The 224,910-nt window shown below is 70.1% G+C and carries 198 protein-coding genes, 1 other RNA gene and 1 pseudogene (2 of these 200 running past the window's edge); 89 read left to right on the plus strand and 111 right to left on the minus strand.

Annotation, left to right across the window (positions count from 1 at the left end; all coding sequences use genetic code 11):
- The 3 genes from ACFQUV_RS05230 to ACFQUV_RS05240 all read right to left on the minus strand — a co-directional run.
- Positions 1-1,094 carry the 5' portion of a [FeFe] hydrogenase, group A gene (locus tag ACFQUV_RS05230; RefSeq protein WP_244601470.1) on the minus strand. Its footprint begins 751 nt before the window's first position, so 1,094 of the gene's 1,845 nt are visible here — the first part of the coding sequence; its start codon is at positions 1,092-1,094; its stop codon lies off the left edge, out of view.
- Between the two features lie 2 nt (positions 1,095-1,096).
- Positions 1,097-3,097, minus strand: coding sequence for an FAD-dependent oxidoreductase (locus tag ACFQUV_RS05235; RefSeq protein WP_129607932.1), 2,001 nt, complete (start codon positions 3,095-3,097; stop codon positions 1,097-1,099).
- Between the two features lie 194 nt (positions 3,098-3,291).
- Entirely contained in the window at positions 3,292-5,382 is a 2,091-nt protein-coding gene (locus ACFQUV_RS05240; RefSeq protein WP_378394309.1) for a hypothetical protein, read from the minus strand.
- Between the two features lie 288 nt (positions 5,383-5,670).
- Here ACFQUV_RS05240 and ACFQUV_RS05245 point away from each other — a divergent pair, with 288 nt between their 5' ends.
- Both ACFQUV_RS05245 and ACFQUV_RS05250 read left to right on the plus strand, forming a co-directional pair.
- Complete coding sequence (locus tag ACFQUV_RS05245) at positions 5,671-7,092, plus strand: FAD-dependent oxidoreductase (RefSeq protein ID WP_165364103.1); 1,422 nt, start codon at positions 5,671-5,673, stop codon at positions 7,090-7,092.
- 3 nt (positions 7,093-7,095) lie between these two features.
- Positions 7,096-8,718 carry a hypothetical protein gene (locus ACFQUV_RS05250; protein ID WP_129610731.1) on the plus strand — a complete coding sequence of 541 codons (1,623 nt, stop codon included), beginning with the start codon at positions 7,096-7,098 and terminating at the stop codon, positions 8,716-8,718.
- An 18-nt stretch (positions 8,719-8,736) separates the two neighbouring features.
- Here ACFQUV_RS05250 and ACFQUV_RS05255 read toward each other — a convergent pair whose 3' ends face one another.
- The 4 genes from ACFQUV_RS05255 to ACFQUV_RS05270 all read right to left on the minus strand — a co-directional run bounded on the left by ACFQUV_RS05255 (position 8,737) and on the right by ACFQUV_RS05270 (position 12,368).
- A complete protein-coding gene (locus tag ACFQUV_RS05255; protein WP_129610730.1) occupies positions 8,737-9,753 on the minus strand; it encodes a YihY/virulence factor BrkB family protein in 1,017 nt (338 codons plus the stop codon).
- A gap of 79 nt (positions 9,754-9,832) precedes the next feature.
- Positions 9,833-11,137 carry a DUF3618 domain-containing protein gene (locus ACFQUV_RS05260; RefSeq protein ID WP_129610729.1) on the minus strand — a complete coding sequence of 435 codons (1,305 nt, stop codon included), beginning with the start codon at positions 11,135-11,137 and terminating at the stop codon, positions 9,833-9,835.
- 4 nt (positions 11,138-11,141) lie between these two features.
- Entirely contained in the window at positions 11,142-11,534 is a 393-nt protein-coding gene (locus tag ACFQUV_RS05265; protein ID WP_244601691.1) for a phage holin family protein, read from the minus strand.
- 12 nt (positions 11,535-11,546) lie between these two features.
- Entirely contained in the window at positions 11,547-12,368 is an 822-nt protein-coding gene (locus ACFQUV_RS05270; protein WP_129610728.1) for a hypothetical protein, read from the minus strand.
- A 286-nt stretch (positions 12,369-12,654) separates the two neighbouring features.
- Between ACFQUV_RS05270 and ACFQUV_RS05275 the strand changes: the two genes are divergently transcribed.
- The gene (locus tag ACFQUV_RS05275; protein WP_111388748.1) at positions 12,655-13,830 is read left to right on the plus strand and encodes a VWA domain-containing protein; all 1,176 of its coding nucleotides are present in this window, start codon (positions 12,655-12,657) and stop codon (positions 13,828-13,830) included.
- A 1-nt stretch (position 13,831) separates the two neighbouring features.
- Here the strand turns inward: ACFQUV_RS05275 and ACFQUV_RS05280 are convergent, their stop codons facing one another.
- The gene (locus ACFQUV_RS05280; RefSeq protein WP_165364102.1) at positions 13,832-15,589 is read right to left on the minus strand and encodes an AIPR family protein; all 1,758 of its coding nucleotides are present in this window, start codon (positions 15,587-15,589) and stop codon (positions 13,832-13,834) included.
- 99 nt (positions 15,590-15,688) lie between these two features.
- Between ACFQUV_RS05280 and ACFQUV_RS05285 the strand changes: the two genes are divergently transcribed.
- Positions 15,689-15,976 (plus strand): type II toxin-antitoxin system HicB family antitoxin, encoded by a 288-nt coding sequence (locus tag ACFQUV_RS05285; protein WP_129610726.1) that lies wholly within the window; start codon positions 15,689-15,691, stop codon positions 15,974-15,976.
- 189 nt (positions 15,977-16,165) lie between these two features.
- Here ACFQUV_RS05285 and ACFQUV_RS05290 read toward each other — a convergent pair whose 3' ends face one another.
- Positions 16,166-17,374 carry an AI-2E family transporter gene (locus ACFQUV_RS05290; RefSeq protein WP_129610725.1) on the minus strand — a complete coding sequence of 403 codons (1,209 nt, stop codon included), beginning with the start codon at positions 17,372-17,374 and terminating at the stop codon, positions 16,166-16,168.
- Positions 17,375-17,608: 234 nt separating this feature from the next.
- Here ACFQUV_RS05290 and ACFQUV_RS05295 point away from each other — a divergent pair, with 234 nt between their 5' ends.
- Both ACFQUV_RS05295 and ACFQUV_RS05300 read left to right on the plus strand, forming a co-directional pair.
- A complete protein-coding gene (locus ACFQUV_RS05295) occupies positions 17,609-20,005 on the plus strand; it encodes an amidase family protein (RefSeq protein WP_129610724.1) in 2,397 nt (798 codons plus the stop codon).
- A gap of 263 nt (positions 20,006-20,268) precedes the next feature.
- The gene (locus ACFQUV_RS05300) at positions 20,269-22,287 is read left to right on the plus strand and encodes a protoglobin domain-containing protein (protein ID WP_129610723.1); all 2,019 of its coding nucleotides are present in this window, start codon (positions 20,269-20,271) and stop codon (positions 22,285-22,287) included.
- Positions 22,288-22,427: 140 nt separating this feature from the next.
- Here the strand turns inward: ACFQUV_RS05300 and ACFQUV_RS05305 are convergent, their stop codons facing one another.
- The 4 genes from ACFQUV_RS05305 to ACFQUV_RS05320 form a co-directional block, all read right to left on the minus strand.
- Positions 22,428-23,408: a hypothetical protein gene (locus ACFQUV_RS05305; RefSeq protein ID WP_129610722.1), complete on the minus strand. Its 981-nt coding sequence runs from the start codon at positions 23,406-23,408 to the stop codon at positions 22,428-22,430.
- Positions 23,409-23,684: 276 nt separating this feature from the next.
- A complete protein-coding gene (locus ACFQUV_RS05310) occupies positions 23,685-24,701 on the minus strand; it encodes a dihydroorotate dehydrogenase-like protein (protein WP_129610721.1) in 1,017 nt (338 codons plus the stop codon).
- A gap of 126 nt (positions 24,702-24,827) precedes the next feature.
- On the minus strand, positions 24,828-28,490 hold the full coding sequence (gene nifJ, locus ACFQUV_RS05315; protein WP_129610720.1) for a pyruvate:ferredoxin (flavodoxin) oxidoreductase: 3,663 nt from the start codon (positions 28,488-28,490) through the stop codon (positions 24,828-24,830).
- A 77-nt stretch (positions 28,491-28,567) separates the two neighbouring features.
- Positions 28,568-28,891 carry a hypothetical protein gene (locus tag ACFQUV_RS05320; RefSeq protein ID WP_129610719.1) on the minus strand — a complete coding sequence of 108 codons (324 nt, stop codon included), beginning with the start codon at positions 28,889-28,891 and terminating at the stop codon, positions 28,568-28,570.
- A gap of 123 nt (positions 28,892-29,014) precedes the next feature.
- On the opposite strand from ACFQUV_RS05320, the gene ACFQUV_RS05325 reads away from it, so the two are divergent.
- The gene (locus tag ACFQUV_RS05325) at positions 29,015-30,097 is read left to right on the plus strand and encodes an Ldh family oxidoreductase (RefSeq protein ID WP_165364100.1); all 1,083 of its coding nucleotides are present in this window, start codon (positions 29,015-29,017) and stop codon (positions 30,095-30,097) included.
- 36 nt (positions 30,098-30,133) lie between these two features.
- Here the strand turns inward: ACFQUV_RS05325 and ACFQUV_RS05330 are convergent, their stop codons facing one another.
- The 8 genes from ACFQUV_RS05330 to ACFQUV_RS05365 form a co-directional block, all read right to left on the minus strand.
- Entirely contained in the window at positions 30,134-32,491 is a 2,358-nt protein-coding gene (locus tag ACFQUV_RS05330) for a xanthine dehydrogenase family protein molybdopterin-binding subunit (protein WP_129610717.1), read from the minus strand.
- The gene (locus ACFQUV_RS05335) at positions 32,488-32,988 is read right to left on the minus strand and encodes a (2Fe-2S)-binding protein (protein ID WP_244601690.1); all 501 of its coding nucleotides are present in this window, start codon (positions 32,986-32,988) and stop codon (positions 32,488-32,490) included. The genes ACFQUV_RS05330 and ACFQUV_RS05335 overlap by 4 nt, the downstream gene beginning before the upstream one ends.
- The gene (locus ACFQUV_RS05340) at positions 32,979-33,872 is read right to left on the minus strand and encodes a xanthine dehydrogenase family protein subunit M (RefSeq protein ID WP_129610716.1); all 894 of its coding nucleotides are present in this window, start codon (positions 33,870-33,872) and stop codon (positions 32,979-32,981) included. The genes ACFQUV_RS05335 and ACFQUV_RS05340 overlap by 10 nt, the downstream gene beginning before the upstream one ends.
- Before the next feature lie 12 nt (positions 33,873-33,884).
- On the minus strand, positions 33,885-35,414 hold the full coding sequence (locus ACFQUV_RS05345) for an amidohydrolase family protein (RefSeq protein WP_129610715.1): 1,530 nt from the start codon (positions 35,412-35,414) through the stop codon (positions 33,885-33,887).
- Positions 35,415-35,450: 36 nt separating this feature from the next.
- A complete protein-coding gene (locus tag ACFQUV_RS05350) occupies positions 35,451-36,209 on the minus strand; it encodes an ABC transporter permease (RefSeq protein WP_129610714.1) in 759 nt (252 codons plus the stop codon).
- A complete protein-coding gene (locus ACFQUV_RS05355) occupies positions 36,206-37,033 on the minus strand; it encodes an ABC transporter ATP-binding protein (protein ID WP_129610713.1) in 828 nt (275 codons plus the stop codon). Before ACFQUV_RS05355 ends, ACFQUV_RS05350 begins: the two co-directional genes overlap by 4 nt.
- Entirely contained in the window at positions 37,033-37,890 is an 858-nt protein-coding gene (locus ACFQUV_RS05360; RefSeq protein ID WP_245422000.1) for an ABC transporter permease, read from the minus strand. The genes ACFQUV_RS05355 and ACFQUV_RS05360 overlap by 1 nt, the downstream gene beginning before the upstream one ends.
- Positions 37,891-37,963: 73 nt before the next feature.
- Positions 37,964-38,962 (minus strand): ABC transporter substrate-binding protein, encoded by a 999-nt coding sequence (locus ACFQUV_RS05365; protein ID WP_111385767.1) that lies wholly within the window; start codon positions 38,960-38,962, stop codon positions 37,964-37,966.
- 708 nt (positions 38,963-39,670) lie between these two features.
- On the opposite strand from ACFQUV_RS05365, the gene ACFQUV_RS05370 reads away from it, so the two are divergent.
- Complete coding sequence (locus tag ACFQUV_RS05370; protein ID WP_378394319.1) at positions 39,671-39,877, plus strand: hypothetical protein; 207 nt, start codon at positions 39,671-39,673, stop codon at positions 39,875-39,877.
- A 70-nt stretch (positions 39,878-39,947) separates the two neighbouring features.
- On the opposite strand, the gene ACFQUV_RS05375 is transcribed toward ACFQUV_RS05370, so the two are convergent.
- From ACFQUV_RS05375 to ACFQUV_RS05385, 3 genes are all read right to left on the minus strand, one after another.
- Entirely contained in the window at positions 39,948-41,189 is a 1,242-nt protein-coding gene (locus ACFQUV_RS05375) for a hypothetical protein (protein WP_129607646.1), read from the minus strand.
- 385 nt (positions 41,190-41,574) lie between these two features.
- Positions 41,575-42,936: a patatin-like phospholipase family protein gene (locus ACFQUV_RS05380; RefSeq protein ID WP_165363762.1), complete on the minus strand. Its 1,362-nt coding sequence runs from the start codon at positions 42,934-42,936 to the stop codon at positions 41,575-41,577.
- 309 nt (positions 42,937-43,245) lie between these two features.
- A complete protein-coding gene (locus ACFQUV_RS05385) occupies positions 43,246-43,689 on the minus strand; it encodes a hypothetical protein (protein WP_129607648.1) in 444 nt (147 codons plus the stop codon).
- A 249-nt stretch (positions 43,690-43,938) separates the two neighbouring features.
- On the opposite strand from ACFQUV_RS05385, the pseudogene ACFQUV_RS05390 reads away from it, so the two are divergent.
- Positions 43,939-44,439 (plus strand): annotated as a pseudogene (locus tag ACFQUV_RS05390) (ferritin-like domain-containing protein); the annotation flags it as partial.
- 265 nt (positions 44,440-44,704) lie between these two features.
- On the opposite strand, the gene hemN reads toward ACFQUV_RS05390, so the two are convergent.
- Positions 44,705-46,054 carry an oxygen-independent coproporphyrinogen III oxidase gene (hemN, locus tag ACFQUV_RS05395; protein ID WP_129607650.1) on the minus strand — a complete coding sequence of 450 codons (1,350 nt, stop codon included), beginning with the start codon at positions 46,052-46,054 and terminating at the stop codon, positions 44,705-44,707.
- Between the two features lie 218 nt (positions 46,055-46,272).
- Between hemN and ACFQUV_RS05400 the strand changes: the two genes are divergently transcribed.
- A complete protein-coding gene (locus ACFQUV_RS05400; protein WP_129607651.1) occupies positions 46,273-46,785 on the plus strand; it encodes a ferritin-like domain-containing protein in 513 nt (170 codons plus the stop codon).
- Positions 46,786-46,932: 147 nt separating this feature from the next.
- Here the strand turns inward: ACFQUV_RS05400 and ACFQUV_RS05405 are convergent, their stop codons facing one another.
- The 4 genes from ACFQUV_RS05405 to ACFQUV_RS05420 form a co-directional block, all read right to left on the minus strand.
- Positions 46,933-47,340: a hypothetical protein gene (locus ACFQUV_RS05405; RefSeq protein ID WP_129607652.1), complete on the minus strand. Its 408-nt coding sequence runs from the start codon at positions 47,338-47,340 to the stop codon at positions 46,933-46,935.
- 174 nt (positions 47,341-47,514) lie between these two features.
- Positions 47,515-47,886 (minus strand): hypothetical protein, encoded by a 372-nt coding sequence (locus tag ACFQUV_RS05410; protein WP_378394323.1) that lies wholly within the window; start codon positions 47,884-47,886, stop codon positions 47,515-47,517.
- A 334-nt stretch (positions 47,887-48,220) separates the two neighbouring features.
- Positions 48,221-48,394, minus strand: coding sequence for a hypothetical protein (locus tag ACFQUV_RS05415; protein ID WP_155481099.1), 174 nt, complete (start codon positions 48,392-48,394; stop codon positions 48,221-48,223).
- A 251-nt stretch (positions 48,395-48,645) separates the two neighbouring features.
- Entirely contained in the window at positions 48,646-49,173 is a 528-nt protein-coding gene (locus ACFQUV_RS05420; RefSeq protein ID WP_111388489.1) for a histidine phosphatase family protein, read from the minus strand.
- A 155-nt stretch (positions 49,174-49,328) separates the two neighbouring features.
- Here ACFQUV_RS05420 and ACFQUV_RS05425 point away from each other — a divergent pair, with 155 nt between their 5' ends.
- The gene (locus ACFQUV_RS05425) at positions 49,329-51,044 is read left to right on the plus strand and encodes an FAD-binding oxidoreductase (RefSeq protein WP_129609667.1); all 1,716 of its coding nucleotides are present in this window, start codon (positions 49,329-49,331) and stop codon (positions 51,042-51,044) included.
- 110 nt (positions 51,045-51,154) lie between these two features.
- Here ACFQUV_RS05425 and ACFQUV_RS05430 read toward each other — a convergent pair whose 3' ends face one another.
- The gene (locus tag ACFQUV_RS05430; protein ID WP_129609668.1) at positions 51,155-51,394 is read right to left on the minus strand and encodes a helix-turn-helix transcriptional regulator; all 240 of its coding nucleotides are present in this window, start codon (positions 51,392-51,394) and stop codon (positions 51,155-51,157) included.
- Positions 51,395-51,396: 2 nt separating this feature from the next.
- A complete protein-coding gene (locus tag ACFQUV_RS05435) occupies positions 51,397-51,972 on the minus strand; it encodes a DUF2975 domain-containing protein (protein ID WP_129609669.1) in 576 nt (191 codons plus the stop codon).
- An 89-nt stretch (positions 51,973-52,061) separates the two neighbouring features.
- Between ACFQUV_RS05435 and ACFQUV_RS05440 the strand changes: the two genes are divergently transcribed.
- Positions 52,062-52,724 carry a hypothetical protein gene (locus ACFQUV_RS05440; protein WP_244601624.1) on the plus strand — a complete coding sequence of 221 codons (663 nt, stop codon included), beginning with the start codon at positions 52,062-52,064 and terminating at the stop codon, positions 52,722-52,724.
- 14 nt (positions 52,725-52,738) lie between these two features.
- Here ACFQUV_RS05440 and ACFQUV_RS05445 read toward each other — a convergent pair whose 3' ends face one another.
- The 4 genes from ACFQUV_RS05445 to ACFQUV_RS05460 all read right to left on the minus strand — a co-directional run bounded on the left by ACFQUV_RS05445 (position 52,739) and on the right by ACFQUV_RS05460 (position 56,695).
- The gene (locus ACFQUV_RS05445; RefSeq protein WP_129609670.1) at positions 52,739-53,059 is read right to left on the minus strand and encodes a YnfA family protein; all 321 of its coding nucleotides are present in this window, start codon (positions 53,057-53,059) and stop codon (positions 52,739-52,741) included.
- A gap of 340 nt (positions 53,060-53,399) precedes the next feature.
- Positions 53,400-54,242, minus strand: coding sequence for a polysaccharide deacetylase (locus ACFQUV_RS05450; RefSeq protein WP_207211511.1), 843 nt, complete (start codon positions 54,240-54,242; stop codon positions 53,400-53,402).
- A gap of 10 nt (positions 54,243-54,252) precedes the next feature.
- Positions 54,253-55,521, minus strand: coding sequence for an MFS transporter (locus ACFQUV_RS05455; protein WP_129609672.1), 1,269 nt, complete (start codon positions 55,519-55,521; stop codon positions 54,253-54,255).
- 4 nt (positions 55,522-55,525) lie between these two features.
- Entirely contained in the window at positions 55,526-56,695 is a 1,170-nt protein-coding gene (locus ACFQUV_RS05460; protein WP_244601625.1) for a M20 family metallopeptidase, read from the minus strand.
- A gap of 110 nt (positions 56,696-56,805) precedes the next feature.
- Between ACFQUV_RS05460 and ACFQUV_RS05465 the strand changes: the two genes are divergently transcribed.
- The 3 genes from ACFQUV_RS05465 (at position 56,806) to ACFQUV_RS05475 (ending at position 59,020) form a co-directional block, all read left to right on the plus strand.
- Positions 56,806-57,609 (plus strand): IclR family transcriptional regulator, encoded by an 804-nt coding sequence (locus ACFQUV_RS05465; RefSeq protein ID WP_165363993.1) that lies wholly within the window; start codon positions 56,806-56,808, stop codon positions 57,607-57,609.
- A 117-nt stretch (positions 57,610-57,726) separates the two neighbouring features.
- Positions 57,727-58,410 carry a B3/4 domain-containing protein gene (locus ACFQUV_RS05470; RefSeq protein WP_129609674.1) on the plus strand — a complete coding sequence of 228 codons (684 nt, stop codon included), beginning with the start codon at positions 57,727-57,729 and terminating at the stop codon, positions 58,408-58,410.
- Positions 58,411-58,459: 49 nt separating this feature from the next.
- A complete protein-coding gene (locus ACFQUV_RS05475; protein ID WP_378394329.1) occupies positions 58,460-59,020 on the plus strand; it encodes a Uma2 family endonuclease in 561 nt (186 codons plus the stop codon).
- Between the two features lie 88 nt (positions 59,021-59,108).
- Here ACFQUV_RS05475 and ACFQUV_RS05480 read toward each other — a convergent pair whose 3' ends face one another.
- A complete protein-coding gene (locus tag ACFQUV_RS05480) occupies positions 59,109-59,954 on the minus strand; it encodes a MoxR family ATPase (protein ID WP_129609676.1) in 846 nt (281 codons plus the stop codon).
- A 303-nt stretch (positions 59,955-60,257) separates the two neighbouring features.
- On the opposite strand from ACFQUV_RS05480, the gene ACFQUV_RS05485 reads away from it, so the two are divergent.
- Genes ACFQUV_RS05485 through ACFQUV_RS05495 form a run of 3 tightly spaced genes read left to right on the plus strand, consistent with a single transcriptional unit; the run spans position 60,258 to position 66,646 of the window.
- Entirely contained in the window at positions 60,258-62,258 is a 2,001-nt protein-coding gene (locus ACFQUV_RS05485; RefSeq protein ID WP_129609677.1) for a flagellar hook-basal body complex protein, read from the plus strand.
- A 34-nt stretch (positions 62,259-62,292) separates the two neighbouring features.
- The gene (flgK, locus tag ACFQUV_RS05490) at positions 62,293-64,158 is read left to right on the plus strand and encodes a flagellar hook-associated protein FlgK (RefSeq protein ID WP_129609678.1); all 1,866 of its coding nucleotides are present in this window, start codon (positions 62,293-62,295) and stop codon (positions 64,156-64,158) included.
- 7 nt (positions 64,159-64,165) lie between these two features.
- Positions 64,166-66,646, plus strand: a complete 2,481-nt coding sequence (locus tag ACFQUV_RS05495) for a hypothetical protein (protein WP_129609679.1) — start codon at positions 64,166-64,168, stop codon at positions 66,644-66,646.
- Between the two features lie 19 nt (positions 66,647-66,665).
- Here ACFQUV_RS05495 and ACFQUV_RS05500 read toward each other — a convergent pair whose 3' ends face one another.
- The 7 genes from ACFQUV_RS05500 to ACFQUV_RS05530 form a co-directional block, all read right to left on the minus strand.
- Positions 66,666-67,040, minus strand: coding sequence for a flagellar biosynthesis regulator FlaF (locus ACFQUV_RS05500; RefSeq protein ID WP_129609680.1), 375 nt, complete (start codon positions 67,038-67,040; stop codon positions 66,666-66,668).
- Positions 66,985-67,416, minus strand: coding sequence for a flagellar biosynthesis repressor FlbT (gene flbT / locus ACFQUV_RS05505; RefSeq protein ID WP_129609681.1), 432 nt, complete (start codon positions 67,414-67,416; stop codon positions 66,985-66,987). The genes ACFQUV_RS05500 and flbT overlap by 56 nt, the downstream gene beginning before the upstream one ends.
- Before the next feature lie 204 nt (positions 67,417-67,620).
- On the minus strand, positions 67,621-68,526 hold the full coding sequence (locus ACFQUV_RS05510; RefSeq protein WP_129609682.1) for a phosphate ABC transporter substrate-binding protein: 906 nt from the start codon (positions 68,524-68,526) through the stop codon (positions 67,621-67,623).
- Positions 68,527-68,684: 158 nt separating this feature from the next.
- A complete protein-coding gene (gene flaF, locus ACFQUV_RS05515; RefSeq protein WP_129609683.1) occupies positions 68,685-69,050 on the minus strand; it encodes a flagellar biosynthesis regulator FlaF in 366 nt (121 codons plus the stop codon).
- 272 nt (positions 69,051-69,322) lie between these two features.
- Entirely contained in the window at positions 69,323-71,599 is a 2,277-nt protein-coding gene (locus tag ACFQUV_RS05520) for a flagellin (protein WP_129609684.1), read from the minus strand.
- Positions 71,600-72,195: 596 nt separating this feature from the next.
- Positions 72,196-74,469, minus strand: a complete 2,274-nt coding sequence (locus ACFQUV_RS05525) for a flagellin (RefSeq protein WP_129609685.1) — start codon at positions 74,467-74,469, stop codon at positions 72,196-72,198.
- Positions 74,470-74,754: 285 nt separating this feature from the next.
- The gene (locus ACFQUV_RS05530) at positions 74,755-75,174 is read right to left on the minus strand and encodes a hypothetical protein (protein ID WP_129609686.1); all 420 of its coding nucleotides are present in this window, start codon (positions 75,172-75,174) and stop codon (positions 74,755-74,757) included.
- A 334-nt stretch (positions 75,175-75,508) separates the two neighbouring features.
- Between ACFQUV_RS05530 and ACFQUV_RS05535 the strand changes: the two genes are divergently transcribed.
- On the plus strand, positions 75,509-76,732 hold the full coding sequence (locus ACFQUV_RS05535) for a Tm-1-like ATP-binding domain-containing protein (protein WP_129609687.1): 1,224 nt from the start codon (positions 75,509-75,511) through the stop codon (positions 76,730-76,732).
- A 41-nt stretch (positions 76,733-76,773) separates the two neighbouring features.
- On the plus strand, positions 76,774-77,604 hold the full coding sequence (locus ACFQUV_RS05540; protein WP_165363998.1) for a phosphoenolpyruvate hydrolase family protein: 831 nt from the start codon (positions 76,774-76,776) through the stop codon (positions 77,602-77,604).
- Positions 77,605-77,614: 10 nt separating this feature from the next.
- On the opposite strand, the gene ACFQUV_RS05545 is transcribed toward ACFQUV_RS05540, so the two are convergent.
- From ACFQUV_RS05545 to ACFQUV_RS05555, 3 genes are read right to left on the minus strand one after another with little or no spacing between them, the layout of a single operon-like run.
- Positions 77,615-78,103 (minus strand): hypothetical protein, encoded by a 489-nt coding sequence (locus tag ACFQUV_RS05545; protein WP_129609688.1) that lies wholly within the window; start codon positions 78,101-78,103, stop codon positions 77,615-77,617.
- Positions 78,100-78,501: a rod-binding protein gene (locus ACFQUV_RS05550; protein ID WP_244601627.1), complete on the minus strand. Its 402-nt coding sequence runs from the start codon at positions 78,499-78,501 to the stop codon at positions 78,100-78,102. The genes ACFQUV_RS05545 and ACFQUV_RS05550 overlap by 4 nt, the downstream gene beginning before the upstream one ends.
- Positions 78,501-79,616: a flagellar basal body P-ring protein FlgI gene (locus ACFQUV_RS05555; protein WP_129609689.1), complete on the minus strand. Its 1,116-nt coding sequence runs from the start codon at positions 79,614-79,616 to the stop codon at positions 78,501-78,503. The genes ACFQUV_RS05550 and ACFQUV_RS05555 overlap by 1 nt, the downstream gene beginning before the upstream one ends.
- 307 nt (positions 79,617-79,923) lie before the next feature.
- Between ACFQUV_RS05555 and ACFQUV_RS05560 the strand changes: the two genes are divergently transcribed.
- Both ACFQUV_RS05560 and dksA read left to right on the plus strand, forming a co-directional pair.
- Positions 79,924-80,343, plus strand: coding sequence for a flagellar assembly protein FliX (locus tag ACFQUV_RS05560; RefSeq protein WP_111383704.1), 420 nt, complete (start codon positions 79,924-79,926; stop codon positions 80,341-80,343).
- A 333-nt stretch (positions 80,344-80,676) separates the two neighbouring features.
- A complete protein-coding gene (gene dksA / locus ACFQUV_RS05565) occupies positions 80,677-81,093 on the plus strand; it encodes an RNA polymerase-binding protein DksA (RefSeq protein ID WP_111383703.1) in 417 nt (138 codons plus the stop codon).
- Between the two features lie 116 nt (positions 81,094-81,209).
- On the opposite strand, the gene ACFQUV_RS05570 is transcribed toward dksA, so the two are convergent.
- The 3 genes from ACFQUV_RS05570 to ACFQUV_RS05580 form a co-directional block, all read right to left on the minus strand.
- The gene (locus tag ACFQUV_RS05570) at positions 81,210-81,590 is read right to left on the minus strand and encodes a hypothetical protein (protein ID WP_129609690.1); all 381 of its coding nucleotides are present in this window, start codon (positions 81,588-81,590) and stop codon (positions 81,210-81,212) included.
- A 113-nt stretch (positions 81,591-81,703) separates the two neighbouring features.
- Entirely contained in the window at positions 81,704-82,441 is a 738-nt protein-coding gene (locus tag ACFQUV_RS05575; protein ID WP_129609691.1) for a superoxide dismutase, read from the minus strand.
- A gap of 172 nt (positions 82,442-82,613) precedes the next feature.
- Complete coding sequence (locus ACFQUV_RS05580) at positions 82,614-84,125, minus strand: tetratricopeptide repeat protein (protein WP_165364000.1); 1,512 nt, start codon at positions 84,123-84,125, stop codon at positions 82,614-82,616.
- Positions 84,126-84,408: 283 nt separating this feature from the next.
- Here ACFQUV_RS05580 and ACFQUV_RS05585 point away from each other — a divergent pair, with 283 nt between their 5' ends.
- Positions 84,409-85,428, plus strand: coding sequence for a tripartite tricarboxylate transporter substrate binding protein (locus ACFQUV_RS05585; protein WP_129609693.1), 1,020 nt, complete (start codon positions 84,409-84,411; stop codon positions 85,426-85,428).
- Between the two features lie 79 nt (positions 85,429-85,507).
- Here ACFQUV_RS05585 and ACFQUV_RS05590 read toward each other — a convergent pair whose 3' ends face one another.
- The 3 genes from ACFQUV_RS05590 to parE form a co-directional block, all read right to left on the minus strand.
- On the minus strand, positions 85,508-87,184 hold the full coding sequence (locus ACFQUV_RS05590; RefSeq protein ID WP_129609694.1) for a methyl-accepting chemotaxis protein: 1,677 nt from the start codon (positions 87,182-87,184) through the stop codon (positions 85,508-85,510).
- 596 nt (positions 87,185-87,780) lie between these two features.
- On the minus strand, positions 87,781-89,457 hold the full coding sequence (locus tag ACFQUV_RS05595) for a methyl-accepting chemotaxis protein (RefSeq protein WP_129609695.1): 1,677 nt from the start codon (positions 89,455-89,457) through the stop codon (positions 87,781-87,783).
- 465 nt (positions 89,458-89,922) lie between these two features.
- The gene (parE, locus tag ACFQUV_RS05600) at positions 89,923-92,013 is read right to left on the minus strand and encodes a DNA topoisomerase IV subunit B (RefSeq protein WP_129607206.1); all 2,091 of its coding nucleotides are present in this window, start codon (positions 92,011-92,013) and stop codon (positions 89,923-89,925) included.
- 226 nt (positions 92,014-92,239) lie between these two features.
- Here parE and ACFQUV_RS05605 point away from each other — a divergent pair, with 226 nt between their 5' ends.
- From ACFQUV_RS05605 to ACFQUV_RS05635, 7 genes are all read left to right on the plus strand, one after another.
- Positions 92,240-93,604 (plus strand): S8 family serine peptidase, encoded by a 1,365-nt coding sequence (locus ACFQUV_RS05605; RefSeq protein WP_165363730.1) that lies wholly within the window; start codon positions 92,240-92,242, stop codon positions 93,602-93,604.
- Between the two features lie 46 nt (positions 93,605-93,650).
- Positions 93,651-93,974 carry a hypothetical protein gene (locus ACFQUV_RS05610; protein WP_129607208.1) on the plus strand — a complete coding sequence of 108 codons (324 nt, stop codon included), beginning with the start codon at positions 93,651-93,653 and terminating at the stop codon, positions 93,972-93,974.
- 246 nt (positions 93,975-94,220) lie between these two features.
- Entirely contained in the window at positions 94,221-94,739 is a 519-nt protein-coding gene (locus ACFQUV_RS05615) for a DedA family protein (RefSeq protein ID WP_111383686.1), read from the plus strand.
- Positions 94,740-94,929: 190 nt separating this feature from the next.
- Positions 94,930-95,946 (plus strand): MBL fold metallo-hydrolase, encoded by a 1,017-nt coding sequence (locus ACFQUV_RS05620; protein ID WP_129607209.1) that lies wholly within the window; start codon positions 94,930-94,932, stop codon positions 95,944-95,946.
- 151 nt (positions 95,947-96,097) lie between these two features.
- The gene (argC, locus tag ACFQUV_RS05625) at positions 96,098-97,156 is read left to right on the plus strand and encodes an N-acetyl-gamma-glutamyl-phosphate reductase (protein ID WP_129607210.1); all 1,059 of its coding nucleotides are present in this window, start codon (positions 96,098-96,100) and stop codon (positions 97,154-97,156) included.
- 433 nt (positions 97,157-97,589) lie between these two features.
- Positions 97,590-99,281, plus strand: coding sequence for a methyl-accepting chemotaxis protein (locus tag ACFQUV_RS05630; protein WP_129607211.1), 1,692 nt, complete (start codon positions 97,590-97,592; stop codon positions 99,279-99,281).
- A gap of 917 nt (positions 99,282-100,198) precedes the next feature.
- Positions 100,199-101,884 (plus strand): methyl-accepting chemotaxis protein, encoded by a 1,686-nt coding sequence (locus ACFQUV_RS05635; protein WP_129607212.1) that lies wholly within the window; start codon positions 100,199-100,201, stop codon positions 101,882-101,884.
- A 198-nt stretch (positions 101,885-102,082) separates the two neighbouring features.
- Here ACFQUV_RS05635 and ACFQUV_RS05640 read toward each other — a convergent pair whose 3' ends face one another.
- Together ACFQUV_RS05640 and phaC are read right to left on the minus strand one after the other, a co-directional pair.
- Positions 102,083-102,772 (minus strand): CBS domain-containing protein, encoded by a 690-nt coding sequence (locus ACFQUV_RS05640; RefSeq protein WP_129607213.1) that lies wholly within the window; start codon positions 102,770-102,772, stop codon positions 102,083-102,085.
- A gap of 220 nt (positions 102,773-102,992) precedes the next feature.
- Complete coding sequence (gene phaC, locus ACFQUV_RS05645) at positions 102,993-104,777, minus strand: class I poly(R)-hydroxyalkanoic acid synthase (protein ID WP_244601409.1); 1,785 nt, start codon at positions 104,775-104,777, stop codon at positions 102,993-102,995.
- Between the two features lie 699 nt (positions 104,778-105,476).
- Here phaC and ACFQUV_RS05650 point away from each other — a divergent pair.
- The 9 genes from ACFQUV_RS05650 to ACFQUV_RS05690 all read left to right on the plus strand — a co-directional run bounded on the left by ACFQUV_RS05650 (position 105,477) and on the right by ACFQUV_RS05690 (position 112,850).
- On the plus strand, positions 105,477-105,791 hold the full coding sequence (locus ACFQUV_RS05650; protein WP_129609194.1) for a hypothetical protein: 315 nt from the start codon (positions 105,477-105,479) through the stop codon (positions 105,789-105,791).
- A 160-nt stretch (positions 105,792-105,951) separates the two neighbouring features.
- Positions 105,952-107,169: an LL-diaminopimelate aminotransferase gene (locus ACFQUV_RS05655; RefSeq protein ID WP_129609195.1), complete on the plus strand. Its 1,218-nt coding sequence runs from the start codon at positions 105,952-105,954 to the stop codon at positions 107,167-107,169.
- A 135-nt stretch (positions 107,170-107,304) separates the two neighbouring features.
- Positions 107,305-108,648 carry a homoserine dehydrogenase gene (locus tag ACFQUV_RS05660; protein ID WP_111388255.1) on the plus strand — a complete coding sequence of 448 codons (1,344 nt, stop codon included), beginning with the start codon at positions 107,305-107,307 and terminating at the stop codon, positions 108,646-108,648.
- A 49-nt stretch (positions 108,649-108,697) separates the two neighbouring features.
- Complete coding sequence (glpX, locus tag ACFQUV_RS05665; protein WP_111388256.1) at positions 108,698-109,720, plus strand: class II fructose-bisphosphatase; 1,023 nt, start codon at positions 108,698-108,700, stop codon at positions 109,718-109,720.
- Positions 109,721-109,850: 130 nt separating this feature from the next.
- Positions 109,851-111,656: a single-stranded-DNA-specific exonuclease RecJ gene (recJ, locus tag ACFQUV_RS05670; RefSeq protein WP_129609196.1), complete on the plus strand. Its 1,806-nt coding sequence runs from the start codon at positions 109,851-109,853 to the stop codon at positions 111,654-111,656.
- A gap of 182 nt (positions 111,657-111,838) precedes the next feature.
- Positions 111,839-112,033: a hypothetical protein gene (locus ACFQUV_RS05675; protein ID WP_111388612.1), complete on the plus strand. Its 195-nt coding sequence runs from the start codon at positions 111,839-111,841 to the stop codon at positions 112,031-112,033.
- Positions 112,034-112,051: 18 nt separating this feature from the next.
- A complete protein-coding gene (locus tag ACFQUV_RS05680) occupies positions 112,052-112,264 on the plus strand; it encodes a hypothetical protein (RefSeq protein ID WP_129609197.1) in 213 nt (70 codons plus the stop codon).
- A gap of 33 nt (positions 112,265-112,297) precedes the next feature.
- Positions 112,298-112,522: a hypothetical protein gene (locus ACFQUV_RS05685; RefSeq protein ID WP_111388610.1), complete on the plus strand. Its 225-nt coding sequence runs from the start codon at positions 112,298-112,300 to the stop codon at positions 112,520-112,522.
- 109 nt (positions 112,523-112,631) lie between these two features.
- Positions 112,632-112,850 carry a hypothetical protein gene (locus tag ACFQUV_RS05690; protein ID WP_111388609.1) on the plus strand — a complete coding sequence of 73 codons (219 nt, stop codon included), beginning with the start codon at positions 112,632-112,634 and terminating at the stop codon, positions 112,848-112,850.
- 122 nt (positions 112,851-112,972) lie between these two features.
- Here ACFQUV_RS05690 and ACFQUV_RS05695 read toward each other — a convergent pair whose 3' ends face one another.
- The 5 genes from ACFQUV_RS05695 to ACFQUV_RS05715 form a co-directional block, all read right to left on the minus strand.
- Positions 112,973-114,664 (minus strand): methyl-accepting chemotaxis protein, encoded by a 1,692-nt coding sequence (locus tag ACFQUV_RS05695; protein WP_129609198.1) that lies wholly within the window; start codon positions 114,662-114,664, stop codon positions 112,973-112,975.
- 628 nt (positions 114,665-115,292) lie between these two features.
- The gene (locus tag ACFQUV_RS05700) at positions 115,293-116,981 is read right to left on the minus strand and encodes a methyl-accepting chemotaxis protein (RefSeq protein WP_129609199.1); all 1,689 of its coding nucleotides are present in this window, start codon (positions 116,979-116,981) and stop codon (positions 115,293-115,295) included.
- A 102-nt stretch (positions 116,982-117,083) separates the two neighbouring features.
- Positions 117,084-117,419, minus strand: a complete 336-nt coding sequence (locus ACFQUV_RS05705) for a hypothetical protein (protein WP_129609200.1) — start codon at positions 117,417-117,419, stop codon at positions 117,084-117,086.
- Between the two features lie 638 nt (positions 117,420-118,057).
- Entirely contained in the window at positions 118,058-118,969 is a 912-nt protein-coding gene (locus tag ACFQUV_RS05710; protein ID WP_129609201.1) for an ROK family protein, read from the minus strand.
- 211 nt (positions 118,970-119,180) lie between these two features.
- The gene (locus ACFQUV_RS05715; protein WP_111388220.1) at positions 119,181-119,399 is read right to left on the minus strand and encodes a hypothetical protein; all 219 of its coding nucleotides are present in this window, start codon (positions 119,397-119,399) and stop codon (positions 119,181-119,183) included.
- 474 nt (positions 119,400-119,873) lie between these two features.
- Here ACFQUV_RS05715 and ACFQUV_RS05720 point away from each other — a divergent pair, with 474 nt between their 5' ends.
- The 7 genes from ACFQUV_RS05720 (at position 119,874) to tgt (ending at position 125,741) form a co-directional block, all read left to right on the plus strand.
- On the plus strand, positions 119,874-120,797 hold the full coding sequence (locus tag ACFQUV_RS05720) for a hypothetical protein (RefSeq protein WP_129609202.1): 924 nt from the start codon (positions 119,874-119,876) through the stop codon (positions 120,795-120,797).
- Between the two features lie 123 nt (positions 120,798-120,920).
- The gene (locus tag ACFQUV_RS05725; protein WP_129609203.1) at positions 120,921-121,538 is read left to right on the plus strand and encodes a LysE family translocator; all 618 of its coding nucleotides are present in this window, start codon (positions 120,921-120,923) and stop codon (positions 121,536-121,538) included.
- Between the two features lie 65 nt (positions 121,539-121,603).
- Positions 121,604-122,113 (plus strand): pantetheine-phosphate adenylyltransferase, encoded by a 510-nt coding sequence (coaD, locus tag ACFQUV_RS05730; RefSeq protein ID WP_129609204.1) that lies wholly within the window; start codon positions 121,604-121,606, stop codon positions 122,111-122,113.
- Positions 122,114-122,241: 128 nt separating this feature from the next.
- The gene (locus ACFQUV_RS05735; protein ID WP_129609205.1) at positions 122,242-122,805 is read left to right on the plus strand and encodes a peptidylprolyl isomerase; all 564 of its coding nucleotides are present in this window, start codon (positions 122,242-122,244) and stop codon (positions 122,803-122,805) included.
- Between the two features lie 65 nt (positions 122,806-122,870).
- A complete protein-coding gene (locus ACFQUV_RS05740; RefSeq protein WP_129609206.1) occupies positions 122,871-123,341 on the plus strand; it encodes a peptidylprolyl isomerase in 471 nt (156 codons plus the stop codon).
- 196 nt (positions 123,342-123,537) lie between these two features.
- Entirely contained in the window at positions 123,538-124,620 is a 1,083-nt protein-coding gene (queA, locus tag ACFQUV_RS05745; RefSeq protein WP_129609207.1) for a tRNA preQ1(34) S-adenosylmethionine ribosyltransferase-isomerase QueA, read from the plus strand.
- The gene (tgt, locus tag ACFQUV_RS05750) at positions 124,617-125,741 is read left to right on the plus strand and encodes a tRNA guanosine(34) transglycosylase Tgt (RefSeq protein ID WP_129609208.1); all 1,125 of its coding nucleotides are present in this window, start codon (positions 124,617-124,619) and stop codon (positions 125,739-125,741) included. The genes queA and tgt overlap by 4 nt, the downstream gene beginning before the upstream one ends.
- A gap of 202 nt (positions 125,742-125,943) precedes the next feature.
- Here tgt and ACFQUV_RS05755 read toward each other — a convergent pair whose 3' ends face one another.
- From ACFQUV_RS05755 to ACFQUV_RS05765, 3 genes are read right to left on the minus strand one after another with little or no spacing between them, the layout of a single operon-like run.
- Entirely contained in the window at positions 125,944-127,257 is a 1,314-nt protein-coding gene (locus tag ACFQUV_RS05755; RefSeq protein WP_129609209.1) for a cyclopropane-fatty-acyl-phospholipid synthase family protein, read from the minus strand.
- Positions 127,254-128,030, minus strand: coding sequence for a DUF1365 domain-containing protein (locus ACFQUV_RS05760; RefSeq protein WP_129609210.1), 777 nt, complete (start codon positions 128,028-128,030; stop codon positions 127,254-127,256). The genes ACFQUV_RS05755 and ACFQUV_RS05760 overlap by 4 nt, the downstream gene beginning before the upstream one ends.
- Positions 128,027-129,391, minus strand: coding sequence for an NAD(P)/FAD-dependent oxidoreductase (locus ACFQUV_RS05765; RefSeq protein ID WP_129609211.1), 1,365 nt, complete (start codon positions 129,389-129,391; stop codon positions 128,027-128,029). Before ACFQUV_RS05765 ends, ACFQUV_RS05760 begins: the two co-directional genes overlap by 4 nt.
- Positions 129,392-129,662: 271 nt before the next feature.
- Between ACFQUV_RS05765 and ACFQUV_RS05770 the strand changes: the two genes are divergently transcribed.
- The 4 genes from ACFQUV_RS05770 to ACFQUV_RS05785 are packed head-to-tail and all read left to right on the plus strand — an operon-like array spanning position 129,663 to position 132,810.
- Positions 129,663-130,235 carry a sigma-70 family RNA polymerase sigma factor gene (locus ACFQUV_RS05770; RefSeq protein WP_129609212.1) on the plus strand — a complete coding sequence of 191 codons (573 nt, stop codon included), beginning with the start codon at positions 129,663-129,665 and terminating at the stop codon, positions 130,233-130,235.
- Positions 130,232-130,930 (plus strand): ChrR family anti-sigma-E factor, encoded by a 699-nt coding sequence (locus tag ACFQUV_RS05775; protein WP_111385457.1) that lies wholly within the window; start codon positions 130,232-130,234, stop codon positions 130,928-130,930. The genes ACFQUV_RS05770 and ACFQUV_RS05775 overlap by 4 nt, the downstream gene beginning before the upstream one ends.
- Before the next feature lie 15 nt (positions 130,931-130,945).
- Positions 130,946-131,782: a DUF1295 domain-containing protein gene (locus ACFQUV_RS05780; RefSeq protein WP_129609213.1), complete on the plus strand. Its 837-nt coding sequence runs from the start codon at positions 130,946-130,948 to the stop codon at positions 131,780-131,782.
- Positions 131,779-132,810 carry a cyclopropane-fatty-acyl-phospholipid synthase family protein gene (locus ACFQUV_RS05785; RefSeq protein WP_129609214.1) on the plus strand — a complete coding sequence of 344 codons (1,032 nt, stop codon included), beginning with the start codon at positions 131,779-131,781 and terminating at the stop codon, positions 132,808-132,810. Before ACFQUV_RS05780 ends, ACFQUV_RS05785 begins: the two co-directional genes overlap by 4 nt.
- Positions 132,811-133,051: 241 nt before the next feature.
- On the opposite strand, the gene ACFQUV_RS05790 is transcribed toward ACFQUV_RS05785, so the two are convergent.
- On the minus strand, positions 133,052-133,465 hold the full coding sequence (locus ACFQUV_RS05790; RefSeq protein WP_129609215.1) for a DUF2177 family protein: 414 nt from the start codon (positions 133,463-133,465) through the stop codon (positions 133,052-133,054).
- 259 nt (positions 133,466-133,724) lie between these two features.
- On the opposite strand from ACFQUV_RS05790, the gene folE reads away from it, so the two are divergent.
- Positions 133,725-134,327, plus strand: a complete 603-nt coding sequence (gene folE, locus ACFQUV_RS05795; RefSeq protein WP_207211474.1) for a GTP cyclohydrolase I FolE — start codon at positions 133,725-133,727, stop codon at positions 134,325-134,327.
- A gap of 100 nt (positions 134,328-134,427) precedes the next feature.
- Here the strand turns inward: folE and ACFQUV_RS05800 are convergent, their stop codons facing one another.
- Together ACFQUV_RS05800 and ACFQUV_RS05805 are read right to left on the minus strand one after the other, a co-directional pair.
- Positions 134,428-134,907, minus strand: coding sequence for a DUF2934 domain-containing protein (locus ACFQUV_RS05800; protein ID WP_129609216.1), 480 nt, complete (start codon positions 134,905-134,907; stop codon positions 134,428-134,430).
- A gap of 170 nt (positions 134,908-135,077) precedes the next feature.
- Entirely contained in the window at positions 135,078-135,365 is a 288-nt protein-coding gene (locus ACFQUV_RS05805) for a GlsB/YeaQ/YmgE family stress response membrane protein (protein WP_111385451.1), read from the minus strand.
- Between the two features lie 320 nt (positions 135,366-135,685).
- Between ACFQUV_RS05805 and ACFQUV_RS05810 the strand changes: the two genes are divergently transcribed.
- From ACFQUV_RS05810 to ACFQUV_RS05820, 3 genes are all read left to right on the plus strand, one after another.
- The gene (locus ACFQUV_RS05810) at positions 135,686-136,033 is read left to right on the plus strand and encodes a 2Fe-2S iron-sulfur cluster-binding protein (protein ID WP_111385468.1); all 348 of its coding nucleotides are present in this window, start codon (positions 135,686-135,688) and stop codon (positions 136,031-136,033) included.
- Between the two features lie 149 nt (positions 136,034-136,182).
- Complete coding sequence (locus ACFQUV_RS05815; RefSeq protein ID WP_129609217.1) at positions 136,183-136,434, plus strand: hypothetical protein; 252 nt, start codon at positions 136,183-136,185, stop codon at positions 136,432-136,434.
- Positions 136,434-137,030, plus strand: coding sequence for a DUF4334 domain-containing protein (locus tag ACFQUV_RS05820; RefSeq protein ID WP_129609218.1), 597 nt, complete (start codon positions 136,434-136,436; stop codon positions 137,028-137,030). Before ACFQUV_RS05815 ends, ACFQUV_RS05820 begins: the two co-directional genes overlap by 1 nt.
- Here the strand turns inward: ACFQUV_RS05820 and ACFQUV_RS05825 are convergent.
- A complete protein-coding gene (locus ACFQUV_RS05825; protein WP_129609219.1) occupies positions 137,018-137,491 on the minus strand; it encodes an EamA family transporter in 474 nt (157 codons plus the stop codon). The two genes, ACFQUV_RS05820 and ACFQUV_RS05825, sit on opposite strands and share 13 nt — an antisense overlap.
- Before the next feature lie 69 nt (positions 137,492-137,560).
- Between ACFQUV_RS05825 and ACFQUV_RS05830 the strand changes: the two genes are divergently transcribed.
- Positions 137,561-138,061 (plus strand): DoxX family protein, encoded by a 501-nt coding sequence (locus ACFQUV_RS05830; protein ID WP_129609220.1) that lies wholly within the window; start codon positions 137,561-137,563, stop codon positions 138,059-138,061.
- A gap of 91 nt (positions 138,062-138,152) precedes the next feature.
- Here the strand turns inward: ACFQUV_RS05830 and rpsD are convergent, their stop codons facing one another.
- The 6 genes from rpsD to ACFQUV_RS05860 form a co-directional block, all read right to left on the minus strand.
- A complete protein-coding gene (gene rpsD, locus ACFQUV_RS05835; protein WP_111388698.1) occupies positions 138,153-138,770 on the minus strand; it encodes a 30S ribosomal protein S4 in 618 nt (205 codons plus the stop codon).
- A gap of 234 nt (positions 138,771-139,004) precedes the next feature.
- The gene (gene murI, locus ACFQUV_RS05840; protein WP_129609221.1) at positions 139,005-139,886 is read right to left on the minus strand and encodes a glutamate racemase; all 882 of its coding nucleotides are present in this window, start codon (positions 139,884-139,886) and stop codon (positions 139,005-139,007) included.
- Positions 139,887-139,943: 57 nt separating this feature from the next.
- Positions 139,944-140,252, minus strand: coding sequence for a type II toxin-antitoxin system RelE/ParE family toxin (locus ACFQUV_RS05845; RefSeq protein ID WP_129609222.1), 309 nt, complete (start codon positions 140,250-140,252; stop codon positions 139,944-139,946).
- 8 nt (positions 140,253-140,260) lie between these two features.
- Complete coding sequence (locus tag ACFQUV_RS05850) at positions 140,261-140,533, minus strand: type II toxin-antitoxin system ParD family antitoxin (protein ID WP_129609223.1); 273 nt, start codon at positions 140,531-140,533, stop codon at positions 140,261-140,263.
- Positions 140,534-140,672: 139 nt separating this feature from the next.
- Positions 140,673-141,983: an adenylosuccinate lyase gene (gene purB / locus ACFQUV_RS05855; protein WP_129609224.1), complete on the minus strand. Its 1,311-nt coding sequence runs from the start codon at positions 141,981-141,983 to the stop codon at positions 140,673-140,675.
- 344 nt (positions 141,984-142,327) lie between these two features.
- Positions 142,328-142,558, minus strand: a complete 231-nt coding sequence (locus ACFQUV_RS05860) for a hypothetical protein (protein ID WP_129609225.1) — start codon at positions 142,556-142,558, stop codon at positions 142,328-142,330.
- Between the two features lie 296 nt (positions 142,559-142,854).
- On the opposite strand from ACFQUV_RS05860, the gene ACFQUV_RS05865 reads away from it, so the two are divergent.
- From ACFQUV_RS05865 to ACFQUV_RS05875, 3 genes are all read left to right on the plus strand, one after another.
- Positions 142,855-143,520 (plus strand): sensor histidine kinase, encoded by a 666-nt coding sequence (locus ACFQUV_RS05865; protein ID WP_129609226.1) that lies wholly within the window; start codon positions 142,855-142,857, stop codon positions 143,518-143,520.
- A gap of 176 nt (positions 143,521-143,696) precedes the next feature.
- Positions 143,697-144,464, plus strand: coding sequence for a LuxR C-terminal-related transcriptional regulator (locus ACFQUV_RS05870; RefSeq protein ID WP_207211473.1), 768 nt, complete (start codon positions 143,697-143,699; stop codon positions 144,462-144,464).
- A 111-nt stretch (positions 144,465-144,575) separates the two neighbouring features.
- Positions 144,576-145,361, plus strand: a complete 786-nt coding sequence (locus ACFQUV_RS05875) for a LuxR C-terminal-related transcriptional regulator (RefSeq protein WP_129609227.1) — start codon at positions 144,576-144,578, stop codon at positions 145,359-145,361.
- Positions 145,362-145,374: 13 nt separating this feature from the next.
- Here the strand turns inward: ACFQUV_RS05875 and rpe are convergent, their stop codons facing one another.
- On the minus strand, positions 145,375-146,064 hold the full coding sequence (gene rpe, locus ACFQUV_RS05880; protein ID WP_129609228.1) for a ribulose-phosphate 3-epimerase: 690 nt from the start codon (positions 146,062-146,064) through the stop codon (positions 145,375-145,377).
- Positions 146,065-146,309: 245 nt separating this feature from the next.
- Between rpe and ACFQUV_RS05885 the strand changes: the two genes are divergently transcribed.
- Positions 146,310-146,876, plus strand: coding sequence for an EF-hand domain-containing protein (locus tag ACFQUV_RS05885; RefSeq protein ID WP_129609229.1), 567 nt, complete (start codon positions 146,310-146,312; stop codon positions 146,874-146,876).
- 54 nt (positions 146,877-146,930) lie between these two features.
- Here the strand turns inward: ACFQUV_RS05885 and ACFQUV_RS05890 are convergent, their stop codons facing one another.
- From ACFQUV_RS05890 to ACFQUV_RS05910, 5 genes are all read right to left on the minus strand, one after another.
- Positions 146,931-147,572: a L,D-transpeptidase gene (locus ACFQUV_RS05890; RefSeq protein WP_129609230.1), complete on the minus strand. Its 642-nt coding sequence runs from the start codon at positions 147,570-147,572 to the stop codon at positions 146,931-146,933.
- A gap of 130 nt (positions 147,573-147,702) precedes the next feature.
- Positions 147,703-148,992: a S1C family serine protease gene (locus ACFQUV_RS05895; RefSeq protein WP_244601586.1), complete on the minus strand. Its 1,290-nt coding sequence runs from the start codon at positions 148,990-148,992 to the stop codon at positions 147,703-147,705.
- A 44-nt stretch (positions 148,993-149,036) separates the two neighbouring features.
- Positions 149,037-149,372, minus strand: coding sequence for a hypothetical protein (locus ACFQUV_RS05900; protein WP_129609231.1), 336 nt, complete (start codon positions 149,370-149,372; stop codon positions 149,037-149,039).
- Positions 149,373-149,848: 476 nt separating this feature from the next.
- Positions 149,849-152,506 carry an ATP-dependent helicase gene (locus ACFQUV_RS05905; RefSeq protein WP_378394362.1) on the minus strand — a complete coding sequence of 886 codons (2,658 nt, stop codon included), beginning with the start codon at positions 152,504-152,506 and terminating at the stop codon, positions 149,849-149,851.
- 263 nt (positions 152,507-152,769) lie between these two features.
- On the minus strand, positions 152,770-153,279 hold the full coding sequence (locus tag ACFQUV_RS05910; RefSeq protein WP_207211519.1) for a thioesterase family protein: 510 nt from the start codon (positions 153,277-153,279) through the stop codon (positions 152,770-152,772).
- Positions 153,280-153,375: 96 nt separating this feature from the next.
- Between ACFQUV_RS05910 and ACFQUV_RS05915 the strand changes: the two genes are divergently transcribed.
- Both ACFQUV_RS05915 and ACFQUV_RS05920 read left to right on the plus strand, forming a co-directional pair.
- Positions 153,376-154,821 carry an FAD-binding oxidoreductase gene (locus ACFQUV_RS05915; protein ID WP_129609898.1) on the plus strand — a complete coding sequence of 482 codons (1,446 nt, stop codon included), beginning with the start codon at positions 153,376-153,378 and terminating at the stop codon, positions 154,819-154,821.
- Between the two features lie 204 nt (positions 154,822-155,025).
- The gene (locus tag ACFQUV_RS05920) at positions 155,026-158,952 is read left to right on the plus strand and encodes an AsmA family protein (protein WP_165364026.1); all 3,927 of its coding nucleotides are present in this window, start codon (positions 155,026-155,028) and stop codon (positions 158,950-158,952) included.
- 156 nt (positions 158,953-159,108) lie between these two features.
- Here the strand turns inward: ACFQUV_RS05920 and ACFQUV_RS05925 are convergent, their stop codons facing one another.
- The 5 genes from ACFQUV_RS05925 to ssrA form a co-directional block, all read right to left on the minus strand.
- The gene (locus ACFQUV_RS05925; protein ID WP_111388690.1) at positions 159,109-159,396 is read right to left on the minus strand and encodes a ribbon-helix-helix domain-containing protein; all 288 of its coding nucleotides are present in this window, start codon (positions 159,394-159,396) and stop codon (positions 159,109-159,111) included.
- Positions 159,393-159,581 carry a DUF4169 family protein gene (locus tag ACFQUV_RS05930; protein WP_111388691.1) on the minus strand — a complete coding sequence of 63 codons (189 nt, stop codon included), beginning with the start codon at positions 159,579-159,581 and terminating at the stop codon, positions 159,393-159,395. Before ACFQUV_RS05930 ends, ACFQUV_RS05925 begins: the two co-directional genes overlap by 4 nt.
- Before the next feature lie 196 nt (positions 159,582-159,777).
- Positions 159,778-161,169 (minus strand): class II fumarate hydratase, encoded by a 1,392-nt coding sequence (gene fumC, locus ACFQUV_RS05935; protein ID WP_129609894.1) that lies wholly within the window; start codon positions 161,167-161,169, stop codon positions 159,778-159,780.
- A gap of 81 nt (positions 161,170-161,250) precedes the next feature.
- Positions 161,251-161,850, minus strand: a complete 600-nt coding sequence (locus ACFQUV_RS05940; RefSeq protein ID WP_129609892.1) for an SspB family protein — start codon at positions 161,848-161,850, stop codon at positions 161,251-161,253.
- Positions 161,851-162,168: 318 nt separating this feature from the next.
- Positions 162,169-162,539, minus strand: a transfer-messenger RNA (tmRNA) gene (gene ssrA / locus ACFQUV_RS05945).
- A 682-nt stretch (positions 162,540-163,221) separates the two neighbouring features.
- Between ssrA and ACFQUV_RS05950 the strand changes: the two genes are divergently transcribed.
- The 3 genes from ACFQUV_RS05950 to ACFQUV_RS05960 all read left to right on the plus strand — a co-directional run bounded on the left by ACFQUV_RS05950 (position 163,222) and on the right by ACFQUV_RS05960 (position 166,915).
- A complete protein-coding gene (locus ACFQUV_RS05950; RefSeq protein WP_244601640.1) occupies positions 163,222-163,902 on the plus strand; it encodes a tripartite tricarboxylate transporter TctB family protein in 681 nt (226 codons plus the stop codon).
- A gap of 37 nt (positions 163,903-163,939) precedes the next feature.
- Positions 163,940-165,445: a tripartite tricarboxylate transporter permease gene (locus ACFQUV_RS05955; RefSeq protein WP_129609890.1), complete on the plus strand. Its 1,506-nt coding sequence runs from the start codon at positions 163,940-163,942 to the stop codon at positions 165,443-165,445.
- A gap of 477 nt (positions 165,446-165,922) precedes the next feature.
- Positions 165,923-166,915, plus strand: coding sequence for a tripartite tricarboxylate transporter substrate-binding protein (locus tag ACFQUV_RS05960; protein WP_111388146.1), 993 nt, complete (start codon positions 165,923-165,925; stop codon positions 166,913-166,915).
- Between the two features lie 62 nt (positions 166,916-166,977).
- Here the strand turns inward: ACFQUV_RS05960 and ACFQUV_RS05965 are convergent, their stop codons facing one another.
- The gene (locus ACFQUV_RS05965) at positions 166,978-167,274 is read right to left on the minus strand and encodes a hypothetical protein (protein WP_129609888.1); all 297 of its coding nucleotides are present in this window, start codon (positions 167,272-167,274) and stop codon (positions 166,978-166,980) included.
- A 313-nt stretch (positions 167,275-167,587) separates the two neighbouring features.
- On the opposite strand from ACFQUV_RS05965, the gene ACFQUV_RS05970 reads away from it, so the two are divergent.
- Positions 167,588-168,382 (plus strand): thymidylate synthase, encoded by a 795-nt coding sequence (locus tag ACFQUV_RS05970; protein WP_129609887.1) that lies wholly within the window; start codon positions 167,588-167,590, stop codon positions 168,380-168,382.
- Between the two features lie 18 nt (positions 168,383-168,400).
- On the opposite strand, the gene ACFQUV_RS05975 is transcribed toward ACFQUV_RS05970, so the two are convergent.
- Both ACFQUV_RS05975 and ACFQUV_RS05980 read right to left on the minus strand, forming a co-directional pair.
- A complete protein-coding gene (locus tag ACFQUV_RS05975) occupies positions 168,401-169,591 on the minus strand; it encodes an acyltransferase (protein ID WP_165364024.1) in 1,191 nt (396 codons plus the stop codon).
- A 374-nt stretch (positions 169,592-169,965) separates the two neighbouring features.
- Entirely contained in the window at positions 169,966-172,422 is a 2,457-nt protein-coding gene (locus ACFQUV_RS05980) for a hypothetical protein (RefSeq protein ID WP_165364022.1), read from the minus strand.
- Between the two features lie 201 nt (positions 172,423-172,623).
- Here ACFQUV_RS05980 and ACFQUV_RS05985 point away from each other — a divergent pair, with 201 nt between their 5' ends.
- From ACFQUV_RS05985 to ACFQUV_RS06005, 5 genes are all read left to right on the plus strand, one after another.
- A complete protein-coding gene (locus ACFQUV_RS05985) occupies positions 172,624-173,157 on the plus strand; it encodes a dihydrofolate reductase (RefSeq protein WP_244601638.1) in 534 nt (177 codons plus the stop codon).
- A gap of 169 nt (positions 173,158-173,326) precedes the next feature.
- On the plus strand, positions 173,327-174,490 hold the full coding sequence (gene hflK / locus ACFQUV_RS05990; RefSeq protein ID WP_129609881.1) for an FtsH protease activity modulator HflK: 1,164 nt from the start codon (positions 173,327-173,329) through the stop codon (positions 174,488-174,490).
- On the plus strand, positions 174,487-175,410 hold the full coding sequence (hflC, locus tag ACFQUV_RS05995) for a protease modulator HflC (RefSeq protein ID WP_129609879.1): 924 nt from the start codon (positions 174,487-174,489) through the stop codon (positions 175,408-175,410). The genes hflK and hflC overlap by 4 nt, the downstream gene beginning before the upstream one ends.
- 265 nt (positions 175,411-175,675) lie before the next feature.
- A complete protein-coding gene (locus tag ACFQUV_RS06000) occupies positions 175,676-175,867 on the plus strand; it encodes a DUF2065 domain-containing protein (protein WP_111386873.1) in 192 nt (63 codons plus the stop codon).
- A 164-nt stretch (positions 175,868-176,031) separates the two neighbouring features.
- Positions 176,032-177,555 carry a Do family serine endopeptidase gene (locus ACFQUV_RS06005; RefSeq protein WP_129609877.1) on the plus strand — a complete coding sequence of 508 codons (1,524 nt, stop codon included), beginning with the start codon at positions 176,032-176,034 and terminating at the stop codon, positions 177,553-177,555.
- 269 nt (positions 177,556-177,824) lie between these two features.
- On the opposite strand, the gene ACFQUV_RS06010 is transcribed toward ACFQUV_RS06005, so the two are convergent.
- From ACFQUV_RS06010 to ACFQUV_RS06040, 7 genes are all read right to left on the minus strand, one after another.
- Positions 177,825-178,805 carry a YhfZ family protein gene (locus ACFQUV_RS06010; RefSeq protein WP_165364019.1) on the minus strand — a complete coding sequence of 327 codons (981 nt, stop codon included), beginning with the start codon at positions 178,803-178,805 and terminating at the stop codon, positions 177,825-177,827.
- 194 nt (positions 178,806-178,999) lie between these two features.
- Positions 179,000-179,986, minus strand: coding sequence for a 4-hydroxythreonine-4-phosphate dehydrogenase PdxA (pdxA, locus tag ACFQUV_RS06015; protein WP_129609873.1), 987 nt, complete (start codon positions 179,984-179,986; stop codon positions 179,000-179,002).
- Positions 179,979-181,199: a four-carbon acid sugar kinase family protein gene (locus ACFQUV_RS06020; RefSeq protein ID WP_129609869.1), complete on the minus strand. Its 1,221-nt coding sequence runs from the start codon at positions 181,197-181,199 to the stop codon at positions 179,979-179,981. The genes pdxA and ACFQUV_RS06020 overlap by 8 nt, the downstream gene beginning before the upstream one ends.
- Positions 181,196-182,464, minus strand: coding sequence for an MFS transporter (locus ACFQUV_RS06025; protein WP_165364017.1), 1,269 nt, complete (start codon positions 182,462-182,464; stop codon positions 181,196-181,198). Before ACFQUV_RS06025 ends, ACFQUV_RS06020 begins: the two co-directional genes overlap by 4 nt.
- Positions 182,465-182,569: 105 nt before the next feature.
- The gene (locus tag ACFQUV_RS06030) at positions 182,570-183,967 is read right to left on the minus strand and encodes an FAD-binding oxidoreductase (protein WP_129609865.1); all 1,398 of its coding nucleotides are present in this window, start codon (positions 183,965-183,967) and stop codon (positions 182,570-182,572) included.
- Between the two features lie 750 nt (positions 183,968-184,717).
- Positions 184,718-185,974 (minus strand): tyrosine--tRNA ligase, encoded by a 1,257-nt coding sequence (tyrS, locus tag ACFQUV_RS06035; protein ID WP_129609863.1) that lies wholly within the window; start codon positions 185,972-185,974, stop codon positions 184,718-184,720.
- Positions 185,975-186,288: 314 nt separating this feature from the next.
- Complete coding sequence (locus ACFQUV_RS06040) at positions 186,289-186,969, minus strand: alpha/beta hydrolase (RefSeq protein WP_111384796.1); 681 nt, start codon at positions 186,967-186,969, stop codon at positions 186,289-186,291.
- Between the two features lie 373 nt (positions 186,970-187,342).
- Here ACFQUV_RS06040 and ACFQUV_RS06045 point away from each other — a divergent pair, with 373 nt between their 5' ends.
- From ACFQUV_RS06045 to ACFQUV_RS06085, 9 genes are all read left to right on the plus strand, one after another.
- Positions 187,343-188,569, plus strand: a complete 1,227-nt coding sequence (locus ACFQUV_RS06045; RefSeq protein ID WP_129609861.1) for a cysteine desulfurase family protein — start codon at positions 187,343-187,345, stop codon at positions 188,567-188,569.
- A gap of 106 nt (positions 188,570-188,675) precedes the next feature.
- On the plus strand, positions 188,676-190,157 hold the full coding sequence (sufB, locus tag ACFQUV_RS06050; protein ID WP_129609859.1) for a Fe-S cluster assembly protein SufB: 1,482 nt from the start codon (positions 188,676-188,678) through the stop codon (positions 190,155-190,157).
- A gap of 118 nt (positions 190,158-190,275) precedes the next feature.
- Entirely contained in the window at positions 190,276-191,037 is a 762-nt protein-coding gene (sufC, locus tag ACFQUV_RS06055; RefSeq protein WP_129609857.1) for a Fe-S cluster assembly ATPase SufC, read from the plus strand.
- Positions 191,038-191,055: 18 nt separating this feature from the next.
- The gene (locus ACFQUV_RS06060; protein ID WP_155478767.1) at positions 191,056-191,259 is read left to right on the plus strand and encodes a hypothetical protein; all 204 of its coding nucleotides are present in this window, start codon (positions 191,056-191,058) and stop codon (positions 191,257-191,259) included.
- A gap of 30 nt (positions 191,260-191,289) precedes the next feature.
- Positions 191,290-192,648, plus strand: coding sequence for a Fe-S cluster assembly protein SufD (sufD, locus tag ACFQUV_RS06065; protein WP_244601637.1), 1,359 nt, complete (start codon positions 191,290-191,292; stop codon positions 192,646-192,648).
- Between the two features lie 79 nt (positions 192,649-192,727).
- Complete coding sequence (locus ACFQUV_RS06070; RefSeq protein WP_129609855.1) at positions 192,728-193,972, plus strand: cysteine desulfurase; 1,245 nt, start codon at positions 192,728-192,730, stop codon at positions 193,970-193,972.
- Positions 193,969-194,364, plus strand: a complete 396-nt coding sequence (locus ACFQUV_RS06075) for an SUF system Fe-S cluster assembly protein (RefSeq protein WP_111384802.1) — start codon at positions 193,969-193,971, stop codon at positions 194,362-194,364. Before ACFQUV_RS06070 ends, ACFQUV_RS06075 begins: the two co-directional genes overlap by 4 nt.
- A gap of 12 nt (positions 194,365-194,376) precedes the next feature.
- Positions 194,377-194,796, plus strand: coding sequence for a VOC family protein (locus ACFQUV_RS06080; protein WP_129609853.1), 420 nt, complete (start codon positions 194,377-194,379; stop codon positions 194,794-194,796).
- 119 nt (positions 194,797-194,915) lie between these two features.
- The gene (locus ACFQUV_RS06085; protein ID WP_111384804.1) at positions 194,916-195,299 is read left to right on the plus strand and encodes an iron-sulfur cluster assembly accessory protein; all 384 of its coding nucleotides are present in this window, start codon (positions 194,916-194,918) and stop codon (positions 195,297-195,299) included.
- Between the two features lie 120 nt (positions 195,300-195,419).
- On the opposite strand, the gene ACFQUV_RS06090 is transcribed toward ACFQUV_RS06085, so the two are convergent.
- The gene (locus ACFQUV_RS06090) at positions 195,420-196,487 is read right to left on the minus strand and encodes a GGDEF domain-containing protein (RefSeq protein ID WP_129609851.1); all 1,068 of its coding nucleotides are present in this window, start codon (positions 196,485-196,487) and stop codon (positions 195,420-195,422) included.
- A gap of 373 nt (positions 196,488-196,860) precedes the next feature.
- Positions 196,861-198,291, minus strand: a complete 1,431-nt coding sequence (locus ACFQUV_RS06095; protein ID WP_129609849.1) for a DEAD/DEAH box helicase — start codon at positions 198,289-198,291, stop codon at positions 196,861-196,863.
- A 424-nt stretch (positions 198,292-198,715) separates the two neighbouring features.
- Here ACFQUV_RS06095 and ACFQUV_RS06100 point away from each other — a divergent pair, with 424 nt between their 5' ends.
- The gene (locus tag ACFQUV_RS06100) at positions 198,716-199,924 is read left to right on the plus strand and encodes a 4-hydroxybenzoate 3-monooxygenase (protein WP_129609847.1); all 1,209 of its coding nucleotides are present in this window, start codon (positions 198,716-198,718) and stop codon (positions 199,922-199,924) included.
- Between the two features lie 12 nt (positions 199,925-199,936).
- On the opposite strand, the gene ACFQUV_RS06105 is transcribed toward ACFQUV_RS06100, so the two are convergent.
- The gene (locus tag ACFQUV_RS06105; protein ID WP_165364015.1) at positions 199,937-200,110 is read right to left on the minus strand and encodes a hypothetical protein; all 174 of its coding nucleotides are present in this window, start codon (positions 200,108-200,110) and stop codon (positions 199,937-199,939) included.
- Between the two features lie 207 nt (positions 200,111-200,317).
- On the opposite strand from ACFQUV_RS06105, the gene ACFQUV_RS06110 reads away from it, so the two are divergent.
- Positions 200,318-201,205, plus strand: coding sequence for a tetratricopeptide repeat protein (locus ACFQUV_RS06110; RefSeq protein WP_165364013.1), 888 nt, complete (start codon positions 200,318-200,320; stop codon positions 201,203-201,205).
- A 120-nt stretch (positions 201,206-201,325) separates the two neighbouring features.
- Here ACFQUV_RS06110 and ACFQUV_RS06115 read toward each other — a convergent pair whose 3' ends face one another.
- Positions 201,326-202,270 carry a UDP-glucuronic acid decarboxylase family protein gene (locus tag ACFQUV_RS06115; RefSeq protein WP_129609843.1) on the minus strand — a complete coding sequence of 315 codons (945 nt, stop codon included), beginning with the start codon at positions 202,268-202,270 and terminating at the stop codon, positions 201,326-201,328.
- A 96-nt stretch (positions 202,271-202,366) separates the two neighbouring features.
- Positions 202,367-203,821: a peptide MFS transporter gene (locus ACFQUV_RS06120; protein WP_129609841.1), complete on the minus strand. Its 1,455-nt coding sequence runs from the start codon at positions 203,819-203,821 to the stop codon at positions 202,367-202,369.
- 149 nt (positions 203,822-203,970) lie between these two features.
- Here ACFQUV_RS06120 and ACFQUV_RS06125 point away from each other — a divergent pair, with 149 nt between their 5' ends.
- Together ACFQUV_RS06125 and ACFQUV_RS06130 are read left to right on the plus strand one after the other, a co-directional pair.
- Positions 203,971-204,492, plus strand: coding sequence for an isoprenylcysteine carboxylmethyltransferase family protein (locus tag ACFQUV_RS06125; RefSeq protein WP_165364011.1), 522 nt, complete (start codon positions 203,971-203,973; stop codon positions 204,490-204,492).
- Positions 204,493-204,699: 207 nt separating this feature from the next.
- Positions 204,700-206,610, plus strand: coding sequence for an SDR family NAD(P)-dependent oxidoreductase (locus ACFQUV_RS06130; protein WP_129609838.1), 1,911 nt, complete (start codon positions 204,700-204,702; stop codon positions 206,608-206,610).
- 89 nt (positions 206,611-206,699) lie between these two features.
- Here the strand turns inward: ACFQUV_RS06130 and ACFQUV_RS06135 are convergent, their stop codons facing one another.
- The 6 genes from ACFQUV_RS06135 to flgF all read right to left on the minus strand — a co-directional run bounded on the left by ACFQUV_RS06135 (position 206,700) and on the right by flgF (position 212,521).
- Complete coding sequence (locus tag ACFQUV_RS06135; protein WP_129609836.1) at positions 206,700-207,626, minus strand: NAD-dependent epimerase/dehydratase family protein; 927 nt, start codon at positions 207,624-207,626, stop codon at positions 206,700-206,702.
- Positions 207,623-208,744 (minus strand): glycosyl transferase, encoded by a 1,122-nt coding sequence (locus ACFQUV_RS06140; RefSeq protein ID WP_129609834.1) that lies wholly within the window; start codon positions 208,742-208,744, stop codon positions 207,623-207,625. Before ACFQUV_RS06140 ends, ACFQUV_RS06135 begins: the two co-directional genes overlap by 4 nt.
- 314 nt (positions 208,745-209,058) lie before the next feature.
- Positions 209,059-209,820 carry a flagellar basal body L-ring protein FlgH gene (gene flgH, locus ACFQUV_RS06145; RefSeq protein WP_111384422.1) on the minus strand — a complete coding sequence of 254 codons (762 nt, stop codon included), beginning with the start codon at positions 209,818-209,820 and terminating at the stop codon, positions 209,059-209,061.
- A 6-nt stretch (positions 209,821-209,826) separates the two neighbouring features.
- Positions 209,827-210,921, minus strand: coding sequence for a flagellar basal body P-ring formation chaperone FlgA (gene flgA / locus ACFQUV_RS06150; RefSeq protein ID WP_129609832.1), 1,095 nt, complete (start codon positions 210,919-210,921; stop codon positions 209,827-209,829).
- A gap of 11 nt (positions 210,922-210,932) precedes the next feature.
- Positions 210,933-211,724: a flagellar basal-body rod protein FlgG gene (flgG, locus tag ACFQUV_RS06155; protein WP_111384424.1), complete on the minus strand. Its 792-nt coding sequence runs from the start codon at positions 211,722-211,724 to the stop codon at positions 210,933-210,935.
- Positions 211,725-211,747: 23 nt separating this feature from the next.
- Positions 211,748-212,521, minus strand: coding sequence for a flagellar basal-body rod protein FlgF (gene flgF / locus ACFQUV_RS06160; RefSeq protein WP_129609830.1), 774 nt, complete (start codon positions 212,519-212,521; stop codon positions 211,748-211,750).
- Positions 212,522-212,872: 351 nt separating this feature from the next.
- On the opposite strand from flgF, the gene fliL reads away from it, so the two are divergent.
- From fliL to ACFQUV_RS06185, 5 genes are all read left to right on the plus strand, one after another.
- On the plus strand, positions 212,873-213,394 hold the full coding sequence (gene fliL, locus ACFQUV_RS06165; RefSeq protein ID WP_111384426.1) for a flagellar basal body-associated protein FliL: 522 nt from the start codon (positions 212,873-212,875) through the stop codon (positions 213,392-213,394).
- 19 nt (positions 213,395-213,413) lie between these two features.
- Positions 213,414-214,622, plus strand: coding sequence for a flagellar motor switch protein FliM (gene fliM / locus ACFQUV_RS06170; RefSeq protein ID WP_129609828.1), 1,209 nt, complete (start codon positions 213,414-213,416; stop codon positions 214,620-214,622).
- The gene (locus ACFQUV_RS06175; RefSeq protein ID WP_129609827.1) at positions 214,619-215,101 is read left to right on the plus strand and encodes a DUF6468 domain-containing protein; all 483 of its coding nucleotides are present in this window, start codon (positions 214,619-214,621) and stop codon (positions 215,099-215,101) included. Before fliM ends, ACFQUV_RS06175 begins: the two co-directional genes overlap by 4 nt.
- Positions 215,098-215,952: a MotE family protein gene (locus tag ACFQUV_RS06180; RefSeq protein WP_129609826.1), complete on the plus strand. Its 855-nt coding sequence runs from the start codon at positions 215,098-215,100 to the stop codon at positions 215,950-215,952. The genes ACFQUV_RS06175 and ACFQUV_RS06180 overlap by 4 nt, the downstream gene beginning before the upstream one ends.
- 152 nt (positions 215,953-216,104) lie before the next feature.
- Positions 216,105-216,854 carry a sulfite exporter TauE/SafE family protein gene (locus ACFQUV_RS06185; RefSeq protein ID WP_129609825.1) on the plus strand — a complete coding sequence of 250 codons (750 nt, stop codon included), beginning with the start codon at positions 216,105-216,107 and terminating at the stop codon, positions 216,852-216,854.
- A gap of 37 nt (positions 216,855-216,891) precedes the next feature.
- Here the strand turns inward: ACFQUV_RS06185 and ACFQUV_RS06190 are convergent, their stop codons facing one another.
- From ACFQUV_RS06190 to ACFQUV_RS06220, 7 genes are all read right to left on the minus strand, one after another.
- Complete coding sequence (locus tag ACFQUV_RS06190) at positions 216,892-217,683, minus strand: ABC transporter ATP-binding protein (protein ID WP_129609824.1); 792 nt, start codon at positions 217,681-217,683, stop codon at positions 216,892-216,894.
- The gene (locus tag ACFQUV_RS06195; RefSeq protein WP_129609823.1) at positions 217,680-218,462 is read right to left on the minus strand and encodes an ABC transporter permease; all 783 of its coding nucleotides are present in this window, start codon (positions 218,460-218,462) and stop codon (positions 217,680-217,682) included. The genes ACFQUV_RS06190 and ACFQUV_RS06195 overlap by 4 nt, the downstream gene beginning before the upstream one ends.
- 228 nt (positions 218,463-218,690) lie before the next feature.
- Positions 218,691-219,728: a tripartite tricarboxylate transporter substrate binding protein gene (locus ACFQUV_RS06200; protein WP_165364009.1), complete on the minus strand. Its 1,038-nt coding sequence runs from the start codon at positions 219,726-219,728 to the stop codon at positions 218,691-218,693.
- Between the two features lie 168 nt (positions 219,729-219,896).
- Positions 219,897-220,679, minus strand: a complete 783-nt coding sequence (locus tag ACFQUV_RS06205) for an aspartate/glutamate racemase family protein (RefSeq protein WP_129609821.1) — start codon at positions 220,677-220,679, stop codon at positions 219,897-219,899.
- 28 nt (positions 220,680-220,707) lie between these two features.
- Positions 220,708-222,093, minus strand: a complete 1,386-nt coding sequence (locus ACFQUV_RS06210; protein ID WP_129609820.1) for a dihydroorotase family protein — start codon at positions 222,091-222,093, stop codon at positions 220,708-220,710.
- 43 nt (positions 222,094-222,136) lie between these two features.
- Complete coding sequence (locus tag ACFQUV_RS06215) at positions 222,137-223,231, minus strand: GTP-binding protein (protein WP_129609818.1); 1,095 nt, start codon at positions 223,229-223,231, stop codon at positions 222,137-222,139.
- Between the two features lie 5 nt (positions 223,232-223,236).
- Complete coding sequence (locus ACFQUV_RS06220; RefSeq protein WP_129609816.1) at positions 223,237-224,214, minus strand: ABC transporter substrate-binding protein; 978 nt, start codon at positions 224,212-224,214, stop codon at positions 223,237-223,239.
- A gap of 132 nt (positions 224,215-224,346) precedes the next feature.
- On the opposite strand from ACFQUV_RS06220, the gene ACFQUV_RS06225 reads away from it, so the two are divergent.
- Positions 224,347-224,910 carry the 5' portion of an IclR family transcriptional regulator gene (locus ACFQUV_RS06225; RefSeq protein ID WP_129609814.1) on the plus strand. It continues 198 nt past the right edge of the window, so the window shows 564 of its 762 coding nt (coding positions 1-564); its start codon is at positions 224,347-224,349; the stop codon falls past the right edge of the window.

Here is a 224,910-nt window from a genome sequence, read left to right on the forward strand (position 1 = left end):
CGGATGCGGGCCGGATCGATGCCCATCTTCTCGGGCAGATAGGTCTTGGCGAGCGTGCCGACGCACTGCTGCGGCGACTTGGTGGTCGACAGCATCGGCATGATGTCGGGATAGTGCCGCTCGACGAAGTTGATCCAGGCCGGGCAGCACGACGAGAAGGTCGGCCGCTGCTTCTCGGCCAGCCGATGCAGCAGCTCGGTGCCTTCCTCCATGATGACGAGGTCGGCGCCCCAGTTGGTATCGAGCACGATGCCAGCGCCGAGCATCTTCAGCGCCGTGATGATCTGGCCCTCGACATTGGTGCCGGGCGGCAGGCCGAACTCCTCGCCGAAGCCGACCCGCACGGCGGGTGCGAACTGCACCACCGTGACGAGCTCGGGATCGTACATCATCTCCAGGGCGCGGTCGGTCTCATCGCGCTCGCCGAGCGCGCCGGTCGGGCACACCAGCACGCACTGGCCGCACGTCACGCAGGCCGAATTCTTCTGAGTCAGCCCATGACGCAACCCGACCGCGGTGTCGAGCCCGCTGCCGATCTGGATCAAGGCGTCGACGCCCTGGCCGTCACGGCAGATGGCGATGCAGCGCTGGCAGCGGATGCAGCGCTTCATGTTGCGGATCAGCGCCGGCGACGAATTGTCGACCGGCCGCGCCTCGACGCGGGCGGGATCGTAGAAGCGGTTCTGCCGCAGGCCGACGAACTGGGCGACGTCCTGGAGATCGCACTTGCCGTGGCGGATGCAGGTGGCGCAGTCCTGGTCGTGGTCGGCGAGCAGCAGCTCGACCTGGAGCCGCTGCATCTCGCGCAGCTCCGGCGTGCGGGTGCGGATCTCGATGCCGTCCTGCATCGGCGTCGTGCAGGAGGCGACCAGGTGGGTCTTGTCGGAGCCCTTGGTGCGGATCTCGACCAGGCACACCCGGCAGGTGCCGGGCGCGTGGTCGATGTCGGACAGCTCGCACAGGGTCGGGATGTAGACGCCGTGGCGGCGCGCGCAGTCGAGGATGGTCTCGTCCGCGCGGCCGTCCACCGCGGTGCCGTTGATGGTCGCGGTCAGCGCGTCGGATTCCGGCTGGGTGATCTCGAAGGGGTCCATCGTCATGCTCCGTTCGCGATCGCCCGCTCGGTGATCACCGAATAGGTGCGATAGCAGCGCATGCAGCGCTTGGCCTCGCGATACGCCTGCTCGGGGCTGATGGTCTGCTCGACCTCCTCGAACATCTGCCGGCGCACCGAGGGGTCCAGCTCGGGATGGTGCACGCGATACTGCGGCTTCACCGGCACCTCGACGGCGTCGTCGGCCAGCATGCGGTTGTCGTTGAGGAGCTGGCGCATGCGGGTGCGCGGCTGGAACATCACGCGGCCGAAGCGAATCCAGTCGTCGATGCTGCGGCTCGCCTTGAGGCCGTTGGACATGGCGTGAATCAGGGTCGACGGGCCGGAGGCGCAGTCGCCGCCGGCGAACACGCCGGGCCGTGAGGTGGCGAGGTCGACGGGATCGACCGCGACGCAGTTCCAGCGGTCGAACTTGATGCCGTCGTCGGGGGTGAGGCAGCCCTTGCGCACCTGCTGGCCGATGGCCGCGATCAGCGTGGTGCACGGCATGATGCGCTCGGTGCCGCCGAGCGGCTCGACGCCGCGACGGCCATGGCCGTCTGGTGCGGTTCGGCGCATGTCGGTGACCTCGATGCCGGCGATCTGGCCGTCCTCGGCGACGATGCGGACCGGGCTGGTGAGGAAGTGGAACACGATGCCCTCGGCGATCGCCGCCTCCACCTCCTCGCTGTCGGCCGGCATGTCCTCGCGGGTGCGGCGATAGACGACATGCACCTTGTCGGCGCCCATGCGCAGCGCCGAGCGGGCGCAGTCCATGGCGACGTTGCCGCCGCCGACCACGATCACCTCGCCTTCCAGCGCCACGTTGCGCAGGCCGGCGACATGGTCGTGGACTTCGAGCAGGAAGCCGATGCCGGACTTGTAGCCGGGGAGGCCGGGGTCCTCGCCGGGCACGCCGAGCCGGATGCCTTGCTGGCAGCCGATGGCGAGGAACACGGCGCGGTAGCCGCGGGCGAACAGGTCGTCGATGGAGAAGTCGCGGCCGAGCGCCCGGCCGAACAGGAAACGTCCGCCCAGCTCGGTGATGATGGCGGTCTCGGAGTGGAGAACGTGCTTGGGCAGCCGGTAGGCCGGAATGCCGATCGCCGCCATGCCGCCGGGCTCGTCCATCGCCTCCAGGATGTCGACGTGATAGCCGTGCAGCAGCAGGTGGTAGGCGCAGGAGACGCCGGCCGGCCCGGCGCCCACGACCGCGACCCGCATGTCGGCGCCGCGCGGCTGCGAGATCAGCTCGCGGCCGAAGGCCAGCGCATTGGGGCCGGACTGCTGGTCGGCGACGTAGCGCTTCAGCGTCTTGATGCCGACCGCCTCGTCGACGAACTTGCGCCGGCACGCCATCTCGCAGAAGCGCACGCAGACGCGGCCGCAGGTCGCCGCCATCGGGTACTTCTGGAGGATGACGCCGAGCGAGTGGGCCGGCTTGCCGTCGCGGATGTAGTCGATGTAGCGCGGCACGTTGATGCGCGACGGGCACGCCTCGATGCAAGGCGCCGTCATGTAGGCCAGGCCGTGCTGCTCGGGCTGCGGTCCGCGGGCGATCTCGGCCTCGATCACCTCGCGGAAGCTGCGCAGCGCCGCCAGGAGCGCGCGGGCGCAGGTCTGGCCGAGGCCGCACATGGAGGTGGCGGTCATCTGGTCCGCCAGCATCTCGATGTCGTCGAGACCGAGCTGGCTCCTGGTGCCGCGCCGGAGCGCACCGAGCGCGTCGCGCAGCAGCACGGTCCCCATCCGGCACGGCGTGCACTTGCCGCACGCCTGGTCGGCCGCCTCGTCCATCTGGCGCCACAGGGCGTCGATCAGGCTGACGCTGGGGTCGAAGATGAAGAAGCCGCGGTCGCCGAAGAAGGCGCGGATGCGGTTGTGCTCGTCGAACGTCTCGAAGTTCGTGAGCATCGGAAAGGGATGATTGGTCCGGATCGGTCCCGCACCGTCGCGGTTGTCGTAGACGATGCCGTCCCAGACGCCGTAGCTGACCTCGGTCATGGGCTGCCCACTGCCTTGCGTGCGGAGGGCCGGCAAGGGCGTCGGTCGCCGCGACACCCCGGTATCATATCCCGGTGGGCCTGGGGACCAATCCGGGCGAACCCGGGTCTCGGCCTGCATAGGTGTTCTGCGGCGGCCGCGGCCGTCGTGGCGGCCGTGCAGGTCTCGTTGGGCGCAGTCTCTCCGGACCGGCGTCAGCGGGGCGCCAGGCCGGTGGAGCCGGGCGGCGGGCCGGGGGGCGCGAGGGTGGGCAGCGGCTCGGCGACGATCGACGAGTCGGGCTGCGGCAGCCGCAGCACCGTCCGGGCCGCCGGCAAGGCGGCGTCCGCCATCGCGGCATGGCCCTCGGCGGTCGGATGCACGGCGCCGCCATAGACCGCCGACAGCACCCCCCAGGTGGCATCATGCAGGTCGCTCGGCTGCATGGTGGGCGACACGCCCTCCGGGAACGTCATGGCGGCGAAGTAGCTGTCGTTGGCGGTGCGAATCCAGCGGGCGCGCGGCGCATAGGGGCGGAACTCGCTCGGCCGCACCCCGCAGGCCAGCGGCTGGGCGGCGCCGTCGACCGGCCCCTCGGCGAAGCTCGTGCCCTCGGTGGAGAAGCAGGTGCGATCGAACGGCGGATCGTCGGCTGCGCGGGCGCAGAAGCCGTGATTCGCGAAGGCGGGCTGGTGCTGGTTCACGAAGGTCATGCGGTCGCGGGCCGGGTCGGCGCAGACGACGCCGCCCGTGCAGGTGGCGAGCGCTTCGACGCGCGGGAAGAAGCCGTTCTGCACGAAGCGGGCGATCGGGGCGAGGCGGGGGCCGTCGACCCCGAAGGCGGGATGGACGTCGAAGCCGTCGCGGCTGGTGGAGCAGGCGCCGCCCTCCGGGCTCAGCGCCGGGTGGCCGTAGGAGACGTAGACGACCCGTTCGAGGCTGCCGCCGACCAGCGGCTTCAGGGCGGCGCGCAGCTTGTGAAAGCCGGTCGGCAGGGTGGTGTCCATGGCGGCCTGGGCGGCCGCGAGGCTGCCGATGACGCCGGCGCGCTTGAACAGCGTGCGCTCGCCCGGCGACTCGATGATGACGTCGGCGACCAGGCCCGAGAAGTCGATGTCGTTGGCTCCGACGGTGAGGAACATCAGGTCGAGGGTGCGCTGGGGATGGCTGCGCTGCGCCCGGGCCAGGAGCTCGCGGAGCTGGGCGAGCTGGCCCGGCACCGATCGCGGGCACGACGCCGTGCCGGCGGCGCCGCAGTTCAGCTCGCGGGCCTGCTGGGGGCCGAACAGGCCGGCCTCGATGGTGGCGCCGGTGCAGGCGAGCGGCAGGAAGGTGACGGCGATGCGCGGATTGTCGATCGCCAGGGCGAGCGCGGCGCGGAGCTGGTAGCCGTAGAGCGAGCGGTGGCAGGGCGCGCTCATCCAGCGGGCCGAGAGGCGCGACCATTCGGTGCGGTCGGTGTCGGCGCCGCGGCCGGAGTCGCACGCCTTGTCGCCCTTGAAGCCCTGGCGGCCGGGGCGGAAGAACTCGCTGCGTCCGGCGGCGATGAAGCGGCGGAAGCAGAAGCCCTCGTCGCTCAGCACCACGGGGCGGTCCGGATTGCCCTCGCCGGCCGCGATCGAATCGCCGAGCCCGGCGATCAGCAGGTCGTGGACGAGAATCTCCGTGGTGGCGCGGCGGGGCGGGGCGCCGGACGCATCGGTGATGTCGACCACCACCACGGTCGGCTTGCCGTAGACGGCGCGCAGGTTGACCGGCTCGCGGCAGCTCGCGGCCAGCGACCGCGGCAGGCTGTCGCCGTCCTCGAACGTCCAGGCGCACTGGGCGCTCGGGTCGACGGCGCCGGCGAGCCGCACCTCGATGCGATGGTCGGCGGGATTGAGGTAGGATTCGCGCACGCCGTCGCGCACGCAGTCGTCGATCACCCGGCCGGCCGCATCGCTGCACAGCCGCACGACCGTGTCGCGGGCCCAGCCGCGCCCGCCGGTCTCCACCGCCAGCGTCTGCTCGGCGGCCAGTACGCTGCGGCCGCGTCCGGCCGTGACATGGCGCAGGAAGTCGCGCTCGTCGCGGAACAGGCGGAAGCGGTTGCGCACCTCCCAGTCGATGACGACGCCGACGGCCGGCTCCGGCAGCGGTGCCACGGTGGGGGCGGACGGATCGGTCGCGGGGGCGCCAGGCGGGGCGCCGGGCAGGGTGGCGGGCGGGGCGAGGGGGATCTGCGTCGGGCCGCTCTGGGCGAGGGCCGGATGCAGGGCGGCCCATAGGATCACCACCGCCGTCGCCGCTCCGTTTCGCCACGCCATCGTGATTCTCCCGCCGCTGGTCCGCCCGGCCACTCTCGCCAGGAAGACCCTGGGAAGCCCCCGGGACGGCGCCGTAACAAGGCGGCGAAAACGTGACGGCCGGGCCGGCGCTCCAGCGCACCGCCGCACGGCTCCTTCCTTTGTGGCGATCGTGTCGTCGTAATTGGATACCGTTTCGGCCCTTGGCAGGCCGCGCCCGCAATGGCAACAATCGCCCGCTCCGGCCGGCGGCCGGACGACCGAAACGCCGGTCCTCGGAACGCGCGGACGGCCCTTGGAGTGTTCTCCGTGACCGCGTCTCCCGCACGGGTCGGCATCGTCGGCGCCGGGCCGGCTGGCCTGACGGCCGCCTATCGGCTCACCCGGCACGGCATCGCGGCCGAGGTCTTCGACGCACTCGACCAGGTCGGCGGCATGGCTCGCTCGTTCCCGCTGTGGGGCCAGACCGTCGATCTCGGCCCGCACCGCTTCTTCAGCACCGATCCGCGCGTCAACACGTTGTGGCTCGACGTTCTCGGCGACGGCTGGGACATGGTCGACCGCCTGACCCGCATCTTTTATCGCGGCCGGTTCTTCGACTACCCGCTCAAGGCCGGCAATGCGCTCCATGGGCTCGGCCCGGTGGAGGCGGTGCGCTGCGTGGCGAGCTATGCGGCCGCCGTGGCGCGCCCGGGCCGCGACGAGAGCACCTTCGATACCTGGGTGAGCAATCGATTCGGACGGCGGCTGTTCGAGATCTTCTTCCAGTCCTATAGCGAGAAGCTGTGGGGCATCCCGTGCGATCGCCTGGATGCCGATTTTGCGGCTCAGCGTATCCGCAAGCTGTCGCTGCTCGAAGCCGTGAAGGCGGCGCTGATCGGCAGCGGTGGCCGCCACAAGACACTGGCCGATCGGTTCGCCTATCCGCGGGCCGGCTCCGGCGACGCCTATGTGCGGATGGCGGACAGAATCCGCGAGCAGGGCGGCGTCATCCATCTCGGCCGCCCGGTCGGCCGGATCGATCTCACCGGCGAGCGCCCGGTGATCGAGCTCGCGGACGGCGAGCGCCGGAGCTACGATCACGTCGTCTCGTCGATGCCGCTGACGCAACTCGTCGAACGGCTCGATCCGCCGACCGACGTCCGCGCCTGTGCCCGCCGCCTCCGATTCCGCAACACCATCCTGGTGTATCTGGAAATCGCGGGAACGGGACTGTTCCCGGACCAGTGGATCTATGTTCACGATCCGGCGCTGGCGACCGGGCGGGTCACCAACTTCCGCAACTGGCTGCCGAGCCTGTGCGGCGACAGCCCCAACACCATCCTGTGCCTGGAGTACTGGTGCGGCGATCGCGATGCGCTGTGGACCCAGCCGACGGCGGCGCTCGGGGCTCTCGCCCGCGACGAGATCCGGCGGACCGGCCTCGTCGGCGACCGCGCGATCCTGAACGACCACACGGTGCGGCTCGCCCGCAGCTACCCCGTGTACGAGCACGGTTATCGGGACGCGGTCGAGGCCATCGCGGCTTGGCTGTCGCGCCACCCGCGCCTCTCGGTAATCGGCCGCTACGGCGCGTTCAAGTACAACAACCAGGATCACAGTATCCTGATGGGCCTGCTGGCGGCCGAGAACATCCGCGGTGTCGCCTCGCACGATCTGTGGCGGGCCAACTCCGACGACGAGTATCAGGAGCGCAGCGAGATCACCGAGACCGGCTTGCAGAAGCGGTGATGCATGGAGCGCGCGATCGCGAGGGTATCCGAGACGCCGGCCGATGGTACGGCCGGGCGGGGGCCGGCGCGCCGGGTGGTGATCGTCGGCGGCCTCGCGGCGTTCCTGCTGATGGCTGCCGCCGTGGTCTGGCTGATGCCACCCAACATGGACGAGATGTTGCCGTTCCATGTGCTCGCCTGCCGGACTCATCCGGCTTCGGTGCTCAACAGCTTCCGCGAGCCGTGTGACGGAAGCTATCTCCTGCACGGCCCATTCGGCCTGACCGTCCAGCGCGCCTACGGTTATGTGGGCGGCCTCAGCTCGTTCCTCTACGCGCCGTTCCACGCGGCCGCCCCGGGGCTCGTCACTCAATACCTCGTCGGGCTCGGCTGGCTCGGGCTGTTCGCGGCGCTGCTGTCCCGGCTGTCGTCACGGCCGGGACTGGCGTTTTGGCTGACGCTGTCGTTCTTCCCGTTCGTGTACCAGTTCACCCACGACACCGGGCCGATCCGCATCGCGGCCGTGGCGTTTCCGGCGGCCGCACTGCTGGTGCGGGCGGTCGCCGGACGCGGCCTGATGCTTCAGGGGATCGGCGGTGCGCTCACCGGCGTGCTTTTCACGCTGGCGCTCGAGGACAAGCCGTTCTTCGTCTATCTGCTCCCGGCCGCGGTGATCTTCGCGGCGACGGGGCTGGTGACGCCGGCCGCGGCGTTGCGCCCGTCGTCCGCGGAGGAGTGGCGCACGGTCCTGCGCCGGGCCGTCAATGCCTGGCCGTTCGGCTTGGGGTTTACGATCGTGTTCGCGATCGGTGCCGCCCTAGTGCTGTTCTCGACCACCGCGGACGGCAGCGTCTATCTGGATGCGCTGAGGCGCAGCCGGCAGGCGCTGCCGACGTCACTGATCCTCGACCTGAACATCGGCTATCTGGGCGCGTGGTCGACCTTCGCGCACCGCGTCTACGACGCGCCGCCGAAGACCATCCTCACGCTCCTCCAGGTCGCCACGGTGGCGTTCTATGCCGCCTCTGCGGCCGCGGCCGTCATGTGGATGGGGCGCGCCCTGCTGTCGGTTCGGATCGTCCTGCTCGGCGCCTGCTTCGCCGCGCTGGCGGTGGTCTTTCTTGCCACCGGCAATGTGTGGGCGGGCCACCATGCCGTGTTCCTGCTGATTCCGCTGGTGGCGATCCTGATCGAGATCGTTGCCGCGGCGCCGCGCCGGGCGGCTACCGCTCTGATGGCTGCGTATCTCGGGCTCGGCGTCGTCTCGGCTGCCGCCGTCTTCAGCCGGGCTCCGCAGATCCAGTCGTCGCCCGAGCGCGATCGGATCATCGCGGCGGTGAACCGCGACGAGGAGGCGGCGGGATCGATCGTCAACCATTCGGCCTGGGGAATCTATTACATCCACGCACTCTATGCGCCGCGCCCGGCGCTGGTGGTCTACACCGAGCCGCTGGTAGAGAAGGACGCTCGGGCGATCCTCGACATCGCGCGGCGGACCGGACGGCGCACGCTCTATCAGACCTGCTTCGGGCCGGACTGCACGGTGCTGTCCCTCGATGCGGCCTTCGGCGGTGCCGTCAGTTTCCGCGAGGTGCCGCTCGGCACCCGCCACTGGCGTCTCTTCACGGCCACGGTGGCGCCGTGACGGCGGAGCCGTGGCGTCTCAGGTGAGCTTGTCCCCGCGGGGCCGTGTCCGCGGCACCGTCGGGTCGCGGTCCTCCAGCTCGGCGTCGAGCTCGGCCCCCACCAGGATGACGATCGCCGAGATCCAGATCCAGGTCATGAAGCCGATGGCGGCCCCGAGCGTCCCGTAGGTCTTGTTGAAGTTGCCGAAGTTCGAGGCGTACCACGAGAACAGCACCGACGCGGCGAGCCAGGCGAGCGACGCCGTCGCGCTGCCCCAGGTGATCCACCGCCAGCGCGCCGTGGTGCGGCTGGGGCCGAAGCGGTAGAGCACCGCGAGCGCCAGGGCGAGCGCCACGAGCAGCAGCGGCCAGCGGCCGATCCGCAGCGCCATCTCCAGCTCGTCGTCGAGCCCCACATAGCCGAACACGATGGGCAGCACCACCACGGCCGCGAGCGCCATCAGGATGAACAGCAGGCCGCCCAGCGTGAACAGCAGGGACGTCGCGTTGAGCCGGAAGAAGCCGCGCTTCTCCGGCTCGCCATAGACGATGTTGAGGGCGTCGAAGATCGCCTTCATGCCCGCATTGGCGCTCCACAAAGCGGCCGCCACGCTGATCAGGAAGGCGATGCCGAGGCTCGACGAGCCTTGCTCGGCGACCCGCCGGAGCTGGTCGCCGATCACCTCGAGGGCGCCGCCCGGCAGCACCGTCGCGAGCGCGTCGAGCTGATCGGCCAGGCTGCGCGGATCGGTGAACAGGCCGTAGATCGACACCAGCGCGGCCGCCGCCGGGAACATGGCGAGCAGGGCGAAGAAGGTGACGCCGCCGGCGATCGAGGTGACGCGGTCGGCGGAGATCTGCCGGTAGACGCCCATCAGCACGGCGCCGAGGCTACGGCGGCGCGGCGGGTCGGCCGCAGCCGTGGGGCTGGCCGCCGTGTGGCTGGGCTCTTCGATGTCGACGGGACGCCGGCGGAAGCCGGCGGCCAGGAGAGCGGTGGACAGGCCGAGCATCAGCAGCGGCCGAGCGATGGAGCGAGAGCGTGGTGGGGTCATGGCTCGGGGAGGAGCCCCGCAGCCTGCACGGCGCCACCGGACGGCACGCCGTGCAGTTCCGCGGGGGCGGGGGCGTTGGTCAGCTTGGGCGCGGCTTGCCGGACTGATCGAACGATCCTCCGGAGGGAGCGGACGTCCGGCCCGGTGAGGCGAACCGTGTCGCGCCCGATGGATCGGCGGAGCCGCCGGTAGCGGCCGCGGACCCCGATGCCGAGCCGGACGACAGGCCGGGGCTGCCGGCGCCGCCCGGGCTGCCGGACGACGGGCCGGCACGACCGCCGCGGCCCGCGTCGGCACCGCTGTCGGCCGCCGCCTTGCCGTCCGGCTTGCTGCCGCTCTTCTCGTCCCCGGCGAGGCGGTCCTTCATGGCACCCATCTCGTCGCGGGCGGCGTCGCCGGCGGCCTCCGCCACCGCCGCCACCTTCTCGCCGAGCTTGCTCGCCTGGTCGCCGATGTCGCGCACCAGATCGTCGGTCGAGCCGCTCTTGAAGCCCTGGCGCTCCGCCTCGCGGCGGACGTCGTCGGCGACCCGGCCGGCGGCCTGCTTGGCCTCGCCGTAGTAGGAGCGCACGGCCTCTGACGCCGCCTCCTTCATCTCGTCGGCGGTCTGGCCCATCAGCTCGTCTTCGGTGCGCGAGCGCGGCATCGCGGCGCCGATCAGCGCCCCGAGGGCGAGCCCGAGAGCGCCGACCACGAGCGGCTGCTCGCGGATCAGCCGGGAGAGCGATGATTGCGCCCACTCGGCTTGGTCGGCGAGGCTCTCGCCCATGGCGCGGGCCTGCTGGTAGGTGTCGTGCCCCAGGTCGGAGGCGCGGCTGCCGAGGTCGTGGGCGCCGCGACGCAGGCTCTCGGCGGTGTCGCCGGCCATACGAGCGGTGCGGTCGGCGGCTTCCGCGGCCGTCGCATAGGCGCTGCCCGCGGCGTCCCGGGCCTTGGCGGCGGCATCGGCCGCGGCGGAGCCCGCCGAGGTGGCGGCGCCCCGCATGCCGTCGGCGGCCTCGCCCGCCATGTGGCTCGCGGCATGGCTCGCGGCATGGCCCATGTTGGTGCCGAGGCCGGCGCCGTCGGTGCGCGTGGTCCGGGTGGTCGGACCGCCATAGGGCGACGCCTCCGGCACGATCGACGGGGCGGGCTGCGGCGGGCGACGCGGCGACAGCATCAGCCAGGCGAGGCCGGTCGCCACCAGCGCCACCGGCAGCGGGGCATTGCGGACCTGCTGGCCGAGATTCTGAACGAACTCGCCGCCGCCGTGACCGCGAGCGAACGCCATCGCCTGGTCGACGATCTCGCCCGGCGTCATCCGCTCGCGCAAGGCTTCCAACGTGTCACTGAGCTGGGCGCGCTGGCGCTCGGCCTCGGTCTCGATCTCCCGTGCGGTCGTCATCGGATCACCTCGCCTGGTTGCGTGCGACGGCCGCGTCGCTGCGGAGCTGGGACAGGGTACGGTTGGGGGTCAGGTTCTCGGCCTTGAGGCGGCTGGCGCCGATCAGCGCGAGGACGAGGCCGACCACCAGGGTGGCGCCGCCGACCGCGAGGGCAGCCCAGTGCGGCTCCATGCCGCTGTCCACCAGCGCGGCGACGGCGGCCTGGAGCAGGATCACCAGCGCCGGCATCAGCAACACGGCACCGACCACGATCAGGGCGACGCCGGTGCCGACCTGGCCGACCTTCTCGCTCATCTCGGCGCGGGCCAGCCGGGTCTCGGTGCGGACCAATGTGGTGACCTGCTGGACGAGGTCGGTGAACAGCTCCGGCACGCTGCGATGCTCGTGCAGTCCCATGGCTCTCTCCGCTCAGAATTCGTTGTTGGGGAAGGCATCTTGCCGGGCATGCGAGGCCGGCCGCGGAGCCGTCGACGCGCCGGGTCCGGCACCCTTGCCGACGCCCTGGCCGGGATGCGGCTGCAAGGGCGGGCTGGCGGTGCGGCGGGTCGGTGGGCCGCCCGTCGCGGTCGCGCCGGCTGGCGTGCCGCTCTTGAGGAAGCGGGCCAGCGCAAAGCCGGCCACCAGCGACAGGCCGAAGAACGCCGCGGTGTTGTTGCGGGCGAAGCGGTCGGTGTCGTGGGCGAGGTCTTCCAGGCTCTTGTGGCGCACCGCCTCGGCGACATGATCGAGCTGCGCGGCGGCATCACGGATCAGCCCGGCGGTCTGCGGCATCTGATCGTCGAGCTCGTCGGCGGCCGAGGAGATCGCCCGGGCCACGCCGCCGATGCGGGCGGCACCGGCCCGTTTCTGGTCCTCGGCCATGCTCCGCGCCTTCTCCTGGAGCGGCTCGGCCAGGGCGGCGGCCTCGTCACGCAGCGCCGAGGCGGTGGCGCTCGCCGTGTCGGCGACGCCGCTCGCCGCCTCCTTGACGGAGCTCGCGACCCGCTCGGCCCCGCCGCGCAGATCGTCGGTCGGTCCGGACCGGCTCCCGGTGCCGCCGGGGGCGGCACCGGCCCCACGGCTTCCGCCGGCCGCGCCGGTGACCGGCTGGGCGCCGATCGGCTGCACGCCGGCCGGTGGGGCGCCGAGCGGCTGGGTGCCTTTCGGCGGGGCGGCGGTGGATGCGCCGGGCGAGGCGGAATCGGTGGACGGGTTCGGCGACGGGGAGCCGGGTCGGGTCGGGGTCTGCATGGCGAAGCCGCTCCTGTCGGTCGCGGCGGGGCCGCGCCGGGGCTGAAGATCGATCGACGCGGGACGCGACGAGCCGTAGGTTCAATGAGCTGCTCGGATCGGGCGCGGCGAGGGGCCGCGCGATCCTGGGCTCAACGTCAGGACTCTGGGGGAGTTCCGGCAACGGCAGGCGCGGCGGAGCGCGCCTCGACCACCGATCTACGGCCGCTATACTCGGCGGCCGGATTCATCGTCGCCGCCCGTGGCGGGGCCGGCCGCCGTCCGGGGCGGCCCGCAGGAGACCGCGATGTTCGTGAGCTTCTTCCATGCGCTCAAGAGCGCCGGTGTGCCGGTGACGCTGCGCGAGTACCTGACCCTGATGGAGGCGATGGACGCCGACCTGGCGTCGCGCCGGGTCGAGGACTTCTATTACCTCTCGCGCGCCCTGCTGGTGAAGGACGAGCGCAATCTCGACAAGTTCGATCGCGTCTTCGGAACCGTGTTCAAGGGCTTCGAGAGTACCGGCGAGGCGATCTCGGCGGAGATCCCGGCCGACTGGCTGACCAAGCTCGCCGAGAAGTACCTCACCGACGAGGAGAAGGCGCAGATCGAGGCGCTGGGCGGGCTCGACAAGCTGCTGGAGACCATCAAGCAGCGCCTCGCCGAGCAGAAGGGGCGCCATCAGGGCGGCAACAAGTGGATCGGCACCGGCGGCACCTCGCCGTTCGGCGCCTACGGCTACAATCCCGAAGGCATCCGCATCGGCCAGGACGGCAACCGCAACTTCCGCGCCGTGAAGGTGTGGGACAAGCGCGAGTTCAAGGATCTCGACGACACCGTCGAGCTGGGCACGCGGAACATCAAGATCGCGCTGCGCCGCCTGCGCAAGTTCGCCCGCACCGGGGCGCCCGAGGAGCTCGATCTCGACGGCACCATCAAGGGCACGGCCCACAAGGGCTATCTCGACATCCACATGCGCCCGGAGCGCCACAACGCCGTGAAGGTGCTGGCCTTCTTCGACGTCGGCGGCTCGATGGACTGGCACATCGCGCTGACCGAGGAGCTGTTCTCGGCGGCGCGGCTGGAGTTCAAGCATCTCGAATACTACTACTTCCACAACTGCCTGTACGAGCGGGTGTGGAAGGAGAACAAGCGGCGGTGGGATCACACCACGCCGACCTTCGACGTGCTGCACACCTATCCGCACGACTACAAGGTCATCTTCGTCGGCGATGCCTCGATGAGCCCGTACGAGATCGTCGCGCCCGGCGGCTCGGTGGAGCACATGAACGAGGAGCCCGGCCAGGTGTGGCTCCAGCGGGTGACGCAGACCTATCCGGCCTGCGTGTGGCTGAACCCGGTGCCGCAGGAGCACTGGGACTACACACCCTCGATCAAGATGGTGCGCCAGCTGATGGGCGGCCGGATGTATCCGCTGACGCTGGACGGCCTCGACCGCGCCATGCGGGAGCTGCTGAGGTAGGTTAGGCGCTCAAGACTCCCTGCGCAAACTCCGATAACGTTTTACGGTTGGGCTCAGCAACAGCTGCAAAAAGAGCCTTAAATGAAGCCACGGCAGATTGCTGCCTTTCTGAAGTAATTCGGTTTCCAGCAAACCCGCCATTTAAGTGAGAGCTTAAAGGAAGGGCAATCGGTAAAATTTTCGACCAGTGCGTTTCGGCATCGCGTAGGGTGTTTTTCTTTTTGAACTGGAGAGAAAATCTATCTGGGATGCGCCTGCCCAATATCGTTTCGAGGCATTCAGCGATGGCGCAGCAAAGTAGGAAATTTGCCCCTTTCTGCTCGAAAAAATCTACTTGTGCTCTTTCGATGTCGGTGAGGGTAGAGGGGGCGTTTTTCAGTTTTGATTTGAGAGTGGTTTTAATTAAATTAACCTGCTTAAACAAAGAATACGCGAACACGATGTGTGCGGCGGTTGTTTTCTCATGGAAATATCTTGAATAGAGAGTGTCGTTGATCCAGATCTGGGCCTTACGATTATAGGCCACCACTGGATCGGAGTGAAATGCCGCGAGAGCTTGTCCTACCGTGAGGGAGGGAAGTAGGCTGGGACGACGCCGTATTGCGTCGCTTGCGCCACCACGGCGGCCTCCATCATATTCAACGTCACGCATGACGCTGAATTCTGATTTCAATCGGCGCTGTATAGAATCCGAACTTCTAAAATCCGAAGCGGAAATCTTGTTCTGGCTGTTGTTAAATCTAATAATATCATCGACTAGATCGCTGCTTTCCGTTTCAATGAATCTGGCTGGTACAAAAAGGGTTTCTGCGGGAGCTTTGTCTAGGGACCCGATGGCTCCGGTTGTCTGCGCGCCATTAACAATTGAAATTCCTTCCAAAACAAGCTCTTTTCCTGATCTGGTTTTTCTAATGCGGCCTTTGTTGACGATGGCAGTAATGCCATTGTTGAACACCCAGAAATTATCAGAGTTTCGTTCCGCAGTACCTTTGATGGCGAAATTAATGTTGGAATCGCTCGCCCGTGAGCCCAAATAGTCGCGAACGTTGGCCGAAAATAGTTTTGTTCCATATGTTTGATAGAGTTGGTAGAAAAACGAGCCGGGCAAGAGAGTTACGATAGCCCTCCATGCATTTCCGTTAACGTTCATTGCTTCCTTGCATTTGACGGTAAATTTGTCAGTGACAAGGATTGGTGACTGGCTTTCTTCGTACCATTGTTTAAAAGTGCCGCTCCCAACTTCGCTGGCACTTATTCGAATATTTTCTTTACCGTTTAGCTCTCGAACGTGAGTGGCTGCGGATGTCTCCACGGTTTTTAGTTCTTTCTCGCAATTTGACGATTCAGGCAAGTTGTGAGTATACCAAATAAACAACTCTCTAATCTCATCGCTCTTTATTGCGTCACGAAGTTCTTCCGCATAAGGCCGTAGTTCTTTTGGCAAGCTGGAAATTGATGCGCAAAGAAGCCAATTAATTGCAGTGTTTAGATCGGAGGCTTTATTGGCCGGTGCTGACGCTCGAGTCTTTTCAGAAAGATAGCACTGGCAAACGACAGCGCGTTGTTCGTCTCTGTCAATGAATACAATGTCGCATTTCTTGTCGTCTCCGCCACCTGTTATCACTTCCGAAGCAAGGGTGTCCAGGTCTTCTGCTCCGAATCGAAGGCCAAGTGCGAAAAGTCCGAGCGCGTCCGAGCCATATTCACTGCCTTCGAAGCGCGCCAAGTAGGCTTTCACCCATGGTTCTTCTTTCGACATGACCCTTCCCCCGCGGAAATGAGCGCGCCTCACTTGGACGGGCGAGCACAATCGGCTAACAATAATACTAGCTCTTAAAGCCATGTCTCGCAAATAGCGATGCCGCACTACATCGCCCTGATCCACAAGGAGCCCGACAGCTCCTACGGCGTGTCGTTCCCGGACGTGCCGGGGGTCGTCACGGCCGGCGACACGCTCGACGAAGCAATGCGGAACGCGGCCGCGGTGCTGGCGTTTGCGGCCGAGGACTGGTCGGACCTCGAGGGTGCGGCGTTCCCGTCGCCGCGCACCATCGACGAGCTGCGCCGCGAGCCGGAGTTCCAGGAGGACAGCGCCGACGCGATCGTGGCGGCGGTGCCGTTCCGGGTGGCTGCCGCGGCGGAGTGACGGCGTCTCGTCCGGCTCCAGCCCGCAGCATCCATCCTCTTCGTGAGTAATCGGTAGCCCCGATTGAGCGGAACGAAATCCGGGGGCCTTCGCGCGGCGGAGCCGGTGATGCTTGTCCCGGGTTTCGCTGCGCTCAGCCCGGGCTACGGTCCGTCCTGCGCGGGCTCGACCCCGCGCCCTGTCTGCTCATCATTTCACCGGCGGCACCGGCGTGCCGTGCGTCGGAACAGCCGGCGCGGTCGTGGTCGTAGGTGTGGCCGTGGGCGGCACCGCGGCGCGGCGCCAGGCGTCGAGCATGTTGAAGAACACGCCGAGCAGCGTCGGGCCGATGAACAGGCCGAGGAACCCGAAGGCCAGGAAGCCGCCGAGCACGCCGAAGAAGATCAGGGTCAGCGGCAGCGCCGCCCCGAAGCTCACCAGCCACGGCCGAATCACATTGTCGACGGTCGAGACCATCACGCCCCAGACCACGATGAAGATCGCCCAGCCGGTGTGGCCGAGCCCGAACAGCCACCAGGCCGCGCCGCCCCAGATGATCACCAGCAGGATGCCGAACTGGCTGAGCGCGATCAGCATGGTGACGAAGCCGAGCACGCCGGCGCCCGGCACCCCGGCGAGCAGCAGGCCGAAGGTCATCACGCCGGCCTGCACGGCGGCGGTGCCGACGATGCCGTAGGCGACGCCGCGCACCGAGTCGGCGGCCGAGTCGAGTGCGGCCCCGGCGGTGGCGCCGCCGAGCCGCACCGCGATCTCCTGCATCATGCGGGCCAGCACGTCGCCGCGCAGCCAGAACAGCGTCGCCACCGCGAGCGACACCAGGAGCTGGAAGATGCCCTCCGCGAAGGCCCGCGCGATCTCGACGAGCGCCCGCTGCACCTCGCCCGAATAGGTCTTCCACACCTCCTGGACCACGCTGGTCGGATCGGCGAGGTCGCCCCAGAGCTGGCGCAGCGGCTGCTCGATGAACGGAATCTTGGCGAGCCAGGCGGGCGGCTCCGGCATGCCGGCGAAATAGGTCTGGGCCTGTTGCAGTCCGCGCACCAGGCGCTCGGCGAGGCCGGGCGCCAGGAAGACCGCCGGCATTCCGATGGTGGCGATGGCGGCGAGCAGCAACAGCGTGGCGGCGAGCGCGGTGGAGCGGCCGTGCCGCACCAGCGCTTCGCGCAACGGCCAGGTGGCGATGGCCAGGATGCCGCCGAACAGGATGCCGGTGACGAACGGGCGCACCACCATGGCGGTGCCCACCAGCAGGCCGACGAACGCCGCGATCGCGGTCATCCGCTCGATCAGGCTGGTGGTCGAGGCGAGCCGGACGGCGAGCGGATCGCCGGTGCCGTCTCGGCGCGCCGCGTCGGTGAGGGCACCACTCGCGTCTGAAGGATCTCCGGGCGTCGTCATCAGCTCATCCCCGCCGAGGTGGTCGTGTCCGGGCGACCATAGCGGAGGTGGGCGGGTCTTGCCCACCGGCGGGCGGCGTCATGACGGCCGAGCGACGACCGCCCGGGCCGCCCGCGGCGCCTCGCATCGGCCACCGCCGGGGCATTGCCCGGTCGCCGCCGCCGCAGTCTAATCGTCGGGTCACCACCTGCCCCCGACGTTCCTTTTGTCCATGACAACCAGAACGGAGCCGCCATGACCGGCCAGGCCGACGCGCGAACCCCATTCAGGCTCGAGGAAGCCACCATCGCGGCGATGCACGCCGCCATCCGGGCCGGCGAGATCACCTGCGTGGAGATCGTGCAGCACTACATCGACCGCGTGCGCGCTTTCAACGGCCCGGCGAGCCTGCTGGTGACGGCGGACGGTGAGCCGGTGGCGCCGGCGACCGGCACGGTGCGGGGCGGTGCGCCGCTGCGCTTCCCGACCGCCACCGTGAAGGCCGCCGACCTGCTGCCGGATCTCGATCGCTATGCCGGTCCGCCGCTCGACTACGGCCGCATGGAGGCGACCGCATCCGATCCGTCCGTGCAGCAGCAGTACGGCATGGTGGTCGGTGTCGCCGACGGCGGCCAAGTCAACGCGCTCGCCACCCTCAACCTCCGCGGCGAGCGCTCGGTGACGTTCCGCGGCGACTTCGACCGCCATCCCGACGACGGGCCGTTGCCGCCGGATGCGCCGGCGGGGGCCGAGATCTTCCGTCGCTATCCGGACGCGCTGGAGCAGGCGGCGGCGCTCGACGCCCGCTGGGGCCGCGACCCCGATCTCGACGCGCTGCCCCTCTACGGGGTGGTGTTCTCGTTCAAGGATTCGTTCGACACCAAGGATATGCGCTCCACCGGCGGCGGCGACGCCGCCTACGACATCGACGTGCCGGCGCGCGATCACATCGTGGTGGAGCGGCTGCGCCAGAAGGGTGCCATCATCTTCGCCAAGGCGGTGTGCACCGAGTACAACGGACGTGCCGGCAATCCGGGTGGTCGCCACGCGCCCGACCGGGTGCTGGCCTCGACCCTCGGCTATCAGCGATCGAGCTGGGGCGGCAATCCGGCCAACCCGTACGACACGCGCCGCTCCGCCTCGCTCGGGTCGAGCTCCGGATCGGGGGTGTCGGTCTCGACCAACATGGTGATGGCGAGCATCGGGGAGGAGACGCGCGCCTCTTGCCGCGGGCCCTCCAATCACAACGCCGTCGCGCTGATCCTGCCCCACAAGGCGATGCTCGGCTTCGACGGCGGCGCCATCGGGGCCGATATCTATTGCGACCGCACCGGCATCCACGCCCGCACGCTGGCCGACTGCGCCACCATTCTCGATGCGCTGAAGGACGAGCACGGCGGCTATTACGACCCGCGCGATCCTTACACCACGGTGCCACGCCCCTCGGTGCTGTCGGGCTCTTACGCGAGCCATGTCGCGGTCGACGGCCGCGCGGGTGCCCTGCGCGGCGTGCGGCTCGGCGTGATCTGCGAGTCGATGCGGGTGCCGGAGGGCTCGCTCGCCGAGGTACCGATCGTCACGGCGGCGGCGCGCGAGATCAAGACGGTGCTCGGCGAGACGCTCGGCGCCACGCTGGTGTGCTCACGCGAGCCGACCTGCGCGCCAGATCCGGATCTCGAAGCCATGACGGTCGACTTCCGCACGGCGCTCGCCCGGCTCGTGCCGGTGTTCATGCCCGATCTGCTGTTCCGTCTGCGTCCCGACGGGCAGCCGCTGTTCGAGGAGTTCGCCGCCGCGGTGCGGCCGACCGCGTTCGCGCCGGGCAAGGTGTTCGGTAGCGGCACCATGGCGCCGATCGACTATTGCGTGGCGCTCGCCGAGGGACGGACCGTGCCGCCGAAGAATCTCGACATCGGCACCATCCAGCAGCAGGAGCTGGCGATGGCGTTCCGCTTCCACATCAGCCAGTACCTGATGCGGCGCGCCGCCGACTGGGCCGCGCAGGGCGTCACCGAGACGCTCGCCGACTGGCCGACGCTCAATGCCCGCTCCAAGTTCTGGGGTGACGATCAGCGTGCTGCCTTCCGGAACTGGGAGGAGGTGGCCGATCCGCGCAATCCGCTCGGCGGACGCCAAGGTGTCGACGAGCGCATCATGCTGCGCGAGCTGCTGCGTCGCGTCGACATGATGGTGATGCTGGAGAACCGGCTCGACGCGCTGGTGCGGCTGCACACGCCGTGGCCGCCCGGCCTGATCGGTCATCCGCATCAGCACGACATCCTGCACAATCTGGCCCCCGAGTCGCTGTACGGGCCGAACGCCGGATTGACCGAGGTGCTGGTGCCGGCCGGCTTCGTCACCACCGTGTACGATCCGGTGTTCGCGCTGGCGCCGGACGGGCGGCGCTGGGTGTCGACGCCGTCGCGCATTCCGACCACGATCCCGGCGCCCGGCCTGCCGTTCTCGTTGGTGTTCCGCGCCGAACCCGGCAAGGAGGACGTGATCCTGCGCATCGCCTCCACCTACGAGGCGGCATCGCGCCGACGCATCCCGCCACCGGCCTTCGGGCCGATCGCGCGCAGCCACCGGGCGCAGGCGTCACACGACTCACGGTCCACTGCGCCGGCCGCGAGCGGAGCCGTTGCCGATTAGAGCATTGTCCGGCGACGTGGAGGCCGGTTCGCCGTCGAGAATGCAATCAGCAAAGACATCTGGAGCGGCATCCAATCTAATTAGATCGGATGTCGCTCTAGCCCGACCAGGCGAGGTTAGGCGGTGGGCGTCGATCGAACAGGTGATGCAGGCACGCTTTGCACGATTGCACCCGGCCGTCGAGCATGTGTCGAAGTTAACTCGATTTGCACGAGTCCCAGACGATAAGGGAGGTGATTTCCTTTCTCGTCGGATCGCACCCCATGACCGAGCCGGTTCAAGATGTGTCGTATCGCACCGAGCATGACTATGCCGGCTTCGATGCGGAGAGTGCCGAGCTGCTCCGCTCGGTCAAGCCGGCGCTGATGGCAGCGCTGCCGGGCATTCTCGATCGCTTCTATGAAAAGACCGTGGCCATCCCGCCACTCGCGGCGATGTTCAAGAGTGCCCAGCGGATGCTCTATGCGAAGGAGGCGCAGGCACGCCACTGGGCCCATCTGTTCGACGGCCTGTTCGACGAGGCGTATCGCGAATCGGTGGCGCGGATCGGCCAGACCCATCACCGCATCGGGCTGTCGCCGAGCTGGTACATCCTCGGCTACGGCATGCTTCAGGCCGAGCTGATCGCGGCGGTGCTGGCCGATCGCGGCATCCTGCTCACGCCGGCCCAGCGCCACCGGATGGCGCGGGTCCAGCAGGCCGTGAGCCGCGCCGTTATGATCGACATCGATGCGGCCCTGTCGTCCTACTGGACGGCGATCGAGGGAGATCGCAAGCAGGATGCCGAGAACACCACCGAGCGGATCAACCAGCAGGTGATCGAGACGGTGTCGAGCATCGGCAACTTCAACAAGACTCTGCTCGACAGCGCCGAGTCGGTTCAGCTCGTCAGCAACTCGGTCAAGACGAGCGCCCACGCCGCCTCGGGAGCCGCCGAGACGGCGCTCGCCTCGGCCCAGACGGTGGCCGCCGCGTCGGAGGAGCTGCATGCCTCCATTGCCGAGATCGCCCGCCAGGTCGGGCGCGCCTCGGAGGCGGCGCGGGCCGCCGACGATCGCATGAACCAGACCCGCGGGGTCGTCGCCAATCTCGGCAAGGCGGCCGAGGAGATCGGCCAGGTGGTGGGTCTGATCGGCGATATCGCCTCGCAGACCAACCTGCTGGCCCTCAACGCCACCATCGAGGCGGCACGGGCCGGCGAAGCCGGCAAGGGCTTCGCCGTGGTGGCCCAGGAGGTGAAGTCGCTGGCCAATCAGTCGGGGCGCTCGGCCGAGCAGATCTCCGGCCAGATCGCCAAGATCCAGGAGGTGGTGCAACGCACCTCGGCGGCCATCGAGTCGGTTGCCGGAACCATCCGCGAGGTCGAGGGCATCTCGTCGTCGATCGCCGCCGCGGTCGAGCAGCAGTCGGCCGCGACCAGCGAGATCGCCCGCAACATCGGTGAGACCGCCGGCCATGTGGGCGAGGTCACCAGCCTGATGGCCGGCGTGCTCGACAGTGCCGCCCAGGCGAACGGCGCCTCGCGCGCCGTGCACGACACCACCCGCGGCCTCGACGACGAGCTCGGCACTCTCGGGCGCATGCTCACGCGGGCGGTGCGCACTGCGTCTGCCGCTGCGCAACGCCGGCGCCTGCGCCGTCGCGGCGTTCTGATCGATGCGCAGCTCACCGGGTCCGGCCGCGCCGAGGCGGTGCGCATCTTCGACATCTCCGAGGCCGGCGCCCTGGTGCAGGTGGCGCGGTCGCTGCCGAACGATGCCAAGATCGAGCTGATCATCGCAAACGAAGGAATACGGCTGCCGGGCACCGTGGTGGCGTGCAGCGAGTCCATCCATCACGTCACCTTCGCCGAGGAGCTGACCACCGTGCGGGTCGATGCGCTGGCGCGCAAGTACTTCGCCAGCCTGATCGAGCTGGCGAAGTCCGATCACCGTGCCTTCGTCGCCGCGATCGCCGATCGGGCTCGTCGTCAGGGCGGACCTGGTCGCGACCGGATCGCGACCCATCACACCTGTCGGTTCGGAAGTTGGTACCATAATGTCGGTGACGACATTCTGGTCGAATTGCCGGCGTTCAAGGCGATCGCCGAGCCGCATGTGGCGCTCCACCAGGCTGCCTTCGTGGCGGTCAGCGCCGCCCAGGAGGGCAACGGCACGCTCGCGGAAGCCAAGCTGGCCGAGATGGAGGCGCTGTCCCGGCGCATCGTCGACGCCATCGATGCCCTCGCGGCGGAGCTGAAAGCCTACGAGGAGCGACAGCCGGCGAGCGCCGCCGTCGCCTGACGGCTTGGCCGAGACGCGGATCACTTCGCCGCGGCGTCACCGCGGCGAGGTGCCGGTGCGCCGCCTCGGCACACCGCGTCGGCGCACGTCGGCGGACCACCTCTTCAGACGATCTCGTCGGAACACCTCGTCGGCGTATGTCAGCGCGCCTCGGCCATCGCCTCGCGGCGGCTGCCGGCAGCGCGATCGGCCACCAGGGTGCGCTTGGCGCGCAGCGCGCCGGCGATCTGGCGCCAGTTGGCCCGCGCCTGGATGTGGGCCGGATCGTAGCCGGGCATCGGCCGGGCGATGGCGAAGCGGGCGCCGTTGCGGTCGATCCACCGCCACACCTCGGAGGCGTCGCCCTCGGCCAGGGTGATGTCGATGGCGCGGCCGTTGCCGTAGCCGCCGGTGCGGCGGCTGCCGCCGTGCAGCGAGTTGCCGACCGATGCCTTGAAGCCGGAGGCGAGGCGCTGGCGGAAGTCGTCGCGGAAGGCGCTCAGCATCGACCAGCGCAGGCCGTCGGCATCGAGCGCCTTGCCCATGTGATAGAGGGTCTCGCGGAAGTCGCGGTCCATGCCGCGGATGACATATTCCTTCAGCGACATGCCGAGGCGCTTGGCGGCCGCCGGGTCCTTCCAGGTGAAGTCGCCGCTGCCGTCCTTCTTGATCGGCGCGCGGCGGTAAACCTCCCAGAGATAATCGTCGATCTCGTCGGCGACCTCGGCGGAGCGGCGGGGCGGTACCGCGATGTCCGGGCCGGTGGCGGCGCCGCCGAGGCTGCCGGTCGCCTCCGCGTCGTCGACCTCCATGCCGGGCATCGACAGCGACGCGAGCGCGAAGGTGGGCTCCCAGGAGAGAATGTCGGCCGGGCTGCCATGGGCGCCTTCGGGGCCGGACTCGCTCTCGACGTCCGCCTCGGCCTCGATGGCGTCCTCGGCGTCGCGGCCCATGGGCACCAGCGCGGCGGTGCGCACCGGCCGGTCTTCGACGATCCAGGCGCGATCCTTGGCGGACGGGAAGGGGCTCGACAGGGCGAGCGGCAGCGCGACGAACAGCACGAGCCCGCCGCACCCCGCCGCAATCAGACCCGACCAGAACGAGACCGTGTCGCCGGACGGCGGAGCGGAGAACGCACGCATATCGAACCCGAGCCTGGAGAAGAGACGTGGTGCCGCGGGGCACCGATGGCGCGTTGTGCAGCGTGGGGGAGGCGCTGCCGCGCGCCGACCAGTCCATCCTGGTCGCGCACGGTTAGCGCGAGGTTAACTGCCGACGGTCACGTCCCCCCAGCGGCGAAACCACTTGGAAGCAACAATGCGGCACCGGCGTGGCAGCCCGGACGGCCGTGAGAGTATCCCGGATACGACGGCGCCGGGCCTCGCGGCCCGGCGCCGATCGTCACGATGCCGGCGCGCTCAGCGCACCAGAATGTCGTCGCGCAGGGTGTAGGAGCTGAGCACCTTCATGTAGTTTCCACGCTCGTAGGCGGACGGGTTCGGCACTGCCCGAAGGCTCATGCTGCCGCACATCTCGGCCACCGACTCGTACTCGTGCGCATCGAGCCAGCGATCGAGATCCGCCACTACCGTCTTGGCGTAGCCCGGGCCGTTCTGGAGCAGTGCCGACGTCATGCAGGCGACGCGGGCGCCCGCCATCATGCTCTTCACCACGTCGGTGGCCGAATGGACGCCGCCCGTGATGGCGAGATCGGCGTCGACGCGGCCGTAGATCACCGCGACCCAGTGCAGCCGCATCAGCAGCTCGTCCGGCCGGCTGAGCGCCAGCGAGGCGACCACCTCGCGCTCCTCGATGTCGAAGTCGGGCTGATAGAAGCGGTTGAACAGCACCAGCGCGTCGGCACCCGCGGCGGCGAGACGGTGCGCCACATTGGCGGGCGCGCTGAAGAACGGCGACAGCTTGACGGCGACCGGGATGCGCAGGCGCTGCTTGAGCGTCGACACCAGCTCGACATAGCCGCGCTCGACCTCCTCGGCACTCTGGGCCGGATCGACCGTGATGGAGTAGGTGTTCAGCTCGAGCGCATCGGCGCCGGCCTCCTGCATCAGCGTCGCGTAGTCGAGCCACCCCCCGATGGTGACCCCGTTCAGGCTGGCGATGATCGGGATGTCGACCCGGCGCTTGGCCTCGCGGATCAGCTCCAGGCAGCCCTCGGGACCGAGATTGTAGGTGTGCAGGTCGGGGAAGAAGCCGGCGGCCTCCGCGAAGGTGTCGGCGCCGCGCTCCAGGTCGGCGTGCAGCGCCAGGCTTTCGAGCGCGAGCTGCTCCTCGAACAGCGACGGCAGCACCACGGCGGCGACACCCGCCTCGGCGAGCCGGCAGATGCCCTCGATGGAGTCGCACAGCGGCGAGGCCGACGCCACCAGGGGAGACTTCAGCGTGAGCCCGAGATAGCGGGTGGTCAGGTCACTCATGCGGCGTTCCTCCGCGCGGTCGGGTCGGTGATCGGGTTGGCGTGTCGTCGGTCGTGGTGGCGGGCGGCGCGTGGGCGGCCCGGCCGTCGCGCCGGTGCGGACCCGCGTGCCGCATCGGGTGCCGCCTCATTCGTCGTCGCTCCCGCCGGCGACCTGCGGCGCGTCGTCGTCCGGATCGCGGGGCGAGATGTCCGGCGTCTCGGCGCGGCCCGCCATGGCGGCGCGGTTGGCATAGACTCGCCACTGCCGCTCGACATCGTCCTGGGCGATCTTGAACAGCTCGCGCGCCGCCTGCGGGTTGGAGCGCACCAGCATGGTGTAGCGCGCCTCGTTGTAGGCATACTGCTTGAACGGGATCGACGGCGCCTTGGAGTCGAGCTGGAACGGGTTCTTGCCCTCGGCCCGCAGCCGCGGGTCGTAGCGCATCAGCGGCCAGTAGCCGGACAGCACCGCCGCCTTCTGCTGGTCGAGGCCGATCGCCATGTCGTAGCCGTGCGCGATGCAGTGGCTGTAAGCGATGATCAGCGACGGCCCGGGATGCGACTCCGCCTCCTGGAAGGCACGCACCGTGTGCATGTCGTTGCCCCCCATGGCGACGCGCGCCACATAGACCGAGCCGAAGCTCACCGCCTCCATGGCGAGGTCCTTCTTGCCGGTGAACTTGCCGCCGGCCGCGAACTTCGCCACCGCGGCGCGCGGGGTCGATTTCGACATCTGGCCGCCGGTGTTGGAGTACACCTCGGTGTCGAGCACCAGCACGTTGACGTCGCGGCCCGAGCCGAGGACGTGGTCGAGACCGCCATAGCCGATGTCGTAGGCCCAGCCGTCGCCACCGATCATCCACACGCTCTTGCGCACCAGGCTGTCGGCGAGGCCGAGCAGGGCCTTGGCCTCGTCGTCGTCGGCCGCGGCGAGCAGCCGCTTCAGCTCGGCGACCCGCTCGCGCTGCGCCGTGAGGCCCGCCTCGTTGTGCTGATCGGCCTCGATCAGCGCCGTGGCGAGCACGCCACCGATGCGGCCGGACAGGCGGCCGACCAGCTCGCGGGCGAACTCCATCTGCTTGTCGGCGGCGAGCCGCATGCCCAGACCGAACTCGGCATTGTCCTCGAACAGCGAGTTCGACCAGGCCGGGCCGCGGCCACAGCGATCGACCGTGTAGGGCGTGGTCGGCAGGTTGCCGCCGTAGATCGACGAGCATCCGGTGGCATTGGCGATCAGCAGGCGGTCGCCGAACAGCTGGGTCAGCAGCTTGATGTAGGGCGTCTCGCCGCAGCCCGAGCAGGCGCCCGAGAACTCGAACAGCGGCTCGAGGAGCTGCACGTCCTTGACGTTGTCGTGGCGCACGCGGTCGCGGTCCACCTCCGGCAGCGACAGGAAGAACTCCCAGTTGCGGTTCTCGGCCTCGCGCAGCGGCTCCTGCGGGGCCATGTCGAGCGCCTTGTGCTTGACCTCCTTCTTGCTCTTGGCCGGGCAGATCTCGACGCACAGGCGGCAGCCTGTGCAGTCCTCGGGCGAGACCTGGAGCACGTAGCGGGCGCCGTCGAACTCGCGCCACTTGGCCTTGGCGGACTTGAAGCCCTCCGGCGCATCGGCGAGCAGCGCCGCATCGACCACCTTGGCACGGATGACGGCGTGCGGGCACACCAGAACACACTTGCCGCACTGGATGCACAGATCGGTGTCGAGCACCGGGATCTGCTGCGCGATGTTGCGCTTCTCCCACTGCGCCGTGGCGGTCGGGAAGGTGCCGTCGACCGGCATGGCGCTCACCGGCAGCGCATCGCCGCGGCCGGCGATCTGCTCGCCGAGCACGTCGCGCACGAAGGCCGGGGCACGTCGCGAGACCGGCGGCAGCATCTCGGCGGTGGCGGTGGCCGCGGCCGGCACCGGGATCTCGTGCAGGCGGGCGAGGGTGGTGTCGACCGCGGCGAAATTCTTCTGCACGACGGCGGCGCCGCGTTTGCCGTAGGTCTCCTCGATCGACTTCTTGATCGCCGCGATGGCCTCCTCGCGCGGCAGCACGCCCGAGATGGCGAAGAAGCAGGTCTGCATGATGGTGTTGATGCGGCTGCCCATGCCGGCCTCGCGGGCGGTGGCGTAGCCGTCGATGGCGAACAGGCGCAGCCGCTTGGCGATGATGGTCTGCTGCACCTCGCGCGGCAGCTTGTCCCACACCGCGTCGGGTGCGCCCGGCGCATTGAGCAGGAAGGTGGCGCCGTCCTCGGCGGCGGCCAGCATGTCGATGCGCGAGAGGAACTGGAACTGATGACAGGCGACGAAGTTGGCGCGGCTGATCAGATAGGTCGAGCGGATCGGGTCCGGGCCGAAGCGCAGATGCGATACGGTGACCGAGCCGGATTTCTTGGAATCGTAGACGAAGTAGCCCTGCACATGGCTCGGCGTGTACTTGCCGATGATCTTGATCGAGTTCTTGTTGGCGCCGACGGTGCCGTCCGCGCCGAGGCCGTAGAACAGCGCCCGCACGGTCTTCGGATGCTCGGTCGAGAAGGTGGTGTCGACCGTCAGGCTGGTGTGCGAGACGTCGTCGACGATGCCGACCGTGAAGTGGTTCTGCGGCGCCGGGCTCGACAGCGCGTCGAACACCGCCTTCACCATGGCGGGCGTGAACTCCTTGGAGGAGAGGCCGTAGCGGCCGCCGATGATGCGCGGCATCGTGGTGGCGCTGCCGGACGCGATACGCTCCGCGAAGGCGGACAGCACGTCCTGATAGAGCGGCTCGCCGAGCGCGCCCGGCTCCTTGGTGCGGTCGAGCACCGCGATCGACTTCACCGAGGCCGGGAGGGCGGCCAGGAAGGTCTCGGTGGCGAAGGGGCGGAACAGGCGCACCTTGAGGAGGCCCACCTTCTCGCCGCGTGCGCGCAGCACCTCGACCGCTTCCTCGGCGGCGCCGGCGCCCGAGCCCATCAGCACGATCACGCGCTCGGCGTCGGGATCGCCGACATAGTCGAACAGGTGGTAGCACCGTCCGGTCAGCCGCGCGAAGCGGTCCATCGCGTCCTGCACGATGGTGGGGCAGGCGCGGTAGTACGGATTGCAAGCCTCGCGCGCCTGGAAGAACACGTCGGGGTTCTGGGCGGTGCCGCGCAGCACCGGGCGGTCCGGGGTCAGCGCACGGGCCCGGTGGGCGCGCACATGGGCGTCGTCCACCATGGCGCGCAGCTCGTCGTCGCTCGGCAGGTCGATGACGCCGACCTCGTGCGAGGTGCGGAAGCCGTCGAAGAAATGCAGGAACGGCACCCGCGACTCGAGCGTCGCGGCGGTCGAGATCAGGGCGAGATCGGCGGCCTCCTGCACCGAGCCGGAGGAGAGCAGCGCGAAGCCGGTCTGGCGCACCGCCATCACGTCCGAATGGTCGCCGAAGATCGACAGCGCATGCGTCGCCACCGCGCGGGCCGCCACATGGATGACGACCGAGGTCAGCTCGCCCGCCATCTTGAACATGTTGGGGATCATCAGCAGCAGGCCCTGGGAGGCCGTGAAGGTGGTCCCCAGCGCGCCGCTTTGGAGAGCGCCGTGCAGCGCGCCGGCGGCGCCGGCCTCGCTCTGCATCTCGATCACGTCCGGCACGGTGCCCCAGATGTTGCGGGCGCCCTCCGACTTCCACTGATCGGCCCATTCGCCCATGTTGGACGACGGCGTGATCGGGTAGATCGCGATCACCTCGGCGAGCCGGTAGGCGACCGAGGCGGCCGCCTCGTTGCCGTCCAGAATCGTGCGCGTCCTCGTCGTGCCGTCCGCGTCGCCGGCTCGTTGTCCGCCACCATGCATGATCGCCTCCGTCACTCGCCGGACCGTGATGTGACGAGCACCCTACGCAGCGTTCGGCACGGGCGGATTGACCTGCATCATGCGAAACCGCTGTTGCGCATGGCTGGGTCGGTGTTTTCGCGGGGTCTCGTCACGGACTTGATGACGGTGTCGGAGTTCGTGACAATAACGATCGCAATGCAATACCATGACGCCCTGCGGCGAAACCATGAAACAACGGCGACCGACTCGACTGACGAAACCGGCGTTTCGAACGAAACAGACGAAATCGGCCTCGTGACAAACGTGTCGGGGGCACCGCACGGCAACTTCGGCGCGGCGTCGATCCGCCGCCCCCTCGGTTCGCCGATTGACAACGGCGGGGTCTGCACGGCCCAATTGCGACGTCGTTCGACAGCCATGCCGGCACTCCTCCGGCGTTCGGCTTTCCCGTCGTCTCTCCCGGCCCGTTTCGCCTGCCGCTCCGCGGCCTCCCTCCCACGCGACCTATCGAGTCCCACCCGACTCATGATGCGAGGATCATTGTGACAGCCATCTCGGACGACGAGCGGCGCATCACCATCGATGCGACTGCGCTGCATGACCACTGCGTCGCGCTGCTCCGAGCGCTCGGCGTCGCGCCGGCGGATGCCGACGTCACCGCGGCGGTGTTCGTCGAGGCCGAGCTGATGGGGGAGGAGTCGCACGGGTTGCGGCTGTTCCTGCACGTCCTCGGCCGTCTGGAGGCGGGCGGCGACCGGGCCGCCACCTCCATCACGGTGGTGCGCGATCGCGGCGCCATCGCGCTGTGGGACGCTGAGCGCAGCCTCGGCCAGGTGACGGCCGTGCGGGCGATGGCCAGGGCGATCGAGAAGGCGCGCGAGCACGGGATCGGCCTCGTCGCGGTGCGCAACGGCAACTCGCTCACCTCCGCCAAGCACTATGCCTTGCAGGCGGCGCGCGCCGGCCTGATCGGCATTGTCACAACCAACACCAGCCGGCGCCTGATGCCGCCGCCCGGCGGCAGGACGCCGGTGCTCGGCAACAATCCGGTGGCTGTGGCGGCGCCAGCCGGCCGCCACGGCTGCTTCGCGCTCGACATGGCCTGCACGGCGGCGGCGGTGGAGCGCATCCTGCGGGCGCGCGATCTCGGCATCCCGATCCCGCCCGGCTGGGCGCTCGATCGCGACGGCCGCGACACCACCGATCCGGCGGCGGCGCTGGAGAGCCTGTCGCTGCTGCCGTTCGGCGGCTACAAGGCGTTCGGCATCGCCATGGTGCACGAGATCATCACCAGCGTGCTGGCCGGCGGCCCCATGCGGGGCGGCGGCGGAACCGGCTTCCAGCCCTATGACGGGCCGATGCATACCGCCTTCACGCTCCAGGCGATCGACATCGAGGCGTTCCAGCCGCGTGCGGCGTTCGAGCAGCGCATGGAGGAGTTCCTGGACGCCATCACGGCGGTGGAGCCGATCGAGCCCGGTGGCCGCATCGTGTTCCCCGGCGAGCGGGCGCAGGCCGAGCAGGCGCGGCGCCGCCGCGATGGCATCCCGGTGGTGGCCCAGACGGTGGAGACGCTCGGTGCCTGGGCCGCGAAGCTCGGCGTCGAGGCGCCGCTCGGAGCGTGAGCCGCGTTCCGTTAGGCCGCGAGCGGACAGCCGTCGTCAGATCGTCCCGAGCGCCGTCAGAATGCGCTCCGGCGTGCACGGGATCTGCGCGATCGAGGCGCCGCGGGCCGCCAATGCATCGTCGACCGCGTTGAGCACCGCGGCGGCGGCGCCCACCGTGCCGGCCTCGCCGACGCCGATCAGCCCGAGCCCGTCGCCCTCCGGCGGTGCGGCGTGGACATGCACCAGCTCGATGTCGCACAGGTCCGCCGCGGTCGGGAGCAGATAGTCGGCGAGGCTGCCGGTGAGGAGCTGGCCGTCCGTGTCGTAGATCAGCTCCTCGAACAGCGCCGCCCCGATGCCCTGGGCGACGCCGCCACGGATCTGCTCGTCGACCAGCAGCGGGTTCACGACGCGGCCGCACTCGTGCACCACGACGAAACGGTCGAGCCGCACGGCGCCGCTGTCGGGATCGATCTCGACCACGGCGAGCTGGATGCCGCTGCCGGCCCGGAACGGACCGTCGAGCGGCCCGAAGCTGGCGCTCGCGACGAGCTGCGGCTGCGGCCCGGCCGGCAGCTCGTGCGGGCGGAAGTGGCCGACCGCGGCGATCTCGGCGAGCGTCAGCCGCGCCGCGCCGGTCGCCGCCTCGACGATCACGCCGTCGCGGAGATCGAGCGCGGCGGCATCGGCCTGGAGAAGCCGCGCGGCGAGATCGAGGATCTCGGCGCGCAGCGCCCGGCCGGCGCGCCACGCTGCCTCGCCGCCGATCGCCATCGACCGCGAGCCCCAGGTGCCGCCGCCGTGGAACGTCGCCGCGGTGTCGCCGGTGATCACCTCGACGGTGTCGAGCGGCACGCCGAGCGCCGCGGCGATCACCTGGACGATGCCGGTCTCGGTGCCCTGGCCCTGCTCGGTGACGCTGGCGAGCGCCCGCACGCCGCCGCCAGGCTCCAGCCGCACCGTGCAGCCGTCGCGGCTCGACACCGGCACGCCGCCGGCGCCATAGAAGCCCGGGCCGCGCGAGGTCAGCTCGACGAAGGTGGCGAGGCCGAGCCCGCGCATGCGGCCGGCGCGGCGCGCGTCGTCGCAGTCGCGGCGCAGGGCCGCGAGATCGACATGCGCGTCGAGCGCCGCCATGCAGTCCGCGACGGCGAGCCGCGGATAGACGAGCCCGGTCGGTGCCCGCCACGGCAAGTCGGCAGCCCGCACGAGGTTGCGCCGGCGCACCGCCACCGGATCGAGCCCGGCTTTTCGTGCAGCTCTGTCGACCAGGGCTTCGGTCACCGCGCAGGCGATCGGCTGGCCGACGCCGCGGTAGTGGCCCGCCATGCCTTTGGTCTGGAACACCGCGGTGGAGCGGGCGCGCAGCGCTCGGTAGCGGTAGGGCGCGCCGGTCTGCGCCAGCACGGCGCGGCCCTCGCCGGCGCTCGACCGTGGATACTGTGAATACGGACCGATGGCGTGCAGGTCGTCGACCGCGAAGGCGAGGATGTCGCCGTCGGCCGATAGCGCGATGCGGCCGCGCACCACGTGCTCGCGGGCGTGGATGTCGGCCGAAAACGACTCCAGCCGGTCGGCGATCCACGCCACCGGACGGCCGAGCAGGAGGCTCGCGGCGCACACTGCGATCTCGTCGCCGTAGAGCTGCTGCTTGATGCCGAAGGCGCCGCCGACGTCCAGGGCGATCACTCGCACGCGCTGCTCGGCGAGGCCGAGCAGGCGGGCGAACTCGTGCTGCATCTGGTGCGGGCATTGGTGCGAATGATGGACGGTCAGCCGCCGCTCGCTCGGATCGAAGTCGGCGACGAGGCCGCGCGGCTCCAGCGGCACGCCGGTGTGGCGGCCGAACCGGAACGTCTTCTCGACCACCACGGCGGCGGCCGCGAATGCGGCATCGACGTCGCCGGCCTCGTGCGCGGCGGTGAGGCACACATTGGTGCCGAGATCGGGGTGCAGCAGCGGGCCGCCGCAGCGCGCCGCCTCCGGGTCGGCGAGCGCCGGCCGCGGCGTGTAGTCGACGGCGATCAGCGCGGCGGCGTCCTCGGCGACGGCGCGACTGGCGGCGACCACGAGGGCGACCGGCTCGCCGCTCCAGCGCACCGTGTCGACCGCGACGGCGTGCTGGAGCGGCGCGGCGAGCCGCGGATAGAGGCCGTGGGTGCCGCGCCACGGCGCGCAGACCGGGGCGATGTCGGCCCCGGTGAACACCGCCACGACGCCCGGCACGGCGGCCGCCGCCGCGGTGTCGATCGCGTCGATCGACGCATGGGCATGCGGGGCGCGCAGCACGGCGGCATGCAGCAGGCCGGGCAGCCGGATGTCTCCGACATAGCGGCCGCGCCCATGCAGCAGCCGCCAGGTGCGCCGGTGCGGCACCGGCTCGCCGGCGGGAGCGGGGAGGTCCGTGCTCATCGGCGAGATCCTGCTCCGGTGGCCGCCGCGGCGGTGGCCTCGATCGCGTCGACGATCGCCTGGTAGCCGGTGCAGCGGCAGAGATGGCCGGACAGCGCCGCGCGGATCGCGTCGCGGCTCGGGGCCGGATGCTCCGCCAGGACCTCGGCCGCGGCGAGCAGCAGGCCGGGCGTGCAGAAGCCGCATTGCAGGGCGCCGCGGTCGTGGAAGGCGCGCTGGAGGGCCGCGATGCGGCCGCTGGCGCTCGCCCCCTCCAGGGTCTCGATCACGGCGCCGTCGGCCTGGGCGGCGAGCAGCAGGCAGGCGCGGGCGGTGCGCCCGTCGTACACGATGGTGCAGGCCCCGCAGGCGCCGTGCTCGCAGCCGAGATGGGTCGCCGTCAGCCCCAGCCTGTCGCGCAGCAGGTCGGCCAGCATCTCGCGCGGCGACACGGAGAGCGACACCGTCTCGCCGTTGATCGTGCAGGTGATCGGGACCAGGTTCGGGATCATCGGCATGCGACGGCCTCCGGCCGCAGGAGTGCCGCGATGGCGCGGCGCAGCGCCACGCCGACGAGATGGCGGCGGTAGCGGGCGCTCGCGGTGGCGCTGTCGCGGATCTCCAGGGTGTCGAGCGCCGCCACGGCGGCGTCGATCCGCGCTGCGTCGATCGGTCCCGACTCCAGGATCGCGGCGGCCGCGCCGGCGAGCAGCGGCGTATCGCCGACGCCGAAGACGGCGAGGTGGATGTCGGCGAGGCGGTCGACCGCGGAGTGGTCGCCGGCGGCGCGCGCCACGGCCGCGAGGCCGGCGACCGGAAAGTCGCCGTGCCGGCGCGCGAACATCACGAAGGCGAAGCGCGATATCGCGGTAGCGACCGGCAGCGCCACCTCGACCAGCAGCTCGTCGGGCCGCAGCGCCGTCTGATACAAGCCTTCGAAGAACGCCGCGGCCGGCACCTCGCGGCGACCGCCCCGCGACGCGAGGGTGAGCGTGGCGCCGAGCGCCAGCGCGCAGGCCGGGAACGCGGCGGCCGGGTCCGCATGGGCGAGGGAGCCGCCGAAGGTGCCGCGGTTGCGGATCGCCGGATGCGCCACGTGGACGGCCGCGCGGGCGAGCAGCGGCGCCGCCGCCGCCATCAGCGGATCGGTGGCGAGCCGGTGATGACGGACGAGGGCGCCGATCACCAGCCGGCCGTCGATCACCTCCAGCCGCTCCAGCGCGGCGAGCCGGTTGATGTCGACGAGCCGGGCCGGCGCGGCGAGCCGCATCGCCATCAGCGGCACCAGGCTCTGGCCGCCGGCCAGCACCCGGGTCTCGCCGTCCGGGTCGGCCGAGGCCAGCAGGTCGAGCGCATGGGTCAGCGAGGTGGCGCGCACATAGTCGAAGGCGGCCGGCTTCACGGCGGCGGCCCGTCAGCGGCCGGTGAACAGGCGGTTGGCGCCGACATCGGCCGCCCAGATTTTCCGGTGCGCCTCGGCCAGATAGGGTTTGAGCTTGTCGACCCGCGCCGCGATGGCGGAAAAATCCTCACGGAAGCGCGGCACCACCGCCATCACCTCGTCGAGCAAAGCCTCCTGATCCATGGTGGCGAGGCGGCCATGGCGGATCACCACCCGGCCGTCCACCACCACGGTGTCGACGCCGCGGCCGCCCTCCGTGTAGACGAGCTGGCGCGTCGCGCTGTTGAGCGGCACGTAGGACGGGTCGGTGAGATCGATCAGCACGAGGTCGCCGCGGCAGCCCGGTGCGAGGCGCCCGATGTCGTCGCGGCCGAGCGCCCGCGCGCCGCCCGCGGTCGCCGCGTCGAGCGCGCGGGCCGCCTGGTCGGGACCCGGATCGGGGTCCGAGACATGCACCATCAGGGCGAACAGCTTCATCGCCTGGAACATGTTCTGGGCGTCCGAGCACGAGCAGTTGTCGCAGCCGAGCGCCAGCGACACGCCCGCCTCCTGGAGCGCCCGGATCGGCGGGATGCCGCTCTTGAGCTTCATGTTGCTCAGCGGGTTGATCACCACCTTGGTGCCGGTGCGGGCGAGCATCTCGATCTCGTCCGGCAAGAGCCACACCGAATGCGCGAGGTTGAGGCGCGGGCCGAGCAGTCCTTCCCGCTCCAGCCGGCGGATCAGCGAGCCGCCGTGCTGCGGATATTCGAGCCGCGCCTGGAGCGCCATGCCCTTGGACTCGTAGATGTGGGTGAAGATCGGCAGGTCGTAGGTCTTCGACAGCGCCGCGGTGCGGGCGATCAGGGCGGGCGTGCAGCGCTCCGGCGCCGACGGGCCGAGCGCCCAGGTCACCCGGCTGTCGGGCTTCGCGTGCTTGAGCACCGTGTCCTCGAACCAGGCGAGTTGGTCGATCCTCTTGTCGGGCTCGGCCGCGGTGGAGAGCTGCGGATGCAGCTCGGCCGGGAAGATCTCCTTCCAGAACGGGATGGTCTCGATGCCGCGGATATCGGCGTATTGCAGCGCCACCACGGCGCGCACGCCGATCTCCTCGTACGCCTCCACCGCCGCCTCGAAGTGCTCGGGGTCGAACGGGTACAGCGTCACCATGTCCTGCACGGTGGTCATGCCGGAGCGCAGGCATTCCAGCGCGCCGATCAGGGTACGGGCGCGGATCTCGGCGCGCGAGCGCTTCGGATATTGCGGCGGCAAGGCGAGCAGCCGCCAGGTCTCCAGCGGCGTCTCGTCCATGGTGCCCTTCGCCAGGGTGTCGTGCGAATGGTAATGGGCGTTGACGAAGCCGGGGATGACCAGCCGATCGGTGGCGTCGAGCGTCTCGGTGGTCTGGCCCGCCGCCGCGAGCTGCGACGCGAGGCCGGTGCCGATCCGGGTGATCGTGCCGTTCTCGATCAGGATGTCGCAGCGCTCGCCCTGATGGGGATCGCCGCCGGGCAGGAGGGCCCGCCCGTTGACGACCAGCAGGCGGGACGGACCATCGGACATGGGAAAAGCCTCGACCGGGAGGGAAGTGCGTCCGGCTCACCGCGAGCCGGCGTAGAAGTCGAAACGGCGTTCGACCAGCCCCACCGCCTCGACCAGCACGAAGGCGAGGGCGAAGACGACGAACACCAGCGCCCAGAACTCCTCCATCAGGAAGTTCTGGAGATACAGCTCGAACAGCTCGCCGAAACCGAGCAGCGCGATGATGATCTGGCCGATCACCACGCCCTTGACGCCGCGCACCACGGCGAGCCGCAGGCCGGTCAGGATCTCGGGAAGCGCGCCGGGCAGCAGCACCTTGAAGAAGATCTGGGTGCGGCTGCCGCCGAACAGGCGCGCCATGTCGAGGAGCGAGCCGCCGACATGGTGGATGCCGGCGCGGGTATCGATCACCAGCACCCACACGGCGAACAGGAACACGGTCGCCACCACGGTGGTCTGGCCGATGCCGAGCAGCGGCATCAGGGCCGGCACCAGGGCGGTCAGCGGCGCGCTGATGAAGATGTTGACCCAGACGTCGAGCAGCCGCTCGGCCGGCCGCCACACGCCCATGAGGACGCCGAGCGGGATGCCGACCACGATCGCCAGCGCCATGCCGATGCCGAATGCCTGTGCGGTGACGGCGAGGGCGGTGACGAACTTCTCGGTCTGCACGATGTCGATCGCGGTGAGCGCGATCTGGGACATCGGCGGAATAAGGTCGATGCCGCCGAAGCGGCCGACGAACTCCCAGAGCGCCGCCCACACCAGGAGCGAGACGCCGGAGGGAACGTGGTCGAGGATCGAGCGGGCGGTCATTGCAGATACTGCTTCAGCGTGTCCCAGATCTCGTCGACGGTGTCGAGATAGCGCCGGTCGCGGCGAATCTGGTCGGGCGGCTGGTCGTGCGCGATGCCGGTGTCGCGGATGGCGGAGACGCGCGAGGGCCGGCGCGACAGCAGAACGATGCGGTCGGAGAGATAGACCGCCTCCTCGATCGAGTGGGTGACGAAGATGACGGTCTTCTTCTCCACCTGGAGCAGCGACAGCAAGTCCTCCTGGAGCTTGCGCCGCATCTGCTCGTCCACCGCCGAGAACGGCTCGTCCATCATCAGGATGTCGGCGTCGACGGCGAGCGCGCGGGCGAGGCCGGCGCGCTGGCGCATCCCGCCGGAGAGCTGGTTCGGATACTGATGCTCGAAGCCGGAAAGGCCGACGTCGCGGATGTACTTGGCGGCGATCGCCTCGCGCTCGGCCCTCGGCACGCCGCGCAGCTCCAGCCCGAAGGCGACGTTGCGCAGCACCGTCGCCCATGGCAGCAGCGCGAAGTCCTGGAACACCAGCGCCCGGTCGGGGCCGGGGCCGGTGACGACGCGGCCGTTCACCGCGACGGTGCCGGCGGTCGGCGGGATCAGGCCGGCGATGATCTTCAGCAGCGTGGTCTTGCCGCAGCCGCTGGGGCCGAGCAGGGTGGTGAGCCGCCCGCGCGGAATGTCGAGGTCGATGCCGTCGAGCGCCGAGACGCCGTTGGCATACCGCATGGTGACGCCGTCGACGCGGACGATCGGGGTGGCGTCGGCCACGCCGCCGGCGGGGTGGCCGGCGTCGCGGGCGGGGCAGGCGTCGCGCGTCGAGGCATCCATCAGGGCACCGCGTGGTCGGGCCGGAACAGCCGGTTTTCGAGCCGCTGCAACAGCGACAGCGTGACGGTGGCGAGCGCCAGGATCGAGACGATCGCGGCGAACATCTTGTCGTAGCGGGCGATCGAGCGGTTGTAGCTGATCAGGTCGCCGATCCCGGTGGGGGAGATCAGAAGCTCCGCCAGCACCACGCCGATGAAGCCGGCCGAGACGCCGAGCCGCAGCCCCGCGAAGATCATCCCGCTCGCATGCGGCAGCATGATCTTGGTGACCTGCTGGCGCCTCGTGCCGAGGAAGCTGCGGCACATGTCGACCAGCGAGGCGTTGGTGTTGCGGATGCCGCGATACGAGTTGAGCACCACGATGGGCGCCGCCAGCAGGATCACGGCGGCGATCTTCGAGGTGGCGCTGACGCCGTAGAAGTAGGTGAGCAGCGGGATGATGGCGGCGATCGGCGCGGTCTGGAGCACCACCATCAGGGGCAGCGCGAACCACTCGAAGGCGCGCGACAGCCCCATGGCGATGCCCAGCGCGACGCCGGTGATGCCGACGATGCCGATGCCGGCCACGAGCGGCGGCAGCGTCACCGCATAGGCGCGGCCGAAATCGCCGGCGAGCGCCATCTCGGCGGCGGCGGCGACGACGCGCGAGGCCGGTGGAAAGGCGAGGCTGACGGGCCAGTGGCCGGCGATCTCCCAGGCGGCGAGCACCAGCACGAAGGAGGCGAGCTGCCACGGCCATGCCGCCTCGCCGAGGCCGCCGGCACGGCGCGCCTGGGCCGGTGCGGGAAGCGGAGATGCGCCCTCCGCGGCGGGCGGGGTCGCGATGCCCGGCGCGGCGAGCGCCGCCCTCGGCAGCACGGCCGCGTCCGTTCCGGGCGGCGGGGAGGGGGCGATCTGTCGCATCGGGGGCCCGCCGGTGTGGGAGTGATGGTTATTTCTTGTCGACTTCGGCGAGAGCCGCGTTCAGCGGTCCGAGATCCCAGAAATCCTCGACCTTGTAGTCGTCGACCGAGCCCTTGAAGCGGCCCGCCGCGATCAGGAAGCCGAAGTCGGCCTTGGCGGCCGCGATGCCGCCGCCGTCGGTGGGAAACAGGCCGCCCGGCACCGCCAGCTCGAAATAGGGCGTGATGTCGTCGGCGAGCGGCTTCGGTAGATCCTTCAGCAATCCGAGTTCCTGGCGCAGGCGTGCCGGTGCCTTCGGATCGGCGTTGACGGCGCGCAGCGACTTCAGCAGCTCCTCGCACAGCGCCTGGACCAGCGGCTTGTTGTCGGCGATGAACTTGGTGGTGGCGTAGAAGATCTCGTCGCTGGCCGATTGAGTCTCCACCGGCAGCACGATGAACTTCTTGGGGTCCTCCTCGGTCAGCTTGCGGCTGTTCGGCAGGTCGAGCAGCGTCGCCTTCATGGTGCCGCGGCGCATCGCGATAATGCGCACCTCGGAGCCGGGCACGAAGCTGATCTGGCCGAACTTGATGCCGTTGGCCTTCTCCATCTGCACCGCCATCGCCTCGGTGGCGGAGCCGCGCGCGTGGACGGCCATGTCGGCGCCGTCGAGATCCTTCCAGGTCTTGTAGAACTCGCTGTTGACGACCGGGAAGTAGGCGACCCGGCGCAGCAGGAAGAAGTGGCGCACCGGCGCCTTCAGGGTGTCGATGCCCTTGTAGGCGTCGCCGATGCCGATATCGATCTCGTTGTTGATCACCGCCTGGAACACGACGTCGTCGGACTTGAGCGCCACGACGTTGAACTTCACCCCCATCCGCTTCTCGGTGTTGGTGAGGCCGATCAGCTCCGGGAGATTGTGGCCCGTCAGGGTGTCGGCCTGGCCGACCCGGATGACCCGCTGGGCCGCGGCCGGGTCACTCCACCCGGTCAGTGCGAGAGCGACCACCAGTGCGGCATGGCGGGCGAGACGACCAAGCTTGGGCATCACAGTCTCCGTCGCAGGGTGTGCACCGGCCGTGCACGCAGCGGGGTCCGGACCCGTGACGAATTCCGCCGGCTTTTGATCGAGAGAGCAAATCAAAACTACTGATTGATTGATCCAGATGAATTATAGATGCCGATCAGCATCGGTCCGGGCTTCCATCACCATTGTGCGGCATCGCAAGACGCGAGATCAAGGGCGCGTGCGCGCAAACCGCGACCTGCGACGCGATGCGCAGGGGACGCGCCGGGCCATGCGGTGAGGGGCGGCGTCGCGAGCCGGCCACGCCGCGCAAGCGTCGGGACGCTGCGCAAGCGTCGGGACGCTCCGCAAGCGCCGGGGCGGGGAAGCGTCTACGTGGCGCGGTCGAACCGGCGACGTGATCACGTCGCGGCACGCCGCGCCGCCGGCGCACCGTCGCCGCGCCGTCACGCAACGCGAAACAGGCGAGCTCCATGGGGCGCGCGACAGCACCGCCGCGCCGGCATGTATCTGATCAGATCGTGGCCGCGACCGACATGATCGCCCGAGTCGGAAGCCGGACTCGACGCCGCCCCACCTCGGTTGCGGCCGAGATGTCGTCGTCGAGAGTGCAATGGTGTGGACAGGCGCAACCCGCAGTGGATCACCTCCGTCGTTCGCATTAGTATGACGGTTGGGGATCACGGGCAGAGGCGAGGACGTGACATGCGCCGGTCGCCGCGGAACACATTGCTCGATGCCGAGCAGCACCGCCGAAACGCTTCCGCATTCGCGGTGCGGGCGGCATCGACGACGTCGGTCGACGAGCAGGATCACTTCGCCCGGATGGCGCGAACATCGGAACTGCTCGCCAAGAATGCCGACTGGCTCAAGTCGATCGACGGCTTCCTGGCGGATTGGCGGCCGAAGCCGACGACAGCCCGTAGCCCGGGTTGAGCCGGGCGAAACCCGGGAGCATCGGCGGCGCCGCGGCGAAGACCCCGGATGTCGCTTCGCTCCATCCGGGCTACGATCCCCGACTGGCGGACGACAGCCCGTAGCCCGGGTTGAGCCGGGCGAAACCCGGGAGCATCGGCGGCGCCGCGGCGGGCTCGGTCCGCTCCATCGCCTCGAAGGCGGCCAGGCGCGCCTCCATGGCCGCGAAGGCGGGGCGGATGGCGGCCAGCTCGTCGGCGCGCCAGACGAGCTGCTGCCACGGGCGCGCGAACTCGAGATCGCCGCCGATGCGGTGCCCCGCCTCGATCAGCGCCCGCGCCGGGCTGTCGCCCTCGTGGTCTGGCGGCACGAAGATCTGATAGCGCACGCGCTCGTCGTGGCAGGCGAGCATCAGCGGGTCGGACATCACGCCCATCACCAGGAAGGCGCGCTCGTAGAGGCCGAGGCGCAGCTCGATGTCGAGGCTCGCGGCCGGGCACACGGCGTGGCGGGCGAGCGCCGCCGGGATCGGCGCCGCGGTGGCGCCGTCATGCACGAAGATCACCGCGTAGCGGGCCGGATCGAGCCCGTCCGCGAACGCCACCCAGTCGTCGATGCGGCTGTTGTGGGCGGGCGACAGGGCGTCGGCCCGCAGGGTGATCACCACGGTGCGCCGGCCACCGGCGACACGCCCGACAAACTCGTCGGCCAGCCGCAGGCCCTGGGTGGTGGCGCCGAACAGCGGCCACACGGTGGCGCCGTCGCGGGCGAGCGCGCAGAGTGCCGCCGGGTCCGGCCGTCGCGGCAGGAACACCCGATAGTCGTCCGGATAGAGGCGGGTCGGATCGTCGGTGATCAGCGACCATGCCTGCTGGCGGTCGGCACAGAACGCGACGCCGCGCACGCTCGGCAGCATCGCCAGCGCCGGCACGAGCTGATGGCGCAGCCGCCACGTCCGTGCCGCGGCATCCTCGGCCATCTCGTGGGTCGGCGTCTCCCGCTTCACCCCGTCGAACGGCCCGGCCAGCAGAAGCACGTTGATTCCGGCGAGGCCGCGCCGCCGCCGCTCTACCTCGGCGGCCGCGAGGGCTCCGGCGAGCGCGAACGAGACCGGCGCCACCGAGAGGTCCCACACCACCTGGAGGCAGTCGTCCGACCACGCGGCGCTCGCCGTCGTGGTACGGCGGAAGCGATCGCCGACCGCCGTCACGGTGCGGCGCAGCCGGCGCGTCAGCGCCAGGCGCGGGGCGGCCAGCTCGTTGCGGGCGAAGCGCAGCAGGCCGCGCGGACCTTCGGTGCGCAGGCCGTAGATGAATCCGCGGAACGTCGACATGGCTCGATCGATCTGGTGAGGCGGGATCACAGGGCGCAATGCGCGTAGCAATGGACCCCGGCGGGCGCCCTCGCAAGGACTCTTCCACCGGCCGGTGGCGGGGCTGCCGGCGGCTCGTGCGACGGTCCGCCGCAGGGCGCGGCCGCGCGCCGCAGCCGGCCGTCATTGTCCTGCGTTGCAAGGAGCTTGCGGAAGAACCTTGCGGCTGTTCCGCAAGGCCGATCGATGATCGCGGCAAGATCCGGTCAACGATTCCGGCGCCTATTGGGCGGGCATCCGGCCCACGCACCCGGTGCTGTCTGACGAGAGAGCCGCTCGGCACCCTGGGGTGCCGAGCGTTCTTTTTCGTGTGGCCGGGTGATCGGCGTCGCCGCGGCGGACGGCTTCAGCGCGTCGCGGTGCCGTGGGTCTCGGCCGCCGGCCGGGCTGCCGGTGCGGCCTCCTCGGCGTCCGGTACCTCGCTCACGAACGGGCTCGCGCTCTTGCCGCGGTCGACGCCGGTCTGGAACAGCGCCTTCATGTAGGCGGCGTCGAACATGCCCCGGCTCGGGTGATCGAAGCCCTGGTCCACGAAGGCGAGGTTGAAGGGAATGCCGTTGCGCTTGGTCGCGGCGGCGGCCAGCACCGAGGCGCTGCGGCTCGCCCGCTTGACCCCGATCGACAGCGAGCGGCCGAGCACCCCGATCAGGCTGCGGTCGGTGACCCCGAAGGCGGAGCGCAGCTTGCCGTTGACCAGGATGGTCAGGCTGTCCATCGGCAGCCGGCCGGCGGCGCCGGCGAGCAGCATGGAATCGGGCGCCGCGTAGATGGTCGCGGCGAGCCCGCCGTCGACATGCATCTCGTGCAGCCGGCGGCCGCCGCTCTCGCTCTCGATCATCACCGGCGGGAACAGGCCCGGGATGGCGCTCGACGCCGCCAGGATGTCGCGGAACAGCTTCACCGACGCTTCGGTGCCGGCTGCCGCGATGGCGCCCATGTTCCACGCCACCGGCCGGGCCGCATCGATATTGGTGGTGATGACGACGAGGCGGCGGCCGCGCCGGTGCTCGGCCGCGATGTCGGCGAGCAGCGCCGGAGTGATCCGCCGGGCGATGAAGTCGCGCAGCGGCCAGGTGTCGAGCAGGCTCTCGGGCGTGCGGCGATCCTCGAACACCTCGGCGGCGCTGAGCGACATCAGGCTCTCGCGCATCTCGGCGTCGCGGCTCTGCCCGAGGAACACGAACGGCGCCAGCAGGGCCCCGGACGACACCCCGGTGACGACCCGGTAGTCGGGGCGCCGGCCGCTCGCCGACAGGCCGGTCAGCAGCCCGGCCCCGAAGGCCGAGTCCTCGCCACCGGCCGACAGCGCCAGCCAGTCGCCGCCGGTGCCACCGAGCACGCGCAGGTAGTCGGTTTCGGAGTCGGCCCAGAAGCGGGCGTCGACAATGCCCGGGATGGTGGCGACCGTCTGCTCCGACACGGTGAAGCTCTCGCGCGCCGGCGCATGAGTCTTGCCGGTGGTCTCGTGCCCGGCCGCCGCGGCCGTGGCGGCTGCCGCGGCTGGAGGGACCGCCTGGGGCTTGGCTCGGGCCCGGCGCGCCCGGGCGGCCTGGCGGGCGCAGGCGGCGGCGCGGGCGTGATCGGCCGGGGTGGCGAACGGACCGAGCGGCGGCGCCGGGCAGACGAGGCGCGGCCGCGGCGCGGCCTCGACGCTTCCGGTCGGCAGCAGGGTCGCGGCAAGGCCGAGCGCGAGGGCGCCGGCCAGCATCGGGAGGCGCCGGCGGTCGCCGCGGAGGGCTGGCGCCGACGCGATCGATCTCGTTTCGACCGATCTCGTTTCGATCGAATGCGACGTCACCGCGCTCGCTCGCATCTCGCCCCCTGTCGTGGATGGCGGCGCAGCGGATCACTGCGCCCGTCGGGTCCGACCGTCTCGCTCCGCACGGCCGCAGGGGGGCCGACTCGGGGCACAGTCGCACCTCCTCAACGCTAACACGCGCGCGGTGTTCGTTTTATGATCGTCGTCTCTTGACGGAAATGTGAGCGGGGCGCCCGTCAGCCGCGTCGGCCGCGGCGCTCAGCGCCGGGTGGCGAAATAGGCGCCGAGCAGGGCCAGGAGGCCGGCGACCGTCAGCGAGGCGAGTCCGAGCATCGCGCTGGCGCCCGGACCGAGATCGGACGGCGCCGCCGCCATCCGCCCCGCCACCGCGAGCCCGGCGACGAGCGCCGCGCCGGCGATTCCGTACAACGCCGGCGAGCGGATGCCCGCCGCCGCGAGCCCACGCATCGCGGCCGCGATGGCGAGCCCGGCCACGAAGGAGACCAGCGCGATCGCCCACCAGGCGAAGGCGGCGCGCATCTGGCCGCTGCGGGCGCCCATCAGGTCGCGCCACAGGGCGCCGAGATCGAGCCCCAGCCGCATCAGCGCGAGCTGCGCCACCACGGCCATCATGACGCCGCCCACGATGGCGACGCAGAGCACGAGAACGCGCGGCAGAGGAAGGGGGGAATGGTCGGACATCGGTTCGTTCGGGCATGCGGGCGCCACGAACGACTCGCGGCGCGAGCCGGCATCCTGCGCATTTCCGCCAGCGATTCAACTCGTTCGCCGGCCCGATCACGGAACCTGCGCCATCGATGCGTCGTTGGTGGCCAGATTGCGGCCGTCGCGGCGACCGCACGAGAGGTCGCGACGCCCGCACGCGCGGTCACCGCGGCCGCCGAACGGCCGTCGCACCACCCCCCGGGCTTGCCCCAAGGAGCCTCCAGAATGGCGATGTTTTCCGAAGAGATCCGCACCATGGACGACCTGTTCGTCCATCAGCTGGCCGACATCTATTACGCCGAATGCCGGATCGAGAAGGCGCTTCCCGAGATGATGGAGAAGGCCGCCGACGTCGAGCTCAAGCGCGGCTTCAAGCAGCATCTCGCCGAGACCAAGAAGCAGATCAAGCGGCTCGAGCAGGTGTTCAAGAAGCTCGATCAGGAGCCCAAGGGCACCGAGTGCCCGGCGATCGACGGCATCATCGAGGAGGCCGAGGACATCGCCGGCGAGATCGAGGACAAGGAGGTTCTCAACGCCGCCCTGATCGCCGCCGCCCAGGCGGTCGAGCATTACGAGATCACCCGCTACGGCACGCTGGTGGCGTGGGCCAAGCAGCTCGGCCGCAAGGACGTGGCCACTCTCCTGACCCAGACCCTCAAGGAGGAGGTGGCGACCGACAAGAAGCTCACCATGATGGCGAAGAAGTCGGTGAACCCGAAGGCGTCGCGCAAGGCGCCGGCCCGCAAGAGTGCGGGGGCGAGCGCCGCCCGGGGCGGGGCGCGGACCAAGGCGGCGCGCTCCGGCGGCGCCAATGGCCGCCGCGGACGCCGCGCCGCCTGATCGGCCGTCTTCGAAGAACGGTCGTTCCCCTGCGCCGACGGCCGAACCGACCCGAAACGAAAAGGCCCGCGCGAGCGGGCCTTTTTTCTTGCTGTGCAGGGCCTCTCGCGGCCGCCGGGACGGCGACGCGGTCGGCGGTGCGCCGCGCGCGTTATACCGCCACCGAGTGGCGCGAGCGGTTCTGCGGCAGATAGGCGTCGAACGCCGCCGCGACGAGACGGACGAACGGGCGCCCTTCCTCGGTGATGCTGATGCGGCGGCCGTCGATGCGCACCATGCCGGCGGCGACGAGGCCGTCGAGATCGTGCAGCTCGCGACCGAAGCTGGTGTCGAGGCTGTCGGTCAGCTTGCTGGCCGGCAGGGTGTCGAGATCGACACCGAGATCGCACATCAGCCGTTCGATGATCTCGGCCCGCAGCACGTCGTCGCTCGACACCGCCACGCCCTTGATGGTGGCGAGCGAGCCGCTTTCGATCGTGCGCGAGTAGCCGGCGATGTCGACGGCGTTCTGGATGAAGCCCTGCGGCAGCTTGCCGATGGCGCTGGCGCCGAAGCCGATCAGGCCGTCCGCCTCGTCGGTGGTGTAGCCCTGGAAATTGCGGCGCAGCCGGCCGGCGCGCTGGACGGTGGCGAGATCGTCGTCGGGCCGCGCGAAGTGGTCGAGGCCGATCGGCACGTAGCCGTGGCTCGCCAGCGTGCGCGAGGCGGCCCGCGCCTGCTCGATGCGCTCGCCCGGCCCGGCCAGGGCGGCGACGTCGATGAGCTTCTGGTTGCCCTTGAACCACGGCACATGGGCGTAGCCGAACAGCGCCAGGCGGGCCGGATGCAGCGACGCCGCCAAGCTGGCGCTGCGCTCGACATCCGCGATGGTCTGGCGGGGCAGGCCGTACATCAGGTCGATGTTGATGCGTTCGATGCCGGCCTCGCGCAACAGGGCGGCGGCGTCGCGCACCGTCTCGAACGGCTGGATTCGGCCGATCGCCTCCTGGACATGGGGCGAGAAGTCCTGCACTCCGAGGCTCGCCCGGGTGACGCCGATGGCGGCGAGGCCCTGGGCCAGCTCCTTGTCGAGCCGGCGCGGGTCGAGCTCGATGGCGTGCTCGCGCAGCTCCGAGAGGTCGAACGACGCCTCGATGCTGGCGACGATGCGGGCGAGGCGGTCCTTGCCCAGGATCGACGGCGTGCCGCCACCCCAGTGGATATGCACCACCTTGCGGCTGCCGACGGTGGCCGAGACCAGGCCGATCTCCTGCACCAGGCGGTCCGTGTAGGCGTCGAGCGGCTCGGCCCGGCGCACCGCCTTGGTATGACATCCGCAGTAGAGGCAGATGTCCGTGCAGAACGGCACGTGGATGTAGAGCGACAGGGTGGAGCCCGCCGGCATGGCGGCGAGCCAGCCCGCATACGTCTTGGCGTCGACCGTCGGCGTGAAGTGCGGCGCGGTCGGATACGACGTGTAGCGGGGAACGTTTCGTTCGGCGAGCGCGATGACACTGTTCATGGCGCGGACTGTAAAGCGGGATTGACGTCCACAACCTTGATCAAGGTCAAACTGCGCGGCGTTCGCGGCGCCGCGATGGCGGCCGGAACCGCCCCTTGGTTGCGCCGTTGGTTCGACGAGCCGCGCCCGCGCGCAGGGGGCCGGCACCCGGCGAAGCGGCAGGGCCGCACCCGCCCGCTTCCCCACCCTCCCGACACAGCCGCAGAGGATCACCGCTCATGGGCTTTTTCTCCAAGGATATCCGCACGATGGACGATCTTTTCGTGCATACGCTGCGGGACGTCTACTACGCCGAGAATCGCATCGTGAAGGCGCTGCCCGAGATGATCGAGAAGGCCGAGGACAGCCAGCTCAAGCAGGCGTTCAAGGCGCATCTGGGCGAGACCGAGAACCACATCGCGCGGTTGCAGGAGGTGTTCCGCATGCACGGCGTCGAGGTGCGCGGGGTCGACTGCCCGGCGATCGACGGGATCATCGAGGAGGCCGACGACGTGGTCGGCGAGGTCGACGATCCGAAGGTGATGGACGCCGCCCTGATCGCCGCCGCGCAGGCGGTGGAGCACTACGAGATCACCCGCTACGGCACGCTGGTGGCATGGGCCAAGCAGCTCGGCCGGCACGATTGTGCCCGCGTGCTCGAAAAGAACCTCGAGGAGGAGAAGGCCACCGACGCCAAGCTCACCGCCATGGCGGAAGGCAGCGTCAACATGAAGGCGCGCGCGGCCGGCTGACGCCGGTATGGCGACCGCCCAGGTCGCCGCTGATGCCGCGATCTCCGAAGCCCGGTCGAGCCCGCGCATCGCGCGGGCTCTCTTTTGTGGGGTCCCGAGGGGGCGGGTCCGGTCGCGCGTGCGCGCCGGTCCCGACGGCTGTCCGAGCTACTTCGGCTGCGGCCCCGGCTCGCCGCCCGGGGTGCCGGGCGGCGGGATCACCTTGAGGGCGCCGCCGGCCGGGGGCGGCTCCACCAGACCGGGGTCGGTGCCGGCCGGCGGACAGACCACGCCGCCCGTGTGGGCGAGCTGCTCGCTGAGGCTCTGGCCGGATGCCGAGCCGGTGGTCCCGCCCGCCGCTCCGGCGCCGTCGCGGCCGACGGTCGGGGCGCGGTTGGGATCGACACCCGGCGGACAGTCGAGACGACTCGCCGGCGGGGCCGGGGTGGCCGAGCTGCCGGGCGCCGGCCGGTCGGGTGAGATCGGCGGCTGCGGGCTCTGGGCCGCGACCGGACCGAGGCCGGCCAGCCAGGCCAGCAATCCCGCGGCGAGCCAAGAGGCGGCGAGGCGCGGCATGGCATCCTCCTTGGGGCGGTGTGAGGGGGGGGCGGACGGCCGGAGCTGGCCCCAGGGGCGCCCCGGACCGCACGCGGCGGTCAGGGGCTCAACGCCCCTATACTCGGCGCCGTTCCGCCTCGAGAAGGCTCGACCGAAGAGCGGCCATCTGTCCGCCGGCGCCGGCCGCGGCCGTCAGCGGCGTTCGGCCCTCCAGCGCCCCGAGCACGCGCCGGTCGAGCCCTGGCCCTGCCAGGTGCCGCCCCCATAGCTTTGGCTGAGACGCCCCCGCCCGTCGGCGCGCGAGCCGCCCGACGCAACGCTGACCGAGATGGCGCCCCCGCGTCCCACCCGGCCCCGGAAGTCGAGCCCCATCTCGCCGGCATAGCGCACGATCCCGTCGACGATCTGCACGCTGTAGCGATAGGCGCGGTCGCAGGTGCCGCGATCGGTGATGATCAGCACGCTCCATGCTCCGTCGTAGGGTGTCCGGGCCGACGCCGCTGTGGCCGAGATCGCGGTCAGGGCGAGCAGGGCCGCTCCTGCCGTCATTGCATGACGCATCATGGAGTCCTCGTGTGGCTGGAGTCGTTGAACGCGCATGGAACAGGTGAGGCGGAGACGGGATGCGAGACGCTGCGGCACCGAAGGCGCGACCCGCCGGACGGCGAGACGCGGTGAGCCATGCCCCGCGGGATGGGCTGTGCCACCGCGGGCCGTGCCCCGCCAGATGACGGAGCCGGCAACCGGCGGACCTGAGCGTTAGGCAGCCGGCTCGGCAACAAAACGGCGGATACCCCAAGGGCACCCGCCGCCATGACGTCCAGAACTGTCAATCCAATATCCGATTCGCCTGTCGGCGCGAAGCGGGTCGTCCCCCGCGCCCGGCTTCCGTTTGGCCTCACGAGCGATCCACCACCCACCAGGGCCGATACGGCGGATCGTCGTCGGTCGGCTGCGGCAGCTTGTCGAGTTCGCGCGCGTCGAACGGCATCGCGAGCCTTTGCCGGCGAGCTTCGATGCAGTCCAGCTCCCGGCTCTCGTCGAAGGGAGTATGGTCGATCTTGAAGGTCATCGCACAGCAACCACCGGAACGGTTAGAGCACCGATACAACGCGGCTTCAGCCCCGCGGTTCCATCGCGAGACCCCGCCATTGCGAAAACGCCGGGAGCGAATCCCTCACGCTCGGCTTTTTCGCCCTGTTCGGCTGCAACGTGCTGCTGCGGCGGCCGGTTCCCGGATTGCGGGAAGCGGTCGGTTAAATCTGAGCAATTTGGCTTAACGGGCCGTAAAGGAAGGGCTTCCGGGCGAGGGAGGCGGCCGGATCAGTCGGTCGCGTCGTCCAGGCTGCGCGGCGAGACGAAGCGATCGAGGCGGCCGCCGTCGTGATGGACCTCGTCCCAGCCGTCGACCGCGAAGTCGATCACCACCAGGCCGCCGGTGGGAAGCTTCTCGCGCAGGCGCTCGCGCTGCTCGACGTCGCCGGCCGCGATGAGGAGGATGGCGAGCTGGTGCAGGCCCGGATTGTGGCCCACCACCAGCACGGCGTGGGCCTCGGCCGGTGCGTCCTGGAGGAGAGCGAGGAGGCGCTCGGGCGGCGCATCATAGATGCGGCGCTCGAAGGTGGCGGCCGGGGGGGCGCCGAGCTGCTGGGCCACCCGGGCCCAGGTGTCGCGGGTGCGCTGGGCGGTGGAGCAGAGCACGCCGTCGGGCACCAAATGGTGCTTCGCCATGTAGGCGCCGATGCGGTCGGCGGCGACGATGCCGCGGGGATTGAGCCGCCGGGCATGATCTGAGGTCCCGGAGACGGGCGGGTCGGCCTTGGCGTGACGAAGCAGAATCAGGCGGCGCATGGCTTGCAAATATCTTGTGGCGTCGCACAAAGTCTAGGCCGCGACGGCCGGTGGGGAAAGCCGGATACGGTCCGGACGAATGCGGGTGCGACGATCGGCCGGAAGCATCGGGTCGAGAGCGTGCCCGGTGCGCCGGCGGCGGCGAGAGAGGCAGCATGGACGAGCGGGTGGCGGAGGACTATGGGCGAAGCTGGTACGCCGCGACGGCGATCGCGGCACCGGAGCGGCCACCGCTCGGCTTCGACGTCGATGCCGATGTGTGCGTGATCGGGGCCGGGCTCGCCGGGCTCACCACGGCGTTCGAGATCGCCCGGCTCGGCTGGTCGGTGGTGCTGCTGGAGGCGCGGCGGGTCGCCTGGAACGCCTCGGGCCGCAACGCCGGCTTCGTGCTGCCGGGCTTCGCCTGCGATCCCGCCGTGATGATCGAGCGGGTGGGGGCCGTGCAGGCACGGCGCCTGTGGTCGCTGTCGGAGGCCGGGGCCGCCTATGTGCGCACCGTCATCCGCGAGAACGCACTGGCCGGTGTCGAGCCGCGGCGCGGCTGGCTCGACGTGTCGAAGATCGACGATCTCGGCGAGATGCAGGAGACCCTGAACATCCTGGTCGGCGAGCTCGGCGCCGCGGTCGAGGGCTGGTCGGCCGACCAGGTGCGCGAGGTGCTGCGCAGCGACGCCTACTTCCATGCGCTGCACTTCCCCGACGCCTTCCACATCCATACGCTCAATTACGCCCTTGGGCTTGCGGCCGCCGCCGAAGCGGCGGGCGTGCGCATCTTCGAGGGAACGCCGGCCTGCGAGATCGACCCGGCCGGTGTCCGCAAGCGAGTCACCACACCGGCCGCCAAGGTGCGGGCCGGCCATGTCGTGCTCGCCGGCAACGTCCAGCTCGGCGCGCTGATGCCGGCGCTCGCCGCCACCGTCATGCCGCTGACGAGCTACATCGGCGTGACGGCGCCGCTCGGCGAGCGCCTGAGCGAGGCGATCGGCTATGCGGGCGCGATCAGCGATTCGCGCTACGCCAACCACCATTACCGCGTCGTCGATGGCGACCGGCTGCTGTGGTGCGGGGAGGGGACCTGCTTCCCGGGCGACGCCCGCAGGGTGGTCGACGGCTTCGGCGCCGCCGTCGCGGCGGTGTTTCCCCAGCTCGGGCCAGTGGAGTTCACCCACGCCTGGGCCGGCACCATGGGCTTTGCGATCCATCGGATGCCGCAGATCGGCGAGATCTCGCCGGGCCTGTGGGTGGCCGGCGCGTTCGGGGGCCACGGGCTCAACACCACGGCGATCGCCGGCAACCTGATCGCGCGGGCGATCGTCGAGAACGACGACACCTGGCGGGCGTTCGAGCCGTGGGACCTGGTGTGGGCCGGCGGGCTCGCCGGCCGGCTGGTGCAGGAGGCGCGGATGCGGGTGCGCAACCGCCGCGAGGCGGTCGAGGCGCGCTTTGCCCGCCGCCGCGATCAGAAGCGCCGCGCCGCCGCCCTGCCGCTCTATCGGCGCGGCGAGGACGGCGCCGATGCGCCGCCGCCACCGGCCTGGAACGAGGCGCGCGCCGTGACGGGGGGCGGGGCCGAGCGGTCGACCCCCGGCCCGGCGGCCGAGCACGATCCGCGTCCGCCGGCGTCGGCCGGCTATGGCGGGCGGACCTATGCGGACCCCTCGTTCGGGGCCGTCGCGGTGCCGGAGCCGCCGAATGCGCTCGACTGGCGGCGCGCCAAGGCCGCCGAGCCGGGCGGCGCGGCGGCACCGGCATCTCGGCGTGTCGACGAGCGGCTTGTCGACGAGCGGCCCGCCGACGAGCCTCCCATCGAGGCGCGGCCCGCCCGACCGCGCGGGGTCGACGGACGCCACGGCCGCGCCGGCGGTCGCTAGAGCGGAACCCGATCCAACTGGATCGTGTTCCGCTCCAGATGCCCTTGCGTGATCGCATTTTCGACGGCGAACCGGGTTCCACTTTGCCGGAAAACGCTCCAGGCGGCCGCTCAGTCGCCGGCGGTGCCGCCGTCCTGGTCCTCCGGCCCGGGCCGGAACTCCAGGATGTCGCCGGGCTGGCAATCCAGCACGGCACAAATGCGGGCCAGCGTGTCGAAGCGCACGCCCTTCACCTTGCCGGATTTCAGCAGCGAGACGTTCTGCTCGGTGATGCCGATGCGCTCGGCCAGCTCCTTGGAGCGCATTTTCCGGCGCGCCAGCATGACGTCGAGATTGACCACGATCGGCATCGTCAGATGAAGCTCGCATTCTCGTCGGCGAGCCGCACCGCCTCGCGCAGCACGGCCGCGATGGCCAGCATGACGCCGCCGACCACCAGCGCGACATAGTCGTTGATCGACAGGGTGAGCACCAGGAGACGCTGGCCGGGCGGATTGCCGAGCGACAGCGCGAGCCCCAGCAGCGTCGCCGTGAGGGGGCCGAGCGGGCCTTGCAGCAGCACCGACAGGCCGAACAGGCGCAGGTGCCGCGCCGCCTCGATGGTGAAGATCCGTCCCGCCGCGAAGTCGCGGAAGAGGGCGCGGACGTGCCACAGGCCCCACACCATCAGCCCGACCGGCACGGCGTAGATCAGCGCGACGGCGATCTGCCCGCCCGGCTCGATCGGCAGGCCGGCGCCGGTCTGGCCCAACCGGCTGGTCAGCAGGTTGCGGCTCCAGTCCGGGATCGCGACGGCGAGCCCCATCAGCACCACGATCAGCACGATGCCGAGGGTGGTCACCCACTCCATGCGTCGCGACAGGCGAGCGAGCCGGACCTGGGCGGCGGTGACGGCGGCGTCCGCAGGGGCCGGAGAGGCAGGGGGCATGGACGACCTCATTAAGATGACCTTGTTGATCAAGGCGCGATGATGAATTAATGTAAAACAATAATTCATGATCGTCAATCGAGGTCTTCATGATGCTGGGTTCGGTTCTCGGCCACCGCGTTGCCAAGCCCTCCCGTCCGCCGGACGCGCGTCTCGGCGGGCTGCGCTCCCCCCGGCTCCGCCGCGGCGGCGCTGCGCTCCTCGCGGTGTACGGGCTGCTCGCGGGCGGCTGCACCACGATGCCGGTCGCCTCCATGGTGAAGCTCGCCCGCACCGACTTCACCACCGTCGATCCGGCCGCCCTGCGGGTCGCCGTGAAGCTGCCGGAGGGCATTCGGCCGCGGCCGAACGGGGTGCGGCTGAAGCTCACGACCACGATCGACGGGGCGACCGAGACGCGCGAGTTCGTGCTCGCCGACCCGGCCGATCCGGGCGAGTTCGTCTCGTTGCGGGGCGAGGTCTCGAAAGGGGCGGCCGTTCATGCGTTCCGGCTGGCGCCCGCGGACGTCGCCAAGATGACGGAGTTCCGGGCCGCGCAACTGGCCCGCAAGGCGGCGGGCGGGCGCGGCTCGCTCGGCCTCGGCGTCGCGGCCGACGGCTGCCGCACCGGCGCGCTGCCGTCGAAGGTTCTGCTCACCACCTATCTGCGCACGGAGCCGGACGGTGCCTTCTTCCCGCTCATGCGCGACGTCGACCTGCGTGACGCGATGCCGGGCCGGGACCTCGCCGCCGAGATCCCACCCTGCGGGTGAGGGTGCGCAGCGCCTCAGCGCGGGCCGGCGATGATCACCACCGCGCCGGCGAGGCAGAGGGCGGCACCGAGGAGATCGAAGCGGTCGGGCCGGACCCCTTCGACCGACCACAGCCAGGCCAGCGAAGCGACGATGTAGACGCCCCCATAGGCCGCATAGGCGCGCCCCGCCGCCGCGCTCTCGACCAGCGTCAGCAGCCAGGCGAACAGCAACAGCGACAGGATACCGGGCGCGAGCCACCAGGCCGGCTTGTCGAGGCGAAGCCAGGCCCAGAAGGCGAAGCAGCCGGCGATCTCGGCGATCGCCGCGGCCATGTAGGCGAGAGGGGTGCGCACGCAGCTCGTTCCATCGACGATGGGGCTGCGACGGCATCACGTCACCGCCGAACGACACCCCGCGCCCGTCTCGTCGACGGGCCGGCCGGCACCGTACCGTCCACCCTCGCCGAGGGACACCCCCGGCGTCTCTCGATCGATCCGGACGTGACACGGCCGGCCCGCCGCGCCGGCGCGGCCGGCGCTCATACGTGTTCGGGTGATCAGCGCGGCGTCATTCCGGGGCGCGGGAAACCGCGAACCCGGACTCCAGCGGCACACGCGGAGCTCTCGGCTGGATTACGGACAGCCGCTTCGCGGCGTCCGGAACGACCACCGAATCGATCAGCCGGGCTTCGTGTCAGATGTCTTGTGCCGCGTTCCGCTTGTCGAACTCCGTGGCCGCCGCCTCCAGGGTCGTGAACACCGCGCCCATGTCCTTCAGGGCCAGGATCAGCTTTTCGAGAAAGATCATGCGGTGTCCCCGGCCGATCACGTAGGGGTGGAACGTGAAGGTGAGTACACCCCACTCCTCCGTCTCGTGCATGTAGCGAAAGTCGTCCACCCAGTTGCCGAGCACCGCGCTCGCCGGCATCAGTCCCGGCATCAGCTGGGTCGGCATGCGCAAGAACTCGAAATGCGGAAAGTCGTCGAGATTCCAGCTCACCGGCATCTCGATGAGGCGTGTCTGCTTGCCGAAGAGCAGCGGCCCCTCCGGCTGGAGCTTGTCGCCGATCCGGACCCGGTACGGATGGCAGTCATGTCCCATCATGCTGCTCTCGTAGACGTAGCCGTGCTTCAGCAGGAGTTCGGCGGTGACCGGGCTCAGGTCGAAGGACGGGGATCTGTAGCCGCGGGGCTGCCGGCCGCTCAGCCGCGCGATGGCGTCACCGGCGCGCAGCAGACCTCTCTCCTCGTCCTCGGCACTGAGATTCGCGGGCGGCACATGCGTCCAGCCGTGATTGCCGATCTCGTGCCCGGCCTCGTGCACCGCCTTGCAGATCTCCGGATAGGTCTCCATCACGATGCCCGGGATGAAGAAGGTGGAGGTGATGCCGTGCTTCGCGAGCAGGGGGAGAATGCGCGGCACCGCGACCGCGCCGAACTCGCCGCGCGACACCGGGGTCGGCGTCGTCAGCCCGCGCGCCGTGAGCCCGGACCACGCATCGAAATCGAATGTGAGACAGGCGATGTGACGTGGCATGAGGATCTCCTCACTTCAGCTTCTCGAATGCCGTCTCGCGCAGCGACCAAGCCGCCGCCAACGACACGATGGCGGCCCCGATCAGGTAGAAGGTCGGCGCGATCGGAGTGCCGGTGACCTTGATGAGCCAGGTCGAGATGTAGGGTGCGAACCCGCCGAAGATGGCGACCGCGAGACTGTAGGCCGTCGACATCCAGGTTGCCCGACCCGCCGTCTGGAAGATCTCGACCAGCGCCGCGGGCCCGGGACCCGAGAACGCCGCCAGCATGACGGCGAGCACGAGCTGTACGGCGACCACCGCGGCCAGCGACTTGGCCGTCAGCATCAGCGTGAACAGCGGATAGACCAGCACCAGGAAGGCGACGACGGAGCCGATCAGGACCGGCTTGCGGCCGACACGGTCGGACAGATGGCCCATCAGCGGGATCACCAGGGCGAAGCACAGCAGCCCGAGGGTGTTCGACCACAGCGCCTCCGTCTTGCTCAGGCCCACCTGCCGCTCGGTGAAGGTCGGCATGTAGGTGAGCACGATGTAGAAGCCGACCGTCCAGATGATCGTCAGCGCGAACGCCTTGACGGCGAGACGGGTGGTGCTCTCCGGCGCCTTCGCGGCGTGGGCGTGCTCTTCGCGGAAGATCGGCGTCTCGTCGACATTGTTGCGGAGGTACATGCCGATCGGCAGCAGGACGCCGCCGATGATGAACGGAATCCGCCAGCCGAACGATCCCATCTGCTCGGCCGTGAGAACGGTCGAGAGCAGCGCGGCGGTGCCGGAGCCGAGGAGCAGGCCCAGGCCGACGCTGACCTGTTGCAGGCTGCCGAAGAAGCCGCGGCGCTCCTGCGGAGCCCACTCGACGATGAAGGCGGCGGAGCTGCCCCATTCGCCGCCGGCCGAGAACCCCTGCAACAGTCGCAGGACGACCAGACAGGTGGGGGCCCAGATGCCGATGGCGGCGTAGGTCGGAAGCAGCCCGATGGCCACCGTCGATACCGCCATCATGAACAGCGTCGTGATGAGCGCCGACTTGCGGCCCACCACGTCTCCCATACGGCCGATCAGGATTCCGCCGAGGGGGCGCGCGACAAATCCGATGCCGAAGGTCGCGAACGCGGCGAGGAGGCCGGTGGTCTCGTCCTCCGAAGGAAAGAAGTTGCGCGCAATGATCGTCGCCAGGAACCCATAGATGGCATAGTCGTACCATTCGACGATCGTGCCCCAGATGCCGCCGGCGAGGGCGCGGTTTCTCGTCCTGTCGTCGATGGCGATCGTACCGGACATGTCGTCACTCCCACGGGCTGCTGTGTGAACCGGCGAGTACGCGGCAAATCGTCAGTGCGAGGATCTTGGCGCGCGGAATGATGGTATCGACGTGGACGAACTCGTCAGGCGTATGGGAGCCGTCACCGACGGCGCCGACGCCGCACAGGGTGGGGACACCGCGCGCGCTCGTGAACCCGGAATCGGCGCACGAGCCAGTGAACTCACCGTCGAGCGCGACGCCCAGATCGCGGGCGGTCGTGCGGTAGAGATCGAACAGCGCGAGCGATCGCTCGGTGGCGACCATCGGCAGGAATTCGCCCTTGAGGTGGAGCGTCGCCGAGACTCCTTCGATCTCGCGCTCCGCCACCACGGCGTCGATATGGGCGATCGCGGCATCCCGCGCGGCCGGACTGGCGAACCGAAGGTCGATCTCGCAGGCGGCGCGCGGCGCGACGGTGTTCACCGTCTGGCCGCCGCGCACCAGGCCGACATTCAACGTGGTGCCGGTTCGCCTGTCCGTCGCCTGCGACAGGCGCACGATCTTCGCCGCCATGGCGTGGATCGCCGAGGCGCCGTCGAAGAAGTTCACGCCCGCATGGGCCGCCTTGCCTTCGAGCTCGAGCAGCATGAAGCGCCCGCCCTTGCGGGACGTGACCACGTTGCCGTTGGCGCGCGCCGGCTCCGCGTTGAAGACCACCCGGGCGCCGTCCGCGAGCTCCTCGATGATCGGCCGGGAGAACGGGGAGGCCAGCTCCTCGTCCCCGGTGGTCAGGGACCAGAGCGGCGGGGGTGAGGAGCAGCAGGATCGGAAGGCGGCCATCACCAGGGCTATCGACGCCAGGCCCGCCTTCATGTCGTTGACGCCGGGGCCGGTCGCCTTGCCGCCCGCGATGCGGAACGGCCGTCGCCCCGCCTCGCCGGGAGGGAAGACCGTGTCGCGATGGCCCATCAGCAGCACCGGGCGCGCCTCGGTCCCCAGCCGGGCAATCAGCGCATCCCCGTAGGTGTCGCTTCGCCGAGACTGGATCGCGATGCCATGCGACTGGTAGAATGCCGTCAGGACATCCCCGGCGCGGTCGACGCCGCCCTTGTCGGCCGAGAACGAGTCGATGTTCACGAGCCGTTCGAGCAGATCCAGCAGTCCCGGACCGCTGGCCTCGAGATAGCTCAGGATCGCCTGCTCATCGAGCACTGCCGCCTGCCTTTCGTGTGACGCGGAGCAGGGGCGACGTTAAGCCAGGCGAACCGGGCGCGTCCCCAGGCCGTATCGGGCTGCGATACGGAACACGCAGTGGCGACCCCATGACCGATGTGGCCCCGCCGGACAAACAGACGCTCGCCATCCGGTCGGCGGAGCGCACCCTGCTGGTGCTGGAGGTCATCTCGCGGAACAGGCGGCGAACGAGCCTGGCAGGGATTGCGCGGGACACGGGGCTCGACAAGTCCGCCGTGCAGCGGTGCGCCGCCACGCTCGTCAGCGCGGGCTATCTGCGGCAGACCGCCGACCACAAGCTGGAGCTGACGCCGAAATGCCTGGAGCTCGGCTACAACTTCCTGATCTCGAATGCCTTGATGGAGCGGGCGTATCGCGTCCTGATGCGGCTGCGGCGCGAGGTCGGCGAGCGGATCAATCTCAGCTTGTTCGCCGGCAGCTATCTGGTCTACGCCATGCGCCTGACCGGCAAGGGCGAATGGGAGCTGCCGATGTCGCTGGTCGGTCGGCGGATGCCGACCTACTGCACGGCGGGCGGGCGCGCCATGCTGTCCAAGCTTTCCGACGACGAGGTGCTCCGGGTGCTGGAGACATCGACCCTCCATCGCCGGACCCCGATGACACTGACCTCTCCCGCACTCATCCTCGACGCCGTGCGCACGGCGCGCGCCGATGGTTATGCCGTCGTGGCCGGCGAGGCGGTCGCGCGCGAGATCGCCATCGCGGCGGCCGTGACGGACTCCCATGGCAAGCCGATCGCCGCCGTCCACGTCTCCTCGGAGCTGTCACGGTGGGACAAGGCCGCGTTCGCCGATCACTTTGCCGAGGCCATCGTGTCGGCGGCGGGACGGCTGAGCTTCGATGCGGTCCCCGTCGACCATGCACGATCGTGAACGCCGGCGGAGCGTCCGCGGCGATCGGTCCAACCCCGGGACTCGTGGCCACTGGACGAGCAGGTCGATGACGGGCATGTGCGAGCGGTCGTCCACGGCCGCTTTCGGAGTTCCGCCATGACCGTCCCCGGCGCGTCCCTCTCGATCAGCATCGATCCGGCCGTGAGGGCGGCCTGTCCGGGGCTCGCGCTCGGCGTCGTCACCGCCGACGTGGTGAACGGCATCGACGACGTCGCCCTCGGGGCGGAGCTCGACGCCTGTGCGGACGCCGTCCGCGCCGCCCTCACGATCGAGGGCATCGCGACGCTGCCGGCCGTGCAGGCGCTGCGCCGCGCCTACCGGACCTTCGGCAAGGACCCGGCCCGCTATCGCGGCTCGCAGGAGGCGCTGCTGCGCCGCATCCTCAAGGGGCTCGCGCTCTATCGCATCAACACGGTGGTCGACATCAACAACCTGGTGTCGATCGAGAGCCGGCAGTCGCTCGGCGTCTACGATCGCGACCGCATCGACGGGGACGCCGTGGTGATGCGGGTGGCGGTGGCCGGCGAGATCTACAAGGGGATCGGCAAGGACGTGCTGAATCTGGAGGGGCTGCCCGTCTATGTCGATGCGGCCGGGCCGTTCGGCAGCCCGACGAGCGATTCCGAGCGCGCCATGGTGACGGCGGCGACCCGCCGCATCCTCCTCGTCGTCACCGCGTTCGGCGGTGCCGACGGATTGCCGGCGGCGCTCGACCGCGTCGCCGGTCTGCTGCGGCGGTATGCGCAGGCGCAGCTGATCGAGACCGCGATCGTCGCCTGACGCTGGGGCGCCCGTGGGCACCCGGTCGAAGTCGTGCTACGCTCCGGCCATGACGGTCGTGCAGCGGCAGAAGATGCGGGTCGCCGATTTCCTCGCCTGGGCGGAAGGCCGCGAGGGAAAATGGGAGCTGCTGGACGGGGCGGTCGTCGGCATGGCGTCGGAACGCCTGGGCCACGGGACAACGATCTACCGGGTCGTCGGCGCACTCGACCGCGCGATCGCAGCCGGCTGCGGATCGTGTCATGTCGTTCCCAACAGCGTCCTCGTCCGCATCGAAGAGCACACGACGTTTCAGCCGGATGCTCTCGTGTATTGCGGCGCCCGTCTTCCCGACGACACCCTGGTGGTGGAGGCTCCGGTCGTCGTCGTCGAGGTGCTGTCGCCCGGCACGGCGATCCGGGATCTTCGCGACAAGCTCCTTGGCTACTTCCGTGTCCCGTCCATCCATCACTATCTCATCGTCGATACCGAGCGCCGGATCGTCATCCACCACCGTCGCGGCGACGGCGACCTAATCGAGACGCGCCTGTCGGCGGGCGGACCGCTGGCGCTGGAGCCGCCCGGGCTGACGGTCGCGATCGAGGACTTTCTCGGGCCGCCGGCAGAGTAGTCGCGACCAGGCCGTGTCGACCGCGATGCCGGCGACGGCCGTCACGCCGGTGGCGGTCGGGACGGTTTCGCGCCTGTGCCGATCTCCGTTACCGCCCCTCCCGCCGCGCCATGAAGGCGAGGCGCTCGAACAGGTGCACGTCCTGCTCGTTCTTGAGCAGCGCCCCGTGCAGCGGGGGGATCAGCCGCTTGGGGTCGCGCTCGCGCAGCGTCTCCGGCCCGATGTCCTCGACCATCAAGAGCTTCAGCCAGTCGAGCAATTCCGAGGTCGACGGCTTCTTCTTCATCCCCGGCACGTCGCGGATCTCGTAGAACAGCTTGAGTGCCTCCGACACCAGCCGCGGCTTGATGCCCGGGAAGTGCACGTCGACGATGGCCCGCATGGTGTCGGCATCCGGGAAGCGGATGTAGTGGAAGAAGCAGCGGCGCAGGAAAGCGTCCGGCAGCTCCTTCTCGTTGTTGGAGGTGATCACCACGATGGGCCGGCGGCGCGCCCGCACGGTCTCGCCGGTCTCGTAAACGTAGAACTCCATGCGGTCGAGCTCTTGCAGGAGATCGTTGGGGAACTCGATGTCGGCCTTGTCGATCTCGTCGATCAGCAACACCGGCCGCTCGTCGGCGACGAACGCCTCCCACAGCTTGCCGCGCTTGATGTAGTTGCGGATGTCCTTGACCCGCTCGTCGCCGAGCTGGCTGTCGCGCAGGCGCGACACCGCGTCGTACTCGTACAGCCCCTGCAACGCCTTGGTGGTCGACTTGACGTGCCATTCGATCAGCGGCGCGCCCACCGCCTTGGCGACCTCGACGGCCAGCACCGTCTTGCCGGTACCCGGCTCGCCCTTCACCAGCAGCGGGCGTTCGAGCGCGATCGCCGCGTTGACGGCGACCTTGAGATCGTCGGTGGCCACATAGCCGCTGGTGCCTTCGAAGCGCATGGAAACCCTCGTGTCCGGAATCTCTCGACAGTAGGGCGCCGGTTGCGGCGCGGCAAGCGAGTGTGGCGCCGCTCCCCCTCCGTCTGCCGCTCGCCGCCCCGGTCTCCGCCGGGGCGACCCGGAATCTTTTGCCGCGCCGGGCGCAATTTGCCCGGGCCGGGCCGCGGCGAGCCCCCGTCCGATTCACCCATGCACCTGAAATCACGAGCCTTCGCGACTCGGCACGGGGCTTGCTGAGACGCCTCCGAGGTGCGGCGCGCACGAGTCCCGCGTGAAAGCCGCTCGGCCGAGTGGAGACGACCCATGGGTATTTTTGGCGCGCTGACCACCGCTGTCACCGGCATGCAGGCGCAGTCCTTCGCGTTGCAGAACATCTCCGGCAACATCGCGAACTCGCAGACCACCGCCTACAAGCGCACCGACACGAGCTTCCAGGATCTGATCCAGGACGGGCAGCCTTCCAAGCAGGTCTCCGGCAGCGTGATGCCGTCGTCGCGCAGCACCAACACGGTGCAGGGCGACATTCAGACCAGCTCGATCGGCACCTTCATGGCGGTGAACGGCGATGGCTTCTTCGTGGTGATGAAGCCGACCGGGTTGGTCGACAACAATCCGGTGTTCAGCGGCATCAACCAGTTCACCCGGCGCGGCGACTTCCAGCCCAACAAGGACGGCTACCTGGTCAACGGCGCCGGCTACTACCTGATGGGCATTCCGGTCGACTCCACCACCGGCAACCTCGCCGGCAGCGTGCCCACGCTCCTCAAGTTCAAGAACGACTTCCTGCCGGCCCAGGCCACCACCGAGATCGACTATCGCGCCAACCTGGCACGGCTGCCGCTGACGCCGTCCTATGACAAGTCGGTGCCCGGCTCCGAGCTGCTGAATCCGGTCGACTTCATCGCCAATCCGCTCGCCATCTCGCCGCAGCCCGCCAAGATCACCGGCAGCGGCGCGGCGCTGAAGCCGGACGCCAATGCGCTGCTGACCGGCACCAAGGTCCTGCCGGGCACGATGACCAACAGCGGAACCTTCACGATCAACGGCACCACCGTGACGGTGCCGGCGAGCTGCACACCGGCGCAGCTCGTGACCGCCATCAACACCGCGGCACCGCCCGGCCTCCAGGCCGCCACCCTCGATGCGTCGGGCCACCTCGTCTTGCAGAGCAACAATGCCACCACGGCCATCGCCATCGGCGGCTCCAACGCGGCGCTGATGACCGAGATGGGCATTCCGGTCGGCACCACTAATCCGACCAACCTGCTGACCCAGTCGGCCGCTGCACCGGGCCAGACGCTCACCATCACGGTCGGTGCCAATCCGCCGCTGACCGTGACATTCGGCACCGGCGGTCTGCCCAATGTCGCGACATTGGCTGATCTCAACACCCAGCTCGCCACCCTGACGGGCGGCATCGCCTCGGCCAACTCGCTGAACGGCAACATCAGCATCACGGCGTCCAGCCCGACCGACACCATCACGGTGAGCGGCACCGCCAACCCGCTGATCTTCGGCATGCGTACCACCTCGGCGCTGCCGTCGAGCCAGACCGTGGTGGCGAACGACCTGTCCACCTTCCTGTCGCAGTCGATCGGCGGCGGCGCCATCACGGCCTACGACATCTCCGGTTCGCCGGTGAACATCCAGATCCGCTGGGCCAAGACCGACAGCGCGACCCTCGGGACCGGACACACCGACACCTGGAACATGTTCTATCAGGTGAACTCCAACGCCACCGGCACCCAAGCGGCCTGGAAGAACGTCGGCACCGACTTCACGTTCGACTCGAGCTTCCAGATGAATCCGCTGATCTCCACCTGGACGCTGCCCGGCGTCACCGTTGACGGCGCCTCGCTCGGCGATCTCACGATGAAGTTCGGGGCCGGCGGCATCACCCAGTACTCCGACCCGAACGGCAACGTCCAGGTGAACCTGCTGAACCAGAACGGCTACGCGGCCGGCAGCCTGCAAACCGTGTCGGTCAACGACAAGGGGCGGGTGGTCGGCTCCTACTCGAACGGCCGCACCATCGATCTCGCCGAGGTGACGCTCGCCAAGTTCAGCGGGGCCAACTACCTCAAGCGCATCGACGGTGGCGCCTTCGAGGCGACCGACGAGTCCGGCGTCGCCGTCTACGGCGCGGCCGGCAAGATCGTCGGATCGTCGCTCGAAGGCTCCAACAGCGACATCGCCGACGAGTTCACCAAGCTGATCGTCACCCAGCAGGCATACTCGGCCAACACCCGGGTGATCACCACCAGCAACCAGATGGTGCAGGATCTCCTGAACATGCTGCGATGACGGCCGGCACGTGCGCGCCGGCGGAGGGTAGGTCATGAGTCTGACCCAGGCGCTCGGAACTGCTGCGGCCGGCCTGCGCACCGCGCAGAGCGGGCTGTCGCTGGTCGCCGCCAACGTGGCCAATGCGCAGACGCCCGGCTACAGCCGCAAGAGCCTCGAGTCCACGACCGTCGCGGCCGGCGGCGATCTCGTCAGCGTGCGGGTCGCCGGCGTCAACCGGATGGTCGACCAGTACGTTCAGCGCCAGCTTCGCACCGAGTCGTCGGGCGGAGCCTATGCGGAACTGCGGGCGCAGTTCTTCGATCGCCTGCAAAGCACCTATGGCGACCCGAACTCGGCGACGTCGATCGAGTCGGTCTACAACAACTTCACCAAGGCGATTCAGGCGCTCACCACCAATCCGTCCGATTACTCGACCCGCGCCAATGTGCTGAGCACCGCACAGGCGCTGGCCCAGCAGCTCAACAACATCACGTCGGACATCCAGGCACTGCGCGCGAATGCCGAGCAGGGGTTGAGCGACAGCGTCCGCAACGCCAACACCTATCTTCAGGGCCTCGCCCAGATCAACACGCAGCTCGCATCCGCGCATGTCGAGGATGCCTCCCGGGCCTCGCTGCTCGACCAGCGCGACTACTACCTGGACAACTTGTCCAAGCTGATGGACATCCGCGTCAACGAAGACGCCTACAACTCGGTCTCGGTGTTCACCAGTTCGGGCATCCAGCTCGTCGGGGTCGGCGCCACGACGCTGACCTTCGACGCGCAGGGCATGATCACGCCGGGGTCGCAGTGGAGCGCCGATCCGACCAAGCGGCAGGTCGGCACCATCACGGCGACGAACTCGACCGGCGCCACCATCGATCTCATCGCCACCAAGTCGTTTCGCTCCGGCGACATCGCCGCCTATCTGGAGATGCGCGACAAGGTGCTGGTCGAGGCGCAGACGCAGCTCGACGAGCTGGCGGCGGGCATGTCGCGCGCGCTCTCCGACATCACCACGCCCGGCACGCCGGCGACGGCCGGCACGCAATCCGGCTTCGATCTCGATCTCTCCGGCCTCATCGCCGGCAACACCATCTCGGTGACCTGGACCGACACGCTGACCGGCGGCAAGCACACCGCGACCCTGGTGCGGGTCGACGATCCCAAGGCCTTGCCGGTTCCGGACTCGTTCACGCCCGATCCCAACGACCGGGTGATCGGTATCGACTTCTCGGGCGGATTCGCGGCGGCGATCGCCCAGATGAACGCGGCGTTCAACGGCCAGCTCCAGTTCTCGAACCCGGCCGGCAACACCCTGCGGGTCCTCAACGACAGCGCGCTCGGCACCTCGACGATCGACGCCGCCTCGATGACCACCACGACGACGGCGCTGTCGGCCGGCACGCCGGAGCTGCCGTTCTTCCTCGACGGTGCCGAGTTCTTCACCGGGGCGCCGGGAGCGAGCCGGCCGCAGTCCGTCGGTTTCGCGGGGCGGATCACCGTCAACCCGGCACTCATCGCCGATCCGAGCAAGCTCGTGGTGCTGGGCAGCGGCACCGCGTCGGGCGACCAGACGCGGCCGGCGTTCCTGTACGACAAGCTCACCACCGCGACCCGCACCTTCGGACCAGCGAGCGGCATCGGCTCGGAGACGGCACCCTATTCGGGATCGCTCTCCTCGTTCCTGCGCCAGGCGATGAGTCAGCAAGGCGAGAACGCGAGCGCCGCGACGCGGCTCGCCGAGGGCCAGGCAATGGTGGTCGATGCGCTTCAGCAGCGTCTCAACGAGGGCTCGGCCGTCAACATCGACGAGGAGATGACCTCGCTGCTCACGTTGCAGACCGCCTACGGGGCCAATGCGCGGGTGTTCTCGGTGGTCAACGAGATGCTCAAGACGCTGCTGCAAATGATGTGAGGACGCCATGGCGATCTCCGGACTGGGTACCCAGAGCCTGTTGCAGGTCGAGCGTCTGGTGTCGATGCGACGCCAGCTCGACGATCTCCAGCGCCAGCTCGGCACGCAGAAGCGATCGGACACCTATGCGGGCATCGGTCTCGACCGCGGCCTGACGATCTCGCTGCGCACCAAGCTCGCCGGCATCGCCGGCTTCGACGGCTCGATCCAGCAGGTCGACAGCCGGCTCAAGCTCGCCCAGACGGCGCTGGCCGACCTCGACTCCGCCGCCCGCACGGTCAAGACGGCGATCCCCAAGGCCACCTACGTCATCGACCAGGGCGGCCGCACCCAGGATCAGGCGACCGCCAGGGGCCAGCTCGATCGCATGCTCGGCGCCCTCAACACGCAGTTCGGCGACCAGTACATCTTCTCCGGGCTGTCGCCCGACAAGGCCGCGGTGGCCACCACCGACGAGATCCTGAACGGCGTCGGCCCGCGGGCCGGCCTGATCCGGCTGATCACCGAGCGCAACCAGGCCGATCTCGGCGCCAGCGGGCTCGGCCGGCTGGTCATTCCCGCCACCACGTCGACCAGCGGCAGCCTCGCCGGCACCACCGCGACGCTGGCACCGGATGCGCCGGCGGTCGCCACCGGCACCGCCAATCTCGGCGCGCCCTACGCCTCGGCGGGCGGCACCCTCGACCTCAACGGCATCACCGTGTCGATTCCGCCCGGCGCCGACGGTGCGGCGGTGCGCGATGCGATCAACACCGCCATGGCGGCGGCGCCGCCCGGAACGCCGCTGGTCACCGCGTCGCTCGACGGCAGCAACCGGCTGGTGCTCACCGGCGCCGATGCCGACACGGCGGTCGCGATCGGCGCCGGCAGCACGCCGGCGCTGCTCGCGGAGCTCGGCCTGTCGACCGGCACCACCAATCCCACCAACCTGCTCACCCAGGCGGGCGGTGTCACCGCCGGCCAGACCCTGACGGTGGCGATCGGAGCGAGCACCGTCGCGGTGACGTTCGGGACCGGCGCCGGCCAGGTCTCGACCATGGCGGAGTTGAACGCGGCGCTCGGCGCGCTCACCGGCGGCACCGCCGCCGTGAATCCGGCGAACGGCAATCTGACGGTCACGGCATCGAGCTCGACCGGCGTGATCAGGATCGGCGGCACCGCGACGGCCGCGACCTTCGGGCTCGCCGCCACCTCGGCCTCACCCACCAATGTGGTGTCGATCGGCGAGGACGTCGCCGGCTCGGTGTTCGGCTTCAAGCTGTCGGCGATCGCCACCACGGTGGCGGGCGCCAGCGTGACCCAGCCGGCCGGCTCGCCGAAGACGATGTCGGTCGATCTCGGCGGCACGCTGCCGAAGGCGGGCGACACCGTGACGCTCAGCTTCACGCTGCCGGACGGCACCAACGAGAACCTGGTGCTGACCGCCGTCGCCACGCCCAAGAGCCTGGTGGGGGCGGGCGGCTTCGCGGCGCCCGGCGCCGTGCTCGGCGGTGCGCCGGGGCCGATCACCATCCAGGCACCGACACTCAACGGTGGCGTCCCGGTCACCATCTCGACGCTGACCGCGAGCGACACCGCGAGCACCGCGTCGGCGAAGATCTCGGCCGCGCTGGCGGCGCTGCCGGGCGGCAATGCCGGCGTCACCGCCACCAATGTGGGCGGCCAGGTGGTGCTCAAGTCGACGGCCGGCGAGCAGGTGGTGGTCGGCGGTGACTCGCCCACCCTCGACGGGCTCGGCTTCCCGGCCGGCAACCGCATCGCCACGGTGGTCGATGCCCCGACCGAGGCGAACCAGTTCGCCATCGGCACCACCCAGGCCGAGACGCTCGCCAACCTGCACGCGCTGGTCAACACGTCGGTCGGCACGCTGGCGCGCACGTCTCTCGCGGCGGCCTCGGCCGTGCAGGCCGCCAACGAGTTCTTCAATGCGGACGGGGCCCATCCGGTGAAGCGGGTGGCAGGGCCGCCGTTCGACAGCGCCACCGCGCTCGTCGACGGCACCGACGCCGACACGTTGAAGTGGTACACCGGCGAGGCCGGTCCGACCTCGGCGCGGAGCACCTCGACCGCACGGATCGATCCCGAGATCACGGTCGCCTACGGCCTGCGGGCCAACGAGCAGGCGTTCCGCATCCCGCTCGCCAACATCGCCGCGATGGCGGCGGTGTCGTTCTCGCCGTCCGACACCGACGGGCAGGGGCGCTTCATGGCGCTGATGCAGCGGGTGGGCACCAATCTCGGCAACGAGCAGGGCGTGCAGAAGATCGGCGACGTGATGGCGGATCTCGGCGGTGCGCAGGCGTCGGTGAAGACCGCCAAGGAGCGCCACACCCAGGCGAGCGCGACGCTCACCGACCTGCTGGAGTCGGTGGAGGGTGTGCCCATGGAGGAGACCGCGTCGGTCATCTTGGCCTTGCAGACGAGCCTGTCGGCGTCGCTCCAGACGACCGCGATGCTCTCCAAGCTGAATCTGACGAACTTCCTGTAGGGGCCGGGCAGCGATCCGCTCAGGCCCGGCCGAGCAGGCCGGCGGCGATGTCGCGGTTGAGGCCGATCAGGGCCGTCAGGTGTTCCGGTCGGGGATCGGCCGCGATGGCGACGGTGCGGTGGTCGACGAACAGGCCGAGCGACGCGATGCTCTGGCGCACCTCGGTGGGCAGCGTCGGCTGCCGCGTGCAGACCGTGTCGACGAGATCGCTCCACAGGCGGCGATTGTAGGACAGTGCCGCGTCGATCTCGTCCTTGCTGCCGTCCCAACGCCGCTGCACGGCCTGGAGCCGCAGCGCGGCATCCAGCAGCAGATGGGCACCGAGGTCAGGCGCGAGGTCAGGCGGTGGAGTCGCAGGACTCCCCGACGGGCTGCTCGTGGCTGCGCTTCGCATGGTCCACCAGCTCCTTCTCGTAGGCGATCAGCTTCTTGGCCTCCTTGAGGGCCTTGTACATCTCGCCTGCCAGAATGTGGTTGTTCACGCTCTCGATCAGCGGCCAGGTGCTCGGTGCCGCCTTGAGGATGTCGCTCACCAGCTTGAAGTAGATCTCGTGACAGGAGCGCGGGTCCTTGGAGGTGTACATGAGCTGCACCGCCAGATAGACGCGCTTCGCCGGGGTGTCGGCCGTCTCGGCCGTCAGGATGTCCTTCTCGCGCAGGATGGGCGTCTCACCTTCGATCAGCAGTCGCGCCCGCTGGTCGGTGTTGGTGATGACGCAGTCCCCCAGGATAATCCGCTCGCCGGGCTTGAGTTCGACCTTGAGGGCCATGGGACGCTCTCCGCGTGAGTCTCACCGATCGTTAACCATAGGCTTTAACGAACCGTTAAGGCCATGCCGGATTGCGGGCGGGGGCGGCTCGCCGCCGCGCACCCGCCGTCGAAGCGACCGACCTTGGAAGTGTGACCAGCCGTTGGAGCGACCCGCGGGGGAGGCTGCCGGACCGGGATCGAATCGCTGGCGCGTCGGGGGCTCTCAGACCAGCGCGCCGGTGACGTCGTCGAACAGCGCGTCCACCGCAATCTGCTCGGGAATGAGCTTCTGGCGATACGAATACGCGATGATCAGCTCGAGCGAGCGGCGGTGTGCCTCGACCCCGAAGCGCAGCGCCCCGGCCGGGTCGTCGACCGCGATTCCGGCCGCCGCGGTGCTCTCGCGCAGCAGACGGAACACCTCGCGGACCACGTCCGGGCGGCGCGCCGCGATCTCCTCCCGGATCACCAGCATGTGATTGACGGGCACGCCGCCATGCGTCTCGGCCCAGCGGCGGTTGGCGGCGTCCGGATCGGGCACCAGGGGAGCGAGGCGGGGGTCCGGGAACGTGTCGCCGACGATCGCGGCGTCGAGCTCGCCGGCGAGCAGCATCGGCACCAGCTCCTGGCCGGGCGCCGCCCGCACCACATGGGGCGGGTCCTGATAGCCCGCCACATGGGCGTCCTCGAAGGTCACCCAGCGGATGCTCTCGGGGTCGACGCCGTACAGCTCCTGGAGCATGCCGCGCAGCCAGATGCCGGTGGTCTGGCTGTAGGCGCGCACGCCGACCCGCTTGCCGGCGAGATCGCCGGGCGCGAGCCGTCCGCGCTCCGGCACGCAGGCGAGGGTGTGGAGCTGGCCGCGGCCCATCACGGTCACCGGCAGCAGCCGGTAGGGGGCGCCGGCCACCCGGGCCTGGAGGAAGGTGCCGATGGCGAGCTCGCCGCAATCGTAGACGTGCTGGCGGACCATCGGCTTGAAGCCGCGATTGGGCACCGGCACGTCGGCGAAGTCGAAGGCGACCAGCGGCGACGCAACGGCGCCCGACTTGAGCGCCTTGGTATTCGAATAGGTGCCGAGCAGCGTATGGAGCCGGACCTGATCGATCCGGGTTGCGTCATCGGCCATGGTGTCCTCCCGCGGCGGCCCGGCGGTTCTGCCCAAATCGCGGCGCAAACGCAAACCCGCGTGCGACAGGGCTGAAATGCGGGAGGGAGGGCCGCCCGGCCGGGCTCGACCCGTTTGGGCCGCCGGTGTCGACCGGGCGGGTTCGCTGGAGGCGGGCGTCAGGGCTGGCCGAGCAGGCCGGCCGCGATCTCGCGGTTGATGTTGATGAGCGCCACCAGCGCCTCGGGGCGGGGATCGCGGGAGATCTCGATCGTGTGATTCATCACGAACAGGCCGAGATTGGCGATGTTCTGCCGGATGGCGGCCGGCATCTCGTGATCCGGGCTGGTGACCGAGGTCAGGAACACGCTCCAGAGCTTGCGATTGTAGAGCAGCGCTTCGCCGAGGTCGGAGGGGTCCTTGTCCCAGTCCTCGCGCACATGCTGGAGGCGGGCCGCGGCCTTGAGCAGCAACCGGGCTTCCAGCTCGCGTGGATTCGCGATCTGCTGCGCCACCTGTCCATAGGCTTTCGCCGCGCTGTGCATCTGGAGAGCTCCCGCTGCCGTCAACCGCCGGCACGTCGCCTCTGGTTGTAACGGACCGCCGTTAAGACATGATTATTGGTGGCCTCGGGAGAACGCCGGATGGCCGGCCGCGGCGCGACGCGGTGGACATCGGCGCGGCCGCTCCCGCGGCGGCTGCGCCCGGCGGCGGCGCCGACCGGACGAGCCGATGCGCCGCCCGGCCGAGGTCGAAGGCCGGCGCGGCGCGCCGGCGATGCGGACGGGGCCGGGGTCCCGCCCGCCGGACGAGGGGCTCAGCCGAACAGCCGCAGCACTGCCTGGTTGGCCTGGTTGGCGAGCGAGAGCGCCGTGGTGGAGAGCTGCTGACGGGTCTGGAGGGCCAGCATGTTGGCGCCCTCCTCGTTGGTATCGGCCAGCACCAGGTTGTCGGCGCCGGTCTGGAGCGTGTTGACCATCTGCTTGGTGAAGTCCTGCCGCACCTGCACGGTGGACAGGTTGGAGCCGAACTTCGACGCCTGGGTGCGCAGCGTGGTCAGCGCGTTGTTGATCGAGTCGATCACCTGATCGACCAGGGTGTTGTCCTGGAAGGCGTTGCCGTTCTGCTTGTTGAGCCCCAAGTTCGAGGCGTTGTAGGTGACACCCGTGATGGTCAGCGTGCTGGTGCCGCGCTCGTTGAAGGTGATCTTGAGGTTGTCGCCGTTGAGCAGGTTGATGCCGTTGTAGGACGCATCCTTCGACAGGCCGTCGATCTGGCTGAGGACGTCGTTGAAGTCCTTTTGCAGGCTCTCGCGGGTCGAGTTCGGCGTGCCCTCGTGCTTGGTGCCGGTCTTGGTCTGGGCGCTGGTGCCGAGCGCCTGCAAGGTGTTGGTCGAGCCGCCGATGGTCAGGGTCGTTTGGCTGGTGCCGGCGGCGACGCCGACCTGGAAGGCCGATCCGGTGACGCTGGTGGTGACACCGGACAGGTTGCCGAGCGCCAGGGTGAACTCGGCGAGGGTCGACACCTGGCCGATGCCCTGGCCGAACGTGATGGTCTGGGCCGCGCCACCATTGGCTGCCACCGTCATGACGTCGCCTTCGGCGCCGCCGCCCGCGATGATGCGGTCCATCAGGCTGGTGGAATTGTAGGCGCCGGCGGTGAGGTTGAGGGCCGTGGTGGTGGCGCCGGCGGCGATCGAGAAGTCGACGTCGGCGGTCTTGGCGACGATCTGGAGCTTGCCCGCCACGTTGGTGATGTCGAGATTGGCGCCGAGGCTGGCATTCGCCTTCAGCTTGGTCACCACGTCGTTGAGATTGTCGCTGCCGGACAGGCCGACCGTCTGGGTCTGCGGGCCGGTGCCGTCGTTGGCGTCGACCGTAATCGAGATGTTGCTTCCGTTGGCGAGTGAGGTGTCGAGCTCGCCCAGCGTCAGGTCGCTGTGGAAGGTCTTGCTCAGTGCCGACCCCATGCCGCCGCGGGCGCCGGTGCCGAAATTGTAGTTGGCGGCCGCCGCGTCGAGACCGAGCGCCTTGGCGACGCCCACGTCGGTCACATTGAAGCCGATGCCATTGCCAGTGCCGGCGCCGAGGCTCAGGCTGAACGTGCTGCCGGCGATCGAGCCCGTCGCGGCGCCGCGATTCGAGTTGATCCAGCTGTTGAGCTCGGAAATGGTCGAGATCTGACCGCCGGTGTGGCCGAACGTGACGGTCTTGTCACCCTGGCCGGAGACGCTGAGGATCAAGCTCGACGTGCCGGCAGCACCGCCGTTGGAGACGATACGGTCGAGCAGGCTGGTGGAGCTGTAGGAGCCCGCCGTCAGGCCGGCCGCCGTCAGGGTGGCGCCGGTCGACCCGTTGCCGGCGGCGCTGATCGAGAAGTCGACGTCGGCAGTGACGGCGTCCAGCTTCAGGTTGTGGCCGGCCGTTTCGGACAGGGTCAGGTATTGATCGAGGGTATCGCCCGGCGTGCCGGAGGTGGTGGCGTTCGCCTTGGCGATCACCGCCGACGCATCCGCCTCGGTGCCGTCGAGGACGACGTTGAAGGTCTTGGCGACGCCGCTTGCGGTCACGCGGATCTGGATGGTGCCGGCATTGCCGGCACCGCCCATGCCGGTCGACAGGTCGGCGGTGCCGGTGTGGGTGCCGATCGACTCGGTCAAGTTGGTGAACGACAGGTTGATCGGCTTCGCCGAGAGATCGTTGGCGCCACCCGCGATGGTGGAGCCGATGGTCTCCGAGGGCAGGGTGCCGGTGACGTTGAGAGCGTCGTAGGTGGCGGCCGATGCGGTGGCGGAGCGGGCCTGCTGGGCGATCGACTTGGCCGACTGCACCAGCTTGGTCAGCGAGGTGATGCCGTTGTTGGCCGCCTCGATGGTCTTGACCGCTTGGCCGATCGAATCGAGCAGCGAGTTGAGGTCGCCGGCGCGATCACCGAGCGATTGCGAGGTGAAGAAGTTCGACGGGTTGTCGAGGGCCGAGTTGACCTTCTTGCCGGTGGCGAGCCGGTTCTGGGTGGTCGCCATCAGGTCCGCGGTGTTCTGCAACGAAAGCAGATTCTGGCGGACGCCGGCCGACAGCGTGATGTTGGACGACATGGTTGCCTCTCCGTCGAATCTCCAAGGCGCTGGAGCGTTGCCCTGACGACGCGCCGATTCGATCCCTGTGTGGTCCGAGGCTAGGAGCCGATTGTTAACGTTTCGATAACGACGTTGACAAAATTGGCCTTCGGCGGCCCGATCTTCATGGTTTCTCAACCGACGTCGGGATCTTGTCCGGGGCCTGGAGCGGGGGTGGCTCGAGCCCACCAATAGCTTGAATCAAAAAAGGAAATCGTCTCCAGCCGCGGCGGGTCGGCCGGGTCCGGGCCGGCCATCGATCGCGGGCGCCTGAGAGACGGGCGGCGAGCCGCCGGCCGCCCTGCCGAGTCGATCATTAACGAATCGGTGACGCCGATGGCACCCGGCGGCTGACTCCGCCGATGGACCCAGGGCGGCAGTTCGGTCGGAGGGGGCGGGGCGTCGGTCAGACGGAGAGGACGCCGGCGGGTGCGATGCCGCGGGCTTGCGCGCCGAACGGGTGCTGCGACGGCCGGAGGCGCGGGCCGTCGGGATCGACGGGCCTGACGTGTCCCCCCAAAAGAAAACGGCGGGGCCGAAGCCCCGCCGTCCTGTCCGACTGCGGATCGGATCGATCAGAACAGCCGCAGCACCGCCTGGTTGGCCTGGTTGGCCAGCGACAGGGCCGTGGTGGAGAGCTGCTGGCGGGTCTGGAGGGCCAGCATGTTGGCACCTTCCTCGTTGCTGTCGGCCAGCACGAGGTTGTCGGCGCCGGTCTGGAGGGTGTTCACCATGCTCTTGGTGAAGTCCTGACGGGTCTGCACCGTCGACAGGTTCGAGCCGAACTTCGACGCCTGGGTCCGCAGGGTGGTCAGGGCGTCATTGATGGCCGAGATCGTGGCGTCGATCTTGGTGTTGTCCTGGAACGTCGTGCCGTTCTGCTTGTTCAGGCCGAGGTTCGAGGCGTTGTAGGTGACGCCCTTGATGGTCAGCGACGAGGTGTTCTTCTCGTTGAAGGCCACCTTGAGGTCGTCGCCGTTCAGCAGGTTGATGCCGTTGTAGGAGGCATCCTTCGACAGCGAGTCGATCTGGTCGAGGACGTCGTTGAAGTCCTTTTGCAGGCTCTCGCGAGTCGAGTTCGGCGATCCCTCGTGCTTGGTGCCCGTCTTGGTCTGGGCGCTGGTGCCGAGGGCCGTCAGCGTGTTGGTCGAGCCGCCGATGGTCAGCGTCGTCTGGCTGGAGCCGGACGCGACACCGACCTGGAAGGCCGAGCCGGTCACGCTGGTGGTGACGCCGGACAGGTTGGACAGCGCCGTGGTGAACTCGGCGATCGTCGAGACCTGGCCGGAGCCCTTGCCGAAGGTGATCGTCTGGGCCGCACCGCCGTTGGCCGCCACCGTCATGGTGTCGCCCTCGGCACCACCACCGCTGATCACCTGATCGAGCAGGCTCGTCGAGTTGTACGAGCCGGCCGTCATGTTGAGGGCCGTGGTGGCGGAACCGGCGGCGATCGAGAAGTCGACGTCGGCGGACTTGGCCACCATCTTCAGCTTGCCGGCCTGGTTGGAGATATCCAGGTTGGCGTTGAGGGTCGCGTTGGCCTTCAGCTTGTTCACCACCGCACTCAGATTGTCGGTGCCGGACAGGCCGACCGTCTGGGTCTGCGGGCCGTTGCCGTCGTTGGCGTCGACCGTGATGGCGATGCTGCTGCCGCTGGCGAGCGAAGTGTCGAGCTCGCCCAGCGTCAGATCGCTGTTGAAGCTCTTGCTCAGTGCCGAGCCCATGCCGCCGCGGGCGCCGGTGCCGAAGTTGTAGTTGGCAGCCGCCGCATCGAGGCCGAGCGCCTTGGTGACGCCGACGTCCGACGCATTGAAGCCGAGCGCATTGCCGGTCCCGGCGCCGACACTCATCGAGAAGGTGGTGCCGGAGATCGAGCCGGTGGCCGCGCCACGGTTGCTGTTGATCCAGCTGTTGAGCTCGGAGATGGTCGAGACCTGACCGCCCGAGTTGCCGAAGGTCACCGTCTTGTCCGACTGACCCGTGACGCTCAGCACCAGGCTGGAGCTGCCCGCCGTGCCGCCGCCCGCCACCACGCGGTCGAGAAGGCTCGTCGAGTTGTAGGAGCCCGCCGTTAGGCCGGCCCCGGTCAGGGTCGCGGCGGTCGAGCCGGAGCCGGCGGCGCTGATCGAGAAGTCGACGTCGGCGCTGGCCGCGTCGAGCTTCAGGTTGTGGCCGGCGGTCTCGGACAGGGTGACATAGTTGTCGAGGGTGTCGCCGGGCGTGCCGGAGGTGGTGGCGTTCGCCTTGGCGATCACGGCCGCCGCATCCGCCTCGGTGCCGTCGAGCGCCACGTTGAAGGTCTTGTCGACGCCGCTGGCGGTGACACGAATCTGGATGGTACCGGCATTGCCGGCGCCGCCCATGCCGCTCGACAGGTCGGCACTGCCCGTGTGGGTACCGATCGATTCGGCCTGGTTGGTGAACGACAGGTTGACGGCCTTGGCCGACAGGTCGTTGGCACCGCCCGCGATGGCCGAGCCGATGGTCTCCGACGGCATCGTGCCGGTGACGTTGAGGGCGTCGTAGCTCGCCGCCGGAGCGGTGGCCGAGCGGGCCTGTTGGGCGATCGACTTCGCCGACTGCACGAGCTTGGTCAGCGAGGTGATGCCGTTGTTGGCCGCGTCGAGGGTCTTCACCGCCTGGCCGATCGAGTCGAGCAGCGAGTTGAGGTCGCCGGCGCGATCACCGAGAGACTGCGAGGTGAAGAAGTTCGACGGATTGTCGAGGGCCGAGTTGACCTTCTTGCCGGTGGCGAGCCGATTCTGGGTGGTCGCCATCATGTCCGCGGTGTTCTGCAACGAGAGCAGATTCTGACGGACGCCGGCCGAGAGGGTGATACCGGAAGCCATGGAACTCAACCTTTCTGGTTGTGGTGCCTTACTGGCACAGAGATTCGACCATCATGGTCGCCGGCCGTGATCGCACGGCGGGGTGTAAACAACCGTAAAGAGGATGGGTTAACGGCGTAATAACGAACCGCATCGGCGCCGATTCCACGGGCCTTGGTTTCGATTGCGTTGCCGCTGATCGGAGTAGTCGGGCGGCGGCGCGCCGGGAGGCGGATCGCGAGGGGGCGTGGCCGGCGATCCGGTGATATCTTCATCGTCGCGCGAGCGGAAGCGCGGTGAGGTGGCTCAAGCCTGGACGTCGGCGCGCGACATCACGTCGGCGGGCGTCCTGCCCTCCTGCAACGCCTTGTTGTAGGCGCGCATCCGCATCAGCGCCTCGTCGGGCACCTGACGCAGCACCTGGCGCGAGCGTTGATCGATCACCCGGAACACGACCTCGCGGGTGGCGGGGTCGAGGATCACCTCGCGGGTGATCTGGGGCGAGGCTTGGCGGGCGAGAGCTTCGGTCGGCTGGCTCTGCGCTGGCGGGTTGCCGTTGCGCGCGAGGTTCGGATCGGTGGTGGTGGCGTTCATCCCGCTCGCCGACGGCACCGTCTTGGCGATCGGCAGGACGCTCGGGGCCGCGGGAGCCTCGATCGCCACGGGCCGCACAGTGTCGGCGCTGGGAGCACCGATCTGCGGCCTTATGGTGAGGCTCGTATCCATTTTGATTCTCGGCCCTCGACGGTCGGCCCCTCCGATTCCCGAAACGCTTTCCACCGTTCAATCCAGAATGTGTAAGCTCCTCGTGTTAAGGTCTTGTTAGGAAAGATGGTTACCGAGAAATACTGAAGTCGCTAAAGTTTTAACGATTGCTCGGAGCACGGCGGCGCGCGGCGGTGGAGCCGGCGAGCCGCACGGCCGGGTTGCCGGCGCGGCGTTCGTGCCCGTCCTCCGACGGCGGCACCCGGTCACGCCGAAAACCCTTGGTGCCGACCCGGGACGGCGGCACAGTCCCGATGTCGGCGCCGGATCGGCGCCAGCAGAGGTGGGCAGCATCATGAATGCGACCAGCGGTCAGCGGTGCGCGATCGTCGTGGGCACCTGCGATACCAAGGCGGAGGATCTCGACTATGTGAGGGGCGTGGTCCAGGCGGCGGGCGTGCCCGTACGGCTGGTCGACGTCGGCACCAAGAGCGGCGACACCGGCGCCGATGTCTCGGCCGCCGCGGTGGCGGCCTGCCACCCCGAAGGCGCCGCGGCGGTGAGCCGGTCGGACGATCGCGGCCAGGCGATCGCCGCCATGGCGACGGCCTTCGAGGGATGGGTCGAGCGCAACAAGGACGACATCCTCGGGATGATCGGCATCGGCGGCTCGGGCAACACCGCCCTGATCACGCCCGGCATGGGCCGGCTGCCGATCGGCGTGCCGAAGATCATGGTGTCCACTGTCGCGTCCGGCAACGTGGCGCCCTATGTGGGGCCGAACGACATCGCCATGATGTACTCGGTGGTCGATGTCGCCGGCATCAACGCGATCTCGCGCCAGGTGCTCGGCAATGCCGCCAACATGCTGGCAGGCGCCGTCCTGCGGCCGATCCCGGCCGCCGCCGGGACCGACAAGCCGGCGATCGGCCTCACCATGTTCGGCGTCACCACGCCCTGCGTGCATCGCGTCGTCGATCTGCTCAAGGGCGAGTACGAGTGCTTCGTGTTCCACGCCACCGGGGCGGGCGGCCGCACCATGGAGAAGCTGGCCGACAGCGGCCGGCTGGTCGGCCTGATCGACACCACCACCACCGAGGTCGCCGACCTGTTCATGGGTGGCGTGATGAGCGCCGGCGAGGACCGGCTCGGCGCCGCCATCCGCACCCGGCTGCCCTATGTGGGCTCCTGCGGGGCGCTCGACATGGTCAACTTCGGCGGCCTCGACACCGTCCCGGAGAAGTACCGGGGACGTAAGCTCCACGTCCACAACGCCCAGGTGACGCTGATGCGCACCACGCCCGAGGAGAACCGCCGCATGGGCGAGTGGATCGGCGCCAAGCTCAACCAGATGGAAGGGCCGGTGCGCTTCCTCGTTCCGGAGCGCGGCTTCTCGATGATCGACGTCGCCGGCGGGCCGTTCCACGATCCGGAGGCCGACGCCGCGCTGATCGACGCGCTCGAACGCACCATCGTGCAGACCGCGCAGCGCCGGCTGATCCGGCTGCCGCTGGCGATGAACGATCCGCCCTTCGCGGATGCGCTCGTCGCCCACTTCCGCGAGATCGTGCGCCGCTGAACCGGCGCATCATTGCTTTCGATCTGCGACTGGAGACTGCCATGTCACGTTTCGACCGCCGAACCCTGCTGAGCAAGTTTCATCAGATGGTCCGCGACCGCATCCCGATCGTCGGCGGCGGCGCCGGCACCGGCTTGTCGGCCAAGTGCGAGGAGCAGGGTGGCATCGACCTGATCGTCATCTACAACTCGGGCCGCTACCGCATGGCGGGCCGCGGCTCGCTCGCCGGCCTGCTCGCCTACGGCAACGCCAACGACATCGTGGTCGAGATGGCGCGCGAGGTGCTGCCGGTCGTGTCGAAGACGCCGGTGCTGGCCGGCGTCAACGGCACCGACCCGTTCATGATCCTCGATCACTTCCTCGACACGCTGCGGGCGCTCGGTTTCGCCGGAGTGCAGAACTTCCCGACCGTCGGCCTCATCGATGGCGTGTTCCGCCAGAACCTCGAGGAGACCGGCATGGGCTACGGGCTCGAGGTCGAGATGATCGCGGCCGCCCACAAGGCCGACCTGCTCACCACGCCCTATGTGTTCAGCGCCGAGGACGCCATCGCCATGGCCAAGGCCGGCGCCGACATCCTGGTGCCGCACATGGGGCTGACCACCGGCGGCAGCATCGGGGCCGAGACCGCCAAGAGCCTCGACGACTGCGTGACCCTGATCGACGAGTGGGCGGCGGCGGCCCGCACGGTGCGCGACGACGTCATCGTGCTGTGCCACGGCGGCCCGATCTCGTCGCCCGAGGATGCGAGCTACGTGCTCGGCAAGACGAAGCACTGCCACGGCTTCTACGGCGCCAGCAGCATGGAGCGGCTGCCGACCGAGCGGGCCCTGGTGGAGCAGACCCGGACCTTCAAGGGCATCCGGTTCTAGAGAGTTTTCGCTACAGCGAGCGGTACACCGCCAGCGGGCGGGCCGCCTGGCGCGGATCGGCCGTGCTGGTGCGGCCCGAGGCGCCGTAGGTCTGCGGCGCGGTGGTGCGCGCCACCTCGCCGGCGACGCCGCGGACGATGCCCTCCGACACGGCATGCGCGGTGGCGAGCGCCGTCAGGTTGGCCTGAAGCTGCGTCTGGAAGGCGGCATGGCGCGCCTTCGCCCCCTCGATGTCGCGACCGAGCGCACCGCGCAGCCGCGGCAGCGCATCGCGCAGCCGCTGGCTGTCGGTGAGATAGGCGCGGGCGAAGTCGGTCTTGCGCGGTGCCAGCCGCGCCACCTCGGAGAGACGGCCGGCGCGCACCAGCCGGCTCTCCTCCTCGATCACGGCGGAGAGCGCCGTGACGGTCTCGTCGAGCATGCGGATCACGTCACGGGCCTCGTCGGCGGAGGCGATCGGGCGGAGCGGCGTCTCTTGGGCAGGGGCCGAGAAGGTCATCGGGTGCTCACGAGGTTCCGGGTTGCGGTTGCGCTGCGGGCTTCCTGCTGGCCGAGCAGGGTGGCGTAAACTTGATCGGCGAGACCGACGCCGCCCGCCTTGGCGAAGCTCTTGGCGTACTCGTCGACCAGGAACGAGCGCCACACGCCGGTGCCCGGCGAGTTGCCGAGCGGGCCGTCGCCGCCGGTCTCGGTGAACATGCTCTGCATCATGGTGTTGAGGAACATCGCCTCGAAGTCCTGGGCCTGGGCGCGCGCCGTCTCGGCGGCGCTCTTGGCCGGCATCGCGCGGCTGCCGATCGCGACCGCCCCGGCCGTGCCGGCAGCGGGCGCGCCGCGCCGGCCGGCGTCGAGCGCCACGGTGGCGGCCGGCGACAGGCCGGGCAGGGCGGCGGTCATCACATCACCTCCAGGTCGGCCTGGATGGCGCCGGCCGCCTTGATGGCTTGCAGGATGGCGATGAGGTCGCGCGGGCCGATGCCGAGCGCGTTCAGCCCGTCGACGAGCTGCTGGAGCGACACGCCCTCGCGCACCACCGCGAGCTTGCGGCCGTCCTCCTGGACGCCCACCGAGGTGCGCGGCACCGTGGTGGTGCGGCCGCGCGAGAACGGCGCCGGCTGGCTCACCTGCGGGGCCTCCGAGATGGTGACGGTGAGGTTGCCCTGCGCCACCGCGACGGTGGAGACCCGCACGTCGCGTCCCATCACGATGATGCCGGAGCGCTCGTCGACGATGATGCGGGCGAGCTGGTCGGGCTCGATCTGGAGCTGCTCGATCTCGGTCAGCATGCCGACGACGTTGCCGGTGTACTCCTTCGGCACGGTGATCTGCACGGTCGAAGGATCGAGCGGCTCGGCCACCGGCATGCCGAGGAAGTCGTTGATGGCGGCGGCGATGCGCTTGGCCGTGGTGAAGTCGGGATTGCGCAGCGCGAGGCGCACCTGGGTGAGCCGATTGAGGGCGAAGTCGATCTCGCGCTCGATGATGGCGCCGTTGGCGATGCGTCCGACCGTCGGCACGCCGCGGGTGATCTTGGCGGCCTCGCCTTCCGCCTGGAAGCCGCCGATGGCGAGCGAGCCCTGCGCCACCGCGTAGACGTTGCCGTCGGCGGCGAGCAGCGGCGTGATGACGAGGACGCCGCCTTGCAGGCTCTTGGCGTCGCCGAGCGCCGACACGGTGACGTCGACGCGGGTGCCCTGGGTGGAGAACGGCGGCAGGTTGGCGGTCACCATCACGGCGGCGACGTTGCCGGTGCGCAGCGTCTGGCCGCGGATGTTGACGCCGAGGCGCTCCAGCATCGCCTGCAACGACTGCCGGGTGAACGGCGAGTTGTTGATGGTGTCGCCGGTGCCCTGGAGGCCGACCACGAGGCCGTAGCCGATGAGCTGGTTCTGGCGCACGCCCTCGACATTGGCGAGGTCCTTGATGCGCGAGGTCGCGGCGGCCGGCGTCGGCGCCGCCGCCAGGATGGCGACGAGCAGAGCGGCCAGAGCCGAGGTGAGGATCGCCCGCATCGCATGCTCCCGGGACGGCGCGACGGCGCCATCTCGGACCTTGCGGTGCGAGGACCGTGCCAGCCGGACGGTGCCGGCGAGTCGTTGATCGAAAACGTGTTTTTGGCTCGGTGCCGCCGATGCCACGGCACAATTCGGCCCGTCGCGGCGGCAACCCGGCAAAGTCTGCCGGGTGTTTACCAGTTGTTAACCGCTCGCGGCGCCAACTCGCCGGGCGCGCCGCCGCGTCGTCGGAGACCGCTCCGGGTCCGCCCGCCGCGCCGTCGTCGGCCAGCGCCGGCGAGCGATCGTCGACAGGGCCGCCGCCATGCGCATCACCGGACCGAACGGACCCACCGCCCCGACGCCGGGATCGACCCCCCGCCGCACCAGCGCGGGCGGCTTCGCGCTGCCCGACTCGAGCGGCACGCCGGCGCCGTCGGGCACCGCCGCGCCGCGCACGCTCACCGGCATCGACGCGCTGCTCGCCCTCCAGGGCGTCGAGGACCCGACCGAGCGTCGCCGTCGCGCCGTGGTGCGCGGGCGGCACGCCCTCGACGTGCTCGACGAGATCAAGCTGGCGCTGCTCGCCGGCACGCTCGACCAGAGCTTGCTGGCCCGCCTCGGCGTGATGGCAGCGGGTCTCAAGGAAAGCTCCGGCGATCCCGGGCTCGACGCCGTGCTGGCCGAGATCGAGCTGAGGGTCGAGGTGGAGCTTGCCAAGATGAAGCAGCCGGGCGGCTTCTGAATACCGCCATCGCGCGCTTGCGACCCCGCTGTTTCGACGATCGATTCGGAGACCGAGAGACGTGCCGCCGCCCCGACATGCGGCGTGGCCGCGGCATTGCGAAACGACACTGCCGAGAGCGCGCGGAGCAAATCACCTACCGGAATGCCGCCGCTCCACCCGTTTTGCGATCGCGGCGCGTATACTTCGCTTCCCCAAGGCTGCGCGGCATTAATCCAATCTGTTGTTGTCGTTATGTCGCAACGCTTGTATATAGCGACCGCAACCGAGAGTGAATCGACCAAAGAAGTCGAATGGAAGCATACGGGACGGCCGCGTGGGAGTGAGCGAGTCATGCGCCTGGAGACCAGCAGGATCTATCGGCCTACGGACAAAGAACCCTTCATGAACGAGCGGCAGCGCGAGTATTTCCGAAACAAGCTGCTTGCCTGGAAAGAGGATATTCTGCGAGAGGCGAAGGAGACACTCCAGCACTTGCAGGACGAAAACCAGAATCATCCGGACCTCGCCGACCGTGCCTCCTCGGAGACCGAGCGGGCCATCGAGCTTCGGGCCCGTGACCGCCAGCGCAAGTTGATCGCCAAGATCGACGCTGCACTGCAACGGATCGAGGACGGCACCTACGGGTACTGCGAGGAGACCGGCGAGCCGATCTCCATCAAGCGACTCGAGGCCCGTCCGATCGCGACTCTGTCGCTCGAAGCGCAGGAGCGGCACGAGCGCCGCGAGCGCGTCTATCGCGACAACTGATCGGCTGGCGGTCCACGAACCCACCAGACGCTGTATGCCAGATGCGAAACGCCCCGCCGGTCGCGGGGCGTTTTCTGTTTGGGGGGTGGGCGGGATTGCGCTGCGCGGTGTCGGCGTCATCGCGCTCCGCGGTAGGTACGCACCCGAACGGTGGGGGCGGTTCGCACCGCGCGGGCCGGCACGGCGCCCGGATTGGCGAGGCCGGGCACGTAGAACGACACCATAGACGGCGCGTGGGCGGCGAACGGCGCCCGCACGCAGGTCTTCACCGGCACGCAGGTTCCGTCCGGGCCGCACACCGGCTGGCAGTAGGTCGCCGGAGCAGCCCAGGTGTAATCGTAGGTCCCATAGTAATGACGGTAATCACAGAACGGCGCACAGTCTGCTGCGGTCTGGGCCGCCGCGGGACCCGGGAGCGCCACCCCGAGCGTCAGGCCGAGCAAGGCGGCGAGAGGCGCCTGCTGCACCAGGCGGCGCATGATCTGAAAGCGCGACATCGGAACCTCGCTTTATCGGGACGCGGAGTCTTGCACCACCATAGCGCGACGACGGCCCGGGTGGGAACCGACGGCGGTTTCCATCCGGCCCGGCGGCCCGGTCGGGCTGTCCATCAGATCGTCAGGGTCCCGGCGGTCGCGGCGGCGTAGCGCTCGCCGACCTTCCCCCAGTTCACCACGTTCCACCAGGCCGCCAGGTAGTCGGGCCGGCGGTTCTGGTAGGTGAGGTAGTAGGCGTGCTCCCACACGTCGTTGCCGAACAGCACGCGCTTGCCGTCCATCAGCGGCGTGTCCTGGTTGGGCTTGGACTCGAGCGCCAGCTTGCCGCCGCGATCGACCGTGACGAACACCCAGCCGGAGCCGAACACCCGGCCGCCGGCCGCATTGAAGTCGGCCTTCAGCTTGTCGAGGCCGCCGAGGTCGCGCTGGATCGCCTCCGCCAGGGCGCCAGCGGGCGCGGCGCCGGCGCCGGCCGCAGTCGGCGGCCCCATCACCTGCCAGAACATGGTGTGGTTGGCGTGGCCGCCGCCATTGTTGCGCACGGTCGCACGGATCGCCTCGGGCAGCTCGCCGAGCTTGGCCAAGATGTCGTGCAGCGGCATCGCCGCGACAGTGCCGTGATCCTTCAGCGCCGCGTTGAGATTGTTGACGTAGGCCTGGTGATGGCGGCCGTGGTGCAGCTCCATGGTGCGGGCGTCGATGTGGGGCACCAGGGCGTCGGCCGGGTAGGGCAGGGGATCGAGACGGAACGGGCCGCTCGGGGCGGGCGTCTGAGCGAAGGCCGGGCGGGCCAGAGCGGTGGCTGCGGCGGCGAGGCCGCCGGCCAGGATCAGCCTGCGATCGATCTGCATCGGGGGTGTCTCCGTTCGAGGTCACGGGGCGCGGCATGGCGACGCCCGGCCGGTCATGGCGGCGGGAACGGCCGCGGCCGCGGAGCGTAGCCGAGGCACCCCGACGGGAGCGAGGCGCACCGGAGGGGAACACCGAAGCGTGATGTTGGTTCGCCTGCCCGCCGCGACCGGCTCAGTCGTCGCCGGCGGGGGCCGCCGCGACGTTGCGGAACGCCGTGAGGTCTTCGGCGAGGCAGGCCACGACGCTCGCCCAGTCGCCCGTCGCCGGCTGCCGGAGCAGGCGGGCGGTGGGGTACCAGGGGCTGTCGTCGCGGTCGAGCATCCAGCGCCAATCGGGTGACCGGGGGAGTAGAATCCACACCGGCCGGCCGAGCGCCCCGGCCAGATGCGCGACCGCGGTGTCGACGCTGACCACCAGGTCGAGCGCCTCGATCACGGCCGCCGTGTCGGCGAAGTCGGCGAGCGCCCCGCCCACTTGAACCAATCTCGGAAGTCGTTCGAGCATGGCCGCATCGTCCGGCCGTAACTCCTTCTGGAGACTCACGACGGTGAGGCCCGGAAGCCGCACGATCGGAGCCAGCGCCGCGAGCGGGACGGAGCGGTGGCGGTCGTTGGCGAAGCCCGGATTGCCGGCCCAGACGAGGCCCACCCGCGGTCGCGGCAGCGCCGCCAGGCGCGCCGCCCAGGCGGCACGGCGGTCGGCCGGCGCGGCCAGGTAGGGAACGGTCGCCGGGATGGTCTCCAGCGTGGTGCCGAAGGCGCGCGGCAGGCCGAGATAGGGGCAGTGGAGGTCGTGGGTGGGCGGCGCGGTGCGATCCCACACCACCGTCTCGACACCGGCGAGACCGGCGAGGAGCGGCGCCAGCGGCGCCGTCACGGCGGCGATCACCCGGGCGCCGCGAGCGGCGAGCAGCGGCGCGTAGCGCACCATCTGGATGATGTCGCCCATCCCCTGCTCGGGATGCAGCAGCACGGTGCGGCCGGCGACCGGCGCCTCGCCGCGCCAGGCCGGCGTCGGGAAACGGCCGCGCAGCTCGGCGAATTCCGGCTTGTCGAGCCGGTGATCGTAGCCCGCGAACCCCTCGGCGAGCCGGCCGCCGAGGAGATCGAGCAGCGCGAGGTTGAAGCGCACGTCGGTGCGGGCCGGCGCCAGGGCGAGCGCCCGCTCATAGGCGGCGCGTGCCTCGTCGTGGCGGCGTAGCTCGCGCAGCGCATTGCCGAGCCCGTACAGCGTCTCGGGGTTGTCGGGGTCGAGCGCGAGGGCGCGCGCGTGAGCGGCCGCCGCCTCGGCGTGCCGATCGAGATCGAACAGCGCATTGCCGCGGTTGTGGTGGGTGAGGGGGTGGTCCGGCGCGACCGCGAGGGCGGCGTCGTAGCTCGCCAGCGCCTCGTCGTGCCGCTGCATCCCGTGCAGCGCGAGGCCGAGATTGCACAGCGCGTCGGCCGAGTTGGGCCGGGCCTCGACGGCGGTCGCCAGCAGCAGCACCGCGTCGGCGTAGCGCCGGCGGGCGCAGCAGATCACCCCGAGCTGGTGGAGGGCGTAGAAGTCGCGCGGATCGTCGCGCAGGACGGCCAGGAAGGCGCGCTCCGCCTCGTCGAGCCGGCCGGCCTCTTGCAGGGCGACGCCCCGCAGCACCGCCTCGCGCGGCGGCATGTCGCCTGTCTTGGAGATCGTCCGTGCCATCGTGGCTTCACCGGCGATAGGTCGCGTCGCGCGGACGCCCGGACGCCGACCACGCGCCTGCCGGGCGGCCGAACACGATGGATGCCGCGGCAGGGTTAACGAAGGCTTGCGGCGCGCGACGGTACTTGGCAACGGCCGACGAGAACGCGATGCTGACCGCCTCCGGTCGATCCGGCGCGCGCCGGCTTCACCGCGTGTCGCCGTCTTCGTCGTCTCGTCCTCTCGTCGTCTCGTCCTCTCGTCGTCTCGTTCCGTCCTCGTGCACTCCTCCAGGGTGATCGCCATGCCGACCCGCAGGGTTGCGGCTCGTCCGCTCGCTGTCCCGTTCCGTCTCGCCGGTCCGCTCCGCCTCGCGGCGGCCGTCGCCGGTCTGCTGGTGGCCGTCGCCGCGGTCGCCACCGCCCAGACATTCCCGTCGCGTCCCATCACCTTCGTGGTGCCGTTCGCGCCCGGCGGCTCCACCGATACGGTGGCCCGCATCGTCTCCCAGGCGGCGGGTCCCGGGCTCGGGGTGCCGACCGTGGTGGAGAACCGCACCGGCGGTGCCGGCGTGATCGGCTGGGGCGCGGCGGCGCGCGCCGCCCCGGACGGCCACACGCTGCTGACCCTGGAGATGTCCTACACGATCGCCGCCGGGCTGATGCCCAGCCTGCCGTTCGACCCGCTCAAGGGCTTCGTGCAGGTGACCACCGCGGTCGAGAACCCGCACGTCATGGTGGTCAACCCGAAGCTGCCGGCGCACACGCTGGGGGAGCTGATCGCGCTGTTCAAGGCCAATCCCGGCAAGTACTTCTTCGGCTCGGGCGGCAACGGCACCAACACCCATATGGGGGGCGAGCTGTTCAAGAGCCTGGCCGGGGTCGATCTCGTCCATGTGCCCTATCGGGGCGCCGGCGCGGTGCTCCAGGATCTCGTCGCCGGCCAGGTTCAGGTGCTGGTGACGTCGCTGCCGACGGCCCTGCCGCTGATCCAGTCGGGCCAGCTCCGGCCCCTGATGGTGGCGTCGGAGACGCGCTCGCCGGTGCTGCCCGACGTGCCGGCCGCCGGCGAGGCGGGCCTGCCCGGCATGGTGATGAAGTTCTGGGTCGGGTTCGCGGCGCCGGCCGGGACGCCGCCCGCCGCGATCGAGCGGCTCAACCGCGACATCGTCGCGGCGCTGGCCTTGCCGGATACGAAGAGGCGCCTCGCCGAGCTCGGCATGGAGCCGGTCGGCAACACGCCGGCCGAGGCCCAGCGGCTGATCGAGGCCGAGATCGCGCGCTGGAGCGGGATCGCCAAGGGCGCCGGCATCACGCTGCAATAAGCGGGCGGCGCGCCGAAGAGGCGGCGGCCGGGCCGCCACGCGGCCCGGTGGGATCGGGGCAGCCGATCGGGGCAGCCGATCAGGCGGCCCGCACCGACGACAGGAAGCGCGCCACCTCGGTCTTGAGCCGCGAGCTCTCGCCGGCGAGCGACTGAGCCGAGACCAGCACGCGGGACGAGGCGGAGCCGGTCTCGGCGGCGCCGTGGTTGACCTCGGTGACACTGCCGGCCACCTCGGTGGTGCCGTGGGCGGCCTGCTGGACGTTGCGGGCGATCTCGGCGGTCGCCGCGCCCTGCTCCTCGACGGCGGCCGCGATGGTCGCGGCGATCTCGGCGATGCGCCCGATGGTGCCGCCGATCTCCTTGATGGCCGCGACCGAGTCCTGGGTCGCCTGCTGCATGCCGGCGATCTGGGCACCGATCTCGCCGGTCGCCTTGCCGGTCTGCGCCGCGAGCGCCTTGACCTCCTGGGCGACCACCGCGAAGCCCTTGCCGGCCTCGCCGGCCCGCGCCGCCTCGATGGTGGCGTTGAGGGCCAGCAGGTTGGTCTGCTCGGCGATCGCCGTGATCAGCTCGACGACGGCCCCGATCCGGTTGGCCGCCTGCGACAGCTCGCCGATGCGGCCGTCGGTCTTCTCGGCCTGCTTGACGGCCTCGCCGGCGATGCGGCTCGACTCCTGCACCTGGCGGCTGATCTCGTGCACCGAGGCGGTCATCTCGTTGGTGGCCGAGGCGACCGACTGGACGTTGACCGATGCCTCCTCGGAGGCGGCGGCGACGCGGGTGGACAGCGCCTGGGTGACCTTGGCCGTCTTGCTGAGCGACCCGGCGGCCGACTCCAGCTCGGTCGAGGCGGTCGTGACGGTGACCACGATGCCGCCCACCGCCTTCTCGAAGTCGTCGGCGAGGGCGTTCATGGTCGCCTTGCGCTCGGCCGCGATCCTGCGGTCCTGCGCGGCCTTCTCGGCGACCTCCTGCTCGGCCTTCTCGGCTGCCTTGATCTTGAACGACTCGACCGCGTCCGCCATCTGGCCGATCTCGTCCCGGCGGCCGAGCCCCGGCAGCACCACCGAGAAATCGCCCTGGCCCAGCTTGCGCATGGCGGCGACCAGGCCGACCAGCGGCCGGATGGCGCCGAACAGGGTGGTCCACAACGACAAGGCGAAAGCCACCGCACCGACCAGGAGGCTGGCGACCATGCCCCACTTGGCGGCCGCGAAGCTCCGGTCCGAGATGGCGTACTCGTTGGCGGCCTCGGCGATCTGGAGGTCGACGATCTTGCTGACCGCCTCGGTCACCGGATCGATGGTCTGGTAGAGCCGCTCGATCACGAAGCGATCGAGCGCCGCCTTGTCGCGCCGGCGGACGATGTCGAGCAGGTCGGACTTGCCGCTGTCGGCCGCCGCCATCAGGCGTCCGGCCTCGCCGGCGAGCTGACGCTCGGTCGGGTCCATCTTGGTCGCCGCATAGTTCGCCCAGGATGTCTTCAGGTTGGTGCTGGCCCTCTCGATCGCGACGAGGGCGGCGTCCCAGCCGATATTGCCGTTGCGCACCTTGTGGGCGGTGTCGACGATGTTCACCGCATAGAGGTCCGACACCGCCTTGAGGTCCCGCAGCGGCTTGACGCGATCGTTGAACACGGTCTGCAAGCCGTCGTTGGCGACCCGCGAGGCGTACCAGCCGATGCCGGCCGCGAACACGAAGGCCGAGAACAGCAGCAGCATGGCGGCGAGGAGCTTGAACTTGATCGAATGCATGGGAGACGATCCGGAGCGTCGGCTCCGGGATGCGAGGCTCGCCCCGAAGCAGCGGGTTCAATTTTCCTCACATTCGATAAATCAGAGCCCGTAATGATTTCGTTAGCTCGCCCGTCAGTTTTTCCGTTATCGACGCGCGGAATCCCAGGGCGGTTCTTTCGTTTAGATCCTTTGTATGAAATTCCGGTACCCAATCTAGTACGGCTGGGTGTGCCGTGATGAGGATCTGCCGTGGAAGCTCGCCGTGCCGGCGTGCGGCCGCGATCGCGAGAGGGGTGACACGCGCGGCCATCCGGCGAACGCCAGGCCGGCATGCCCGAGCTGCATGAACGCGGTGAGGGAGGTAAGCGGGAGCATCGGCTCGACCGCCTGAAAAGGATCGGGCCGCCGAGCGGCCCGATCCGATCGTGGAGACGGCTTATACGAGATCCGGCTGATCACTTTGGTGGTCATTCCGGAAGCCGCGAAGCGGCTGTCCGGAATCCAGCCGAGAGTCAAAAGTCTGCCGCGGGATGACGTGTGTCGCTGGGTTCCGGGTTCGCGGGCTGATCGCCCGCGCCCCGGAACGACGGCGAACTGATCACCCGAAAACAGGCTCAGGCGGCGCGGACCGAGGCGAGGAACCGCGCCACCTCGGCCTTCAGGCGGGCGCTTTCGCCGGCCAGCGACTGGGCCGAGACCAGCACCTGCGAGGACGCCGAGCCGGTCTCGGCGGCACCGTGATTCACCTGGGTGATGCTGCCGGCCACCTCGGTGGTGCCCTGGGCGGCCTGCTGGACGTTGCGGGCGATCTCGTTGGTCGCCGCGCCCTGCTCCTCGACGGCCGCCGCGATCGACGAGGCGATCTCGGCGATGCGATGGATGGTCGAGCCGATCTCCTTGATCGAGACGACGGAGTCGCGGGTTGCCGCCTGCATGCTGGAGATCTGCGCCTCGATCTCGCCGGTGGCCTTGCCGGTCTGGGCCGCCAGCGTCTTGACCTCTTGGGCGACGACCGCGAAGCCCTTGCCGGCCTCGCCGGCCCGCGCCGCCTCGATGGTCGCGTTCAACGCCAGCAGGTTGGTCTGCTCGGCGATGGCGGTGATCAGCTTGACGACGTCGCCGATGCGTTGCGCCGCCTGCGACAGCTCGGTGATGCGCATGTCGGTCTGGCGAGCCTGCTGGACCGCCTCGTCGGCCACCCGGGTCGACTCCTGCACCTGGCGGCCGATCTCGGTGACCGACGACGCCATCTCGTTGCTGGCCGAGGCGACGGACTGGACGTTGACCGACGCCTCCTCGGAGGCGGCCGCGACCCGGGTCGAGAGCATCTGGGTGTTCTCGGCGGTGCGGCTGAGCGAGGTGGCGGCCGACTCGAGCTCGGTCGAGGCGGCCGTGACAGTGGCGACGATGCCGCCGACCGCCTTCTCGAAGGAGTCCGCCATGGCGTTCATGGCGGCCTTGCGCTCGGCGGCGGCGCGGCGATCGGCCTCGGCCTTCTCCTCCGCCTCCTGGGCCGCCTTCTCGGCGGCCTTTACCTTGAAGGCTTCGACCGCATCGGCCATCTGGCCGATCTCGTCCTTGCGGCCGAGGCCGGGCAGCACCACCGAGAAGTCGCCGTCGCCGAGCTTGCGCATGGCGGCCACCAGGCCGAGCAGCGGCCGCACGACGCCGATCAGGGTGGTCCACAGCGAGATGACGAGGGCGACCACGCCGACCGCGAGAGTCACCATCATGATGATCTGGGCGAGCGAGAAGCTGCGATCGGACTCGGTGTACGCGGCACCGGCCTCGATGATCTGGAGGTCGACCGTCTTGCCGATCGCCTGGCTGATCGGATCGATCATCTGGTAGAGCCGCTCCAGCACGAAACGGTCGAGGGCGGCCTTGTCCTTGCGGCGCAGGGTGGCCAGCAGCTCGGCTTTCGCCTCGTCGGCGGCGCGCATCAGCCGTTCGGCCTCGGTGGCGAGCTGGCGCTCGGCGGCATTCATCTGGGTCGCCGTGTAGGCCGACCAGAACGTCTTGATGTTGGCGGTGGCGGTCTCGACCGCGGTCGCGCCGGCGTCCCAGTCCATGTTGCCGTTGCGGACCTTGTGGGCGGTGTCGACGATGTTGATGGCGTAGAGGTCGGCAACGCCCTTGAGGTCACGCAGCGGCTTCACGCGGTCGTTGAAGACGGTCTGGAGACCCTGATGGGACACCCGCGATGCATACCAACCGACACCTGCGGTGCACATGAAGGCGACGAAAAGCAGAAGAATCGAGGTGAGCAGCTTGCTCCTGACCGAGGTCATGGCATTGCCTTTGCTGATAATCGGAACGGAAGTCGCATCGAGCGGAGGGGCACCAGTGAGGTGGGCTGACCCGGAGGGGGGCGATTAGCCGAACTAAGCAGAGTTCCGTTTCTTTTTCGTTAGTATTGACAATGCCTTATCGGCTAGTCGTTTGGATCTAGCCGTCCCGGTCGTGTTCGTGCTCGACGAGCGTTGGTGCGGGTGCGGTCGCGGGGGGGGCCGTGGGCGGGTTGCCGGCGGAACGCGCCGGCTCGGCCGGCCCGGACGGCGCCGCATGGTGGGCGACCCGGGCTGTGGCCTCGATGCTCGGCGGGTGCCGGGGGCCGGATCGCGCACGGAGCTGGTCATCGGCCCGGCGGGAGGCCGCGTCCGCGGGGATGCCCGGCATGGTCACATCGGCCCGGCGCCGTCTCGTGCCGGCGCGCGCCATCGGACGGCGAGCGGTTCGCTCGCCCGCCGGCCGGATCAGACGTCCAGCATCTCGTCGGATGCGAAGGCCGCCTTCTCCTGGATGAAGGCGAAGCGCGTCTCGGCCTTGGTGCCCATCAGGCGCTCCACCGTTTTGGCGGTGTCGGCGCGATCGTCGGTGAGCAGCTTGACGCGCAGCAGCGTGCGTGTCTTGCGGTTCATCGTGGTTTCCTTGAGCTGCGCCGGCATCATCTCGCCGAGGCCCTTGAAGCGGCCGATCTCCACCTTGGCGTTGCTTCTGAACTCGCGCGCCAGGATCTCGTCCTTGTGGGCGTCGTCGCGGGCGTAGAAGGTCTTGCCGCCGTGCGACAGCCGGTAGAGCGGCGGCACCGCGAGATAGAGGTGGCCGTCCTCGATGAGCTGCGGCATCTGCCGGTAGAAGAACGTGATCAGCAGCGACGCGATGTGGGCGCCGTCGACGTCGGCGTCGGTCATCACGATCACCTTCTCGTAGCGCAGATCCTCCTCGCGGTAGCTGGCTCCGGTGCCGCAGCCGAGCGCCTGGACGAGGTCGGCGATCTGCTGGTTCTGGGCGAGCTTGTCCTTGCCGGCGCTGGCGACGTTGAGGATCTTTCCGCGCAAGGGCAGGACGGCCTGGGAGGCGCGGTCGCGCGCCTGCTTGGCGGAGCCGCCGGCCGAGTCGCCCTCGACGATGAAGATCTCCGAGCCCTCCGCGGCCGTGCCGGTGCAGTCGGCGAGCTTGCCGGGCAGCCGCAGCTTCTTCACCGCCGACTTGCGGGCGATCTCCTTTTCCTGGCGGCGGCGCAGGCGCTCCTCGGCGCGCTCCACCACCCAGTCGAGCAGCTTGTTGGCCTGGGCCGGGTTGCCGGCGAGCCAGTGGTCGAACTGGTCCTTGACGGCGCTCTCGACGATGCGCTGCGCCTCGCCGGTGGAGAGGCGGTCCTTGGTCTGGCCCTGGAACTCCGGCTCGCGCACGAACACCGACAGCATCACGGCGGCGCCGCTCATCACGTCGTCGCTGGTGGCGGCGGCGGCGCGCTTGCCCTGGCCGACCCGCTCGGCGTGGTCCTTGAGGCTGCGCAGAAGGGCGCCGCGCAGGCCCGACTCGTGGGTGCCGCCCTCCGGCGTCGGGATGGTGTTGCAGTAGGAGGAGACGAAGCCGTCGCCGTCCGCCGTCCAGGCGATCGCCCATTCGACCGCGCCGTTCTGTCCGGGCCGGCCCGACAGGCCGGTGAACAGGTCCGGATGCACCAGCGTGTGGCCCTCGACGGCGACCGCCAGATAGTCCTTCAGGCCCCCGGCGAACCGGAACGTCTCCTCGGTCGGCACGCCTTCGACGCCGGCGAGCAGGCTCGGGTCGCAACGCCAGCGGATCTCGACGCCGCCGAACAGGTACGCCTTGGCGCGCGACATCTTGAACAGCCGCTGCGGGCTGAACCGCGGCTTCGGGAAGATCTGCGGGTCCGGCTTGAATCGCACCTTGGTGCCGCGCCGGTTATGGACCTTGCCGAGCCGCTCCAGCCCGCCCGTCGGCTTGCCACGCGCGAAGGTCTGGCGGAACAGCTCGCCGCCGCGCGCCACCTCGACCTCGACGGTCTCCGACAGCGCGTTGACCACCGAGACGCCCACGCCGTGCAGGCCGCCCGAGGTCTCGTAGACCTTGGAGTCGAACTTGCCGCCGGCGTGCAGCATGCACATGATCACTTCGAGGGCGGACTTCTTCGGAAACTTCGGGTGCGGGTCGACCGGCATGCCGCGGCCGTTGTCGGTCACGCTGAGAAAGCCGCCGGCTTCGAGCGACACCTCGATGAAGGTCGCGTGGCCGGCCAGCGCCTCGTCCATCGAATTGTCGATCACCTCGGCGAACAGGTGGTGCAGGGCGCGCTCGTCGGTGCCGCCGATATACATGCCGGGCCGGCGGCGCACCGGCTCGAGCCCCTCCAGCACCTCGATGTCCTGCGCCGTGTAGCTCTCGGCCACAGCGCCGCGACGCGGCTCGGCGCGGGCCGGATCGGTCCGTGCGGGCTCCGACTTCGGCTCGGCCGGGCGGTTCGGCTCGGCGGCTCGGCGCGCCGGTGTGCCGGCGAACAGGTCGGGGGACTCTTTCTTGGATGCGCTCTTGGCCATCGGACTGTCGTGTCGGGGGGAGCGGACGAATCGGAGGCCGCACTATGCCACGCGGCCGGGCGAAGGTGTGGCGCGATCGATGCGGGCACGATCTGGCGGTCCGCAACCTGTGGTGTGCAGGGTTCGCGTCGGACCCCGGACCGGGCGTGCGGCGATCCTTGGGTTGTGATTTGCCGTATTCTGCAACCACCGCAGAATGCTTCTCCCACCGTGGGAGGAGGACCGCATGCAGAACCCGTCACCCCGTCGCCCCATCTCGGTGCTCGCCGTGCTGCCGAGCCAGGAGCCGCTGATCGACTCGGCGATGGCGACCCTTGAGCGCCGACCGCCGCGCATCCCCCTGGAGGAGGCTCGGACCCCGCCGGGGCTCGTTCTCGATCCGAACTTCGCCGCCGTTCCGATCGGCACCGGCGTGCCTGGCGAGATGTCGCTCGAAGCCGTGGCGCCGACGCAATCGCGCGACTTCGTGGTCCGCGCCTTCGTCGAGGTATCCGATCCTTCCGAGGTGCCGGTCGAGCAGAACGGCCGCCCGCTGTTCGCCGACCCGCTGATCGCCACGTTCCCGACCTGCCCGAACAGTCTGGCGGTCGGCGCTGTCGCCGACGTCGAGGCCAGGCTCCGCACGGCGGCATTGGCGGGGCGTGGTCTGGATGGGCAGGGCGTCGCGATCGCGGTGCTCGACACCGGCATCAACCTCGCACATCTGCGATCCAAGCTCGGCACTGTGCCGCTCTTCGATGCCGGCAACTCGTGGACGCCGCCGCGCGGCACCACCGCGCCCGGCACCTATCCGGTCGATCACGGCACCATGTGTGCCTTCGATGCGCTGATCGCCGCCCCGAAGGCGACGCTGCTCGATTTTCCGATCCTCTCCACCCGGGTGCCGGGCGGCGCCATGACGGGCTCCACGCTGGCGGTCGCGGTCCAGGCTTTCGCCCAGCTCATCGCCTTCTGGGGCGTCGCCTTCGCGCCGGGCGGAGCGCCGCGCTACAAGGCCCTGGTGGTGAACAACAGCTGGGGCGTCTACCACCCGAGCTGGGATTTTCCGCCGGGCCATCCAGGCCGCTACATCGACAATCCGCGCCACCCGTTCCAGGGCCTCGTCTCGGTACTGGCCGGGGCCGGCGCCGACATCCTGTTCGCGGCCGGCAATTGCGGGGCGGATTGCCCGGCGAACCAGTGCCAGGGGCGGGTCACCGGGACCATCATGGGGGCCAATGCGAGCCCCGACGTGCTGACGCTCGCCGGCTGCGATGTCACCGACACGCGGGTCGGCTACTCGTCGCAAGGGCCGTCGATCGCCGGCCTGTATCAGCAGAAGCCGGACCTCACCGCCTACACGCATTTTCTCGGCTCGGATGCGTTCGGGCCGGGCGTGCCCGACAACGGCACCTCGGCGGCCTGCCCGGTGGCGGCCGGCTGCGTCGCGGCGCTGCGCACCAAGCTGACACCGCACGCGGTGCCGCCGCCGAACCTGTTCGCCCAGCTCACCGCCACGGCCCGCCAGGTCGTCCCGAGCCCCGGCTGGAACGGCGACTATGGGTACGGCATTATCGACCCGGACGCGGCCGCCGCGGGCTTCGGGGTCTGATGGCCGGACCGCCGGCGCCGGCGTGCCGCACCGGGAGAATGGCCCGATGGGCGCGCCGAAGACCGCCCTGATGACCGTGACGGGGGCCGAGCGGCCCCCGAGCTTGGCCGAAGCCGCGGTCGAGCTGGGGCTGACGGCGGACGCCCTCAACCCGGAGTTCGGCGTGGTGCCGATCGATCCGGCGCGGCGGCTGTTCGCCGTCGAGGTGTGGGCCGACCGGCTGGCCGTGCCGGGTGCGCCGGCCGCCGGCCACGATGCGGCCGGCCAGGATGCGGCCGACGACGACTATCGTGGTCCCTATGCCAATCCCGAGATCGCCCCGTTCGGGCTCGGCCCCTGCCGCAAGCCGGACCCCCCCGGGGAACGCTGAAGGGCGGGTCAACCGCTGCCGCCCTGCCGGAACGATGCCGGCCTGTCGGAAGCGGCCATGCATCGTCATCGGGCCGCGCGCGTGACAAGCGGCCCGTGCCGTGAAATCATCCGCCCCAAGTCGATCTCGTCCCGGCCATGGCCGGGCGGCGGGCGAGGCGAGGGCGGCGCGTCATGCTGACGCATCCCATGCGTCCGCCCGGGTCTACTCCCGCTCATGCTCGGCTCCCATCTCTTCCCGGATATGATGGAACAGTACGTCCAGGCCCTGATCGATTTCGTGCGCGACAACCAGGTCTGGGCCGCGCCGGTGGTCGGCGTGCTGGCCTTTCTGGAATCGCTCGCCTTCTTCTCGCTCATCGTCCCCGCCTGGGCGGCGCTGATCGGCATCGGCGCCATGGTCGGGCTCGGCGGCCTGGAGTTCTGGCCCATCTGGGTCGCCGCCGCGGTCGGTGCCGCGCTCGGCGACTGGCTGTCCTACTGGCTCGGCTTCACCTTCAAGGACAGGGTCGCCCATGTGTGGCCGCTGTCGCGCCATCCGGACCTGCTGCCGCGCGGCGAGGCGTTCGTGCGCAAGTTCGGGGTCGCGGCGATCTTCATCGGCCGCTTCTTCGGGCCGCTGCGCGCCTCGGTGCCGCTGGTGGCCGGCATCTTCGTGATGCCGTGGTGGCACTTCCAGGCCGCCAACTTCTCCTCCGCCTTCGTCTGGTCGGCGGTGCTGCTGGTGCCGGGCAGCCTCGGCCTCAAGTGGTTCACCGGAGCGTGAACGGCGGGGACGTGCCGATCCCGCCTCGTTCTCGTACATTTTGGTCGCCCACCTCGTCGGTTCGGGCGTGTCCTGCATGGGGGATGTCCTGCATGCGGGAGGCGCGTCCGCCCCGCCGGTTCCCCTGATCGAGACTCGCGACGGTCCGCGTCCGCGGACGGCCGTCGACACGACCATCGAGGAGCAAAGGATGAACGACATGACCCGACGCACCGTTCTGGCGGCGGCCGCCCTCGGGGCCGCCGGCGCCGCTCTGCCGGCGTCCGCCCAGCAGGGGAGCGGCGCCGCGTCGAGCCCAGCTGCGGCATCCAGTGCCGCATCCGCTGCCGCATCCGGCACGCCGCCCGGCTTTCACCGCTACAAGGTCGGCAGCATCGAGGTGACCGTGGTGGCGGACGGCGCCCGCACCTTCCCGATGCCGGACAACTTCGTGGTCAACGTGCCGAAGGAGCAGGTCGTCGCCGCCGCCACCGGGGCCGGCATGGAAGCCGGCAAGATGACCATCGTGTTCAACCCGCTGGTGGTGAGCACCGGCGGCAAGCTGGTGGTGATCGACACCGGCAACGGGCCGGCGGCGTTCCAGCAGTCGAACGGCGCGGTCGGACGCTTCCACACCAACCTGGCGGCCGCCGGCATCGACCCGGCCAAGGTGGATGCCGTAGTGATCTCGCACTTCCACGGTGATCACATCAACGGCCTGCTCGGCGCCGACGGCAAGCCGCTCTATCCCAATGCCGAGGTGCTGGTGCCGCAGGCCGAGTGGGCGTTCTGGATGGACGACGCCAACATGGGCCGGGCGGCGGGCGGCCCGACCGAGGGCAACTTCAAGAACGCCCGGCGGGTGTTCGACGGCCTCGGCCGCAAGCCGACCCCTTACGTCCACGACAAGGAGGTGGTCGGCGGCATCACCCCGATCGCGACGCCGGGCCACACGCCCGGCCACACCTCCTTCATGCTCGCCTCCGGCAACGACCGCGTGCTGGTGCAGTCCGACGTCACCAACCACCCGGCGCTGTTCCTGCGCAATCCGGGCTGGCGGATCATGTACGACATGGACGCCGCCCAGGCGGAAGCGACGCGGCGGCGCGTCTTCGACATGGCGGCGGCCGAGAAGATGCGCTTGCAGGGCTTCCACTTCCCGTTCCCGGCGTCGGGCTTCGTCGAGAAGGACGGCGCCGACAACTACCGGCTGGTCGTGGTCACCTGACGGTGCGACGCCGCGGGCCGGCGCCGCCGGCTGGCCGCCTGCCATGCGACGCGAGGCCGCCCGCGGGCGGCCTTTTGCATCGCCGCGGCCTTTTCGGGCGGGCGCCCAGGCGCTATCTGTGCGCCGCAGCGTTCATGCGGAAGGACGGACCATGGCGGAACGGGCGAACATCGGCATTCTCGGCGCCTCGGGCTACACCGGGTCGGAGCTTCTGCGCCTGCTGCTGCGCCACCCGCGCATCGACATCGCGCTCCTCACCGCCGACCGGCGCGCTGGCCAGACCATGCGGGACGTGTTCCCGCAGTTCTCGCCCTATGCGCTGCCGCGGCTGGTCGCCATCGACGATCTCGACTGGCCGAGCACCGGCGTCGACCTGGTCTTCTGCGCGCTGCCGCACGGCACCACCCAGACGGTCATCGACGCGCTGCTGACGGCGGCGCCGCACGTCAAGGTGGTCGACCTCTCGGCCGACTTCCGGTTGTTCGACGCGGACGCCTATGCGAGGTGGTACGGCCACGCGCACCGGGCCGAGGCGTTGCAGCGGGAGGCCGTCTACGGCCTCGTCGAGGTCTACCGGGAGAAGATCAAGGGTGCGCGGCTCGTCGCCAATCCGGGCTGCTACACCACCTGCGCGCAGCTGCCGCTGCTGCCGCTCATCCGGGCCGGCGCCATCGCGGTCGACGAGATCGTGATCGATGCCAAGTCGGGCGTGACCGGCGCAGGCCGCGCCGCCAAGGAAGCGAACCTGTTCACCGAGGTGTCGGAGGGCTTCCATGCCTACGGGGTCGGCCATCACCGCCACATGGCGGAGCTCGATCAGGAGTTTTCGAAGGCGGCCGGCCGCCCGGTGGTGCCGACCTTCACGCCGCATCTGGTGCCGATGAATCGCGGCATCCTGTCGACCATCTATGTGCGCGGCAGCGCCGGGCAGGGCGCCGAGGAGCTCCACGCCATCCTGGTCGACGCCTATGCGGACGAGCCGTTCGTGCACGTGCTGCCGTTCGGCGAGATGCCGCAGACGCGCCATGTGCGCGGCTCCAACATGACCTTCATCGGCGTCGCCAAGGACCGCGTGGCCGGCCGCGCCATCATCGGCTCGGCGCTCGACAATCTGGCCAAGGGCGCATCGGGGCAGGCGGTGCAGAACATGAACCTGATGCTCGGCTACCCGGAGACGCTCGGGCTCGAGCAAGTGGCGCTGTTCCCCTGAGAGAGCGTTCTCCGCCGGAATCGCGGCTGAGGCGTGCGGGTGGCGAGGCCGAACAGCCGCGCCGGAGATGTCCCGGCTCGGCGTTGCGGCCGGGGTTTCCCGGGCGCGGCGCACGAGGCCGTGCGGGTCGCCGGTGCTCGTTGCCTTGCGGTAGACTAGCCGCCGAGATCTAGTGACTAGTCTTTCGGGCGATTGCCTGGCGACCATGGATTATAGACCGCTCAGAAAGTGAGAATTCTGCGCGCATCCTCCGGCCCTCAGCGCGGGTTCTTTCGTTTTGCTTTGGCTCAAGCAGAAGGGCACGTTCATTTTAATTACTCCTTAAGTGGTAGTTGCGACAATTTCCGTGTGCCGAAAAATCCCGCGACTCCGCTTGTGGGTAGCTCCCGCTGTGCGGCTGCTGTCGCCTTCTGCCGTCGATTGGAGCCGCCACATGCTGGCAAAATTCAATTTTACCATTTCCCGTAAGATCTACGCTCTGATCGCCTTGGCGTTCGCGGGCCTCATCGGCATCTCGTGGCTCGACTCGCGCGAGCTCGCGGTGAGCCTCAAGCATCAGAAGCAGGTGGAGCTTCAGCACCTGGGCGAGATCGCGCTCTCGATCATCAAGGACGAGCATGCGGCGGCCCAGAAGGGGACCGTGTCGGACGCCGACGCCCGGCAGCGGGCGATGACGCGGCTCGCCGCCCTGCGCTACGCCGGCAACGAGTACTTCTTCATCAACGATCTTCAGAACCGCTCGTTGATGCATCCGACCTCGCCGAAGATCGTCGGCTCCGACATGACCAACGTGAAGGACCCGAACGGCAAACAGTTCGTGGCCGAGATGTCGGCGCTGGTCCGGCAGAAGGGCGAGGGGTTCCTCGATTACGTCTGGCCCCGGACCGGAGCCGACAAGCCGCAGCCGAAGATCTCCTACGTGGTCGGCTACGCGCCGTGGGGCTGGGTGATCGGCACCGGCGTCTATGTCGACGACCTCGACGCCCAGGTGTGGATCTCGACCGAGCGGTCGCTGATGGCGGCCGGCCTGCTGCTCGCGGTCACGCTCCTGGTGTCGATCCTGATGGCGCGCAGCATCACCGGCCCGATCCATCGGATGACGGCGGCGATGCGGACCCTGGCCGGCGGCCGGCTCGATGTGGAGATCCCGGGCGTTGGGCGGCGCGACGAGATCGGCGATATGGCCGACGCCGTCGCCGTGTTCAAGGCCAATGCGGTCGAGCGCACGCGGCTGGAAGCGGAGCAGAAGGAGGCGGAGGCGCGGGCCGTGGCGCAGCGGAAGGCCGACATGGTGCGCCTCGCCGACCAGTTCGAGGCCAAGGTCGGCGGCATCATCGCCACCGTGTCGTCGGCCGCCACCGAGCTGGAGGCGACCGCGACGACGCTGACCCGCACGGCCGACACCACCCAGCAGATGTCGTCGACGGTCAGCACCGCCTCCGAGGAGGCGTCCACCAACGTGCAGGCGGTGGCCGCGGCCACCAACGAGATGACCTCGTCGATCGGCGAGATCTCGCGCCAGGTCCAGGCCTCGAGCCGGATCGCAGACGAGGCGGTGCGGCAGGCCGGGCAGACCGACGCACGGGTCGGCGAGCTGTCGCAGGCGGCCAACCGCATCGGCGACGTGGTGAAGCTGATCACCGCGATCGCCGAGCAGACCAACCTGCTGGCGCTGAACGCCACCATCGAGGCGGCGCGGGCCGGCGAGGCCGGCAAGGGCTTCGCGGTCGTTGCCCAGGAGGTCAAGGCGCTCGCCGCCCAGACCGGCAAGGCGACCGGCGAGATCGGCGCCCAGATCTCCGCCATGCAGCAGGCGACGCAGGACTCGGTGGTCGCCATCAAGGCGATCGGCGGCACCATCGGACAGATCGCCGAGATCGCCTCGGCCATCGCGGCCGCCGTGGAGGAGCAGGGGGCGGCGACCGCCGAGATCTCGCGCAACATCCAGCAGGCCGCCCACGGCACCACCCAGGTGGCCGAGAACATCTGCGAGGTGAGCCGCGGAGCAGAAGAGACCGGCGCGGCGTCCGGTGAGGTGCTCAGCGCCGCCGGGCAGCTCGCCGGCGAGAGCAGCCGCCTGAAGGCCGAGGTGGAGACCTTCCTGGCGACCGTTCGGGCCGCCTGAGAGCGGCGGCATGCCCGGGCCGCCGAGACCGGCGGCCGTCTTGCCGAGCCCCTTCCACATCTCGGAGTTCGTGCACGGCCGCCTTCGGGCGGCCGTCGTTCGTCATGGCCTCCCTTCAGGGGTGGAGACCGTTCGGCAGATCGGACAGCGGCTGCGTCGTTCCGCGCCCCGCGCAGGTCGGCTCTGCCGGCTTTGCGGACCTGACGCACCGAACTCGGGCGGGACCCGAGTTCGGCGGGGCGGCGGGCCGCTTCCGGCCGCCGGCTCTCCTGATCGCGTGCGGAGGCGGCCGCTTCGGCTGCCCCCTCTGGCACGCCCTTGGATCGGCTGCCGACGGAGTGATTGTATCGAATCGGCTCGGCGCAGCCCCGTGGAGTGTCCTGGCGGATCGTCGTCGCGCCGCGCGCCGACGCTCCTCGGTTTCGGTGCGAAGGCCGGAGTGGCGGCCTGTGGCTTCGCGACTAGCTATCGACGACTAGGTAAATACGACCATTGGCCTGATACGGTCTGGCTAAATACTGCGATGCTTGAGAATATTGCCTCGCGTTTATTCAATATTAGGAGGATCGCGGTACCTAGATGATGTGATCAGCGTACGCAAGTCGATGTGTCCTGTGCGGGCGGGCATCGGCCTTGGCCAATCGGATCGCTAACGCGACTGGAGACGGCCGGCTCCCACAGGTTGGCAAGTGAGTCCGACGGCTCCGCCGTCTCGTGCGGTGCATGTGCTCGCCTCGACCGGAAGCGCGTCGGGGGGCACCGGAGCCTCTCCGGAGAGTGCAGAGCGTGTTTCGTCTGCCGGTTCTCGCGACCGGCGCGTTGCCTGCTGGCGGCACGGCGAGCGCACCGACAGGTCCGCTCGTGCCGTCGTGTCTGTCACGGTCGATTCTCGACCCGAGCCATGGACTGGAATCGCCATGTCGATCGCCAACATCAAAATCCTCTACAAGATCATCGCCTGCTTCGTGCTGCTCGGCTGCGTCGTCGCGGGCGGGCTGTGGTACGCGACCTCGCAGATGAAGACCATCGACACGGTCTACTCCGACATCATCGAGCGCGATGCGAGGGCGACAGTGGCGGCCGCGCGTGCCAATCAGCGCGTCTACAACTTCATCGGCCTGACCTGGCGCCTCATCGCCGAGCCCGATGCCGAGTCGATGAAGAAGACCAGCGCCGAGATCGCCGACAACGCCAAGGTGTTCCAGAGCTTCATGGAGACGGTCGCGAAGCAGAAGCCCGAAGTACGTGCCCAGACGGACGAGTTTCTCCGCAGCTTCATGGCGCTCTACACGGTCGATTATCCGCCGATCGAGAAGTTCGCCCTGGCCAACGAGAACGCACAGGCGTCGCGGCTCGCCTATCTCCTGGCCGGCAAGGTCGAGGAGCTGCGCAAGCGCATCTTCGATTTCATCAACGTGATCGAGAAGGAGACGCTGCGGCAGTCCGACGATGCCACCGCGGTCGTCAACCACACCGTCTGGCTGACCTACGCCCTGGTGGGCGGCGCCTTCCTGGGCGTGCTGGGACTTGCCTTCGCGGTGGTGCAGTTCGGCATCACCGGACCGATCGGGCGGCTGATCGGCGACCTTCAGGCGCTCGCCCGCGGCGAGCAGATTCAGATCGCCGGCACCGAGCGCAAGGACGAGGTCGGCCAGACGGCGCGCGCCGTCGGCGAGATCCAGGCCATGCTGGCCGACAAGGCGGCCCGTGAGGCGCGCGAGAAGGCCGAGGCGGATGCCCGCCTGGCGACCGAGCGCAAGAACGACATGCGGCGCCTCGCCGACGGCTTCGAGGCGGCGGTGGGCGAGATCGTCGAGACGGTGTCGTCGGCCTCCACCGAGCTGGAAGCCGCAGCCGCCACCTTGACGCGCACGGCGGAAACCACCCAGCAGCTTTCGACGCGGGTGGCGGCGGCCTCCGAGACGGCCTCGACCAACGTGCAATCGGTGGCCTCCGCCACCAACGAGATGACCGCCTCGGTGCACGAGATCAGCCGCCAGGTGCAGGAGTCGAGCCGCATCGCCGGCGAGGCCGTCAAGCAGGCCGAGAAGACCGACGGGCGTATCGGCGAGCTGTCGCAGGCGGCGAGCCGGATCGGCGACGTCGTCAAGCTGATCACCGCGATCGCCGAGCAGACCAACCTGCTGGCGCTCAACGCGACGATCGAGGCCGCACGCGCCGGCGAGGCCGGCAAGGGCTTCGCGGTGGTGGCCCAGGAGGTCAAGGCGCTCGCCGCCCAGACCGGCAAGGCGACCGGCGAGATCGGCGCCCAGATCGCCGGCATGCAGCAGGCGACCCAGGACTCGGTCGTCGCCATCAAGGAGATCGGCGGCACCATCGGCCGAATCGCCGAGATCGCCTCGACCATCGCGGCCGCCGTGGAGGAGCAGGGCGCGGCGACCGCCGAGATCGCCCGCAACGTCCAGCAGGCGGCTCACGGCACCACCGAGGTGGCGAGCAACATCGGCGAGGTCGATCGCGGCGCCGCCGAGACCGGCTCGGCCTCCTCGCAGGTGCTGTCCTCGGCGCAGTCGCTGTCGAGCGAGAGCAACCGCCTCAAGCTCGAGGTCGGCAAGTTCCTGAACACCATCCGGGCCGCCTGACGCACGGACCGGCCGACGGGTGGCGTCGTCAGAGGCGCGGGCCAAAAGCCCGCGCCTCGTCTTCATCCGGTGCCGTGCTCAGTTCGCGCGATCGGTTCGCCGGCCGGTCGCGTGCCGCTGCTTCGCGTGCGACGCCGCCGACGATCCGAGGACTCGATCGCTCGTCCGCGTGGCCCCTCGGGCCGTGTCGCGCCGGCCTCAGACGCCGGCCACCACCGGGCGGATCACCAGGTTGTCGTGCACGGTCTGCACCCCGGGGGTCGACTCGATCGCCACCCGCAGGGCCTGCTTCTCCGCGACCGAGTCCACCACGCCCCAGGCGTCGACGACGCCGCCCGTGACCGTGACGTTGATCAGCGTGGACGACACCCACGGCTCGGCCTCGAGCCGTGCCATGATGTGCTTGCGCAGCTCGCTGTCGGCGACCGGGCTCGGCGGCGCTGGCCGGCGCAGCGTGGCCAGGGCGTGCAGCAGGTTGGCGCGGCTGACGATGCCGACCAGCCGGCCGTCGCGGACGATCGGCACGCGCTTGATGCGGTGGCGCTCCAGCAGGCTGGCGATCTCGGCCACGGGCGTGTCGGGCGCCGCGGTGACGAGCTCGCGGGTCATCACGTCGCCCGCTCGCAGTGCATGCTCCTTGACGTACTCGGCCGCCAGCACGTCGCGGCCCATCAGCAGCTTCAGCCACCAGGACCGCTCGTGGCCGGTTCCCGCCTCGGCGCGGCGGATGAGATCGCCCTCGCTGACGATGCCGATCGGCCGGCCGTCGGGGTCGACCACCGGAACTGCGCTGATCCGATGCTGGAGCAGCAGCGCGGCCACCTCCTGCACGGGGGTGTCGGGTGTCACCGTGACGACGCTGGTGGCCATGATGTCGGAGGCGTTCATGACGGGGGAATCCTCTTGTCCATGCTTCTTGCTCGGACGAGCAGGGCAGGCGCCCCGAGCGTCCGGGAGAACGAGCGGGGCGATCATCGGCCCGGGCGTGGCGGTCGCATTGATGCGGCGCAACTCTTCGGCTCTCGACGGAGCCGGCTCCCGACGGAGCCGGCCGGAGCGGGGCGGGCTGTAACGCCCCCGTGAGGACGTGCGGGCGCGATGCCGCCGATCAGGCCCGCACCTTGACGTAGCTGCCGGGTGCATCCTCGATCGCCGGATAGCCGGCGACGCTGCCCGGGATGCGGGCCGGCACCTCGCTCGGATCGAAGTGCCGCACCCAGCCGAGCCAATGCGGCCACCACGAGCCCGGATGCTCGGTGGAGCGCTTGATCCACGCCTCGACGTTCTCGCCCTGCGGGCGCGCGCCGGTCCAGTATTGGTACTTCTTTCCGGCCGGCGGATTGATGATGCCGGCGATATGCCCCGAGCCGGCGCAGACGAACTCGACCTCGCCGCCGAACATCGAGGCGCCGATATAGACGGACTCGGCCGGTGCGATGTGATCCTCGCGCGTCGCCACCGTGTAGATCGGCACCAGGATCTTCTTCAGATCGAGGGTGACGCCGTCGATCTCCATGGCGCCCTTGCTGAGATTGTTGTCGAGATAGCAGTTGCGCAAATAATAGGAGTGGTTGGCGGCCGGCATCCTGGTCGAGTCGGAGTTCCAGTAGAGGAGATCGAACGGGAACGGCTGCTCGCCCTTGAGATAGTTCGAGATGATGTAGGGCCAGACCAGATCGTTGGAGCGCAGGAAGTTGAAGATCATCGCCATCTTGCCGCCTTCGAGATAGCCGTGCTCGGCCATCTGGCGCTCGATCGCCTCGATCTGGGTCTCGTCCGACGTGAACAGCTTGAGATCGCCGCCGCGCTCGAAGTCCACCTGGGCCGTGAACATGGTGGCCGAGCGGATGCGCTCCGCCGTGCTCACCGCCGACAGGTACGCCATGGTGATCGACAGCATGGTGCCGCCGACGCAGTAGCCCAGCGTATGGGCGGACGGCGCGCCGGTGATCTTGAGGACGATGTCGAGCGCCTCCAGCGGGCCTTCGCGCATGTAGTCCGCGAAGGTCTTCTGGGCGAGATGCTCGTCCGGGTTCACCCACGAGATGGTGAACACCGTGATGCCGTTGTCGACGCAGTACTTGATGAACGACTTCTCGGGATTGAGATCGAGAATGTAGTACTTGTTGATCCACGGCGGCACGATCAGCAGTGGCGTCTTCAGCACCGTCGGCGTGGTCGGCGTGTACTGGATGAGCTGCATCAGCTCGTTCTGATACACCACCTTCCCGGGCGTGATGGCGAGGTTGCGGCCGACCTCGAACTTCGAGTTGTCGGACTGGCGGATCTTCAGCTCGCCGTGGCCCGCCTCGATGTCCTCGGCCAGCATCTTCATGCCGCGCACCAGGTTCTCGGCGTTCGACTGGAGCGTCAGACGCAGCAGCTCCGGATTGGTGAACACGAAGTTGGAGGGGGCGATCGCGTTGACCACCTGCTTCATGTAGAAGTCCGCCTTGCGGCGGGTGACCGGATCGAGCCCCTCGGCGTCTTCCACGAGGTGATTGGCGAGCCGGCTGGTGACCAGATAGGCCTGCTTGAGGAAGTCGAAATAGGTGTTGCTCGACCACTCCGGATCGGAGAAGCGGCGGTCGCGCGGGTCCGGCACCGCGATCGGCGGCGAGGTCTCACCGGCGAGACGCCGCATGGTGTTGGCCCACAGGTCCAGATAGGCGTGGCCGATCGAGGTCTGGAGCTCGATGGCGCGCTTGGCGTCGCGCATCCAATACTCCATCACCTTGCCGAAGGTGGTGACGACGTCGATGACCTGCTGGGGCGGCTCGTCGTGGATCTTGCCTTCCTCGCGCGGCTTCATGAACGCGGCCAGCGCCCGGCCGCCTTGCTCCATCATGCGGGCCACGTTGGTGGCGAACTTCTCGATGTCGACATGCGGCACCTCGTGGGCCGCGTCGGCGTCCGGCTTGGCGGTCTTTTCAGACTTCGCCTCGGATTTCGCCTCTGCGGGTTTCGCCTCGGGCTTCGCCGCCGCTGCGGCTGGAGGCTCCACGCTCTTCGGCGGCTCCACGAAGGCCGGCTGCGAGGCTGCGGCTTCGGTGGCGCCGGGCGGCGTCGGAGCCGCGGGCGTGGCGGGAGTCGCTGGCGGCGCCGGCTCGGCCGCCGCCAGGACGGGCTGCGGGGCGGGAGAGGAAGCGGGCAGGGGGGCCGAACGAGGGGGGGCCGCCGCATCGCCGTAGCTCAGGGGAGGCAGGCCGCTCTCGCCGCCGGATGCTGCATCACCGTCGCGGCCGGGGTGGGCGCCGTTGCCGGCGTGACCGACCTCGCCGGCGATGTCCTGCGTCGGCGCCTCCGTCGATGCCTCGGCGATCGCGGCGGGCAGCGGCGGGGTACCGGGGGCGGGCGTCACGGGCGAGTCCTCGGCGGTGTCCATCGGTGGCGCTCCTTGGTTTGGACATATTATGACTGTACCGCAGCCGTCGGCCCAGCCGTCACGTTCGTCCGCCGATTAAGATGTTGGTCAGTGCGCGCGATGTCTAGAACCGTTCCCCGGCATCGGCGTGACACGCGGTCCCGTGACGCGCGCTCCCATCACATATGCTCCCGCGACATTGGCTCCCGCGACACCGGCTCCCGCGACATGCGCGATCTGCTGCATCGTGATGCGCTGCACCATGCCATGCCGCGTCGCGTCATGCGCCTGATCGCGGTCGCGGCTCTCGCCGGCGCGCTGGTAGGCTGCTCGTCCATTCTGTCCGAGATGCCTCAGGCGGTCGGTGGCCTCCCCGAGGGTGTGCCCGATCGTCCCGCGACGGCGCCCGGCTTTCCGTCCGTGAACGACCTGCCGCGCCAGCGCTCCGACGCGCCCCTCACCGAGGCCGAGCGCAAGAAGGTGGTCGACGATCTCGCTGCCGCCCGCGCCGCCGCCGCGCGGCGCGCCGCCGGCGCGCCCTGAACTCCCGGTCCCTTCCTCCATCCGGGACCGTCTCCGACACGGCGCCCGACGGACCATCGACTCCCGCCTGACGCCAAGCTTTTCCGAACCGGCAGTCCTCGTGCTAGAACCCCGCGGACGAGCCGGTCAGGACCGATCTCGCAGCCGAGGTTTTGACATCATGGAAGAATTTCACCGCATCCGCCGTCTGCCCCCCTATGTCTTCGAGCAGGTGAATCGCGCCAAGGCCGCGGCGCGCAACGCCGGTGCGGACATCATCGACCTCGGCATGGGCAATCCCGACCTGCCGGCCCCGGCCCATGTGGTCGACAAGCTCAAGGAGACGGTGGGCAAGACGCGCACCGACCGCTACTCGGCCTCCAAGGGCATCGCCGGCCTTCGCCGCGCCCAGGCCGCCTATTACGGCCGCCGCTTCGGCGTGAAGCTCAATCCCGACACCCAGGTGGTGGCGACGCTCGGCTCCAAGGAGGGCTTCGCCAACATGGCGCAGGCCATCACGGCGCCCGGCGACGTGGTGCTGGTGCCCAATCCCAGCTATCCCATCCACGCCTTCGGGTTCCTGATGGCCGGCGGCGTCATCCGCTCGGTGCCGTGCGAGCCGGGACCGGAGCTGTTCCACGCCATGGAACGCGCCGTGATGCACTCCATCCCCAAGCCGCTCGCGCTGGTGGTGTGCTACCCGTCGAACCCGACCGCCGAGGTGGCCGATCTCGACTTCTACAAGGACGTGGTCGCCTTCGCGAAAAAGCACGGCCTCATCGTGCTGTCCGACCTCGCCTATGCGGAGGTCTATTTCGACGACAACCCGCCGCCGTCGATCCTCCAGGTGCCGGGCGCCTTCGATGTCGCGGTCGAGTTCACCTCGATGTCGAAGACGTTCTCGATGCCGGGCTGGCGCATGGGCTTCGCGGTCGGCAACGACCGGCTGATCGCCGCGCTGGCGCGGGTGAAGTCGTATCTCGACTACGGCGCCTTCACGCCCGTCCAGGTGGCGGCCACCGCCGCCCTCAACGGGCCGGAGGACTGCATCCGCGAGATGCGCGAGATCTACAAGCGGCGCCGCGACGTGCTGGTGGAGAGCTTCGGCCGCGCCGGCTGGGACATCCCGCCGCCGCGCGCCTCGATGTTCGCCTGGTGCCCGATCCCCAAGCCGTTCGACACCCTCGGCTCCATCGAGTTCGCCACCATGCTGGTCGAGAAGGCCGAGGTGGCGGTGGCGCCGGGCCTCGGCTTCGGCGAGCACGGCGACGGCTATGTGCGCATCGCGCTGGTCGAGAACGAGCAGCGCATTCGCCAAGCGGCCCGCAACTTGCGCCGCTTTCTTGAAAGCGGACCTGAAAAGTTGCACAACGTCGTGCCGCTGGCGCAGTCGCGCTGAGGCAGCAGTCCCGGCGCGGTCGCCGGTCTTCGGCGGCCGTCTCCGGGATTCGCTTTTCCGGCGGGTTTCTTCAGCGAAACGAAACCCGCCCGTGGTTGACGTCTTTCCGAACATTCGCCGCGAGGTTTCTCTCACATGGTTGCGCCGCTCAAAGTCGGTCTCGCGGGACTGGGTACCGTCGGCGGGTCGGTCGCGCAGCTTCTGCACCGGCAGGAGTCGAACGCCCCGGAGTCGAACGTGCTCGGCGCGCGCTGCGGCCGGCCCGTGCGGCTCGTCGCGGTCTCGGCCAAGGCCGAATCCGAGATGCAGGCGCTCGGCATTCCGGGCCTGCGCTGGGTGGCGAGCCCGCAGGCGCTGGCCACCGATCCGGAGATCGACGCCTTCGTCGAGCTGATGGGCGGTGAGGGCGATCCGGCCAAGTCCGCCATCGAGGCGGCGCTGTCGTCCGGCAAGCCGGTGGTGACCGCCAACAAGGCGCTGATCGCCCGTCACGGCGTCGCGCTGGCGACGCTCGCCGAGCGCAGCGGGGCGGCGCTCAACTTCGAGGCGGCGGTGGGCGGCGCCATCCCGGTGGTGAAGACGCTGCGCGAGGGCTTCGCCGGCAACTCGTTCGACCGCGTCTATGGCATCCTCAACGGCACCTGCAACTACATCCTGTCGCGCATGGAGAGCGAGAAGCTGTCCTTCGCGGACTGCCTGCGCGAGGCGCAGCGGCTCGGCTATGCCGAGGCGAATCCGACCTTCGACGTCGACGGCCACGACACCGCGCAGAAGATCGCCATCCTGGCGAGCCTCGCGTTCGGCGTGCAGGTCGATCCCGATGCCGTCTATGTCGAGGGCATCTCGTCGATCACCCCGGAGGACCTCGCGGCCGCCGCCGAGCTCGGCTACCGCATCAAGCTGCTCGGCGTCGCGGTGCGCACCGAATCGGGCATCGAGCAGCGCGTCCACCCGACCATGGTGCGCCTCGATTCGCCGCTCGCCCAGGTGATGGGCGTCACCAATGCGGTGACCATCGATCCCGCCGGCTTCTCGCCGATCACCCTGGTCGGCCCCGGGGCGGGCGGTGCCGCCACCGCCTCCGCCGTGGTGGCGGATCTCGCCGACATCGCGCGGGGTGCGCGGGTGCGGCCGTTCGCCCGGCCGGTGGCGGATCTGGCCGGCAGCCGGCGCGCTCCCATGCAGCGGCACGAGGGCGGCTATTACATTCGTCTCCTCGCCGTCGATCGTCCGGGAACTTTCGCGACCATCGCGCGTCATCTCGCCGACGAGCAGATCTCCCTCGAATCCATCGTGCAGCGGCGTCGCAACGGCGGCCCGCACGGCGGCGACGATCCCGACGGCACGCAGTCGCCGGCTCCCATCATTCTGGTCACCTACGCGACGACCGAGGACGCGGTGCGCAAAGCCTTGCGCGAGATCAAAAACCGCGGCGTGATCGCAGGTAACCCTCAGGTCATCCGCATCGAGAAGAACTGACCGGACCGCGCCGCGGTCCGGTCGCAGTGAAAAGGACGTGGTCGTGAGCATGAGCGAGCTCGTCAGGGGCGATCGAAGCCAGACCGCCGCACTCCGTCAGCGCGAGACACTGGACCGCGTCCTCTCGATCGAGATCGTGCGGGTGACCGAGCGGGCCGCCGTGGCGGCCGCCCAGTGGCGCGGTCGCGGCAACGAGAAGGCCGCCGATCAGGCCGCCGTCGATGCCATGCGGCGCGAGCTGAATCGGCTGCCGATCTCCGGCACCGTGGTGATCGGCGAGGGCGAGCGCGACGAGGCGCCGATGCTGTTCATCGGCGAGCATGTCGGCAACGGCAAGGGGCCGAAGGTCGACATCGCGGTCGATCCGCTCGAGGGCACGACGCTGTGCGCCAAGGCGATGCCGGGTGCGATCGCCACCATGGCGATGGCGGAGGGCGGCTCGCTGCTCAACGCCCCCGACGTCTACATGGACAAGATCGCCATCGGTCCCGGCTACTCGAAAGGCGTCGTGGATCTGGACGCGCCGCCCGAGCAGAACATCCGGGCGCTCGCCATGGCCAAGGGCGTCAAGCCCGAGGAGATCACGGCGCTGATTCTCGATCGGCCGCGGCACGCCGATCTGATCGCCGCGGTGCGCCGCACCGGCGCCTCGGTGCAGCTCATCACCGACGGCGACGTCGCCGGCGTCATCCACACGGCCGATCCCGACACCACCGGGGTCGACATCTATCTCGGCATCGGGGGCGCCCCGGAAGGGGTGCTGGCCGCGGCCGCGCTGTCGTGCATCGGCGGCCAGTTCCAGGGCCGGCTGATTCTCGACAACGAGGAGAAGCGCGAGCGGGCGCGCCGCATGGGCATCCGCGATCCGAAGAAGAAGTATCAGCTCGAGGACCTGGTGATGGGCGACTGCGTGTTCGCCGCCACCGGCGTCGTGTCGGGCTCGCTCCTGCGCGGCGTCCGCTTCCGCCCGGGCCTGATCGAGACCGAGACCGTGGTGATGCGCTCCACCACCGGCACGGTGCGCTGGATCAGAGCCGAGCACCGCCAGTTCCAGAAGTTTCAGATGGGGTGAGGCGGGCTTTCTCCGTGTCATTCCGGGGCGCGCCGAAGGCGCGAACCCGGAATCCAGCCACGGGGGTGGAGCCTGCCTCTGGATTCCGGGTTCGCCGCTGCGCGGCGCCCCGGAATGACCAAGCCCCCTCATGACCCCGCCTCCCTTCCTCGGCGTCGAAAAATCGGTCACCGGCCGCGTCTGGCGCGACCGGCTGGACGAGCGCGGCGCCGCGCGGGCGCTCGCCATCGTGCAGCGCCACGGCACGCCGGAGCTGCTCGCCCGCGTGCTGGCCGGCCGCGGTGTCGAGCCCGATGCCGTCGAGGCGCATCTCGACCCGACCATCCGGCGGCTGATGCCGGACCCCGACCGGCTCACCGACATGGCGGCGGCGGCGGCGCGGCTCGCCGACGCGGTGCTGCGGCGCGAGCGCGTCACCGTGTTCGGCGACTACGACGTCGACGGCGCCACCGCGAGCGCCCTGATGACGCTGGTGCTGCGCCAGTGCGGGCTCGATCCCGACATCTACATCCCGGACCGCATCTTCGAAGGCTACGGCCCGAACGTCGAGGCGATCCGCCAGATCGCCGCCCGCGGCACCGGGCTGATCGTCACGGTCGACTGCGGCACCGCCAGCCACGCCCCGCTCGCCGAGGCGAAGCGACTCGGGTTGGATGTCGTCGTCGTCGACCATCACCTGGCCGACGAGACGCTGCCGCCGGCGGTCGCTCTGGTGAATCCGAATCGTCAGGACGATCTCTCCGGGCTCGGCCATCTCGCCGCCGTCGGCCTGGTGTTCATGACCGTGGTGGCGCTGGTGCGCGAGCTGCGCCGCCGCGGCTTCTGGACCGACGCGCGGCCGCAGCCCGATCTGCTCGCTTATGTGGATCTGGTGGCGCTCGGCACCGTCGCCGACGTGGTGCCGCTGGTCGGCCTCAACCGCGCCTTCGTGGCCAAGGGGCTGATCGGCATGCGGCGGCGCGAGCGGCCCGGCCTGACGGCGCTGATGGACGTGGCGCGGCTCTCGGGCCCGCCGGAGGCGTGGCATCTCGGCTTCCTGCTGGGGCCGCGCATCAACGCCGGCGGGCGGATCGGCCGCGCCGATCTCGGCGCCCGCCTGCTCACGCTCGACGATCCGGTGGAGGCCGGCACCATCGCGGCCGAGCTCGACCGGCTCAATCGCGAGCGTCAGGCGATCGAGCTCGCCGCCGTGGCGGAGGCCGAGGCGGAGGCAATGGCGGCGCTCGGCCACGACGAGAAGGGGGCCGTGGTGGTGACGGCGGCGGCCGGCTGGCATCCGGGCGTCGTCGGCCTCGTCGCGGCGCGGCTGAAGGAGCGCTTCGGCCGGCCCGCCTTCGCGATCGCGCTGGAGCCGGGCGACACCGGCACCGGCTCGGGCCGCTCGATCCCGGGGGTCGATCTCGGCCGCGCCGTGGTGCGGGCCGTTCACGAGGGCCTGCTGGTGAAGGGCGGCGGCCACGCCATGGCGGCCGGCGTGACGCTGAAGAAGACCGCGCTCGCCGCCTTCCGGGCCTTTCTGGAGGAGGCGCTGGCGCCGGCCGTCGAGCTGGCGCGGCGCGATCAGGCGCTGAAGATCGACGGCGCCGTCTCGGGCGCCGCCGTCACGCCGGAGCTGTGCCGCACGCTCGCCCAGGCGGGGCCGTTCGGCTCCGGCAATCCGGAGCCGGTGCTGGCGCTGCCGTCCCATGTGGTGGCCTATGCGGACGCCGTCGGCCAGGCCCATGTGCGGCTGCGGCTGAAGGCGGGCGACGGCGCGATGGTGGAGGCGATCGCCTTCCGGGCCGCCGGCCAGCCGCTCGGCCGCGCCCTGCTGGAGAGCCGCGGGCAGCGCGTGCACGTGGCCGGCTGCCTGGCGGTGGACCGCTGGCAGGGCGCCGAGCGGGCGCAGCTCCGCGTGCTCGATATCGCCGGCGCCGATCCCACCGGGCTGCCCTGAACGACCGTCCGCCCGGGTGGTGGCGGACGGCCGGCATCGGCCCCCGGGCCGGTTGCTCCTTGCCTCCGTGGCGTCTTTCCGGCCGCGTGACGAACCCCTGTGGCGACAGGGCGTTGGCCTCCTGACCGTCCGTCGTCGGCGCCCGCGCCGGCGCCGGTCGAGACCCACGAAGGAGGCACCGAATGACCGCCAAGCCCCCGCCCGTTCCTCCCGAGAATCAGAGCCCGAAGGGCACCGGCGATCCCAAGACGCCGAGCACCGACGACGCCGCGCACGGCCACACCGCCGAGGTCGCGGGTCGCAACGTCGATCAGCAGGGCCGCCAGGGCAACAGCAAGATCAACACCACCAACCAGGGTTATCAGCAGGACCGCTGACCCCGCGCAGGAGCGGTGATGTCGACTTCCAAGAAGATCCCCAGCAGCATCCGTCAGGGCGGGCCGGGCTCCTCCCACCAGGATGCCCACGAGCCGCGCCGCGATCTGAAGCCACCGCCGGACGATCCGCAGCGCACCCGCAGCGACGTCTCCGGCGGGGGTGGCGTCGCCGACCGCCATCACACCCACGAGCCGGAGCGCAAGGGCGGCGGCACGCGCCCCGCTCACTGAGCCGCGTCGTCACTTCACCAATCAGGACAGCGCATGAGCAAGCATCTCAAGACCAGCCGCCCGCTCGACAGCGACCTCCACCGCAATCCGCTGATCGGCGGATCGAAGGGGCTCGGCATGGCCCAGGTCACTCCGGACGAGCTGGAGGAGCTGGCCGGTGCCAACACCATCGAGGGCGATGTCGAGAACGACACCAACCGCCAGGGCGGCATCGACAAGGCGGTGGCGCGCAGCGGCCGCGGCGCCCCGCACAAGTGATCGGATCGCCCGCGCCGTGGAGCCGCCCCAGAGCGGCCGCGGCGTCTCGCACGTGACGTGCGATCAGGAATGACCCGCCAGACAATGACCCGCCAGACGAGGACAACAGATGGCCAATGCGAGCAAGAAGCACTTCGGTCCGGGCGTGCAGGGCAAGGGCGACGGCACCGGCGGCACCACCGATATCGTGCCGGAGCAGATCCCGGAGAACGGCGTCCTGTCGAACCGTGACAAGGCGCGCCATCCCGAAGGACGCGGGCTCGACGGCAAGTTCGTTCAGTCGGAGCAGTTTCGCGACCACAGCATGGACCGCCAGATCGACGACTGACGCAGAAGGCCCGCCCCCAAGAGGGAGGCGGCGGTTCTGAATGCAGAGCGCCCGGGCCGTGAGGTCCGGGCGCTTCGTCGTCGGGGGATCGGTCGCGGCGGTGGCCGCCGGCTGTGTCGTCGTCAGGCCGCCCGGATGCTGGTCAGGAACTGCACCAGCTCGGTCTTCAGCCGGGTGCTCTCGCTCGACAGCGAGCGCGCCGACGCCAGCACCTGGGAGGAGGCCGAGCCGGTCTCGGCGGCGCCGCGGTCGACCTCGGCGATGTTGCCGGCCACCTCGGTGGTGCCCTGCGATGCCTGCTGGACGTTGCGGGCGATCTCGCTGGTCGCCGCGCCCTGCTCCTCGACGGCGGCTGCGATCGTCGCGGCGATCTCGGCGATGCGCCCGATGGTGCCGCCGATCTCCTTGATGGCCGCGACCGAGTCCTGCGTCGCCTGCTGCATGCCGGCGATCTGGGCGCCGATCTCGCCCGTCGCCTTGCCGGTCTGGGCGGCGAGTGCCTTGACCTCCTGAGCCACCACGGCGAAGCCCTTGCCGGCCTCGCCGGCGCGCGCCGCCTCGATGGTGGCGTTCAGGGCCAGCAGGTTGGTCTGCTCGGCGATCGCCGTGATCAGCTTGACGACATCGCCGATGCGCTGCGCCGCCTGCGACAGCTCGTTGATGCGGCCGTCGGTCTGGCGCGCCTGCTGCACCGCCTCGCCCGCGATGCGGGTGGATTCGTGCACCTGGCGGCCGATCTCCTGCACCGACGAGGCCATCTGGTTGGTGGCGGAGGCGACCGACTGCACGTTGGTCGAGGCGTGCTCGGAGGCGGCCGCCACCCGGGTGGACAGGCGCTGCGTGGTCTCGGCCGAGCGGGTGAGGGTGGAGGCGGCGGCTTCCAACTCGGTGGAGGCCGACGACACCGTCTCGACGATCTCGCCGACGGCCGATTCGAACGTGTCGGCGAGGCGCTGCATCTCGCGCTTGCGCTCCGCCGCGGCGCGCTGGTCGGCTTCGGCCTGCGCGGCGGCGTCGTGGCGGGCCTTCTCGGCGGCGCGCAGCTTGAAGGCTTCCACCGCCTCGGCGATCTCGCCGATCTCGTCCTTGCGGCCGACGCCCTCGAGCACGACCTCGAAATCGCCCTCGGCGAGCCGGTGCATGCCGGTGGTGAGTCGGCCGACCGGACGCGAGATGCCGAACTGAGCGATCGCCACCCCGATGGCCAGCGCAATGGCGATGCCGATCCCGATGATCAGGTAGGTGGCGGTGACCGAGCGGGCGCTCGCCGCCGTCAGCGCATCGGTGCCCTCGGCGATGGCGCGCTCGATCTGGCGGCCGGCGGCGATCACGTCGGCCAGGGTGGCGTTGATCAGCGGATCGACGCTGGTGCGCAGCAGGGTGGTGGCTTCCTCGTTGCGGTTCTCCAGGGCGAGCGCGATCACCGGCTGGCTCGCCTTGTCGATGGCGCGCACGTCACGTTCGAGCTTGTCGAACAGCTCGGCGTGGCGCGGCATCTTGGCCTTGCCGATGGCGAGCTGCTCCAGCGCGAAGTTGAACGCCTCGGTCACCTTCGGCGGAATTTTGCGGTACTCGACCTCGTTGGTCTCGGCGATCATCCGGTAGAGATACATCTCGTACTGGTAGAGCCCGCGGTTGAGCCGGATGGTGGCGGTGCGGGCCGCCGAGTCGTTCTCGATGAACTGCGAGTAGCTCTGCTCGAGATGCTGAATCTGCGTGCCGGCATACCAGGCGCCGAAGCCCGCGATGCTGGCCAGCATCACGATGACGGCGAGAATTTTGGGCAGGATACGAATGCGAGTCAGTAGTGACATGACGTTCTCCGGCCGTCGACGGAATATGCGACGGCAGACACTCGGTGGAACGGCTGCGTTCCACCGTCGCGAGGTGACGGGAGGTCGAAAGGTGAGGTCGGGCGTTGGTGGATCGACGGAGGGCTCGAAATCGCGCCGGGGATGACGGGCACGTGCGTGTCATCTCCGTTGCGGCAGACGATACTGGCGGCCAAAACTTAACAATGAATTTCGCCAAAAGTCCCATGAATATGGGCACATATCTAGTCTTCTCGGGAAACCAAATACCTCTAGGCTAGGCTTTAAACCTGAGGTTTTCCGCCGCAGGGTTCACACTGCTGAACAGCGGTGGCGCACCGGCTCGGCCTTCAACGTCGGGACGTGTGTGCGGCCGAGCGCCGGCGCGTGGCCGCGACAGGGGGCCGCAGCATCACCGTCGGGCCGGCCACCCCTGCGCCGATGTCGATGAACAAAGATAACGCCCGGCAAGAAAACGCCCTGCAACAAAAACGCCCGGACTTGGCGTCCGGGCGGAGGGGGTGAGCGGGATGTGCCGGGTGATCCCCGGTCTCGGTTGTCGGCGCATCGACCGGCGCGGCCGGCCGAGCGTGTCGGTTCGCCGGCGCGGGGGCGCCGGCAACGAGCCGCGTCAGGCGGCCCGGATGGTGACCAGGAACTTCGAGAGCTCCAGCTTGAGGCGGTTGCTCTCGCTCGACAGCGACTGCGCCGACGACAGCACCTGCGAGGAGGCCGAGCCGGTCTCGGCGGCGCCGCGATCGACCTCGCCGATGTTGCTCGCCACCTCGGTGGTGCCTTGTGATGCCTGCTGGACGTTGCGGGCGATCTCGCCGGTCGCCGCGCCTTGCTCCTCCACGGCGGCCGCGATGGTCGAGGCGATCTCGGCGATGCGCCCGATGGTGCCGCCGATCTCCTTGATGGCGACGACCGAGTCCTGGGTCGCCTGCTGCATGCCGGCGATCTGGGCACCGATCTCGCCGGTCGCCTTGCCGGTCTGCGCGGCCAGCGCCTTGACCTCCTGAGCCACCACCGCGAAGCCCTTGCCGGCCTCGCCGGCGCGCGCGGCCTCGATCGTCGCGTTGAGTGCCAGCAGGTTGGTCTGCTCGGCGATGGCGGTGATCAGCTTGACCACATCGCCGATGCGGCTCGCCGCCTGCGACAGCTCGTTGATGCGCCCATCGGTCTTCTCGGCCTGCTTGACGGCCTCGCCGGCGATGCGGCTCGACTCCTGCACCTGACGGCTGATCTCGTGCACGGAGGCGGTCAGCTCGTTGGTGGCGGAGGCGACCGACTGCACGTTGGTCGAGGCGGTCTCGGAAGCTGCCGCCACCCGGGTGGCCAGGTGCTGGGTGGTCTCGGCCGTCTGGGTGAGGGTGCCGGCCGCCGCTTCCAGCTCGGTCGAAGCCGACGACACCGTCTCGACGATCTCGCCCACCGCCGCCTCGAAGTTGTCGGCGATGCGGTGCATCTCACGCTTGCGCTCCGCCGCCAGCCGCTCGTCGGCCTCGGCCTGGGCGGCCGCCTCGGCATGCGCCTTCTCGACCGCCTTGCGCTTGATCGCCTCGACGGCGTCGGCGATCTCGCCGATCTCGTCCTTGCGGCCCAGGCCGGCGAGGGCGATGTCGAACTGGCCGTCGGCGAGCTTGCGCATGCCGGCCGTCAGGGCTGCGATCGGCCGCGAGATTCCGAACTGCACGATCGCGAAGGCGAGCGCCAGCACGCCCAGAAAGGCGCCGCCGACCAGTGCGATGGTGAGCCAAATGGTGCTGTTCACCGCGGCGGTGGCGGCGTCCGAGCGCGCCTGCAAGGTCTTCTCGATGTCGGCGGTCACGTCCACCATCTGCCGGCGCAGCGCGGTGTTCTTCTCGGCCATGGCCTTCGACAGCCGCAGGGCCTCGACATTGTTGTCCGCCATGGTGGCCTTCTCGATCACCGGATAGTCGTTTGCCGTGACGTCGGCGAACGCCTGCTCGACCCGGCGCAGCCGGTCCGCCACTCCGGGCAGCAGCTCTTCCGCAGTCTTGATGTTCTTGTTGAACTCCTGGATCGATGCCCGGACCTCCTCGCTGGTCCGCTTCATGTCGGCCATCTCGGTCTCGGCGATGATGCGCCAGGCGAGGCGGCCGAAGTCGAAGATGCGCTGGTTGGCGCGCAGCCCCGCCTTCATGCCCTGGACGTCCTTCTCCAGGATCGACGAGTACTCGGCGTCGATCGCCCGCATTTGGGACGTCGCGTACCACAGGCCGCCGCCGACGACGGCACCCAGCAGCAGGAAGCAGGCGACGATCTTGTAGACGATCTTGAGGTTCGAGAAGTTCATGTCGGGGGCTCCGATCGGCTAGGGCTGAGGAAAGAACGAAACGGGCAAAGCGCGGCAGGCCGGGCTTGAGTCGATGGCAGTGCTGATGACGTCCGGAGCACCTCAGGCGTGAACGGTGCTCAGAAACTTCGACAACTCCAGCTTCAGGCGGTTGCTCTCGCCGGAGAGCGACTGCGCCGACGCCAGCACCTGCGAGGAGGCCGAGCCGGTCTCGGCGTTCAGGCGATACACGCCGAGACCGACCTGGATGGGCGCACGGTTCCGCCGCGCCGACGCCACCCGGGCGTCGGCATCCTCCTCGATGAAGCGGGAATCCTCGGTGTCGATCGCCAGAAGCTTCGCCCCGGAGTGCCACGCCGCGGCACCCGCAACGGCAGCGAGGAGCAGAACGACGGAGAGAATCTTGGGCAGGATGCGGATGCGGGACAGGAGGGACATCACGGTCTCCACGGCAACGTACTCTGCGACACCGCCTCCGGCGGGAGGGGGGTGTATCGATGAATGGAACGTAATACACTGCGTTTGGCCGAGCGGACGCGCCGACCAAGCCGGACCTGCCGCCGCTCCGAGCGCCGACCCGGAGCAACGCACCATCGGAGTCGGTCACCAGGCGAGTGCCTCGCTGGGCGAGAGCTGCACCCTGGTTATGATGCAAACCAATTAAAATTCTATTATAAGAAATAAGTGCCTGATTTATAGTTGGCGATTATTGACGAGACTGTCGAAAAGAACGTTAGAGCCGCTTAATAGACATCTTGGGCTAGAAGTGGTTAAGGAGGCTCGCTCATCCCTTAGCCCAAGGCGACAGCCACATTGAGGTAATTAAATCATGAAATTCTCCACTTGGTGGCATTTCTGTAACTCCTTGGAAGGCCGATGCTGCGCGGTGGTGTGAGGTCGGGGAGGGCTTGTGTAATGTTGGTGTCAGCAACGAGCCGATCGATCTCAGTAAAACTGTAGATTACAGATCGGCAATCTACGGTAGAGATTCACGGGCCGCTGAGCATCGGAGGCGCGGCGCCAGAGCGGTCGGAGACCGCGCCTCGCGGTGAACCCCGCCGGACGGATCGGTTCTGCTACCGCAACACGTCCGTCCCGGGCCACAGCCAGGCGGCGCCGCGCACGCCGCTCGAGTCGCCGTGGCGGTTCTTCACGATGGTGGTGTCGAGCCGATCCGTGAAGGCGTGCCGGGCCACGCGGGACGGCAGTGCCTCATACAGCTCGGCGATGTTGGACAGGCCGCCGCCGAGCACGATCACGTCGGGATCGAGGACGTCGATCACCATGGCGAGGCCGCGCGCCAGCCGGTCCAAGTAATCGTCGAAGCAGCGCCGCGCGTCGGCATCGCCCGATCGTGCCGCCGCCACGATGGCGTCCGGCGTCGCGTCGCGGCCGGTGGCGCGGCGAAAGGCAGCCGCGAAGCCGGGACCCGACAGGAAGGTTTCGATGCAGCCGTGGCGGTCGCAATAGCAGGGCGGCCCGGGCCGCTCGTCGTCGCGCGGCCAGGGCAGGGGCGCATGGCCCCATTCGCCGGCGATGCGATTGCGGCCCGAGACGACGCGCCCGTCGATCACCACGCCGCCGCCGACCCCGGTGCCGAGAATGACGCCGAACACGACGCGGGCGCCGGCCGCGGCGCCGTCGCTGGCCTCCGACATGGCGAAGCAGTTGGCGTCGTTCTCCAGCCGCACCGGCCGGCCGAGCGTCCGCGCCAGGTCGTCGTCGAGCGGCCGTCCGTTGAGGACCGTGCTGTTGGAGTTCTTGAGCAGGCCGGTCGCCGGCGAGATGGCGCCGGGCGTGGCGATGCCGACGGTGCCGTGGCGGCCGAGCGTGCGCTCTGCCGTGGTCACCAGGTCGGCGATGGTGGCGAGAATGCCGTCGTAGTCGTCGGCCGGGGTCGGCACGCGGCGGCGCCACAGCTCGCCGCCATCGTGGTCGAGGGCGATGCCCTCGATCTTGGTGCCACCGAGATCGATGCCGATGCGCATGGCCGGGACGCCCCACCCGCCGCGCCGACCGGGGCGGCCGAGCGCTCGCCGGGCAGGCGATGCCACGCTGGCGGCCTCGCCGCAACCGGCTTCGCCGCAACCGGCTCCACCGCATGGCGCGGCCGCCATGAGCGGCCGGCCGTCGTCGAATGGAAAGGGGGCCGACCTCGCGTTGGCGCGACCGGGGCGCCGTGCGGGTCGGCCCGTCGGGTCAGCCGGCGCGCTGGCGCAGCGCGCTGGCGATCTCGCCGGCGGCGAGGCGGGTGCCGTCGTCGCCCTCGATGAGCACCACGGCGTGCCCGGTCCGGCTCATATGGGCGGCCCAGCCGATCGCCTCGTCCATGGTGGCGAGGTTGCGGTGGAGCAGCCGATCCTTTTCGAGCGGGGAGATGTTTTCGGCGCCGGCCGGCGCGCTGTAGACCCTGTACATGCCGCACTCCTTTGCTGAAGGGGGCCCGACGAGCCGACCCAGCCTGCGCCCGGCCGCGGCGGCTGGATCGATCGGCCCGTCCAGGGCCAAACAACCAGAAACCGGCGGGGTTCGATTGAGCGAGATCAAAGTGCGGCATCGGGGCGCCCAGCGGGCGCCGATCGGGCCGGGCGTGCCGCCGCGCCGGGCACCCACGGCAGTGCCCGCCGCGGCGCCTCCGGCCTTGGTGACGCCGGATTTGCCTCGCAACTCCAGGAGTCCTGCAACTCCAGGAGTCGTGCCAATCCAGGAGTCGTGCAGCTCCAGGGGTCGTGCAACTCCAGGAGTCATGGCGGGATCGCATTTTCGACGGCGAACCGGGTCCCACTTCGCCGGAAAATGCTCTAGGTAGGGCAACCGACGCGCCGGGGCGTCGCGGGTCAACACAGCAGGCGGAGTGTCAGGCGGATGACTGTCCGGGCGAGAACATCGACGATGGCGCGGCTTCTGGCCGATGGGCTCGTGGCCTGTGGGCTTGTGGCCGGCGGGCTTCTGGCCTGCGGGCTCGCGTCGACGGCCGCCGTGGCGCAGACCGACCTGACGGCCGGCAAGAGCCCGGCTCAGGTGTTCTCGTCGGACTGCTCGGCCTGCCACCGCTCGGCCCAGGGATTGACCCGCGGGCGCGATCCGTCCTCGGTGGCGCGCTTCCTGCGCGATCACTACACGTCGAGCCCGGGCCACGCGAGCGCGCTCGCCGGCTATCTTGCCGGGGTCGGCGGGGCCGCGCCGCCGCCCGATCGCCGGGGCCGCCAGCGTCCGGCCGAGGCGACCCCACCCGACGAGGAGCGCACCGCCGAGCGCCCGCCCAGCGCCGGCGAGCCGCGGCCGCCCGCGCCGCTCCGCCAGCGCCAGGCGCCGGCCCCGGCGCCCGAGGGCGAGGCGGCGGCTGCCGCGGCCCCGGGCTCCGCGGCCTCCCAGGCGCAGCCGAGCAAGCGCACCGGCGGGCGGCTGGCCAGCGCCCCGCTCGATCGCCTGCGGCCCTATGTGGCGGCCCACGAGACTGCCAAGCCGGCGGCCGGCGAGGCCGACGACCGGCTGTCGCGCCTCCAGGGCTATGCGACCAGCGGCACCGACATCGACGCCCTGCGCCAGGCGGCGCTCGCTGGGCGGCCCGCCCCCGAGCCGGCGGTCACCAAGCCGGCCCCCGCGGTCCCGCCGGAGACCGGCAGCGGCGCCGAGCGGCCCGCCGACCGCGATCCCGCCCGCGAGCCGCGGGGCGCCGAGGCGGCGGCCCCGCCCAGCCGCAATGGCGCCGGGGCGCCGGCGGCCGACCCGCCGCCGGCCGAGCCGCCGGTCCTGTCCGGACCGCCGGTCGGCAGCGGAGCGCCGACCACCCAGTCCAACCCGGACGAACGCTGACGCCGGCGCCGAGACGATGGGCCGCCTGCCCGGCGGCCCATCCGCTGCGCCGCTCCTGACCCGACCAGCCCGCGGCCGACCGACCGGGTCGCGAGGCGCCGCGCCGAACCGGAGCCGACCGGCATGCTCAATCCCGACCTGTTCGTGCCGTTCCTGGCGATGGTCCTGCTGCTGATCCTGACGCCCGGCCCGGTGGTGACCCTGATGGTGTCGACCGGCGCCCGCGACGGCGCCCGCGCCGTGCTGGCCACCGCCCTCGGCACCGTGTTCGGCAACACGCTGCTGATCGGCGGCGTGGCGATCGGCCTCGACGTGCTGCTGTCGCGGGCCGTCACCGCCTTCGAGGTGATCCGCTGGGTCGGCGCCGTCTACCTGATCTGGCTCGGCGTGCAGGCGTGGCGGCGGGCCGGGCAGGCGGCGCCGCCGGAGCCCGCCCGCGGCAAGGTCCACCTCTCGCGCGGCTTCCTGGTGTCGGTGTCGAACCCCAAGACGGCCGCCTTCTTCACGGCGTTCCTGCCGCAGTTCGTCGACCCGGCACTGCCGTCCGGCCCGCAGCTCGCCGTCATGGTGGCGGCCGCCGTCACGCTCGCCGCCGTGCTGGATGCCGGGTGGGGCCTGATGGCCGGGCTCGGCCGCGGCTTCTTCCTGGCGCCGGCCCGGCGCGTGCTGCTCGACCGCATCTCGGGAACCGTGCTGATCGGCGGCGGCCTGTGGCTCGCCTTGTCGCGGCGGGCCGCATGACGGCGCGGCAGCCCGGCCCCATGGCCCGGCTTGCCGGCGCGACCCGGGCAGGCTAGACCCGCGCGATGCTGCGAACCGCCCTCTATGCCGGCTCGTTCGACCCGGTCACCAACGGCCACCTCGACGTCGTCCGCCAGGCGGTGCGCCTGGCCGACCGGCTGGTGCTGGCCATCGGCATCCATCCCGGCAAGGTGCCGCTGTTCCCGGCCGAGGACCGCGCCGCCATGCTGGAGGAGACCTGCGGGCCGCTCGCCGCGGCGGCCGGCTGTACCATCTCCTGCATCACCTTCTCGGGCCTGGTGGTCGAGGCGGCCCGCGCCGAGGGCGCGGTGGCGCTGATCCGCGGGCTGCGCGACGGCACCGACTTCGATTACGAGATGCAGATGGCCGGCATGAACGGCACCATGGCGCCGACGGTGACGACCGTGTTCCTGCCGGCCTCGCCGCTGGTGCGCCCGATCACCGCCACACTGGTTCGACAGATTGCCGCGATGGGCGGGGACGTCTCCGCCTTCGTGCCGCCGGCCGTGGCCGAGCGGCTGCGGCGGCGTTTCGCCGCCAAGGCCCCCGGCTGACCCTGGACGCCGCCATGACGAGACGCACCGACGAGACGCATCGACGAGACGCATCCCGTCGCCCTCCGTCGTGCGGCCGCCGCGGCAGCCTTCCCTGATCGGCTTTCCGCAACCCGCAAGGACCTTCCATGATCCGCTTGTTCGCTGCGCTCGCCGTGCTCGCGTTCACGCTCGTCGGCGCCGAGGCGCAGCCGCTGCCCGCCGGGCTCGATCCGCAGAACACCGTCCTGATCGACACCAAGGACGGCCGCATCGTCATCAAGCTGCGCAACGATCTGGCGCCGCAGCACGCCGAGCGCATCAAGCAGCTCGCCCGCGAGAAGTTCTACGACGGCGTGCCGTTCCACCGCGTCATCACCGGCTTCATGGCGCAGACCGGCGACGGCCAGTTCGGCAACGGCACCGGCGGCTCCAAGTATCCGAACCTGCCGGCCGAGTTCTCCAGCGTGCCGTTCAAGCGCGGCATCGTCGGCATGGCCCGCAAGGGCGGCGACAACAACTCGGCCAACAGCCAGTTCTTCATCATGCTGGCCGAGACGTCGAGCCTCAACGGCCAGTACACGGTGATCGGCGAGGTGGTGCGCGGCATGGATGTCGTCGACAAGATCAAGAAGGGCTCGGAGGTCGACAACGGTCGGGTGACCAATCCCGACAAGATCGTCCGCATGCAGGTCGCCGCCGACGCGCAGTAGCGCCGGCGCTCCGCTTTTCGCGAGCAACCCTTATTTCGCGAGCAACCAGGGATATTCGAACCATCATGACCGACGCGACCGAGAACACGCTCCTGCTGGAAACCACCAAGGGCCTGGTGACCATCGAGATGCGGCCCGACCTCGCACCCACTCACGTCGCCCGCATCAAGGAGCTGGTGCGCCAGGGCTTCTACGACGGCATCGTGTTCCACCGGGTGATCGAGGACTTCATGGCGCAGACCGGCTGCCCGCACGGCACCGGCACCGGCGGCTCGGGCCAGAAGCTGAAGGCCGAGTTCTCGCGCGAGAAGCACGTCCGCGGCACCGTCTCGATGGCGCGCGCCCAGAACCCGGACTCCGGTGACAGCCAGTTCTTCATCTGCTTCACCGAGGCGCCCTGGCTCGACGGCCAGTACACCGTGTGGGGCCAGGTGACGGACGGCATGGACATCGTCGACAAGATCGAGCGCGGCGAGCCGGTGAAGAACCCCGACAAGATCGTCAAGGCCCGCATGGCGACCGACGCCGCCGCGTGAGGTGATCTGCCGTCACCTCTCGCCGCCTGCGGTGAGAGGCCGGATCGCGACGCGATCCGGGTGAGGGGACCTCGCCGCGAGCGCCTGCGTCAGGCGGCGCCCCCTCGTCCGTCTCGCCGGCTTCGCGGCGAGCCACCGTCTCGCCGCATGTGCGGAGGCGGTGCAGGCGCGCCGCACCTGGCGCAGAGACGTCCTCATGCGCACCGACCTGTTCGATTTCGAGCTTCCCCCTGATCGCATCGCCTTGCGGCCCGTGAGCCCGCGTGATTCCGCGCGACTCCTCGTCGTGCGGCCGAGCGGCGCGCCGGAGCTGGACGATCGCGTCGTGCGTGACCTGCCGACGCTGCTGCGGCCGGGTGATCAGCTCGTCGTCAACGACACCAAGGTGATTCCGGCGCAGCTGTTCGGTCGCCGGCTCGGTCGCGGCGCCGAGGTGGCGATCGAGGCGACCTTGATCGAGCGTCTCGACGGCTCGCGCTGGCGCGCTCTGGTGAAGGGCGCCAAGAAGCTCGCCGCCGGCGACACGGTGCGGTTCGGCGACGAGGGCAAAGTGTGCTTTCTCGGCCAGCTCGACGCCACCGTCGAGGACAAGGGCGAGGCCGGCGAGGTGACGCTGTCGTTCGCGTTCCACGGGCCGGTGCTCGATCAGGCGATCGCCGAGCGGGGCGCCATGCCGCTTCCGCCCTACATCGCCGGGCGCCGCCCGGCCGACGAGCAGGACCGCAGCGACTACCAGACGCTGTTCGCCCGTGAGGAGGGCGCCGTGGCGGCGCCGACCGCCGGCCTGCACTTCACCGACGATCTCCTGGCGCGGCTCGCCGCCGCCGGCGTCGGCCTGCATCGCGTCACCCTGCATGTGGGGGCGGGAACCTTCCTGCCCGTCAAGGCGGAGGACACCGCCGAGCACCGCATGCACGCCGAGCGCGGCCAGGTGAGCGAGGCCACCGCGGCGGCGCTGAACGCGGCGCGGCGGGCGGGCGGCCGCATCGTCGCGGTCGGCTCCACCTCGATGCGGCTCCTGGAGAGCGCCGCCGATGACGACGGGACCATCCGGCCGTTCGCCGGCGAGACCGCGATCTTCATCACGCCCGGCTATCGCTTCCGCGCCATCGACGTGATGATGACCAACTTTCACCTGCCGCGATCGACCTTGTTCATGCTGGTGTCGGCGTTCTCGGGGCTCGACACCATGCGGCGCGCCTATGCGCACGCCGTCGCGACGGGTTATCGCTTCTACTCCTACGGCGACGCGACGCTGCTGTTCCGCGAGACGACATGATATTCGACCTCCACGTCACCGACGGCGCCGCCCGTCTCGGCACTCTCGACACGCCGCACGGCCGCGTGCGCACGCCGGCCTTCATGCCGGTCGGCACCCAGGCCGCCATGAAGGGCGTGCACTGGCACGAGGTGCGCGAGGCCGGCGCCGACATCGTGCTGTCCAACACCTATCATCTCATGCTGCGGCCGAGCGCCGAGCGCATCGCGCGGCTCGGCGGCCTGCACGCCTTCATGGGCTGGCCGCATCCGATCCTCACCGACTCGGGCGGCTTTCAGGTCATGTCGCTCGCCAAGCTGCGCAAGGTGGCCGAGCGCGGCGTCACCTTCCAGTCGCATGTCGACGGCGCCACGGTGGAGCTGACGCCCGAGCGGGCCGTCGAGATCCAGCGACTGCTCGGCTCCGACATCGCCATGCAGCTCGACGAGTGCGTGGCGCTGCCGGCGCCGCCGGCCGAGATCGAGCGCGCCATGCGGCTGTCGCTGCGTTGGGCCGAGCGCTGCAAGCGCGCCTTCGAGGAAGACATGCCGAGCGGGCGGGCGCTGTTCGGCATCGTCCAGGGCGGCGACGTCCCCGATCTGCGCCGTGAGAGCGCGCGGGCGCTGGTCGACCTCGACTTCCAGGGCTACGCCATCGGCGGCCTCGCGGTCGGCGAGCCGCAGGCCACCATGCTGGCGATGATCGAGGAGGTCGCGCCGCTGCTGCCGGCCGACCGGCCGCGATATCTGATGGGCGTCGGCACGCCGGACGATCTCTTAAAGGGGGTGGCGCGCGGCATCGACATGTTCGACTGCGTGCTGCCGACCCGCAACGGCCGTCACGGCCTCGCCTACACGCGCTTCGGCCCGGTCAACCTGAAGAACGCCCGTCACGCCGAGGACCCGCGGCCGCTCGATCCGGAGAGCCCGTGCCGGGTCGCCGCCACGGTGCCGCGCGCCTATCTGCACCACCTGATCCGGGTCGACGAGATGCTCGGCGCAATGCTGCTGAGCATCGTCAACATCGCCTATTTTCAGACGCTGATGCAGGGCGTCCGCGCGGCGATCGCCGAGCGGCGTTTCGCCGACCACGCCGCCGCGGTGACCGAGGACTGGAGCCGCGGCGACGTACCGGCGTTGTGATACGAGATCCGGCCGATCAATTCGGCGGTCATTCCGGAAGCCGCGAAGCGGCTGTCCGGAAACCAGCCGAGAGCTCCGAGTATGCCGGTGGATGACGTGTTTCGCTGGATGACGTGTGTCGCTGGATTCCGGGTCCGCGAGCTGAGCGCCCGCGACCCGGAATGACGGCGATCCGATCACCCGGACATCGTCCGACGCATCGTCAGCCGGCGCGCACCGCCACACGGGCAGCTACCCGGACCGGCACCGGCTCCGGCTTGGCGAAGGCGAACAGGCCGACATCGATGATGCCGAGCCGGAACCCGGTCTCGCAATAGGCGAGGTAGTACTCCCACAGCCGGCGGAAGCGGTCGTCGAAGCCCTGCGGCTCGATCGCCGGCCAGGCGGCGAGGAAACGCCGGCGCCACTCGGCGAGCGTGCGGGCATAGCTCTCGGCGAACGCCGTGTGGGTGACGAGCGCGAGGCCGGCCCGGCGGGCATGCTCCACCATCATGTCGCGGGTCGGCAGCATGCCGCCCGGGAACACGTAACGCTGGATGAAGTCCGGGTTGCGCCGGTAGCGGTCGAAGCGCGACGTCTCGATGGTGATGGCTTGCAGCACGGCGGTGCCGCCGGCGCGCAGCCGCGCCGCCAGCGTCTCGAAATAGATCGGCCAGTACTTCTCGCCGACCGCCTCGATCATCTCGATGGAGACGATGCGGTCGAATGTGCCGTCGGTGTCGCGATAATCCTCGAGCCGCAGATCGCACGCCTTGGCGAGGCCGGCGGCGGCGACGCGCTCGCGGGCGAATGCGAGCTGCTCGGCCGACAGCGTCAGCCCGGTGACGCGGCAGCCCTCCCGAGCGAGACGCTCGGCGAGCGCGCCCCAGCCGCAGCCGATCTCCAGCACATGCTCGCCGCCGGTCACACCGAGCGTTGCGACGATGTGGTCCAGCTTGGTCTGCTGCGCCTCGTCGAGCGACTGGTCGTCTTTCGTGTAGATCGCCGACGAGTAGGTCATGCTGCGATCGAGCCAGGCGGCATAGAAGGCGTTGCCGAGATCGTAATGGGCCGCGATGTTGCGGCGGCTGCCGCGCCTGGTGTTGGCGCGCACCGCGTGGCGGATGCGATCCAGCAACCGCTCGGTGCGCAGGCCCGCATAGACGTCGGTCAGCCCGGCGTCGTTCTCGGAGAACAGAGCGAGCAGCGCCGGCAGGTCGGGGGTCGACCAATCGCCGTCCATGTAGGCTTCGGCGAAGCCGAGATCACCGCGCCATGCGACCCGCCACAGGGTCCGCCAGCGGTGCAGCACCCAGGTGGCGGCGTGCCCGGGCCGGCGGCCGCGATGGGCGATGCGCACGCCATTCGGCAGCTCGACCGTCAGGGTGCCGACATCGAGCCGGCGCAGCACCCGGGCGAGCAGGCGGTGGGTCAGCTTGCGCCGGCGCAGCACGGCGGCCGGCTCGGCGGCGGGTGCCGCCGGCGCATGGGAGGGCGCCTCGCAGGAGGACAGGTCGCAGGAGGACAGGTGAGTCATGATCCGCTCCGCACGATGGTCACGGGGCGCGTCGGCGGGGCCGGGCGGGGCCGTAGCCCGATGCCCTTGCGCCACAGCTTCAACGCCTCCCAATGAATCGCCGCGATCACCTTGGCGGTGACCAGCGGGTGAAGCAGGAACGTCTTCAGCAGCGTTCCGTCGCCGAGCTCGCGGCGATGCCCGGTGAGCGCCGCGACGATCACCGGCTTGCCGGCCTTGTCGGCCCGGATCGCCACGGCGACCGAGCGGCCCGGCGGTGCGATGCGGAACTCGTATCGCAGGTCCATGTCCATGAACGGCGAGACGTAGAACAGCTTGTCACACGTCTGGCGAACGGCGCCGCTGCGCTCCGGTTCCGCCGGGATCACGTAGGAGTGGCGCTCGCCGAACGTGTTGGTCACCTCGTGGACCACCGCCGCCAGCGTGCCGTCGGCGCGCCGGCAGAAGTAGACGCTCAGCGGGTTGAAGACGTAGCCCAGCACCCGGGGCATGCAGAGAATCTGCACCGATCCGCCGGTGATGTCGACGCCGGCCTCGGCCAGCATGCGGTCGATCTGGGCGCGCAGCGGCTCGTCGGTCCCGGCACCGTGGTCGGCATCGCGGAACGTGAACAGGTTGAAGCCGTCGCGCGAGAACAGGCGCAGCCGCGCCGCAAGGGCGTCGATCTCGGCGAGATCGAGCAACAGCCAGAAGCAGCGGTAGCGCAGCGCGTGCGACCGCGGCGCGAGGCGGCGATGAACAACGGCACCCGTGTAGATGGCCGAGACGGTCATGCCGGCAACGTCGGCTGCGGCACGCGCGGGCGCGCCGGATCGAGCGGGATGCGGCCGCTCTCGTTGGGCACCGACCACGGGCGGCGCACGCCGCCGATCGCCTCGGCGACCGCGAGCCCCGCCTGCAATCCGTCCTCGTGGAAGCCGGCGCCGAAATGGGCGCCGCAGAACCAGGTGTTGCGCACGCCCTGGAGCGACCAGAGCTGGCGCTGCGCCGCGTGGGCGGCGAGATCGAACAGCGGATGCTCGTACATCTCGGTGTGGATCAGGCTGCCGGCACGCGGCGGCCGCGGCGGATTCAGCGTCACGAACAGCGGCGTCTCGGCCGGCAGGTCTTGCAGCCGATTCATCCAGTACGTGACGGTGACGCGGGGCCGATCATCGGGGCCGGTGCGGGTCCCGATCACGTTCCAGCTCGACCACGCGGCGCGCCGCTTGGGCATGAGCGTATCGTCGGCGTGGAGAACGGCGATATTGCGGCTGTACCGGAAGGCGCCCAGCAAGGCGCGCTCGTCGAGGCTCGGATCGGCCAGCATGGCGAGCGCCTGATCGGCATGCGTCGCCACCACGACGTGATCGAAGCGATGCGCCTCGCCGGTCTGGTCGGTGACGACGACGCCGTCCGGCTCGCGGCGCAGGTGGGCGACGCCGCGGTCGAGCCGGATGCGATCGGCGAAGTCGCGCGTCAAGCGCTCCACATAGCTGGCGCTGCCGCCCGTCACGGTGCGCCACACCGGCCGGTCGCGCAGCTTCAGCAGGCCGTGGTTGTCGTGGAAGCGGATGAACGCGGCGGCCGGATAGTCCAGCATCTCGGAAGGCGCCGCCGACCAGATGGCGCCCGCCATCGGCAGCAGGTGGTCGTCGCGGAAGGCGCGCGAGTAGCCGTTGCGGCGCAGATAGTCGCCGAGCGTCACATGTGCCTCGTCGAGCCCGCCGAGATCGCGCGGCGCCGCACGGTAAAAGCGCAGCACGCCGGCGAGCATCGACCAGAAGCGCGGCCGCAGCAGGTTGCGCGGCTGCGCCAGCAGCGCCCCGAAGCTGCCGCCGCCGTATTCGAGGGCACCGTCGTCGAGCGACACCGACAGCGACATCTCGGTCGGCTGCGTCCGCACGCCGAGATGCGCGAACAGCGCCGTCAGGTTCGGATAGGTCTGCTCGTTATAAACGATAAACCCGGTGTCGACCGGCACGCCGCCATGGGCCGGCGGGGTGCGCACCGTGTTGGAGTGGCCGCCGGCGCGGTCGGCCCGCTCGAACACCGTCACGTCGTGGCGGCGCGCCAGCAGCCAGGCGGCCGACAGGCCCGATATGCCGGTGCCGATCACCGCGATCTTCAGGCGATCGCCGCCCGTCTCCTGCATCCTCGCCCCCCTGCCGCCGTCGGACGGCGCTGTCGCCGGCCGTGCGGTCGAGGCGGTGTACGGCCCAACAATACCGTTGGATCACCCGGGCCGGCAGCTCGCGGGCAGCGGGGGGACTGATCCAAGCCCGGCGGCGTGCCGTAGTGGGGGCATGCTTGTCCGGACCACCATACCCGTTAAGACTCCCTCCAGGGCTGCGCTCGCGGTCCTGCGGCAGCCGGGCGTGCTGCCGCGGGCACCGCCCGTGCGGCCGCGCCGGTCGGGGGAGGGGATGGCGATCATCGAAAGGACGTCGGACGGCGTGCAGGATTTCGATCGGCTGATCCAGGCCATCGCGGCGCGCCAGGACCGCGCGGCGTTCGCGGCCCTGTTCGGGCATTATGCGCCGCGCGTGAAGGCGTTCCTGATGCGGTCCGGCACCGCCGCCGATCTGGCCGAGGAGCTGGCCCAGGAGACGCTGGTGACGGTGTGGCGGAAAGCCGCGCTGTTCGATCCGGCGCGGGCCGGGGCCTCCGCCTGGATCTTCGCCATCGCCCGCAACCTGCGCATCGACGCGGCACGGCGGCAGCGCCGCGAGGCCCTGCATGCCCAGGCCGAGGAGCCGGAGCCCGAGCCGGTGGCGGCGCCCGACCACGCCGTGGTGACGGCGGAGCGCGAGCAGCGGGTGCGCGCCGCGCTCGATCATCTCCCCGGCGAGCAGCGCCGGATCGTCGAACTGTCGTTCTTCGAGGGCCGGGCGCATGGCGACATCGCCGGCCTCCTCGACATTCCGCTCGGAACCGTCAAGTCGCGGCTGCGTCTTGCCATGAACCGCATGCGGATTCTGCTGGGTGACCTGACATGACCTTGTCCCACCATCCGAGCGACGCGACGCTCGCCGCCTTCGCGGCCGGCACGCTGGACGAAGGCCGCATGCTGGTGGTGGCGGCGCATCTCGCCGCCTGCCCCAGCTGCCGGCGTGCCGTCCGCCTGCTGGAGCTGACCGGCGGCGTGCTGCTCGACGACGTCGCCCCCGCCGAGATCGCGGCCGGCGGCCTCGACCGCGTGCTCGCCCGTCTCGACGCACCAGAGGCCGTGCCGGCATCGGCGCCTGTCCGGCGGCAGCCGGTGGACACGGCGGAGCGTCCTGCCGACGGCGGTGCCGCGGCCGACATCCGCGGCCTGCTGCCCGCCCATGCGCGGCTCCTCGCCGGTTACGAGCTCGGCCCCTGGCGCTGGGTCGGCCCCGGCGTCTGGTGGCGCCAGGTCGACGCGCCGACGCTGCCGGGCGGGCGGGTGTTCCTGCTCAAGGCGGCGGCCGGCACCACGCTGCCCGACCACACCCACACCGGCACCGAGCTGACCTGCGTGCTCACCGGGGCGTTCCGCCACGAGCACGGCCGCTTCGGCCCGGGCGATGTCGACGAGGCCGACGACGAGGTCGATCACTCGCCGGTGGTGGAGCCGGGCGTCGAGTGCGTGTGCCTTGTCGCCATGCAGGGACGGCTGCGGCTCAACGGGCTTATCGGCCGGGTGCTCCAGCCCTTCGTGCGTCTCTAGGGCGGAGCGGCGGCCATGCTGGTGCTCTCGCTCGTCGTCGCGCTGCTGGTCGCGGCGGTGGCGTTCTCCATGGTGATGTCGATCGCCACCGTCGTGGAGCGCCGCACCGGCAATGCCGGCTGGGTCGATACGTTCTGGACCTTCGGGCTCGGCCTCGTCGGTGCCGGCGCGGCGCTGGCGCCGCTCGGCGCGGCACCGAGCGGCCGGCAGCTCCTGGTGGCGGTGCTGGTCGCCGCGTGGTCGCTGCGGCTCGGCAGCCACATCGCGGCGCGCGCCCGGGCGAGCCACGACGATCCGCGCTACGCGGCGCTGCGCCAGCAGTGGGGCCGCGATGCGCCGCGCCGGATGGCGCTGTTCCTCCAGATCCAGGTGCTGGTCAGCCTGCCGATGATCGCGGCGGCGATCCTCGCGGCCCACAATCCCTCGCCCGGTCTCGGCCCGCAGGATCTCGTCGGCGCGCTGCTGGCGGTCGCCGGCATCGCCGGCGAGGCGGTGGCGGATCGCCAGCTCCGCGCCTTCCGGGCGGCCCGCGCCGGCGTCGGCAGGGGCCGCATCTGCGACGACGGCCTGTGGGGCTGGTCGCGCCATCCCAACTACTTCTTCGAGTGGCTGACCTGGGTCGGCGTCGCGGTGATCGCACTCGACGTCTCCGGCGGCTACTGGGTCGGCTGGCTCGCCGTCCTCGGCCCCGCCTGCATGTACTGGCTCCTCGTCCACGTCTCCGGCATCCCGCCGCTGGAGGAGCACATGCTGGCCCGCCACGGCGCCGCCTTCCGGGCCTATCAGGCGCGCACCAGCGCGTTCTTTCCGCGTCCGCCCCGTCCCGCCCCCGTCACGGAAGAGACCCGATGAGCCTGATCGCCGCCGCCATCGGAGGCGCCGAGCGCCTGCCGATTCCCGATCTCGTCACCCGCACCGGCATCGCCATGCTGGTCGGCAAGACGCGCCAGCGCCTGCGCGCCGCCGGTCCGGAGATCGACCGCCGCTTCGCCGCCGCCATGGCGGAGCACCCGATCGCGCTCCACACCGGCGAGGCCAACGCCCAGCACTACGAGGTGCCGGCGGCGTTCTTCGATCTGGTTCTGGGACCGCGGCGAAAATACTCGTGCGGCCTGTATCCGGGCGGCGGCGAGACGCTGGCCGAGGCCGAGGAGCTGGCGCTCGCCGCGACGGTGGAGAACGCCGGGCTCGCCGACGGCCAGACGATTCTGGAGCTCGGCTGCGGCTGGGGCTCGCTGTCGCTGTTCATGGCCGAGCGGTTTTCGGGCGCCCGCATCACCGCGGTGTCGAACTCGCGTTCGCAGCGCGCCTTCATCGAGGCGCAGGCGGCGACGCGCGGGCTGCGCAACCTGACGGTGATCACCGCCGACATGAACGCCTTCGTGCCGGCCGCGCGGTTCGACCGCGTGGTGTCGGTGGAGATGTTCGAGCACATGGCCAACTGGCGGGCGCTGCTCGGCCGCGTGCGCGGCTGGCTCGCCCCGGACGGCCGGCTGTTCCTGCACGTGTTCAGCCACCGCGCCGCGCCGTATCGGTTCGATCATCGCGACCCCGCCGACTGGATCGCCCGCCACTTCTTCACCGGCGGCATCATGCCGAGCCACGGGCTGGTGCGGTCGTTCGACGATCTCTTTTCGGTCGAGCAGGAGTGGCGGTGGAACGGCGTCCACTACGCCCGCACGGCCGAGGACTGGCTCGCCAATTTCGACCGCAATCGCGACCGCATCGACCCGATCCTGGCCGAGGTCTACGGCGCCGACGCCGCCCTGTGGGCGCGCCGCTGGCGGCTGTTCTTCCTGGCGACTGCCGGCCTGTTCGGCCATGCCGCCGGCGAGGAGTGGGGCGTCAGCCATTATCGCCTGGCTCCGACGGCCGGCTGAGCGAGCGAGCCTGCGTCTGCTTGCAGGCAATCCAACAGAAAGGGCCACGACCGCGCGGTCGTGGCCCTTTTGTTTGATGAGGGATGGTCGAGGAGGCGAAGAGTGGACCCGGCCGGGACGACGTCCCGAGAGGGTCACGGCCCCGGCCTCGTCCCGCCTGCAGCGGCGTACAGCGACGAAGCCAGGGCCGTGAACACGGCCGGGATGGCTGATCCGGCCGTGTAGCGATGAGGAAGTCGGTTCAGGCCGCGATCGTTCCGCGCACCGCGTTGGCGGCGAGATAGCCGCAGGCCGCCGCGATGCCCGACAGCAGGCCGCCCCACACGATGTCGGCGACGGTGAGTTGCAGCGTCCAGTTGCGCAGCGTCGCGTAGTTGGTGAGGTCGTAGGTGGCGTAGGCGAGCGCCCCGAACAGCGCGCCGAGCGCGATCGCCGGAACGAGGCCGCCGCCGCGCAGCGCCGGCACGATGGCGAACACCACGAGGCCGATCGGGAAGAGCAGGTAGAACACCACGGCGGGCATCATCCGCGGCGCCTCCAGCAGAATGTCGCCGAGGGTCGGTCGGTAGAGCAGGCCGCTCATGGTGTAGAGCCACACGGCATCGATGATCACGAAGGACACCAGGGCGGCGGCATAGGAGGCGACGTAGGGCACGAGACGATCCTGTCGAACGGGGTTGTCTCGCCTAATACGCCGATACCGGCCGGGTGGATCACCGGCGCCGCCCCGTGACGTCCGGACGCAGCTCCGCGCCAGCAGCGGGGCCGCGGCGCCGGCGTGCCGCGGGTTCGCCAGCGTCTCGACCGGCGTCGGTCGCGACGGTCCTATGATCCGGCGACGGCTTTCCGTCGTATCCGCTCCGCTCTATACGAGAGGAGACGACATGACCCCGGCCGTGCAGGTGATAGACACCATGGCGAAGCGGAAGAAGGACGCCGGACGTCCGCGAATCGAGCGGCCGTCGCGCGCCGAGGTGGAGGCGGCGTTCCGCACCATCCTGCGCTGGACCGGCGACGATCCCGATCGCGAGGGACTGCTGGAGACGCCGGCGCGGGCGGCGCGCGCCTACGAGGAGTTCTTCCGCGGCTACGACGAGGACCCGGCCGCCATCCTGCGCAAGACCTTCGAGGAGACCGGCGGCTACGACGAGATGGTGGTGCTGCGCGGCGTGCGCTTCGAGAGCCATTGCGAGCACCACATCGTGCCGATCATCGGCCGCGCCTGGGTCGCCTATGTGCCGAACGGCCGCGTGGTCGGCATCTCGAAGCTGGCGCGGCTCGTCGAGGTCTATGCCAAGCGGCTTCAGATCCAGGAGAAGATGACGGCTCAGATCGCCGACACCATCCAGGAGGTGCTGGAGCCGCAGGGCGTCGCCGTGGTGATCAAGGCGCAGCACCACTGCATGACGACGCGCGGCGTCCACAAGCACGACACCGACATGGTGACCAGCCGGATGACCGGCGTGTTCCGCGACAACACCGCGACGCGCCAGGAATTCCTGTCGCTGATCGACTGATCCATCAGGGCGAGGGCCGCGCCTCGGGGCGGAACGAAAAGGCGCGGGACCCGCGGGTCCCGCGCCTTTTTCAGATCTTTCTCGGCTCCGCCGTGCTGCGTCAGCGGGCGGCGCGCAGACGCGGCTTCGTGGCCGACTTCGCGGCCGACTTCGGAGCCGCCTTGGCGAGCGTGGCGGCCGGGATGGTGGCCGGCTTGGCGGCGGCCGGGACGGCGGGCTGGCCCGGCAGCGGCACGATGGAGGTGGCCTCCACCAGCGGGGTGGCGTCGGCGCCGGTGCGCTTGGCGGCGGCCGCCTTGGCCTTGGCGACGAGACGCGCGGCCTTCTTGGGGGCCTTCTTGGCGACCGGCTCCTCGGCCGGCGCGATCGTCACGGTGGGCGCGGCCTTTTCTTCGGCCGGCGCCGCCGGCACGGTCGTGGTGCTCACCGACGTCGTGCTCACCGACGCGGTCGCGGTCTCGGCGAGGATCTCGCGCTCCGCCTGAAGCCAGAACTGCTCGTCGCGGCCGTCGGGGCGGCCGCTGCCGTTCCAGATGTGATAGGCGCGCTCGCGAATGCGCTCCTGGAGTGTCTGAGACATCTACAACCTCCTGTCCCTCTTTCGAGCCGATGAATGACGCGCTCAGGGTTAATGGGAGGTAAAGACACGTCCAACGCGAATACGCGCCCTCGATCGAGGTATCAAGAAGCTGTCGCAAAGTGTTCGCGGCGACGCGCGACCATCTCACGTCGCCGTTGCTGGCGCTCGTCTCACAACCATCGGCGCTCGGCACTCGGATCGGGGATGCGACGCGCCACCACGAGACGGTTCCACACGAACAGCACCAGCACGGCGCCGAGCGTCGCGCCGATGAAGCCGGCGCTCTGGTCCATGCGGTACCAGCCGATGGTCTGGCCGATCCAGGTGGCGACGAACGCCCCGGCGATACCGAGCAGCGTGGTCAGAATGAAGCCGGCCGGCTTGTTGGGGCCGGGCGACAGAAGCCGCGCCAGAATGCCGGCCACGAAGCCGATCAGGATGATCCACAAGACGCTCATGCGATGCCTCCGCGGCGCCGCCGCCATCGGCGGCGCTCCAGCCGCAGCAGCGGCCTGCGGTAAAAACGCGGTCTCGTCACGGCTGTTCCGTGCAGCCGTTCCGGCGGCGCCGCTCGACGTGGCGGCTTGCCGACACGATGCGACATCCGGAACACGACGCCGCTGTCGTGAATCCCACACGATGTCCTGACGCCGTGCGCCGCGTGCCCGCCGGGCGTGGCCGAACGGGGTTCGGCATAGCGATCTGCGGATGGCACGCCGATTGCGAGGGGCGGGCGGTCGACACTGTCGTCGAAACCCATCCCGTCTGCGAGACACCCATGGCCGACGTCACCTTCACCTCGCCCGCGATGCCCAAGGACGTGACCGTCTACGCGGTCGCCGGCGATACCCGCACGCTCCTGTCCGTCGCCAAGGAGCACAAGGTCCCGATCCACTTCGAATGCGAGAACGGCGAGTGCGGCTCCTGCGCCTGCGAGGTGTCGGTCCTGTCCGACAAGGCGCCGCTCGCCGTGCATCTGACCGAGAAAGAGAAGACGGTGCTCCGCCTCGCCGGCAAGATCACGCCCGACCAGGTGCGCGCCGCCGAGGTCAGCGACCTGCCGCCGCCCTACCGGCTCGCCTGCCAGTTCATCGTCCGCGACGAGGACATCGTGGTGAAGTTCTGACGCTGTTTGCGGGTTATCGTGCGCCGTCGTTCCGGGGCGCCGCTGGGCGGCGCGGCGCCGGATGTCCGCAGCGCCGGATGTCCGTGGCGCTCCGGCTGCCGCTCGCCGGAAAAATGCTCTACGGTCGCGCCTCGTTTCGGAGGCGTCGCATGTACTATTTCAAGGGTCGCGGATTTCTCTGGCACGACACCAAAGGGCCGGTCCTGTGGTGGCCGCCCAACTGGTTCTGGTTCGCGGTGTTCGAGTTCAAGCGCTGGCGGGCCGAGCGCGCTGCCGAGCGTGCCGGCCCGGGTGCCGGCGATGCGGTGGGCGCACCGTCCGCCGGGGCCGGCACGTCGTCCGTCACCGCATCGCCCGCGGCTCCCGCGGGCGGCGAGACCGGCAAGTCGGGCGGCGCTTGATGGCGGTGGAGGAGGGCGCCGCGGCCCGGCTGGCACGGCTCCAGGCCGGCACCACGGCCGAGCAGGCGCTCTCGCTCTTCGATGCCCTGCCGGCTCCGACGGTGGCCGACATGATCGGCCGTTGGCGCGGCGCTGGCCTGCCGACAGGGCATCCCTTGGACGGGCTGCTGGAGGCGCTCGGCTGGCACGGCAAGGCTTTCGTCGACCCCGAGACCGTGCATCCGCTGCTGTTCGCCAGGCCCGGCGCGCCGCCGGTGGCGCTCGACCCGGCGCGGCTGCCGGTCGGCCTCCTGGTGCGCTGGCCCGGGCTCACCGGCGCGGCGGTGCTGCGCACGCCGGCGGTCGCCGCGATGTTCCGGGCCGCGTGGCCGCTGCTCCGCACCCGCCGCCCGGCGGCGCGGCTGCGGTGCCTCGCCTGGCGGGGCCGCGTCGGCGCCGCGATGATCTACGACCGGCAGCCGATCTGCGACGTGTTCCGCACCGTCGATGCGGACACCCGGCTTGGCCTGATGGATCTGCGCGGCTTGCCGGCGCCGTTCTTCTTCGTGCTGCGCCGCGAGCCCGACGCCGTCTCGCGCGGCTCTCAGCCCTTGTAGGCGACCAGGAGGGCGCCGGCCGCGATCAGGCCGACCCCGAGCCAGTTCAGCCCCGACAGCCGCTCGCCCAGCACCACGACGCCGAGCACCGCCACCAGCACGACGCTGAGCTTGTCGAGCGGCGCCACCCGGGCGACGTCGCCGAGATCGAGAGCGCGGAAGTAGCACAGCCACGAGGCGCCGGTGGCGAGCCCCGACAGGCCGAGGAACAGCCAGGCGCGGCCCGGGATGCTGCCCGGCGGCTGCCACTGGCCGGTGACCACGAGCAGCACCGCGAGCACCCCGGCGACCACCAGGGTGCGCACGAAGGTGGCGACGTCGGGCGCCACCGCCGTGACGCCGACCTTGGCCAGCACCGCCGTCAGCGCCGCGAACAGCGCCGACAGCAGCGCCCACACCACCCAGGACGAGAACGGCCACGACGAGAGCAGCGGACGCACGGGTCGCCTCCTGTTCAGCATCTCCAGAAGCTTCGGCTTGTAGCGGACTTGCGCGTCGCGCCAAACTCGCGGGCCGCGACCGAGTCCGCCATGGCGGTGGACGGCGTGGCGCCGCGCGCCGGCGGAGCGTCGCTCGGGATCACCCCGGCGGGCACCGCGGAGGCCAGCGGCTCACCCCCGAAGGAGCCGACCCCCGTGCAGATCGATCGTCTCGCCGACCGTTTCGCCCCGCTGGTCCTCAGTCTCGTGCGGATCATGACGGCGCTGCTTCTGCTTCAGCATCCGCTGTCGAAGTTCTTCGGCTGGCCGGTGGCCATGCAGCGACCCGGCCTGTTCTCGCTGTACTGGATCGCCGGTGCCATCGAGATCGTGTTCGGGGCGCTGCTGCTCGCCGGGTTCTACACCCGGCTCACCGCCTTCATCCTGTCGGGCGAGCTCGCCTTCGCGTACTTCATCGGCCATGCCCCGCGCGGCTTCTTCCCGCTCGGCAACAACGGCGAGGCGGCGGTGCTGTTCTGCTTCATCTTCCTGTACTTCGCCTGCGCGGGCGGTGGCCCGCTCAGCGTCGACGCGGTGTGGCGGAAGCGTTGAGCGCGCGGGCGGACGGCGCCGTCCGCCACGAAAAAGGCCGGTCGCCGGGGGCGACCGGCCTTCCGTGTTCCGGAATGTCGCGCCGGAGCGATCAGCGCGAGTAGTACTCGACCACCAGGTTCGGCTCCATCTGCACCGCGTAGGGCACGTCGCCCAGCGTCGGGACGCGGACGAACTTGGCCGTCATCTTGCCGTGGTCGGCCTCAATGTACTCGGGCACGTCGCGCTCGGCGAGCTGCGTCGCCTCGAGCACCACGGCGAGCTGCTTCGACTTGTCCTTCACCTCGATCACGTCGCCGACCTTGCAGCGATAGCTCGGGATGTTGACGCGACGGCCGTTCACCTTGATGTGGCCGTGGTTGATGAGCTGGCGGGACGCGAACGGGGTCGCCGCGAACTTGGCGCGGAACACGACGGCGTCGAGCCGGCGCTCCAGGAGGCCGATCAGGTTGGCGCCCGAGTCGCCCTTCATCCGGATCGCCTCGTCGTAGAGGCCGTGGAACTGCTTCTCGGAGATGTTGCCGTAGTAGCCCTTGAGCTTCTGCTTGGCGCGGAGCTGCACGCCGTAGTCGGAGAGCTTGCCCTTGCGGCGCTGGCCGTGCTGGCCGGGGCCGTACTCGCGGCGATTCACGGGGCTCTTCGGGCGGCCCCAGATGTTCTGGCCCATACGGCGATCGATCTTGTACTTCGCCTCGATGCGCTTGGTCATCGCGTCCTCGTCGGCGGGGTAGCGCCCGCCTTGTTGCTGAAAGTCCCGCCGTCGACGGGACCGGGAGGATCGCGCCCTCCTGTGCTCCAGCCACCGGCTGGAACCGACAGGCCGACCACCTTGCGCAGGCGCCGGCCACGGGTCGCGAAACGCCGCGCGGGCCGTTGCGGCCCGCGTGACGGGGAGGTTTTTAGGAGGTTCCGGCGAAATGTCAAACCGCAGCCGGCGCGGCGCCTACTTGGCGGCGCAGGTCAGCGCCTCGGGCCCGGTGCGCCGGTGCGCCGCCGGCAGCCGCAGCCCGAAACGGGCGACCGCCCGCCGCAGGGCCGGGGAGGGCGCGCGGCCCGAGGTGAAGACGAGGTCGTCCACCCCGGCGTGGCGGGCGAGCCCGGCGGCCGGTGGCCGGCCGGCCCCGGCGCGGGCCAGGAGGTCGACCACCCGGCGGGCGATCGCCGGCGCCGGATCGACCCAGTCGACCGGCCACGGGCTCGCCGCCTCCAGACGGTCGCGCAGCAGCGGATAGTGGGTGCAGGCCAGCACCACCGTGTCGGTGCGGCGGTCGCCGTCGGCGACGAAGCAGGGGGCGATCTCGCGGGCGATCGCCGCCTCCTCCACCGGCTCGTCGCGCAGCGCCGCCTCGGCGATGGTGGCCAGATGGGCGGAGCCGACCAGCGTCACGGCGCAGCCCTGGCCGAAGTCGCGGATGAGGGCGCGGGTGTACTCGCGCTTTACGGTCGCCTCGGTGCCGAGCACCGAGACCAGCCGGCTCCGCGACGCCGTGCAGGCCGGCTTGATGGCCGGCACGGTGCCGACGAATGGCACCCCGTGGGCGGCGCGCAGATGCGGCAGCACCAGGGTCGAGGCGGTGTTGCAGGCGATGACCACGAGGTCGGGCCGGTGAGTGGCGAGGAGCTCGCCCATCAGCGGCACCAGGCGGGTCGTCAGCGCCGCCTCGCCGTGGCGGCCATAGGGGAAGAAGGCGTCGTCGGCGGCGTAGACGTAGCGGGCGTCCGGGCGCGCCGCGACCACCTCGCGCAGCACCGTGAGGCCGCCGAGCCCCGAGTCGAACACCAAGATGCGGGGGGCCGCCGGCGCGGCCACGCAGGATTCGTCCATGTCTCGCGATGTGTAACGCAATCCGCCGCGGCAGGACAGACGGGCGTCGCAGGCGGATCATGCCTCTGGTCCGAAGGCCCCACCGAGGTTGCGGCCGGCGTAGAGGATGCGCAGCACGATCACGTCGCCGCCACGGACGGTGAACGCGATCGAGACCCGGCGCTCGAAGCCGACGATCCTCAGCCCTGGGCGGACATCGTCGCGGGCGGTGACTGGTTGCGGAAACGGCAGTAGACCGTGGCAGGCGCGCTCGATCCGACCCACATAGGCGCGGGCACGCTCCTCGCCGGCCCTCGCCGCGATCCAGGCGAAGAGCTGGTCCAGGTCGGCTTGCGCAGCTTCGGTAAAGAAGAGCTGCGCCGCCATGGCTGAGGCTAGCCGCGATTGCTGCGATGGCGCGCTTCGAGGCCCCCGAACACCTCCGATGCCGGGATCAGCGGCTCCTGGCCGCTCGCCACCCGGTCGAAGGCCGGAGCAACGTCGTCCGCGATCCACCGCTCGACGACGGCATCGCGCAATTGGAGAGCCCGCAACCCGTCGCGGACGACCTCGCTTTCGTCCGCATAGGCTCCCGAGGCCACCCGGTCACGGACCATGCGCATCAGCTCGTCCGACAGGGTCACGGTCAGGGACTGCTTGGCGGCCATAATCGTCTCCCGTCAGTCGGCAAGCGCGGGTCTTAGTCCCCCGAGTCCCTTCACAGAAATAGACCGCCCTCTGGTCCACTTCAACGCGAAGGCGAGTGCCCGCCGGCGGGTTCCCGCGACCGTGGAGAGGGGCGAGCGCTCACGCCCGCCCGAACACCCGGCGGAAGATGGTGTCGACGTGCTTCAGGTGGTGACCGAGGTCGAACAGCGACTCGATCTCGGCGTCCGAGAGCTTGGCCCGGACGTCCGGGTCGGCCTTCAGGAGAGCCATGAAGTCGGTCGCCTCGCCGCGCCACACGCGCATCGCATTGCGCTGGACGAAAAGGTAGGACTCCTCGCGGCTTGCGCCCTTTTGCGTAAGCGCCAGCAGAACCCGCTGGGAGTGCACCAGCCCGCCCAGCCGGTCGAGATTCTTCTTCATGTTCTCGGGATAAACCACGAGCTTGTCGACGAGACCCGTGAGGCGGGCGAGGGCGAAATCGAGCGTCACCGTGGCGTCCGGCCCGATCATCCGCTCGGCCGAGGAGTGCGAGATGTCGCGCTCGTGCCACAGCGCCACGTTCTCGAGCGCCGGCGTCACATAGGCGCGCACCATGCGGGCGAGGCCGGTGAGGTTCTCGGACAGCACCGGATTGCGCTTGTGGGGCATCGCCGAGGAGCCCTTCTGCCCCTCGGAGAAGAACTCCTCCGCCTCCAGCACCTCGGTGCGCTGGAGATGGCGGATCTCGACCGCCAGCCGCTCGATCGACGAGGCGACCACGCCCAGCGTCGCGAAGTACATGGCGTGGCGGTCGCGCGGGATCACCTGGGTCGACACGGGCTCGACCGCGAGGCCCATCCTCTCGGCGACATGCGCCTCCACCCGCGGGTCGATCTGGGCGAAGGTGCCGACCGCCCCCGAGATGGCGCAGGTGGCGACCTCGCGGCGGGCGGCGACCAGGCGCGCGCGGGCCCGGGTGAACTCCGCATAGGCGACCGCCAGCTTGAGCCCGAAGGTGGTCGGCTCGGCATGGATGCCGTGCGAGCGGCCGATGGTCGGGGTCAGCTTGTGCTCGAAGGCGCGCCGCGCGATGGCGGCCAGGAGGGCGTCGACATCGGCGATCAGGAGATCGGCGGCGCGGGCGAGCTGGACGCCGAGGCAGGTGTCGAGCACGTCGGAGGAGGTCATGCCCTGGTGGACGAAGCGCGCCTCCGGCCCGACGATCTCGGCCAGATGGGTCAGGAACGCGATGACGTCGTGCTTGGTGACCCGCTCGATCTCGTCGATGCGGGCGACGTCGAAGACGGCGTCACGGCCCTTCGCCCAGATGGTGCGGGCGGCTTCGACCGGCACGATGCCGAGCACCGCCATGGCGTCGGCGGCATGCGCCTCGATCTCGAACCAGATGCGGTAGCGGGTCTGCGGGTCCCAGATCGCCGCCATCTCGGGACGGGTGTAACGCGGAATCATCGTGGTGCTCGTGCGGAGGGGGCTGGTGTGGTGGGAATGCCGGGGCTCTAGCAGATCCCCCCCGCTGCGGCCATGAATCATTCGGAGAGCCGCCCGGTCGACCGGGGCTTTACACCGATGGCCGCCGATGCTGCCTCGTCACGCCCGCCTTGTACCGGACGACTTTAAGCCGAGCCGCGACAAAGACGCGGATGGCCGGGACCGGCCGGGCGCCGCGAACCCGGAACCCAGCGAAACACGTCATCCCGCGGTAGACTCCCAGCTCTCGGCCGGATTCCGGGGTCGGCGCCGCACGCCGCCCCGGGATGACCACCGAATTGATCAGCCGGTTCTCGGATCTCGTGTCAGAGACTGTCGTTCGGCTCGCCGGTGCTGGCGATGACGCCGAATTCCTGCGACTTGGTCTGCCTGTCGGCCTCCAGGAAGCCTTCGCTCGCCAGACCGCGCCGCAGCAGCTCGCGGACGGCCGCCGCACGACTCGGCATGCGCCGGGAGAAACGCCAGTCGTCCAGAGCCTTCAGCTCCGCCGGCGACAACATGATCTGAAGCCGCTCGGGGCGGGAGAGATCCGCCATTGCTTGCCTCGCGGTGAGCCGCACACTTTACTGGAGTGAGGCTAGGCCGATTATCGAAATGCGTCAATGACGCCGATTGAGCAATAAGCAATAATTGATACTTATACTCATTCGATGCCTCTATTGTCTACCTCCTACAGTAAATCGACGTCTCATTGTGTCTCCAGTGATGAGTGTAAGTTTAAAGCATATAGATTGTATTTCATTGCCGCTGGGACATTTGTATATCGGGATCGTGAAGAGAATTACGTTGTAGGTTGTAAAAATATTCGACTATACTTGGTCGAGGTGATGTCATGAGCACGCTCGACAGCGATCTCGACGATCACGCCGACCCCGTCGTCGACAGTTCCCAGCGCGCCGTCGTCCGGCGCTTGGCGCACGGTTTGCTCGAGGTTCGCGCCGGCTCCTTCGAGCCATCGGAACGGCCGCCCTCGTCCGAAGCCGCCGCGATCCTGATGGCCGAGACCGTGGCGGGCATCGAGACGATGCTCAGCCTGCATCGGCGGATCGTTCCCTCGACGTCGCTGCACCGGATCGATTTCGGTGCGGTCCTGCTCGAGCTGTGCGAGCAGATCGTCGGACGCATGGCGCGCGCCCGCCGCTTCGATATCCGCGTCGACATCGCGCCGCGCTGCCTGCTTCCGGGGGTCGACGTGGCGAGGCTATCGCTGATCGCCACCGAGCTGATCATCAACGCCATCGAGCATGCTCATCCGGCCGGGATACCCGGCATCCTGGAGATCGGCAGCCACGTCGATCCGGTCGGGACCCTGACGCTCACGGTCAGCGACGACGGCATCGGGCTGCCGGCCGAGTTCGACCCGCGCCGGGACGGCGGGCTGGGGCTGATCCTGATCCGCTCCCTGGGGCGCCGGCTCGGCGCCACCATTTCCTATGAGAGTTTCGGTCTCGGCCTTCAGGTGACCGTGACGATGCCGGTCCGCCTGCGTCCCCAATAAGTCTGCGTCTCCGACGAGTGGAGCAGGGCGCCGGCGACCGGCCAGCCGCCGCCGACTAGACCCGGCGACTAGGTGTTTGCACGGTTGACACTCTTGACTGTCAAGTGCACCTTACATACCAGATCGTGCGGCCAGTCTCCGGCCGAGCCTTCCGCTGCACATCCGGTATCCGCTCCATGGCCATGCCGACGGGTCCGTTCGAGACGCTGACCTCGGCCCCGCTCCAGGTCGCGGTCCTCGATTCCGACGGGACCATCCGCGACATCAACGGCGCTTGGCGTGCCTTCGTGGCCGCCATGGACATCGATCCGCGCCAAGCCGGAATCGGGGCACGGTTCCTCGCCTGCTGCGCGCCCGACCAGGCGAGCGGGCTCGCCGACGTCATCGCCGGCCGCTGCGACGTGTTCACCTCGGTGTGCCGCTGCGAGGGGCGGGCGGCGTCCGGCTGCTGGGTGCTGATGCTGGCGGTTCCGCGCTCCGCGGCACCGCCACGACGCATCGCGGTGATCCGGTTCGATCTCTCCGCCATGCTGCCGTTCGACCCGGGGGATGCGGCGCTGCGCGCCGCCCATCATCCCGAGGTGCTGGCCGCCGACACCACCGACGCGATCGTGCGAGCCGTCGAGCAGGCGCTCGCGCGTCTCGCCGGCCCGCGGGCGAGCCGGCTGTCCGCCGACGCGGCCGCCGCGGCGCCGCGCGGGATCGCCGCCACGGTGGTGCCGGCGTCGCTGCCCCGGCGTCAGCGCCAGGTGCTGGCGCTGCTGGGCGAGGGGATGAGCAACGCCCAGATCGCCGACACGCTGGGCATCTCCATGAACACCGCCAAGCTGCATGTCTCGGCGGTTCTGCGCCGGCTCGGGCTCGACAACCGCATGCAGGCGGTGGCGCTCGGCGCCCGCCTGCATGGCGAGCGCGCGCTGGTGCCGGCCCTCGGGGCCGAGTAGACCAGCCGCGCGCTGCGCGACTGATCGTTTCGATTGACAACTGATCCCGTCAAACTCACTTTACGATCTGTGACGGGACTGCTCGACGACACCTCCCGGGTGCGATCAGCCATGCCGACCGCTCTGGCCCGCTTCGAGACGCTGCGCGCCCTGGCGACGAACGTCACGGTGCTCGATCCGGACGGTACCATCGTCGACACCGATGCGACGTGGCGCGACCCCAACCCGGCCAACGGGGCGACGCTGCCGGACGGTGGTCGCGGCCTCAACTACCTGTCCCTGTGTCCGGCCGATCGCGCCCGCCAGATCGAGGCGTTGATCGAGGGGCATTGCGATCTCGTCACCTGCGTGTATCCGTGCCGCTCGTCGCGCGATACCCGCTGGATTCTGCTGGTCGCGGCGCCGACCGCGGACGTCCGCCCGCGGGGGGCCACGCTCCTGCATCTCGATCTGTCCGAGCTGCTGCCGGCCGATCTCGGCCGCACGGGGCTTCGCATCCGCCATGCGCCGGAGCCGCTCTCCGGGGCGGCGCTCGATGCCATCGTGCACACCATCGAGGACACTATCGCGCGCTCGATCGAGGGCGCCCGGACCCAAGCGGCGGCTCCCGAGGGAACTCCGGCGTCCGCCGCCGGCGCCGTACGGCCGTCCGAGCGTGGCGCCGAAGCGACCGCGCCCTCCGAGCCGCTGTCGATCGTCGACCAGCTCCCCAAGCGTCAGCGCCAGGTCTTCGCCCTGCTGGGCGAGGGGCGCAGCAACGGCGAGATCGCCGAGGCGCTCGGCATCTCGGCCAACACCGCCAAGCTGCACGTCGCCGCAGTGCTGCGCCGGCTCGGGCTGGACAATCGCATGCAGGCGGTCGCGCTCGCCGCCCGGGTGGCCGGCGAGGCGGGCTGAGCCGCTTCCGCGATCAGGCGATCTCGCCGCGGGCCGCCGCCGCGGCCGTCCGGATCGCCGCGATGTTGTCGCGATAGGCTTGCGGCGTCCGCCCCTTGAACACCGCCGAGCCGGCCACCAGCACGTTGGCGCCCGCCGCCGCGACGGCGCCGGCATTCTCGGGCGTCACCCCGCCGTCCACCTCGATGTCGATCGGCCGATCGCCGGCAAGCGCCCGTAGCCGCCGGATCTTCTCCAGCGCGGCCGGGATGAACGCCTGGCCGCCGAAGCCCGGATTGACCGACATCACGAGGATTAGGTCGACGTCGTCGATCAGGTGCTCGATCGTGCTCTCCGGCGTGCCGGGATTGAGGGTGACACCGGCCCGCTTGCCGAGCCGGCGGATCTCCTGGAGCGAGCGGTGGACATGCGGCCCGGCCTCCACATGCACGGTGATCACGTCGGCGCCCGCCGCCGCGAAGGCGGCCAGATAGGGATCGCAGGGCGCGATCATCAGGTGCACGTCGAAGGGCTTGCCGGTGTGCGGCCGCAGCGCCTTCACCACGTCCGGCCCGATGGTGATGTTGGGGACGAAGTGACCGTCCATCACGTCGACATGAATCCAGTCGGCGCCGGCGGCGTCGACCGCGCGGATCTCCTCACCCAGGCGGGCGAAGTCGGCCGACAGGATGGAGGGAGCGATCTTGAGGGGCAGATGGGTCATGGCTGGACGGTCCGGGACGGGGCGCCGGCCGAGAGGGCCGGGACCGATGCGCCGGTGTGCCGCAGATCGCCGGGCGGCTCAAGGCTCGGGCGACGCCGAGGGGCGGCAGGATTTTCCCGCGTCGCGCCCGGAGCGGCAGGGACTGCCGGTCCACGATGGTGAGCGGCCATTGATGCGAAAAGAGAAATTCGCCGGCACGCGACTTGCAAATCGGTCGGCGGGACCTCTTGTGGACGAGCCACGCCATGATGCTTCTCGCCGCTGGTGCGGCCCTCACGGCCGTCGATCTGCTGTCGTCGCTGAAGGACGTGGTGTCCTCGGGCGGCAAGCCTGCGGGCGCGCCGGCCGCGACGGGCTTCGGGGTGCCCGATGCCGCCGCGACGTCCGGCACCGCAGCACCCTCCGCCACCGCGGCACCGGGCAGCAATCCGGTGTCGCCCGACACCATGCGGGCGATGCTCGCTCTCCAGGCCCGCGGCAATGCCACCGGGGCGCTGTCCAGCCAGCTCTTCTCGCGGCTCGATCGGGACGGCAACGGCCGCATCGGCAAGTCGGAGTTCGACGACGTGGTGGCCGGGCTGGGAGGCCAGTCGGCCGACCGCCGCGCCCTGTTCGATGCGCTCGACGGCGACGGCGACGGCTCGGTCAGCGGCAGCGAGTTCGGCGTCGCGCTCCAGGGTCCCGGCCTGCCGATGACCGACAAGGTCCGGGCCAATGCCGGCACCCGTGAGCTGTTCCAACGCCTGCTTCAGCAGCAGACCGACATGCTGGCCAATGCGGCGCCGGGTCTCGGCATTGCCCGCACGGTCTGATCTCGGGTCCGAATGATCGGCGCGGCGGGGTTCATCCGCCGCCGTGAGGCCGCCTCACCAGCCCCAGCGATAAGGCGCATAGCCGCCCGGATAGGGGCGCGGCGCATACGGCTGGGCCGGCTGATAGGGCTGATAGTAGGTCCCGCCATAAGCCCCGTAGGGATTGACCGGCCGATACGACACCACCGGCTCGTCGTCGACCGGCGCCATCTCGCGCGGCGCCCGGGCCGGGCCGGCGGGTGCCGCGCCGGTGACCACGATGCGGGTGCTGCCGGTCCCGTGCTGCTTGACCAGCGAGAACAGGGTGGCGGCGTTGCTCGGGTGCAGCCGCACGCAGCCGTGCGAGGCCGGGCCGCCGAGCCGCGCGATCTCGTAGGAGCCGTGGATCGCATAGCCCCCATGGAAGAAGATCGAATAGGGCATCGGCGAGTTGTAGTACTTGCGCGAGAAGTAGGAGCGATGCATCCGGGTCGGCGAGAACGTGCCGTTCGGGGTGCTGTAGCCGGCGCGGCCGGTGGACACCGGCCAGGAATAGCGCGGCGCGCCGTCGACCACCACGGTCATGCGCTGGCTCGACTTGTCGATCCTGACCAGCAGGGCCGCCTCGACGGCGTCGAGCGGGACGGCGGCGAGCGGAACGGCGACGAGCGCCGCGGCGAGAAGCGCCGGGCGGACCTGCACGCGGGATCGGGTCATGGGCTCACTCGGAACACGGGGCCGACGCGGTCGGATGCGCGACTCAACGTCGATCGCCCGCTTCGGTTCCGGCCCCCTGTCGCGATGGTGAACGGGCTGCGGTGCCCCTCCGCATCGGCCGCCCGCCGTCTCAGTCGCAGGTGATGCGGACCGTGAAGGTCTTGGCGAGCTCCGCGGCGGCTTCCGGCGGGATCTCGCGGGTGGTCGACGCCTCGGCCGGCACGACGCCGTTGGCGGCCAGGAAGTTCAGCGCGATCGCCGCCTTGATGGCGAAGTTGACGTTCTGGGCGATGTCGCGGGTCGCCGCCGCGACGCCGAGGGCATTGAGCTTGGAGACGATGACGCCGATCACGTTGCCGTACTTGTCGATCAGCGGGCCGCCGCTGTTGCCGGGCTGCACGGGCGCCGAGATCTGCACCATGCGGGTGTCGTCGCCGAGACCCGCCAGGGCGGTGACGCTGCCGATGGTGAAGTTGCCCGACGACGACAGGATCTCGGACAGCGGGAAGCCGAACACCGACACCGGCTCGCCCAGCCGCGGCTGCGCCCGGAAGCCCGGCACCACGATGGGCACCGCCGTGGTCTTCAGCAGAGCGAGGTCGTTGATCTTGTCGCGGGCCACGATGTCGGCTCCCGCCGACTTCTGGCCGACGGCTGCGATCTTCACTCGGCGGCAGCCCTCGACGACGTGCTGATTGGTCAGCACATGGCCGTCCTTGGAGACGAAGAAGCCGGTGCCCGACTTGCTGCCGCCGTCCTCGGCCTCCTCGCGCCCGCGGTCGCTGCGTTCCGGAGTCGTGCCGCCCTTGGCGGCGGCCTCCAGGAAGCTCTTCTGGCAGGTGATAATGGCGCCGAGCGCGGCGCGCGAGCCGTCGAGCGAGAGCTGGGCGATGACGGCGCGGTTCAGCACCACCTTGATGCCGGCCGAGTCGGCGAACTCGCCGAGGAACTCGGCCTTCAGATCGGTGGTGAAGATGCCCTTCTCGGTGCCGCGGTCGAAGCCGTAGAAACGGCCGTTCCAGATGGTGCGCCGGGTCTCGATGCGCAGGTCGTAGCCGCTCTTGACCTGGATCGACCGCCACTTCGGGTTGGTGAACGCGATGTAGGGGCTGCTCTCGTCGCCGAAGCCGATCCACACGGTGGTCTCGTCCCTGTAGGTCGCCGCCGCCACGCAGCCGCCGACGCTGCTGCTGAACCCGACCTGCCAGCCGCGCACGGTGCCGAACAGCTTCTCGATGGCGAGCCCGCCCTCGGCGGCGGCCGGCGCCGTGCCGGCGAGCGTCAGCAGGGCACCCAGCGCCAGCAGCGCGGCTGTTCCGGTCGCCCGCAGCGTTGCGCCGAGCGTCGCGCCGGGGCGCCGACTCCGCGGCGGCCGGGTGGCCGGCGAGGCGGCGACGGAGACGGCGTTGCGATGGACCATGTCGACCTCCGACGATCGGGCGACGCGGTTGCGGTGTGGTCGGCTCAGTTGCCGGCGACCGGCGTGGTGGAGGCGGGCGCGACCCCGGAGAACGGATCGGAGACCGGTCGGGCCCCGTTGTTCTTCTGGGTCGCCATGCCGGTCCTGGCGCGCTGCGGCCGGGCCGCGGCGCGGCGGGCGCGCGGTTGCCCGGCGTAGCCCGGCTGGGCCCGGGCGATGCCTTGCGAGATGATGGCACCCGCGACGGCGCCGACCACCGCGCCGGCCAAGAAGCCACGATGCTGCGCCGCCGCCGGCGGCGGGGCCGCGATCGAGGCCAGCGCCAGAGCCGCCGCGAACAGGACGACATCGGGGCGCGGAACGGGCAGGAGGGCAGGCATGGCAGGGCCTTTCATGTCACGAACAAATGTGGCCGGCGGCACGGCGCCGCCGGCTGAAAATCGAGATGGCAGAGGGGGAGAGAGACGACGGCAAGCCGCGCCGGCTGAGCTGCGCCGGGCAAGCCGCGCCGAGGAGACTGAAAAATGGCCTCGCTCGGTCCGCGCCGACATCGACACTGCACTGATGCGACGCTGCACTGATGCGACGCTGCACATGACATCTCGACTCGGACTAGTCGAGTCGACCCCACCCACTGACTAGTACGACGATACAGAAACGGGAAGGTCGGTCAATTCGCAGGCCTGCGGTGTCCCTTCGCCGGGGCTGAGACGTGCCGCTGCTGTGCTTCGGCAACAAAGGAACGCAAGTCTCTGACAATGCGGTGGATGTCTCGGCTCTACCGCGACGGCGAGAAGCACGGAGAGAAGCTGCGAAGCCCTATGCGATGCGCGGGGTCGCGGCAGCGCTTCCCGCCTCACGCCTTCTTCACGAAGCTGTCCACCACCTTCTTCTCGCCGGCCTTGTCGAACTGGATGGTGAGCTTGTTGCCGTCGACGACGCGGATGCGGCCATAGCCGAACTTCTGGTGGAAGATGCGGTCGCCGACCGCGAAGGCCGAGGGATCGCCGGTCGAGCGGGCGACCAGCTCGCCCTCGATGGTGAGCGGTCCGCGGCGCGCCGCACCGCCCGGCGACGAGGGCGCGGCCAGCGGCGCGAGGGGCGTGCCGCCGCGCGGGCCGCCGGCACCGGCGTCCGCCCGCCCGGAGCTTCCCCACGAGGTCCGATCGCGGCCGTCGCCGGCGCGTCGGTCGGCGCCCCCGGCCGCGTCGCGCATCCGGCCCTCGGGCTCCCACTCCTGCGTGTACTCGCTCTGGTCCTCGTCGAAGCCGCCGCGGCGGCGCTGGCCCCGCCGCCAGCCCGGGGTGCCGTAGCCCGATCCGAATGCCGCGGTGGTGTCGAAGCGGCCCCCGTAGGCGTGGCCATAGCCCGACAGGCCGCCGCCGAAGCCGCCCTTGGCCTCCTCGACGTGGACATGCTCCTCCGGCAGCTCATCGAGGAAGCGCGACGGCAAGCTCGAGGTCCACGAACCGTGGATGCGGCGGTTGGACACGAACGAGATGCGGGCGAGCTTGCGGGCGCGGGTGAGGCCCACATGGGCGAGGCGGCGCTCCTCCTCCAGTCCGGCGCGGCCGTTCTCGTCGAGCGAGCGCTGGTGCGGCAAGAGCCCTTCCTCCCAGCCGGGCAGGAACACGGTGTCGAACTCCAGCCCCTTGGCGGCGTGCAGCGTCATGATGGAGACCGCCTCGGTCTCCTCGCCGCGGTCGGTGTCCATCACCAGCGCGACATGCTCGAGGAAGCCCTGGAGGTTCTCGAACTCCTCCATGGAGCGCACCAGCTCCTTGAGGTTCTCCAGCCGGCCGGCGGCGTCGGCCGAGCGGTCCTTCTGCCACATCTCGGTGTAGCCGGACTCGTCCAGCACGATCTCGGCCAGCTCGGTGTGGGGCAGGGTGTCGCGCTGGGCGCGCCAGCGATCGAAGGCGGCGACGACGTCGCGCAGTGCGGCACGCGGCTTCGGCTTGAGCGCGTCGGTGGCCGCCATCAGCCGCGCCGCCTCGGAGAGTGGCACGCCGCGGGCGCGGGCGAGGTCGTGCAGCGCCTGGAGGGTCGCGTCGCCGAGGCCGCGCTTGGGCACGTTGACGATGCGCTCGAAGGCGAGGTCATCGGCCGGCTGGGCGACCAGGCGCAGATACGCCATGGCGTCGCGGATCTCGGCGCGCTCGTAGAAGCGCGGGCCGCCGATCACCCGGTACGGCAGGCCGAGGGTGACGAAGCGATCCTCGAACTCGCGCATCTGGAACGAGGCGCGCACCAGGATGGCGACCTCGTCGAGCCGCTGGCCGCGGCGCTGGAGCTGCTCGATCTCCTCGCCGACCGCGCGGGCCTCCTCCTCGGAGTCCCAGGCCGACGACACCACCACCTTGTCGCCCTCGGCGCCCTCGGAGCGCAGCGTCTTGCCGAGCCGGCCCTCGTTGTGGGCGATCAGGTGCGAGGCGGCGCCGAGGATGTGGGCGGTGGAGCGGTAGTTGCGCTCCAGCCGGATCACGGTGGCGCCGGGGAAGTCGTGGTCGAAGCGCAGGATGTTGTCCACCTCGGCGCCGCGCCAGCCGTAGATCGACTGGTCGTCGTCGCCGACGCAGCAGATGTTCTTCTGCTCGAGGCCGGACGTCGTTCTCGACCGTTCCGCCGGCACGGTGCGACCCTCTCCCCCTGGGGGAGAGGGTCGGTCGGTGCCCGGGGCGACGGCGGGCGCCGTGCCGTGGCTCGACCGCTGCGCCAGCAACCGCAGCCACAGATACTGGGCCACGTTGGTGTCCTGGTACTCGTCGACCAGGATGTAGCGGAACCGCGTCTGGTACTGCCGCAGCACCTCCGGGTGCTCGCGGAACAGCCGGATGGTCTCCAAGAGAAGGTCGCCGAAGTCGGCGGCGTTCAGGGTCTTCAGGCGCTCCTGGTAGGCGGCGTAGAGGTCGCGGCCGCGGCCGTTGGCGAAGGCGGCGCCTTCGCCGGCCGAGACCTGGTCGGGGGTCAGGCCGCGGTTCTTCCAGTGGTCGATCTGGTTGGCGAGCAGGCGCGCCGGCCACCGCTTCTCGTCGATGTTCTCGGCCGCGATGAGCTGCTTGAGCAGGCGGATCTGGTCGTCGGTGTCGAGGATCGTGAAGGCCGGCTTGAGCCCCACCAGCTCGGCGTGCCGGCGCAGGATCTTGGCGCCGATCGAATGGAAGGTGCCTAGCCACGGCATGCCTTCCACCACCTCGCCCACCATTGACCCGATGCGGGTCTTCATCTCGCGCGCCGCCTTGTTGGTGAAGGTGACGGCGAGGATCTCCCCGGCCCGGGCGCGGCCGAGGCTGAGGATGTGGGCGATGCGGGTGGTCAGCACCCGGGTCTTGCCGGTGCCGGCGCCGGCCAGCACCAGCACCGGGCCGTCGAGGGTCTCGACCGCCAGCCGCTGCTCGGGGTTGAGCCCGTCGAGATAGGGCGCCCGATGGGCGCCGCGGGCGCGGGCCGCGATGCCGCCGGGGGTGGGCGGCGGCGGGGCGGGGGCGACGGGATGCTTGAAGAGATCGACCATTCCGGTTCCAGATCGCCGGTCTTTTCGGGGCCGGCCGGGATCGCGGGCGCGCGGACGGGCCCGTATTCACGAATCGTTCGTCCTAAAGATGGCACCCGCGCCGGCGCAAGGGGAGGGGCGTGGACTGCATGTGGATGGCGGGGCGCGAGCGGGCGTCGCCTGGATGCGGAGGCCCCCTCGTCCGGCTCGCTCCCGCGCGGCGAGCCACCTTCTCGCCGCACGCGGGGAGACGGGAAAAGAGGGAGCGCCGGCGTCCTGGCGGGCTAAGCCCGATGCGGCATGGCGATGCGGCGGCCGGCGGCCTCGGGCCGCGGCAGGCGGGAATGGGCCGCCTTCATCTCGGCCAGACGGGTCGCGATGGGGGGCGGTGCCGGCGCGGTACGTCCCGCCTCCATGTCGACATGCAAAGCCATCACTTCCAGGGTGGCGGCCATGAAGCCGTGCTCGGCATGGAAGAGCTGCTGGAAGTAATGCAGCCGCTTGGCGTCGTGGTCGAGGAGCTGGACGGTTGCGCGCACCGCGTCGCCGGCCTTCAGCTCCCGCAGGTAGCGCAGATGGGTCTCGGCCGTGTAATACGAATGCCGCTTGAGCGCGACGTAGTCGAGGCCGGCGCCGATCAGCGCCAGCACCTCGTCGGCCGCGCGATCGAACAGGACGTTGTAGTAGGCCATGTTGAGATGGCCATTGTAGTCGATCCATTCCGTCTCGACCCGCATCACGGACGAGACGAACGGTGCGAAAAACACCGGCTTGAGGTCGGAATGGTCGATCATCAGATTCATGGAACCAGTATGCCAGCGTTTCATGGCGAAGTCGCGAACAAGATCGCCTGTCCGGACGCTGCGGCGCAACCCGAAACGAGCCTCCCGATGACCCTCTCGACCCTCGCCGGCGCGGCCGGCCCCGCCGTCGCGCCGCCGCCCCCGCGTCCCGACCAAGCCGCCGTCGAGGCCGTTCTGACAGCGCTGCGGGACACGTTCGGCGAATTGGTCACCACCGCGGCGGCGACTCGCGAGCAGCACGCCAACTCGGCGAGCTGGATCGTCGCCCAGCCGCCCGACGCCGTGGTGTTTCCGCAATGCACCGCCGATGTTCAAAAGATCGTGCGCATTTGCGCCGCGCACCGCGTGCCGATCGTGCCGTTCGGCACCGGCACCTCGCTCGAAGGCCAGATCAATGCGCCCTTCGGCGGCGTCTCGGTGGACACCCGCGACATGAACCGGGTGCTCGCCGTCCATGCCGACGATCTCGACGTGGTGGTCGAGCCCGGCGTCACCCGCAAGCAGCTCAACGAGCATCTGCGCGACCAAGGCCTGTTCTTCCCGCTCGATCCCGGTGCCGACGCGGCGCTCGGTGGCATGGCGGCGACGCGCTGCTCGGGCACCAACGCGGTGCGCTACGGCACCATGAAGGACGTGACGCTGGCCCTGAAGGCCGTGCTGGCCAATGGCGAGCTGATGACGACGGCGCGCCGCGCCAAGAAGTCGTCGGCCGGCTACGACCTGACGCGGCTGTTCGTCGGCTCGGAGGGCACGCTGGGCATCATCACCGAGCTGACGCTCAAGCTGCACGGCATCCCGGAGGCGATCGCCGGCGGGGTCTGCCCGTTCCCCACCGTCGAGGCGGCCTGCAAGGCGGTGATCGCCACCATCCAGATCGGCATCCCGGTCGCCCGCATCGAGCTGATGGACGCCTTGCAGGTGAAAGCCGTGAACGCCTATTCGCGGCTGTCGCTGCCGGAGACGCCGGTGCTGTTCGTCGAGTTCCACGGCAGCCCGGCGAGCGTCGCCGAGCAGTCGGAGCATTTCGGCGAGATCGCCGCCGAGCACGGCGGCGGCCCGTTCGACTGGGCGACCCTGCCGGAGGAGCGCAGCCGGCTGTGGCAGGCCCGGCACGATGCCTACTGGGCCGCCAATGCGCTGCGCCGCGGCGCCAAGGCGATCGCCTCGGATGTCTGCGTGCCGATCTCGCGGCTCGCCGAATGCGTGACCGCGACCCAGGCCGATATCGCCGCGAGCGGCCTGGTGGCGCCGATCGTCGGCCATGTCGGCGACGGCAACTTCCATCTCGCCCTGATGGTCGACACCGAGGACCGCGACGAGGTGGTGCGGGCCGAGGCGCTCCTGGAGCGGATGGTCGAGCGGGCGCTGGCCATGGACGGCACCTGCACGGGCGAGCACGGCATCGGCCAGGGCAAGATGAAGTACCTCAAGGCCGAGCTCGGCGCCCCGGCGCTCGCCGTGATGGCGGCCGTCAAGGCGGCGCTCGACCCCGCCGGTATCATGAACCCCGGCAAGATCGTCGCCGCCGGCTGAGCCCAGATCGCTTGCGGCAAAACGTCGGCAAAGACATATAATCGCCGCCGATTCTCGCGACAGTTGGCGTTCACGGGGGAACCCTCGACTTGGCGCCCGTCGGTGTGTCGAAGCGACACGCCGGTGGGGCTCGCGACCTCGACGATGCGCGCCGAGAACAGTCGGGCAGGGGCGTTTCGCGCATCGTCCGTCCGGAGCGTGCTGGTGCAGACCACCCTTCTCGGCCTCGCCTTGGCGATGATCCTGGCGCTGCTCGCGGCGCTGGTCGGGCCGCATTTCGTCGACTGGGACGGCTGGCGCGAGACCTTCGAGACGGAGGCGAGCCGTGCCGTCGGGGCGCCGGTGTCGATCGGCGGGCCGATCGCGGTGCGCGTGCTGCCGACGCCGTCGCTCGATCTCGGCGGTGTCTCGGTCGCGGCGGGCGGCACCCGCGTGAGCGCCCGCGCCCTGCGGGTGGAGCTGGCGCTAGCGCCGCTGATGCGGGGCGAGTGGCGGGTCGCCGAGCTGGCGCTCGATGCGCCGCAGCTCGCCCTCGCTCTCGATCCGGGCGGCCGCCTGGCGGCCCCGTCGCTGCCGGCCGGCTTCGACCCCGAGCGGCTGTCCATCGACCGGCTGGTGATCGAGCACGGCCGCGCCGTGCTGGCCGATCCGGCGAGCGGCGGCAGCCTCACCCTCGACAACCTCACCTTCAAGGGCGACCTGCGCTCCCTCGCCGGGCCGCTGCGGGGCGAGGGCGCCTTCGTGACCGGCGGCACCCTGTATGGCGTACGCCTGGCGACCGGCCGGCCCGGCCCCGACGGCGCCGTGCGCCTGCGCTTCGGGCTCGATCCTCTCGACCGGCCGCTAACCGTCGAGGCCGACGGGGTGCTGCGGCTCGACACGCCCGGCCCGCGCTGGGAGGGCGGCGTGACGCTCGCGCGGCCGGCGGCGGCGAGCCGCGGCGTCCGCGCTGGTGCCGCCCCGTCCGGGCCGCATGAGTTAGACTTGCGCGAACTGGATCTGCGTGAGCCTTGGCGCCTCACCGGGCGGCTCGATGCCACCCCGGCGCGGCTGTCGCTCACCCAGGGCGAGCTTCAGTACGGTCCGGAGGAGCGCGCCCTGCGCCTCGCCGGCACCGCCGACCTGGTGCTCGGCCGCTTCCCGCGGCTCGACCTCGCCGTCTCGGGCCGCCAGCTCGACCTCGACCGCGTGATCCCGGGCACCGCGACGCTGCATGCGGCGGCCGCCGGCCCGGCCGGTGGGGCGCGGCCGCTGGTCGTGGTGCCCGAGGCGATGCGGCGCCTTCTGGCCACGCTGCGGCCGCCGCTGCCGACGACGGCGCGGCTCGACATCGAGGCGCTCACGGCAGCCGGCAGCACCCTCCAGGGGCTGCGGGGCACGGTGGCGACGACGCCCGACGGCGGCCTCCGCCTCACCGACATCGAGGCGCGCCTGCCGGGGCTGACCCAGGTCCGTCTCGGCGGCACCCTGGCGGCGGGGGCCGATCTCGCCTTCACGGGCCCGGTGACGATCGAGTCGTCCGACCCGTGGGGCCTTGCCGCCTGGATCGAGGGGGGCCGCGCCGATCCGGCCCGTCCCGCCGTGGGGCCGCTGCGGGCCAGCGGCGAGGTGACGGCCGATCGCGACCGCGTCGCCATCGAGCGGCTCGCCGCCACGGTGGACCGCAAGTCGATCGAAGGGCGCGTCGCCTACACCCGGCCGGCGGACGGCCGTCCGGCCCGGATCGACGCCGCCCTGACGGCGGCTGAGATCGATCTCGAAGGCACCACGGCGCTGCTGCGCGGCGTCCTCGGCGGCAGCCTCGCCGACTGGCCGCGCGAGGCGGGTCTGTCGCTGTCGGCCGGCAAGGCTGCGTGGGGCGCCATCGAGGCGAGCCGCGTCGACGCCCGGCTCGGCTTCGACGCCGGCGGCCTGACGGTGGAGCGGCTGACGGTCGGCGATCTGCGCGGCGCCACCCTGGAGGCGTCCGGCCGCATCGACACCACCGCGCTCGCCCCGGCGGGCAGCGCCCTCCAGGGCGTGGCGCCGCGCGGCGCCGTCACCCTGCTGGTCAAGGCACCGCGGGCCGACATGCTGGTGGCGCTGGCCACCGAGATCGCGCCGCGCTCCGCCGACGAGCTGCGCCGCACCGTCACCGGGCTCGGTCCGACCGAGCTGCGCGCCAAGCTGGAGGTGGAGCCGACCATCGATCCGGTCGCCGATCCGGCCGCCCCGTCCGCGACGCGGGCGCAGGCGCGGCTGGCGCTCGACGGCCGCGTCGGCGCCATGCGGCTCGCCGCCACCGTGACCGCCACCGGCGATCCGGCGGCCCCCGCCGCCGCGCGGCTGCGCTTCGACGGCACCGTGGAGGCCAAGGAGGGAGCGGCGCTCGCCGCCCTCACCGGGCTCGACCGGCTCGCCGCCATCGACCGGAGGCCCGCCACCCTGACGCTGACCGGCGGTGGCCGGCTCGACGGCGACATTAACGCCAAGCTGGAGATCGCCGCCGGCGGCCTCCAGGTGTCGGCCACCGGCACCGGCCGCCGCGACGGCGACCGCACCGCGGGGCGCGCCGACCTCTCGCTCACCGCCGCCGACCTGCGGGCTCTCGCGCTTCCCGGTGCGCCGCCGCTGCCGGCGACGCTGCGCACCCGGTTGAGCCTCGACGACACCACGGTCCGCCTCGACGATGTCGCCGGCCGGGTCGCCGGCGCCACCGTCACCGGCCATCTTGGATTGACGCGGGCGGCGCCGCGCACCGTGTCGGGCCGCATCGAGGCGTCCGAGGTGGATGCGGCACCGCTCGTCGCGCTGCTCTCCGGTGCCGCGGCGCGCCGGCCGCCGCCCGCCGCCGGGCGCGAGGGATCGGCGCGTGAGGGATCGGCGTGGTCGAGCGAGCCGTTCGGCCGGCCCGCATTCGCGGATCTGCACGGGCGGGTCGAGATCGCGGCGGCCCGGGCGACGCTGTGGCCCGGTCTGGTCGCCCGCGACGTGGAGACCGTGCTGCGGCTCGACGGCACCTCGCTCGCCGTCGAGGGCCTGGGCGGCACGCTCGCGGGCGGTGCGCTGTCGGCGGACGCGACCCTGAGGACGGTGCCGACCGGGCTCGCCGCGCAGGCCCGCCTCGCCCTCGTCGACGCCGATCTGGCGCTGCTTCTGCCCGGCACCGGCAAGGCGCCGCCGGCCGAGGGACGGGTGTCGCTGTCGTCGGAGATCGAGGGAGCGGGGCTCAGCCCCGCCGCGCTGGTCGGGGCGCTCGCCGGCAGCGGAGCGGTGCGGGTCGAGCGGGCGCAGGTTGTCGGGATCGACCCCAAGGCGATCGACGCCGGCATCCGGGCGGTGGAGCGCGGCCTCCCCCTGGAGCGGCTGGCCGGCTATGTGGGCTCGGCCCTGGAGGCGGGGCGGCTCGCGGTGCCGAGCGCCGCCGGAGCGCTCGCCATCGTGGACGGACGGGTTCGGCTCGGCCCCATGGAGGCGACGGTCGACGGCGCCGCGGTGGCGCTGACCGCCGGGCTCGATCTCGGCGCGGACGCGCTCGATGCCCGCGTGACGCTGACGGCGCCGCCCCGCGACGACGGCCCCGGCGGCCGCCGGCCGGAGCTGGGCGTGGCGCTGCGCGGGCCGCCCTCGGCGCCCAAGCGCACCGTCGACACGACCGCCCTGGTGACCTGGGTGACGCTGCGCAGTGTCGAGCAGGAGGCCAAGCGGGTCGAGGCCGCCGAGAAGGAAGCGAAGCGGCGCGAGGCTGCGGCCGCCGCGGCCGCGGCGGAGCGGGCGGCCGAGCGGCTTCGGCTGGAGCAGGAGCGGCAGGCGCGCGAACAGGTCGCCCGGGAGCAGAGGGAGCAGGCCACACGCGAGCAGGCGGCCCGGGAGCGCGCCGCCCGCGAGGCGGCGGCGCGTCCCACCATCGATCCCGCGGTCACCGGAACCGCGGAGCCGTCCGCGCCGGCGCCGGCGCCGGTCTTGCCGCCCGCCATCGAGGTGCGACCTGGTCCCGTGGTGCGATCGCCGCCGGCGACGCGCCCCGCCGGAGCCGCTGCGCCCTCCGGTGCTGCGCCGGCGGCGCCCGGTCAGCCTCGCGAGGCGCAGCAGCAGCCGTCCTCGGTGCCGTCGCCGGTCCGCTCACTGCTTCAGATGTTCAATCTGCAATAGGGTGATGCGAGATCCGGCTGATCCATTCGGCGGTCATTCCGCGGATCGGAGCCTGGTCGAATCGAAGCTGGATGAGCGGGCACCGCCGGGCCTGCGGCAGTCGGTCGCGGCGCCGCGCGCGGCGGCGCCGCCCGATTGGTCGTGCGTCGGGCCCGTTCAGCTCGCCCGCAGGGCCGATTGGGGCGACCGTTCCGTCGCCTCCGGGCCGGACGAGGACGAGGCCGGAGCGCCGCCGGTGCGATAGTGCTCCAGCACGAACAGCCGGATCGCCGACGACAGGTTGCCGTGCCGGCGCTCGGAATCGATGGTCGACACGAGATCCGACAGGGTGACGTGGCGCGCCGCCGCGATTTCCTTGAGCGCTTTCCAGAACGCATCTTCGAGGCTGACGCTCGTCTTGTGTCCGGCGATCACGATCGAGCGTTTCACGACTGGGGACTTCATTCACCCTCTCCCGTCTCGAGCCGATGCTGGTCGAGTGCGCGCTCCGACAGCTCTTTCCGGGCCGCGATCAGCGTTCGTTCCGCCTTCGGCGTCCCATGAAGAACACGGTTGTGGGCCGCGCGTTCCGCGGCGGCATCACGTTCCGCGCGTTTTCGGGCCCTTCGCAGGTTGACGATTTCGGCCATGACGGTCTCCTTCGGGGGTAAGTCGGCCGATCGGGACGGGGAGCGCTGGATTCGGCGTCCAGGCTCGGCGCCAAGCCCGGCGTCAGATCCGGGTACCCGGTCCGGCGTCGGCCGATCGGCAGGAGAGACGGCGCGCCGCGCGAGAGACTCGCGATGGTGCCACCGTCCGTACTGGGCTCAGGAAATGCCGGATTAGTCAATCCGGGTGTGTCATCCTCCTCGGCACGACGAGACGATCGAACTCGTCGGCGGTGACGTGGCCGAGGCGGATCGCCTCCTCGCGCAGCGTGGTTCCGGCCGCGTGCGCCGCCTTGGCGATCGCCGCCGCCTTGTCGTAGCCGATCGCCGGCGCGAGCGCCGTCACCAGCATCAGCGAGCGGTCCGTCAGCGCAGCGATGCGCGCCTCGTCGGCGCGGATTCCCACGACGCAGTGGTCGGTGAACGAGCGCGCCGCGTCGGCCAGCAGCCGCACCGACTGGAGCAGCGCGAGGGCGATCACCGGCTTGTACACGTTCAGCTCGAAATGGCCCTGGCTCGCCGCCGTGGTGACGGTGGTCTGGTTGCCGAAGACCTGGCAGCACACCATGGTGAGCGCCTCGCTCTGGGTCGGGTTCACCTTGCCGGGCATGATCGAGGAGCCCGGCTCGTTCTCCGGCAGCGCGATCTCACCGAGGCCGGAGCGCGGCCCCGAGGCGAGCAGGCGGATGTCGTTGGCGATCTTGAACAGCGCCGTCGCGGCGGCCGCGAGGGCGCCATGGGCGAAGACGATGGCGTCATGCGCGGCCAGCGCCTCGAACTTGTTGGTGGCGGTCGTGAAGGGGTGGCCGGTGAGGGCCGCCATGCCGGCCGCGAAGCGCTCGGCGAAGCCGGCCGGTGCGTTGAGCCCGGTGCCGACCGCGGTGCCGCCCTGGGCCAGGGGGTAGAGCTCCTTCATCGCCATGTCGATGCGGGCGATCGACGATCCGACCTGGGCCGCATAGCCGGAAAACTCCTGGCCCAGCGTCAGCGGCACCGCGTCCTGGAGATGGGTGCGGCCGATCTTGACGATGTCGGCGAAGGCGGTGGCCTTGTCGGCGAGCGCCTGGTGCAGATGGGCGAGGGCGGGCCGCAGCCGCCCGGCGATCTCCTCGACGGCGGCGATGTGGATGGCGGTCGGCAGGCAGTCGTTGGACGACTGGCTGCGGTTGACGTGATCGTTGGGATGCACCGGCGCCTTGGCGCCGAGCGGTGCGCCCAGCAGCTCGTTCGCCCGGTTGGCGATCACCTCGTTGACGTTCATGTTGGTCTGGGTGCCGGAGCCGGTCTGCCAGACCACCAGCGGGAAGTGATCGTCGAAGCGCCCGGCCACGACCTCGTCGGCGGCCGCCACGATGGCGGCGACGAGGCGCGGCTCGATCAGCCCGAGCCCGCCATTGACCTCGGCGGCCACCCGCTTGATGCGCGCGAGGGCGCGGATCAGCGGCAGCGGCATCCGCTCGTCGCCGATGCGGAAGTTGCGCCGGGATCGCTCGGTCTGGGCGCCCCAATAGCGGTCGGCCTCGACCGCGATGGGGCCGAAGGTATCCGTTTCGCTGCGGGTCGGGGGCATGTCTGGGTCCTTCGGCCGGGGCCTCGGCCCCGGGCCTTGCGCGGGCCGTGCCGGACCAGGGGGTCCGGGACGGCGGCGCAGCTATTTCTTCCGGAAGCGGTCGAGCCGGACGACCTCGCCACCGCCGGCCGGCTTGTCGGGCGGCGGCTCGCTCTCGGCGGTCGGATTGGCCGGAATCGGCAGCGGCTCGGCGGCGGGCGGCGGGCGGTCGTGAACCGCCGCCGGACGCGACGGGGCACCCGGCTTGCCGGGACCGTTGCCGATGCTCTTCGGTGCGTGCGTCGCGGCTGCGGCATCGTCCGCCGGTGCCTCGCCGACCAGATCCGACTGCACGGCGAATTCGAGACCGAACTGCACCGAGGGATCGAAGAAGCCCTTGATGGCGTCGTGCGGCACCACCAGCCGCTCGGGGATGCCGTTGAACGACAGGCCGACCTCGAAGCCCTCGTCGGTGACGGTCAGGTCCCAGAACTGATGTTGGAGCACGATCGTCATCTCGGCCGGGTACTGGGCCAGCAGGCGCGGCGACAGCTTCACGCCCGGGGCGCGCGTATCGAAATTGATGAAGAAGTGATGGTCGCCCGGCAGGCCCTTGGCGGCCGCGTCGGCCAGCACGGTCCGTACCACGCCCCGCAACGCGGTCTGGGTGAGGATGTCGTAGCGGATGTAGTCGGTCGGCATGGGGGCCTCGGAACGGCGCACGATTCGACCGCAATCGTAGGCGCTGCCCGATGCGAACACCACCCCGCGTCGCCATTCGGGCTACGCCCAGTTCGGCGGCCGCACCGTTGCACAACGCGCGTTGCACGACGCGACGGTGGCCGCGCTCATACGAGCCGGCGCTCGCACCAGTCGACGCTCGGACCAGCCGGGCGCTCGCAACGCGCGCGAGCCGGCGCTCGATCCCAACGCCGGGGCGGCATCGGCACACGATGGCCGGCCGTCTAACCTCAGTCGGACAACCGGGCAAGGCATCGCCGCTGCGCGGTCCCGAAAACGAGTGGAGGCTTCTGTTGCCAGGTGCCTCCGAACCCCGCCTGCCGGTGCTACCCGTCAGGACTTGAGAGTCGGTTTTTCAAACCGCTTACGCGGCCTGAGCAACCGGAGCATAGTTGTCGTTGGCAACTATTGCAGTGGCCCGATAACGGCGGAACCATGCCGGGCAAAAGCGCGTCCTTTACGCCCTCGTCGATCCTATTTCGCCCCCGCCGGAGCCCAGCCGCGAGACGCTGACGCGCCATGTCTGGGCTCGGGTGGAGGCGCCGGGTACCGCCCCCGGGTCCGAAAGGTTTATTACGACGGCCATTTATCGCCATAGCCGGCAAGCCGGCAGAGCCAATATAGGAGCAACCGGCGCGTCGCGGAAGGGGCTGTCGGTGTCGCGGCGGAAGCGTTGGTCACCGGCGCAGTCGGCATCGCGGACTCCACCAGAGATGGCATCCCTCGCACGGCGCATCATCGATCGATCTCGCCTAACGATACGAGCCGGCGATCTCGTCGGCGATCGCCGCGGGACTCCGAATCGAATGCTCCGCGCGCGCGTCGTCTTCTCACAGGCGGGCAGACGATCGACGCCGCGACGGCGACGCACGTCCTCACATCGACGAGTGCGCGGTCCGAGGATGCGACGGGCGGTTGCGCATCGTCGCGCCACCGCCCCGCGGCCGAACGTGATCATTCGCGTGCTGCATTGCCGAAGAGCCTGCATGCGGGGCCGCCTGCCCAGCCATGCGGCCGACGCGCTCGCCGGGCTCTCCGCCACTCTGTCGCAGGCGCAGCCGGTTGCGACGGCGTTGCCCGCGGAGGTACCGGAAGCCGCTCTGCCAGTAGAGTGCGGCGCACACGGGAGCGCCGTTTCAACGACCCGGACAGGCGAGCGTGGTCCAGCATCGTCGATCGCGCGCTCGGCACTCGCGCAGCAGCAATTCACAAAGCAGCCATCGTGTGCTTCCTGCGCGCTGCGACCTTATGGTAGGGAGAACGTCGAAATTCCGGTCTTCGGCTCACGTCCGTGAGTGTCGGTTTCCAGCAGTACAAGGGAGGGGCATCTTGATGTCCGAGGGCGTACAGGCGTCGCAGGGCGCTCCCCAAGGCCGACGCACGGTCATGTCCGTGTTGGCGCCGACGATCATCGGCTTGCTCTCGATCGCGGGCTATTTCCGGGTCTTGCCGCCCGGCTCGACCATCGCCAACGTCCTGCTGGCCGCCGGCATCGCCCTCCTGGTTTTCGCGGCCGCGCTCCTGGCGTTGCGGTGGCCGGTGCGCGACCCGCGCGACTACTATGGCGGCCTCGTGCTGTTCGGCCTCGCGCTGTTCATGCTGTGGGCGGGGAGCGACCTTCCGGGCATGCGGGGCTTTGCGTTCGGTCCCGGCACCGGACCCCGAATCTTCGCGTCCGTGCTGGCCGCCCTCAGCCTGATCGTGATGATCGTCGGCATGTTCTCCCAGGGGCCCGGGCTCGAACGCTACGCCTGGCGCGGGCCGCTGTTCATCACGCTCGGCACCCTTCTGTTCGCCGTCACCATCCGTCAGTTCGGGCTGATCATCGCGAGCTATCTCAGCATCGTGACCGTGGCGCTGGGCAGCTCCGAGATGCGCTGGGTCGAAACGCTGATCTGGGCGGCGGTGCTGACCGCGTTCTGCGTGCTCGTCTTCCCCATCGCACTCAGCTTGCCGCTACAGCTCTGGCCGTCGCCGACGCTGTCGTTCTCGACCTTCCTGAACTTCCGCTGAGAGCGCGCGCGCTCCCCCGACCGAGAGTATCCCAGTCATGACGGATCTGCTCGCGAATCTCGCACTCGGCTTCGGCGTGGCGTTCTCGCCCGCCAATCTCGGCTTCTGCATGCTCGGCACGCTGGTCGGCACGCTGATCGGCGTGCTGCCCGGTGTCGGCCCTCTCGCCACCATCGCGATGCTGCTGCCGATCACCTTCGGGTTGCCGCCGGTCGGCGCCCTGATCATGCTGGCCGGCATCTACTACGGCTCGCAATATGGCGGCTCGACCACCTCGATCCTGGTCAACATTCCGGGCGAGGCGGCCTCGGTGGTGACCACGCTCGACGGCCACCAGATGGCGCTCCAGGGCCGCGCCGGCCCGGCGCTTGCCATCGCGGCGATCGGCTCGTTCTTTGCCGGCTGCGTCGCCACCGTGCTGGTGGCGGCGCTCGGCGCGCCGCTCACCTCGGTGGCGCTGCTGTTCGGCCCGGCCGAGTACTTCTCGCTGATGGTGCTCGGCCTGATCTTCGCGGTGGTGCTCGCCAAGGGCTCCGTCGTCAAGGCGCTGACCATGATCCTGCTCGGCCTGATGCTGTCGATGATCGGATCGGACATCGAAACAGGTCAGTCGCGCATGTCGTTCGACATCCCCGAGATGGCGGACGGCATCGGCTTCGTCACCGTCGCCATGGGCGTGTTCGGCTTCGCCGAGATCATGCGCAACCTGGAGCACACCTCGTCGCGCGACGTCGTCAAGGCCAAGCTCACCGGCCTGATGCCGACCTGGGCCGACCTCAAGGCGTGCGCCCCGGCGATCGGCCGCGGCACGCTGCTCGGCTCCATCCTCGGCATCCTGCCGGGCGGCGGTGCGGTGATCGCGGCGTTCGCGGCTTACACGTTCGAGAAGAAGGTGGCCAAGGACCCGTCGCGCTTCGGGCGCGGCGCCATCGAGGGCGTGGCGGCGCCGGAGAGCGCCAACAATGCGGCGGCGCAGACCTCGTTCATCCCGCTCCTGACCCTCGGCATCCCGCCGAACGCCGTGATGGCCCTGATGGTCGGCGCCATGACGATCCACGGCATCGTCCCCGGCCCGCAGGTGATGACCAAGCAGCCCGAACTGTTCTGGGGCATGATCGCCTCCATGTGGCTCGGCAATGCCATGCTGGTGGTCATCAACCTGCCGCTGGTGGGGGTTTGGGTGCGGCTTCTGCGGGTGCCGTACCGGCTGCTCTATCCGGCCATCATGATCTTCTGCTGCATCGGCGTGTACTCGATCAACAACTCGCCGTTCGACGTGCTGATCACCGCGACCTTCGGCTTGGTCGGCTACTGGCTCGCCAAGCACGACTTCGAGCCGGCCCCGATGCTGCTCGGCTTCGTGCTCGGCCCGCTGATGGAGGAGAACCTCCGCCGCGCCATGCTGATCGCCCGCGGCGATCCGACCACCTTCCTGACCCGGCCGATCTCGGCCGGCCTGCTCGCCCTGGCGACCCTGCTCCTGGTCATCGCTCTCTTGCCGATGATCCGCAGCAAGCGCGAGCAGGTGTTCGTCGAGGAGTGACGTCGCCGGATCGATCCGGATCGCATCGAAGCGCCGCGGCTTGCCGCGGCGCTTTTTTCGTAGCCGAGGCGATCCGGGTCCACTGGCACCTAGAGCGGTATCCGATCCACCTGGATCGGCCCCGCTCGACGGCGAACCGGGTCCCACTTCTCCGGACGATGCTCTAGCCGCAGGTCGCCGTGACCGCGAGGAGGTATCAAGGTGGTGCAGAAGCGCCACCGCCGGGGGCTGGCGTCTGCACGCGAAACGCGACGAGGGAGCGGGCTTCTCCGGCCTGCGACAGCCTGCCGCATGGGCTGCGGCGCCTACGAGTCTCTACCTAGAGAACCCAGACGGCTGTCACGGCCGCATCATTTCCCGACCGCACTGCATCTCGCGCCTTGCCCCGCATCGCCGCACGCTCTGGCGGTCGATGCTACCTTGCTCTCGAATTCGTTGCTACGCTTCGTCCAGAGGAACGCAACAAGGAGTCAATCAATGTCCGTTCGTACCCGGATCACGACCCTGCTCGCGGCGGGCTGCCTGCTCGCGGTGGCCGGCCCGGCCGTCGCGCAAGCCCCCAATGGCTACCCGGTCCGCCCCATCACCATGATCGTGCCGTTCGCGGCGGGCGGGCCGACCGACGTCGTGGCCCGCATCGTCGGCGATCACATGTCGAAGACGCTCGGCCAGCAGATCATCGTCGAGAACGTGGTCGGCGCCGGCGGCACCACCGGGGCGACGCGGGCGAAGCGCGCCGCCAACGACGGCTACACCATCGTGATGGGCCACATGGGCACCCACGCGGCGGCCGTGCCGCTCTATCCGAACCTCGCCTATGATCCGGCGGCCGACTTCGAGCCGGTCGGCCTGGCGGCCGGCACGCCGATCCTGATCCTGGCCAAGAAGGACTATCCGGCCAAGGACCTGTCCGCGTTCACCGCGCATGTGAAGCAGAACGCCGGAACGCTCAACATGGCGCATGCCGGCGTCGGCTCGGTGTCCTACACCACCTGCCTGCTGCTCAACTCGATCCTCGACGTGAAGCCGACGGCGGTGCCCTATAACGGCACCGGCCCGGCCATGAACGCGCTGGTCGGCGGCCAGGTCGACTACATGTGCGACCAGATCGTCAACGTGGTGTCGCAGGTGCAGGGCGGCTCCATCAAGGCGTATGCGATCGCCACCGCCAACCGCAACCCGGCGCTGCCGGACGTGCCGACCACCAAGGAAGCCGGCCTGCCGGAGTACTCGGTGTCGGCCTGGAACGCCGTGTTCGCCCCCAAGGGCACGCCGCAGCCGATCGTCGACAAGCTCACCGCCGCGCTCGACAAGGCGCTGGACGACGAGACCACCCGCAAGCGTCTCCTCGATCTCGGCAGCGACCTGCCGGAGGGTGATCGCCGCGGCCAGAAGGCGCTTGCCGCCCTCGTGAAGAGCGAGGTCGAGCGCTGGAGCAAGGTGATCAAGACGGCCGGCCCGGGCAACTGAGCCCGTCGCGAGCGGCTCGATCCTGACGTCGTGCGGAAGGCCGGTCCCCAAAGGGCCGGCCTTCAGCGTTGCCAGAGCAGGTACGACAGCAGCCACAGCCCGTCGATCGGCGTCGCCGCCCCGATCAGCAGCATGAACAGCAGGCTCGCCACCAGATAGGCGAGCCACCACGGCCGGTAGGGCGTCCGCAGGCCGGCGACGGCGAGCACGAGATTGCCGGCGAAGATCGTGTAGCCCAGCACGGCGTCGACATCCTCCGGCAGGCGGCCGGCGACCCGCAGCTCGACGAGGACGATCGACAGGACGCCGAGCGCCGCCGCGAGGACGACCGACAGCCGATACTGTGGGGCGCGGTCCACCGGCGGACGTTCCGTCGGCGTGCGTTCCATTGGCGTGCGTCCCGTCGGTGAGCGGCCGGTGGGTGCGGGTCCCGTCGCTCGCATGATGTGGGTCCTCCGCTGCACGGGCGCCTCGGTCGGCTGCACCCCGCGGCGACGGGCTCGTGCTGGTTGGAGCAGCCGCGGTCTCGCCCCATCCTTATCCGGTTCGCGATTGCGGCGCGCGGGCCGCAACGTCATCCACAGCCGTAGTTTCGCGGATGGAAGGCCGGCGTTACTGTGCGGGCTCTCCGAGTCGCCGGCCACCGGCCGCGCACGTCAATCGGCCCCGAGCATGCGGCAATACCTCGATCTCCTCGACCGAATCCTCGCCGAAGGCGTGGAGAAGCGCGACCGTACCGGCACCGGCACCCTGTCGGTGTTCGGCCATCAGATGCGTTTCGATCTCGCCGCCGGCTTCCCGCTCGTCACCACCAAGAAGTTGCATCTGAAGTCGATCGTCCACGAGTTGTTGTGGTTCCTGGCCGGCGACACCAACGTGGCGTACCTGAACCAGCACGGCGTCACCATCTGGGACGAATGGGCCGATCCGAACGGCGACCTCGGCCCGGTCTACGGCGCGCAATGGCGCTCGTGGGCGGCGCCCGACGGCGGTACCATCGACCAGATCGTCCAGGCGCTCGACCTGATCCGCCGCGATCCCGAGTCCCGCCGCATCGTCGTCACCGCCTGGAACCCCGCCGATCTGCCGAAAATGGCGCTCGCCCCCTGCCACTGCCTGTTCCAGTTCTATGTCGCGGACGGCCGGCTGTCCTGCCAGCTCTACCAGCGCTCCGCCGACGTGTTCCTCGGCGTCCCGTTCAACATCGCCTCCTATGCGCTGCTCACCTGCATGGTGGCGCAGGTGACCGGGCTGAAGCCGGGCCACTTCGTGCACACCTTCGGGGATGCTCACCTCTACCTGAATCACCTGGAGCAGGCCCGGCTCCAGCTCTCGCGCACGCCACGGCCGCTGCCACGGCTGCGGCTCGATCCGGCGGTGACCGATCTGTTCGCCTTCCGGTTCGAGCACATCGCGGTCGAAGGCTACGACCCCCACCCGGCCATCAAGGCCCCCATCGCGGTGTGACGGCCGCGGCGGCGAGGCTCAGTCCACATAGGATGGCGGCGGTGCGTTGCGCGGGCCGAAACGGTCCTTCAGGCGCAGCAGCGGCGCCTCGATGACGTGATACGAGATCACGGCGGTGCCGACCACCACGGCGAGTGCCACCCCGACCTGGGCGAGCGATGCGCCACTGGTGGCCATCTGGTAGGGCGCCAGCCCGAGCAGGAACAGCAGCAGATAGTGATAGAGATAGAGGCCGTAGGAGATCCGGCCGACATAGCGCAGCGGCGCCGTCGCCAGCACCGCCCGCGCGGCCCGCGCGAGCCGGTCGCCCGCCGTCACCAGCAGCGACACGGCCCCGGCGCTGATCAGCGCGTAGCCGAGCAGCGCAATGGTCCAGTACCAACCGCCCGGCGAGATGAGCCCGACCGCCCGGGCGGTGTGGTCGAGCCCGAGCAGGAAGACGCCGCCGAGCAGCATCGCGTAAGGCTGCCAGGCCGGCATCGGGGCCGCGGTGATCTCGCGATAGGCGAGGGCGGCGCCGAGCGACAGCGACATCATCCGCGTCGCGCTCGCCATGTAGATCAGGTTGCCGGCGATGGCGCTCTCGACCGTGAGGGCGATCAGGAGCGCGGCGGCCATCGCGGCGGCCGGGATCACGATCCCGCACATTCGGCGGCCGCGAGCGATCGGCACCAGCATCACCAGCGCGGGCCAGACCAGGTAGAACTGCTCCTCCACGGCCAGCGACCAGGCGTGCTCCATGGCGTTCGGGGTCGGGTGGAACGGGTGATAGTAGTTGACCGTGTAGGTCAGCAGGCTCGCCAGAGCCGATCCGTCGAACGGGAAGGTGAGGGCATAGAGCGCCACACAGAGGTAGTAGATCGGGAAGATGCGCAAAGCGCGACGGATGTAGAAGACGCGCAGCGATACCGTCCCGGTCCGCTCGCGCTCGTCGAGCAGGATGCGGGTGATCAGGAAGCCGCTGAGCACGAAGAAGAGGTCGACCCCGAGATAGCCGGCCCGCATGGTCTGGCCCAGGGACCAGACCGCCTTGCCCAGCGCCGAGTCGGCGACGAACGGGAAGTGGACCCAGAACACCAGCAGGACCGCGATGGCGCGCAGCCCGTCGAGCGCCGGCAAGTGGGCGAGGGGGCGCCGCGGGCGCGACGGACAGGGTGCCGGCACTGTCTCGAACCGGGACACCGGGGGACTTGCGACACGGATGGTCATGCCGTCGACGCGCTCCATCGGGGCCCGATGTGCCCGGGCTGCCCCGGAACGGGGCATTGCCTTGTCGTGACGGCTTAGCATGCAAAGCACGCACCACCGATACCGCCCGGGTCACCGGGCCTGCGAGCTGGAGCGGAATTCGATCCAACTGGATCGAGGCCCGCTCCGGAAGTCCTTGCCTGAACGCCTTTTCGACGGCGAACCGGCCTCCACTTCGCCGGACGATGCTGTGGGCGAGCCGCCCACTCCCGCCTGATACGACATCGGCGCGCTCGCCTGGATGACTTTTCCGCGACTGGTTCTGCTTCCAGGTGATCAGCCTACGTCGCTCCGGCTCGGCCGCGCCTGCCGCGGCGCGGCCGCCGTGCCGGCCGTCAGCGCGTCGGCACAGGGATGACGGCGAGGACGACGACGATCGTCAGCACGATCCCGATCACCCGCAGCAGCGCCAAGGCGTGATCGATGCGGGCCCGTTCGGCGTCGTCGACCGGGCGCACCAGCAGCGTGCGACGCCGCAGGCGGGCCTGCTCCGGACGCCCGGAAGGAGCTCGGGTGAGGTCCTGGGCGGGGTCCCGGTCGGCGTGCTGGGCGGGGTCCTGGTCCTGGCTCGCCGCGGTGGCCGTTGCGGCAGCACCGGGGATGGCGGAGCCCGAACCCGCCGGCCCCGCGGTCCGGTAAAACCGTGCGATGGCATGGTGCTCGTCGCGAATCCTGAGAAACGGGATGAGGTGATCGAGCAGGAACAGCGGACCGAGCGGCCGCAGGCCGAGCGGGCCCTCCCTGTCTCGTGCGCCGGCCGGGACGAAGCCGACCACGCCGAAGCCGAAGCGCAGCAGCAGCCAGAACCCCGCCAGCGTGCCGAGCGCCCACCACACCACCTTGCTGGGCCGCAGCCCGTGGTCGGCGAGCCCCCACAGCATCACGCCGAAGCCGGTGCCGACGAGGTCCGACAGGCCGGTCGCCTCGCTGCCCGAGCCCGACGGCAGGCCGGCGACCAGAGGGAGCGCGCCGACCGAGCCGGTCGCCCCGATCCAGCCGGTCGGCTCCGCCGCCGCCACGGCCGGCCCCGCCGGCCTAGCCGGTCCCGCCGGCACGGCCAAGGCGGGCAGGCTCGGGCAATAGGCGGTCGCCGGCGGCACCCAGCGGACCACCCGCTCGCACAGCGCGAGCGTCCGCCGGCGGATATGCAGCGCCGCCGCGTCGACGCCGGCAGCCTCGAATGCCTCGGCGAAAGCCAGGAACGGCTGCGCCGACGGCGCCGTGTTCTTGCCGAGCCAGTTCAGCACGGCCTCAACGCGGGGCTGTGTCGCGGCCCTGCCGATCCGGCCGCCATGGTCGACGCCGCAGCCTGGCGGCGCCTGGTGGACGCGGGCGAAGCGCAGCCCCTCCAGATAGGTCACATAGGGCTTGTCGTGGTCGGCGAAGTTGTAGATCGCGGCGCCCGCCGTGAGCCCCACGGCCTCCAGCCGGTGCAGGGCCGCGACGCGGGCGAACTCGGGGTGCGGGGCCCGCAGCGCCGCGACGGCAGACTGGCGACCGCCCCAGAGATCGATCACCAGATCGCCGCCGACCCGCGTGCCGTCCAGGGCCAGGACGGTGGCCGGGTGGCCGGGTTCGGGAAGCTCGTCGTGACCGGCGCTCGCCCAGGCGAAACCGGCGAGGCAGAACGCCGACCGCACCTCGCTGTCCAGCACCGAGAATGCGAGGTGGGGGCTCATCGGGATGCCGGCCATGCCGCCGCTTCGCTCGGGAGCGATGTCGCCGGCCTCCTCACCCCCCGGGCAGCCGCGCAGGCCGGTGCCGGTCTCGGGCGGCCATTCCGGATGGGCGATCCGCCGCCGCTCCGCCTCGACTTCGGCCGCGATATCGGCGCTCCGGAACAGCGTCTGCGTGTGGCTCGTCGGTCGGCCGGCCACGGCGCGTCGCCACCAGGCGTAGCGCACCGCGCCGGCCCCGACCCCCACCGCGACAATCCGGCCGAAGCCGGCGTTGCGGGCGCTCACCGCGCCGATCGTGCTGCCGTCGACCCGATAGGCGCAGCGCGCCTCGCTGTCGTCGAGCGAGAGGGTGCCGTCGATCCGGCTCGCCTGCACGCTCAGGCGGGTGAAGGCGGAGTGCGCCAGGCTCAGGTCGCCCGCCACCGCGAGCCGCACCAGATCGGCGTCGAGCAGCACGACCGCGGCCTTCTGCTGCCAGGAGCCGGCGACCTGGGTGTCGTGCACGCGCAACCGCCGCACGAAGCTTCCGCCCGCCCGGACCGAGCCCTCGATGCGCGCGTGCGCGAGCCGCACGGTGTCGAACACGACGACGTGCTCGAGGCCGAGATCTCCGGCGAGACGGAGGTTGCGGGCATCGACAGGCCCCTCGAACACCGAGCGGTCGAGCATCAGCGTGGCCGGCAGGTCGAGGTCGGCGAGATCGAGGCCGTCGCAGAACAAGGCGCCGACGATGCGGATGCCGCTCGACCTCGTTCCGACGTCCCGCGCCAGGCGCTTGACGGCATCGCGGCCGAGCCGGCGGGGATCGGCATCGGCGTCGTGGCCGGTGGCGCAGATCTTGTCCCAGTCGCGTTCGCCGAGCGGCATGCCGGCCTTCTCGGCGATGGCGGCCCCGGTGCGTTGCGGCACGCAGGTCGGGGCCGGCGCCATCACGACCTCGTCGCCCGCCGCCAGGCAGGCCGCCATCATGGCGAATTTCGCCTTGACGCTCCGCTCCGCGTCGCCATCCTGGGGCGTCGCCATCGCGGCCGGCTGCTCCGGCGCGGCCGGCGCCGGCGCGGCCGACACCGACGCGGCCGACACCGACGCGGCCACCATACTCCCGGCGGCCATCCATCCGACCGTCATCAGCGCGACGGCGAGCCGTCCGCCCGAACCATAGCCCCGCCGCCGCACCGATGAGCCCTCACCGCCGCCGTCACCGAGGAGCATCATGATCACAGCATGCCCGACACGCAACCTTGGCGTGTCAGATTGGATTAATGGCGCGTAATGAGGGCGGAGCGGCCTACCTCCCTGGCGCGGCCACACCTGGTGGTGGTCGCCGCGGTCGCCGACAACGGCGTCATCGGCCGCGACGGTGCCTTGCCGTGGCGGCTGCGCTCCGACCTGCGCCACTTCCGTGCGCTCACCCTGGGGCATCCGGTGGTGATGGGCCGCAAGACCTTCGCGTCGATCGGCCGGCCTCTGCCGGGCCGCACCACCGTGGTGGTGACGCGCGATCGCGGCTTCGTGGCACCCGGCGTGGTGGCGGTCCCGGATCTCGCGGCGGCGCTCGCGGTGGCGGGTGCGGACGCGCGGCGGCGCGGCGTCGACGCCGTCATGCTGGCGGGCGGCGGAATGCTCTATGCCGAGGCGATGCCGTTCGCCGACCGCCTGGTGATCACCCGGGTGCATGCCGCGCCGGCCGGCGATGTCGGCTTTCCGCCGATCGATCCGGCGGTGTGGCGGGAGGTCGAGCGCGCGCCCGGTACACCCGGCCCCGACGACGACGCTCCGTTCACCATCTGCCGATACGAGCGGGCCGACACCGCCGCTGCGTCCGACCGACGCGGCGGGGTGCGTTGAAACGGGGGTTGGTTTCCTATAACCGAAGGCACATCTTAGCGAAACGCCCCGGCCGGGCACCCCCGGAGGGGGTGGCGGGCCGGCGGTGAACCCCGGGGACCGAAGCCGCGCAGGCGATGCGGCGGGCGCTCGTCCCGGGCGGATTGATCGGACAGAAAGGCAGCACCGAATGCCGTGGAGCAATCAGGGCGGCGGCCCATGGGGGACGGGTCCGAAGGGACCGTGGGGATCGGGTCCACAATCGACCGGACCGACGCCTCCCGATCTCGAAGAGCTCTTGCGCCGCAGCCAGGACAGGCTTCGCCGTGTGCTGCCGGGCGGCAGCCTCGGCGGCAAGGGGATTGCCGTTCTGGTAGCGGTCGCGGTGGCGTTGTGGGGACTGTCCGGCTTCTATCGGGTCGAGCCCGACGAGCTCGGCGTGGTGCTGCGTTTCGGCAAGTACACCCGCGATGCCACGCCCGGCCTGAACTATCACCTGCCTTACCCGATCGAGACCGTGCTGACCCCCAAGGTCACGCGCGTCAACCGTATCGACATCGGCATGCGCCTGGTCGAGGACCTGCGCCGCGGCACCACCAGCACCACCATGCGCGACGTGCCGGAGGAGAGCCTGATGCTCACCGGCGACGAGAACATCGTCGACGTCGACTTCTCGGTGTTCTGGGTGATCAAGCCGGCGGGCGGCGCCAGCCAGTATCTGTTCAACATCCAGAATCCCGAGGGCACCGTGAAGGCGGTGGCGGAGAGCGCCATGCGCGAGGTGGTCGGCCGCTCCGACGTGCAGCCGATCCTCACCGGCGCCCGCCAGACCATCGAGACCGCCGTGCACGACCTGATGCAGAAGACGCTCGACACCTACGGCGCCGGCATCCAGATCACCCAGGTGCAGATGCAGAAGGTCGATCCGCCGAGCCAGGTCATCGACTCGTTCCGGGACGTGCAGGCGGCGCGCGCCGACCTGGAGCGGGCCCAGAACGAGGCGCAGACCTACGCCAACCGCGTGGTGCCGGAGGCGCGCGGCCGCGCCGCCCAGGTCACCCAGGCGGCCGAAGCCTATCGCGAGCAGACGGTGGCCGAGGCGCGCGGCCAGGCGGGTCGCTTCAGCAAGATCTACGAGGAGTATCGCAAGGCGCCGGAGATCACCCGCGAGCGTCTCTATCTGGAGACGATGGAGCGGCTGTTCGGCGGCACCGACAAGATCATCCTCGACCCGGCCGGCGCCGCCGGCGCGGCGGGCGGCATCGTGCCCTATCTCAATCTCGATGAGCTCGGCCGTCGCCATGCCCAGCCGCAGGCGCCGCAGTCGCGCGCCCAGACCGGAGTCTCCCGATGAAGACCGGCATCGCTGGCGGCGTCGCCGCCGTCGTCGTCCTGCTCCTGGCCGTGCTGGGCTACGCCTCGATCTTCACCGTCTACCAGACCCAGCAGGCCCTGGTGGTCCGCCTCGGCGATCCGCGCCGGATCGTCACCCAGCCGGGACTGCACTTCAAGGTGCCGCTGATCGACAATGTCATCTATGTCGACAAGCGCATCCTCGACCTGGAGAACCCGGCCCAGGAGGTGATCGCCTCCGACTCCAAGCGGCTCGTGGTCGATGCCTTCGCGCGTTACAAGGTCGTCGATCCGCTGCGCTTCTATCAGACGGTCGGCTCTGTCGACGGCGCCAACTCGCGCCTCGCCACCCTGCTGAACTCGGCGCTGCGCCGGGTGCTCGGCGAATCGACGCTGACCAACGTGGTGCGTGACGAGCGCACCCAGATGATGGCGCGGGTGCGCGAGCAGCTCGATCGCGAGGCGCACGCCTTCGGCATCAACGTGGTCGACGTCCGCATCCGTCGCGCCGACCTGCCGGAGCAGAACAGCCAGGCCGTCTACCAGCGCATGCAGACCGAGCGCCAGCGCGAGGCGGCCGAGTTCCGCGCCCAGGGCAGCCAGCGCAGCCAGGAGATCCGCGCCCGCGCCGACCGCGAGGTGACGGTGCTGGTGGCGGAGGCGACCTCCAAGGCCGAGCAGACCCGCGGTGAGGGCGATGCCGAGCGTAACCGCATCTTCGCGGAAGCCTTCGGCAAGGACCCCGACTTCTTCACCTTCTATCGCTCGATGCAGGCCTACGAGGCCGGCATGAAGCCGAGCGACACGCGCTTCCTGCTGCGGCCGGATTCGGAGTTCTTCCGGTACTTCGCCAATCCGAGCGGCCGGCCGCCGGCCCAGGCGGCGGCCCCGGCGGCGCCAGCTCCCGCGGCCGCCCGCTGAGGCGGCGGGCGCGTCCTCCTGGGCGCGCGTGGCCCGCTTCTGGGCACGCCCGAACGGGCGTGCCCAGAAGCGGGATGAGCCTCGACACCGCGGCGCCCGGGCGCCGCGGTGGTACTGCGGGTCGACGGGGAGGTGGGCGGCTGCTACGGACCGATGTCGGCACTCGGCCTGTGGGTCCGGGCCGACTTCGCCCCGGGTCCGCCGAGCCCGATCCCGGGTCCGTTGCACTCGACTCCTGGTCCGTCCGGCCCGCAGGGCTTCTTCGATGTCCGTGTTCCTCGTCGCGCTCGGCCTCGTGCTGGTGATCGAAGGGCTGGTGTTCGCCGCCTTCCCGGCGGCGTCCCGGCGTGCCGCCATGGTGATCCTGGAAACGCCCGAGCCGACGCTGCGCACCGTCGGGGTGATCGGTGCGGCCCTCGGGGTCGGCTTGATCTGGCTGCTTCGTCTATTATCTTGAACGACGACCGGCTCGGTCGGGACGACCACGGCGGAGCCGCCATTCCGCCCCAATCGGTTCGTAATCGCGCTTTCGGCTCTCGACGCCTGTCCCGTGCAGCCGGCGCGCCGCGTCACGCCCGCTGTCCCGTGCCCCGTTCGTCCTCCGCAGGAGATCGCCAGCTCATGGCCGGCCTTTCGTTCGAACGCATTCTCCGGGTTCCCCGCCCCCTCGTGGCGGCTGCGCTCGCGACGGCCCTTCTGGCCGTCCCACCGGCCGTCGGGGATGGCCGCGCCGCCTCGCGCGGTCCCGACGCCATCGCCGACATCACCGAGAAGGTGATGGATGCGGTCGTCAACATCTCGACCTCGCAGACCGTCGAGGCGCACGGCAACGCGGTGCCCAACCTGCCGCCCGGCGCGCCCTTCGAGGAGTTCTTCGAGGAGTTCTTCAAGAACCGCCGCGGCCAGCAGGGCCAGCAAGGTCAGCAGGGCGAGCAGTCGCCGCGCGAGCGCGCCCCACGCCGGGTCTCCTCGCTCGGCTCCGGCTTCGTCATCGATCCGTCCGGCATCGTCGTCACCAACAACCACGTCATCTCGGACGCCGACGAGGTGACGGTGATCTTCAACGACGGCTCCCGCCTCAAGGCGGAGGTGATCGGCCGCGACCAGAAGATCGACCTGGCGCTCCTGCGGGTGAAGTCCGACAAGCCGCTCAAGGCGGTGACGTTCGGCGACTCCGACAAGCTGCGGATCGGCGAGTGGGTGGTGGCGATCGGCAATCCCTACAGCCTGGGCGGCACCGTCACGGCCGGCATCGTCTCGGCCCGCAACCGCGACATCAACTCCGGCCCGTACGACAACTACATCCAGACCGACGCCGCCATCAATCGCGGCAACTCGGGCGGCCCGCTGTTCAATCTCGACGGCGAGGTGGTCGGCATCAACACGGCGATCTACTCGCCGTCCGGCGGCTCGATCGGCATTGGCTTCGCGGTGCCGTCCAAGACCGCGGTGCCGATCATCGACCAGCTCCGCCAGTTCGGCGAGACCCGCCGCGGCTGGCTCGGCGTGCGCATCCAGCAGATCACCGACGACATCGCCGAGAACCTGAACATCAAGCCGGCGCGGGGCGCCCTGGTCGCCGGCGTCGACGAGAAGGGGCCGGCCAAGCCCGCCGGCATCGAGCCCGGCGACGTCATCGTCCGTTTCGACGGCAAGGACGTGAAGGAGATGCGCGACCTGCCGCGCATCGTCGCCGACACGCCGGTCGGCAAGGACGTCGAGGTGGTGATCCTCCGCAAGGGCAAGGAGGAGAACAAGACCGTCAAGCTCGGCCGGCTCGAGGACGGCGAGAAGCAGGCGGCGGTGAGCCCGCGCCGCGGCGGCGCCCCGGAGGACAAGTCGGCGGTTCAGCAGACCCTCGGCCTCAACCTCGCCAACCTCTCGGACGATCTGCGCAAGCGCTACAAGATCAAGGACACCGTCAAGGGCGTAGTGATCACCGGCGTCGACTCGAAGTCGGCCGCGGCCGAGAAGCGGCTCAATGCCGGCGACGTCATCGTCGAGGTGTCGCAGGAGCCGGTGGCGAGCGCGAGCGACGTGCAGAAGCGCGTCGATCAGCTCAAGAAGGAGAACCGCAAGTCGGCGCTCCTGCTTGTCTCCAGCGCCGACGGCGACCTGCGCTTCGTGGCGCTGTCACTTCAGTAGCGGGGTCGCAACTCGCAGCATCGCAATGTTTCGACGGCCGGGGCTCGCCCCGGCCGTTCTGCATTCGGAGGGCGGAGAGCCGTCGCGTTGTCCGCGAGGGACGCTACCGGGTGATCAGTTCGCCGTCGTTCCGGGGCGCGGGCGAAGCCGCGAACCCGGAACCCAGCGAAACACGTCATCCCACGGCAAACTTTTGACTCTAGGCTGGATTCCGGACAGCCGCTTCGCGGCTTCCGGAATGACCCCGAGTGGATCAGCCGGATCACGAATCAGACCGTCCAGGTCGGGTCGAGCAGCTCCGGGCTGTCGTCCGGGAGCGAGGTGAGGCGGGTCTGCGCCTCGGCGACCCGATCGAGATCGAGGCGGTCCAGCACAGCCCGCAGCTCGGGCCGGCGCTCGGACATGATCAGCACGGCCGCCGACGAGCGGGCGAGCAGCGCGAGAGCGGCGGGGCGCTCCAGCGGCCGCTGGTGAAGACCGGCGAGTCGCGGAGGAATCAGCGTCTGCATGGCGTGCCAGACGCCGGCATCGACGCGCCCTTCGAGGATCGCCACCGGCACTCTCGGAAAGCTGACCTCCACATAGGTGAAGCCGTCGTCGAGTGGGAACTCGCATTCGGTCAGCCGAGCCTGGTCCCACGAGGCGGGATCGATGGCGACGCGCAGCGGCTGCCCGGGCGTGACCGGGTCCGCGGCCCGTCGCAGGACCAGCATGGTGTCGCGCGCGTAATAGCTGTGTTCGGCGAGGCGGCGGGTCGGCCGGGCCGGGCCGCTCGCCGCCACCACCGCGTCGTGGAAGCCCGACGACACGGCAGTGATGTCGGCGTCGCCGGCATCGAGGCATCGGATGCGCTCGGCGGCTCCGGCGCTGTGGTGGATGCGGGACGGCACGCCGAGCCGAGTGAACTCGCTGGACAGGACGCCGAGCAGGGCGCGCACCTCGAACGGACCACGCGGAGGAAGCAGCACGCGGACCGGGTCGATGTCGGCGATGTGCCAGAGCCGTTCGATCCGCATGTCGGCGATGTGGCGTCCCAGATGCCCACGCGAGGTGAGCACCAGGGCGCCGGTGCCGGTCAGAAGCTCGATGGCCCGCTGCACCGTGCCGGCGCCGACCTGAAAGCGGTTCTGGTAGTGCGAGCCGATCGGCAGGCGGGAGCCGACGCCGGCCGCCAGGGCATCGACCGCCATGGCGCGGATCACGTCGCTCGTGGCGCGTTGCAGCTCCGCGGTGGCGAGGCGGAGCGGCACGACACGCTGCGGTACGGGGCGGCTTCCTTCCATGACCTCAGATTATCAGATGTCGTCGGGGCGGCGAAGCCAGCGGAACGTCACCTTCCGCTGGTTCGGCCGCGGTCGCCGGCCGGCGTTCCGGGCTGCTGCGGCCGTCATCCGCCCGGACCGTCGCGACGGCGCGGACCGGGCGGCGACGTCGGCCGAGGCGATCAGGAGTTCGCCTCGGCGCTCTCGGCAGCGCGGAGAAGGGTGCGGACCATGTTTTCCGGGCTGGCGATGCCCTTGCCGGCGATGTCGAACGCGGTGCCGTGGTCGACCGAGAAGCGCAGGAAGGGCAGGCCGAGAGTGGTGCTGACGGTGCCGTGGAAGTCCAGCGTCTTGCAGATCGCCGCCGCCATGTCGTGATAGAGCCCGAGAACCACGTCCCAGCGGCCCTGGCGGGCCTGGGAGAACACCGAGTCGGCCGGGATCGGGCCGTGGACGTCGATGCCGCGGCGGCGCGCCTCGGCGACTGCCGGTGCCAGGATCTCGTCGTCCTCGGTTCCGAACAGGCCGCCTTCGCCACAATGGGGATTGAGGCCCTGCACGGCGATCTTCGGGGCCTTCAGGCCGATCATCGGAGCAACCGACATGAAGCGCTCCAGTGTCGTCACCACGAGGTCCTGATCGATGCGGGCGATGGCGTCCCGCAGCGAGAGGTGGCGGGTCAGATAGAGCACCCGCAGGTCGGCGACCGTGAACAGCGTCAGCGACCACGGTGCGCCGGTCATCTCGGCCAGCATCTCGGTGTGGCCGGTGTGGCCGAGCCCGGCGAGCTGCATGGCGACCTTGTTGATCGGGGCGGTGACCAGAGACGCGATGGCGCCGGAGCGGGCGAGGGCGACGCCCTCCGCGATGTACGCATAAGCGGCGCGCCCACCTTCGGCGGAGGCGACCCCGAAGGCGAGGTCGGCCGGCACGCCCGGCACGTCGCGGACCCGGATGGCGTCCGGCGGCGCGTCCGCGTCGGTTTCGTCGGCGAGAGTCACGGAGAGGCCGAGGGCGGCGATCGTGTGGTCGAGATTGGCGCGGCTGCCGATCACCAGCGGGGTGCAGCGGGCGCGGACCTCGGGATGCGCGGCGGCCGCCAGCACGATCTCCGGGCCGATGCCGGACGGATCGCCGACCGTGATGCCGATCACCGGGAGCTCAGTCATGTGTCGTCCTTTCGGGGATTGAGGCGGGAGTGGACGCGGCGCCGTCCAGGGCGTGGAACAGGCCCGCGATCTGGAACAGGCGGTTCGCGCCACCCTGTGATCCGGACTGGATGACGGCCCGCAGGCCGTCGTGGTCGCCGCCCTCGAAGCGGACGAGCGGTGTCGCCGGCCAGGGCTGAGCCAGCACGTCGAGACGGCGAGGTGCGAGCATTCGGAACAGATGGGAGGCCAGCTCCCCGCCCATCAGGGTAAGGCCGACCGGCCGCATCGCCTCGAGAATCCCGGTCACCATCACGGCCATGTCATGGGCATGACGTTCGTCGACCACGTCAGGCGTGAAACCCGGCATCGTGGTCGCGATGGCGACGTCGCGGCCGTCGTCGAGAGCGGCGAGCGCCCGCGCGCGCACGGCGTCGTGGTCCGGGCCGAGGGCCAGGAGGGTCTTGTCGGGGTCCTGGGCAAAGGCGGCGAGCTGGGCGGTGGTGGCTGGACGATAACTGCTCGCCGCGATCAGGACGCCACGGCGCCGCCGGGGGCGGGTGGCCGCCACCCAGGCGCCGAGCAGGCCGAAGCTGCCGATCAGGCCGGCCCGCAGACCTTGCCGATGAGCCGCCGCGACCGCCGATGCGACGAGGTCGAGGTCGCCCTCGGTCACGCCATCGGTCGACAGCGAGCGGCCGGCGCGGAGCGCCGTCGTCAGCCGCTCCGGGAAGTCGGGCGCCCGCACCTGGAGCAGGTCGGCATGCACGCCCGCCACCAGGGTGGCAGGCGTGACCCGGCACTGGTCGGTCCCGCCATCGCACACCGCGAGGGCGCGGTCGCGAACGTACTGGATGCCGCCCTGGGTGGTGATGTCGAAGGCCGGGGCCGCCACTGCGGCGACCACGGGTCCGTCCAGGGACGCGGTCCAGGCCGCGATCTCGGCCGCCACCGGACCGCGGAGGAGACTGTCTACGCGCTTGTAGAAGACCGGCTGGCCGGCGGCGAAGCGGTCCTGGAGGGCCGCCATCGTGATGGTGATCCGGTCGGCGGCGGTGCGGTCGTCGACGAGCCGGGTGGCGGTGTCGACGACGAGCACGTCCGCATCGGTCCGATCGGGCAGGTCCTCCCATCGAACCACCTGGGCTCTCAATCCGAACCCGGCAGTCTCGGCAGCCGCCGCGACCGCCCCGGTGAGATCATCGCTGAGAGCAACGATCGGATGGCGGGTCACGTCGAAGAGACCTCGTCATGGTCGCGCCGCTTCTCACGATACATCAGCAGGGCCACCGTGGTGATGACGCACATCGCGATGACGTACAGCGAAATCGGCCAGGATTGACCGGGAAATGCCGCGAGCAGGGCGGTAGCGATGAACGGAGCGAGCCCGCCGGCGACGATCGCGGTGGTCTCCCGCGCCAGCGCGATGCCGGTGAAGCGGAAGCGCGGGTCGAACAGGTCGGTCAGCAATGGTCCCTGCGAGGCGAACATCGCCTGGTAGAACACCGACAACATGAGCACGAGGGCCAGCGCGATCAAGGTCGGATCGAGCGTGTCGATGATGCCGAAGAACGGGAACGTGAACAGGCCGATGCCGACCGAGCCGATCATGTAGACGGCCTTGCGGCCGATTTTGTCGCTGGCCCAGCCCCACAGCGGAATGGTGAGCAGCGACACCGTGGTGGCGATCAGCACGCCGTTGAGGCCGGCGCTGCGGGAGAGGCCGTGCTGGACCAGATAAGTGAGAATCCAGGCCTGGAAGATGTAGGCGGTGGAGTTCTCCGCCATGCGGATGCCGAAGGCAATGAAGAACGGCTTCCTGGCATGGGTGAACAGCTCGGTGATCGGCGCCTTGACGATCTCCTTCTTCTTTTGCAGCGCGAGGAACACCGGGCTTTCGCTGACCCGCAGCCGGATTGCCAGCGCCGCGCCGATCAGCAGGATGCTGAGCAGGAAGGGAACACGCCAGCCCCACGACTCGAACTCGGCGGCAGACAGGAGCGAGCCGGTCACCGCGAACGCGGCGGTCGCCAGCATGATGCCGAGCGACACGCCGAGCGCCGGCAGTGCCGCATAGATGCCGCGGCGCCCGGGCGGGGCGAACTCCGCCGACATCACCACGGACGCACCGTACTCTGCACCGGCCGCGAGCCCCTGCACGACGCGACACAGCGTGAGCAGGATCGGGGCCGCGATGCCGATCGAGAGGAACGAGGGCAGGAAGCCGATAGCTGTCGTGCTGACGCCCATCATCAGCAAGGTGATGACCAGCACCTTCTTGCGGCCGACGCGATCGCCATAGCGGCCGAACACGATGCCGCCGACCGGACGGGCCAGGAAGCCGACGAAGTACGACCCGAAGGCCGCGAGGGTTCCGGCCAGCGGGTCGAAGGAGGGGAAGAAGATCTTGTTGAAGATGAGCGCGGCGGCCTGGGCGTACAGGTAGAAATCGTACCATTCCAGAGCGGAGCCGAAGACCGCCGAGGCCAGGACCTTCATGCGCTCCCGCCGCGGAGCGACGTCCGCGGCAGACTCGGAATGGGGCAGTGCAGACGCCGTCGATGTCGACATGATCGCCTCCTGTGGCTCGTGACAGACGAATCCTCACACGTCGAACAGCTTTCCCGGATTGAGGAGGCCCTTCGGATCGAGCACCGACTTGATCTGGCGCGCGAGCCTGGTGACCCCGGCATTCTGGGCCGCCAGGTAGGGCTTGCGGGCGAGCCCGATGCCGTGGTGATGCGACAGCTCGCCGTGTGCCCCGATGGTGGCGTCCATGGCGGCGGCCCAGATCGCACGGATGCGCTCGGCCGCGGCCTCGTCGGTGTCGGCATGGCCGAGCAGGATGACGTAGAGCGAGGTGCCCTGCGGGTAGATGTGAGAGAAATGGCCGAGCACCTCGTCGGCGAGCGGCGCGAGCGCGGTGGTCATCGCGGTGTAGAGCTCGCCGACGGTCGACCAGTCACCGGCGACCTCGATGGTCTCGGCATAGCCCCCGGTCGCGTCCAGGTAGCGCTCGACGGTCGAGAAATCGAAGCGACGGCCCAGCCAGGTCTCGGCCGGCTCGCTGCCGATCGAAGCGCCGCCATTGGCGACGATCATCCGCCGCGCACAGGCGTGCTCCGCCTCCGCCACCTCGCGCAGTCCCTCGTGGCCGACGAACAGGACGGGTGAGCCGATGTCCTTGTTGCGGGTGGCGTAGCGTGCCTCCGAGGCGTCGTAGAGGCGGACCAGGAACGGACGCAGGCCCGACTGGCTGATCTGTCGGATCGCTGCGAGACCCTTCTCGATCGAGGGGATGCGGAACGCTTCCACCAGGCGATGCTCGGGCTTCGGAAAGACCTTGAGCGTCACCTCGGTGACGATGCCGAGCGTGCCCTCGGAGCCGATGAAGAGCTGCCGGAAGTCGGGGCCTGCGGCGGCGCGCGGATGCGCCCGGAGGTCGAGCACCTCGCCGTCGGCCCGCACCAGCCGAAAGCCGACCAGCAGGTCCTCGATGCCGCCGTAGCGCGACGAGAACTGTCCGGTCGCCATGGTGGCGACCCAGCCACCGACCGACGAGCGGTCCAGCGACTGCGGCGAGTGGCCGAGGGTGAAGCCGCTGCGCTCGAGCTGGCCCTCCAGGGTCAGGCCGAGCACGCCGGCCGGCACGGTGACGGTGTGATTGACGAGATCGAGGGCGGGCTCGCCGACCAGCTTGCTCAGATCGAGCATCACGCCGCCGCGGGTCGGCAGTCCTGCGCCGGTCACCGACGAGCCGAGGCCCCACGGAGTGAGCGGGATGCCGGCCGCATCGGCCGCTTGCGCGACCGCCACGACGTCGGCCTCGGAGCGGGCGAACACCACGGCCTCCGGAAGGTGGGGGTGTCGCCCGAGCCGACGCAGCTTGGCCGAGAGCGGCCACCAGTCGTGGCTGTAGATGGTGAGGCGGTCAGGGTCCGAGATGACCTGATCGGCCGCCAGCGCGGATTGGATGGACTCGAGGAACCGGATGATCGCCACGGGGATGAGCCTCTCTGTCAATAATCAGAAAAGTGAAAAATGAGGCTGAGCTTGATTTTGCCTCCTGTCAAGCCCGCTGCCTTCATTCGGCGGTGGCTGCTGGGGAGATCGTGGTTGGGCTCTGTGGGCCGTCGCAGACGTGGGCGCGCTGGAGGCGAGGGCCGCTGGAGGCGAGGGCGCGGGCCGGGAAGGCGGGCGCAGATGGGGATGAACGAGTCGGGCGGCATGCGGCGCCGTGCTCGCCCGCCCACCTGCCCGCTACAGCATCTTCCGGCGAAGTGGACGCCGGTTCGCCGTCGAAAATGCGATCAAATAAGGACTTCTAGAGCGGAGTCCGGTCCCGTTGGGTCGGATTCCGCTCTAGGCACGGCTCGAGCCCGGCGCGCACGCCACGCGCCGTGATTTCCGCGACGATCGATCTTTGGAGGAGGTGGTGCGGACGCCCGGCCTGACGGTCCTGGCTTGGCGCGTGCGGCGCGGCATCGCGAGCCGGCGCCGGTGGGCCGTGATCGGGCGCGGTGCGATGGCAAGGCGGCCCGCGGAGGGGCGTCGCCGGAGCCGGTAACGGGTGTCGGTCGAGCGAGGCGGCAGGCGCCATGGCCGGCGGAGCTGGGCGCCGTCTGGGGCGCCGCCGGCGGCGTCACGGGGGCGGTGCTGCCGTCCCCGTGCGCGGTCGTGGGCCGGTCGTCGGACCGGCCTGTCCGGTCGTCGGACCGGCCTGTCCGGTCGTCAGACCGGCCTGTCCGGTCGTCAGACCGGCCTGACGAGAACGTGCTTCTTCTTGCCGAGCGACAGCTTGATCACGCCTTCGGCCGTGAGGTCGTTCAGCCCGAGCGTCGCCTTCTCGTCGGTGACGGTCGCGTCGTTGACCTTGAGGCCGCCGGCCTTGACCTGGCGGCGCGCCTCACCGTTGGAGGCGACGAGGCCGGTCTTCTCGGCGAACGCCGTGAGGACGCCGAGGCCGGCCTCGAGCTCGGCCCGCGGCACCGTCACGGTCGGCAGCGTGGCGGCGAGCGCGCCTTCTTCGAAGGTCTTGCGCGCCGTCTCGGCCGCCTGCTCGGCGGCCTCGCGGCCGTGCACCAGCGCGGTCGCCTCGGTGGCCAGGATCTTCTTGGCCTCGTTGATCTCCGACCCGCCGAGCGCCGCCAACCGCGCGATCTCGTCGAGCGGCAGCACGGTGAACAGCTTGAGGCACGACACCACGTCGCCGTCCTCGGTGTTGCGCCAGAACTGCCAGTAGTCGTACGGGCTCAGCAGATCGGCTTCGAGCCACACGGCGCCGGCCGCGGTCTTGCCCATCTTGGCGCCCGACGAGGTGGTCAGCAGCGGGCAGGTGAGGCCGTAGAGCGGGTGCGTGCCCATCCGGCGACCGAGATCGAGGCCGTTGACGATGTTGCCCCACTGATCGGAGCCGCCCATCTGCATGTTGCAGCCGTAGCGCCGGGCCAGCTCGACGAAATCGTAGGATTGCAGGATCATGTAGTTGAACTCGATGAACGACAGCTCCTGCTCGCGCTCGAGCCGGAGGCGCACCGAATCCATGGTCAGCATGCGGTTGACCGAGAAATGCCGCCCGACATCGCGCAGCATCTCGATGTAGTTGAGCTTGGTCAGCCACTCGGCGTTGTCGACCATGACGGCGTCGCCGGGGCCGTCGCCGAACGTCAGAAACTTCGAGAAGACCTTCTTGATGCCGGCCTTGTTGGTCTCGATCTGCTCGTAGGAGAGCAGCTTGCGCTGCTCGTCGCGGCCCGAGGGATCGCCGACCCGCGTGGTGCCGCCGCCCATCAGGGCGATCGGCTTGTTGCCGGTCTGCTGCAACCAGTGCAGCATCATGATGGTGATCAGGTGGCCGACATGGAGCGAGGGGGCCGTGCAGTCATAGCCCACATACGTGACGAGACCGCCCCGCTTGGCCAGTGCATCGAGCCCGGCCGCATCCGACACCTGGTGGATGAAGCCGCGGCTCTCCAGAACGCGGAGAAACTCGGACTCGTACGTGCTCATCGGACCCTTTCCTTGCAGGAGATCAACGCCCGTCGTGGGCGCACGGTCGGCCCGGACCGGCGGAGCCGGAGACACCGGCGGAGCCGGCAACACCGGCGGAGCCGGCAGCGGGTGGCGGACCTCTCCTGTCCGCGACGCACCCGCGGTCGCGCCGACAAGGTGGGGGTGTATCAGGTCCGCCCCCGGAGTCCAACGGAGGCGACCGCATGGCGCCGTGGCGAGCCATAGGTCACACGACGGCGTGACGGATCACGGTCCGGCGCGGCGCGTCGGCGTTGGGTTCGGCTGTCGCGACGCGAAAGGAGGCGCGGGCATCACCCGGTGCGGCGGCCGCGCGGCTCCGGCTTGGTGGTCACGGTGGCCAGCCGCTTGTCCAGATACGAGGTGATGGCCTCCATCAGCGGCTCGATCTTCTGGTCGAAGAAGTGGTTGGCGGCCGGGACAACCTGCTGCTCGATGACGATGCCCTTCTGGGTCTTGAGCTTCTCGACCAGCGTGGCGACGTCCTTGTAGGGCACCACGGCGTCGCGTTCGCCATGCACGATCAGGCCGGACGACGGGCAGGGCGCCAGGAACGAGAAGTCGTAGAGATTGGCCGGCGGGGCGACCGAGATGAAGCCCTCGATCTCGGGCCGCCGCATCAGCAGCTGCATGCCGATCCAGGCGCCGAACGAGAAGCCGGCGATCCAGCAGCTCCGCGCCTCCGGGTTGATCGACTGCGCCCAGTCGAGCGCCGAGGCGGCGTCCGACAACTCGCCCTGGCCGTGGTCGAACGAGCCCTGGCTGCGCCCGACTCCGCGAAAGTTGAATCGCAGCACGGAAAAGTTGCGGTGCGCGAAGGCGTAATAGAGCTGATACACGATCTGGTGGTTCATCGTGCCGCCGAACTGCGGATGCGGATGCAGCACGATGGCGATCGGCGCATTCTTGATCCGCGACGGATGGTAGCGGCCCTCGATGCGGCCGGCCGACCCGTTGAAAATCACTTCAGGCATGCTGGTGAACCTTCGTCTGCCGGCGGTCTCCAGGAACCGCCGTCGCGGGGGCCGCCGCGGCGCCCTTGACGCCGCCGTCGGGACCCGCCTATCTGTCGACAACGCCTCGAATTTCCGGAATGGTCCTGGCTGTCGGACGGCTGCGCCGACCCGGTCGGTCGCGCGGCGCCCAGGTCTAGCATGACCCCCCGGTCGAAACGCAAGGTTTTCGTGTGGGGTGCCGCGAAAATGGGCGGACTCCGGGCGTCCGGGCCGGACGCTCGGCCATGCCGATCGGGGTCCACCGATCCGGTTCTCACCCGGTCTCCTGGTTCCCGGCCTCCCTGATCCAAGCCCGTCCGTTCGACGTAAACCCCCGGGGGCCTCGACCGTCATGACCGATCCGACGACCGATCCGACCGACGGCGTGAGCGGCAGCCGCCGGCGAATTTATCTCGACTGGAACGCCACGGCGCCGCTGCGCCCGGAGGCGCGGGATGCCATGCTGGCGGCGCTCGATCTCGTCGGCAACCCGTCGTCGGTGCATGCCGAGGGGCGGGCGGTGCGCGCCGTCGTGGACACCGCGCGGGCCGCCGTGGCGGCGCTGGTCGGCGCACAGGCCCACGGGTTGGTGTTCACCTCCGGCGGCACCGAGGCCAACGCTCTGGCGCTGACGCCGGGCCTGACGGCGGGAACGGGCGCGGCGCCGCGCGACCGCCTCCTCGTGTCGGAGATCGAACACGCCTCCGTGTGGGCGGGCGGCCGGTTTCCGACCAACGCCGTCGCGACCGTGCCGGTGACGGCGGCCGGCGCCGTCGATCTCGCCGCCCTGGCGGCGCGGCTCGCCGCCATCACGGCCGAAACCCCGGCGGCGCGGCCTCTGGTCTCGATCATGCATGCCAACAACGAGACCGGGGTGGTGCAGCCGATCCGCGCCGCCGCCGATATCGTCCACGCTGCGGGAGGGCTCCTGCATGTCGACGCCGTCCAGAGTGCCGGCCGGATCGTCTGCGACATCGGCGCGCTCGGAGCCGACCTGATGAGCCTGTCGGCCCACAAGCTGGGGGGACCGAAGGGCGCCGGAGCCCTGGTGCTGGGCGCGTCCGCTCTCCACATCACCGACCCGCTGCTGCGCGGCGGCGGCCAGGAGCGCGGCCTGCGGGCCGGCACCGAGAACATCGCCGCCATCGCGGGTTTCGGGGCGGCCGCGGCGGCCGCGGCGCGCGATCTCGCGGCCGACGGGCCGCTGATGCAGAGCCGGCGCGACCGGCTCGAGGCCGAGGTGATGCGCACCACCCCCGGCACCGTGGTGCTGGGAGGGGCGGCGCCGCGGTTGCCCAACACCACGCTCCTGGCGCATCCCGGCCTCAGGGCCGAGACCGCGCTGATCGCCCTCGATCTCGCCGGCCTCGCCGTCTCGTCGGGCGCCGCCTGCTCGTCCGGCAAGGTCGCGGCCTCCCGCGTGCTCGCCGCCATGGGGATCGACCCGGCGCTCGCCGCCGGCGCCATCCGGGTCAGCCTCGGCCCGACCACCACCGAGCGCGACACCGACGCCTTCGTGACGGCTTGGAACGGGCTCGTCCGTAGACTATCTAGGGGAGGATGCGGTATTGCCGCGTGACCCGATCCATTACGAAGGTGATCCTCCGCAGGACGAACCCAGCAGGACGAACACCATAGGCCAACGTCCAACCCGCGGTCCTTGAAGCCGCAGTGGAGGGAATGACATGCCGGCCGTGCAGGAGACCGTCGAACAGGTCCGAAGCATCGACGTCGACCAGTACAAGTACGGTTTCGAGACGCTCATCGAAACCGAGCGGGCGCCGAAGGGGCTGTCCGAGGACATCGTCCGCTTCATCTCGGCCAAGAAGGACGAGCCGGCCTGGATGCTGGAGTGGCGGCTGGATGCCTATCGGCGCTGGCTGACCATGGAGGAGCCGACCTGGGCGCGGGTGGACTACCCGAAGATCCCCTATGACGAGCTCTACTACTACGCCGCCCCCAAGGCGTTCGTGGCGCCCAAGTCGCTCGACGACGTCGACCCCGAGATCCTGAAGACCTACGAGAAGCTCGGCATTCCGCTCCGCGAGCAGGAGATCCTCGCCGGCGTGCAGCGCCCCGAGGGCGCCTCGCGGGTCGCGGTGGATGCCGTGTTCGATTCGGTCTCGGTCGCCACCACGTTCAAGGAGGAGCTGAAGAAGGCCGGCGTGATCTTCATGCCGATCTCCGAGGCGGTGCGTGAGCATCCCGAGCTGGTGAAGAAGTATCTCGGCTCCGTCGTGCCGGTGACCGACAACTTCTTCGCCACCCTCAACTCCGCGGTGTTCTCCGACGGCTCGTTCGTCTACGTGCCGCCCGGCGTGCGTTGCCCGATGGAGCTGTCGACCTATTTCCGCATCAACGAGCGCAACACCGGCCAGTTCGAGCGGACGCTGATCATCGCCGACAAGGGCTCCTATGTGAGCTACCTGGAAGGCTGCACGGCGCCGCGCCGCGACGAGAACCAGCTTCACGCCGCGGTGGTCGAGCTGATCGCTCTCGACGATGCCGAGATCAAGTACTCGACGGTGCAGAACTGGTATCCCGGCGACTCCGAGGGACGGGGCGGCATCTACAACTTCGTCACCAAGCGCGGCGACTGCCGCGGCGCGCGGTCGAAGATCTCGTGGACCCAGGTGGAGACCGGCTCGGCCATCACCTGGAAGTACCCGAGCTGCATCCTCCGCGGCGACGGCTCGCGCGGCGAGTTCTACTCGATCGCCATCTCCAACGGCCGCCAGCAGGTCGATTCCGGCACCAAGATGATCCATCTCGGCAAGAACACGACGAGCCGGATCATCTCCAAGGGGATCGCGGCGGGCCGCTCCGACAACACCTATCGGGGCCTCGTCTCGGCGCACCGCAAGGCCACCGGCGCGCGCAACTTCACCAACTGCGATTCGCTGCTGATCGGCTCGCACTGCGGCGCCCACACGGTGCCCTACATCGAGGCGAAGAACGCCTCCGCGGTGTTCGAGCACGAGGCGACCACCTCGAAGATCTCCGAGGACATGCTGTTCTACTGCATGCAGCGCGGACTCTCCGAGGAGGAGGCGGTGGCCCTGGTGGTCAACGGCTTCGTCAAGGACGTGCTCCAGCATCTTCCCATGGAGTTCGCCGTCGAGGCCCAGAAGCTGATCTCCATCAGCCTCGAAGGCTCGGTCGGCTGACCGTGATTCGCCCGCGCCGGCCCGCCCTCGCGGGCCGTCGCGCGGAACCCGAACATCCCTTCCGACACGTGACCCCCGGCCGCTGCCGCGCAGCGCGGGACCACCCGAGGTGAACCGAATGTCGCTGCTCGAGATCAAGAACCTCCAGGTGTCGGTCGAGGACGACCGCCAGATCCTCCGCGGGGTCGACCTCACCGTGAACCCCGGCGAGGTCCACGCCATCATGGGCCCCAACGGCTCCGGCAAGTCGACGCTCGCCCATGTCCTGTCGGGTAAGGACGGCTACGAGGTGACCGGCGGCGAGGTGCTGCTCGACGGTGCCGACCTGCTCGCCATGGAGCCGGACGAGCGCGCCGCCGCCGGGCTGTTCCTCGCCTTCCAGTACCCGATGGAGATCCCCGGCGTCGCCACCATGACGTTCCTGCGCACCGCCATGAATGCGCAGCGCAAGAAGCGCGGCGAGGCGGAGCTGTCGACGCCCGAGTTCATGAAGCGGGTGCGCGAGGAGGCCGCCAAGCTGTCGATCGATCCCGAGATGCTGCGCCGGCCCGTCAATGTCGGCTTCTCGGGCGGCGAAAAGAAGCGCAACGAGGTGCTCCAGATGGCGCTCCTCCAGCCCAAGCTCGCGGTCCTCGACGAGACCGACTCGGGACTCGACATCGACGCTCTCAAGATCGCGGCCGAAGGCGTCAACCGGCTGCGCTCGCCCGAGCGCGGCATGATCGTCATCACCCACTATCAGCGGCTGCTCGATCACATCGTGCCGGACATCGTGCATGTCTTCTTCAACGGCCGCATCGTGCGGACCGGCGGCAAGGAGCTGGCGCACGAGCTCGAGGCCAAGGGCTACGCCGACTACGAACAGGAGGTGGCGGCCTGACGCGCCGCCGCAATCGCCATGTCCGACGAGGTGGACAACATCGTGCTTCAGCATCTCAGGGCGATGCGCGGTCAGCTCGATACGCTGAACGATCGCATGCTCGAGCTGACCCAGCGGGTCGGCAACATGGAGGTTCAGGTGGCACAGTTGTCCGTCCGCATCGACCGCATCGATGCGCGGCTCGACCGCGTCGAGCGGCGCCTCGGTCTGATCGAAGCCTGAGACGCTGAAAACGGTTCATTGGACGAGACCATGCAAACGACCATGTCGAAGCCGGAGAGTTCCGGGCCGGAGGCCCTCACGTCGGAGGCCGAGCGGCAGATCGCCGCCGCCTGGGCCGGCGTGAAGGATCATCTGCCCGGACCGGCGCCGCTCACGGCCCGCCGCGAGGCGGCGTTCCGGCGCTTCGAGGCGGCCGGGCTGCCGCATCGCCGGGTCGAGGAGTGGAAGTACACCGATCTGCGCGCCCTAATGCGCGACGCCAAGCCCCTGGCACAGCCGCCGGGCGAGATCGGCACCGTGCGGGCCCGCGCGGCCGGCGCCGTGCTGGCCGGCGTCGACGTGCGGCGCATCGTGATCGCCGACGGGGTGCTGCTGAAGGAGGCGTCCGATCTCGCCGACCTGGAGCCGGGCCTGTCGATCGGCTCGCTCGCCGACGCCCTCGGCAGCGGCGACGCCGAGGTGACGAGCCGGCTCGGGGCCCAGAGCCCGGCCGAGAAGGACGTCGCCTTCGCGCTCAACACCGCCTTCATGGGCGATGGCGCGGTGATCCGCCTGGCGCCCGGCGCCACGGTGGCGCGGCCGATCCACCTGATGTTCTGCTTCACCGGGCCGGTGCCGGCGACGGTGTTCACCCGCTCGCTGGTCGAGGTCGGTGCCGGTGCCACCCTGACGCTGGTGGAGAGCCACGAGGGACCGGACGCTTTCGACTACCAGGTCAACACCGCGCTCGACCTGGTGGTGGGCGACGGCGCCACCGTCGACCACGTCAAGATCGGCACCGAGGGCAGCGCCGCCCTGCACGTCGCCACGCTGACGGCGGCGCTCGGCCGCGACGTGACGTTCCGGGGCATGGTGTTCGCGATCGGCGGTGCGGCCGTGCGCAACCAGCTCTTCGTGCGGTGCGACGGCGCTCACACCAACCTGATGCTCGCCGGCGCGACCCTGCTCAAGGGCCGCCAGCATGCCGATGCGACGCTGGTGCTCGACCACGCCATCGGCGGTTGCCAGAGCCGCGAGCTGTTCAAGGGCGTGCTCGACGGCGACAGCCGCAGCGTGTTCCAGGGCAAGATCGTGGTGCGGCCCGACGCCCAGAAGACCGACGGCAAGATGTCGTCGCACGCCCTGCTGCTGTCGGAGACCGCCGAGGCCGACCACAAGCCGGAGCTGGAGATCTTCGCCGACGATGTCGTCTGTGGCCACGGCGCCACCGCCGGTGCGCTCGACGAGGATCTCAAGTTCTACCTGATGGCGCGCGGCATCCCGCGCAAGGAGGCCGAGACGCTGCTGATCCAGTCGTTCGTCGGCGAGGCGATCGACACCGTCGCGCACGAGGGCATTCGCGAGGCCCTCTCGGCGGCGGCGACGCGCTGGCTCGAGGCACGACAATGATGATCGCGGCCCGGGCCGACAGCTCGCCTCACCTCGCGCCGCCGGCGGCGCTAGGGCAGGCCGCGCGAGAGTGTGGAAGATGACCCATCCGGCAGTCCATAACGGCAGCTACGACGTCGCCCGCATCAGGGAGGATTTCCCGGCGCTCGCCATGACGGTCTACGGCAAGCCGCTCGTCTATCTCGACAACGCCGCCTCGGCCCAGAAGCCGACCGCGGTGCTCGACCGGCTCACCAAGGCGTACACCAGCGAATACGCCAACGTGCATCGCGGCCTGCACTACCTCGCCAATGCGGCGACCGAGGCCTACGAGGGCGCCCGCGAGACGGTGCGCGCCTTCCTCAACGCGCGGCGGCCCGAGGAGATCGTCTTCACCCGCAACGCCACCGAGGCGATCAATCTGGTGGCGCAGAGCTTCGGCCGCGAGCGCATCGGGGCCGGCGACGAGATCGTTCTGTCGATCATGGAGCACCACTCCAACATCGTGCCGTGGCACTTCCTGCGCGAGCGCCAGGGTGCGGTGATCAAGTGGGCGCCGGTGGACGACGACGGCAACTTCCTGCTCGACGAGTTCGAGAAGCTGCTGACCGACCGCACCAAGATGGTGGCGGTCACCCACATGTCGAACGGGCTCGGCACCATCGTGCCGGTCGAGGAGGTGGTGCGCATCGCCCACGCGCGCGGCATCCCGGTGCTGGTGGACGGCGCCCAGGGCGCGGTGCATCTCGACGTCGACGTGCAGGCGATCGGCTGCGACTTCTATGTGATCACCGGCCACAAGCTGTACGGGCCGAGCGGCATCGGGGCGCTCTACGGCAAGCACGAGCATCTCTCTGGCATGGCGCCGTTCATGGGCGGTGGCGAGATGATCCGCGAGGTGTTCGAGGACCGCGTCACCTACGGCGACCCGCCGCATCGCTTCGAGGCCGGGACGCCGGCGATCGTCCAGGCGATCGGCTTCGGCGCCGCCATCGACTACATCATGTCGATCGGTCGGGACCGCATTCGCGCCCACGAGGAGAAGCTGCTCGCCTATGCGACCCAGCGGCTCGGCGAGATCAACTCGCTGCGCCTCATCGGCAAGGCCCGTCACAAGGGGGCGATCCTGTCGTTCGAGATGCAGGGGGCGCACCCGCACGACATCGCCACCATCATCGATCGTTCCGGTATCGCGGTGCGGGCCGGCACTCATTGCGTGATGCCGCTCTTGGCTCGCTTCGGCGTCACCGCCACCTGCCGGGCGTCTTTCGGCCTGTACAACACGCTGGACGAGGTCGACCGCCTCGCCGAGGCTCTGGTCAAGGCACAGGACATGTTCGCATGAACGAGCACAGCAAGCCGGCCGACGTTTCCGCTCCCGCCAACGCCACCGTCGCGGTGCCGGGCGGCTCGACGCTGCCGTCCGACGAGGTCGCCCGCCTGACCGACGACATCGTGGCGGCGATCAAGACCGTCTACGATCCCGAGATCCCGGCCGACATCTACGAGCTCGGCCTGATCTACCGCATCGAGATTCACGACGATCGCTCGGTCGACGTCGAGATGACGCTGACCACGCCGAACTGCCCGTCGGCTCAGGAGCTGCCCACCATGGTGGAGAACGCCGTCGCCACCGTGGCCGGCGTCGGCCCGGTGTCGGTGGAGATCGTCTGGGACCCGCCGTGGGACCCGAGCCGGATGTCCGACGAGGCGCGGGTCGTCCTGAACATGTGGTGACGAGGGCGCGGAATGCCGACGCTGGACGGTGTGCTGGAGACCTGCCTGTACGTCGACGACCTCGATCGCGCGGCGCGCTTCTACGAGCAGGTCCTGACACTTCCGCGCATCGCCGGCGACGGCGAGCGGTTTCGGGCCTACGACGTCGGCGGCCGCAGCGTGCTGCTGCTATTCCGGCGCGGCGGCACCCTGGAGACGGTCGTTCTTCCAGGCGGAACGATCCCGCCGCATGACGGTCACGGGCCGGCGCATTTCGCCTTCGCGGTCGGTGACGAGGCCGAGATGGTGGCGTGGGAGCGCCGGCTGGGCGAGCACGGCGTCGTGGTCGAAGGGCGCACCGCGTGGCCGCGCGGCGGCCGCAGCCTCTATGTCCGCGATCCGGACGGGCATCTGGTCGAGTTCGCCACGCCCGGCCTGTGGAGCACGTACTGACGGGACAAAGCTCGACGGGACACAACGATGGCGCCAGCGGCGCCACTGCGATGTCCTGAACCAGTCACCAGTCATCCATCGTCCGCCGGACCTTGAACCCGGCCGGAAAGGAGAGCGGAATGGCGACAGCACGACCCCGACCCCAGGTGATCCGGCTGACCGATGCGGCGGCCGGCCGCATCCGGGACATCCTCGCCCGCGCCGATCGCCCGATCGCCGGCGTCCGTATCGGAGTGAAGAACGGCGGCTGCGCCGGCATGTCCTACACGATGGAGTACGCCGCCGCGGTCGCTCCCACCGACGAGGTGGTGGAGGACAAGGGCGTCCGGCTGCTGGTCGATCCCAAGGCGGTGCTGTTCCTGCTCGGCACCGAGATGGATTTCCGCACCGAGAAGCTGTCGTCGGGCTTCGTGTTCAACAACCCGAACCAGGTGTCTGCCTGCGGCTGCGGCGAGTCGGTGCAGATCAAGCCGGCCGAGGCCGACGAGGTCGCGGCAGGGTAGAGACGCAGGGTAGGCCACGCAGGGTAGGGCACGCGGAGTAGCGACGGCGCAGGGTGGGGCGCCTCTCGTGCCCGGCGAGGTGCGCCGCTGCGCTGCGTCCGAGCGGCGAAGCGGTGCCGCTCAGGCGATCTGCATCTCGGTCGCCGGAGAGACCTCGGGGTCGGTCTCGCAGATCACCCGATTGCGGCCGGCGTGCTTGGCGGCGTAGAGGCAGGTGTCGGTGCGCTCGATCAGGCTTTGCATCGTATCGCCGGCCCGCAGGGTGGCGACCCCGCACGAGATGGTGACCCGGCCCAGGATCTCGCGGGTGGAGCGCTTCATCAGCTCCTTGCCCATCACGGCGCGACGGATGTAGTCGGCGACCGTGGTGGCGGCGCGCAACGTGGTATCGGGGAGCAGAACCGCGAACTCCTCGCCGCCGTAGCGAGCCGCCAGATCTTGGCCCTTGACGTTCTGCTTCACCGACAGCGCCACCAGACGAAGCACCTGATCGCCGGTGAGATGGCCGTAGGTGTCGTTGAAGCGCTTGAAGTGGTCGATGTCGGTGAGGATCAGCGACAGCGGCTCGTCGCGCAGATGAGCGTGCTCCACCATCCGGCTCAGCGCGTCGTCGAAGCACTTGCGGTTGGCGAGAGTCGTCAGCGGGTCCGTCAGGCTCTCGCTGCGCACCTCTTCGAGGCTCCGTTGCAGCTTGTTGATCTCTTCCTTGGAGGCGGTGAGACGCTCTTCGAGCGCTCGGTTGCTGTCCTCCATGGCCTGCACGGTGCGGACCAGGCCGCCGAGAATGCGGCGGATCGAGGCGCCGTCCGCGGCGTGGCCGAGCTGCTGGCTGGCGTCGGCCAGGCTCTCGGAGTGGCGGGTGGTGGAGCCGACCGCGGCCTCCAGCACCCCCATGATCTGATCGAGGGTGCCGACCACGCGGCCGCCGATCGAATCGATCTGCTGACCGACCCGGGTCGGCGCGAAGAAGTCCGAGTGAATCTGTTCCAAGTCGGCTGTCGACAGTGTACCGAACTTGGCCAGGCGCTCGTTGATGGTGCGGTTGAGCGCCGGATTGTAGCCTGTCGCGTAATGGTACCAGATTTCGTAATTGCGAGGAGCCGCCGACTGTCGGAACGCCTTGATCTGGTCCAGCGCCACCTTGGCGAAGGGAACGGTCCGCTCGTAATCGTCCGACCTGTCCGTCATTCGCCCACTCCGTGGGTGAGGGAAGCGAGGCCCTGCGACCAATGGCGCGGCCGACCTGTAACCAGGACCTTAGCCGAAGCGGCTAAATTGGACGTAAACGACTGGTGACAACCCATCAAGCTCGGTGATGCGACGGCCTCGGTGATGCGACAGCATGTCGGAGCCGGTGGCCTCTCGTCGCGTCGGTCTTGCTCTTGCCGGTCGTGCTGTGGCCGGTCTTGCTGCGCCGCTGCCTCTGCGAGCCGCTGCCTCTGCGAGCCGCTGCCTCTGCCGGCCATTATGCGGCGCTGCGGTGGCGAGGCCGAGATGATCTGCTGGCATGCGGCCAGCTCCGGCTGCCGGCCGTGCGCTGAGTCTGGGGCCGGTGCCCGCGTCAAGCCTTGACGCGGACGGGGCGGAGCAGGAAGGCGGGGAGATAATTCTCGATGTCGTCCGGAGCGTCGTCACGCGGCGGGCGCTTGCGCGCCGTCTCCAGCGGCATGACGTTGGCCGGCGCGGTCTTGGCGCGCGGGCCGCGGCCGGCACGGCCGCCCGCGTCGGTGCGTCCGCCAGACGGCTCCGATCGTCCGCCTACGTCGGCGACCGTACCGTCGCGCCGCGTGTCGCGGCCGCGTCGCGGGGCGCGAGTGCCCATGCGCACCGGCTCGCTCGGACGATCGTCCTCGGCCGGATCGTCGGCCGGCGGCGCGCCGAGCCACGCGATGCTGCGGCCGATCAGCTTCTCGATCGCCGCGACCGCCTTGTGGTCGGCCGAGGTGACGATGGTGATGGCGGTGCCGGTGCGGCCAGCCCGGCCGGTGCGGCCGATGCGGTGCACGTAATCGTCGGGATGATGCGGGACGTCGAAGTTGAAGACGTGGCTGACGTCCGGAATGTCGAGGCCGCGCGCCGCCACGTCGGAGGCGACCAGCACCGTCACGTCGCCCTTGCGGAACTGGTCGAGCGCCGTCATCCGCGACGACTGGTCCATGTCGCCGTGCAGCGCCACGGCCGAGAACTTGTGCCGCAGCAGCGAGCGATGCAGGGTCGCCACGTCGCGCTTGCGGTTGCAGAAGACGATCGCGTTCTTGAGGCCCTCGGCCTGGCGGATCAGCCGCCGCAGCACCTCGCGCTTGTCGTGCGGCTCACGGCCCGACTTCACCAGGCCCTGGGTGATCGCCTCGACCGTGGTGGCCGGGCGCGAGACCTCGACCTTGACCGGGTTGTGCAGGAACTGCTCGGTGATGCGCCGGATCTCCGGCGGCATGGTGGCGGTGAAGAACAGCGTCTGGCGGGTGAAGGGGACGAGCTTGCAGATGCGCTCGATGTCCGGGATGAAGCCCATGTCGAGCATGCGGTCGGCTTCGTCGATCACCAAGAGCTCGACGCCGGTGAGCAGCAGCCCGCCGCGCTCGGTGTGATCGAGCAGGCGACCCGGGGTTGCGATCAGGACGTCGACCCCGCGGGTCAGCTTGGTGTCCTGATTGCCGAACGAGACGCCGCCGATCAGCAGCGCGACGTTGAGCTTGTGGTTCTTGCCATACTTGATGAAGCTCTCCTCGACCTGGGCGGCGAGCTCCCGGGTCGGCTCCAGGATCAGGGTGCGCGGCATCCGGGCGCGGGCGCGGCCCTGTTCGAGCGTGGTGAGCATCGGCAGCACGAAGGCGGCCGTCTTTCCGGTTCCGGTCTGGGCAATGCCGAGGACGTCGCGCCGCGCGAGAACGTGCGGAATGGCCTGGTCCTGGATCGGTGTCGGCGCGCTGTAACCGGCAGCCGTGACGGCGTCGAGGACCTTTTGGGACAGGCCGAGATGGGCAAATGACATGGAGCCTCAAACATGAATACCCGCAGCCCCGAGCCGCGCCAGCGTGAGGTCGACGCGACGGATGTGCGGGATTTGCGGTCGCACCGATGGCGAGCCGGCTGGCGACAACATAGGGGTCGTCGTTGCAAAGTCAATGCTGTGCACTGCGACAAGTTGAATAAACGCCGATATTTCCTGTCGTTTCCGCGTCACACGCGGCGGCGCCGGCCGCCCGCCGGGGAGCCGGCCGGCGGCAGCAGGTGGGCCGAGGACCGGGCGGGCGAGGTCCGTGGGCGCCCACGCGGCAGCGCCTGCCGGGCTCGCCGGCCATCGTGCGCTGCACCGCGACATGTTCCAGGCTTTCCCGGCGAACGGCCTGTTCGGCGTTTCGGTCGCCTCCTACAGGTGCCTCCACACAAAAAAGAATCGTCCTGGGAGGAGAGTCATGCGCACGACCGTCGGAATCGTCGGGGCCGGCCCCGCCGGCCTCATGCTGGCGCTGCTGCTGCAACGGGAGGGCATCGACACGGTGGTGCTGGAGGCACGCAGCCGAGCCCATGTGGAGCAACGGGTGCGGGCCGGCCTGATGGAGCAGTGGGCGCGCGACCTCATGATCGAGATCGGGGCCGGCGCCCGGCTGGTTCGCGAGGGCCTCGTCCACAACGGCATCCGCCTGAGCTTCGACGGCCGCCTCCACGCCATCGACTTTCGCCGGCTGGTCGGCCGAATCGTCACCATCTACGACCAGAAGGAGGTGGTGAAGGACCTGATCGGGCTGCTGCTCGCCCGCGGTGGCCGCATCCTGTTCGAGGCCGAGGCGATCGGGCTCGGCGGTCTCGCCGGCCCGGCGCCGGTGATCCGCTTTCGCGACGGGGACGCCGTGCGCGAGCTCGTCTGCGATGTCGTGGCCGGCTGTGACGGCTTCCACGGCATCAGCCGCGCGTCGATCCCGGATGGCGTGCTGACCGTCTACGAGCGCGGCTATCCGTTCGGCTGGCTCGGCATCCTGTCGGAGTCGCCGCCGCCTGCCGACGAGCTGATCTATGCGGCGCACGACCGCGGCTTCGCGCTGTTCTCGATGCGCTCGCCGACGCTGTCGCGCCTCTATCTCCAGTGCGCGCCCGACGAGGACGTGTCGCGTTGGCCCGACGCGCGCATCTTCGACGAGCTCGCGGCGCGGCTCGGCGGCTCCTGTCCGCTCGCCCGCGGGCGGGTGCTCCAGAAGGGCGTCACCTCGATGCGCAGCGTGGTGGTCGAGCCGATGCAGCACGGGCGCCTGTTCCTGGCCGGCGATGCCGCTCACATCCAGCCGCCGACCGGCGCCAAGGGCATGAACCTCGCCTTCGCGGACGTGGTGGTGCTGGCGCGGGCCCTGGCGGCGTGGACGCGGACCGGCCGCACCGACGCGCTCGACGCCTATTCGCGCGTCTGTCTCGATCGCGTGTGGAAGGCGCAGCGCTTCTCCTGGTTCATGACCCAGCTCCTCCACCGCTTCCCCGACGAGACGGCCTTTGATCGCCGCCGCCGCCAGGCCGATCTCGTCGATCTGGTCGGCTCGGCGGCGGCCGCGACCGCGCTCGCCGAGAACTATTCGGGGCTGCCGCTGGCGGCGGCGGCGCTGGAGGCTGCGGCGCCTTTCAGTGTTTCCGGATAGTGTTCCGGGTGATCAGTTCGCCGTCGTTCCGGGGCGCGGCACCCGGATCGGCGCTTCGCGCCGTTCGGGCGCCGCGAACCCGGAACCCAGCGGCACACTCGGAGCTCTCGGCTGGCTTCCGAACAGCCGCTTCGCGGCTTCCGGAATGACTGCCGCGTTGATCAGCCGGGTCTCGAACGAGGCCATTGTCCGGCAAAGTGGACGTGGGTTCGCTGCCGGAATGCGATCACGCAAGGACGTCGGAAGCGGAGTTGCGCCACGGGCCGACGCATGGTTGAGCAGACCTTGCGGCGCGGTCGTGGAGATCGCGACAATTCGTGGCGAATTGCAGCTCCCCGCCTAGCGGATTCCTCATCACCGCGCCGTAGTTTCGGCCCGGAGGTGACCCCCGACATGCCCATCCGTCTCGCGATCCGTCGGCTCGACATCGCCATACCGTTTCTGCTGATGGCCCTCGCGGCGTGGGCCCCGTCGGCGGCGGCCGGAAGCTTTTCGGAGAAGCTGACCAAACAGCTCCACACCAACAGCCTGCGCGAGGCGCAGCGCGCCGAGGAGCGCGCCGGCGGCTTGGACGAGGCGTCGATCCGCGCCACGCTGCCCCCGGACGCCGATCGCCGCACCGTGCTGCGGGCGCGCGCCGTGCTGTTCGAGAAGGTGTCGCAATTCGACCGTGCCGAAGCGGATCTCACGGCGGCGCTCGCCATCACGCCGAACGATCCAGCGCTCCATCTCGACCGCGGCTATTTCTACCTGCGTCGGCAGCGTTTCGCCGACGCCATCGCCGACTTCCTGGCCGGCGCTCGGCTGGAGCCGCGGCGGCCCGTCCATGTCTACGCGGTCGGCCGCGTGCACGCCGCCATGGGCGACCACGAGCGGGCGATCACCAGCTACACGGAGGCGATCCGCATCGATCCGCACGACGCGCGGGCGCTGCTGGCGCGGGCCGAGGCGAAGCTCAATCTCGACCGCTTCGCCGACGCGAAGATCGACTACGACCGCGCGCTACGCTCGGCGCTGCGTGGTCCGGTGGACCGCTTCTTCGCCTTCCTGGGCCGCGGCTTCGCGGCGCTCTCGTTGCAGCACTACGACGCCGCCGTGGCGGATTTCGACCGCGCGCTCGAGATCGATTCCGAAGCCTACAATGCCATCGTCTGGCGCGGCTACGCCAACGAGATGCGGGGCCGTGTCGATCTCGCGATCCTCGATTACGAGCGTGCGGTCGCCCACGACCCGACCGACGCTACCAGCCGCGCCAGCTTGCAGCGGGTGCGCTCGAAGTGAGCAGCACCGCGGCTGCCGTCGGAGCGGACTCCCATTCAACGCGATCGGACGCCGCTCTGAACGTCTTTGCGTGGTCGCATTGTCGACGGCGAACCGGCGTCCACTTCGCCGGACAATGCTCTAAAGACCGAGCACCCGCCGGAAATACGCGATGGTCGGCACCAGCCCGTCGGCGAGTCCGACGGTCGGCGCCCAGCCGAGCTTCTCGCCCGCCAGCGTGATGTCGGGGCAGCGCTGCTTGGGATCGTCGGCCGGCAGCGGCCGGAAGGTCAGCCGCGAGCGGCTGCCGGTGAGGCGCAGCACCTGCTCGGCCAGCTCCAGCATGGTGAACTCGCCCGGATTGCCGATGTTGACCGGGCCGACGAAGTCGGCCGGCGACTCCATCATCCGCAGCAGGCCCTCGATCAGATCGTCGACATAGCAGAACGAGCGCGTCTGCGTGCCGTCGCCGTAGATGGTGATCTCCTCGCCCTTGAGGGCCTGGACGATGAAGTTCGACACCACCCGGCCGTCGTTCGGGTGCATGCGCGGCCCGTAGGTGTTGAAGATGCGCACCACCTTGATCTCCAGCGCATGCTGGCGGTGATAGTCGAACATCAGCGTCTCGGCGCAGCGCTTGCCCTCGTCGTAGCAGCTCCGCGGGCCGATCGGGTTGACGCGCCCCCAGTAGTCCTCGCGCTGCGGATGCACCTCCGGGTCGCCATACACCTCCGAGGTCGAGGCTTGCAGCAGCCGCGCCTTCACACGCTTGGCGAGCCCCAGCATGTTGATGGCGCCGTGCACGCTGGTCTTGGTGGTCTGCACCGGATCGTGCTGGTAGTGCACGGGGCTCGCCGGGCAGGCCAGGTTGAAGATGCGGTCGACCTCGACATACAACGGGAAGGTAACGTCGTGGCGCATCAGCTCGAAGTTCGGCTTGCCGAGCAGATGGGCGACATTGCGGCGGGTGCCGGTGTAGAAGTTGTCGAGGCACAGCACCTCGTGCCCGGCCGTGATCAGGCGGTCGCACAGATGCGAGCCGAGAAAGCCGGCGCCGCCGGTGACCAGAACCGCATTGTCGTCCATGTGTCGCCACCCCCCGGGGGCTTCGCCTCGATGGGCTGCTTTTGGCAGGTGGCGGGCGCCGCAACAAGGGGCGTCTGCCGGGTTGTTCCGCGCGGCTCAGCCCGGCCCGAGACGGCCGCCGTCGCGCGGCGCGGCCGCCGCGGCCTCGCCGAGCGCCTCGTGCAGCGGCCGCCGGGCCGCCGCGATGATGACGGCCGCCGATGCCGCCAGCGCCGCGATCATCAGGAAGAAGGCGGTGCGGTCCATCCGCTCCCACAGGCTGCCGAGCACCCCGGCGAGCAGGTTTCCGGTCATGCTGGTGGCCAGCCACACCCCCATCAGCAGCGAGGCATGGCGGGCGGGCGCGATCCTGGTCACCAGCGACAGGCCGATCGGCGAGAGATACAGCTCGCCCAGCGTCAGCACGGCGAAGTAGGCGACGAGCCACGCCATTCCCGCACGGCCGTCCTGGAGGGTCGCGGCCGCCATCACCAGATTGGCGAGGGCGACGCCGAGGCAGCCGAGCGCCATCTTGGTGACCGTCGAGGGCTCGCGTCCGCGCCGGCTCTGCCACGCCCACAGCTCGACGACGAGAGGCGTGAACAGGAAGATCATCAGTGGGTTCAGCGCCTGGAACCAGGTCGTCGGGATCTCCACCACGAGGCCGAGCAGCGTGACGGTGCGATCGGTGTGGCCGTCCGCCCACAGCGTCACCGTGTTGCCCTCCTGCTCGTAGGTCGCCCAGAACAGCGTCACCGGCACGCAGAGGAGCAGAAGGGCGATCACGGCGCGGCGCTCCCGGCGCGTCATTCGGTCGGCGCCCGGCATCGGCGTCGGTGTCGCGGTGCGCACATCCGGCGGCAGCGTGCGGGCGCCCGCCAGATAGACGGCGAGCCCGATCAGCATGCCGAAGCCCGCCACCCCGAAGCCCCAGTGCCAGCCGACGCGCTCACCGAGCGAGCCGCACACCAGCGGGGCCAGGAAGGCGCCCAGATTGATGCCGACATAGAAGATCGAGAAGGCGCGGTCGCGGCGCGCATCGTCGGCGCCGTAGAGGGTGCCGACCTGGGTGGAGATGTTGGGCTTGAACGCACCGCTGCCGAGCACCAGCACGGCGAGCGCCGGAAACAGCAGCGTCTCCACCGCCATCATGAGATGGCCCAGCGCCATCAGCGTGGCGCCGAGCACCACGGTGCGGCGCTGGCCGAGGACGCGGTCGGCCACGAGGCCACCGAGCAGCGGCGTCAGATAGACGAGCCCGGTGTAGAGCCCGTAGACATGCGACGCGAAAGCCTGCGGCCCGAGCGGCCCGAACACCGCCTCCAAGGCGCCACGCAGCGCCGCGTAGCCGATCACCGTCTCGGCGCGTCCCGGCTCCGACAGGTGCTTCACCATGTAGAGCACCAGGAGGGCGCGCATCCCATAATAGGAGAAGCGCTCCCACATCTCGGTGGCGAACAGCACCGCCAACCCTCGCGGATGACCGAAGAGATCGCCGCGCCGCGCGATCGCCGGTGCCGGCGACGCGGTGTCGCCGGGCGGGTCGGAGGGATCGCTTGGCGAAAGCCGCATGGGCGTTATTTTAGGAGCAGATGGTCGGACGCCCGGCGGGGCCGCCGCGCCGCTCTACTCTAGTGGGGGCGCGGCCCTGCGGCCAGCCGGCCCCGCCGCCGGATGGCGATCGTGAGGAGCCGACCAGACGGGGACGGAAGGGGAGCCGCATGGACGATCGGGTCGACCGGGCCGAGGCCCCCGACAAGGCCGGCGTGATCGCGCCGCCGCCGCTGATCGCCTTCGCGGCGCTGGTGCTGGCGGCGGGCCTCGAATGGCTGTGGCCGATCGATGTGCTCGCTTGGCTCGGGCTCGGCGTCCGTCTGCCGGTCGCCGCCGCGCTGGCCATCGCCGGGCTCTTGGTGGCGGTCGCCGGCGAGCGGCGCTTCGCCCGCCTCGGCACCGATCCGCTGCCGTGGCGCCCGTCGACCGCGCTGGTGACCGACGGCATCTATGCGCACATGCGCAATCCGATGTATGTCGGCCTCGGGCTCTTGATGCTCGGCCTCGCGATCGGCTTCGCCTCGGTTTGGCTGCTGATTCTGCTGGTGCCGGCCGCGCTGGTGCTTCATCACGGCGTGGTCCGGCGCGAGGAGCGCTATCTGGAACGCAAGTTCGGAGACGCCTATCGGGCCTTCGTGGCGCAGGTGCCACGCTATGGCTGGCCGCCGCGTCGATCCGCCGGTGGTTAGAAACTGTGGAAGCTCCGACGCGGCGTCTATTCGACGAGACATCGGTCTCCAGCCGTGTCTGTTGCACTTTGCAATTGCGATACGATCGTGTTGTCTTTCGAGGGTGGGTGCGGTATCGCTCGACGAGGGCGTGAGGGTGTCCAGGCCGTCGCCCACGGGGCGGACCACCGCCACGGGGCGGACCACAGAGACGGCGATTCGCGCACGATGGCTGGCGGCTTCGAGAACTACGGGCGGCGGTCCCTGGTGATCGCGCACGACGCGGTGGCCACCGCGGCCGCGTTGCTGGCCAGCTTCGCCATGCGTTTCGAGCCCGAGGGGCTGGCCGAGCGCATGGACGGGCTCGTGGTCGTGGTGCCCCTGTTCGTGCTCTACGCCACGGCGGTCTATTGGTATTTCGATCTCTACCGCTCGAAATGGCGGTTCGCGTCGCTGCCGGATCTCGCCGGCATCGTGCGGGCCACCACGGTGCTGGCACTGACGCTGCTGGTGCTCGATTACGTGCTCGTCGCACACTACTTCTACGGCCATTTCTTCTTCGGCAAGATCACCATCGCGCTCTATTTCGTCCTCCAGGTCTTCTTCCTCGGAGGCGCTCGTCTGGCCTACCGCTACTTCCGTTTCACGCGCACCCGCCGGCGGGCCGAGTTGCAGGATCACATCACCATCCTGATTCTCGGCCGCGCGGCCGACTCGGAGGTGCTGCTTCGCGCGATCGAGAGCGGCGCGGTCCGCAACATGTGGCCTGTCGGCATTCTCTCGCCGTCGCCGGCGGACCAGCGGCAGACCGTGCGCGGAATTCCCGTGCTTGGAGGATTTGGTGACCTCCATCGCGCCTGTGTGGATTTGGCGGCCCGCGGCCTCGAGGTGCGGCGCCTGATCGTCACCGCGTCGGCCTTCGTGGCCGACACCGGCATCGCCGATGCCCTGATGGTGGCCCGGCGCTTCGGCGTCGCGGTCAGCCGGCTGCCGTCGCTGGAGGACGGCGGCAATCCGTTGCAACTCGCCCCGGTGGCGGTCGAGGACCTGCTGCTGCGCCCGAGCGTCGTCATCGACTATCGGCGGCTGAGAGAACTGGTGCGCGGCCGGCGGGTTGCCGTCACCGGCGGCGGCGGTTCGATCGGAGCCGAGATCTGCCGCCGGCTGGTGACCTTCGGGGCCAGCCGTCTGCTGGTGATCGAGAATTCCGAGCCGGCGCTGCATGCGGTCCTGGAGGCGCTGTCGCTGGTCGGCGGCGAGGTCGCGGTCGAGGGCCGCATCGCAGACGTGCGCGATCGCCGGCGGCTCGACGGGCTGTTCGCCGCCTTCGCGCCCGAGATCGTCTTCCACGCCGCCGCCCTCAAGCATGTGCCGCTGCTCGAATGCGACTGGGGCGAGGCGGTGAAGACCAACGTGCTCGGCTCGGTGAACGTCGCCGAGGCGTCGCTGGCCGCCGGTACCCGTGCCCTGGTGCTGATCTCCACCGACAAGGCGATCGAGCCGGTCTCGATGCTGGGCGCCACCAAGCGGTTCGCCGAGATGTACTGCCAGGCGCTCGACGCCGAGCTGGCGCGGCGGCACGGTGGCGCCTCGCCGATGCGGCTGATCGCGGTGCGCTTCGGCAACGTGCTCGCCTCCAACGGCTCGGTGATTCCGAAGTTCAAGGCGCAAATCGAGGCGGGCGGCCCGGTGACGGTGACGCATCCCGACATGGTCCGCTACTTCATGACCATCCGCGAAGCTTGCGATCTGGTGCTGACGGCCGCGAGCCATGCGCTCGGGCCGCCGCCCTCCGACCTCTCCGTCTACGTGCTCAACATGGGGCAGCCGGTCCGGATCGTCGATCTCGCCGAGCGGATGATCCGGCTGAGCGGCCTCGAGCCCGGCCGTGACATCGCCGTCACCTACACCGGCATCCGTCCCGGCGAGCGCCTGGAGGAGCGGTTGTTCGGCCGCGAGGAGCCGGTCTTCGACATCGGGGTCGCGGGCGTGGTGGCGGCCAAGCCGGTGTTCGCTCCGCTCGACCAGATGCGGGCGCGCGTCGTCGCCCTCGAGCAGGCGGTGCTCTATGGCGAGCGTGAGGGCGTGCTCCATGTGCTGCGCGACGCCGTGCCGGATTTCCGGGGCGTCGCCGCCTGAGCGTTCGGCCGCCTGATTCGGTCGCCGGAGCGGCGTCGGTCGCCTGACGTTCGACGGCCCAGAGCCTCGCCGGCGCGTCGAGGCGCGCCTCAGCCGATGCCGGCTCGCACGGCGGCCCGCAGGCCGCCGCGGGTCTCCACCGCAGGGCGCCAGCCGGCCGCCAGCAGCTTGCCGGGGTCGACCACCAGATCCTGGCCGATGCGGTCCCACAGCACGTTGCGCTCGCTGGTGCGCAGCAGGATCTCGAACGGCGCCGGAGGCGCCCCGGCGGCCGGCGCCGGTCGTCCGTCGGCCTCGCGCAGGATGGTGATCATCTCGGCCACCGTGATGGGCTCCGGGTCGGCGACCAGGAAGGTCTCGCCGGCGGTGGCCGGCGCGCCCAGGCAGAACACGATGGCCTCGACTAGATTGTCGAGCGCGAGCAGCGAGCGGCGGTTCGAGAAGGCGGCGGCCGGTAGCGGCCACGGCTGCGTCGAGATGCGCATCAGCAGCGCGACGTTCCCCTTTACATGCGGGCCGTAGACGAGCGTCGGCCGCAGGATGGTGAAGGGCACGCGGGCGGCGCGGATCTCCGCCTCGGCGGCCAGCTTGGCGCGATCGTGGGCGGTGGCCGGCTGCGGCGGGTCGCTCTCGCGCACCATGTGGTCGGCGGCAGCACCGGCCTGGACGCCGGCCGACGACACGAAGAGCAGCCGCTGGATCGGGCGTCCGATGCAGGCCCTGGCCAGCTCGCCGGTGGCGGCGCGGATCACCCGGTCGTAGACCGCATCCTCGATGTTGCTGCGATAGGCGATGCCGGCGAGATGGACGATCTCGTCGACGCCGTCGAGCAGCGGTGCCCAGTCGACCGGCTCGGCGAGATCGGGCAGGCGCACCGCTTCGATCCGGTCGCCGCTCGGGACGGCGGCGGTCGTGCGGGCGGCAGCACGAACCAAGCGTCCGGTCGCTGCCAGCGCCGGGACCAGAGCGCGGCCGACGAAGCCGCTCGCGCCGGTGACGAGGACACGGCGGATCATGGTGCGTCTCCGGCCGACGTGCCGCCGGTTGGCCTGTCTCCGGCCGGCGTGCCGCCGGCGGGGGCCCGCCTGCGGGTCCGGGACAGGTCGGCGAGCAGCGCGGCGACCAGCGCGGCGCCGAGCAGGAGCGCGGCGATGTCGAGCCGGACATCGGCCACCGCCACGGTGCCGATGGCGAGGCCCGCGAGCACCAGATTGACCGCCGCCACCCGGCCGATCACCTCCGGCACGCTCAGCCCGCCGGCGGTGGCGCGTTGATAGAAGTGAGTCCGGTGCGCCTCCCAGAAGCGTTCGCGGCGGACGACACGGCGCATCAGCGTGAGCGTGGCATCCGCCAGATAGTAGAGCGGCAGCAGCAGGGCGGCGGCGAGGTGCCCGCGACCGGCCAGGCCGAGCAGCAGCCAGCCGGTGACCAGCCCGAGCGGCAGGCTGCCGACGTCGCCGAGGAACAGGCGGGCGCGCGGGCGATTGAACGGCGCGAAGCCGAGGAGAGCGCCGAGCAGGGCGAGGGCCACCAGCCCGCCGGCCGGCGGCACGGCATCGAGCCCGGTGAGCACCACGAGGGCCGCGGTCAGCGGCACCAGCTCGACCACCGTCATCCAGTCGAGCCCGTCCATGAAGTTGACCAGGTTGACGAACCACAGAAGGCCGAGGGCCACCGCGAGGCGCTCCAGTATGGCCGGAACCGCCTCGACGATGCGCCAGTCGGCCGGCACGGCCACCACCACCAGGGTGACGGCCGCAACCTGAAAAACGAGACGAGGAAGCGGCGGCAGCGGCCGGATGTCGTCGACCAGGCCGAGCACCGCGAGGCCGACGGCCGCGATCGCGGTGGCGACGACCGGCGGCGCGGCGAGCAGGCGGGCCAGCGCTCCGCCGTCGCTGGACAGCGCGGCGATCAGGATCGGCACCAGCAGCGCCGCCGCCACCACGGCCGCTCCGCCACCCTGCGGTGTCGGCACGACATGCGAGGAACGCGCGCCCGGCCGCGCCAGCGCATGACGGCGCAGCAGTGGCATCGATGCCAGGATCAATCCCGCGGTCGCCGCACCTGTTCCGACCAGGATCGACACCCCTGCCTCCGCCAGCACGCGATACACTTCCACGTCAGGGTTCATCGGACACGACCGCGGCGTCACCATCCTCGACCAGACGAGCCCAGCGGCCACCGGCAAGACGACCACCGGCCCGTGAGGCGTCCCGTCCGGTCGAGGCGAGACGGTAACAATCAGTTAACCATACCTGCGCCGGCCCCGGTAGCCGATCGCCGCCGCCGTCCCCCACCCAATGGGAGGCGGCCTCCGGCCGGGGAGGGGCCGGAGGCCGTGTGTCGCCGGTCCTTGCCGGACCGGCGGGGAGAGGGGTGCGCCGGCGCGCGCCGGTCCGGCCGGGCCGGCGGGGAGGCGCCGCCGCGGGAGAGCGGCGGTGACGATCAGAACGGCAGGATCACGTCGAGGAGCTGCTGGCCGTAGCGGGGCTGCTGCACGTCGGTGATCTGGCCGCGGCCTCCGTAGGCGATGCGGGCCTCGGCGATCTTGGTCGAATCGATGGTGTTGTCGCTCTGGATGTCCTCCGGCCGGACGATGCCGGCGACGATCAGCTCCCTGATCTCGAAGTTGACGCGAATCTCCTGGCGGCCCTCGACCACCAGGTTGCCGTTGGGCAGCACCTGGGTGACCACCGCGGCCACGATGGTGGATAGCTCCTCCTTGCGGTCGATGGTGCCCTTGCCGTCGCTCGATCCAGTGGAATCGGCGGTCAGGATGCGGCCCGGCAGCGGCGCCTTGGCGGTCGGGAACGTCTTGGTGCCGATGAAGTCGGTGACGCCCGAGTTCTCGTTGCCGGAGCGGCTGCGGCTGGTCTCGTTCTCGTACTTGGCCTTGTCGGTCACCTTCACGGTGACGGTGAGGATGTCGCCGACCTGGTGGGCGCGCTGATCCTTGAAGAAGGCGCGGGAGCCGTTCCGCCACAGCGAGTTCGGATTGTAGACCGCCGGCTGCGGCGTCGGCATCGGCATCTGCACCGGCTTGTAGCCGGGCTGCGCGGTGGGATTCTCGATCGCCCGCAGCGCCGGCTGCTCGCCCACGCTGGAGAGCCGGTCGATCGCCGAGCAGCCGCCCGCCAGGGTGGCGGCGAGCAGCGCCACCACGGTCGCAGTTCGCCGCGGGAGCTGGGAAAGGGTGTCGTCGCGCATGATACCTCACTCACCCGGCTTGAGGGCGCCGGGGCCGGAAGCCCCGGGCACCGAGCCGGCCGACTCGACAGCGGCGGCCGCCAGCACCCGCGGGGTCGCCGACACCAGGGTGATCTGGCCGGCCCCGGTGACGATGCCCTGGACGGTTCGCTTGGATTGAACGTTGACGGCGGTGATCATGTCGCCCTCGGCGCCGCTCTCGATCGCCTTGCCGCGGGTGGTCAGCATCAGGCCGGGCGCCTCGTAGATCATGGTGACGGTGTCGTCGCGACGGACCAGGTCGGGCTTGGTCAGGTCGCCGCGCCGGATCACCTGGCCGGCGCGAAGGTTCTGCCGTATCGCCAGCCCGGCGACGCGGTCGCGCGGCGAGGCGGCGTCGATCGGCACCTCGTGCCGCGGGCGCCGCTCGATCAGCACGTCGGTGGTCTTCAGCACGTCGCCGCGCTGCACCGCGCGGGTGACGATCACGGCCTCGGTCATCTCCACCAGTGTGCCGGTGAAGCGCAGCGGCACCCGCCGCGCCGCCTGGCTGCCCGGCACCTCGAAGGTGATGTCAAACCGGGTGGAGCGCGGATCGTAGCTCGATCGCGCCACCACCAGCTCGCCGTGGCTGGTCGGCTCGACCGCGAAGGGGCGCACGTCGCGCTCGACCGTCAGGGTCAGGTTGCTGGCCTCGCCGAGCCCGTACTGGCCGGCGAACGCCTGGAGGATGCGGGCCTGGATGTCGGCCACGGTGACGATACGGCCGGCCCGCGTCACCTCGATCTCGGTGATGTCGCCGACCTCGACGCGGAACAGCCGGTGCGGCCGCAGCGCATCGAGCACCAGCGCGGTGGAGACGCTGCCGGTGGTGCCGACATCGGGGGCGCGGAACACCGGCACGGCGGCGACGGCGCCGGCGTTCTCGACGAGATCGCCGATCCGCACCAGCGGATCGCTGACCAGCACGGCCCGCCGCAGCATCGGCACCGGGCGCGGATCGACCAAGACGGGCTCGGTCGCCTGTCCCGGTGCTGCGGTGAGCGGGCCGAGCAGGGCGGCCGCGACGGCGGCGGCCAGGATGGCGGCGCGGCGGCTGAAGCGGCTTGTGAAGCGGATCATGGCCGTCCTCCTCACGAGCGCAGCATGCTGGTGCTGGCTTGCAGCATCGAGTCGGTCGCCGAGATCACCTTGGCGTTCATCTCGTAGGCGCGCTGGGCCGCGATCAGGTCGGAGATCTCGGTCACCGCCTCGACATTGGCTTGCTCCAGGCTGAGCTGCTGCAAGTCGCCGAGGCCGTCGACGGTGGCGAGCCCGTCCTGTGGGGCGCCGGAGGCGGGCGTCTCGACGAACAGGTTGTCGCCGATCGGCTGGAGGCCGGCCTTGTTGATGAAGCGGGTGAGGGTGAGCTGGCCGAGCACCTGCGGGGTGGTGTTGCCCGGAATGGTGACCGACACCTGGCCCTGGCTGTTGATGGTGACCGAGGTGGCGTTGGTCGGGATGGTGATGCCCGGCTGCACCAGGTTGCCCTGCGCCGTGACGATGCGGCCCTGGCCGTCCTTCTCGAAGGAGCCGTCGCGCGTGTAGGCATAGCTGCCGTCGGGCATCTGGATCTTGAAGAAGCCTTCGCCCCGGATGGCGACGTCGAGATCGCGCCCGGTCGGCAGGATGGTGCCCTGGGTCATGATCCGCGGCGTGCCGACCGTCTTGACGCCCGAGCCGATGTCGACGCCGACCGGCAGAATGTTGCCCTGATCGGAGGTCTGGGTGCCGATCCGGCGGACATGCTCGTAAAGCAGGTCCTGGAACTCCGCGCGCTGCCGCTTGTAGCCGGTCGTGCGCATGTTGGCGATGTTGTTGGAGATGACCTGGACGTTGAGTTCCTGGGCCATCATGCCGGTCGCGGCGGTGTGGAGGGCGCGCATGCCGTTGTCTCCTCAGGGCTCGATCAGGTCGGCACGTCGGCGAGACGCTCGATCGCCGACTTGCGCAGGTCGTTCTGCTGGGACAGCAGGTTGGAGACGTTGGTGTAGGCCCGCGTGATCTCCATCAGGCGGGTGATCTCGATCACGGTCTTGACGTTCGACTTCTCGATGGCGCCCTGGATCAGCTTGGAGCCGGTGCCGGCCGGCTGGGCGGCGCCGGCGGCGGGCGGCGCCGAATAGGTGTTGGTGCCTTCCTTCTGGAGCTGCTGGGGCTGCGCGAAGACGACCATGCGGATCTTGCCGCGCTGCGAGTCGGTCTTGTTGTCGGCGCCTTCGAGAACGCTGACCCGCCCCTCGGGCGTGATCGAGATGTTGCGGTCGAGCGGCTGGAACACGATGGGGCCGGCGTCGCCCATCACGCGCGACCCGTCCATGGTGACGAGCTGGCCCTGATTGTTGATCTGAAGGGCGCCGGCGCGGGTGTAGCGCTCGCCGTTGGGAGTCTGGACCACCAGGAAGGCGCTGCCGTCGATGGCGACGTCGAGGGGATTGCCGGTCTCCTGGATCGGTCCCTGGCCGAGGTCGTGCCAGCTGCCGCCGTCCTGGACGAAACGGATCACCCGGTCGCCGCCGCCGAAACGGTTCTCGCGCGCGACCGGCGAAAGGTATTCCTGGAACACCTCGCGGTTGGCCTTGTAGCCGGTGGTGTTGGCGTTGGCGACGTTGTTGGCGACCACATCGAGGTCGCGGCGCAACGCCACCTGCGCCGACAGCCCGACGAGAGCTGCGTTCGGCATGGTGGTCTCCCCCTCCGGCCGGGGCGTCGCTCTCCCGTGCGGCGCTCCGGCGTGCGTCGCGTCGGCTCTCCCAAACCGGCGCTCCGCAATTTGTGAAGCAGCCCGCGTGCCAGAGGAGAAAAGATAGAAAAATCAAATGGAAACGGCGCGAGAACCAGCCCTCGCGGGCGGCAAGATGCGCCCCGCGACCGGCGCCACCCGGCAAATTGTGCCGCATCGCAGCGCTCTGGAAAGTTTCCGTTAACCATTTGGCCCCTACTGTGGTGACGAGGCCGGACTCGCGGGACCCGTGACCGACCGTGGCGAACGTCCGGTCAGGCGGCATGCGAAGCGGCGATCGGGGGCGCGGCGATGGCGGACAAGGGCAAGACTTCCGAGCAGGACGCCGACACGGCGACGCCGGAAGGCGGCGAGAAGCCGAAGGGCAAGCTTCCGATCAAGCTGATCGCGATCGCCGGTGGCGCCGTGCTGCTGCTCGGCGGCGGCGGCTTCGCGGCGTTCAAGATGCTCAAGGGCGGCGGCCATAGCGAGCAGGCGGCCGCGCATGCGCCGGCGGCGCCCAAGCCGGCGGTGTTCTTCGACGTGCCGGACGTGCTGGTGAACCTCTCGGCCGTCAACAGCGAGCGGACTCAGTATCTCAAGGTGAAGGTGGTGCTCGAGCTGCCCGACGCCAAGCTCAAGGAGCAGCTCACCCCGATGATGCCGCGGCTCCTCGACATGTTCCAGACCTACCTGCGCGAGCTGCGCCCGACCGATCTCGACGGCTCCGCCGGCCTCTATCGGCTCAAGGAGGAGCTGACCCGGCGCGTCAACGCCTCGATCGCGCCGAACCGCGTGAACGCGGTGCTGTTCAAGGAAATCGTCGTCCAGTGACGCACCGGGTTCCCGTGCCATGCCGCCTGATCAGACCGTCGACCAGGACGCCCTAGCGGCCCAATGGGGCCTGGCCCTCGAAGCCGAATCCGCCGCGCCCGCCGGCGACGGCTCGCAACGCAAGGAGGGCGAGGTCGACGAGCAGATGGCGGCCCAGTGGGCCGCCATCATCGACGAGACCAACGAGGGCGCCGCCGGCAAGGCGAGCGCCGAGCGCACGCTCGGCCAGGAGGAAATCGACGCGCTGCTCGGCTTCAGCGCCGCCGACCTGTCGCTCAGCGACAACTCCGGCATCCGGGCGATCATCGATTCGGCGATGGTCTCCTACGAGCGTCTGCCGATGCTGGAGATCGTCTTCGACCGGCTGGTCCGGTTGATGACGGCCTCGCTGCGCAACTTCACCTCCGACAACGTCGAGGTGTCGCTCGACCAGATCACCTCGGTGCGCTTCGGCGACTATCTCAACTCGATTCCGCTGCCGGCGATCCTCGCGGTGTTCCGGGCCGAGGAATGGGAGAACTTCGGCCTCGCCACGGTGTCGTCGAGCCTCATCTATTCGATGATCGACGTGCTGCTCGGCGGGCGCCGCGGCCAGTCGTCGGTGCGGGTCGAGGGGCGCCCCTACACGACCATCGAGACGGATCTCGTCAAGCGCATGGTCGAGGTGATCCTGGCGGACGCCGAGCTGGCCTTCAAGCCGCTGTCGCCGGTGAAGTTCAACATCGACCGCTTCGAGACCAATCCGCGCTTCGCGGCGATCTCGCGGCCCGCCAATGCGGCCATCCTGGTGCGGCTGCGCATCGACATGGAGGACCGCGGCGGCACCGTCGAGCTGCTGCTGCCCTACGCCACCATCGAGCCTATCCGCGACGTGCTGTTGCAGATGTTCATGGGCGACAAGCTCGGTCGCGATCCGATCTGGGAGGGGCATCTCGCCACCGAGATCGGCCACGCCGAGATCGCCGTCGACGCGGTGCTGTACGAAGCCTACCTGCCGCTGCGCCGGCTGATGGAGCTGGATGTCGGCGACACGCTGGAGCTCGACCTCAAGCCGGAGGCGCTGGTGGCGGTGCGCTGCGGCAACATCACCCTCACCGAGGCCCGCATGGGGCGGGTCGGCGACCGCGTCGCGGTGCGGGTCGCCAAGCCGCTGCGGCGGCCGAAGACCACCTTCGCCATGTTCGAATCGGCAGGCGAATCGTCCAAGCGCATGGAGGCGTCGTCGTGACACAGTGGATCGGATTCGCCGTCGAGGGGCTGGTCGCGGTCCTGTTGCTGCTGACCATCGCGTATTGCGTGGCGCTGAACTCCAAGCTGCGGCGGCTGAAGGCCGACGAGCACGCCCTCAAGGCCACCATCGCCGAGCTGATCACCGCGACCGAGATCGCCGAGCGGGCGATCGCCGGCCTCAAGGTGACGGTGCGCGAGTGCGACCAGAACATCGGCGATCGCCTGCGCACCGCCGAGCGGTTCGCGGCCGATATTCAACGCCAGATCGAGGCCGGAACCGTGGTGCTGGATCGGCTCGCGCGCATCGTCGCGGCGTCGCGCCCGGCGCCCGAGCCGGCCGCCGAGGCTCCCGCGCCGGTGCCGCCCGCCACGTCGCCGGCGGCGCTCGCGCCGGCCCCCGACAGCAAGGCGGTTCTGGCCGCCGCCCAGGCGTTCGCCGAGCGCGCTCGCGCCCGCGCCAAGGGACTCGCGGCATGACTCTGTTCCGCGAGCTGAGGCTGATCCCCGTCGTGCTGTTCGCGGCGGTGTGCCTGCTCGCCCTCAAGGTGCTCGGTTTGGTGATCGACGACGGCGCCCCGATCGGCGGGTTCGAGAGCCCGGCGACGCCGGCGCGCGCTCCCGCCGTCACGGTCGAGCGCGCCGGCGTGCGGCCCGACGCCCCCGCTCAGACGCCGCGCGGCTCGTGGGCCAAGGAGATGTTCAACTATCCCGACGTCACCGGATCGGTCGGCGGCGGTGCGCCGCTCGTCACCGGCTCGGCGCCCTCGAAGCCCAAGGAGGGCGAGAAGAAGGAGGAGAAGAAGCCGCAGCCCGCCAATCCGGAGCCGAGCCCCGGCGGCATGCTGGTGCCGCTGAACCAGGCGCCGATTCCGCCCGGCGAGCGCGCCTTGCTCGAACGCCTCCAGGAGCGCCGCCAGGAGCTGGAGGCGCGGGCGCGCGAGCTGGAGGTGCGCGAGAACATGCTGCGCACCGCCGAGAAGCAGCTCGAGCTGCGCATGGGCGAGCTGAAGGACATCGAGGAGCGCATCAAGGTCGCGTCGCAGCAGAAGGACGAGGCAGAGTCGCAGCGCTTCAAGAGCCTCGTCACCATGTATGAGAACATGCGCGCCAAGGACGCCGCCAAGATCTTCGACCGGCTCGAGATGAAGGTGCTGCTCGACGTCGCCTCGCAGATCAATCCGCGGCGGATGTCCGACATCCTCGCCATGATGGGGGCCGAGCAGGCCGAGAAGCTGACCGTCGAGCTTGCCGCCCGGGCGAGCGCGACGCCGCGCACGCCGTCGCCGAACGAGCTGCCGAAGATCGAGGGGCGGCCGAAGTCGCAGTAGCGCCGGCGCGGCGTAGCAGCCCGAGTCGCCGACGTCGCCCCGGGGCGCGTGGTCCCCGGATGTCGCGTCGATCTGGCCTCGGCTGTGCCGACGGCCGCAGACTGCTGAATCATCGGCTTGTCGGGACGCCGTTCGGCGGCCAAGCTGGGCCGATGCACACGACCCCCGACATCCTGTCTCTCCTCGCCATCGGAACCGCCACCTTTCTGTTCGCTGGGCTCGTCAAGGGCACCATCGGGCTGGGGCTGCCGACCGTCGCCATGGGGCTGCTCGGCCTCGTGCTGCCGCCGGCCACCGCCGCCACGGTGCTGCTGGTGCCGTCCTTCGTCACCAATGCGTGGCAGATGCTCGACGGCCCCGAGCTCGGCCGGCTGCTGCGGCGGCTGTGGCCGATGCTGGCCGGCATGGTGGTCGGAACGCTGGCGGGGTCGTGGTCGATCGGACTCGCCTGGCCGGGTGCCGGGGCAGCGCTGGGGGTGGCGCTCGCGCTCTACGGTCTCGTCGGTCTGCTCGGGCTGCGCGTCGCGGCCGAGCAGGTGAAAGCGATCTGGATCGGTCCCGCGGTCGGACTTGCGACCGGGCTGGTCACGGCGGCGACCGGCGTGTTCGTGCTGCCCGCCGTGCCGTATCTCCAGGCGCTCGGGCTCGGCAAGGACGGGCTGGTGCAGGCGCTCGGCCTGTCGTTCACGGTGTCGACCGTGGCGCTCGGCATCGGGCTCACGCAGGCGCAGACGCTGGACGCGCCGCTGCTCGGCCTTTCGGTGCTGGCCTTGCTGCCCGCCGGCGCCGGGATGTGGCTCGGCCAGATGCTGCGGGCGCGGGTGAGCGAGACGGTGTTCCGCACCGTCTTCTTCGCCGGGCTCCTGGTGCTCGGCGGCTACGCGGTGGTGCGCGGGCTCTGAGCGGCCACGCCCCACGGTGCTCGGCGCGCCGGCCCGGTCAGCCCTGCTTCAGGCCGGCCCGCACCTCCGCCTCGATCAGCTTCCAGATGCGATCCACCAGGCCGACGAACGCCTGGCTCCGCTTGAGCTCCAGGGTGCGCGGCCGCGGCAGCGGCACGGCGATCTCCTCGCGGATGGTGCCGGGCCGGGCGCTGAACACGATGACCCGGTCGGAGAGGAACACCGCCTCGTCGATCTGGTGGGTGATCAGCAGCACGGTCTTGCGGGTCTCCTGCCAGATCGACAGCAGCTCGGTCTGCATGATCTCGCGGGTCTGCGCGTCGAGCGCCGCGAACGGCTCGTCGAGCAGCAGGATCTTCGGATTGACCGCGAGCGCCCGGGCGACGTTGACGCGCTGGCGCATGCCGCCCGAGAGCTGGTGCGGATAGTGGTGCTCGAAGCCGCCGAGCCCGGCGATGTCGATGAACCGCTGGGCGATGCGGTGGGCGTCGCGGGTCGGCATGCCGGCCAGCGACAGGCCGTAGCCGACATTGTCGATCACGGTCTTCCACGGCAGCAGCGAGTCCTGCTGGAACACCACGGCGCGGTCGGGACCCGGCTGGTCGACGGTGCGGCCGTCGACCAGGATGCGACCTTCGCTCGCCGGGATCAGCCCGTCGATGATGCGCAGCAGCGTCGACTTGCCGCTGCCGCTGGCGCCGACGATCGACACGAACTCACCTTCGGCGATCGTCATGTCGATGTCGCGCAGGGCTTCGACGGCCGGCTTGTTGCGCCGCCGGAAGGTCTTGCCGATACCTTCGACGCGCAGACGGACGGCGCTGTTCATTCCTGCCTCCATGGTGCGAGCCGCCGCTCCAGCGAGGCGAACAGCACGCTGCCGATCAGGCCCATGGCGCCCAGCATGATCACGTAGCCGAGCACCCGGGCGGTGTCGAAAGTCTGGCTCGCCGACAGGATGGCGAAGCCGAAGCCGGCGAAGGAGCCGAAGAACTCCGCCACCACGATGCCGACCAGCGCGCGGGCCCAGGCGACTCGCACGCCGCTGACGATGAACGGCAGCGCGTAGGGGAACGTCACGGTGGTGAAAATCTGCATCGGCCGCGCGTTGAACGAGCGCGCCGCCTCGACGAGCTGCGGGTCAGTGGCGCGCAACCCCGCCTCGGTGGTCACCACCACCGGGAACACCGCGACCAGGATGACCAGCACGAACTTGGAGGTGAAGCCAAGCCCGAGCCAGGCGATGAACAGCGGCGCCAGGGCGATGATTGGCACCGAGTTGAGGGCGCTGAGCACCGGCCCGCCGGTGAGCGACAGCATGCGGCTGGACGCCAGGGCGAGGCCGATGGCGACGCCGATCGCCACCGAGACGACGAACGAGGTGACCACCGCCGTGACGGTGGCGGTCGCGTTGGTCCACATGGCGCCGTCGACCACCTCGTGGACGAGAGCGGCCGCGACGTCGGCGGGCGGCACCAGCAGGAGCCGGTTGGTGACCACCATCGACACCACCTGCCAGATCAGCAGCACCGCGACGACCGAGATCGCGATCCGCGCCAAGCTGGCGGTCCGGGTGTCCTGTTCGAGAAAGTCGTACAAGCGCCGCACGGTCGGCTCCCGGTTATCGCGCGTGGGCGGGGGCCGGGCTATGCCGGCGGTGCGACGCGACGATCGCCCGCGGATGGCCGGCGACACAGAGGCTGATCATGGACGTCTCCCCGATGTCGGGTGGGTGTCGGATCGTGGTCGAGAGATGAGGCCGGGCCGCGCCGGCCACAACGATCCGGAGGGATCGCGTGGCCCGGCCGCCGCCCGGCCGGGTGTGCGCGCGGCGAGCTACTGGCCCTCGATCTTGGCCTCGCGGATCACCTTGGCCCATTTGTCGTGCTCGGCCCGGATCTGGGCCGCGAACTCGTCCGGCTTGTTGAGGATCGGCGTGAAGCCGAGCTCGACCAGCCGCTCGCGCACGCCGGGCGCCTCCATGGCCTTGGTGATCTCGGCGTAGAGGACGTCGACGATCGGCTGCGGCGTTCCGGTCGGCACTAAGAATCCCTGCCAGGTGGCGGACTCCTGGCCGGGGAAGCCGACTTCGGCGATGGTCGGGATGTCGGGGGCGGAGGGGAAGCGCGCCTTGCTGGTCACCGCGAGCGCGCGGACCTTGTCGAGCAGGCCGACCACCGTGCCGAGCGTCATGCAGCCGATCTGATTGTGGCCGCCGATGATCGACTGGAGCGACGGCCCGGAGCCGCGGAACGGCACATGGGTGGCCTCCAGACCATAGGAGAGCTTGAGGAACTCGACCGCGAGGTGGCCGACCGTGCCGGTGCCGCCGGTCGCGTAGGTGTAGGTCTTGGGGCTGGCCTTGATCAGGTCGATCAGCTCCTTCAGGCTCTTGGCCGGAACCGAAGGGTGCACGAAGTAAACGTTCGGCGAGTCGCTGACCACGGTGATCGGGACGAAGTCCTTGATCGGGTCGAACGCCACCTTCTGGAACAGCGTCGGGTTGATGACCAGCGACGGCGAGGCGAGCAGCACCGTCGTCCCGTCGGGCGCCGAGCGGGCCGCCGCCGCCATGCCGATATTGCCGCCGGCGCCGCCCATGTTCTCGACATAGAACTGCTTGCCGAGATTGTCGGACAGCTTGGTGGCGACCAGGCGGGCGATGATGTCGGTCGGGCCGCCGGCCGCGAACGGCACCAGGATCTTGACGGGGCGGTCGGGATAGCCCTGGGCGAGCGCCGGTGCCGACGGGCGCAGGCCCGCGGCCGCGGCGGCGCCCCCGGCCAGCATCGTCATCACGGTGCGTCGCGACGGCGAAGCGCCGGCCGGGCGGGCCGGCGCCTCGGACTCGGCGGCGGCAATGTCGTGATCCATGGGCGTCCTCGTGGTGGCCGACGTCGTGCTGTCTGACGGCATGTCGATCTCCGATCGGGCTCCGGAGCGGGCGATCCGGCCGGATCGGCACCCGCTCGTCTCGTCGTTGGGTGGTCGCGCCTGCGACGGCGAACCGTTGTCACGTCGCCGGATGTGTTCCGGCGGTCGTCAATCGGCGAGGCGCCACGCCGGCTCGGCGAGCGGCGCGGTCAGGTCGCGGAGCAGGCGTCCGTAGCCCGCGATGGGGCTGTTGACGCCGAGCACCCGGAGGCAGGTCCAGAAGCAGGCGGTGTTGCTCGATACCACCGGCTTGCCGAGCGCCTGCTCGATGTCCTCGATCACGTCGAGGGTGGCGAGATTGGCGCAGCTGATGAAGATCGCGTCGGCGTCGGGACTGTCGATCTCGCACGCCATGCGGTAGATCGCCTGCGGCGAGACATGGCCGATGTTGCGCCGGTCGGCCTGGTTGTGACCCATCTCGAGGCCGAGATAGCGGGTCACCGCGATGCCGTACTCGCCCAGGAACTCGACCTCGCGCCGGTTGACGAAGTCGACATAGGGCGTGCCCATCGCCACTCGCTTGGCGCCGAGCGCGCGTAGCGCGCTGACCACCGCGCCGGCGGTGACGATGGCGGGCGTGCCGGTCTGCTCCGCCATCGAGCGGGTCAGCGCGTCGAGCGGGCACACCACCGAGCCGGCCGTGCAGCCGAAGGCGACGATGTCGACCTCGGCGGTGGCCAGCTCGCCGGCCGCCCGGCCGAGGTCGCGCGCCATCCGGAAGAAGGAGTCCTCGTCCATCTCGCCGGTCAGCAGCACCCGGGAAGTGTGGATGGTCACCCCCCGGGGGGCGAGCCGGTAGAACTCCGGCTCGTTGATGTTGTTGGACGAAGGCGTGATCAGGCCGATCTTCGCGCGCCATCCGTAGGGTCGGTTCAAGTCCAGCGCCTTCATCGTGGTCTCCGGTCGGGTGCGGCCCCTGTCACAACGGATAGGTGGCGCGGGCCTGCTTGCCCCAGCCCTTCTCGCCGACCACCTTGCCGTCGACGAACACGGTGCGGCCGCGCACCAGCGTGCGCACCGGCTTCGCCTTGAAGCGGCGGCCTGCATAGGGCGACCAGCCGGTGAGGCTGAGCACGTCGGCGTCCTTGACCTCGTACTCGGTGTCGAGATCGACCAGCACCAGATCGGCGTCGTAGCCCGGCATCACGTCGCCCTTGCGGGTGAGGCCGAACAGCCGCGCCGGCCGCGTCGACATCGCCTCGACGGCGCGCTCGATCGGGAACTTGCCCTCCAGCGCGGCGGTGAGGAACATGCTGACGTAGAACTGGGTCGACGGCGTGCCGGTGTGGGCCTTCCAGCCGTCGGTCCAGCCGATCTCCTTCTCCTCGCGGGTGTGCGGGGCGTGGTCGGTGGCGACGATGTCGATGGTGCCGTCGGTGAGCCCTTCCCACAGGCTCGGCACGTTCTTCTCCGGCACCCAGTAGGAGAGGGCGTAGGAGCCGAGCCGCTGGATGGCGCCCCAGTCGCAGCCGAGGAACAGCGCCCACGGATTGATCTCGCAGGTGACCTTCTGGCCGGCCGCCTTGGCCCGGCGGATCAGGTCGACGCTGCCGGCGGTCTGGGTGTGCAGGATATGCAGATGGCAGCCGGCCGCCTTCTGGAGACGCAGCAGGGTGGCGATGGCAGTCTCCCAGATCACGCCGTCATGCGCCGCATAGGCCTTGGCGTAGGCGAGGGCGTCGCGCTGCTGGCGCTCCCAGAAGTCCTTCTCGATGACGTCCATCAGCGCCTGGTCGTGCGGATGGACCATCAGCGGGATGTCGACCTCGGCGCAGTGCTTCATGATCTCGAGGATCTTGCCGTGGTCGTGCACGCCGATGCCGGGCATGTGCGGGTAGGAGCGGCCGGTGTCGACCACCATGAAGATCTTGAACGCCGCGATGCCCTGCTCGGCCATCCGCGGAATCTCGTCCGCGATGGTCGGCGCCGGATTGAAGTTCCAGTCGACGATGGCGTCGCGCTCGTAGATGGCGAACTGCTTCTTGAGCAGGTCGAGCGAGTTCGGCGGCGGGTTGACGTTCGGCATGGCGACCGAGGTGGTGACGCCACCGGCGGCGCACTGCTGGGTCGAGGTGTAGATGGTGTCCTTGTACTCGAAGCCGGGCTCGCTGCCCTCGCGATGGTGCGAGTGCATGTCGACCACGCCGGGGATGACGGCGAGCCCGCCGGCGTCGATCACCTCGGTGGCGGGCGGCTCCTGGCCCGGCTCGTAGAGGCCCGCGATGGCTCCGTCCTTGATGCCGATGGAGGTGCGGCTCTTGCCCTTGGCGGTGATGAGCAGGCCGTTCTTGATGACGCAGTCCATGGAAGACTCCCGGTTCGGATCGGTGATGTCGGGGGAAGGGCGGTCAGCCGGCCTGCACGGGCGCCGGGCGGCGGCGGATGGTGTCCAGCACCTCCGCCACGAAGGCGCGCGACAGGCCGCGGGTGATGAAGACGATGCGCGAGCGGCGGTCGCCGTCCGGCCACTCCGGCAGCACGGTCGGCGGATGGAACAGGTGCTGCACGGCCTGCAACACCACGGGCCGGGGCTCGCCCGCGATGTCGACGAGGCCCTTGACCCGCAGCAGATCACTGCCGTGCGCCATCACCAGGGCGTCGAGCCAGCCGGCGACGTGCTCCCAGGCGAGCGGCTCGTCGTAGGTGAGGCAGAACGAGCCGATCTCGGCATCGTGGCGGTTGACGTCGTGATGGTGGTGGCGGCCCGGCGCCGCGTCGCCGTCGTGATGGTGGTGGCCGTCGTGGTGGTCGCCGCCCGCATAGGCCTCGGCGTTGAGCCAGGCCAGCACGTCGTCACTCTTGGTGGCGGGATCGTAGATGTCGGCGGTGGCGAGCTCGCGCGGCATCGGCATGCGGTCGGTGCCGGAGACGTGCAGCCGGGCCCCCGGATTGAGGGCGCGCAGCCGCGCCGCCAGGGTCTCCGAGGTGCCGCTGGCGGCGGGCAGGTCGGTCTTGGTGACGATGATCTCGTCGGCGACCGCGGCCTGCTTCACGGCCTCGGGCTGGTGGTCCAGGGTGGCGAGGCCGTTGACGGCGTCGACCGTGGTCACCACCTGGTTGAGCCGGTAGCGCGCCGCCACCGGAAAGGTCATCAACGCCTGGATCACCGGCGCCGGATCGGCGAGGCCGGTGGTCTCGATCACCACCCGGTCGAAGGCGCGCACCGCGCCGGCGCTGCGCTTCTCGGTCAGCTCGCGCAGCGTGTCGACGAGGTCGCCGCGCACCGTGCAGCACAGGCAGCCGGTGGACAGCTCGATGGTGTTGTCGCTGCTCGCCGCGATCAGCTCGTGGTCGATGCCGATCTCGCCGAACTCGTTGACGATCACGGCCGCACCGGCGAGGTCGTCGGTGCGCAGCCAGGCGTTGAGCAGCGTGGTCTTGCCGCTGCCGAGAAAGCCGGTCAGCAGCATCACCGGCAGCCGCTCGTCCTTTGCTCCGGGCATGGCTCTCACTTCGCCGCGAGGTAGCGCGGGTCGTAGTAGCGGGACAGGTCGAACGGCTTGGAGGAGGCCGGGTTGGCCCCGACCGCCTGGTCGATCTTGATGATGTTCTCGAGCCCGGCGGCCGGCACCTCGAGGTTCTTGGCGATCGCCTGCTGCTCGGCGACGATGAAGGCGTAGGCGTCGGCGCAGATGTCGCGGTCGGTCTTGGTGTAGGCCGCCAGGATGTCGATGGCCTTGTCCTTGTTGGCGGGGTCGTAGATCCACACCGCCGCCTTCTGGAGCGCCTTGGTCAGCCCGGTGGCGGCATCGCGGTTCTGCTCGGCCCACGTCTTATTGAATATCAGCGGTGTCTGGACATAGGGCTCGCGATAGACGTCGAGCACCTTCATCTTCTGGCGGATCGCCAGCGTGTCGAACGGCGCCAGCAGCAGGGCGGCCTGCACCTGGCCGTTGCCGAGGGCGACGACGCGGTCGCGCGAGTTGGTGAGCGCCACCATCTTGACGCCGCGCGGGTCGACCCCGATGCGCTGGAGCTGGTAGCGCAGCAGGTTGGCGGTGCCGCCTTCGACCGCGCCCGCCGTCACGGTGGAGCCGGCGAGCTGCTTGGGCGTGTCGATGCCGGGGCCGGCCACGAGGCGCAGCACGGTCTTGCCCAGCACCGCGCCGCTGATCACCACCGGGGCGCCCTGGTCGATGGCGCGAATCACCACGTCGCCGAGCGACACGCCGGCCTCGACGCTGCCCGACGACACGGCTTGCAGCAGCGCCGGGCTGGAGCCGGCGATCAGCTCCTTCACGGCGATGTGGCGTTCCGCGTAGAAGCCGAGGTCGCGGGCGATCGCGTGCAGCCAGAGGAGCGCGCTGGGCGCCAGCACGGCGACGCGGACCTCGGTCGGCTGCTGAGCACGGGCGGGCGCGGCGGCCGGCACGGCGGCGACCGCCGTGGCGACAGCGAGGCACATCAGGCGGACGGCGAACCTCATGAGGCGGGTCTCCTTCGGGCGGCACCTTGGGTCGTTGTTCAACTATTGAAAGGAGTGCATATTGTCAGCATACGGCAATCATCCTGTTTGGCAAGAAATGAAAAATCCCTTCTTGATTGTGGGCGGTCAGATATGAATGGACCGGCGCGAATCCTCGCCGTTCTGCAGCTCTTCGAGGGCGGACCGAGCGTGTGGACGGTCGAGGAAATCGGTCGTGCGCTCGACCTGTCGACCTCGACGGCCTACCGGAGCGTGCGGGCGCTGGTGTCGGCCGGCATGCTGGAGCCCGTCGCCGGCGCCGGCTACGCGCTCGGCCCGGCCTTCATCCGCTACGACCGGCTGCTGCGGCAGAGCGACCCGCTGATCCTGGTGGCCGATCCGGTGATGCGGGAGCTGCGCGACGCCATCGCGGGGCGCGGCACCCTCGTGCTGTGCCGTCGGTTCCGCGACTGCGTCATGTGCGTGCACGAGGTGCGCGGCCCGCCGCCCTACGGCGAGACCACCTACGAGCGCGGCGTCGCGATGCCGATGTTCGTCGGTGCCAGCTCCAAGGCGATCCTGGCGAGCCTGCCGGACCGCCTGCTCAAGTCGGCCTATCTGGAGAACGAGGCGGCGATCCGCGCCTCGGGACCGAAGAGCTGGGCCGAGTTCAAGGAGCATCTGCGCGAGATCAAGCGCCTCGGTTACGCGCTGACC

The sequence above is a fragment of the Rhodoplanes sp. P11 genome (genome assembly GCF_964266735.1).
Taxonomy (GTDB): Bacteria; Pseudomonadota; Alphaproteobacteria; order Rhizobiales; family Xanthobacteraceae; genus Rhodoplanes; species Rhodoplanes serenus.

What these genes read in the sequence shown, in the direction of transcription:
- ACFQUV_RS05235 (WP_129607932.1), bottom strand. Translation starts at nt 3,097, where the DNA reads ATGACCGAGGTCAGCTACGGCGTCTGGGACGGCATCGTCTACGACAAC.
- ACFQUV_RS05240 (WP_378394309.1), bottom strand. Translation starts at nt 5,382, where the DNA reads ATGGCGTGGCGAAACGGAGCGGCGACGGCGGTGGTGATCCTATGGGCC.
- ACFQUV_RS05250 (WP_129610731.1), top strand. Translation starts at nt 7,096, where the DNA reads ATGGAGCGCGCGATCGCGAGGGTATCCGAGACGCCGGCCGATGGTACG.
- ACFQUV_RS05255 (WP_129610730.1), bottom strand. Translation starts at nt 9,753, where the DNA reads ATGACCCCACCACGCTCTCGCTCCATCGCTCGGCCGCTGCTGATGCTC.
- ACFQUV_RS05260 (WP_129610729.1), bottom strand. Translation starts at nt 11,137, where the DNA reads ATGACGACCGCACGGGAGATCGAGACCGAGGCCGAGCGCCAGCGCGCC.
- ACFQUV_RS05265 (WP_244601691.1), bottom strand. Translation starts at nt 11,534, where the DNA reads ATGGGACTGCACGAGCATCGCAGCGTGCCGGAGCTGTTCACCGACCTC.
- ACFQUV_RS05270 (WP_129610728.1), bottom strand. Translation starts at nt 12,368, where the DNA reads ATGCAGACCCCGACCCGACCCGGCTCCCCGTCGCCGAACCCGTCCACC.
- ACFQUV_RS05275 (WP_111388748.1), top strand. Translation starts at nt 12,655, where the DNA reads ATGTTCGTGAGCTTCTTCCATGCGCTCAAGAGCGCCGGTGTGCCGGTG.
- ACFQUV_RS05280 (WP_165364102.1), bottom strand. Translation starts at nt 15,589, where the DNA reads ATGTCGAAAGAAGAACCATGGGTGAAAGCCTACTTGGCGCGCTTCGAA.
- ACFQUV_RS05285 (WP_129610726.1), top strand. Translation starts at nt 15,689, where the DNA reads ATGCCGCACTACATCGCCCTGATCCACAAGGAGCCCGACAGCTCCTAC.
- ACFQUV_RS05290 (WP_129610725.1), bottom strand. Translation starts at nt 17,374, where the DNA reads ATGACGACGCCCGGAGATCCTTCAGACGCGAGTGGTGCCCTCACCGAC.
- ACFQUV_RS05295 (WP_129610724.1), top strand. Translation starts at nt 17,609, where the DNA reads ATGACCGGCCAGGCCGACGCGCGAACCCCATTCAGGCTCGAGGAAGCC.
- ACFQUV_RS05300 (WP_129610723.1), top strand. Translation starts at nt 20,269, where the DNA reads ATGACCGAGCCGGTTCAAGATGTGTCGTATCGCACCGAGCATGACTAT.
- ACFQUV_RS05305 (WP_129610722.1), bottom strand. Translation starts at nt 23,408, where the DNA reads ATGCGTGCGTTCTCCGCTCCGCCGTCCGGCGACACGGTCTCGTTCTGG.
- ACFQUV_RS05310 (WP_129610721.1), bottom strand. Translation starts at nt 24,701, where the DNA reads ATGAGTGACCTGACCACCCGCTATCTCGGGCTCACGCTGAAGTCTCCC.
- nifJ (WP_129610720.1), bottom strand. Translation starts at nt 28,490, where the DNA reads ATGCATGGTGGCGGACAACGAGCCGGCGACGCGGACGGCACGACGAGG.
- ACFQUV_RS05320 (WP_129610719.1), bottom strand. Translation starts at nt 28,891, where the DNA reads ATGGCTGTCGAACGACGTCGCAATTGGGCCGTGCAGACCCCGCCGTTG.
- ACFQUV_RS05330 (WP_129610717.1), bottom strand. Translation starts at nt 32,491, where the DNA reads ATGAGCACGGACCTCCCCGCTCCCGCCGGCGAGCCGGTGCCGCACCGG.
- ACFQUV_RS05335 (WP_244601690.1), bottom strand. Translation starts at nt 32,988, where the DNA reads ATGCCGATGATCCCGAACCTGGTCCCGATCACCTGCACGATCAACGGC.
- ACFQUV_RS05345 (WP_129610715.1), bottom strand. Translation starts at nt 35,414, where the DNA reads ATGTCCGATGGTCCGTCCCGCCTGCTGGTCGTCAACGGGCGGGCCCTC.
- ACFQUV_RS05350 (WP_129610714.1), bottom strand. Translation starts at nt 36,209, where the DNA reads ATGACCGCCCGCTCGATCCTCGACCACGTTCCCTCCGGCGTCTCGCTC.
- ACFQUV_RS05355 (WP_129610713.1), bottom strand. Translation starts at nt 37,033, where the DNA reads ATGGATGCCTCGACGCGCGACGCCTGCCCCGCCCGCGACGCCGGCCAC.
- ACFQUV_RS05365 (WP_111385767.1), bottom strand. Translation starts at nt 38,962, where the DNA reads ATGCCCAAGCTTGGTCGTCTCGCCCGCCATGCCGCACTGGTGGTCGCT.
- ACFQUV_RS05375 (WP_129607646.1), bottom strand. Translation starts at nt 41,189, where the DNA reads ATGTCGACGTTCCGCGGATTCATCTACGGCCTGCGCACCGAAGGTCCG.
- ACFQUV_RS05380 (WP_165363762.1), bottom strand. Translation starts at nt 42,936, where the DNA reads ATGCTGGCCGGCGCCCTCGCGCTCGGCCTTGCCGCGACCCTGCTGCCG.
- ACFQUV_RS05385 (WP_129607648.1), bottom strand. Translation starts at nt 43,689, where the DNA reads ATGTCCGACCATTCCCCCCTTCCTCTGCCGCGCGTTCTCGTGCTCTGC.
- hemN (WP_129607650.1), bottom strand. Translation starts at nt 46,054, where the DNA reads ATGAACAGTGTCATCGCGCTCGCCGAACGAAACGTTCCCCGCTACACG.
- ACFQUV_RS05400 (WP_129607651.1), top strand. Translation starts at nt 46,273, where the DNA reads ATGGGCTTTTTCTCCAAGGATATCCGCACGATGGACGATCTTTTCGTG.
- ACFQUV_RS05405 (WP_129607652.1), bottom strand. Translation starts at nt 47,340, where the DNA reads ATGCCGCGCCTCGCCGCCTCTTGGCTCGCCGCGGGATTGCTGGCCTGG.
- ACFQUV_RS05410 (WP_378394323.1), bottom strand. Translation starts at nt 47,886, where the DNA reads ATGATGCGTCATGCAATGACGGCAGGAGCGGCCCTGCTCGCCCTGACC.
- ACFQUV_RS05415 (WP_155481099.1), bottom strand. Translation starts at nt 48,394, where the DNA reads ATGACCTTCAAGATCGACCATACTCCCTTCGACGAGAGCCGGGAGCTG.
- ACFQUV_RS05420 (WP_111388489.1), bottom strand. Translation starts at nt 49,173, where the DNA reads ATGCGCCGCCTGATTCTGCTTCGTCACGCCAAGGCCGACCCGCCCGTC.
- ACFQUV_RS05425 (WP_129609667.1), top strand. Translation starts at nt 49,329, where the DNA reads ATGGACGAGCGGGTGGCGGAGGACTATGGGCGAAGCTGGTACGCCGCG.
- ACFQUV_RS05430 (WP_129609668.1), bottom strand. Translation starts at nt 51,394, where the DNA reads ATGCCGATCGTGGTCAATCTCGACGTCATGCTGGCGCGCCGGAAAATG.
- ACFQUV_RS05435 (WP_129609669.1), bottom strand. Translation starts at nt 51,972, where the DNA reads ATGCCCCCTGCCTCTCCGGCCCCTGCGGACGCCGCCGTCACCGCCGCC.
- ACFQUV_RS05440 (WP_244601624.1), top strand. Translation starts at nt 52,062, where the DNA reads ATGATGCTGGGTTCGGTTCTCGGCCACCGCGTTGCCAAGCCCTCCCGT.
- ACFQUV_RS05450 (WP_207211511.1), bottom strand. Translation starts at nt 54,242, where the DNA reads ATGCCACGTCACATCGCCTGTCTCACATTCGATTTCGATGCGTGGTCC.
- ACFQUV_RS05455 (WP_129609672.1), bottom strand. Translation starts at nt 55,521, where the DNA reads ATGTCCGGTACGATCGCCATCGACGACAGGACGAGAAACCGCGCCCTC.
- ACFQUV_RS05465 (WP_165363993.1), top strand. Translation starts at nt 56,806, where the DNA reads ATGACCGATGTGGCCCCGCCGGACAAACAGACGCTCGCCATCCGGTCG.
- ACFQUV_RS05470 (WP_129609674.1), top strand. Translation starts at nt 57,727, where the DNA reads ATGACCGTCCCCGGCGCGTCCCTCTCGATCAGCATCGATCCGGCCGTG.
- ACFQUV_RS05475 (WP_378394329.1), top strand. Translation starts at nt 58,460, where the DNA reads ATGACGGTCGTGCAGCGGCAGAAGATGCGGGTCGCCGATTTCCTCGCC.
- ACFQUV_RS05480 (WP_129609676.1), bottom strand. Translation starts at nt 59,954, where the DNA reads ATGCGCTTCGAAGGCACCAGCGGCTATGTGGCCACCGACGATCTCAAG.
- ACFQUV_RS05485 (WP_129609677.1), top strand. Translation starts at nt 60,258, where the DNA reads ATGGGTATTTTTGGCGCGCTGACCACCGCTGTCACCGGCATGCAGGCG.
- flgK (WP_129609678.1), top strand. Translation starts at nt 62,293, where the DNA reads ATGAGTCTGACCCAGGCGCTCGGAACTGCTGCGGCCGGCCTGCGCACC.
- ACFQUV_RS05495 (WP_129609679.1), top strand. Translation starts at nt 64,166, where the DNA reads ATGGCGATCTCCGGACTGGGTACCCAGAGCCTGTTGCAGGTCGAGCGT.
- ACFQUV_RS05500 (WP_129609680.1), bottom strand. Translation starts at nt 67,040, where the DNA reads ATGCGAAGCGCAGCCACGAGCAGCCCGTCGGGGAGTCCTGCGACTCCA.
- flbT (WP_129609681.1), bottom strand. Translation starts at nt 67,416, where the DNA reads ATGGCCCTCAAGGTCGAACTCAAGCCCGGCGAGCGGATTATCCTGGGG.
- ACFQUV_RS05510 (WP_129609682.1), bottom strand. Translation starts at nt 68,526, where the DNA reads ATGGCCGATGACGCAACCCGGATCGATCAGGTCCGGCTCCATACGCTG.
- flaF (WP_129609683.1), bottom strand. Translation starts at nt 69,050, where the DNA reads ATGCACAGCGCGGCGAAAGCCTATGGACAGGTGGCGCAGCAGATCGCG.
- ACFQUV_RS05520 (WP_129609684.1), bottom strand. Translation starts at nt 71,599, where the DNA reads ATGTCGTCCAACATCACGCTGTCGGCCGGCGTCCGCCAGAATCTGCTT.
- ACFQUV_RS05525 (WP_129609685.1), bottom strand. Translation starts at nt 74,469, where the DNA reads ATGGCTTCCGGTATCACCCTCTCGGCCGGCGTCCGTCAGAATCTGCTC.
- ACFQUV_RS05530 (WP_129609686.1), bottom strand. Translation starts at nt 75,174, where the DNA reads ATGGATACGAGCCTCACCATAAGGCCGCAGATCGGTGCTCCCAGCGCC.
- ACFQUV_RS05535 (WP_129609687.1), top strand. Translation starts at nt 75,509, where the DNA reads ATGAATGCGACCAGCGGTCAGCGGTGCGCGATCGTCGTGGGCACCTGC.
- ACFQUV_RS05540 (WP_165363998.1), top strand. Translation starts at nt 76,774, where the DNA reads ATGTCACGTTTCGACCGCCGAACCCTGCTGAGCAAGTTTCATCAGATG.
- ACFQUV_RS05545 (WP_129609688.1), bottom strand. Translation starts at nt 78,103, where the DNA reads ATGACCTTCTCGGCCCCTGCCCAAGAGACGCCGCTCCGCCCGATCGCC.
- ACFQUV_RS05550 (WP_244601627.1), bottom strand. Translation starts at nt 78,501, where the DNA reads ATGACCGCCGCCCTGCCCGGCCTGTCGCCGGCCGCCACCGTGGCGCTC.
- ACFQUV_RS05555 (WP_129609689.1), bottom strand. Translation starts at nt 79,616, where the DNA reads ATGCGGGCGATCCTCACCTCGGCTCTGGCCGCTCTGCTCGTCGCCATC.
- ACFQUV_RS05560 (WP_111383704.1), top strand. Translation starts at nt 79,924, where the DNA reads ATGCGCATCACCGGACCGAACGGACCCACCGCCCCGACGCCGGGATCG.
- dksA (WP_111383703.1), top strand. Translation starts at nt 80,677, where the DNA reads ATGCGCCTGGAGACCAGCAGGATCTATCGGCCTACGGACAAAGAACCC.
- ACFQUV_RS05570 (WP_129609690.1), bottom strand. Translation starts at nt 81,590, where the DNA reads ATGTCGCGCTTTCAGATCATGCGCCGCCTGGTGCAGCAGGCGCCTCTC.
- ACFQUV_RS05575 (WP_129609691.1), bottom strand. Translation starts at nt 82,441, where the DNA reads ATGCAGATCGATCGCAGGCTGATCCTGGCCGGCGGCCTCGCCGCCGCA.
- ACFQUV_RS05580 (WP_165364000.1), bottom strand. Translation starts at nt 84,125, where the DNA reads ATGGCACGGACGATCTCCAAGACAGGCGACATGCCGCCGCGCGAGGCG.
- ACFQUV_RS05585 (WP_129609693.1), top strand. Translation starts at nt 84,409, where the DNA reads ATGCCGACCCGCAGGGTTGCGGCTCGTCCGCTCGCTGTCCCGTTCCGT.
- ACFQUV_RS05590 (WP_129609694.1), bottom strand. Translation starts at nt 87,184, where the DNA reads ATGCATTCGATCAAGTTCAAGCTCCTCGCCGCCATGCTGCTGCTGTTC.
- ACFQUV_RS05595 (WP_129609695.1), bottom strand. Translation starts at nt 89,457, where the DNA reads ATGACCTCGGTCAGGAGCAAGCTGCTCACCTCGATTCTTCTGCTTTTC.
- parE (WP_129607206.1), bottom strand. Translation starts at nt 92,013, where the DNA reads ATGGCCAAGAGCGCATCCAAGAAAGAGTCCCCCGACCTGTTCGCCGGC.
- ACFQUV_RS05605 (WP_165363730.1), top strand. Translation starts at nt 92,240, where the DNA reads ATGCAGAACCCGTCACCCCGTCGCCCCATCTCGGTGCTCGCCGTGCTG.
- ACFQUV_RS05610 (WP_129607208.1), top strand. Translation starts at nt 93,651, where the DNA reads ATGGGCGCGCCGAAGACCGCCCTGATGACCGTGACGGGGGCCGAGCGG.
- ACFQUV_RS05615 (WP_111383686.1), top strand. Translation starts at nt 94,221, where the DNA reads ATGGAACAGTACGTCCAGGCCCTGATCGATTTCGTGCGCGACAACCAG.
- ACFQUV_RS05620 (WP_129607209.1), top strand. Translation starts at nt 94,930, where the DNA reads ATGAACGACATGACCCGACGCACCGTTCTGGCGGCGGCCGCCCTCGGG.
- argC (WP_129607210.1), top strand. Translation starts at nt 96,098, where the DNA reads ATGGCGGAACGGGCGAACATCGGCATTCTCGGCGCCTCGGGCTACACC.
- ACFQUV_RS05630 (WP_129607211.1), top strand. Translation starts at nt 97,590, where the DNA reads ATGCTGGCAAAATTCAATTTTACCATTTCCCGTAAGATCTACGCTCTG.
- ACFQUV_RS05635 (WP_129607212.1), top strand. Translation starts at nt 100,199, where the DNA reads ATGTCGATCGCCAACATCAAAATCCTCTACAAGATCATCGCCTGCTTC.
- ACFQUV_RS05640 (WP_129607213.1), bottom strand. Translation starts at nt 102,772, where the DNA reads ATGAACGCCTCCGACATCATGGCCACCAGCGTCGTCACGGTGACACCC.
- ACFQUV_RS05650 (WP_129609194.1), top strand. Translation starts at nt 105,477, where the DNA reads ATGCGCGATCTGCTGCATCGTGATGCGCTGCACCATGCCATGCCGCGT.
- ACFQUV_RS05655 (WP_129609195.1), top strand. Translation starts at nt 105,952, where the DNA reads ATGGAAGAATTTCACCGCATCCGCCGTCTGCCCCCCTATGTCTTCGAG.
- ACFQUV_RS05660 (WP_111388255.1), top strand. Translation starts at nt 107,305, where the DNA reads ATGGTTGCGCCGCTCAAAGTCGGTCTCGCGGGACTGGGTACCGTCGGC.
- glpX (WP_111388256.1), top strand. Translation starts at nt 108,698, where the DNA reads ATGAGCGAGCTCGTCAGGGGCGATCGAAGCCAGACCGCCGCACTCCGT.
- recJ (WP_129609196.1), top strand. Translation starts at nt 109,851, where the DNA reads ATGACCCCGCCTCCCTTCCTCGGCGTCGAAAAATCGGTCACCGGCCGC.
- ACFQUV_RS05675 (WP_111388612.1), top strand. Translation starts at nt 111,839, where the DNA reads ATGACCGCCAAGCCCCCGCCCGTTCCTCCCGAGAATCAGAGCCCGAAG.
- ACFQUV_RS05680 (WP_129609197.1), top strand. Translation starts at nt 112,052, where the DNA reads ATGTCGACTTCCAAGAAGATCCCCAGCAGCATCCGTCAGGGCGGGCCG.
- ACFQUV_RS05685 (WP_111388610.1), top strand. Translation starts at nt 112,298, where the DNA reads ATGAGCAAGCATCTCAAGACCAGCCGCCCGCTCGACAGCGACCTCCAC.
- ACFQUV_RS05690 (WP_111388609.1), top strand. Translation starts at nt 112,632, where the DNA reads ATGGCCAATGCGAGCAAGAAGCACTTCGGTCCGGGCGTGCAGGGCAAG.
- ACFQUV_RS05695 (WP_129609198.1), bottom strand. Translation starts at nt 114,664, where the DNA reads ATGTCACTACTGACTCGCATTCGTATCCTGCCCAAAATTCTCGCCGTC.
- ACFQUV_RS05700 (WP_129609199.1), bottom strand. Translation starts at nt 116,981, where the DNA reads ATGAACTTCTCGAACCTCAAGATCGTCTACAAGATCGTCGCCTGCTTC.
- ACFQUV_RS05705 (WP_129609200.1), bottom strand. Translation starts at nt 117,419, where the DNA reads ATGTCCCTCCTGTCCCGCATCCGCATCCTGCCCAAGATTCTCTCCGTC.
- ACFQUV_RS05710 (WP_129609201.1), bottom strand. Translation starts at nt 118,969, where the DNA reads ATGCGCATCGGCATCGATCTCGGTGGCACCAAGATCGAGGGCATCGCC.
- ACFQUV_RS05715 (WP_111388220.1), bottom strand. Translation starts at nt 119,399, where the DNA reads ATGTACAGGGTCTACAGCGCGCCGGCCGGCGCCGAAAACATCTCCCCG.
- ACFQUV_RS05720 (WP_129609202.1), top strand. Translation starts at nt 119,874, where the DNA reads ATGGCGCGGCTTCTGGCCGATGGGCTCGTGGCCTGTGGGCTTGTGGCC.
- ACFQUV_RS05725 (WP_129609203.1), top strand. Translation starts at nt 120,921, where the DNA reads ATGCTCAATCCCGACCTGTTCGTGCCGTTCCTGGCGATGGTCCTGCTG.
- coaD (WP_129609204.1), top strand. Translation starts at nt 121,604, where the DNA reads ATGCTGCGAACCGCCCTCTATGCCGGCTCGTTCGACCCGGTCACCAAC.
- ACFQUV_RS05735 (WP_129609205.1), top strand. Translation starts at nt 122,242, where the DNA reads ATGATCCGCTTGTTCGCTGCGCTCGCCGTGCTCGCGTTCACGCTCGTC.
- ACFQUV_RS05740 (WP_129609206.1), top strand. Translation starts at nt 122,871, where the DNA reads ATGACCGACGCGACCGAGAACACGCTCCTGCTGGAAACCACCAAGGGC.
- queA (WP_129609207.1), top strand. Translation starts at nt 123,538, where the DNA reads ATGCGCACCGACCTGTTCGATTTCGAGCTTCCCCCTGATCGCATCGCC.
- tgt (WP_129609208.1), top strand. Translation starts at nt 124,617, where the DNA reads ATGATATTCGACCTCCACGTCACCGACGGCGCCGCCCGTCTCGGCACT.
- ACFQUV_RS05755 (WP_129609209.1), bottom strand. Translation starts at nt 127,257, where the DNA reads ATGACTCACCTGTCCTCCTGCGACCTGTCCTCCTGCGAGGCGCCCTCC.
- ACFQUV_RS05760 (WP_129609210.1), bottom strand. Translation starts at nt 128,030, where the DNA reads ATGACCGTCTCGGCCATCTACACGGGTGCCGTTGTTCATCGCCGCCTC.
- ACFQUV_RS05765 (WP_129609211.1), bottom strand. Translation starts at nt 129,391, where the DNA reads ATGCAGGAGACGGGCGGCGATCGCCTGAAGATCGCGGTGATCGGCACC.
- ACFQUV_RS05770 (WP_129609212.1), top strand. Translation starts at nt 129,663, where the DNA reads ATGGCGATCATCGAAAGGACGTCGGACGGCGTGCAGGATTTCGATCGG.
- ACFQUV_RS05775 (WP_111385457.1), top strand. Translation starts at nt 130,232, where the DNA reads ATGACCTTGTCCCACCATCCGAGCGACGCGACGCTCGCCGCCTTCGCG.
- ACFQUV_RS05780 (WP_129609213.1), top strand. Translation starts at nt 130,946, where the DNA reads ATGCTGGTGCTCTCGCTCGTCGTCGCGCTGCTGGTCGCGGCGGTGGCG.
- ACFQUV_RS05785 (WP_129609214.1), top strand. Translation starts at nt 131,779, where the DNA reads ATGAGCCTGATCGCCGCCGCCATCGGAGGCGCCGAGCGCCTGCCGATT.
- folE (WP_207211474.1), top strand. Translation starts at nt 133,725, where the DNA reads ATGGCGAAGCGGAAGAAGGACGCCGGACGTCCGCGAATCGAGCGGCCG.
- ACFQUV_RS05800 (WP_129609216.1), bottom strand. Translation starts at nt 134,907, where the DNA reads ATGTCTCAGACACTCCAGGAGCGCATTCGCGAGCGCGCCTATCACATC.
- ACFQUV_RS05805 (WP_111385451.1), bottom strand. Translation starts at nt 135,365, where the DNA reads ATGAGCGTCTTGTGGATCATCCTGATCGGCTTCGTGGCCGGCATTCTG.
- ACFQUV_RS05810 (WP_111385468.1), top strand. Translation starts at nt 135,686, where the DNA reads ATGGCCGACGTCACCTTCACCTCGCCCGCGATGCCCAAGGACGTGACC.
- ACFQUV_RS05815 (WP_129609217.1), top strand. Translation starts at nt 136,183, where the DNA reads ATGTACTATTTCAAGGGTCGCGGATTTCTCTGGCACGACACCAAAGGG.
- ACFQUV_RS05820 (WP_129609218.1), top strand. Translation starts at nt 136,434, where the DNA reads ATGGCGGTGGAGGAGGGCGCCGCGGCCCGGCTGGCACGGCTCCAGGCC.
- ACFQUV_RS05825 (WP_129609219.1), bottom strand. Translation starts at nt 137,491, where the DNA reads ATGCTGAACAGGAGGCGACCCGTGCGTCCGCTGCTCTCGTCGTGGCCG.
- ACFQUV_RS05830 (WP_129609220.1), top strand. Translation starts at nt 137,561, where the DNA reads ATGGCGGTGGACGGCGTGGCGCCGCGCGCCGGCGGAGCGTCGCTCGGG.
- rpsD (WP_111388698.1), bottom strand. Translation starts at nt 138,770, where the DNA reads ATGACCAAGCGCATCGAGGCGAAGTACAAGATCGATCGCCGTATGGGC.
- murI (WP_129609221.1), bottom strand. Translation starts at nt 139,886, where the DNA reads ATGGACGAATCCTGCGTGGCCGCGCCGGCGGCCCCCCGCATCTTGGTG.
- ACFQUV_RS05845 (WP_129609222.1), bottom strand. Translation starts at nt 140,252, where the DNA reads ATGGCGGCGCAGCTCTTCTTTACCGAAGCTGCGCAAGCCGACCTGGAC.
- ACFQUV_RS05850 (WP_129609223.1), bottom strand. Translation starts at nt 140,533, where the DNA reads ATGGCCGCCAAGCAGTCCCTGACCGTGACCCTGTCGGACGAGCTGATG.
- purB (WP_129609224.1), bottom strand. Translation starts at nt 141,983, where the DNA reads ATGATTCCGCGTTACACCCGTCCCGAGATGGCGGCGATCTGGGACCCG.
- ACFQUV_RS05860 (WP_129609225.1), bottom strand. Translation starts at nt 142,558, where the DNA reads ATGGCGGATCTCTCCCGCCCCGAGCGGCTTCAGATCATGTTGTCGCCG.
- ACFQUV_RS05865 (WP_129609226.1), top strand. Translation starts at nt 142,855, where the DNA reads ATGAGCACGCTCGACAGCGATCTCGACGATCACGCCGACCCCGTCGTC.
- ACFQUV_RS05870 (WP_207211473.1), top strand. Translation starts at nt 143,697, where the DNA reads ATGGCCATGCCGACGGGTCCGTTCGAGACGCTGACCTCGGCCCCGCTC.
- ACFQUV_RS05875 (WP_129609227.1), top strand. Translation starts at nt 144,576, where the DNA reads ATGCCGACCGCTCTGGCCCGCTTCGAGACGCTGCGCGCCCTGGCGACG.
- rpe (WP_129609228.1), bottom strand. Translation starts at nt 146,064, where the DNA reads ATGACCCATCTGCCCCTCAAGATCGCTCCCTCCATCCTGTCGGCCGAC.
- ACFQUV_RS05885 (WP_129609229.1), top strand. Translation starts at nt 146,310, where the DNA reads ATGATGCTTCTCGCCGCTGGTGCGGCCCTCACGGCCGTCGATCTGCTG.
- ACFQUV_RS05890 (WP_129609230.1), bottom strand. Translation starts at nt 147,572, where the DNA reads ATGACCCGATCCCGCGTGCAGGTCCGCCCGGCGCTTCTCGCCGCGGCG.
- ACFQUV_RS05895 (WP_244601586.1), bottom strand. Translation starts at nt 148,992, where the DNA reads ATGGTCCATCGCAACGCCGTCTCCGTCGCCGCCTCGCCGGCCACCCGG.
- ACFQUV_RS05900 (WP_129609231.1), bottom strand. Translation starts at nt 149,372, where the DNA reads ATGCCTGCCCTCCTGCCCGTTCCGCGCCCCGATGTCGTCCTGTTCGCG.
- ACFQUV_RS05905 (WP_378394362.1), bottom strand. Translation starts at nt 152,506, where the DNA reads ATGGTCGATCTCTTCAAGCATCCCGTCGCCCCCGCCCCGCCGCCGCCC.
- ACFQUV_RS05910 (WP_207211519.1), bottom strand. Translation starts at nt 153,279, where the DNA reads ATGATCGACCATTCCGACCTCAAGCCGGTGTTTTTCGCACCGTTCGTC.
- ACFQUV_RS05915 (WP_129609898.1), top strand. Translation starts at nt 153,376, where the DNA reads ATGACCCTCTCGACCCTCGCCGGCGCGGCCGGCCCCGCCGTCGCGCCG.
- ACFQUV_RS05925 (WP_111388690.1), bottom strand. Translation starts at nt 159,396, where the DNA reads ATGAAGTCCCCAGTCGTGAAACGCTCGATCGTGATCGCCGGACACAAG.
- ACFQUV_RS05930 (WP_111388691.1), bottom strand. Translation starts at nt 159,581, where the DNA reads ATGGCCGAAATCGTCAACCTGCGAAGGGCCCGAAAACGCGCGGAACGT.
- fumC (WP_129609894.1), bottom strand. Translation starts at nt 161,169, where the DNA reads ATGCCCCCGACCCGCAGCGAAACGGATACCTTCGGCCCCATCGCGGTC.
- ACFQUV_RS05940 (WP_129609892.1), bottom strand. Translation starts at nt 161,850, where the DNA reads ATGCCGACCGACTACATCCGCTACGACATCCTCACCCAGACCGCGTTG.
- ACFQUV_RS05950 (WP_244601640.1), top strand. Translation starts at nt 163,222, where the DNA reads ATGTCCGAGGGCGTACAGGCGTCGCAGGGCGCTCCCCAAGGCCGACGC.
- ACFQUV_RS05955 (WP_129609890.1), top strand. Translation starts at nt 163,940, where the DNA reads ATGACGGATCTGCTCGCGAATCTCGCACTCGGCTTCGGCGTGGCGTTC.
- ACFQUV_RS05960 (WP_111388146.1), top strand. Translation starts at nt 165,923, where the DNA reads ATGTCCGTTCGTACCCGGATCACGACCCTGCTCGCGGCGGGCTGCCTG.
- ACFQUV_RS05970 (WP_129609887.1), top strand. Translation starts at nt 167,588, where the DNA reads ATGCGGCAATACCTCGATCTCCTCGACCGAATCCTCGCCGAAGGCGTG.
- ACFQUV_RS05975 (WP_165364024.1), bottom strand. Translation starts at nt 169,591, where the DNA reads ATGACCATCCGTGTCGCAAGTCCCCCGGTGTCCCGGTTCGAGACAGTG.
- ACFQUV_RS05980 (WP_165364022.1), bottom strand. Translation starts at nt 172,422, where the DNA reads ATGGCCGCCGGGAGTATGGTGGCCGCGTCGGTGTCGGCCGCGTCGGTG.
- hflK (WP_129609881.1), top strand. Translation starts at nt 173,327, where the DNA reads ATGCCGTGGAGCAATCAGGGCGGCGGCCCATGGGGGACGGGTCCGAAG.
- hflC (WP_129609879.1), top strand. Translation starts at nt 174,487, where the DNA reads ATGAAGACCGGCATCGCTGGCGGCGTCGCCGCCGTCGTCGTCCTGCTC.
- ACFQUV_RS06000 (WP_111386873.1), top strand. Translation starts at nt 175,676, where the DNA reads ATGTCCGTGTTCCTCGTCGCGCTCGGCCTCGTGCTGGTGATCGAAGGG.
- ACFQUV_RS06005 (WP_129609877.1), top strand. Translation starts at nt 176,032, where the DNA reads ATGGCCGGCCTTTCGTTCGAACGCATTCTCCGGGTTCCCCGCCCCCTC.
- pdxA (WP_129609873.1), bottom strand. Translation starts at nt 179,986, where the DNA reads ATGACTGAGCTCCCGGTGATCGGCATCACGGTCGGCGATCCGTCCGGC.
- ACFQUV_RS06025 (WP_165364017.1), bottom strand. Translation starts at nt 182,464, where the DNA reads ATGAAGGTCCTGGCCTCGGCGGTCTTCGGCTCCGCTCTGGAATGGTAC.
- tyrS (WP_129609863.1), bottom strand. Translation starts at nt 185,974, where the DNA reads ATGAGCACGTACGAGTCCGAGTTTCTCCGCGTTCTGGAGAGCCGCGGC.
- ACFQUV_RS06040 (WP_111384796.1), bottom strand. Translation starts at nt 186,969, where the DNA reads ATGCCTGAAGTGATTTTCAACGGGTCGGCCGGCCGCATCGAGGGCCGC.
- ACFQUV_RS06045 (WP_129609861.1), top strand. Translation starts at nt 187,343, where the DNA reads ATGACCGATCCGACGACCGATCCGACCGACGGCGTGAGCGGCAGCCGC.
- sufB (WP_129609859.1), top strand. Translation starts at nt 188,676, where the DNA reads ATGCCGGCCGTGCAGGAGACCGTCGAACAGGTCCGAAGCATCGACGTC.
- sufC (WP_129609857.1), top strand. Translation starts at nt 190,276, where the DNA reads ATGTCGCTGCTCGAGATCAAGAACCTCCAGGTGTCGGTCGAGGACGAC.
- ACFQUV_RS06060 (WP_155478767.1), top strand. Translation starts at nt 191,056, where the DNA reads ATGTCCGACGAGGTGGACAACATCGTGCTTCAGCATCTCAGGGCGATG.
- sufD (WP_244601637.1), top strand. Translation starts at nt 191,290, where the DNA reads ATGCAAACGACCATGTCGAAGCCGGAGAGTTCCGGGCCGGAGGCCCTC.
- ACFQUV_RS06070 (WP_129609855.1), top strand. Translation starts at nt 192,728, where the DNA reads ATGACCCATCCGGCAGTCCATAACGGCAGCTACGACGTCGCCCGCATC.
- ACFQUV_RS06075 (WP_111384802.1), top strand. Translation starts at nt 193,969, where the DNA reads ATGAACGAGCACAGCAAGCCGGCCGACGTTTCCGCTCCCGCCAACGCC.
- ACFQUV_RS06080 (WP_129609853.1), top strand. Translation starts at nt 194,377, where the DNA reads ATGCCGACGCTGGACGGTGTGCTGGAGACCTGCCTGTACGTCGACGAC.
- ACFQUV_RS06085 (WP_111384804.1), top strand. Translation starts at nt 194,916, where the DNA reads ATGGCGACAGCACGACCCCGACCCCAGGTGATCCGGCTGACCGATGCG.
- ACFQUV_RS06090 (WP_129609851.1), bottom strand. Translation starts at nt 196,487, where the DNA reads ATGACGGACAGGTCGGACGATTACGAGCGGACCGTTCCCTTCGCCAAG.
- ACFQUV_RS06095 (WP_129609849.1), bottom strand. Translation starts at nt 198,291, where the DNA reads ATGTCATTTGCCCATCTCGGCCTGTCCCAAAAGGTCCTCGACGCCGTC.
- ACFQUV_RS06100 (WP_129609847.1), top strand. Translation starts at nt 198,716, where the DNA reads ATGCGCACGACCGTCGGAATCGTCGGGGCCGGCCCCGCCGGCCTCATG.
- ACFQUV_RS06105 (WP_165364015.1), bottom strand. Translation starts at nt 200,110, where the DNA reads ATGGCCTCGTTCGAGACCCGGCTGATCAACGCGGCAGTCATTCCGGAA.
- ACFQUV_RS06110 (WP_165364013.1), top strand. Translation starts at nt 200,318, where the DNA reads ATGCCCATCCGTCTCGCGATCCGTCGGCTCGACATCGCCATACCGTTT.
- ACFQUV_RS06115 (WP_129609843.1), bottom strand. Translation starts at nt 202,270, where the DNA reads ATGGACGACAATGCGGTTCTGGTCACCGGCGGCGCCGGCTTTCTCGGC.
- ACFQUV_RS06120 (WP_129609841.1), bottom strand. Translation starts at nt 203,821, where the DNA reads ATGCGGCTTTCGCCAAGCGATCCCTCCGACCCGCCCGGCGACACCGCG.
- ACFQUV_RS06125 (WP_165364011.1), top strand. Translation starts at nt 203,971, where the DNA reads ATGGACGATCGGGTCGACCGGGCCGAGGCCCCCGACAAGGCCGGCGTG.
- ACFQUV_RS06130 (WP_129609838.1), top strand. Translation starts at nt 204,700, where the DNA reads ATGGCTGGCGGCTTCGAGAACTACGGGCGGCGGTCCCTGGTGATCGCG.
- ACFQUV_RS06135 (WP_129609836.1), bottom strand. Translation starts at nt 207,626, where the DNA reads ATGATCCGCCGTGTCCTCGTCACCGGCGCGAGCGGCTTCGTCGGCCGC.
- ACFQUV_RS06140 (WP_129609834.1), bottom strand. Translation starts at nt 208,744, where the DNA reads ATGAACCCTGACGTGGAAGTGTATCGCGTGCTGGCGGAGGCAGGGGTG.
- flgH (WP_111384422.1), bottom strand. Translation starts at nt 209,820, where the DNA reads ATGCGCGACGACACCCTTTCCCAGCTCCCGCGGCGAACTGCGACCGTG.
- flgA (WP_129609832.1), bottom strand. Translation starts at nt 210,921, where the DNA reads ATGATCCGCTTCACAAGCCGCTTCAGCCGCCGCGCCGCCATCCTGGCC.
- flgG (WP_111384424.1), bottom strand. Translation starts at nt 211,724, where the DNA reads ATGCGCGCCCTCCACACCGCCGCGACCGGCATGATGGCCCAGGAACTC.
- flgF (WP_129609830.1), bottom strand. Translation starts at nt 212,521, where the DNA reads ATGCCGAACGCAGCTCTCGTCGGGCTGTCGGCGCAGGTGGCGTTGCGC.
- fliL (WP_111384426.1), top strand. Translation starts at nt 212,873, where the DNA reads ATGGCGGACAAGGGCAAGACTTCCGAGCAGGACGCCGACACGGCGACG.
- fliM (WP_129609828.1), top strand. Translation starts at nt 213,414, where the DNA reads ATGCCGCCTGATCAGACCGTCGACCAGGACGCCCTAGCGGCCCAATGG.
- ACFQUV_RS06180 (WP_129609826.1), top strand. Translation starts at nt 215,098, where the DNA reads ATGACTCTGTTCCGCGAGCTGAGGCTGATCCCCGTCGTGCTGTTCGCG.
- ACFQUV_RS06185 (WP_129609825.1), top strand. Translation starts at nt 216,105, where the DNA reads ATGCACACGACCCCCGACATCCTGTCTCTCCTCGCCATCGGAACCGCC.
- ACFQUV_RS06190 (WP_129609824.1), bottom strand. Translation starts at nt 217,683, where the DNA reads ATGAACAGCGCCGTCCGTCTGCGCGTCGAAGGTATCGGCAAGACCTTC.
- ACFQUV_RS06200 (WP_165364009.1), bottom strand. Translation starts at nt 219,728, where the DNA reads ATGGATCACGACATTGCCGCCGCCGAGTCCGAGGCGCCGGCCCGCCCG.
- ACFQUV_RS06205 (WP_129609821.1), bottom strand. Translation starts at nt 220,679, where the DNA reads ATGAAGGCGCTGGACTTGAACCGACCCTACGGATGGCGCGCGAAGATC.
- ACFQUV_RS06210 (WP_129609820.1), bottom strand. Translation starts at nt 222,093, where the DNA reads ATGGACTGCGTCATCAAGAACGGCCTGCTCATCACCGCCAAGGGCAAG.
- ACFQUV_RS06215 (WP_129609818.1), bottom strand. Translation starts at nt 223,231, where the DNA reads ATGCCCGGAGCAAAGGACGAGCGGCTGCCGGTGATGCTGCTGACCGGC.
- ACFQUV_RS06220 (WP_129609816.1), bottom strand. Translation starts at nt 224,214, where the DNA reads ATGAGGTTCGCCGTCCGCCTGATGTGCCTCGCTGTCGCCACGGCGGTC.